Origin of the sequence: Xanthomonas sp. MLO165 (assembly GCF_018831305.1) — a bacterium.
Lineage (GTDB): Bacteria > Pseudomonadota > Gammaproteobacteria > Xanthomonadales > Xanthomonadaceae > Xanthomonas > Xanthomonas arboricola.
On sequence record NZ_CP029263.1, the window covers coordinates 229,443 to 457,400 of the forward strand.

Consider the following 227,958-nt stretch of genomic DNA (forward strand, 5'->3'; position numbering starts at 1 on the left):
CGTGGCAACCGGTGCATCGTGGAGCGACGCACCGCTGCAATGGCGCGGTGCGCTGCGGTAGGTAAATGGGCGGCGCGCCACACACCGCCATCCGCCGAAGTCACCATCGCGGCCTGGCTCGTAGCGCCAGCCAAAGGCAGTTGCATCAGATCCCAGCGCCGCAGATGCTGTCCCGATTCCCGATTCCCGATTCCCGATTCCCGATTCCCGATTCCCGATTCCCGATTCCCCCAATCCCCAATCCCCAATCCCCAATCCCCAGCCTATGACCTTCCGCGAACCCGTCGACCTGGCCGCCCTCAACGCCTCCAGCCGTGACACCTTGATCGAACATCTGGGCATCGTGTTCACCGCCGCCGGCGACGACTGGTTGAGCGCCACCATGCCGGTGGATGCGCGCACCAAGCAGCCATACGGCCTGCTGCACGGCGGTGCGTCGGTGGTGCTGGCCGAAACCCTGGGCAGCAGCGCCGGCAACCTGTGCGTGGACATGACCGCGCAGATGTGCGTCGGGCTGGAGATCAATGCCAATCACCTGCGCGCCGCCACCGATGGCCTGGTCACCGGCACCGCGCGTGCGGTGCATGTGGGGCGCAGCACCCAGGTCTGGGACATCAGCATCGAAAATCCGGCCGGCAAGCGCGTCTGCGTCTCGCGGCTGACCCTGGCCGTGGTCCCGCGCAGCAATGGCTGAGCACGCCGTGCAAGTGCATGGGTGGAACAGCGCCACCCGCGGCGGGCACTGCGCGCAGGCCACGCTGCTGTCACAATAGTTGCGCTTCCTTCCCCTGGTACCGGTCCGGTTCCGTCAATGAGCGAGTCATCCCTGGACGCCACGCGCGACGCTGGCAGCGTGCTGCGTTGGTTCCGGTACCTGTATCGGGTGCCGTTGTTGCTGGTGCATCTGAGCATCTGCCTGCCGATCACCATGCTGTGCGTGGTGACGCCGCCGCTGGCGCGCATCCGCACCGGGCGCGACGACACCCTGGACGAGCTGATGATCCGTTGGTGGCAGGGCAACCTGATGCGCATCTTCGGCTTCCGCCTGCGGCGCTTCGGCACCCCGCTGCCGGGCGCGACCCTGTTCGTGGCCAACCACGTCAGCTGGGTCGACATCTCGATGCTGCACAGCCAGCGCGTGATGGGCTTTGTGGCCAAGCGCGAGATCGCCGGCTGGCCGCTGGTCGGCTGGCTGGCGACCAAGGGCCAGACCATCTTCCATCAGCGCGGCAATACCGAATCGCTGGGTGGGGTGCTGCAGGAAATGCTGCTGCGCTTGCGCAGCGGCAAGCCGGTGGGTGTGTTCCCCGAAGGCCGCACCCGTGGCGGTACCGAAGTCGGCCCGTTCCACGCACGCATCTTCCAGGCCGCGGTCGAGGCCGGCGTGCCGGTGCAGCCGGTGGCACTGCGCTACGGCGAGCGCGGCAATGCGCAGGCAGTGGTGGCGTTCGGCGAGCGCGAGAGTTTCTTCGCCAATATCGTGCGTCTGCTCGGCGAGCCGTCGCGGCTGGCCGAGGTGCATTTTCTCGAGCCGATCCGCGCGCTGGATATCGAAGGACGCCGCCGCCTGGCCGATACCTCGCGGCAACGCATCATTGCGGCAATGGAGTCCTGAGCCGACGATGCAAGCGCTCATCACCCCTGCGGCTGGCACCCCCTTGTCTGGCCCGATGAGCGCATGAACGCCTCCGACTATCTGCCGCCGCGCTGGCTGCGCAATCCGCATGTGCAATCGGTGCTGGGCAGCAGTGCCTTGCGCCGGCTCCGTAGCCGCCAGTTGCTGGCCGCCAGCGGCGCGGTCACCAGCGAACACATTCTCGACGGCGGCGACGGCGTGCGCCTGCAGGGCTGGATGAGCATCCCGCCCGGCGATGCCCCGGTGCGCGGCACGGTGCTGCTGCTGCACGGCTGGGAGGGCAGTGCCGAGTCCAATTACATGCGGTTGACCGCCGCGCGCCTGCTCGGCCTGGGCTATCAGGTGTTCCGGCTGAATTTCCGCGACCACGGCGGCACGCACCACCTCAACGTGGACCTGTTCCACTCCGATCGCATCGAGGAAGTGGTCAATGCGGCGGGCGATCTGTGGCGGCGGTTTCCCGCGCCGCAGTTGCTGGCGGCGGGCTATTCGCTGGGCGGCAATTTCGCGTTGCGGCTGGCGCTGCGGGCACTGGCGGCCGGGCTGCCGCTGGCGCGCGTGGCGGCGGTGTGCCCGTTGCTGGATCCGGCGGCGACGATGCTGCAGCTGGAGAAGGGCCCGCAGTTCTACGATTGGTATTTCCGCCGCAAATGGCGCGAGTCGCTGCTGCGCAAGCGCAAGCTGTTCCCCGATCAGCACGGCTACGACGACGCCACGCTGGCGCTGGACATGCGCGGGCTGATGGCCTGGCTGGCCGAGCAGCACACTGGGCATGGCTCGCTGGAAGCGTATTTCGACAGTTATTCGATCGCCGGCGAGCGCCTGGCCGGCCTGCAGGTGCCGGTGGACATCCTGATGGCCGAAGACGACCCGGTCATTCCGTTCGAGGATTTCGCTGCCTGGCAGCTGCCGGCGCATGCGCAGCTGGAAATCGCGCGCTGGGGCGGCCACTGCGGCTTTCTGGAAAATGCCCGCGGCGATGGTTTCGCCGAACGCTGGGTGGCCGAGCGGCTGGCGGCGCAGGCGTAGGTCGGCGGCACCCCGCGCATCGTTACAATAGGCGTTTGTCCTGGACACGCCCTCCGCCATGCAAGACGCCATTCTTCAAGCCCTGCGCCGCAACGCGGCCGACGATGCGGTGGCGCTGGCCCGCGAGTGGGTCCTCAGCGCGCCCGAAAACGCCGCCACGCATCGCTGGCTGGGCCTGGCCCTGCAGCAGCAGGGTCAACCGGCGCTGGCGCTGGCCAGCATCGAAACCGCGCTGACGCTGACGCCGGAAGATGCCGATCTGCATCTGCTGCGCGCCGGCCTGCTGTTGGCGATGCGCGAGCTGTCGGCGGCGGACGACGCGTTGTCGCGCACCACCGCGCTCGACCCCAACCAGTTCAACGCCTACGTGATGCAGGCGCATCTGGCGGTGGCGCGCGGCGATCTGGACGAGGCGCAGCGGCTGAGCCGCACTGCCGCGCGTCTGGCGCCCGAGCACCCGCAGTTGCTGGCCGTCGATGGCGTGGTGGAGTTGCGCCGCGGCCAGGGCGAGCGCGCGCTGTCGCTGCTGACCCGCGCCGCCGAGCAACTGCCCGACGACCCGCGGGTGATGTTCGCGCTGGGCTTTGCGTATCTGCAGAAGGAGCATTTCGCGTTTGCCGAGCGCGCCTTCGAGCGCGTGGTCGAGCTCAATCCACCGGGTACGGCGCTGCGCGCCTTCATCGCCCAGCTGGCCCAGCGCCAGGGCCGCCTGGACGATGCGCTGGCCGCGATGCAGGGTGTGTTCGCCCAGCCCGGCGGCGATCTCCCGGCCATGCGCCGGCTCGCCGGCGAGATGGAATTGCAGGCCGGCCGCCCCGACCAGGCCGCCGCGCACCTGCGCCTGGCGCTGGCGCATTGGCCGGCCGACCGCCGCACCTTGCATGCCTTGCTGACCGCCTGGGAGCGGCTGGGCGCGGTGGACGATGCGCGCGACACCCTGGACGCGGCGCTGGCCACCTCGGCCAATGCGCACGACCTGTGGCTGGCGCGGCTGGCGGTGGAGCCGGTCGGCGGGCCGCAGGCGCAGGCAGTGATCGAGCGCTGGCTGCTGGCCATGCCCGAGCATCTGCCGGCACTGGAAGCGCTGATGCGCGTGCACGACATGCAGGGCCATGCCGAACAGGCGGAAATGGTGGCGCGCCAGATCGTGGCGGTGGAGCCGGGCCGCCTCAGCGGCGAGCAGCGCATCGTCGAGGCGCTGCTGGAGCGCGACCCGCCGGCGGCGATCGCCTGCGTGCAATCGCTGATCGACTCGCTGCCCGAGCCACAGCAGACCGTGCTGCGGCCGTGGCTGGGCAATGTGCAGGACCGCGCCGGCCAGCCCGAGGCGGCCGTGGCGACCTGGATGCAGTTCCAGCGCGAACAGGCCCAGCACCGCCTGCCGTTGCCGCCGCTGGCCGCCAAGCAGCCGATGCAATGGCCGGAGCTGGGGACCATTCCCGAGAGCGTGACGGCACGGCCGCTGTTCGTCTGGGGCACGCCCGGCTCGCATGTCGAACGCCTGGTCGCGGTGATGAGCGCGGCCACCCCGCTGGTGCGCGACGATCGTTATGGCAGCACGCCGCCGTCCGATGCGCTGCAGAGCTACCGCACTGTCGAGCAGCTGGCGTCCGGCGAGCTGGCGCCGATGGCGCTGGTGGAAGGCTGGAAGGCGCAGCTGCCGCGGCGCGGTATCGACGACGGCAACGTCATCGACTGGCTGCTGTGGTGGGACAACACCCTGCTGACCGCGCTGCGCCCGCACCTGCCCGAAGGCCGGTTGGCGATCGCGCTGCGCGACCCGCGCGACATGCTGCTGGACTGGCTGTCGGCCGGCGCGCCGGCACCGCTGGCCGTGCAATCGCCACAGCAGGCCGCCGACTGGCTGTTGACGGCGCTGGAACAGCTCGCCGTGCTGCACGAGCGCGATCTGTATCCGCACCGGATCATCCGCCTGGACGGCATCGAGAGCGACCCGCAAGGCATTTCCACCGCGCTGGAACAGGCGTTCGGCCTGCGCTTTCCGCTGGTCGAACCGCGCGGCCCGGCCCGCCTGGCCGCGGGTCGCTGGCGCAACTACCGCAATGTACTGGGCGCGCAATTCGATCTGCTCACGCTGATCGCGGTGCGCTTCGGTTACCCGCAGGACTGAGCACCGCTCAGCACGGCCGCGCTCACTGCCAGGTGAGCGCGGCCGGCGCCCGGTGCGGCATGCCGTCGGCGGCGCAGCCCGCACCACCTCGTAGGAGCGGCCCCGGCCGCGACGAGGCGTTACCGATGAACGCGGCCACCGACGATGCGTCGCCACCGATATGATGTGGCGTTACCGATAACGTCCCGTCGCGGCCAGGTCCGCTCCTACGAATCGGGGCAGATTGGCCGGCGAACGAATGTGGCGCTCACTGCCCGGTGGGCGCGGCCGGCGCCCGGGGCGGCCTTCGGCGGCGCAGCCCGCACCACCCCGTAGGAGCGGCCCCGGCCGCGACAAGGCGTTACCGACGGACGCGGCCACCGACGATGCGTCGCCACCGAATGATGTGGCGTTACCGATAACGCCCCGTCGCGGCCAGGTCCGCTCCTACGAATCGGGGCAGATTGGCCGGCGAACGAATGTGGCGCTCACTGCCCGGTGGGCGGCCGGCGCCCGATGCGGCATGCCATCGGCGGCGCAGCCCGCACCACCTCGTAGGAGCGGCCCCGGCCGCGACGAGGCGTTACCGATGAACGCGGCCACCGACGATGCGTCGCCACCGAATAATGTGGCTTTACCGATAACGCCCCGTCGCGGCCAGGTCCGCTCCTACGAATCGGGGCAGATTGGCCGGCTGAATATGGCGCTCCCTGCTACGCGCACGCGGGCGCTGCAGTGTCCACGTTGCCGATGCATGATCACGCGGCCACGGCGTTCGCTGGCGGGGTGAACCGGCCGCGATAAACCCGGCCGGGCGCACCAGAGGGTTCCATGGCGATGGCTTCCTCTGCGGCGCGGACCCAGGCACCCTGGTCGGCCTCATTGCCTCGGAGACTCCTGCATGCGCCTGACCAGCAACAGCATCGAAAACGGCAAGCCTATCGCGGTGGAATTTGCCGCCGGAACGCCCGAGGGCTTTGCGCCCAACCGCAACCCGCATCTGGCCTGGAGCGAGGTGCCGCCCGGCACGCGCTCGTTCGCGCTGCTGTGCCTGGATCCGGATGTGCCGACCGTGCCGGAAACCGTGGGCCGCGACGATGTGCAGATTCCGGTCGATCAGCCACGCACCGATTTTGTGCATTGGGCGATGGCCGACATCCCCGCCGACGTGCATGAGATCGCCGCAGGCAGCTGCAGCGACGGTTTCGTGCCTAAGGGCAAGCAGCAGCCGGCCGGCCCGGCCGGTGCGCGCCAGGGCCTGAATTCGTATACCGAATGGTTTGCCGGCAATGCCGACATGGCTGGCAATTATCTGGGCTACGACGGCCCGTACCCGCCGTTCAACGATCTACGGGTGCACCGCTATTTCTTCCGCGTGTTTGCGCTGGACGTGGCGCAGCTCAGCCTGCCCGAGACCTTCACCGCGGCCGATGTGCTGGCGGCGATCCAGGGCCACGTGCTGGCCGAGGCGGCGTTGCACGGCACCTACACGCTGAATCCGGCGCTGCGCTGACGGCAACGCAAGGTCCTGCGCCACCGGTCAGGTCGGCGCAGGCCGGTTGCGGTCCATGGTGACCTGGTGCGGGCGGCGTCAATCGCACGATCGCCGCCACACCGGTCAACCGGTGGCTTCGATCATCTGCTCGAGCACGTACACCGGCGCGCCGTCCGTGCCTGCGGCGGCCGGGTAGCGGGTGACGCGCAGCAGGGTGCGGATGCCGGCCTCGTGCTCGAAGCCTTCGATCTTGCCCTCGAAGACTTGCCAGGTCTGGGTGACAGGCTGCCCTGCCGCATCCTGTTCGCGCAGTTGCAGGCATTGGCGCGCCGGGTCGGACCCACATGCCACGGTGTCGGCCGCCACTTCGATCAGCAGCGTCTGGCCGCGGCCGCCGTAGCGGGTGTCGGCCGTGGCGACACCGCCGAACACCAGCCGGGTGCCGTCGCTGCGGGTCAGGGTCAGCTGCGGCGAGGCCTGCGCGGTGTTCAGCGCCACCGCAAAGCGGCCGGACAGCAACTCGCTGGCAGCGCGTTCCTGGGCCATCCGCCGCGGTTGCGCGCACAGGCGTTTGCTCGACACCACCCGGCCGATCTGCAAATACGCCTGCGCCACGCTGTAGTCGGCGCCCAAGGCGTTGCAGGTCTGGCTGACCTGGATGCGGTGATCGCTGAAATCCAGCTGCAAGGGCGGTGTGCCGGCGACGAACAGGCTGCGCAAGGCAGTGCCGTGCGCATCGCTGGCCTGCTGCAGCTGCCAGTGTTGCGCCCGCAACGCGGCCTGCAGTGGCGCGTTGTCGGCGGCGATTGAGCTGGTCGTGGCCGGCTCGGCGGCAGCGGCGTCGGCGCTGGATCCGGGCGCCTGCGGCGGCGCGCTCGACCCGCAGGCCGTCACGCCCGCTGCCAGCAGTGCAGGGGCAAACAACACGGCACGCATGCGGCGGCTCCCGGTGATCGATATGTCAGTGATACCGCCACCGCACGGCCAGGGCAATGACGCAAGTCACTGCCCGGCCATGTGCCTCGCATGCCGCGCCGGCTCAGCCGGCACGACACGCGACCGCGTGGCCGTCTCAGGCCAGCGCCGGCAGCCACAGCAGCAGGGCCGCGCCCAGCACGATGCGGTAGACCGCAAATACGGTGAAGCGGTGCTTCTTGATGTAGCCCAGCAGCCACTTCACCACCACAAAGCCGGTGATGGTCGCCGCCACGAAGGCCACCGCCACATCGGCCCAGTTCTCGCTGCCGAAGCCACCTTCCTTGTACATCTCCAGCAGGGCATACCCGCTGGCCGCGAACATGGTCGGGATGCCCACCATGAACACGAAATCTGCCGCCGCCGAGCGCTTGCTCAGACCCAGCAGCATGGCCAGGAAGATCGCCGAGGCCGAGCGCGAGGTGCCGGGGAACACACCGGCCACCACCTGCGCCAGACCGACCGCGATGGCCACTTTCCAGGTCACCACATCGCGCTCGGGCAGTTTGCCGGCGAAGTGCTCGGCCACCAGCATCCACAGCCCGCCGATCAGCAACGCCCAGGCCACCGGGTGCACGGTTTCCGGCAGCTGCCAGCCGGCCTTGCGCACGATCAGCCCGACCACCGCGGTAACCAGGAAGGCCACGCCGATCTTCAGCACGTAGTCGCGGTTGTCGCGCTGGCCCAGGCCGGTGGCCAGGGTCCACAGCTTCTGCCGCAGCGCCAGGCAGATCGCCAGGATCGCGCCGGCCTGGATGACGATGTTGAAGAAGTCAGAACGGCGTCCGAGCCATTGTTCGGCGATCAGCAGGTGGCCGGTGCTGGAGATCGGCAGGAATTCGGTGAGGCCTTCGAGAATGCCCAACAGCAGGGCGGAAATCAGATCGGACATCGGACTGGAGAGGGGATGGGGGAGGCGTCAGGATAGTGCATTGCGGCATGCACCATATCGGTGCACCATGCGATTGCTTAGCACCTAAAAGGTGCTAGCTAGACGTGAGCGGCCTCAAGCGATGCAAGCAAAATCAAGGACTTGTGAAGATCCGGTGCTTGGCATGGTCCCTGCTGTAGTTCCGCTCACGAGCCACTTAACTCCTGCAGAGGTTTCTTCCGATGTCCGTGGAAAATGTTGAAAAGCTGATCAAGGACAACAAGGTCGAGTTTGTCGACCTGCGCTTCGTCGATATGCGTGGTGTACAGCAGCACATCACCTTCCCGGCCAACATCATCGAGCCGGCGCTGTTCGAAGAAGGCAAGATGTTCGACGGCAGCTCGATCGCGGGTTGGAAGGGCATCAACGAGTCTGACATGGTCCTGCTCCCGGACGCCGGCACTGCGTATCTGGATCCGTTCTTCGCCGATCCGACCATCGTGCTGACCTGCGACATCCTCGATCCGGCCACCATGCAGAGCTATGAGCGCGACCCGCGCGGCATCGCCAAGCGTGCCGAGGCCTACCTGAAGTCCTCCGGCACCGCCGACCAGGCGTTCTTCGGCCCGGAGCCGGAATTCTTCATCTTCGATTCGGTGCGCTTTGCCAACGACATGGGCCACACCTTCTTCCAGGTCGGCTCGGAAGAGGCTGCCTGGAACACCGGCGCCAAGTACGACGGCGGCAACAGCGGCTACCGTCCGGGCGTGAAGGGCGGTTACTTCCCGGTTCCGCCGACCGACACGCTGCACGACCTGCGCGCGGAAATGATCAAGACGCTGGAACAGGTCGGCATCGAGACCGAGGTGCACCACCACGAAGTGGCCACCGCCGGCCAGTGCGAGATCGGCACCAAGTTCAGCTCGCTGGTGCAGAAGGCCGACGAACTGCTGACGATGAAGTACATCATCAAGAACGTCGCCTACCGCAACGGCAAGACCGCGACCTTCATGCCCAAGCCCATCGTGGGCGACAACGGCTCGGGCATGCACGTGCACCAGTCGCTGACCAAGGGCGGCGTCAACCTGTTCTCCGGCGACGGCTACGGCGGCCTGTCGCAGATGGCGCTGTGGTACATCGGCGGCATCTTCAAGCACGCACGTGCGATCAACGCCTTCTCCAACTCCGGCACCAACAGCTACAAGCGCCTGGTCCCGGGCTTCGAGGCGCCGGTGATGCTGGCCTATTCGGCCCGCAACCGCTCGGCCTCGTGCCGCATTCCGTGGGTCACCAACCCGAAGGCGCGCCGTATCGAAATGCGCTTCCCCGATCCGTTGCAGTCCGGCTACCTGACCTTCACCGCGCTGATGATGGCCGGCCTGGACGGCATCAAGAACCAGATCGACCCGGGCGCGCCGAGCGACAAGGACCTGTACGACCTGCCGCCGGAAGAAGAGAAGCTGATCCCGCAGGTCTGCTCCAGCCTGGATCAGGCGCTGGAAGCGCTGGACAAGGACCGCGAGTTCCTCAAGGCCGGCGGCGTGATGAGCGACGACTTCATCGACGGCTACATCGCGCTGAAGATGCAGGAAGTCACCAAGTTCCGTGCTGCGACCCACCCGTTGGAGTACCAGCTGTACTACGGCAACTGAGTTCCACCGCGGTGATGGCGGAGGCCCCCCCTCCCACCTCCGCCATCGCCGCACATGTTTGATCGCTCCACGGCACCGGCCGTGGAGCGAAGGGGTATTGAGAGAGCACACAGTTCGCGACGCGCGGGCCTGACCTCTCCCACGGGGCGGATGCATCTGCATCGGCCGAGGTCTGCGTAATCGCGAACGCGCGGATGCCGGGGTTGGCATCCAGGTGAATGACACCGCCGGGCGGCGCAATGCCGGCCGGTCTTTTCCACCATTCGGGGTATGCGCATGAAATTGATCACCGCCATCATCCGGCCGTTCAAGCTCGACGAGGTCCGCGAGGCCCTGTCCGCAGCAGGCGTGTCGGGCATCACCGTGACCGAGGTCAAGGGTTTCGGGCGCCAGAAAGGCCACACCGAGCTGTACCGCGGCGCCGAGTACGTCGTCGATTTCCTGCCCAAGATCAAGATCGAGACGGTGGTGACCGACGACCGGCTGGACGCAGTGGTCGAGGCGATCCAGAACGCCGCCGGCACCGGCAAGATCGGCGACGGCAAGATCTTCGTGACCGCGATCGAGCAAGTCGTGCGCATCCGCACCGGCGAGATCGGCGCCGATGCGCTCTGAGTCCCCCACCCCCGGAGTTCTTATGAAGACAGCCCTTTTTGCCGGGTGGAAAGCCCGGTTCTACAGTGTCTGCATGCTGATGCTGTTCAGCGCGCTGGTGGTGGGCGGCATGGGCAGCGCGCACGCGCAGTCCACCCCGCAGGTCACCCCGCTGCCGACCGAACCGGTCACCACCGAACCGCTGCCGTCGGCGCAGCCGCCCGCCGCACCGGTGGCCGCCGCCGAAGCCGCGCCGGTGGTGGAGAAGGGCGATGTCGCCTGGATGCTGACCTCCACGCTGCTGGTGCTGCTGATGGTGGTACCGGGCCTGGCGTTGTTCTACGGCGGCATGGTGCGTGCCAAGAACGTGCTGTCGGTGCTGATCCAGGTCGCGGTGGTGTTCTCGCTGCTGACCATCCTGTGGGTGGTGTACGGCTACAGCCTGGCGTTCTCCGGCGAAGGCCCGTGGATCGGCAATCTGGACAAGGCGCTGCTCAAGGGCGTGACCATCGAGACGCTGGCAGCCACCTTCACCAAGGGCGTGAGCCTGCCGGAATACGTGTTCGTGGCGTTCCAGGCGACCTTTGCCGGCATCACCGGTGCGCTGATCGTCGGCGCCTTTGCCGAACGCGCCAAGTTCGCCGCGGTGCTGCTGTTCTCGGTGATCTGGTTCACCTTCGGCTACCTGCCGCTGGCGCACATGGTCTGGGCCACCGGCGGGTACCTGTTCGGCCTGGGCGCGCTGGATTTTGCCGGCGGTACCGTGGTGCACATCAACGCCGGTATCGCCGGCCTGGTCGGCGCCTACTTCGTCGGCAAGCGCGCCGGCCTGGGCCGCGAGGCGATCAAGCCGCACAACGTGACCCTGACCTTCGTCGGTGCCTCGCTGCTGTGGGTGGGCTGGTTCGGCTTCAACGCCGGCTCCAACCTGGAAGCCAATGCCGGTGCGGCCCTGGCCTTCCTCAACACCTTGCTGGCCACTGCCGCTGCCATCCTGGGCTGGTCGCTGACCGAGAAGATCATCAAGGGCAAGTCGTCGGCGCTGGGCGTGGCTTCGGGCATGGTCGCCGGCCTGGTCGGCATCACCCCGGCCTGCGGCACGGTGGGTCCGTTCGGTGCGATCGTCATCGGCCTGGCCGCCGGCGTGCTGTGCGTGTGGGGCGTCACCGGCCTGAAGCGTCTGCTGGGCGCCGACGACAGCCTGGACGTGTTCGGCGTGCATGGCCTGGGCGGCATCATCGGCGCCATCCTGACCGGCGTGTTCTCGGCGGCCTCGCTGGGCGGCCAGAAGGGCGGCGATTACGACATCGTGCATCAGGTCGGCATCCAGGCGCTGGGCGTGGGCATCACCCTGGTGTGGATCGGCGTGGTGTCGGTGGTGGGCTTCCTGGTCGCCAAGCTGGTGTTCGGCCTGCGCGTCACCGAGGAAGCCGAACGCGAGGGCCTGGATATCACCTCGCACGGCGAAGCGGCATACGAGTCCTGAGCATGCACACCCGCGGCCACGCTGCCGCGGGTGGCGCAACGACCCGGCCGGGACAGCCGTGCCGGGTCCGTTCTCCCCGTTGCCCCGCTGGGCGCGGACCAACTGCCGAGGTGCCTGCATGACCAGCCCCACGCCTGTGACTGTCGGCGCGGATGTCCGCTGGATCGGTGCGACCTGCTGCCGTCCGGCCCCGATGCCTTGCCTGCATGCTTCGTTTTGCGCGCCATATGCGCAGGCCGATCGTGCTTGCACTAAATTGGTGCAATGCTGATGTCGTCCATCCTCCCGTCGCTGGACAGCCTGGGCACACCGGTGGCCTGGGCCGACCGCGAGGGCCGCGTGCTGGGCGTCAATCCGGCCTTCGCGCGCTGGCTCGGGGTCAGTGCGCGGCGTCTGGTCGATCAACCGCTGGCCGCGCTGGAAGTGCAGGGCGATGCGCTGGCCCGTTTCCTGCTCAACGACGAGCGCGACGTGCTGCGCCTGCATCGGCTGGCATTGGGCCTGCCCAATGACGCGCCGCGCTTTGCCGAAGGCTGGCTGTCGCGGCTGGACGACGGCGGCTGGCTGCTGGAAACCCATCCGGTCGACGAATTCCCCGCGCTGGATCCCACCCACGCGCTGCCCAATGCCCTGAGCGCCGCGCTCAAGGGCCTGGCGCACGAACTGCGCAATCCGTTGGCCGGGCTCAAGGGTGCGGCGCAGTTGCTGGCGCGGCGCTCGGCCGGGCGCGACGAGGACGAGCGCGAGCTGATCGAGTTGATCGGCACCGAGATCGAACGCCTCAATACCCTGCTCGAACGCCTGCTCTCGCCCACGCCGGCGCGCCCGCACGACCGCCTCAACATCCACGTCGTGCTCGAGCGTGTGCTGCGCCTGGCCGAGGCCGAGGGCGGCTGGTCGGTGCAGGTGCAGCGCGATTACGACCCCAGCATTCCCGACATCCTTGGCGATGGCGACCGCCTGACCCAGGCGGTGTGGAATCTGGTGCGCAATGCGTTCCAGGCCGGCGCCACGCGGGTGACCCTGCGCACCCGCGTCGAGCACGGCCAGCGCATCCGCGACCGCGTCCATGCGATGTCGCTGCGGCTGGAGATCATCGACGACGGCGGCGGCGTGCCGGAGGAACTGGCCGAGCACCTGTTCCTGCCGCTGGTCAGCGGCCGCGCCGAGGGCAGCGGCCTGGGCCTGGCGCTGGCCCAGCAGGTCTCGCGCGAACACCACGGCACGCTGACCTACCGCTCGCGGCCGGGACATACCGTTTTCACCCTGCTGTTGCCCGAGCTGGCCGGCGATCACGACAAGGAGCATCTGCATGGCTGAGGCCGCCGCCGCATCCCACCACATCTGGGTGGTCGACGACGACCGTTCGGTCCGCTTCGTGCTGTCCACCGCCTTGCGCGATGCCGGCTACGCCGTGGATGGCTTCGAAAGTGCCGCCGCCGCACTGCAGGCACTGGCCATGCGGCCCACCCCGGATCTGCTGTTCACCGACGTGCGCATGCCCGGCGAAGACGGCCTGAGCCTGCTCGACAAGCTCAAGTCCAGGCACCCGCAACTGCCGGTGATCGTGATGTCGGCCTACACCGATGTGGCCAGTACCGCCGGCGCCTTCCGCGGCGGCGCGCACGAGTTCCTGTCCAAGCCCTTCGATCTGGACGATGCGGTGGCCTTGGCCGCACGCGCGCTGCCGGATGCCGATGCCGGTGTCGAGGAGATCATCGGGACGCCCTTTGCAGAAGGCTCGGCCTCGCTGATCGGCGACACCCCGGCGATGCAGGCGCTGTTCCGCGCGATCGGCCGGCTGGCGCAGGCACCGCTGTCGGTGTTGATCAATGGCGAGACCGGTACCGGCAAGGAACTGGTGGCGCGCGCGCTGCATAACGAATCGCCGCGCGCGCGCAAACCCTTCGTCGCGCTCAACACCGCCGCCATCCCCGCGGAACTGCTGGAAAGCGAATTGTTCGGCCACGAAACCGGCGCCTTCACCGGCGCCACCAAACGCCACATCGGCCGCTTCGAACAGGCCGACGGCGGCACGCTGTTCCTGGACGAAATCGGCGACATGCCGCTGCCGCTGCAGACCCGTTTGCTGCGCGTGCTGGCCGAGAACGAATTCTTCCGCGTCGGCGGGCGCGAGTTGATCCGCGTCGATGTGCGCGTGATCGCCGCCACCCACCAGGACCTGGAGGCGCTGGTCGAACAAGGCCGCTTCCGTGCCGACCTGTTGCATCGCCTGGACGTGGTGCGCCTGCAATTGCCGCCGCTGCGCGAGCGCCGCGGCGATATCGCGCAGCTGGCCGAGAATTTCCTGGCCATGGCCGGGCGCAAGCTCGACATGCTGCCCAAGCGGCTGTCCTCGGCCGCGCTGGAACAACTCCGCCAATACGATTGGCCCGGCAACGTGCGCGAGCTGGAAAACGTCTGCTGGCGCTTGGCGGCCCTGGCCACTGCTGACATCATCGACGTGGTGGACGTGGAATCGGCACTGGCGCGCGGCGGCCGCCGCCAGCGTGCCGGCCGCGGTGACGGGCAATGGGACGAGATGCTCTCCAGCTGGGCCGCGCAACGCCTGAGCGAAGGCGCCCAGGGCCTGCACGCCGAAGCCCGCGAACGCCTGGACAAGACCCTGCTCGAAGCCGCCCTGCAACTCACCCAGGGCCGCCGTGCCGAAGCCGCCGCGCGATTGGGTCTGGGCCGCAACACCGTCACCCGCAAACTCGGCCCGGGCCGCAAACGTCGCTGATCTGGCGCTAAAGCCCCTCTCCCATGGGAGAGGGGGTGGGGTGAGGGTCGCTGTGCCGATGGAAGCGCTACTGCACGCGCATCTATCCCAACGATGCCTCGATCGAGCTGAGGCTGCCGACACTACCCGCGGCAAGCGTTGATCAGTGACGCGCCGCCGCGTCCCTATGCCATCGATACGTCACTGCGGCTTTTCATCTGCCGACGCCATCGTCCAAGCAGCTCACGACACGTGTACTCGGCGCCCCGCACACCATCCCAACAACCCGCATCCCATCGACCCGCACCTCCAACAGCCCGGCCATCCACACCAACCCCGTAAACTCCTGTGCTGCCAGCGGCGCATTTCATGACATGTGAACATGCGCCCGCATAGGTTTTCAGCCTGATCAGGAGAACAGCTCGATGCGTTACCGGTCGTCCACGATCGTTGCCCTCACCGCGCTGGCGCTTGCCGCCTGCAGCAGCACGCCACCGCCTCCGCCACCACCGCCACCGGCGGCGCGCGTGGTGCCCGTGCGTCCGGTCCAGCAGGCCGAAGCGGCGCTGGCATCGGCGTCCGGCAGCCTGGTCAGCGGTCGGGTGGTGCTGGTCCCTGCGCTGCAAGGCATCCGTATCACCGGCACGGTCGGTGGCCTGCGCCCGGGCGGCGTGGCCGGCTTCCATGTGCACGAACGCGGCGATTGCAGCGCCGCCGACGCCAGCAGTGCCGGTGCGCATTTCAATCCGAGTGGCATGGCGCACGGACGTGCCGGCAACACTCCCCACCACGCCGGCGACATGGACAACCTGCGTGCCGATGCCGAAGGTGTCGCGCATCTGGACATGATCGTTGCCGGCATCACCCTGGGCGATGCCGCGCCCACCGACGTGGTCGGCAAGTCGCTGGTGGTGCATGCCGACGCCGACGACTATCGCAGCCAACCCAGCGGCAATGCCGGCGCACGTCTGGCCTGCGGCGTCATCCGCGTCACCCAGTGGCGCACACCCCCTTCGCAGCCCTGAGTCGGGGCACCCCTGGCTGCAGCTGCGGCCTTTCCACAGGAGTTTTCTCATGCGCATTCTTCCAACGACGTTGTTCCTGGCCACCGCGCTGGTGCTGACCGCGTGCAAGCGCGACGAACCCGCTCCGGCCGATCCTGCACCCGCACCGCAGGCCGGCGCAGCGGCCGAAGCGGCGCATGGCGGTGAGCACGCCGCGTCCATGGTCACCGAAGCGGCGGCCACCACCACCGCCACCGCCGAACTCAAGCCGACCAAGGGTAGCGACGTCAAAGGCACGGTGAGCTTCAAGATCGTCGACGGCGCGCTGCGCGTCACCGGCCAGCTCAGTGGCCTCAAGCCCGACAGCGAACACGGCTTCCATATCCACGAAAAGGGCGATTGCAGCGCACCGGACGGCAGCAGCGCCGGCGGCCACTTCAACCCGGCCCAGTCCGATCACGGCGCCGTCAGTGCCGATCCGCACCACGGCGGCGACATGCCCAACATCAAGGCCGATGCGCAGGGCAATGCCAGCATCGATGGCCCGGTGTCGAGCAACGTCAATCTGGGCAAGGCCGACCAGTTCGATATCGCCGGCCACGCGGTGATCGTGCACGCCGATGCCGACGACTACAAAACCCAGCCCACCGGCAACGCCGGCGGCCGTCTGGCCTGCGGTGTGATCACCACCGACAACGCCCCAGCTGCAGCCAAGTAAGCAGGACAGGCCAGCAGCCAGGCAAAACGCCGCGGTGATCGATTACCGCGGCGTTGTTGTTTCTGGGCTACGGTGGGGGAGCGATCCGGTCCTGCGGCGTGCCGACGCTAGTGCATCCGGCACGCCGCATGTCGCGCGCTGCATGCTTCCTGTTGAATTGTCGGTACATCTCGAACCGTCGATACACCGCACACCGGGCGCACCGCACAGGCGACCAACGTCGATCGCTTGCGCAAGACCCGCGTCATCGGCACTCAGTAATTCGGCCACAGCCCCGGCGTCGCCAGCTCCAGCAGATGCGCATCCGGATCGCGGAAGTACAGGCTGTGCCCGCCGCCCGGCCATTGCGTGCGGCCCTCGATGGGCACGTGGCAGGATTGCAGATGTGCCTCCCATCCGGCCAGCGCATCACTGGCGATGGCGAATGCGTAATGCGCGCGCCCGCTGCCATCGTGCGGCGGAATCGTGCCGCCCGGCAGCGTGACCGTGGAGGCGGTGCTGCCCTGCAGGAACAGCAGCAACACCTGCCCGGACGCGATTGCGTACGCGGCCATGCGCGTGTCGCGATACATGGCTGCCAGTCCCAGTACGCGGGCATAGAACGCGCATGCGCGCTCCAGGTCGGCCACATACACGCCGGTTTCCAGTACGCCCTGCAACGCCGGCGCTGTGGAAGCCGGCGTCTGGCTCACGCGGCCAATGCCTGGCGCGGATCCTGGCCCGGTTCCACATGCACGTACAGTACCGGCAGGCCATGCGCTTCCAGCACTGCGGCCATCTGTCGCTGACGCGAGAGGAATTGTTCGTAGACGCCGCGCAGGCGTTCGCAATTCTCGCGGTCGTGCGCGTAGTAATCGCACCAGCCGGCCGGGTCGAACAGCGCGATGCGCACTTCGCCCTCGACATAGCGCAGCACCGGCTCGGGCGGCTGTTCCAGCCACTCTTCGGTATGCGGCGCCAGCAGCGCGGCTTCGATCAGCGGCCACAACGGGGCCAGGCCCTGGTTGTCGTACTGCATCGAAATCATCGCCGCCAGATCGTTCGCGGTGAGATACCGCGCGTGTTCGATGCGTGCGCCGAAGCTTTCCTGCGCCAGCAGCGCGGTATCGGCCTGCGCCATGCCCTGGGCCAGCAGCACTTCTTCCATCGCATCGGCCACCGTCGCCACGATCTGCGGATCGCCGGAGAGCAGGAACGGCAGCACGCGCAGGCCGCCGCCGGTCAGCTGTGCGTCGGCCTGGAAGGGCAGGGGGATCTCGCCCTGCGCATCGGCGCCGAACGCCAGCACGCGCGGACCCTGGTCGCGCCCGGGCGCGCGCGCATGCAGCTCGTCCAGCCGGCGATGCAGCGGCCAGCCCGGCCGCAGCACTTCGGCCGGGTCGAAGTGCGCCATTGCCACGCTGAGCTCGAGCTCGCGGACTTCGGGGATCCACTGCGCCAGGTCGCGGCCGATGCGTTCGGCCAGCATGCCGGCCTGCTCGGGCGCCAGGGCGCCGCGCTCGGGGGCGGTGCCGCCCGTCAATTCCAGCGCCATCACACCCATGGCGGTCACGCCGTGTTCGGTCTTGCTCATGATTCGCGGTTGGCCCATCACGGGGGTCGAAGCTACACTTCGGCCATTATGCCTGCCGGCCCTGTGCAGGCCATGTCCCCGAGTCCTCCATGCCAGGTCAACCGATGCCCGCAGCCCGTCCCGTCGCCATTCTGGGCGGCGTTCGTATCCCGTTCTGTCGTCAGAACACCGCTTACGCGGACGTGGGCAACCTGGGCATGTCGGTGCGCACGCTGGGCGCGCTGGTCGAGCGCTTCGGGCTGCACGGGCAGCAACTGGGCGAAGTGGCGATGGGGGCGGTGATCAAGCACTCCTCGGACTGGAACCTGGCGCGCGAGGCGGCGCTGTCGTCCGGGCTGTCGCCGCTGACGCCGGGCATCACCCTGCAGCGTGCCTGCGGCACCAGCCTGGATTCGGTGATCACCATCGCCAACAAGATCGCGCTGGGCCAGATCGATTCGGGCATCGGCGGCGGCTCGGACACCACCTCGGAAGTGCCGATCGTCTACGGCAAGAAGCTGCGCGCGCGGCTGATGGCCGCCAACCGCGCCAAGGCCACCGGCGACAAGCTCAAGGCGCTGCTGCGCGGCTTCAAGCTGAGCGAGCTCAAGCCCGAATTCCCCGGCGTGGCCGAGCCGCGCACCGGCAAGAGCATGGGCGACCACTGCGAGGACATGGCCAAGGAATGGAACATCTCGCGCGACTCGCAGGACGAATGGGCGGTGTCCTCGCACCACAAGCTGGCCGCTGCCTATGAGCGCGGCTTCTTCGACACGCTGATCGCGCCGTTTCGCGGCGTCTCGCGCGACAACATCCTGCGCGCCGACACCTCGCTGGAAAAGCTGGCCACGCTGCGCCCGGCCTTCGACAAGACCTCCGGCCGCGGCACGTTGACCGCGGCCAATTCCACCCCGCTCACCGATGGTGCGGCCGCGGTGCTGCTGTCCAGCGAAGCCTGGGCGCTGGCGCATGGCCACACCCCGATGGCCTATCTGCGTGATGCGCAGGTGGCGGCGGTGGATTTCGTGCATGGCGAGGGCCTTTTGATGGCGCCGACCATTGCGGTGCCGCAGATGCTGGCGCGTCAGGGCCTGACCCTGCAGGACTTCGACATCTACGAAATCCACGAGGCCTTCGCCGCGCAGGTGCTGTGCACGCTGCGCGCCTGGGAAAGCGAGGATTACTGCCGCAATCGCCTGGGGCTGGAAGCGCCGCTGGGCCGTATCGACCCGGACAAGATCAACCCGCTGGGCTCGTCGCTGGCCACCGGCCACCCCTTCGCCGCCACCGGCGCACGCGTGGTGGCCACTGCCGCCAAGCAACTGGAAGAACGTGGCGGCGGCCGTGCATTGATTTCGATCTGCACCGCCGGCGGCATGGGCGTGGTGGCCATCGTCGAGCGCTGACGCTGCTGCGCAGCGTGGGATTGGGCATTCGGGATTGGGGATTCGCAAAAGCAGCTGCGGACTCCTGATTTTACGAATCCCGAATCCCGAATCCCCAACCTGCAAGGACGCATGGATGTCGAACGTTGATTCACACGAGCCCCCCAACGCTTTATCTGCCTCCGACGCACGGCGCCGTGTGGCGCGAGGGCGATGTGCTGGTGTGCACGCCGGGCGCCGATCTGCCGCCGCGTTGCGTCAAGTGCAATGCGGCCGCGGACATCTCGCCGCGCCGCTACATCTTCCATTGGCATCACCCGGCGATCTATCTGACCCTATTGATGGGGGTGCTGCCGTATCTGATCCTGGCCATCGTGCTGCGCAAGCGCAGTGCGCACGTGCTGAGCCTGTGCGCGTGGCATGAGCGCCGCCGCGTGCGGTGTGTCGCCATCGCGATGGCGTCGATCCTGCCGTTGCTGGTGGGGGTGCTGTGGATCGGTGGTGCGACCGGCTGGCTGACCGGTGCCGGTGTGATGGCGGCGATGCTGTTGATCGGCAGGCGCGGTTCGCGCGTGTTGTCGGCGCAATCGGTCGATCACGAGCAGGCACGTTATTTCGGTGCCTGTGACGCGTTTTTGCGCGCATTGCCAGCGCCGCCCCGGGAATCGCGCGATGGGTGATCTGCGCCGCTATGTTTGCAGATAGCTTTGTAACGTCAATGCGTTGCCATCCCCGCGGACGTGAGGATGGGCCGGCAAACGTTGCCGGCGGCGCTTCTGCCCGGATCTAGAAAACCAAAAGCCCCGGACATGCCGGGGCTGATGGTGAGTCCACGCATCGCCGCAACGGCGATCAGACCTTAGGTCAAAGCACGCGATCGTCCGGTGCGAGCGGATCGGCCGGCGGCGTGGCATACGCCGAGACGATCGGCCCGTGCAGCGACTGCTGCGGCAAGCCCTCGTGCACCGGCTCGCCGCGTGCGGCGCGCAGGGCGTTGGCGTAGCAATGCTGTGCAGACAGCAGATCCCCCGCGGCGGCAAAGCCGTGGCCGAGTTCTTCCCAGGCCTCGCTGCCCGCGCCATTGGCCACCGCGCGATGCAGGAACTCTTCGGCCTGCGACCACTGCTGCTGGTGACGGGCCAGGCGCGCCAGGGTCAGCAACAGGCCCGGGCTGTCCGGGTACTGGGCCAGCCAACGCTGCGCACTGGCGCGGCGCGAATCGTATTTTTCCAACGGCAGCACGCCGTACAGGCGCACCAGCGATTCGTCCCACTGCGTGTCCAGCGCCTGCTCCAGGCTGTGCACTGCCGCGTCGTCCCAATGCAGCGCCGCGGCGCGCTGTGCATAGGCGCCTACCACCGCAGGATAGGTACGCAGCGGTTTGGGCAGCGCTTCCCAGCGTTCGGCCAGGGCATTGGCATCGCCGGCCTGCAACAGCGTCTGCTCGGCCAGCGTCGCTTCCAGGGCGCTGTAGGCCTCCGGTGCCAGTACCGCCTGCTGACGCAATGCGCCCAGCTGGCCGTAAGCCTCGTCGGCGCGGCCGATCTGCGCCAGGGCGTGCGTGCGCAGCAGCAGGCCGCGCGCCGGCAGCGGCTGGGCGTTGGCATGATCGAGCGCATTGATCGCCTCGACCGGGCGTTGCCGCGCCAGATGCCGCTCGCCCTGCAGCAACGCATGCGCGGTGGGGTCGCGCTCTGCCAATTGCTGGGCCAGCGCGTTCGCCGCCACCTCATCGCCGCGTGCATCGGCGACCCGCACTGCGCTGGCCAGGGCGATGCCGCTGACCTCCGCATCCTCGCTGGCGTTGACCAACAGGCGCTCGGCACGCTGCCACTGGCCGTGATCGGCTGCGCGCAGGCCTTCGATCAGGCGGGCGCGGCCCTTCCTGCGGCGGTACTTGCCCCAGACCCGGAACGGCAGGCTGACCAGCGTCCACACCAGCCACAGCACCAGCAGCGCGATGACCAGGATCAGCAACGCCTGCGGCATGGCGGCGCGGTAGTCGTTGCCGCCGACGCTGACCACCACATTGCCCAGGTCGTAACTGGTCTGATGCGACAGCCATTGCGCACCGAGCACGCCCAGCGCCACGGCAACCAACAGGATCAAGACGGTACGCAACACTTTCATTGGGTGGATCTCCCTTCACGCATGGCCTGCAGTTGCAGCAGGGTGGTGCCCAGTTCCGGCAGGCGCGGACGCAGTGGCGCTTGTTGCAGCGTGCGCAGGCGGGTACGTGCCTGGCGACGTTGTGGCGAATCCGGCCATAGCCGGGTGGTCCAGGTGTCCACCCGGCGCAGCGATTGCGCAAAGCCGGCGGCATCGCCGCGCTCGGCCGCAGCGCGGGCCAGGCTGACCTCGATCTGCAAGGCGTCGCGCGCGGCATGGCGATCGCCGCCGGTCAGCAGTGCATCGCCTCGGCTGGGACGGATGTCCACCAGCGGTGTGAGTGCTTTCTGCCACCACGGCTGCGCTGCTTCGCTCTCTTGAGCGGTCTGTTCGGGCAGGCGCAGCAGGTCGCCGGCCAACTGGTCCAGGGTGTGGCCGGCCTGCGCCTGCGGACCGGCGCCCAGGCGATCCAGTGCGTCGCGTTCCTGTACCAGCGCCTGGCGCAGGTTGAGATAGCCGGGATCGTCGATGCCATTGAGCGCGGCATTGGCCAGTGCGTAGGCGCGGCGCGCACCGTCGGCGTCGCCGGCGATGCTCAGCCGCTGCTGGCCCAGCCGCAGCAGCAGTTCCACTTCATCCAGCCGCAGCGCCTGTGCACCGTGGCGGTTGGGATCGGCAAGCTTTTGCACGGTTTCTTCGAGCAAGGCGCTGCGTTGGCTCAGGCCCAGCATCTCGTCGCGCAGCACGCGGTTGGTGGCTGCCGCATCCGCCAGGCGCTCGTTGGCCAGGCGTTGGTCGCGGCGCAAGGTCTCCAGCATCTGCTGCGTGCCATCCCAGCGCTGCTGCTGCGCTTCGGCGGCCTGCAGTTGCGCACTTTGATAGCCCTGCCATGCGCGCCAACCGAAGAACAGCGCCACGCCCACGGCGGCCAGCGCGACAACGAGCAGCAGCCATGCCAAGGGAAAGCGTCGCGTGGAAGCGGGCATTTCGGTCATTCGTCCATCCTCGCGCGGTCACGACGGGTGCAGGTGCCGCAGTCATCTGCCACAGCATGGCGTGCAGCGGCAGACAGCCGCAAGCCGTGCTTGAGTTCGAAGTTCAGCAAGATCGCGATGGTGTCACGATCGCGGCGGCGGCAGCGGCCAATTGCTCGGGCAAGGGACCCGCAGCGCGCACCGCATGCTGGAAGCCGGCGGCGTGTGCGGCTTGCAGCATGCGCTCGCTGGAGGCCACCAGCGGGCGTTGCCGTAAGGCGTCGATCAGCGGTCCGGGCAGTTGCTGCAGCACCAGCGTCAGCGCTTCGGCGCTGCTCAGCGCCAGCACGCTAGCGGGCAGCGCGTCCGCCAGGGCACGCACTGCCGATGCGCGCAGGTGCAGCGGCACGCGCTGATAGACATCGGCGCGCAGGATGCGGGCGCCCCGCTGCTCCAGGGCCGGCGCCAGCATGCCGCGCCCGCCCGGGGCGGTGACCAGCCCGACGGCCTGCAGCGGTTGCCGGAACAGCGGCAATGCGAGCAGGCCCTCGCTGTCCATGCGCTCCGGGCGTATCACCGTGTCGATGCCGCAGGCCTGCAGCGCACGCGCAGTGCCGTCTCCCACGCTCACCCACTGCGCCTGCGCCGGCCGCTGCAGCGGCGCCAGGCGATGCGCTGCGTGCACTGCGGCTGGGCTGGTGAACACCGCGATCGGCGCATGCAAGGCCTGCCGCAATGCAGCCCGTGCCTGCGGGGTGTCGTTGGTCTGCAGCCGCCACGGCGACAGCGCCAGCAGCCGTCCGCCGTGCCGCGCGGCGGCCCGCCGCAGTGGCGCGTGTTCACCGCTGGGCCGCAGTGAAATCAGGGTCCAGGCGTCGGCAGCTGGGGCGGGAGGTGTCATCCAGTGATTATGCGAGAGCCGTGCGTTATCGGGGGCGGGTGTCGCGCGCTGCGCTGGCGCTGGCGGCGATTCGATCCTCGCGCGCTGTCTGGCCTTTGCGTGCCTGCTCGACGCCATGCCTGCGTTTCTGCGGCCAGAACCTCGTCCCCGGGTCTGTGCCGATGACCGCTACCGCCCACGATCCGCCACGACGATCGAGCTGGAGTGGCGCCGTGATCAAGTCCTACCTCATCAACATGCAGCGCAGCGGCGAGCGCCTGCAGGCGATGTCGACGCGGTTCCAGGCACTGGGCCTGCCGTTCGAGCGGATTCCCGCAGTCGATGGCGCCACCCTGACGCCTGCGCAGATTGCCGACTTCGCACGCGAGCGGCCGCTGGAAGGCTCCGGGGATGCCTTCAGCACCGGCCCGCGCAAGTGGACCGCCTCCAACATCGGGTGCTTCCTGAGCCATCAGGCCGCGTGGCGCATCGCAGCCGACTCCGACGACGCCTACACCGCCATCTTCGAAGACGACATGCATCTGTCCGACGCGCTGCCGGCGCTGCTGCGCAGCAGCGAGTGGCTGCCGGGCGGCAACAGCATCGTGCGGCTGGAGCCGTCCTACAACCGCATCAAACTCGATGCCAAGGTTGCCGAAGTCGGTGGCCGGCAGCTGCGCCTGGTGCGTCCCTCGACCCACCAACACTGCTGGCCGGTCTGCGCCGGTGCGCTGATCCTCAGCCGCGATGCGGCGCGCCTGCTGCTGGCGGCCGAGGCACGCTGGCACACCATGGCCGACATTTTCCTGTTCGGCTGGAACGAATCGCCGGTCGCACAGCAGCTGTCCACCTATCAGCTGGCGCCGGCGGCCTGCATCCAGGACAAGTTCTTCCACGCCGCTCCGGAGCAGATCGTGTTCACCAGCACCATCGATGCGCCGTTGACGCACGTGCAGAGGCAGCGCAGCGCGCATTGGAAGGCCAAGGCCACCGCGTTGCTGCGGGTGGCGCAGGGTTATCGCAAGGTCGTGTTCGCGCCCTGAGCCGGGCGAGACCCAGGCGTGCGACGACGCGATGCCGTACGCGTTCACCATGCGGTACCGCATGTCATCCCAGTGCACAAGACGCTCGCGGAACATTGCGGCATGATGCCGCCCTTCGCCGTCTTTCAGCCTTCGCCGATGACTCCTTCGTGCACGCTCGCATCCGCCCTGCAGTCGCTGCAGCAACAGTTCGTCGCCATGCCGCCGGTCCTGTCGATGGGCATTGCCGTCGACGGCTTGCATGACGGCGCCTTGCGCTTGCGCGCGCCGCTGCAGGCCAACGTCAACGACAAGGCCAACGCGTTCGGCGGCAGCCTGGCTTCGTTGATGACGCTGGCCAGCTGGGGCTGGCTGACGCTGCAACTGCAACTGGCCGGGCACAGCGCCGATGTCTACGTGGCCGACAGCCAGCTGCGCTACGTCGCGCCGGTCTACGAGGACCTGGTGGCCAATGCCGAGCCGTCCGAACTCGGCAGCTGGGAGGCGTTCCTGGCCACCTTCCGGCAACGCGGCAAGGCGCGCATCGGCATGCGTGCGCAGATCGCGCTGGGATCCGGGGCGGCGGCGGCCACCCTGAGCGGGCGCTTCGTGGCGTTTCCAAAACGGTAGGATGCGCGCTGGACTTGGGGGAATGCGCATGCGTGCAGTGATCGGGGCAATGCTGTTGCTCGGGCTGGCGATGGTCAGCGGGGGGGCGTCTGCCGGCAGCCGTGCCCAGGCACGCGCGCTGGAAACTACCCAGGCCGCCTACACCGCCGCGGTGCGCTGGAGCGATTTCGATGCCGCGCAGGGCTTTGTCGAGCCGACCTATGCCCAGGCGCATCCGCTCAGCGATCTGGAACGCTCGCGCTACGAACAGGTGCAGATCTCCGGCTACCGCGAGCTGCGGGTGGGCGAGGATGGCAACGGCGACCTGCGCCGCGAGGTCGAGCTGCGGGTGATCAACCGCAATACCCAGGCCGAGCGGCTGGTGCGCAGCATCGAGCTGTGGCGCTGGGATGCCGAGCGCAAACGCTGGTGGCTGGCCAGCGGCCTGCCCGATCTGTGGCAGGGCCAGTAGCCCGTGCCACCGGCGCCTGGCCGTCGCACGCGCCAGCTGTGCGACAATTCCCGCCCGCTTGACTGACCCTGACCCCGTGAATTTCGAAGAGCTGCAGGCCTTTGTCGGCCGCAACCCCATGTTGTCACTGGCCCTGGTGGGCCTGACCATCGCCCTGATCGTCACCGAGGTCGCGCGCCTGTTCCGTGGGTATCGCGCACTCAAGCCGGCCGAGCTGACCCGTTTGATCAACAGCGAGAACGCGTTGGTGATCGACCTGTCGCCGACCGCCGATTTCGAAAAAGGCCATATCGCCGGCAGCCGCAACGTGGCGCTGGCCAAGTTCGACCCGGCCGGCAAGCTCCTCGCCAACGCCAAGTCCTCGCCCGTGGTGGTGGTGTGCCGCAATGGCAATGCCTCCGCGGGCGCGGCCAAGACGCTGAAGAAAGCCGGTTTCGAGCAGGTCTACTGGCTCGATGGCGGCGTGGCCGCCTGGCAGATGGCCGAGCTGCCGCTGGTCAAGGGCCGCGCCTGACCCCACCTTGTGAGGCGCCGGGCAAGTCCCCATTGCTGGCGTGAGAGACTCGCACTTTCACGTCTGCATCATTCAACGCTGCATCCACCGAACCGTTTCTGGAGTTAGGAATGTCCGACGAAATCATCAACGGCGCGGTTGCGCCGGCCGACGCCGCTGCTGGCCCCGCTTTCACCATCGAGAAGATTTACGTCAAGGACGTTTCCTTCGAATCGCCGAACGCGCCGTCCGTCTTCAATGACGCCAACCAGCCCGAGCTGCAGCTGAACCTCAACCAGAAGGTGCAGCGCCTCAACGACAACGCCTTCGAAGTGGTGCTGGCCGTGACCCTGACCTGCACCGCCGGTGGCAAGACCGCCTACGTGGCCGAAGTGCAGCAGGCCGGCGTGTTCGGCCTGGTCGGCCTGGAGCCGCAGGCGATCGACGTGCTGCTCGGCACCCAGTGCCCGAACATCCTGTTCCCGTACGTGCGCACCCTGGTCAGCGACCTGATCCAGGCCGGCGGCTTCCCGCCGTTCTACCTGCAGCCGATCAACTTCGAAGCGCTGTATGCAGAAACCCTGCGCCAGCGTTCGCAGGGCGAAGGCACCTCGCTGGCCGATTCCGAGCCGGCTGGCAACGCCTAAGCCTTGCGTGCGCCGATGAGCGATTCGACGCAGAAGATCGCGGTTCTCGGCGCCGGCTCCTGGGGCACGGCCCTGGCCGCGCTGCTCGCCAGGCACGGTCACCCGACCGTGCTCTGGGGACGCGATGCGGCGATGGTGGATACCATCGACCGCACCCACGAAAACGCGCGTTATCTGCCGGGGATTGCACTGCCCGAGAGCCTGCGCGCGACCACCGACCTGCAACTGGCCATTGCCGATGCTGGCTGGATCCTGGTCGTGGTGCCCTCGCACGCATTCACCGAGACGATCCGGTTGATCGCCCCGTTGCGTCCGGCCGGTGCCGGCGTTGCGTGGGCGACCAAGGGCTTCGAGCCCGGTTCTGGGCGGTTCCTGCACGAAGTGGCGCGCGACATCCTCGGTCCCGGCGTTCCGCTGGCCGTGGTGACCGGGCCGTCCTTCGCCAAGGAAGTCACGCTCGGCCTGCCGACCGCCATCACCGTGCACGGCGACGATGCGGCGTTTGCGCAGGTCGTGGCCGATGCCATGCATGGCCCCACTTTCCGCGCCTATACGGGCGATGACATGGTGGGCGCCGAGCTCGGTGGTGCGATGAAGAACGTGCTGGCGGTGGCCACCGGCGTGGCCGATGGCATGCAGCTCGGCCTCAACGCCCGTGCCGGCCTGATCACGCGCGGCTTGAACGAGATGCTGCGTCTGGCGGCGGCGATCGGTGCACGGCCGGAGACGTTGATGGGCCTGGCGGGTCTGGGCGATCTGGTGCTCACCTGCACCGGCGATCTGTCGCGCAACCGACGGCTGGGGCTGGCCCTAGGGCGCGGACAGAGCCTGAACGATGCGATCCGCGAGATCGGCCAGGTGGTTGAATCGGTGCAGACCGCCGATGAAGTCATGCGTCAGGCCGAGCATCACGGCATCGAGCTGCCGATCTCCAACGCCGTGCGTGCGGTATTGCATGGCGAGATCACCCCGGAAGCAGGCTTGAAGGAATTGCTGGCACGCGAGCGCAAGCCCGAGTACCCGCAGACCTTGTTCACCTGATCGTGGCATCGCGCGTTGACGCGCTGCGCAGAAACAACAAAAAGCCCGGCATTGCCGGGCTTTTTGTTGGTGTCGATCGCAAAGGTTGGCGGCAAGCTGTAGCCGCTTGAGCGCGCTGGATCGTGCTTCTACAGCAGCCGCATTGCGCACATGCCGCTATAGCGCGATGTGCGCAGCGCCAGCCGATCGCCCAAAAGAAAGAAGCCCGGTCGGGGGACCGGGCTTCCAATGCAACGCGGGAGAGAGAGTCGCGTTGCAGTCAAACGTGCGGCTTACCAGCTGAAGCGCGGGCCGACCGACCATTCCTTATTGCCGTCGCCATCCATACGGATGTCGCCGTTGATGCCCCAGTTCTGGTTCAACTTGACCTGGGCGCCGAGGCGGCCGTAGAAGTTGTCGCCGATGTCGATGCCGCGCTTCTTGGAGAAGTCTTCGTAGCCAGCCAGGGCGTAGACTTCGAAGTGCTCGCCGAAGGCGTTACGCAGGCCGGCTTCAACGCTGTAACCGTCGAAGCTGATGTTCGGGGTGTCCAGGTCCAGCTTGCGGTAGGCAACGCGAGCAACGAAGTCGGTGCTGGTGGCGATTTCCTGGTTGTAACCCACGCCGACGCCCCACTGCTGGAAGTCGGAGTTGGAGCTTTCGAACACGTTGTCGTTGTCGTCAGCGTTCTGCTTGCTGTAATCGCCGAACACGTGGAAGTTCGGAGCGACGGCGTAGGACGCCTTCACGCCCCAACCATCAGCGTCGCGGCCTTCGGTCGGGGTGCGCACGTAGTCACCTTCGACGAAGTTGTAGGAGAGGTTTTCAGCAGCGGAGGCCGCAAACGGCAGGGCTGCGAGAAGGCCGAGGGCCAGCAGGGAATTCTTCATGATCGATACCTGTACTTATGGTTTGGGCCGGCGCTGAGGCGGATGCCGTTCGCTGCCGAGATGTAAATTCTCCGTTATTCGATGGAACGCGACATGAATTTTGGACTGACTGGTCCATGAATCATCGCGCCCAGTTCAGCTCCGCTTCCTTGTCATCAAATTGAAATGCGCGTAGCGCACGCGCAAAGCGTGATGCATTGGCGGTTACATCGCGTCGATGTGATGCGCATGTATAGAAGCGGCTGTTTTGCAGTGATTTTTACTGCGTTTGCAGCGTGCAAGCACATTGCGCTGACACTGTGACTGGGAGCATGCAAGGCTTGTCGAACAAGCGTGGAGCTGCATCGTGGCGAAGAAAAAGACGTTGGCGCGGTTTCTGGCCGAGACGCTGCAGAGCGCGGGGGTGGAGCGGATCTGGGGGTTGACCGGCGACAGCCTCAACGGCCTGACCGATGCCTTGCGCGAGATGCAGACGATCGAATGGATGCACGTGCGCCACGAAGAGGTGGCTGCGTTCGCTGCCGGCGCCGAGGCGGCGGTGACCGGCAAGCTGGCGGTGTGTGCGGGTAGCTGCGGGCCGGGCAACCTGCACTTGATCAACGGGCTGTTCGATTGTCATCGCAGCCGCCAGCCGGTGCTGGCGATCGCCGCGCATATTCCCTCGTCCGAGATCGGGCTGAACTATTTTCAGGAGACGCATCCGCAGGAACTGTTCCGCGAGTGCAGTCACTTTGTGGAATTGGTGACCAATCCGGCGCAGCTGCCGGAAGTGCTGCACCGCGCGATGCGTGCGGCCATCCTGCAGCAAGGCGTGGCGGTGGTGGTGATCCCCGGCGATATCGCACTGCTGGAAGTGGACAAGCACATCCCCACGGCGTGGCCGCAACTGCGCCAACCGCGCGTGCTGCCGGCTCCCGAAGATGTGCAGCAACTGGCCGCGCTGCTGCAGCAGAGCGAAGCGATCACGCTGTTGTGCGGCAGCGGTTGCGCGGGCGCACACGATGCGGTGGTGGCATTGGCCGACACCCTGGGCGCGCCGATCGTGCATGCCTTGCGGGGCAAGGAACACGTGGAGTGGGAGAACCCGTTCGATGTCGGCATGACCGGCCTGATCGGTTTCAGCTCCGGCTATCACGCGATGCTCAACTGCGACACCTTGATCATGCTGGGCACGGATTTCCCGTATCGGCAGTTCTACCCGAAGGACGCGACCATCGTGCAGGTGGACCGCGACCCGAGCGCGCTGGGGCGGCGTACGCCGTTGCAGCTGGGCATCGCAGCGGATGTGGGCGAAACCATCGCCGCCTTGCTGCCGCAGCTGCAGCGACGCGAGAAACGCGACTTCCTGGACAAGGCGCTGGCGCACTATCGCAAGGCGCGCGAGGGACTGGACGATCTGGCGGTGCCGGCCGATCCAGGCGAGCCGCTGCATCCGCAATTCGTGGCGCGCATGATCAGCCAGATCGCCGACCAGGATGCGGTATTCACCTGCGATGTCGGCACGCCAACGGTGTGGGCCGCGCGCTACCTGCGCATGAACGGACAACGCCGCTTGCTCGGTTCGTTCAACCACGGTTCGATGGCCAATGCAATGCCGCAGGCGCTGGGTGCGCAGTCGGCGTATCCGGGCCGTCAGGTAGTTGCGCTGTCAGGTGATGGCGGTTTTGCGATGCTGATGGGCGATTTCATCTCGCTGGCGCAGCTGCGCCTGCCGGTGAAGATCGTGGTGTTCAACAATGCCTCGCTGGGATTCGTGGCGATGGAAATGAAGGCCGCCGGCTATCTGGATACCGGCACCGAGTTGCGCAATCCGGACTTCGCAGCGATGAGCAATGCGATGGGCATCCTGGGCATCCGGGTCGATGAGTCCGCGCAACTGGAGCGGGCGTTGCGGCAGGCCTTCGCGCACTCTGGTCCGGCGCTGGTGGATGTGCGCATCGCCACGCAGGAACTGGCGGTGCCGCCGGCAATCAAGCTGGAACAGGCCAAGGGCATGGGCCTGTATCTGCTCAAGGCAGTGATGAGCGGGCGCGGCGACGAGGTGATCGATCTGGTCAAGACCAACATGCGCTGACACAGTTACCGCGTTCTGAAACCGCACGTCTTTACCGGACCCTCGCATGCCTCGTTCGTTGTTGCGCCAGTTGCTGCTGATCTGGGTGGTGATCCTGGCTGCCTGCGTGGGCGTGGCCACGATGTTGTATGGCCTGTACCGACAGACCGAAGGCGTGCGACTGGACGATGCGCGCCAGCAATTGACCGCGCAATGCGCACGCATCGTGCAGCGCTACGCCGGCGCGAGCGAGGCGGCGCGCAGCGGCGACAACGGCGCCGGGTTGGCCGCGGTGGTGGTGCAACTGGTGCTGGCCGATGCGCCCGGTGTGGAGGGCGGGGTGTGGAACCTCGACAAGGGATTCGTTGCCTACGCCTATCCCACCTACGACGGCAGCGATCACAAGACCGATATCCCGGCCGCCGAGTGGACCACGATCGTCAGTACCGCGCGGCAGAGTGCGGTGGGCAACAAGGCCGTGGATTTTCGTCGCGACGGCAGCCGCGAAGTGGTGCTGATCAGCGCCTGCCCATTGGCCGCGGGAACCGCCGCTTGGACCATGTCGCGGGTGCCGGCCAGCACCTCCGATGCCTGGCGGCCACTGGCGATCGGCATGCTGCTGATCTTCGCCATGGTGGCAATGTCGGCGATTGCCCTGGGCGTGGTGGTGCGGCGCTGGAGTCAGCGCCTGCAGCGCATCCAGCAGGCGCTGGCCGCCGATACCGAACTTCCGCAGATTCCGGTCACCGGCGCACCCGAGCTGGACCGGCTGGGCGCTGCAGTCAGCGATTACGCACAGCGCAATGCGCAGGCCTTGGCGCAGACGCGGCGGCTGGCCGACGAGCTGGCACGGCACGAGCGGCTGGCCGCACTCGGGCGCCTGACCGCCACGGTGGCGCATGAGATTCGCAACCCCATCGCCACGATGCGCCTGGCCGTGGAGAACGAAATCGCCACGCGCCAGGGCACGCCGGACGATGCCGCGCACGCTGAGCTGATGCTGGGGCAGATCCGTCGCCTGGATGGGGTGGTCGAAAGCCTGCTCGGCATGGTGCAGCCGATCCGGCTGCAGCTGGAGACGGTGGTGGTGCAGGACTGGCTGGCGAGCTTGCTCGATCCTGCCGTGCTGCCGCCGGGCGCGCCGGCGCCACAGCTGCGCGTCCCGGACGCGCCGCTGCAGTGGATGCTCGATCCGCAGCAGCTCGGCCGTGCCGTACACAATCTGCTGCGCAACGCGCTCCAGCACGCCGATGCAGGCAGCGCGGTGACGCTGGAGGCCAGCGCCAGCGATGGGTTGCTGCAGCTACGGGTGAGCAATCGTGGCGCGGCCATCGCCGATGCCATCGCTTCGCAATTGTTCGAGCCGTTCGTCAGCGGTCGCGCCGACGGCAATGGCCTAGGGCTTGCGCTGGTGCGCGAGATCGCCCGTGCACATGGCGGGCAGGTGCGTTATGCACACGCCGACGGTATGACCCATTTCATTCTGGAGCTGCCATGGCGCGCATCCTGATCATCGACGACGATGCGGCGTTCCTGGCCACCTTGCAGGCAACGCTGCGCTCGCTCGGCCATACGGTGATCGCGGTCGACAACGGCGCCGATGGTTTGCTGCGCCTGAACGAGGGCGGCATCGAGCTGGCGTTCGTGGACTTCCGCATGCCCGGTATGGACGGCATCCAGGTGCTGCGTGCGCATGCGGACGATCCCCGCGCGCGCCAGGTGCCGCTGGTGATGCTCACCGCGTACGCCTCCAGCGGCAACACCATCGAGGCGATGACGCTGGGTGCATTCGATCACCTGGTCAAGCCAGTGGGGCGTGCCGATATCGTCGAGGTGGTGGAGCGTGCATTGGCGAGTCGCGCCGATGCCGACGCCGATGCCGATGCCGATGCCGCAGCGAGCGAACCACCCGACGACGACGACGGCCTGGTCGGCCACAGTCCGGCGATGCGTACCGTGCATAAACGCATCGGGCTGGCGGCAGCCTCCGATCTGCCGGTGTTGATCACCGGCGAAACCGGTACCGGCAAGGAGCTGGTCGCGCGCGCCCTGCATCGCGCCAGCGCACGCGCAAATGCGGCGTTCGTGGCAGTCAATTGTGCGGCGATCCCGTTGGAGTTGATGGAAAGCGAATTGTTCGGCCATCGCAAGGGCGCCTTTTCCGGGGCGACCAGCGACCGCATCGGCCTGATTCGCGAAGCCGATGGCGGCACGTTGTTCCTGGACGAGATCGGCGACATGCCGCTGCCGATGCAGGCCAAGTTGTTGCGCTTCCTGCAGGAGGGCGAAGTAACGCCGCTGGGCGGGCGCGGCGCGCAAAAAGTGGATGTGCGCGTGCTGGCAGCCACGCATCGCGATCTGGCGGCGTGGGTGGCGGCAGGACAGTTCCGCAGCGATCTGCGCTATCGCCTCAATGTGGTGCCGATCGAACTGCCGCCGCTGCGCGAACGCGGGCAGGACATCGTGCTGCTTGCGCAGTATTTTCTGCGCAGCGGCGAAGGCGCGGCGCGCGCGCTGTCGGCGGATGCGCAAGCGCGGCTGCTGGCCTACCCGTGGCCCGGTAACGTGCGCGAGCTACGTAACGTCATGCAACGCAGCCAGCTGCTGGTGCGCGGCCACAGCATCGTTGCCGCGGATCTGGACGACGCGCTCGAGTACGATGCCGAGCAGCCCACGACGACAGCGCCACCGGAAGGCACCTTGCCCGAGGCGGTGGCGCGGCTGGAAAAGCAGATGATCCAGGACGCCTTGGCGCACAGTGGCGGCAACCGCGCCGAAGCCGCGCGCCGGCTCGGCATTCATCGCCAGCTGCTGTACCGCAAGCTCGATGAGTACGGCCTGCAGTAGGCGCAGCGATCACCGGACGCGATGGTTGCAGGCTGCCGCCTCGGTCACGACGCAATACGCGCACAGCAGCACGTGCACCTGTTGTCATGCGCACCTGTTGGTTGCATGTCGCCGCTGCCACTCGCAGCATTGGCTACGGCCTTGCACCAGCAAACGGTGCAGCCGGAAAGCGCAGCACCACGCGTTCGAAATCCAGCCCGGACATCGGCACGCGCACGCCACCGTCGAGCGTGCCCGGCACGCTCTTGCCTTGCAGGGTCGAAACACAACCCGAGCTGCAACGTGTCTGCAAAGCGGACAGTGGTGGATGAAACGCAGACGACTGTCCGCGCGCGTGCAGACACAAAACCCTTATAAAACAACGGACTCGCTGTTGGCACGATTGCTGCTTTATCTCCAGGGCGAGCGGCGCTCCTGCCGCGTTGGAGACATCGCATGATTCGTCAGACCGCACTTGCTTTCGCACTGGCCTGCAGCGTGGCGACCGCTGCCGCGCAGGCTCCCACACCGCCGGCAGCACCGATGGCGCCGCGCGCGCCGGTCGGCACGCCACCGCCGGCTCCGCCGGTGCCGCCCGCACCGCCTGCGCCGTTGGCCGCCACCCCGGTGCGCATCACCGGCACGGTCGAGCGCTTCATGCTCAATCCCAATGGCGAGGTTGACGGCCTGTGGTTGCGCGATGGCACCCAGGTGGCATTTGCACCGCATCTGTCCGCACAGTTGCAGGCTGCGGTGCGCCGGGGCGATACGGTGAGCGTGCAGGGCTATCGCCTGGGCAGCCTGCCGGTGCTGCGCGCCAGCAGCATCCGCTCCAATCGTGGTGGGCGCGAAGTGGTCGACCAGCCGCCGACGGGCGCCATGCCGCCGGCGCCACCAGCACCTGCCGCGTTGACGCCGTTGCAGGCGGAAGGACGCATCGAGCGCTTGGTTTACGGCCCGGGTGGCGAGACCAATGGCGCGTTGCTGAGCGATGGCACGCTGGTGCGGATGCCGCCGCATCTGGCGCTTCAGTTCGGTGATCTGCTGCGGGCCGGCGCGCCATTGAGCGTGAGCGGCTTCGGGGTTGCCACCGCCAACGGCCGCGCCATCGAAGCCACCCAACTGGGCCGCGATCGCGCCTCGCAGCGTGCGCTGTTCAGCCCGCCGCGCCCGGACGGCCCGGTGCCGCCCGCACCACCGGCCCCGCCTGTCCCGCCGGCCGCACCGCCAGCGCCGGCTCCGGCGCCGCGTTGATCCAGGGCGCCGCCGCCCACGCGGCGGCGCTTACCCGTCGCGTTCCCCTCTACGCGCCTGTTCACCACGCCGCATGCGTGGCGACGGGCGCGGCTTGCCGGCATCGGCCGGTTCTCACTTCTCTGGAGTTTTTCATGCATTGGGTCGACCCTGATTTCCTTCCCGAAACCCGCGGCACGCTGGCGCGCTTTCTGCTCAATCCCAAGGCCGATATCGACGGCCTGCTGCTGACCGACGGCACCGAGGTGCACACGCCGCCGCACCTGTCCGCCGCCTTGCTCAAGGCGCTCAAGCCCGGCAGCACCTTGAGTGTGCGTGGCCTCAAGCCGCGCGATGTGGACATGCTGGTGGCCCTGGCGATTGATCCGGAGGGTGGCAAGCGTATCGTCGATGAGGGCCCGCACGGGCCGCATGCCAAGCCCAAGCCCAAACCGCCCGCCGGCAAGCCGCCCAAGCCGCAGCTCACCCAGCACAGCGGCACCATCGCGCGCCTGCTGCACGGCCCGCACGGGCAGGTGCATGGCGCGTTGCTGGACGACGAGGTCACGGTGCGGTTCCCACCGCATGCCGGAGAGGACTTCGCCAAGCAGCTGGTGGTCGGCAAGACGCTGGTGGCCGAAGGCGATACCAGGACGACCCCGCACGGGGTACTGATCCACGCGCATGCCCTGGGCGCCAAGGCCGCGTCGCTGAAGCAGATCGAGCATCCGCATGGTCCGGGTGCGCATAAGCCGAAGCCGAAGCCGAAGCACTAGCAGCCTGCAATGCGACTGCCGTGCTGGCGCCGTGCGACCGCGATTGGGTCGCACATGCCGCCCAGCATGCGCAGTCGCCTTTCATCGTTTCGTGGAGAGCGCCGATGCGCATGAGCACACCGCGTCCCCGTGGCAGCCGCGCACTGGAGGCGCTGCATTTCAGCGTGGCCGATGTGCAGGACGGGCTGGGGCCATTTCTCAGCGTGTTCCTGCAATCCAGGGGCTGGTCGGTGGCGGCGATCGGCACGGTGATGAGCGTGGGCGGCATCGCCGGCATGCTCGCCACCACCCCGGCCGGTGCACTGGTCGATAGCACCCGGCGCAAGCGCGCCGTGGTGGTGGTGGGCTGCCTGGCGATCCTGTTGGCCACGGCGCTGATCTGGCTGCATCCGACCTCCTCCGGTGTGGTCACCGCGCAGATCGTCTCGACGTTGGCGGCAGCCGGCATCGGCCCGGCACTCACCGGCATCACTTTGGGGCTGGTGCACGCGCGCGGATTCGATCATCAACTGGCGCGCAATCAGGTCGCCAACCACGCCGGCAACATGCTGGCTGCGGTACTGGCCGGCTGGCTGGGCTGGCGCTACGGGTTTGCGGCGGTGTTCGTGCTCACCGCCGCGTTCGGTGTGCTGGCGGTCGCGGCGGTGCTGCTGATTCCGTCTGCGGCCATCGACCATCGTGCCGCGCGCGGCCTGGGCCATGCCGACGGCGCGGACACCCTCAGCGGCTGGCGGGTGTTGCTGACCTGCCGGCCACTGGCCTTGCTGGCCATCACCCTGGGGCTGTTCCACCTGGGCAATGCGGCGATGCTGCCGCTCTACGGCATGGCCATCGTGGCCGCGCATGCGGGCGATGCGAGTGCGCTGACGGCGACCACCATCGTGGTCGCGCAGGCCACGATGGTGGTGGTGGCATTGCTGGCGATGCGCTGGATCCGCGTGCACGGGCATTGGTGGGTGCTGCTGGTGGCCTTCATGGCCTTGCCGCTGCGTGCATTGGTGGCAGCGTCGCTGATCCATGGCTGGGGCGTGTTTCCGGTGCAGATCCTCGACGGACTCGGCGCCGGCCTGCAGGCCGTGGTGGTGCCGGCACTGGTGGCGCGATTGCTGCAGGGCACCGGGCGCGTCAATGTCGGCCAGGGCGCGGTGATGACGGTGCAAGGTGTGGGCGCGGCGCTGAGCCCGGCCTTGGGCGGCTGGCTGGCGCACGCCTTCGGCTATCGCATCGCGTTTCTGGCGCTGGGCGCCATCGCCCTGCTGGCGGTGGCGCTCTGGGCAGGCTGCCGCGGCATGTTGCAGGCAGCGACCGATGCCCAGGCGATGCAATGAGGTCATGGCAGCGGCGCGGAGCAGCACGCAAACGGCAACGCCCGCGACTGGCATACGCGCGGAGCACGCGTTGAGTGACAGACCGGTACGGGAACCATGCTGCGCGCCGGGATCGGGGCGGACGGTGCCGCAGTCAGCCAGCCGTCTGCATCGCCACGGTTTATCGGCCGCCGCTGAAGTCCCACTGACGCCACGCTTCGAACACCATCACCGCAACGGTGTTGGACAGATTGAGGCTGCGGTTGTCCGGGCGCATCGGCAGGCGCAGCCGGTGCTGTGGCGGGATCGACTCCAGCACGTCGGCGGGCAAGCCGCGTGTTTCCGGACCAAACAGGAAGGCATCGCCATCGGCAAATTGCGGTGTGTCGTAACGCACGGTGCTGCGCGTACTCAGTGCAAACACGCGCTTGGGCGCGATCGCGGCCAGGGCGGTGGGCAGGTCGGCATGCACCTGCAGGCTTGCGTATTCGTGATAGTCCAGGCCGGCGCGTTTGAGCTGCTTGTCGCTGAGGTCGAAGCCGAGCGGCTCGATCAGGTGCAGGCGCGCGCCGGTGTTGGCGCACAGGCGAATTACATTGCCCGTATTGGGCGGAATTTCCGGCTGAAACAGGATGACATCGAGGACGGGGGCTGACATGCGCGCAGTGTAGCTGCGCGCGTGCTCAAAGGCTGATGGCGGCGTTGACCAGCGCTTCCAGTTCGACCGGCGACGGCTGCAGCTGCGGCACCGGCAGGTTGACGATGACCTGGCCCATCAGCGCGCCGATGGCGGCAGCGGCCTGGCCGGAGGTGCTCTGCGCGCTGGCAGCGGCGTTGCGGGTCACCAGGTCGGCGCGCTGGTCGGCGGACGGCCGCACCTGCACCGCAGCGAGGGTGAGGATGCGCGGGCCGGCCTGCTCGGCGGCGAGGGCGGCCAGCTGCTCGGCCGACGGACGCACCTGCACGGCGGCCAGGGTAGGGATGTCGCTGTTGCGCTCCAGTGCCTGCTGGGCGATCTGGTCGGCCGACGGGCGGACCTGCACGGTGTCCAGCGTGGTCAGGCTGGCGGCCTGGGCGAAACCGGCTAGGGCGGTACCGGCAAACAGGGCGGCGGAGAGGGCGATGCGCAGGGTCTGGGTCTTCATGGCGAGGTCTCTTGGTGTGGGCGATCAGTGGTGTGGTAGTAAGGTAGTACACCGTTCCGGTAAGTGCAATAACTTTCGCGGCGCAGTTTTACTTATTCAGCTGGCGGTCATTTTCATTGATCGAGGTCGCTTCCCGCTGCTTGCCCATGCCATGCAGCAAACCGCGTGCCAGTTCCAGTGGATTGTTTTTAAAAGGATTTATGCGCGGCAGCGGTGTCCGCGTCCGGACACCCGGACGCGGTTGCGGGCGCCGGACACCGGCCGAAGCGAGAGAACACGACGATCTGCTTGGTGTTCAGCGCGCTGAATGCGCGGCGTGCGGTCATGCAGCGCACGCCGATCGCCACCCGGCAACTGCGGCACAATCCGGCTTCGTCCTCAGGTGTCTAAGACTTATGCGCGTGCTGATGCTGTCTGTTCTGGTTGCCACCACTGCCACGGCCTGCACCTGGGTGCCGATCGAGCAAAGCGGCAAAGGCGTGCAGGTGCTGCCCGCAGGCCCTGTGCCAGCTGGCTGTCAGCAGCAGGGCGAGGTGGTGGTGTCGGTCAAGAGCAAGGTCGGCTTTTACAACCGCAACCCATTGCGGGTGCAGGAAGAACTGGAAACGCTGGCACGCAACGAGGCGCCGGGCGCCAATGCCAATACGGTCCAGGCGCAGGGCCAGCCGGCCGATGGCAGCCAGCGCTTCAACGCCTTCCGCTGCCCGCCGCGCTGAACCGTTGGGCTGGGGCGCGGCCGCTGCAATTGTAAAGATGCGGTAAAACCAGCCAGCGGCTAGACTAGCGCCCCCTCGCCTGACGCCATGGCGCTACTTCGATGCTCTTCCAGAATGTCTCCATCGCGGGACTGGCGCATATTGATGCGCCGCACACGCTGACTTCCAAGGAAATCAACGAGCGCCTGCAACCGACCTACGACCGCCTCGGGATCAGAACCGACGTGTTGGGCGACGTTGCCGGTATCCATGCACGGCGCTTGTGGGACCAGGATGTCCAGGCCTCGGACGCTGCCACCCAGGCTGCGCGCAAGGCGCTGCTCGACGCCGGCATCGGCATCGAGAAGATCGGCCTGCTGGTCAACACCTCGGTGAGCCGCGACTACCTGGAGCCGTCCACCGCCTCCATCGTGTCCGGCAACCTCGGGGTCGGCGACCACTGCGTCACCTTTGACGTCGCCAACGCCTGTCTTGCCTTCATCAACGGCATGGACATCGCCGCCCGCATGCTTGAGCGCGGCGAGATCGACTATGCGCTGGTCGTCGATGGCGAAACCGCCAACCTGGTGTACGAAAAGACCCTCGAGCGCATGACCTCGCCCGACGTCACCGAAGAAGAGTTCCGCAATGAACTCGCTGCGCTGACCTTGGGCTGCGGTGCCGCAGCGATGGTGATGGCGCGCACCGAGCTGGTGCCCGATGCCCCGCGCTACAAGGGTGGCGTGACCCGCTCGGCCACCGAATGGAACAAGCTGTGCCGCGGCAACCTGGACCGCATGGTCACCGACACCCGCCTGCTGCTGATCGAAGGCATCAAGCTGGCACAGAAGACCTTCCTGGCCGCCAAGCAGGCGATGGGCTGGGCAGTGGACGAGCTGGACCAGTTCGTCATCCACCAGGTCAGCCGCCCGCATACCGCCTCGTTCGTGAAGTCGTTCGGCATCGACCCGGCCAAGGTCATGACCATTTTCGGCGAACACGGCAACATCGGCCCGGCTTCAGTCCCGATCGTGCTGAGCAAGCTCAAGGAGCTCGGCCGCTTGAAGAAGGGCGACCGCATCGCGTTGATGGGAATTGGTTCTGGCCTGAACTGCTCGATGGCGGAAGTGGTCTGGTAATGCGTGTGATAGTGCCCGGCCGATGCTCTTGCACGCCGGGCAATATCGCTGCTTAAGTAAAAAAGTGGTATCTAAGTTTCCTTGCAGGAATAGTTGCGGTCTGTAAGGAAAGACGATGGCTCAGCGCATCACTGGACACTATGTTGCTGGCGCTCTCGCAGGGAGCCGTTACCAGGCGTTCGTCCCTGATCCGTTGCCGCCAGTGCCGGCACTGGATTTCGCACAGGCCGAACTGGTGGCGCGCAAAGAGCGCGCCGACCAGGCATTGGGGCGACTGGACGGCATCACGCTGATGCTGCCGGACCCGGAGCTGTTTCTTTATCAGTACATCCGCAAGGAAGCCTTGCTGTCGTCCCAGATCGAAGGAACCCAGTCATCGCTCTCGGACCTGTTGCTGTTCGAGATGGATGCGGCACCGGGCGTGCCTGTCGACGATGTCGAAGAAGTGTCCAACTATGTCGCGGCCCTCAACCATGGTTTGCGGCGCCTGCGCGAGGACGATTTCCCGCTGTCGCTGCGTTTGATCCGCGAGATGCATGCGCTATTGCTGCAGGGCGGGCGTGGAGCCGGCAAGCAGCCAGGTGAATTCCGCCGGAGTCAGGTGTGGGTAGGCGGGGCCTCGCCTGCACTTGCGCACTTTGTTCCGCCACCGCCAGATGCATTGCCCGACGCGCTGTCGGCACTCGAACAGTTTCTGCATACGCCGCAGGGGCAGATGCCGCCGTTGGTGAAGGCGGCGCTTGCCCACGTGCAGTTCGAAACCATCCATCCTTTCAGCGATGGCAATGGGCGCCTGGGACGGCTGTTGATTACCTTGATCCTGTGCAGCGAAGGCGTGCTGCGGGAGCCCAGCCTGTATCTGAGCCTGTATTTCAAGCGCCGTCGTGCCGATTACTACGATCGCCTCAATGCGGTGCGACTCAACGGTGACTGGGAAGGATGGCTGGGTTTCTTTCTGGATGGTGTGGCAGAGACCGCGCAACAAGCCGTCGACACCGCGCAGCGCCTGCTGGCACTGTTGGTACGTGATCGGGCCCGCATTGCGGCTTTGGGCCAGCGAGCAGGTAACGTCGGCCTGGTGTTTGAGCAGTTCGCGCGGCGCGTGGTATTGGCGGTGCCGCAGGTGGCGCCCGCCCTGTCGTTGAGTGCGCCCACCATCCGTGCCGCAGTACGCACCCTGCAGGAGCTGGAAATCGTCAACGAACTCACCGGCCAGCAGCGGCATCGTATTTTTGCCTATCACGCCTATCTCGACATCCTCAGCGAAGGAGCGCAGCCGCTGTGAGCGATGCGTTTGCGCACGGCTGTTGCCGACGATGCAGAGACATCCAGCGTATTTTCGATACTGTCGTGGCGATGTAGCTGGCGACTTGCCAGACACACCCAGTCCAAGCTTCAGCAAATAGAGAGATCCATGAACTACCCCGGCTATCCCTTCACTCCCCAGCGTCTTGAGGTGCGTCCCGGCATTGCGATGTCGTATCTGGACGAAGGTCCGCGCGATGGCGAGGTGGTCGTGATGCTGCACGGCAATCCGTCGTGGAGTTATCTGTGGCGGCACCTGGTGAGCGGCCTGTCGGATCGTTACCGCTGCATCGTGCCGGACCATATCGGCATGGGGCTGTCCGACAAGCCGGACGATGCGCCCGACGCGCAGCCGCGTTACGACTACACGCTGCAGTCGCGCGTGGATGATCTGGACACGTTGTTGCGGCATCTGGGCATCACCGGTCCGGTCACGCTGGCGGTGCACGACTGGGGCGGCATGATCGGGTTCGGCTGGGCGTTGTCGCACCATGCGCAGGTCAAGCGGCTGGTGATCACCAACACCGCTGCGTTCCCGTTGCCGCCGGAAAAACCGATGCCGTGGCAGATCGCAATGGGGCGGCATTGGGGACCGGGCGAGTGGTTCATTCGCACGTTCAATGCGTTTTCCTCCGGCGCGTCCTGGTTCGGGGTGTCGCGGCGGATGCCGGCGGAGGTGCGTCGCGCCTATGTGGCGCCCTACAACAATTGGCGCAATCGCATCTCCACCATTCGTTTCATGCAGGATATTCCGCTGTCGCCCGCCGACCAGGCCTGGTCACTGCTGGAGCGCTCGGCGCAGGCATTGCCGTCGTTCGCCGATCGCCCGGCGTTCATCGCCTGGGGCCTGCGCGATATCTGCTTCGACAAGCATTTCCTGGCCGGCTTCCGCAAGGCACTACCGAATGCCGAGGTCACCGCGTTCGACGATGCCAATCACTACGTGCTGGAAGACAAGCATGAAGTGCTGGTGCCGGCAATTCGTACATTTCTGGAGCGCCACCCGCTGTAAGCGCTGCTGGCATGGCCACGCAGGCGCTCGCTAGATGAGTGCCTGTTGCATGCAGAACGCGGATGCACGAACGATGGGATCGGCCATGCCGTCGTTCTGTTGGCCGTTGCGTGGGGATGCCGCGCTCACTCGCAGCGATGGCCGTTACAACGGTGGCAGCGGATTGCGTTGCGCCTCGTCCACGCCCAGCCAGTCGGCCTCGGTCAGTGCGTGCAGGCCGTGCGCCAGCCGGGATTTGTCGCACTGCGCGCTGCGCTGGCCGAATTCCAGCGAGGCCGGCACGGCAGCACAGGAGGAGGGCCGACGATCATGGATGCTGCAACGGCTGTAGCGGCCGATGTCCGCGTCCAGTGCGATGCAGCGCGGCTGCGATTGCGAGGTGCCGCGCATGACGCGTTCGTGGGTGCGCAGCGCATCGGTCAGCTCGATCGGCACCCTGCCGCCCAATGCGGGATCGGCTTCGCTCCAGTGGAAACTGACGCGGAAATAGGCGCAGCAAGCGCCGCAGGTAAGGCAGGGATGTGCCATGGAATGCCGGGCCTTGCGCGGCGAAACAACGTGGTGAGCGCGGCATTCTGACCGAACCACGCTGCGATACAAGTGGCGCGGCCGTGCGCCGGTTAGCGGTTCATCTGCATCGCTCGACGCAGCGCGTGTGTGCAAGGCGCTGCGCCTTGCGCGGGCAGGCACCTCGCGCGCGCGCGGTGTTGTTATGGCCCGACGACGCGCAATCGCCGCGTCAGCCATCGCTGCGTTGGGAGCACGCACCAGCGCAGCTGACCTGAGCGCGGTCAAGCGGCCGGCACCGTCGGCGCATGGGTGATAATGCGGCAATGACTACGACGACTCTCTGCAATATCGCCGTCACCCTGCCGGAACTCGCGCGCGAGCGCCCCGCGCAGATCGCCATCCGTTGCCCGGGCCGCCGCGCCGCCAACGGGTTTGCCGCCTACGATGTGACCTTGAGCTATGCCGAGCTGGACGCGCGCAGCGATGCGATCGCTGCCGGTCTGGCCCTGCACGGCATCGGACGCGGTGCGCGCGCGGTGGTGATGGTGCGCCCGTCGCCGGAATTCTTCCTGCTGATGTTTGCCTTGTTCAAGGCCGGTGCGGTGCCGGTGCTGGTGGATCCGGGCATCGACAAGCGTGCGCTCAAGCAATGCCTGGACGAAGCGCAGCCGCAGGCGTTCATTGGCATTCCGCTTGCGCAGCTGGCGCGTCGTCTGCTGCGGTGGGCGCGCTCTGCAAAGCAGATCGTCAGCGTCGGTGGCCGTTACGGCTGGGGCGGGGTGACACTGGCGCGCGTGGAGCGCGATGGCGCCGGCGCCGGCAGTCAGCTGGCCAACACCGGGCCGGACGATGTGGCCGCCATCCTGTTCACCAGCGGCTCCACCGGCGTGCCAAAGGGCGTGGTGTACCGCCACCGGCATTTCGTCGGCCAGATCGAATTGCTGCGCAATGCCTTCGGCATGCAGCCCGGTGGCGTGGATCTGCCGACGTTTCCGCCGTTTGCCCTGTTCGATCCGGCATTGGGGCTGACCTCGGTGATTCCGGACATGGATCCGACCCGCCCGGCCACTGCCGATCCGCGCAAGCTGCACGATGCGATCGACCGCTTCGGAGTCACGCAGTTGTTCGGCTCGCCGGCATTGATGCGCGTATTGGCCGACTACGGCCAGCCCTTGCCAAACGTGCGCCTGGCCACCTCTGCCGGTGCGCCGGTGCCGCCGGACGTGGTGGCCAAGATCCGCGCGTTGCTGCCGGAAGATGCGCAATTCTGGACGCCGTATGGCGCCACCGAATGCCTGCCGGTGGCAGCGATTGAAGGGCGTACGCTGGACGCCACCCGCGCGGCCACCGAGGCCGGTGCCGGCACCTGCGTCGGCCAGGTCGTCGCGCCGAACGAGGTGCGCATCATCGCCATCGACGATGCGGCCATTCACGAGTGGAGCGGCACGCGCGTGCTGGCGGCGGGCGAGGTGGGCGAGATCACCGTCGCTGGCCCCACCACCACCGACACCTACTTCAACCGCGACGCGGCCACGCGGATTGCCAAGATCCGCGAGCGCAACGCGGATGGCAGCGAACGCATCGTGCATCGCATGGGCGATGTGGGCTACTTCGATGCCGAAGGGCGCTTGTGGTTCTGCGGGCGCAAGACCCACCGCGTGGAAACCGCCACCGGCCCGCTCTACACCGAGCAGGTGGAGCCGGTCTTCAACGTGCATCCGCAGGTGCGGCGCACCGCCTTGGTCGGTGTCGGCGCACCCGGACAGCAACAGCCGGTGCTGTGCGTGGAATTGCAGCCTGGCGTGCCGGCATCGGCATTTGCACAAGTGGAAACCGCATTGCGCGCGCTGGGCGCTGCGCACCCGCACACGGCTGGAGTCACGCGTTTCCTGCGCCATTCCGGATTTCCGGTGGACATTCGCCACAACGCCAAGATCGGCCGCGAAACGCTGGCGATCTGGGCGGCGCAGCAGCGTGGTTGACCTGTGGATGCGTATCGCGCACGCAGCTGGCCGCATCGCCAATTCCGGCCGCGCCCGTTATCGTGTGCGTCCTTGCGATGGAGGTGATGCGTGCGCATCCTGGTAACCGGTGGTGGTGGCTTTCTTGGCCAGGCGTTGTGCCGCGGCTTGATCGCGCGTGGGCATGAGGTGGTGAGTTTCCAGCGCGGCGATTACCCGGTGCTGCAGAGTTTGGGCGTGGGCCAGATCCGTGGCGACCTGGCCGATCCGCAGGCGGTGCGGCATGCCTTCGCCGGTATCGATGCGGTCTTCCACAATGCCGCCAAGGCCGGTGCGTGGGGCAGCTACGACAGCTATCACCAGGCCAATGTGGTGGGCACGCAGAACGTGCTCGACGCGTGTCGGGCCAATGGTGTGCCGCGCCTGATCTATACCTCCACGCCCAGCGTGACCCATCGCGCCACCAATCCGGTGGAAGGCCTGGGGGCCGACGAAGTGCCGTATGGCGAAGATCTGCGCGCGGCGTACGCGGCGACCAAGGCGATCGCCGAGCGCGCGGTGCTGGCGGCCAACGATGCGCAACTGGCGACGGTGGCCTTGCGTCCGCGCCTGATCTGGGGCCCGGGCGACAATCATCTGTTGCCGCGCCTGGCCGCGCGTGCGCGCGCTGGCCGCTTGCGCATGGTCGGCGATGGCAGCAACCTGGTGGACAGCACCTACATCGACAACGCCGCGCAGGCGCATTTCGATGCGTTCGCACATCTGGCTGCAGGTGCTGCGTGTGCGGGCAAGGCGTACTTCATCTCCAACGGCGAGCCCTTGCCGATGCGCGAGTTGCTCAATCGCCTGCTGGCTGCGGTGGATGCACCGGCGGTGACGCGTTCGTTGTCGTTCAAGACTGCGTACAGAATCGGTGCAATCTGCGAGACCATGTGGCCACTGTTGCGTCTGCCTGGCGAAGTGCCGTTGACGCGTTTTCTGGTGGAACAGCTGTGCACGCCGCACTGGTACAGCATGGAGCCGGCACGTCGCGACTTCGGCTATGTGCCGCAGGTCAGCATCGAAGAGGGGCTGCAACGGCTGCGATCCTCATCTTCCAACGACATCGCCATCACTCGATAAAGACCGCCGCATCTTCAGGATACGTCTGCGCCGATTCGGCACGACAACTTCTGGAATCCTTGCCATGCTGCATTACGCCATCATCTTCTTCGTCATCGCCATCATTGCCGCCGTGCTGGGCTTCAGCGGTATCGCCGGTGCGGCGACCAACATCGCCTGGATCCTGTTCGTGGTGTTCCTGATCCTAGCTGTGATCTCGATGTTCCGTCGCGGCAAGGTATAACGCCTAGCTGCGATACGTCACGGCAGCGGCGCTGCCGGTCGACGCTCGCATGGCCCGCTTCCGCAAGGAGGCGGGCCATGTGCGTTGTGGACGCTCCATCGTTGAATCGCTTCTGTTTCAAAGCAGTTTTTCGAGATATTGCACATGCTTGCCGTTGCCCAGCAGCGCGTCACCGACCGGCTGGAAACCCAGCTGCAGATGCAGCGCCAGCGATGCCGGATTGGGTGGGAGCAGGTTGACCTCGCAGACCAGCCGCGGTTGCCCCGCTGCACGCGCGGCGTGGATGAGCTCGTCATACAGCTGCCTGGCAAGCCCGCGCCGCTGCGCATGCGCGGCGATCACGATACGGTCGATGTAGACAAAGCGCGCGAAGCGTTGCGCCATCCATGCAAAGTTCGGGTTGGCGTAAGCCGCGCCTTGATCCAGCGCGATCAGCAGGCCATCCGCCGGCGCGACGAGGCGTGCGTGCCACGCCAGTTGCAGCAATGCAGCCAGCCCGTCGGCATCCAGCAACGACAGCTCGGTGGCATGCGCATTGTTGAGCGCAAGCAGTGCGCGGTGGTCGTGCGGTTGCACGGCGCGCACACGGGCCTGGCTCATGCGCCTGGCTCGACCGCGCTGCGCAGCAGCTGATCGTCAGCATGCCGTTGCAGTGCCAGCTCGATCAGCTGCGTGATCAAACTGCAGTAGTCCAGCCCGCTTGCCTGCCAGAGCTTGGGATACATGCTGATCCGGGTGAAGCCCGGCAATGTGTTGACCTCATTGATCACGATGCGACTATCGGCGCACAGGAACACGTCCACACGCGCCATGCCGGCGCAGTCCAGCGCCTGGTAGGCCTGCACCGCAATCTGCTGGATGCGCTGCTGCGTCTGCGCATCGATGTCGGCCGGGATCACGATGTCGGCGCCGTGTTCGCTGATGTACTTGGTCTCGTAGGAGTAAAACGCGTCGTGCACCACCACTTCGCCGCACACGCTGGCCTGCGGGGTGGCATTGCCCAGCACGGCGCATTCGATCTCGCGCCCAGCGATTGCCGCTTCCACCAGCACCTTGTGGTCGTATGCCAGCGCCAATGCGAGCGCGTCGGCAAACGCATCGGCGCTGCGCACCTGACTGACACCGACCGACGAACCCTGGTTGGCTGGTTTGACGAACAACGGCAAACCCAACTGCGCGATCAACGCATCCACGTCGGCATGTGCGGCGGTGTGGCGGTTGAAGCAGGCGAACGGCGCCACCTCGAGCCCGGCATCGCGCAGCACGCGCTTGGCCAGGTCCTTGTCCATCGCCAGCGCCGAGCCGAGCACGCCGGAGCCGACGAAGGGCAGATTGGCCATGCGCAGCAGCCCTTGCAGCGAGCCGTCTTCGCCGAGCGTGCCATGCACGATCGGAAACACCACATCGATCTGCGCCAGCGCCTGCTCCGGCTGGGTCGGGCGCAGCTGTTGTTGCTGCGCGCCCGGTAGCAGGGCCACGCCGCGACCGCTGCGATGCAGGGCGATGCGGGCCGGGTCGTCGGCATTGAGCAGGAAGCTGTCGGGGTCGTTGACGTGCCACTGGCCCTGCTTGTCGATGCCGATCAGCACCGGCTCGAAGCGCTGCGGATCGAGCGCATCGAGAATGTTGCGCGCCGATTGCAGCGAGACCTCGTGCTCGGCCGATTTGCCGCCGAAGATGAGACCGACCCGGATCTTGCGCATTGCCTGCTCCTGCCACCTGCGTGATGAGGTCGCCAGCATGCCCGCGGCAGGGGCGCCGAAGGAAGTCCTGCATGATCGACGCACGCGGCCTGGCCGCAAGGCGCCCTGCCATGATCGCCACCCCGGCCTCCGGCTTGCACTTGCCACACCACCGTCAAGCAGTGGCGACATGCGGGGACGGTAGAATGCGCCCATGCCCGGATCCCTGTTCAACTCACTCAAGCCGCTCGCCGGCCAGGCCCTGCAAGCCGCGCTCAACCGCGCGCTGGCACTGGACCCCGATACCCGTGATGCCCTGCTGCCACTGGAAGGCCAACGCATCGCACTGACCCTGGAGGCGCCTGCGCTGGCCCTGCAGATCCGCGTGCACGAGCGCCGCTTGCTGGTCGGCCCGGTGGACCAGGCGCAGGAGCCGGACCTGGCCGTGCGCAGCAGCCTGGCCGGCTTGCTCGGCCAGCTGCCGTTCCTGGCCAACGCGCGCCGCAGCGGCGCACCGGCCGGGCGGCTCAAGGTCTCCGGCGATGCCGAGCTGGCGCGCCAGCTGCAGCAACTGGCCGGCCGCTTCGATCCGGATTGGCAACTGCCGTTCGTGGCGGTGTTCGGCGAGATCCTCGGCGTGCAGATCGCCAATGCGGTGCGTGCAGCGCTGCAGCAGGCACGCCGCAGCGCGGTGGATCTGGCGCATAGCGCGGCAGAATTCGTGACCGAGGAATCGCGCGACGTGGTGCCGCGTGCCGAACTGGACGCCTTTCACGACGATGTCGACGAACTGCGCGACGACGTCGAACGGCTGGCCGCACGCGTGGCGCGCCTGCGCGCGGCCGGAGGTGCGGCATGAAGGCGCTGCTGCGGGCCAGCCGCATCGGCCGGGTGATCCTGCGCTATCGCCTGGACGACCTGCTGCAGGACACGCCGGCCGAGCGCTGGCTGCGCCTGGCCAAGCCGTTCGTGCCGCGCGCCAGTGCCGAAATCGCCGCGCAATCGCGCGGTGCGCGGCTGCGGCTGGCGTTGCAGGAACTGGGGCCGATCTTCGTCAAGTTCGGGCAGATCCTGTCGACCCGGCGCGACCTGATTCCGGCCGACGTGGCCGATGAACTGACCCTGCTGCAGGACCGCGTCAAGCCCTTCGACGGCGAAGCGGCGCGGCTCATCGTCGAGCGCGCGCTGGGCCTGCCGGTGAGCGTGGCGTTTGCCGCGTTCGACACCGTGCCGCTGGCCTCGGCTTCGATCGCGCAGGTGCACGCGGCCACCTTGCCGCCGGATGCCAACGGCGTGCGCCGCGAGGTGGTGGTCAAGGTGCTGCGCCCGGACATCGAGCGCCAGATCGATGCCGATATCGCGTTGCTGCAGTCGCTGGCCACGCTGGTCGAACGCACCCACCCGCGCGCTGACAAGATCCGGCCGCGCGAAGTGGTGGCCGAGATCGAAGGCACCCTGTCGGCCGAACTCGACCTGCAGCGCGAAGGCGCCAACGCCAGCGTGCTGCGCCGGTTCTGGGAAGGCTCGGACGATCTGTACGTGCCCGAGGTGATCTGGTCGCACACCGCCGAGCGTGCGCTCACGCTGGAGCGCGTGTACGGCATTCCGTCCGACGACATCGCCAAGCTCGATGCGGCCGGTATCGACCGCAAGGCGCTGGCGGCCAAGGGCGTGCGGGTGTTCTACACGCAGGTGTTCCGCGACAATTTCTTCCATGCCGATGCGCATGCCGGCAACATCTGGGTCGACAGCGACCCGGAGCGCCGGCTCAATCCGCGTTTCATCGCGCTGGATTTCGGCATCATGGGCCAGCTCTCGCAGGAAGATCAGTACTATCTGGCCGAGAACTTCATGGCGATCTTCCACAAGGATTACCGCCGCATGGCCGAGCTGCACGTGGAGGCGGGCTGGATGCCCGACAACGTGCGCATCGACGAACTGGAGGCGGCCGCGCGCTCGGTGTGCGAGCCGTACTTCACCCGCCCGTTGTCGGAGATTTCGCTGGCCGAAGTGCTGATCAAGCTGTTCCGCGTCGCGCAGCGCTACGAACTGACGCTGCAGCCGCAGCTGATCCTGTTGCAGAAGACCTTGCTCAACATCGAAGGCGTCGGCCGCCAGCTCGACCCCAGGCTGGACATCTGGGCGGTGGCGCGGCCGGTGCTCGAACGCATCCTGCGCGAGCGTTACAGCCCGCGCCGCGTGCTCGGCGAGTTGCGCAAGCGCCTGCCGGAAATCATGACCCATGCGCCGGACATGCCGCGCCTGGTGCACAGCTGGTTGAAGCAGCAGGTGGAAGGCCGCCACCAGCTCGACATCCGCTCGGCCGAGCTGCGCGCGCTGGACCTGAGCCTGCGCAAGCTGCAGACGCGCGTGGTCACTGCCATCACCGGCAGCGGCCTGCTGGTGGTGGCTGCCGTGCTGTATGGCCTGCACCCGAATGGCTGGTACCTGGGCACGGTGCCGGTATGGAGCTGGGTCAGCGGCGGCGCCGGCTCGGTGGCCCTGCTGGTCGCCTGGCTGCGGCGCTGAAGCACTCAAGCACTGCGCAGGTGGCCTGCCGCATCCGGCTGGATAGCGGCAGCGCCTGCAGCGGCACGATGACGAAGCCGTCCCCGGCGAGGTAGCGATGATCGATCTGCAGGCGTTGAAGGACGAACTGGCGCGGTTCGGTAGCGACAACGATGCGCACCAGCCGGAGCGTGGCCGGCGCATGCTCAATATCACGCCCGACACCGGGCAATTGCTGGCCGTGCTGGTACGCGCCACCGCTGCGCGGCGCGTGCTGGAAATCGGCACCTCCAACGGTTATTCGACGCTGTGGCTGGCCGAAGCGGCCGCCGCAATCGGTGGGCACGTCACCACGGTGGAGCTTGCGGCCGACAAGGTGGACCTGGCGCAGGCCACGCTTGCACGCAGCGGCCTGGCCGCGTCGGTGGAGGTGGTGCACGGCGACGGCGGCGCGTGGCTGACCCAGGCCGCCAGCGCGAGCATCGATCTGGTCTTCCTGGATTCGGCGCGTGGCGAGTACGTGCGCTGGTGGCCGGCACTGCGCCGCGTGCTGCGCGGCGGCGGCCTGCTGGTGGTCGACAATGCGCTGTCGCATGCCGACGAACTGGCGCCGTTCACCGCGCTGCTGGCTGACGATCCGGCAGTCACCTGCAGCGTGGTGCCGGTGGGCAAGGGCGAATTGCTGGCGGTGTGCGGCGCGGCCTGAGCGTGCGCGGCCGAGCTGCCACGCCCTCAGGCCTCAAGGCGCGTGGTCGGCATGCGCCATATGGCGCGGCGACGCAGTGGCATGCGGTGTCGACGATGCGGATAATCCGCCGGTGAGCACATCCCCCAAGCACTTGCAGATTCTCTTCCAGGACGAGCTCCTGGCCGTCGTCGACAAACCCGCCGGGCTGATGGTCCACGACAGCAAGCTGGCGCGCGGGGAGGACGACTTCCTGGCCGACCGCCTGCGCGAACAGCTGGGCCGGCCGATCTTTCTGGTGCACCGGCTCGACCGCGCGACCAGCGGCTGCCTGCTGCTGGCGTTCGACCGCGAGGCCGCCAGCGCGCTGGGCAAGGCCTTGATGGCCGGCGAGTTGGAGAAGGACTATCTGACCGTCTGCCGCGGCTGGCCGGCCGAGGAGCGCTTCATCGTCGACCACGATCTGGACGGCGGCCCCGGCAAGCCGGTCAAGAAGCCGGCGGTGACGCACTTCCAGCGCCTGGCGACCGGCGAGCTGGAGATCCCGTCCACCGGTTTTGCCACCTCGCGCTATGCGCTGCTGCGCTGCCAGCCGCAGACCGGGCGGTTCCGGCAGATCCGCCGGCACATGAAACACCTGTCGCACCACATGATCGGCGACACCAGCCACGGCGATGGCCGGCACAACCGCAGCTTCCGCATGCTCGGCATCCACCGCATGCTGCTGCACGCCGAGCGGCTGGGGTTTCCGCATCCGGCCGACGGGCGGCGCATCAGCGTCACCGCGCCGCTGGATGTGGAATTTTCCAAGGCCTGCGCATTGCTCGGGTGGGAGATGGCCGCGCTGGGAGCGGTGCAGACGGCTTGATGCGGTGCGCGCGGCTAACGGTCAACACGCCCACACGATCTGCTGGAAATCCACACAACCGTACCCTCACCCCATCCCCTCTCCCGCAGGAGAGGGGCCAAGCGCCTCCTCACCGAGTGGGACAAGCGGGTTGGCGCAATCGTCGTCAGCGCCACCACCGCCACCGTCGCAAGCAGCAACCGCCACAGCAGGCACGCTGTTCCGATTCCCCAATCCCGATTCCCCCATCCCCGCCCTTCAGGGCTTCTGCGGTGCCGCCGCCGGCGTATTGACGATCTTCTCCAGATCCTTCTGCAGGTCGGCAAACAGCGGCAGCATCTTCTGCTGGATCGCGCCCATCAGGTTCTGGGTCAGTGCCGGGGTCTTGTCCAGCAGGCTCTGGCCGGCCGAGCTCTCGTAGAACTCGGCCATGGCCAGCACATCCTCGCGCGAGAACGAGCGCTTGTAGATGTCCACATACATTGGCCGCAGCTCCGACCACGACAGTGCCTTGCGCACGGTCTGGCGGGTGCGCTCCTGGATACGCTGCAGCTGGGCCTGCTGGTCGGCGTCGAGCTGGCGCTGGGCGGTGAGCTGGGCGAATTGCTGCTGCTGCATCGCTTCGATCTGCGGCAGCATCGTGTCCAGCATGGTCTGCGCGCGCGAGGCGGCCAGCAGGCGGTTGATGTCGGCATCGCTGGGCGCCTGCGCAAACGCGGCGGGCGTGGCCAGCGCCAGCGCGGCCAGCACGATCAGGCGGCGCGCCAAGGCGCGGGCGGCGGCAACGGAACGGGGCGGTGTCATCGGAGCATCCTGCACAGTCGGGGGAACCGGCCGCAGCATACGGGAAGCCGGCGTTCGCGCGCGCGTCCATGCCGGTGCCGATACAATCGGCCCGATGGCCAGCGACCCGATCCAGATCACCCCCAGCCTGACGATCCCGCCCAGCGAGATCGTCGAGCGCTTCGTGCGCGCCAGCGGCGCGGGCGGGCAGAACGTCAACAAGGTCTCCACCGCGGTGGAACTGCGTTTCGACGTGGCCGGGTCGCCGTCGCTGCCCGAACCCCTGCGCGCGCGGCTGCTGTCGCGGCGCGACCGGCGCATGACCGCCGATGGGGTGCTGGTGATCGACGCGCAGCGCTTCCGCACCCAAGACCGCAACCGCGAGGATGCGCGCGAGCGGCTGGTCGAGATCATCAGTGCCTGCCTGTCGGTGCCCAAGCGCCGGGTCGCCACCAAACCGAGTCATGGTGCCAAGCTGCGGCGGCTGGATGCCAAGCGTGAGCGCAGCCATATCAAGCGTGGACGCTCTGCGTCCCACTGGGAGTAAGCGTGAGTCACACCGACCCGTCGTTGCCACCGGTAACACAGGCCAACATCCTGCTGCAGCCCTCTCCACCCACAATGCCACGCGCCCATGGCCGCTTCGGCCGCTGGCTGGGGCGCACGGCACTGCGTCTGACCGGCTGGCGCCTGCTCGGGCGGCTGCCCGACGAACCCAAGCTGGTGATGATCGTCGCCCCGCATTCGTCCAACTGGGACGGCTTCCTGGGCTTTGCGGCCAAGTTCGCGCTGGGCTTCGACGTGCGCGTGCTGGGCAAGGCGCAGCTGTTCTGGTGGCCGCTGGGCCCGCTGCTGCGCAAGCTTGGCGCCATCCCGCTGGACCGCAGCTCGCCGCAGGGCACCATCGGCCAGGCGGTGCGGCTGATCCGCAATTCCGAACAGATGTGGTACGTGATCACCCCCGAGGGCACCCGCAAGCGGGTGGAGCACTGGAAGGCCGGCTTCTGGAAGATTGCCTCCGATTCCAAGGTGCCGATCCTGCCGGTGTATTTCGACTACCCCAGCAAGACCGTGGGCATCGGCGAGCCATTCTGGACCGGCACCGACATGGCCGCCGATATCGCCGCCATCCGCACCTGGTACCGGCCGTGGCGCGGCAAGCATCGCGATACGCTGTGACGATGCGGCCGCGCGCTTGAAAGGTTTTTGTCGCTGCCGGTCGCCTGCATTCATGACCGCCGCCGCCGGGCACCTCGCTGCCTCCACCGAGGAAACACCATGATGGGCTTGTCCGCACGCGCACTGTGTTTGTCGCTTTCCCTCCTGCTTGCTGCCGGCCCGGTGCTGGCGGCCACGCCGATGCTGGTGATCCACGGCGGCGCCGGAGTGGAGAAATCCAGCCTTTCCAGCGAGGAACAGGCGCAGGCGCGCGAGGCGATGCAACGCGCGCTGCGTGCCGGGCACGCGGTGCTGCAAGGTGGCGGCAGTGCGGTGGATGCGGTGGCCGCCACCATCTCCGTGCTGGAGGATGCGCCGCAGTTCAACGCCGGGCGCGGTGCGGTGTTCACCCATGACGGCAAGAACGAACTGGATGCCGCAATCATGGACGGCGCCACCGGCAAGGCCGGCGCGATTGCCGGCGTGCACACGGTCAGGAACCCGATCCAGCTGGCGCGCAGCGTCATGGACCATTCCAAGCACGTGATGCTGGTCGGTGACGGCGCCGAACAATTCGCGCGCGAGCAGGGCGTCACGTTGGTCGACCCGGGTTATTTCCGTACCGACAAGCGCTGGCAGCAGCTGCAGAAAGCGCGCAAGGCCGAAGCCGGCGACCGTCAGGCGCAGGCCGAACTGGACCTGGAAACCGCCAAGCATTTCGGCACGGTGGGCGCGCTGGCGCTGGATCGCGCGGGACACCTGGCCGCCGGCACCTCCACCGGCGGCATGACCAACAAGCGCTATGGCCGCGTCGGCGATGCGCCGATCATCGGCGCCGGCACCTATGCCAACAGCCAGTGCGCGGTGTCCGGCACCGGCTGGGGCGAGTTCTACATCCGCGCGGTAGCCGCCTACGACATCTGCGCACGCATGAAATACGCCGGGCAGTCGTTGCAACAGGCCGCCGACACGGTGATCGACCAGGAGATTCCCAAGGCCGGCGGCGACGGCGGTGCCATCGCGCTGGATGCGCAGGGCAACGCCGCATTCCCGTTCAATACCGAAGGCATGTACCGCGGCTGGATCGGCGCCGACGGCAGCCCGCACGTGGCGATCTTCAAGGATGAGACGCTGTAGCGCGCGCATCCCCAATCGCACCCATCTTCCCAATCCAACGGCACATGCCGACGCTGCGCAAACCCGCTAGCGTGACCGGCTGCGCTACCCACTCAGGAATCACACGCCATGTCGCGTACCGTCGTTCTGGCCGCTGCCATCACCCTGGCACTGGCTGCTTGTTCTGGAAAAGATTCGTCCGGTAAGGAGTCCACCACCGTGCCCGAAAAGACCGCCACCACCCCGGCCGCGGATGCTGCGCCGAACCCGCTGCTGACCGCCAGCACGCTGCCGTTCCAGGCGCCGCCGTTCGACAAGATCAAGGACGCCGATTACCTGCCGGCCTTCGAGGAAGGCATGCGCCTGCACCTGGCCGACATCCGCAAGATCGCCGACAACCCCGAGCCGCCCAGCTTCGACAACACCATCGAGGCGATGGAGCGAAGCGGCGAGACGCTCACGCGCGTGTCGCGCATCTTCTTCGGGCTGGTGCAGGCCGATACCAGCGATGCACGCCAGAAGATCCAGGAAGAGATCGCGCCCAAGCTGGCTGCGCACCAGGACGAGATCAATCTCGACCCGAAGCTGTTCGCACGGGTCAAGACGATCTACGACCAGCGCGACACGCTGAACCTGGAGCCGGAGCAGAAACGTCTGGTCGAGCGCGACTACGAAGAGCTGGTGCGCGCCGGTGCGCAGCTGTCGGAGGCCGACAAGGCCAGCCTGCGCAAGCTCAACATCGAAGAAACCACGCTCTCCACCCAGTTCCATACCCGTCTGGTGGCCGCCTCGGCCGCCGGTGCGGTGGTGGTGGACGACAAGGCCAGGCTCGACGGCCTGAGCGAGGGCGACATCGCCGCCGCCGCCGATGCGGCCAAGGCGCGCAAGCTCGATGGCAAGTATCTGCTGACCCTGCAGAACACCACCCAGCAGCCGGTGCTGGCCTCGCTGAAGGACCGCCAGCTGCGCGCCGATGTGCTCAAGGCCTCGGAAACGCGCGCGGAAAAGGGCGATGCCAACGACACCCGCCAGACCATCCAGCGCCTGGCGCAGCTGCGCGCACAAAAGGCCAAGCTGCTCGGCTTTGACAACTACGCCGCCTACAGCCTGGGCGACCAGATGGCCAAGACCCCGGACGCCGCGCTCAAGCTGCTGACCGATACCGTGCCTGCGGCCACCGCCAAGGCGCGCCGCGAAGTGGCCGAGATGCAGAAGGTGATCGACGCGCAGAAGGGAGACTTCAAACTCGCCGCCTCCGATTGGGACTTCTACGCCGAGCAGGTGCGCAAGGCCAAGTACGACCTGGACGAGGCGCAGATCAAGCCGTATTTCGAGCTGGACAACGTGCTGCAGAACGGCGTCTTCTACGCGGCCACGCAGTTGTACGGCATCACCTTCAAGCAGCGCACCGACATCCCGACCTATCACGCGGACATGAAGGTGTATGAAGTGTTCGACGCGGACGGCACCTCGATGGCGCTGTTCTACACCGACTACTTCAAGCGCGACAGCAAGTCCGGCGGCGCCTGGATGGACGTGTTCGTCGAACAGGACGGTCTCACCGGTGCCAAGCCGGTGGTCTACAACGTCTGCAACTTCACCAAGCCGGCCGCCGGCCAGCCGGCGCTGCTGAGCTTCGACGACGTCACCACGCTGTTCCATGAGTTCGGCCACGCGCTGCACGGCATGTTCTCCAAGGTGAAGTACCCCTCGATCGCCGGCACCAGCACCTCGCGCGACTTTGTCGAGTTCCCCTCGCAGTTCAACGAGCACTGGGCGTCCGATCCCAAGGTCTTCGCCAATTACGCCAAGCACTACCAGACTGGCGCGGCGATGCCGGCCGAGCTGGTGGAGAAGATCAAGAAGGCCAAGACCTTCAACAGCGGCTACGCCACCACCGAGTACCTGTCGGCCGCGTTGCTCGATCTGGCCTGGCACACCCAGCCGGCCGATGCGCCGCTGCAGGACGTGAGCAAGTTCGAAGCCGACGCCCTGAAGCGCTTCAAGGTGGACCTGGCCGAAGTGCCGCCGCGTTATCGCAGCAGCTATTTCGACCACATCTGGGGCGGCGGTTATTCGGCCGGGTACTACGCGTATTTCTGGTCGGAAGTGCTCGACGACGATGCGTTCGAATGGTTCAAGGAAAATGGTGGCCTGACCCGCAAGAATGGCGACACCTTCCGCGCCAAGATCCTTTCGCGCGGCAATACCGTCGACCTGGCCACGTTGTATCGCGATTTCCGCGGCAAGGATCCCAGCGTCAAGGCGCTGCTGGAAAATCGCGGTCTGACGGAGTGAGCGACTGGATGACGCGCCTGCGTCGTTGGCGCATGCGTGTGCAGTAGCTGCAACAGCAATCGAAACGGGATGGCCACGCGCCATCCCGTTTTTGTTTGTGGATGCGTGCACCGCACTGGCTAGCGCGGCGCCACCAGGCCATCCGATGCCTGAGTTGCAGCATCCTGTCGCCACCAACGCAGGCGATTGCCGGGCGCATTCAGATCCACCCGCTCGCCCATGCGCGGCGTCGCCAGTGCAACGCCGGCGCTGTCGGCCAAGGCCACGATCCGGTCCAGCGGTTCCTGCCACGCGTGCATGGCCAGGTCGAAGGTGCCGTTGTGGATCGGCAGCAGGGTCTGCCCGCCGACGTCCAGGTAGGCCTGCAGGCTCTGCTCCGGCTGCATGTGCACATGCGGCCACTGCTGGTCGTAGGCGCCGTTTTCGATCAGCGCCACGTCGAACGGACCGAGCTGTTGGCCGATGGTCTTGAAGTGCGGCCCATAGCCGCCGTCGCCGCTGAAGAACACGCGCAGCTCGCGCTCCTGGATCGCCCAGGAGCACCACAGCGAACGCCCACTGTCGAACAGGCCGCGCCCGGAAAAATGCTGCGACGGGGTGGCGGTGAGTTGCAGGCCATCGATGTTGATCGTGTCCCACCAGTCCAGCTGGCGCACCTTGGCCGGGTCCACGCCCCAGCGCACCAGCAGATCGCCCACGCCCAGCGGCGCGACGAACACGCCGACGCGGTCGGCCAGGGCACGGATGCTGGCGCGGTCGAGGTGGTCGTAATGGTTGTGCGACAGGATCACCCCGGCCAGCGGCGGCAGCTCGTCCAGCGCGATCGGGGGCGCATGGAAGCGCTTGGGCCCGGCGAACGGCACCGGCGAGGCGCGCCTGGAGAACACCGGGTCGGTCAGCCACAGGCCACCGCCCAGCTTCATCAGCACGGTGGAATGGCCCAAGCGATACAGGCTGCGATCGGGCGCGGCAAGCAGCTGCGCGCGTGTCAGCGGCTGTACCGGCAGCGGCGCGGACGGCACCGTGGTGCTGGGTTTGTCGAAGAGGACGGTCCAGATCAGGCCGATCTGCTTGCGCAGGCTGAGCGCGGTGGTCGGCAGCGGCAACGCATTGCGGAACCGGCCGCGGCGAAACTGCGGCGAATCGGCATACGGGGAAGGGCGAGAGGAAGCCATGGGGAGTCCGACCGGGGCAGGGAACAACAGCAGGAGGAAATTACACCGAGCAGTGTAGTTTCATTCGGCTGAAAGTAAACTGTCGGGTGTAAAATGATCCGATGTCGAGCGCATCTTCCCCCCGGCCCGCGCCGCAGCGGCTGACCGACCGCAAGCGCCACGCCATCGTCGAGGCGGCCATTGTCGAGTTCCGCCAGCATGGCTTCGAGGCCACCAGCATGGACCGCGTGGCGGCCACTGCGGGCGTGTCCAAGCGCACCGTCTACAACCATTTCCCCAGCAAGGACGCGCTGTTCGGCGAGATCCTGCGCGGGCTGTGGCAACGCAGCGCCGACGCGGTGAATCTTGTCTACCGGCCCGACCAGCCGCTGCGCGCGCAGCTGATCCAGCTGCTGCAGCAGAAGCTGCACCTGCTCGACGACCCGGCGTTTATCGACCTGTCGCGCGTCGCCATTGCCGAAGGCATCCATTCGCCCGAGCGCGCGCGTGCGCTGATCGCGCAATTGGGCAGCAAGGAAGAAGGCACCACCACCTGGGTGCGCGCCGCACTGGCCGACGGCCGGCTGGCGGGCGTGGAGCCGGAGGTCGGCGCGCAGCAACTGCAGGCATTGATCAAGGGCTTCGCGTTCTGGCCGCAGATCGCCATGGGCCAGCCGCCGCTGTCGCCGCAGCAACGCGCCCAGGTGGCCGAATCGACGGTGGCGATGTTCCTGGGTTTGTACGGGCGCGAGTGATGGTCTGCGATGCGCGTGCCGGCGCGACGTGTCACGTCTACTGACGCCGCGCCGTGTTTCAGCGCTGCCTCGTCAATGCGGGCGGTTGCCCGCGCCCAGCACGTTGGCGGTGACGGTGTGCCGGCCGCGTTGCAACCAGGCCACCATCGGCGAGGCCATCACCGTGGTCACCAAGGTCATGCCAAACAGCAGGGTGAACAGGTCCGGCCCGATCACGCCGCTGTCCAGGCCGATCTTGATCACCACCAGTTCCATCAGGCCGCGTGCGTTCATCAGCGAACCCACGCTCAGGCTATCGCGCCAATCGTGGCCGCTCAGGCGCGCGCCCAACCGACCACCAGCGCAAAGCCGGCCACACCTGCGCCGACGAACACGCCGGGGCTGGTGGCCTGGCCGGCGACCGCAAACAGCACCGGCATCAGCAGGGTGATCGCCAGGGGTTCGATGCGCCCGGTCAGGTGTTCCAGCAGGCGGTCATCGCGCGGTACGCAGATGCCGAACAGGAATGCGCCGAAGATCGCATGCAGGCCGATCCATTCAGCCGCCGCGGCGCAGGCCAGCATACCGATCAGCACCCACACCAGCGCAGTCGGCGCATAGCTTCCATCGCTTGCGCGCGGGGTGAGCACGCGCGCATACACCGGCTTCAACACGCCGAACACCACCGCAATCAGCACCACCGCACCGGCCGCAGTGAACGCAATGCCGCCATGGCTGTTGCCGCGGGTCAGGGTGAGCACGATCGCCAGGAACATCCACACCGTGGCATCGTCGATCACCGCCGCGCCCAGGGCCAGGCGGCCGGCCGGCGTACGGGTCATGTTGCGGTCCTTGAGGATGCGCGCCAGCACCGGAAACGCAGTCACCGACATCGCTGCGGCAATGAACAAGGCGAAGGGCCAGAAGCCGATGCCCTGCGGAGCAAAGCGCGCAAATAACCATGGTGCGGCGGCCAGCCCCAGCAGCAACGGCAGCACGATACCGGACAGCCCCACCAGTACTGACGCGCGCACCTGCGCAGTAGTGCCTTCCGGCGCACGCAACTCCACGCCGACGATGAACATGAAAAGCACCACGCCGATGTTGGCCAAGCCCGATAGTGGCGGCAAGCTGCTGGAGGCGAACAACACGCCATGCAACTCCGGCAGCCACGCGCCGAATGCGATCGGCCCCAGCAGCAGGCCGGCGGCCATTTCGCCGATCACCGGCGGCTGCCCGAAGCGTTGCAGCAGCGCACCGCATGCACGCGCCGCGCCCAGGATCAGCGCCAACTGCACCAGCAACAGCATGGTCGGATTCATTGCGTTAGCCTTGGTTGGTTGAGTCGGCTCGCCCCTGCAGTGCGGGACGGCTGCGCATCTGGTCAGTTGTTTCCCCGGACTGATCAGCGGTGACATGCCGTCCCCACAGCATCGGCCTAGTCTATGACGACAACCGCCGTGCCGTTGCATCGAGCCGACATGCTGCGGCAATGTGGCGTGGTTCGCGCTGCAGGCGGGAACCGTCGTCGGTGCTGCTTGTGTGCGCTTGCACGGCTTGATCGAACGACGCCGTCAACGGCAACCCGCATGTCGCACACGGGATCGCAGATGGAGAGCGCGTGGCGGCCTCATGCCCGGTGCCTGGCGAGCAAGCTCAGGCGCGATGCGAACTCACGCGCGCACAGCCGGCAGCAGACTCACCGCTCCGAATCGCCACTCTCGTCATACCCGCGCGGGGTAAACAGGTCCGGCTGGATCAGCTCGATAAAGGCACGCGCCTGCGGCGACAGATACTTGCCCTTGCGCACCACCACGCCGTAACTGCGGGTGGGGAAGTAGTCCTTGAGCGAGCGGGTGGCGAGTTTGTCGCGGTCTGCATCGGTGACGCAGATCGCGGTGACGATGGAGATGCCCATGTCCATCGCCACGTATTGCTTGATCACTTCCCAGCCGCCCACCTCCAACGCCACGGTGTAGGGCACCCGTGCCTGCTGGAAGATCAGATCGACCAAGCGATAGGTCACCTGCCGGCGCGGCGGCAGGATCAGCGGATACGGCGACAGATCCTGCAGCGTGACCGTGGACCTGCTGGCCAAGGGGTGGTCGGGCGGGGTGATCAGCAGCTGTTCGAAGCGATACACCGGCGCGTAGTTGAGGTCGGCCGGCACGTCCAGCATCGAACCGATCGCCAGGTCCACCGCGTCCTCGCGCAGCAGGTCGGTGCCGTCGGCGCTGATGGCGTTGTGCAGGGTCAGCCGCACGTCCGGGTGGCGCGCGCGGAAGTTCGCCACGATGCGCGGCAGCAGGTACAGGATGGTGGAGCTGTTGGCGGCGATATTGAGCTCGCCCGCATCCAGCCCGCGCACCTTCTCGCGAAAGCTCGCCTCCAGTCCATCCAGGCTCTCCACCAGCGGCAGCGCCATGTCGTAGAGCAGCTGGCCCTCGCGGCTGGGTGCCATGCGGCGCCCCGAGCGCTCGAACAGGGCCACCCCCAGGTCGCGTTCCAGCGCCTGCAGTTGCAGCGTCACCGCCGGCTGGCTCACGTACAGCGCCTCAGCCGCCCGTGAGACAGACCCCAGACGCACCGTCTGGCAGAACGCACGCAGGGGCTTGAGCCGGTCGGATTTGTAGGAAAATCGCGGGGTTGGCGACATCTGGGTGTGTTCTGAAACCCAATATAAGTCAGGCTTATTTACAGCATTGATAAAACTGCTTTGTCAAATAGTTTCCGTCGGCGCACGGTACAGGTCCGGATGCACAAGGACTCCCCGACATGTCTGCCACCGCTTTTGCCCCACGTCCCACCGAACGCGCCACGCCCGGGCTGTCGCTGACCACGCAGATCGCAGGCCAGGCGGAACTGCTGCCGGCCGCCGCGCTGGCCTTGCTGGTGTCGTTGCACCGCGCGATCGAACCCGGCCGCCAGCAGCGCCTGGCCCGCCGGCGCGCCCGCCAGGCCGAGTTCGATGCCGGCCAGCTGCCGGATTTCCGCCCCGATACCCGCGCCATCCGCGATGGCGACTGGCGCGTCGCCGCACTGCCGTCGGCGCTGCAGGACCGCCGGGTGGAGATCACCGGCCCCACCGATCCGAAGATGGTCATCAACGCGCTGAACTCCGGCGCCAAGGTGTTCATGGCCGACTTCGAGGATTCCACCGCGCCGACCTGGCGCAACCTGCTGGCCGGCCAGCGCACGCTGGCCGCTGCGGTACGCGGTGATCTCAGCTTCGATGCGCCCAACGGCAAGCATTACGCGTTGCGCCCGGAAGCCGAGCGCGCCATGTTGATCGTGCGCCCGCGCGGCTGGCATCTGGATGAGAAGCACGTGCTCATCGATGGGCAGCCGCTGGCTGGCGGCCTGTTCGATGCGGCGGTGTTCGCCTTCCATAACGGTCGCGCGCTACTGGCCAAGGACCGTGGCCCGTATCTGTATCTGCCCAAGTTGCAGAGCATGGAAGAAGCCGCGCTGTGGGAGACCGCGCTGGCGCATATCGAAGCGATGCTGGGCCTGCCGCACGGGCAGATCAAGGTGACCGTGCTGATCGAAACGCTGCCGGCGGTGTTCGAGATGGACGAGATCCTGCACGCGCTGCGCGAGCGCATCGTCGGGCTCAATTGCGGCCGTTGGGATTACATCTTTTCGTATCTGAAAACTTTCCGCGCGCATCGCGACCGCGTGTTGCCCGAACGTGGCCAGGTCACCATGACCCAGCCCTTCCTCAAGGCGTATTCGGAACTTTTGATCAAGACCTGCCATCGCCGCGGCGCCCATGCGATGGGCGGCATGGCGGCGCAGATTCCGATCAATCACGACGAGGCCGCCAACGAGCAGGCGATGGCGCGCGTGCGTGCCGACAAGCTGCGCGAAGTCAGCGCCGGCCACGATGGCACCTGGGTGGCGCATCCGGCGTTGATTCCGGTAGCGATGAAGATCTTCGACGAGCACATGCCCACTGCGCATCAGCAGCATGTCTTGCGCAACGACGTGCAGGTGACGCGCGACATGCTGATCGCGCCTTCGCCAGGCACCGTCACCCGCGCCGGGTTCGAAGGCAATGTCGAAGTCTGCGTGCGTTATCTGGCGGCCTGGCTGGACGGTAATGGATGCGTGCCCATCCACAACCTGATGGAAGACGCCGCCACTGCCGAAATCAGCCGCGCGCAGCTGTGGCAGTGGTTGCATCACGGCCAGCACCTGGACGATGGCACTGCGATCGATCAGCCCCTGTTGCAGGCCACGTTGCGTGCGTTGCCGGCACGCCTGGGCGCGACCGATGCACTGCCCGGCGCCGCACGCATCGACGACGCCATTGCACTGCTGGACACGCTCAGCCGTGCCGATGCGCTGGCCGACTTCCTCACCGTGCCGGCATATCGCCTGATCGATTGAGCCAACGCTGCAGCGACACGCCAGCGCTTGCCCGCTGTCGCTGCAGTCCATCCACGTCATGCACCACACCGCCGGTTGCGCCCACGCGCGCAACGACGGCCTTGCCATGCCCGGCGCGCGTGTCATCGCGCCATTCATTCCTCGTTGCATCCGTCGTATCCCTGCCAGGAGAACGCACCATGAGCAGCACACTACAGACCGCCGAACAGATCCAGCAAGACTGGGCCAGCAACCCGCGCTGGGCCGGCATCACCCGCAACTACACCGCCGCCGACGTGGTGCGCTTGCGCGGCACCGTGCATGTCGAGCATTCGCTGGCGCGGCTGGGCGCGGACAAGTTGTGGAATGCGTTGCACGCCACGCCGTTCGTCAATGCGCTGGGCGCGTTGACCGGCAACCAGGCGATGCAGCAGGTCAAGGCCGGGTTGAAGGCGATCTACCTGTCCGGCTGGCAGGTCGCCGCCGATGCGAACCTGGCCGGGCAGATGTATCCGGACCAGTCGCTGTATCCGGCCGACTCGGTGCCGGCGGTGGTCAAGCGCATCAACAACACCTTGTTGCGCGCCGATCAACTGCATCACGCCGAAGGCAATGACGACATCGACTTCCTGCAGCCGATCGTGGCCGATGCCGAGGCAGGCTTTGGCGGTGTGCTCAACGCCTTCGAGCTGATGAAGGCGATGATCGAAGCCGGCGCGGCCGGGGTGCACTTCGAGGATCAACTGGCATCGGTGAAGAAATGCGGCCACATGGGCGGCAAGGTGCTGGTGCCTACCCGCGAGGCAATCGAAAAGTTGAATGCCGCGCGTCTGGCGGCCGATGTGCTGGGTGTGCCCACGCTGCTGATCGCGCGCACCGATGCCGAGGCGGCCGATCTGATCACCAGCGACGTGGATGCCAACGACCAGCCGTTCACCACCGGGCAGCGCACCGTCGAAGGCTTCTTCAAGACCCGCAACGGGCTGGATCAGGCGATCAGCCGTGGGCTGGCCTATGCGCCGTACGCCGATCTGATCTGGTGCGAGACCGGCAAGCCGGATCTGGAATTTGCGCGCGCCTTTGCGCAAGCCATCCATGCCAGATTCCCCGGCAAATTGCTGGCCTACAACTGCTCGCCGAGCTTCAACTGGAAGAAGAACCTGGATGACGCCACCATCGCCAAATTCCAGACCGAGTTGGCGAGCTACGGCTATAAATTCCAGTTCATCACCCTGGCCGGCTTCCATGCCTTGAACTACGGCATGTTCAACCTGGCGCATGGCTACGCACGCCGCCAGATGAGCGCCTTCGTCGAGTTGCAGCAGGCCGAGTTCGCGGCGGCCGAGATGGGCTTTACCGCGGTCAAGCATCAGCGCGAGGTGGGCACCGGCTATTTCGACGCGGTGACGCAGGCGATCCAGCAGGGCCAGTCGTCCACCACCGCGCTGCGTGGCTCGACCGAGGAAGAGCAGTTTCACGGCGAAAAGGCCGCATAACCCAGCGCGCAGGCGCCGCGACCGCGTGCCGGCCGGCCGACGGGTGAAACGGAGCAGCGGGCTTCGCCCACCGCCAAGCCCCCGCTAGCACCGCGGAGGGTGGTGGTGGCCTGTCGAAGAGGATGGCGGGCTCTGCCGGGAGCAGGGGAGAGGGGCTCGGGAAACCGAGCCCGATTTTTTTGCCAATACCCGTCATTTCGTCTCAAGCTCAATGAGAGGGAGTGTGACCTGGTGCTGAACAAAACGCTCCTGTACGATGCTGAGGCAGGCCGGCGCTGCAGGTCGGTCTAAGGGATTTTGGGATGACGTGCCATAACACTGCCGGCGCAGTGGAGCCGACGGGGAGCGTTGCAAAGACGCTGTCGGACGGGCTGCATGCGCTCATGACTGCCGAAGAGCTGGGGTTTTTCGCCCGCTTTGGCCGCGCCCGCGAATTGGCCGCCGGCCAGGCGCTGTTCGAGCGCGGTGCAGTGGGCACGCAGATGTTCATTGTGGTCAGTGGCCAGATCGATCTGGATTTCGGCGAAGACCTGATGCTCAAGCACCTGGGCCCGGGCGAATTCTTCGGCGAACTTGGCCTGTTGATCGGCGACCATGCGCGCAGTGCCGGCGCCAGCGCATCCACCGACACCCGTTTGATCGAACTGGCGCACGAGGACTTCCAGCGCCTGGTCGATCACGACCCGTCGATGGTGGCGCATTTCCTGCGCCGCTCCATTGTGCGAGTGGTCAACAACGAGCAGTTGCTGATCCGCCAGTTGCGCCGGCGCAACCACGATCTGGAAGCGGCGCTGGACAACCTCTACGTCACCTCGCACCAGCTCAACCACACCGAAGAACTCAGCCGCACCGACGAACTCACCGGCCTGCACAACCGCCGCGGGCTCGCCCTGCATCTGCAGGAATGCCGGCGCGCCGGTCGCGTGCCCGGGGTGGGTCTGATCCTGATCGATTGCGACCGTTTCAAGCGCATCAACGACGAATTCGGCCATCTCGCTGGCGACCGCGTGCTGCAGAACGTCGCCCACGCGCTGCGTTCGGTGATCGCCGACGGCGACCTGGCCTGCCGGCTCGGCGGCGACGAATTCTGCGTGCTGGTCGCGCAGGGCACCCGGGAGCTGCTGCACCACATCGGCGAATGCATCGTGCGCGCAGTGGAAGCGCGGCTGTGCAATGGCCAGAGCGAGCAGGGCTGCTCGGTGAGCCTGGGCCTGTGCATGATCGATGCCGACGCGGCATGGAACGATTGGTACACGCTGGCCGACAGCGCGCTGTACGAAGCAAAGCGGCAAGGCGGCAATGTGCTGTGCATGCATGAAGCGCTGGGGTCTGGCAGCACGCAGCCACCCGGCAACGCAGCCACGTCGGACAATCGCTGAGCAATGAGCGCCCGCACCCACGCACGCAAGGATGCGTCGTCGGAAGCGATCCAGGCGCCGCGCTTGCGCACCTTGCTGCTGACCGACCTGTGCGACTCGACCGCGCTGGTCGAGCGCATCGGTGACAACGCCGCCGCCGCGCTGTTTCGCGAGCACGACCGGCTGGTGGTCAAACTGCAGCAGCAATGGCGTGGCCGGCTGATCGACCGCTCGGACGGATTGCTGCTGTTGTTCGATCGCCCCATCGACGGCCTGGGCTTTGCGCTGGATTACGCCCGTGGCCTCAAGGCGATGGGCGATGCCCGCGCGCTGACGCTATGCGCGCGGCAGGGCCTGCACGTCGGCGAAGTGCTGACCTGGCGCAATAGCGACGAAGCGGTCAGCATCGGTGCCAAACCGCTGGAAGTCGAAGGCCTGGCCAAGCCCACCGCCGCGCGCCTGATGTCGATGGCGCGGCCCGGGCAGATCCTGTTGTCGGCAGTGGCCGAGTCGTTGACCCACCGCGCCGCACGCGAACTGGGCGACCGCGGCGAACGCATCCTGTGGAAATCCCACGGCCGCTGGCGCTTCAAGGGCGTGCCCACGCCGATGGAGATCTATGAGGTCGGCGAAGTCGGCCTGACGCCGCTGCGCACGCCGAAGAATTCGGCAAAGGCCTGGCGCGATGTTCCGCTGTGGCGACGGCCGGCGGCATTAGTTGCAGAGTTGGGAGTCGTCCTCGGCATCAGTCTTGCTGTCTGGCTGTTTGCGCGCCCGCAGCCGGCGCTTGCGTTCGCCGAGCGGGATTGGGTAGTTGTGGGAGCAGTACGCAACCTTACCGACGACGTCATGCTGGAAAGTTCGCTGGATCAGGCTTTCCGAATCAGTCTGGAGCAGTCGCGCTACGTCAATGTGCTGAGTGAGGACAGAACGCTCAAGCTGCTGGCGCTGATGCGTAAGGACCCTTACAAGGAGCCTTTGGATCGCAAGAACGCCTCAGATGTTGCACTTCGAAGTGGCGCACGTGCGGTGTTGCTTCCTTCGGTTGGCTACGTTGGTGGACGCACGCGGTTTGTTGTGGAAGTCGTTGACCCGAAGACACAGCAGACAGTAGCAGTAAGCACTGCTTTCGGTTCCAACCCTTCTATTCTTGCTGCTGTCGACAAGGTCACTGGCGAATTAAGAAATCAACTTGGCGAAAACCGCGAGAGCATCCGCAACAATAGTCCTGCTTTGCCGGATGTAACGACTTCCAGTCTGGACGCCCTACGTGCGTACGCGCTTGGGCAAAAACGTTATGCGGAGGGGAAATATACCGCTGCATTGGATTTCTTCCAGAAAGCAGTAGAGATAGATCCTCACTTCGCATTGGCTTGGCTGGGACAAGTGCGTGCTTACTTTGCCAATGTCGATTACAGAAAGGCGACCGAAACACTCAGGGTCGCTGAAAAATTCAGATCCAGGCTTCCACCGCGTGAGGCGCTTTACGTTAAGAGCTGGGGCGTGCAGATCCTTGACCCGGCGCAGGCAGCCGATTCCTGGGTTCAGATGTCAGAGCTGTATCCAGACTATGCTCCTGCTCAAGCCAATGCAGCAATGGATCTATTTGTTGCAAACCGGTTTGCTGAGGCGTTGCTTCATGCGCGTACGTCGACGCAGAGCAAATACGATCTCTCCAGCATATCGCTTGATATGCATGGGCGTATCCTGCTTGCTCTGGGGCAATACGATCAAGCCGATCATGCAGTGGCACAAGCAGTGACTGCGGGTTGGAATGGCGCGCTGCTCCGCCAGGCCGCCGTAGCCGCCGCCAAGCGTGATTTCTCCCGTGCGCGCAGTGCGCTTGCAAAAGTGGAGACAACCAATTTTCATGCCGGCATCACCCGGGCGTCTGTCGCTCTGGACGAGGGTGATCTGCGTGGCGCGATCACGCACGCCCAAGCCGGCTTGAACGCAGGCTTGGCCAAGCGAGGGACTGATCGCATCAATTACTACGTTCCCCTGGCGACTGCATTGTTGGCGTCGGGGCAGCGCCTTAAAGCTGTAGAGGTAGCAAAAGAAGGTGCACAGCTAGCGCTGCACGACGTAAGCAAGGACGTGCCAATCGATACCATCGACAATCTTTCCACTGCCCTGGCAGCAGCATTGGTGATGGTGCGTGCGGGAGATGTATCGAGTGCGGCAAAGGTACGGGAACAGGTCAGAGCAGCGCCGCTGGTCTATGCCAACCGCCTGATCGTCGAACTGGGTGCTGTAGTGGATGCCGAAATCCTGTTGGCAAATCGGAGGCCGGACGATGCATTCCGCTCGCTCACACCCTATCTGGATTCAGCATCCCGCTTTCAGACACGGGCCACCGCAATGCGTGCGGCACGACTAGCGCAACGCAATGAAGATGCACGCATCCAAAATGACTGGATGCGGCAGCGCCGCGGCCTGGCCTACGCAGAAATCGAGTGTGGATACTGCTTGCAGCCACTCAACATAGTGGATCTGAAAGCCGCAGAAGCCTCCTGGATTGCGGAGGCGCAGGGCTGACCCTGCCACCGGTGTCGCGAATCCATCGAATTATTTGAGAGTCCTGTCGCCGTCATAACCAGCATCCAGTTGTGGAACGATGTGGGATGTTCCTGACGTGAGCATGGTGTTGATTTGTGCACGGGCGCTCGCGATCACATCCTTGTCGGCAAGTTGGATGCTGCTTGCGCAATCGCGCACAAAGGCCTCAAGGTCGTCTTCAGGTGCGGCGGTGTGTCCGACCTGCTGTAACGCTGTCATGGTGTTTGAGACGAATAACGCGCGAAAGGTGTCGTCTGTGGAGAGCAGGTCGATCAATTTGCTTGCAACCGCAGGATCAAGCTTCAGCGTCGGCATCTTTGAATTCTTCAAGTGGGTGAAGTATCACTTAGCGGCGCTAGCGTTGTCGGCTTGAGGGCTATCATGCAACAGACTCAAGTTTGGGCTGCTGGGAGACGCTATAGCTACCTCAGGTACACCTGCGTGAGGTGCACTTCATTTCGCTGGAGAAGCTGATGCGGATCAGACGTTGTGCAGTTGTCCTGCTGGAGCCACGGGAAACCGTGTTCTACACGTTGGACAGTCTTTTGCAGGGTGGCAATGGGCTACAGCATGTCATGGAGTGGTTTGCGCTAGCGCCCCATCTCGATGCACCAGTAGCAGTGACGGAAGATCAGCGCCGGTTATTGGGTGAACTCAGTCCTTCGCATTGGACGGACCGATCGCATTTTGACCAGGAAACACTGGAGGGGTTGATTGACCAAGGCCTGGTGCTGGATGAGCGAGCACCAGATGCGTCCTTTGCCCAAAACGATGAACGCCTCAGGGAATCGCATTGGCATCCGCTCGCGGCAGTGCTGCATGCTTTTACGCGCTGGGATGGTGTGGATGCGGTCAAGAACACACGGGACTCTGGAACCGAAACGGCTGTGGCGATGCGTCGTGTCCTTGGCCCCGCACCTCAGGAGGTTCAGCGGACCGTTGATAACGGTGCATTGATCGGCTTGCCATCCATGCCCCGGAACGATTTCGACGACTTGCTGGGTCGCCGGGTCACATGCCGTAATTTTGACCGGAACAAAGCAGTTCCCTTTCAGATGTTCTCCCACATGCTGCAGCGGGTTTTTGCCGCACAGGCTCAGGTGAAGGTCGGCGACGACCTGGTCTTTTTGAAAAAAAACGTCCCATCCGGCGGCGGTTTGCATCCGATCGAGGCGTATATCCTGGTCATGTGTGTGGAAGGGTTGCCGGCAGGCGTTTATCACTATCGTGCAGATGTTCACGCACTCGAGCTTGTAGCAGGGGTCGAATGCTCGGATGATTTCGTCATGCAGGCTGTCGGGCAGCAGCACTGGTTTGCAGATGCACACGTACTGATTGCGCTGGTTCCGCGTTTCGATAGGACGTTCTGGAAATACCGGCAACATGCCAAAGGTTATCGTGTGGTCGCATTGGAGGCCGGTCACCTCTCGCAGACCCTCTATCTTGCGGCTACCGATCTTGGCCTGGGTGCATTCATCACCGGCGCTGTCAACGAGAAACATCTTGAACGTGCGTTGGGACTGGACCCGATATCGCAAGGTGTTTTAGCTGTCTGTGGCTTCGGTTGGCGCGCACAGACCATGGTCACTACAGAGCTCGATCCAGCTGGCGCGATCTGGAATGGAGCAAGCGATTCCGATCAACTCAATCAGCAATAGCTCCGTGTAGGAACACGCACGCCATTGAACCAGCTAACTTATTTGATCGAAGAGCCTCCAAGTCAAAGACCGGCGGTTAGGCCGCCGGTCCCGACAACACGTGCAGATGCAGTGCGACGCCAACGCATCCTTGGCGGATGGCGCCACGACTGCCCACCTACCGCCGAATCGCCTGCGTATGCGTTTTCAATGCATCGCTCAGACCGTTCACCTTGTCGGCGCCTTCCGGCACGGTGATGCTGGAGCCGGTCAGGTCGTCGCCGATCGGTTGCACGCGGCCGCCCAGGCACTGGCCCAGGAACCCTTCGGTCACTGCGTTGAAGGCCTTGCTGTTTTCCGGGCGGCGGAAGCCGTGGCCTTCGTCGGGGAACAGCACGTAGGTGACCGGAATGTTCTTGGCCTTCATCGCGTTGACGATCTGGTCGCTCTCGGCCTGCTTGACGCGCGGGTCGTTGGCACCCTGGCCGATCAGCAGCGGCTTGCTGATCTTGTCGACATAGCTGAGCGGGGAGCGTTCGGTCAGCCACTGCTTGCCGGCCTCGGTGGCCGGGTCGCCCATGCGTTTGGTCAGCTGCTTATAGAAGCTGGCCCAGTACGGCGGCACGGTGCCGAGCAAGGTGTTGAGGTTGGCCGGGCCGACGATGTCCACGCCGCACTTGAACGCGTCCGGGGTGAAGGTCAGGCCGACCAGCGTGGCGTAGCCGCCGTAGCTGCCGCCCATGATCGCCACGTCCTCGGGCCTGGTCACGCCTTGCTTGACCGCCCATTGCACGGCGTCGAGCAGGTCATCGTGCATCTTGCCGGCCCACTCGCCGTTGCCGGCATTGGTGAAGGCCTTGCCGAAGCCGGTGGAGCCACGGAAATTCACCGCCAGCACCGCATAGCCGCGATTGGCCAGCCACTGCTCATACGGCCCGTAGCCGTAGCTGTCGCGCGCCCACGGGCCACCATGCACGAACAGCACCAGCGGCACCGGCTTGTCGGCCTTGCCATCGTGATTGGCGTCAGCCTCGGCGGGCAGCGTGAGATAGCTGACCAGCTTGAGGCCGTCGCGCGCGGTCAGTTCCTGCGGCCACATCGGGACCAGCGGCTTGCCGTCGAGCGCGGGGCGGGCGGAGAACAATTTGGTCAGCTTGCCGCCATCTGCACGGTCGTAGCGGTAGTAGCTCAGCGGTGTCTCTGCCGCCGAATACCCCACGATCCAGATGCGATCGTCGAGGGTGCGTGCGGCAACGCTGGCATCACCGCTGCCGAGTGACTTGAGCTTTTGCAGGTCGGCGGTAATGCCGTTGTCCAGCGCCTTCCATTCCTCGCGCAGATAGTCGGTGGACACGGCCTGCACCACGCCGGTCCTGGGGTCGTTCAAGGTGGCGCCGACATCCGTGCGCGGGTTTTCGAACAGCAGCGTGCGCGCATTGCTGGCGGTGTCGATGGCATACAGCGCCGCGGTGTCGCGATTGCGCGAATCCTGCATGTACAGCGTCTTGCCGTCGTCGGTCAGTCCGTCGGGCGAGGTGTTGCTGACATCCTCGAACGGGATGCGGTCCACGCGCTTCCAGCGCTTGCCATCCGGTACCAGCAGCTCTCTGCCGGCATCGTCGGTGGCGCGCGTGGCGTAGCGCAGCTGGAAGTTGCCGTCGAGCAGATAGGAATCCAGGCTGTCGGTGTTCTGCTGCACCAGGCTGCGCTTGCCCGAGGCCAGGTCCACCCGATACAGGTCATGCCATTTGGGATCGCGGTCGTTCATGCCGACCATGATCGACTCGGGGTGCTGCGCGCTGACGCGATACACCTCGGCGTTGGTCTTCTTGAACGGGGTGAGGTCCTTGCTGCTGCCATCGCTCAGATTCACCGAGAACAGATGGAAGTCTTCGTCGCCGCCGTTGTCGCGCAGGTACAGCAGCGTGTTGGGTTGATAGGTCCAGAAATAATTGCGGATGCCGCGTGCGGTGTCCTTGGTGATCGCGCGTGCCTGATCCGGTGCATCCACCGGGGCGACCCAGACATTGAGCACGCCCTCCAGCGGCGCGACCCAGCTGAGGTACTTGCCGTCCGGGCTGATGCTCACGTTCGCCCGTTCCGGGTTGCCGAACAGCGCATCACGGGTGATCAGTTCGGGTGGCGCCGCGGGTGCTTGCGCAGCGGCCGGGGCTGGCGTGGCAGCCTTGTCGGTGGTGGGCGCGGCGTTGTCGCTGCAGGCGGTCAGCGCGAGCAGCATGCTGGAAACAAGAAGCAGGCGTTGCATGGACGTCTCCGGTCTGGGGCGCGGCCACTCCGGCCGCTTTCCCCCAACGCTAGGGCGAGGGCCGGCCCCTGCGGACGTGCCGTTGGTCACGCCACCAGGCGCCGCTACGCAGACGCGGACACAAATTCCACCAACGCGACACCCTCGGCGACCAGCTCGCCCTCGGCCACCAGGTACGCCGCCACCGTGCCGTCGCCGGGCGCGTGCAAGGTGTGCTCCATCTTCATCGCTTCCAGCACCACCAGGGCCTGGCCGCGGGTGACCGACTGCCCCACTGGGGCGACCAGCGACACGATGCGGCCCGGCATCGGTGCGGTCAGGCCACCGGTGTCGTGCGCGGGCTGATCGGCTTCGGCCAGCGTGTCATGGTGGCGGAAGCTCGCCCGCTGCGTGGCATCGCGCAATGTCAGGGTGTCGCCGTCGCGCAGGACCTGCATGCGCCATTGTCGGCCATCCATTTCCACGCGCAGTGCATCGCCCTGCAGGTGGTAGCGCAGCGTGTAGGTATCGCCTGCAGTCGTGACCTGCCAGCCATCGCCAAGCGGGCGCACGCCGAACTGGCGGCGCTCGCCTGCGGCCTCCAGCGTCATGGCGTGCGCGGCATGCGCACCGATGCGCCAGCCATCGGTGTGTTGCCATGGCGAAAACGGGTCGGCCGGATCGGCGGCGGCCTTCGGCAACGCGTCGGCAATCAACGCCGCTGCCAGGCACCACCAGGCATTGGCCGGACTGACCGCCTGGGGAAACAACACGGCCTGCTCGCGTTCGATCAGCGCGGTATCCAGATCGGCAGACGCAAACGACGCCGTGCCGATCAGGCGCGCGAGGAACGCGCTGTTGGTGGTGACGCCCACTGCATGGAATTGCGCCAGCGCCTCGCGCATGCGTGCCAGGGCGGCAGGGCGATCCACATCCCATACGATCAGCTTGGCGATCATCGGGTCGTAGTAGGGGCTGATGCTGTCGCCTTGCTCCACCCCGGCATCGATGCGTACATGCGCGCCGGCTGCGGGAAATTGCAGCTGCCGCAGCGTGCCGGTCGACGGCAGAAAGCCGCGGTCGGCATCTTCGGCATACAGGCGCGCTTCCAGCGCGTGGCCATGGATGCGCAGGTCCTGCTGACGCAGCGGCAACGGCTCGCCCGCGGCGACATGCAATTGCCACTCGACCAGGTCGGTGCCGGTGATCAACTCGGTGACCGGGTGCTCGACCTGCAGCCGGGTGTTCATTTCCATGAAATAGAAATCGCCATCCGGGCCGGCGATGAACTCCACCGTGCCGGCACCGACATAACCCACGGCGCGCGCGGCATCCACGGCGGCCTTGCCCATGGCGGCGCGGCGTTGTTCGCTCATGCCGGGAGCAGGCGCTTCTTCCAGCACTTTCTGATGCCGGCGCTGCACCGAACAATCGCGTTCGAACAGATAGACGACCTCGCCCCGGGTATCACCAAACACCTGGATCTCGATATGGCGCGGCCGCTCGACGTATTTTTCCACCAGCACCTGCGCATTGCCGAAAGCCGATTGCGCCTCGCGCTGGCAGCTGGCCAAGGCCTCTTCGAAGGCCGCGCTGGTATCCACCCGGCGCATGCCCTTGCCGCCACCGCCGGCGCTGGCCTTGATCAGCACCGGATAGCCGATCGCGTCGGCCTGCGCACGCAGGAACGCCGGCGCCTGTTCGTCGCCGTGGTAGCCCGGCGTCAGCGGCACGCCGGCGCGTTGCATCAGCGCCTTGGCCGCACTCTTGTCGCCCATCGCGCGGATGGCGGCCGCCGGTGGGCCGATGAACACGATGCCAGCCTGCGCGCAGGCATCGGCAAACGCCGCGTTTTCCGACAGGAAGCCATAGCCCGGATGGATCGCCTGCGCGCCGCTTGCGCGTGCCGCCTCCAGGATCGCATCGCCACGCAGATAACTCTGCTGCGCCGGTGCGGCGCCGAGATGGATCGCTTCATCGGCCAGCCGCACATGCCGCGCATCGCGGTCGGCATCCGAATACACCGCCACGGTCGCGATACCGAGCTTGCGACAGGTGGCGATGACCCGGCACGCGATCTCGCCGCGATTGGCGATCAGGATCTTGTCGAAATAGGGCGGTCTTGCTGCGGTGGCGAGTTCGCGCTGGGTCATGACGAAGTTCTCTGCACGCCGCCATGCTGGCAGGCGCTGCGATGGAAAGAGGGTTGCATGGATTGCGCCACACGCCGTGCGATGGCAGCTGACGCCGCTGCGCCCCCGCGCGGTGCGCTGCTCGACGCAGGCAACGCGCCCGGCCTCATGCACTGCTCCAGGCGACACGCAACGCCTTGCGTGCAGGTGTGTGTACACCGCAAGACAGCCAAGAGCAGCACCTGCAGACGGACATCATCACCTCACATCCGGAACACGCCAAAGCGTGTCGTCTCGATCGGTGCATTCAATGCGGCCGACAGTCCCAGCCCCAGCACGCGACGGGTATCGGCCGGGTCGATGATGCCGTCGTCCCACAGGCGTGCGCTGGCGTAATACGGATGCCCCTGCTGCTCGAACTGCGCACGGATCGGCGCCTTGAATGCAGCTTCCTCTTCGCCCGACCAGGCGCCACCTTTAGCTTCGATACCGTCGCGGCGCACCGTGGCCAAGACGCTGGCCGCCTGCTCGCCGCCCATCACGCCGATGCGCGCATTCGGCCACATCCACAGGAAGTTCGGCGAGTAGGCGCGACCGCACATGCCGTAATTGCCGGCACCGAATGAGCCGCCGATCACCACGGTGAACTTGGGCACCTTAGCGCAGGCCACCGCCATCACCAGCTTGGCCCCGTCCTTGGCGATGCCGCCATGTTCGTATTTGCGCCCGACCATGAAGCCGGTGATGTTCTGCAGGAACACCAGCGGAATGCCGCGTTGCGTGCACAGCTCGATGAAGTGCGCGCCCTTGAGCGCTGACTCGGAGAACAGGATGCCGTTGTTGGCGATGATGCCCACCGGATAGCCATGCAGATGCGCGAAGCCGGTGACCAAAGTGCTGCCGTAGCGCGGCTTGAATTCGTCCAGCTGCGAGTCGTCGACGATGCGGGCGATCACCTCGCGCACATCGAAGGGCTTGCGCGTGTCGGCAGGAATCACGCCATACAGCTCGTCGGCGGCGTAGCGCGGCGGCAGCGGTGCCTGCAGTGCCAGCGATGCAGCCGGCTTGCGCCAGTTGAGCTGCGCGATGATGGCGCGCACGCGCGCCAGGGCCTGCAGGTCGTTGTCGGCAAAGTGGTCGGCCACGCCGGAGATGCGCGTGTGCACATCCGCACCGCCGAGTTCTTCGGCACTGACTTCTTCGCCGGTGGCCGCCTTGACCAGGGGTGGACCGCCGAGAAAGATCGTGCCCTGCTCGCGCACGATCACCGTTTCATCGCTCATCGCCGGCACGTAGGCGCCGCCGGCGGTGCACGAGCCCATCACGCAGGCGATCTGCGGGATGCCGTTGGCCGACAGGTTGGCCTGGTTGTAGAAGATACGCCCGAAGTGATCGCGGTCGGGAAACACTTCATCCTGCAGCGGCAGGAACGCGCCGCCGGAATCGACCAGGTAGACACATGGCAAGCGGTTCTGCTGCGCGATTTCCTGCGCGCGCAGATGCTTCTTTACCGTCATCGGGTAATAGGTGCCGCCCTTGACGGTGGCATCGTTGGCCACGATCACGCACTCCACCCCGGACACGCGCCCGATGCCGGCCACCACACCGGCGCACGGCACCTGATCGTCGTACATGCCGTGCGCGGCCAATGGCGCGATCTCCAGCAAGGCGCTGCCCGGATCCAGCAAGGCATCGATACGCTCGCGTACCAGCAACTTGCCGCGTGCGCTGTGCTTGGCACGCGCAGCCTCACTGCCGCCCAGCGCGGTCTGCGCCAGCGTGCGGCGCAGATCCTCCACCACGGTGCGCATCGCAGCAGCGTTTTGTTGGAAGCTCTCGCCGCTGACCTGCAGCTGGCTGGTGATCACGCTCATGGTGGCTCCGTCAGGCGGTGCGTTCGAACAGCTCGCGGCCGATCAACATGCGTCGGATCTCCGAGGTGCCCGCGCCGATTTCGTACAGCTTGGCATCGCGCCACAGGCGCCCGGTGGGGTAGTCGTTGATGTAGCCGTTGCCGCCCAGCACCTGGATCGCCTGGCCGGTGAGCCAGGTGGCTTTTTCGGCCGCGTAGAGAATCGCGCCGGCCGCATCCTGGCGCGTGGTCAGGCCGGCATCGCAGGCGCGCGCCACCGCATAGACGTATGCGCGGCAGGCGTTGAGCCCGACGTACATGTCGGCCAGCTTGGCCTGCATCAACTGGAAGGTGCCGATCGGCGCGCCGAACTGCTTGCGCTCGTGCACGTACGGCAGCACCACGTCCATCGCCGCGGCCATCAAGCCCAACGGGCCGCCGGCCAGCACCACACGTTCGAAATCCAGCCCGGACATCAGCACGCGCACGCCGCCGTTGAGCGTGCCCAGCACGTTCTCGGCCGGCACTTCGCAATCGGTGAACACCAGCTCGCAGGTGTTGGAGCCGCGCATGCCCAGCTTGTCGAGCTTCTGCGCGGTGGAGAATCCCGGCATGCCCTTTTCGACGATGAAGGCGGTGATGCCGCGTGCGCCGGCATCCGGGTCGGTCTTGGCGTACACCACCAGCACATCGGCGTCCGGGCCGTTGGTGATCCACATCTTGCTGCCGTTGAGCACATAGCGGTCGCCGCGCGCATCGGCGCGCAGCTTCATCGACACCACATCCGAGCCGGAGCCGGCCTCGCTCATCGCCAGCGCGCCGACATGCTCGCCGGTGCACAGCCTGGGCAGGTAACGCTGCTTCTGTTCCGGCGTGGCGTTCTTGCGCAGCTGGTTGAGGCACAGGTTGGAATGCGCGCCGTACGACAGGCCGATGGCCCCGCCGGCCCGCGAGATCTCTTCCATCGCCACCACATGCGCCAGGTAGCCCATGCCGCTGCCGCCGTATTCTTCTTCCACGGTCAGCCCGAGCAGGCCTTGCTCACCGAGCAGGCGCCACAGCTGGGCAGGGAAGACATTGTTCTGGTCGGCCGCGGCGGCGAGCGGGGCAATATGGTGACTGGCGAAGGCTGCCACGCTTTCGCGCAGCAGATCGATGTCTTCGCCAAGCGCAAAATTCAGGGACGGCACGTGCATGGAGCGACTCCGCAGGGATCGGGATGTGCCGGGTGGGAGCGGGCAGGCCGCACGGCGTTTGTGCGCAGCCTAGCGGTCCGCAATGAAAAAGTGAACTAAAATTCAACTATTGAACCCAGAATCACACCATGGCTTATCGACGCTCCGCCCTGATGGAAGAACGCCTGGCCGGCAATCGCGAACGCATCCTGCACGCGGCCCGCGCCCTGATCGCCGAAGGCGGCTACCGCAATGCGCCGGTGACCGCCGTCGCCGCTGCCGCCGGCGTGTCCACCGGGCAGATTTATCGCCACTTCCCGTCCAAGGCCGAGCTTTTCGTGGAAGTTCTCAACGCGGCAGTGCAGCGCGAGATGACCATCCTGCGCGCCATCACCACCACCCGGGCCAGCGCTGCCGAGCGCCTGCGCAATGCGATCGCCACCTTTGTGCGGCGCGCGTTGGCCGGCCCGGCGTTGGCGTACGCCTTCATCGCCGAGCCGGTGGAAAGCGAGGTGGACGCCGAGCGCATCCGTGGCCGGCGCCTGTTTGGAGAGGTGTTTCGTCAGTTGCTTGCCGAAGGCGTGGCGGCTGGCGAGTTTCCGTCGCAGTCGCTGGACGCGGCGGCGGCCTGCATCGTCGGCGCCTTCACCGAAGCGCTGGTGGGACCAATCGCCCCCAGTCGCGGCGACCCGCAGCAGGGCGAGCAACTGGTCGAGGCGATCTGCGGGTTCTGCCTGCGCGCGGTGGGAGCGCACCAGCCGACGGGCTGACAGTGCACTGACTGAGCGTCCGGCTGGGCTGTATGGGTGCTGCTGACTGTGCATATACTGTGCACTCGTCCTGCTGGAGTCGTGCGATGGTCGCCGTTCTCAATCCCCTGGCCCTGACCGAACGCCTGCGCGTACCGGATAGCACCATCCTGTCGCCCTCGGCCATGGCCGGCCTGCTGGATCTGTCGCAGCAGGAGCTGGCCGAGCTGGCGGGTGTGCATCGCAACAGCCTGCGCGTGCATCCGGAAAGCCCGCGCGTGCAGGACCTGCTACGCAACCTGTCGCGCCTGCTGGTGGCGATGACGCAGCTCCAGCCGGACGAACGCCAGGTGGTGTTCCACCTCAAGAACACCCCGATCCCCGCGTTCGAATTCGCCACCTTGCTGGAAGTGGTCAAACAGGGCCGTACCGACGATGCGCTGACCTATCTGCGCACCGTCGCCTCGGGGGCCGCCGGTTGAAGCTGAGCGCCCCGGCGCACTGCACGCTGTATCGCGCCTTCACTCCGCGCTGGGCCGCCGAACCGCTGAGCGGCGCCGGTGCGGCACGCTCGGGCGGGCGCTTCAATCGTTTCGGGCAGCCTGCGCTGTATCTATCGCTGCAACTGGAAACCGCTGCCGCCGAATACGCGCAGGCCGCGCTGTTCCTGCCGCCATTGACCCTGGTCAGTTACGCCGCCGAGCTGCCGGCGTTGGCCGATCTGCGCCTGCTCGATGCAGGCTGGGATCCGCTCTGGGCCGATTGGACCGAGGACTGGCGCAAGGCCTTGGTCAACAAGATCGAACCGGTGAGCTGGGTGCTCGGCGACATGCTGCGCGAGGCGGAGATACCGGGCGTAATCTTTCCCAGCATGGCGTTGCCGGAGGGCATCAACGTGGTGCTGTTTCTGGACATGCTGCAGCCCAAAGACGTGTTGCGCGTGCTCGACGATGGCCGCCTGCCGCGCGATGGGCGTAGCTGGGGCGATCCGCCGATCGAGGCGTAGCGAGGTCCTTCAACCCAGCAACAGCTGCAGCGCACCCGCCAGCACCGGCGCGGCCACAGCCGTAGGCAGAATCAACCCACGCCGATACGGCAGCAGCCACAGCGACAGCAGCGCGGCAGCGCCGGTCAATGTGCCCAGCCACAACACCGGGCCGATGCCCCAGCCTTGCGCGTGTACCGCCAGGCCGAAGGTGAGCAGCAACAGCAGCCAACCCAGCACGCGCAGTTGCCGCGAACGCGCGGCGCCAAGCGTGCGGCCACGCACTTCCTGCTGATGCTTGTCCATCGCCAGGCACAGCGCGGCGAATCCGGAAAAATTCAGCGCCAGCAACAGCCACACGCTCATGCGCTTTCCTGCATCGGCACGCTGCCCTGCGCAGACGCGGCGGCAGTGGCGCGCGCACGTCGTGCCGATGCCGGTTGCGGCGCCCTCCAGTGTTGCAGGCGCCATCCCGCGATCCCCAGGGACACGCCAAGGAACAGGCAGACCAGATCGACCCCGGCCAGCGTCCATTGCCCGGCCGGCAACGTCACGCCCAGATGCACATCGGTGGTGATCGCATTGACCACCGGCACCAACGCGAACAAGGCCGCACCCAGATACAGCTGCCAGCTCCACATCGCGCGCCGTGGCCACACGAACGCGGCCAGCAATGCGGTGGCCCATGCGACGAAGAACAGATTGGCCTCCATCGCCGCGCGCCCCTCCAGGCCCACCGGCAACAAGCGGTTGGCCCAGAAGAAACTGGCAAAGGCGATCGGCAGGCCGGCGACCGTGCCGATGTTGAGCGCATCCACCAACCGCAGCCCGAAGCCGATGCGCCCGGCCTTCAGGTGTTTGGGGCGTTCCTTCACTGCCCACATCACCACGCCGCTGGCCACCATCAGGCAACCGAGCAAGCCGGAGCCGAAGAACAGCGCGCGCATCCACGGCCCGGCGAAGTGGGCGATATGCAGGCCTACCATCACCCCACGCGTCTGGCTGGCACCGCCCGGCGGCCCGCTGCGCTGCAGGCGCTGTCCAGTGATTGCATCGAACAGGATGGACGGCGCATCGGTGGAGAGGTTGCCAGCGCGCTGGGTGACGCCGACCGCCGCATGCGCGTCGTTGGGAAGCGACACCGCCACGTTGCCCACCTCGCCGCCACGCCAGTCGCTGCGCGCACGCGCCACGAATTGTTCCAGCGGCAGCATGCGCGCCGGCGTGCCGGAGGCGCTTCGCGTATCGGCCACCCGGTTGGCGGACTCTTCGTAGAAACGCATTTCGTTGTCGGGGTACTGCGCCTTGATGCCCCACGGCAGGTACATGAACATCAAGGTCACGATGCCGGTGTAGGTGATCATCGCGTGGTACGGCAACGCGGTCACCGCGCTGACGTTATGGAAGTCCAGCCACGAGCGCAGGCCCTTGCCCGGGCGAAAGGTGAAGAAATCCTTGAAGATCTTCTTGTGCGTGATCACGCCGCTGATGATCGCCACCAGCATGAACATCGCGCAGAAACCGACGATATAGCGCGACCACATCACCGGTAGATAATGCAGATCGAAATGCAGCCGGTAGAAGAATTCGCCGCCCAGGGTGTCGCGTGCGGCGATTTCCCTGCCGGTGGCCGGGTCGATGATGGCGGTGCCGTACATCTGCCGGCGGCTGGCCGGTTTGCCATCGGCTGGCGCAGGGTTTTGCCAGTACATGCTGACTACCGGATTGCGCGTGTCCGGCAAGGTGATGTTCCAGCTCTGCGCATCGGCTGCATGCGTCTGCAGATACTGCTCGGCACTGCGCAGCGCGGTTGCGTTGCTCACCGTGGTGGTGGGCAATTCCGGGCGCATCCAGCGGCTGATTTCGTCGCGGTAATAACTCGCCGTGCCGCCCATGAAGATCAACAGCAGCACCCAGCCGACCAGCAGACCGGTCCAGGTATGCAGCCACGCCATCGACTGGCGGAATCCCTGCTTCATGCCACGCCCCGTTGCAGCCATGCGGCCAGTGCGAACATCAGCGCCGCCGGCACCGCGATGCCGGCCCAGGCGCGCCACACGCTGGCGGTGGCGAAGGCCCATAGCGGCGCGCAGGCGCACACCACGATGCCGACCAGCATGCTGGTCAACACCGCCTCACTGCGTGGCATCGGCAGGACCAGCGCCAGCAGCAGATTGGTGGCGCTGGCGAGTGCATAGCCGCCAAACATCGCCGCCAGCGTGCGGCCAAGCACGCCCAGCCAGGGACGCCTGAACCAGGGAAGCGGCAGGGACGGTGCGGTGGACATCGGATCAGCCAGGCGTGTGGCCGACTTACTCGGCCAGGAAGGTCAACGTGCTGATGTGATGGATCATCGACACCTGCTTGCCGGCGATCTCACGCTTCACCGGCTCCTTGTTGGTGGCGACCAGGATGTGCCGGCCGGCGCGCAGCGTGGGCAGGGTCACCTGGCCCTTGGCGTCGGAGGTCAGCGTCTTCTGCCATTTCTGCGGGTCGATCACCGTCACCTCGACCTTGGGCAGCGGCTTGTTGCGATAGAGCACGGTCAGCGTGTTGCTGTTGGCGGCGGTGGGCACCAGTTCGAAATCGAGCTTGGCCGAGGGCGTGGCGCGCCCGGCGCGCGCGTAGTAGCTCACCGTCTCGAAGCCGCCGGCCTCGCCCTTCCACGGCTCGAACACACTGTCATCGCTCAGCCAGGCATCGCCGGTGCCGGACAACGGCGCGGTGAGGAATTCGCTGCCGCGCTGCAGGGCGCCAGCCTTGCCGGCGCTGCCGAACACGGTCGGCTTGACCACGCGCTTGATCTCGTCTTCGCCGTGATCCAGGGCCTCCTGCGCCGGCTCGCCGAAGTAGATGCGCACCGGACCGCTGCCGTCGCGCTCGATCCAGATCTCGTGGGCCTGGGCAGACAGACTGATGCTGGCCAAGGCCAGGCAGGACAGCAGGAAGGACTTCATCGCGGCGACTCCTCGTCAGCGGGACCGGGCGAGGCGAGGACCGCATCACCGTGGATTGATGGGAATGATACGCAATTCCCTCAAGCGCGACCAACGTCTCATGCGGCATTGCGGCAATTCATCGGGCTGCGCGGACCGGCGTGCCTGCAAGACCCATAGCGCGCCAGGGCGCAGCGCACACCGCTGCAATCACGGTCATGCACACTGGCCAGACGGGCGCGAACTGTGCTCTATACTCCGGCGCTAGCAGAGGTCTTCGACCAACAGCCAGGGGTGAGCGCGTGCGGAATTACGACCTCGAGTTCCTGAAGAAATTCTCGATGGTGATCGGACTACTGGTGGTGATCACCCTGGGCCTGATTGCCCTGGCAGCCTATTTGCAACGCGCCATTCCCGACGAAGTCTCCCCCACCGCGGCCAAGCGCGTGCAGCAACGCATCGCCCCGGCCGGCGCGGTCTATGCCGGCACCACCGGCGCGTCCGCACAGGCCGCAGCCCAGGCGGCAGCGCTGGCCAAGGCCGCCTCGCAGTCCGCCTACGGCGGCAGCACCGACGGCAAGACCATCTTCGACAACCTGTGCACCGCCTGCCACACCACCGGCGTGGGCAAGGCGCCGACGCTGGACCACGCGCATTGGGACGCGCGCATCGCCCAGGGCAAGGACACCTTGTACAAGCATGCGATCGAGGGCTACACCGGCCCGGATGGCGGCATCATGCCGCCCAAGGGCGGCAACCCGGCGTTGACCGAAGAACAGGTGCGGGCCACGGTCGACTGGATGCTGAGCAATCTGAAGTAAGCGCCTGCAGCGCAGCAGGCGGCTGACACGAGCGGTCGGTGTGCAGCCAGGTGGCAGCGCGCGCCGTGCGCGGGTGCGTCGACCGGTCAATCGCCAGGCTTGCACGCGCTGGAGCACGCTTTAGCTTTTGTAGGCCAGCACCCATTGCGCGAGCGTTTGCACTCGCTGCACGACGTGCTTGCACGACAACGTCAGCCTTGGACGCCCGGGCCGGCGCAAGTGCTTCGGGGAATGCCTGCAGTTACCGGCATCTGTAGATCGGCCACGCTACCCACGCAGCAGCTGGTCGCCACTCGCAACGTTTTGCTAGCCTGTCGCGGTTCTCGCGCGCCGCCTTCGGGGCGGCGCTTGCATGTGGTCTACGTCTTTCTGGAGTGTGTCGATGTCGCGTTGCTCGCTGGTTGTGCTCGGTGTGATCGGTCTGTTGGCGCCACTGCTGGGCAGTGCCGCCGAGGGCGCGCCGCAACGTCTGTCGATCGCCGACGTGCAAGGCGAAGACACCCGTAGCCCCTACGACGGCCGTGTGGTCGACGTGGAGGGCATTGTCACCGCCGATACGCGTACCGGTCTGGCCGGGCTGTTCGTGCAGCAGCCCGGCTTCGAGCCGCGGCGCTCGCACGGTCTGTTCGTCACCGGTGCCGGCAATGCCGAGGTGGCGGTGGGCGACCGCGTGCGCATCGTCGGCACCGTGCGCGAGGTGTCGGCAGGCGGCGAGGCGAGCCTGACCACGGTGGATGCCAGCAGCATCGAGCGACTGGCCAGCGGCCAGCCGGTGCCGGTGCGCATGCTCAGCGGGCCGCCGGCCAACTGGGAAGCGCTGGAAGGCGAGCACGTGCGCATCGCTGCGCTGACGCTCAACGGCAGCGATCGTCTGGACACCTATGGCGAGCTGGTCGCCGCGTTCGGCGGGCGCTTGTGGCAGCCCAGCGAAGTGGCCGCCGCCGGCACTCCGGCCTTCGCGCAGGTGCAGGCCGACAACGCCCGTCGCCAGGTGTTGCTGGACGACGCGCGCAACGGCCGCAGCCCCAAGACGGTGGCCTATCTGCCGGCCGATCCGGTGCTGCGCAGCGGCAGCCTGCTCAAGTCGGTCGACGGCATCGTCGACCAGCGCTACGACGGCAACTACCGCATCCAGGTACTGAGTCCGTTGACGCTGCCGGCCATGCCGACCGCGGTGGCGCCACAGGTGGGCGGCGACCTGCGTATCGCCTCGTTCAATCTGGAGAACTTCTTCAACGGCAATGGCCGCGGCGGCGGCTTTCCGACCAAGCGCGGTGCGCGCACGCACGAGCAGTTCCAGGCGCAACTGACCAAGCTGGTGTCCACCATCGTGCCGTTGCACGCCGATGTGGCTGCGTTGATGGAGCTGGAAAACGATGGCAATGACGCCGATGCGGCGGTGGCGCAACTGGTCGCCGCGCTCAACGCGGCTGACAAGGACAAGGACTGGCAGTTCGTCGACACCGGCAGCGGCCCGGGCGATGACGCGATCCGGGTCGGCATCGTGTACCGCAGTTCGCAGGTCACGCCGGTTGGCAAGCCGGCCACGTTGACCGGCGGGCCGTTCGACAGCCACAGCCGGGTGCCGCTGGCGCAGGCGTTTCGCAGCACCCGCGGGGCAACCTTCGTGGTGGTCGCCAATCACTTCAAGTCCAAGGGCTGCGGCAGCGCCAGCGGCGCCGATGCCGACCAGCGCGACGGCCAGGCCTGCTGGAACGCCACCCGCACCGAATCGGCCAAGCGCCTGCACCAGTGGCTGCAGACCGACCCCACCGGCGCGCAGACCAAGCTGGCTGTGTTGCTGGGCGATTTCAACGCCTACGCGATGGAAACGCCGATGCGCAGCCTGCGCGCCAGCGGCTGGCAGGACGCCTTTGCGGTGGCCGGCGTGAAGCAGCCCTACAGCTACGTCTACGATGGCATGAGCGGGCGGCTCGACCACGCCCTGCTCAGCCCGGCGATGGCCAAGCAACTGCGCGGCGCGGTGGAATGGCATATCAACGCCGATGTCATGGACGATGCCGGCTATGCCAAGCGCAATCTGCCCGGCCCGTGGCGCAGTTCCGACCACGACCCGGTGCTGCTGGGTTTTTCGCTATAGCGCGCTAGCTGGCGCACGTCCCGGCGCGGCGGCGCAGCCGCAGGTTGAGCAGGTGCGTGCTGGCCAGCAGCAGGCTACCGGTCACCGTGATCGGGGTTTCCCAACTGCCGCCGGCAACCCCGCTGGCGCCCAGCACCAGGCCGGCTAGGCCGAAGACCGCCAGCGCCCACACCGGCGCGGGCAGTGCATGCCGGCGATGACTGCTCCACAGCGCGTAGCCGCTCAGCGGCACGGCGGCCGTGGCGAACACCACATGCACCCATTCGGCCCGGCTCCAGGCACCCAGCAGCGGCAGTGCAGCGGCCAGCAATGGCAGCGCCAGACAGTGCAGCAGGCACAGGCTGGATAAGGCGATGGCCGAGTTGTCCAGCACGGAAGCGGTAACGCGCATCGGGGGGTGTCCTGTCGAACGAATGTTATATAGTAACACTTCACTCCAGCCAGGCTCTCAGGATGCCCCTGTCCCCCAAGCGCGATTCACGCCTCCCCGTCACCGTGTTGTCCGGCTTTCTCGGCGCCGGCAAGACCACCCTGCTCAACCGCATCCTGCATAACCGCGACGGCCTGCGCGTGGCGGTGATCGTCAACGACATGAGCGAGGTCAACATCGACGCGCAGCTGCTGCGCGAGGGCGGCGCGGCCTTGCGACGCACCGAAGAGACATTGGTGGAATTCAGCAACGGCTGCATCTGCTGCACGTTGCGCGACGATCTGCTGCAGGAGGTACGCAAGCTGGCCGAACAGAAGCGCTACGACTATCTGTTGATCGAATCGACCGGCATCGCCGAGCCGATGCCGGTGGCGGCCACCTTCGCGGTGCGTGATGCCGACGGCTTCAGCCTGGCCGACATCGCCCGGCTCGACACCATGGTGACGGTGGTGGACGGCAGCCGCTTCCTGCAGGACTTCGGCTCGGCCGCCACGCTGGCCGAACTCGGCCAGCAAGCCGGCCCGGACGATAGCCGCGGGCTGGTGCAGTTGCTGGGCGAACAGGTGGAATTTGCCGACGTGTTGGTGATCAGCAAGTGCGATCAGATCGATGCACAGCAGCTGCAACGCCTGCGTGCGGTGTTGCGTGCGCTCAATCGCGAGGCGGCGATCGTGGACGCGGTGCATGGCGAGGTGCCGCTACGCCAGTTGCTAGACACCGGCCGCTTCGATTTCACCCGTGCGCAGCTGGCGCCGGGCTGGATGCAGGAACTGCGCGGCCAGCACACGCCGGAGACCGAGGAATACGGCATCAGCAGCTTCGTCTATCGCGCCCGCCGGCCGTTTCACCCGCAGCGTTTTGCGCGCATGGTGCAAGGCGGGCTGCCGCAGGTGATACGTAGCAAGGGATTTTTCTGGCTGGCCAGCCGCATGGATTGGGTCGGCGAATTGTCCAGCGTGGGTGGCGCGACCCAGACCAATGCAGCGGGCTTCTGGTTTGCCGCACGCCATCGCGTGGATGCGCATGCCATCGGCGAGCCGCTGCAGACCAGCATCACGCCATTGCCGTATACCGATATCGGCTGGCAGCGTCAGCAGACGCAATGCTGGACCGCGCCGCTGCCGCAACCGCACGAGGTTGGCGATGCCAGCGAATACGCCGCGATGCAGCGGCTGTGGCACCCACTGTGGGGCGACCGTCGCCAGGAGCTGGCGGTGATCGGCGTGGACATGGACGCGCCGCGCACGCGCGCTGCGCTGGATGCCTGCCTGCTCAGCGATCACGAACTGCGCCAGGGCCCGGCGCAATGGCAACTGCTGGACGATCCGTTTCCGCACTGGCAGCGCTGATGGCGGCCTGGATCGCGCTGTCGACATCCGTTCGCGCCTGGTTCCGGATGCAATCTGCCGCAGGCTTGCATCTGCAGTGCGGCGTGCGGATGTGCCGCCACGTGGCGGTGTATCGCATGCCTCACCTGCGGCCTCCGGACAGCGCGCACAGGCAACGGCGCTGTCCGGATCTTCCGCGGTAGCCGTTGTCGCTTGCCTTGCGATGTGCTCTTGTTTTTTCGGCAGACTGGCAACGAGAGCCGTCGTCCAGGCCGGCGACGTGAGGAGGGCGGCGACGGATCTAGGCGCCGAAGTGAGCACACTGCGACGCGATGACGGCTGCCAAACAACTGACCCATGCGCATCACAGTCCCCCCTTGGGTCACTGCACGCATGATCTCCAGCGCTGCCCCTTCGAGGCGAGTGGCGAACCGGCGTCGCGCCGGCCGAATGCCGCCATCAGCCCAGCCGCATGCCCCAGGCGATCGCTGCGATTGCCGGCGCCGCCAGCAACAGCCCCACCCAGCCGCGGCGGCCGATGCGTTCGCCGAACCCCAGCTTGCCGACGAGCGCTCCCAGGATGACCACCCCCAGGTTCATGCTGGCGAAGACGGTGGCCGGGCTGTGTGGCAGCAGCTGATGGGCGCGCACGTAGCACAGGATGTTGCCGAAATTGAGCGCGCCCAGGAGCACGCCGGCGAGCAGGTTGCGAAAGCTCAGGCGCGCGACACCGCCCCGGCGAACGACTTGCAGGCCAAGCATCAGCACACCTGCCAGCGCAAAGCACAGCGTCAATGACGTCAATGAAGGCGTACCGGCCTGTGCGATGTGCTTGAGCAACAGATCGATCAGGGCAAAGCCCATCCACACGCCTGCCAGCCACGGCCATCCGATCGAGGTCGGGGCCGAATCCGCACCGGCGCCCTGCCGTGGCCGTTGCAGGATGCAGACGATGGCCAGCAGACCCAGGCCCAGTCCCGTCAGCTTCCAGGCATTGACCGGTTCACCGAAGAGCGTGAAAGCCGCCGCCAGCGAGAGCAGGAGCGACAGGCGTTGGGCAATGTCGGTACGGACGATGCCGGCGGTGGCGACCGCGCGTGCCAGCAGCATGAAGATCGAGGGCAGCGCCACCGCCAATGCAAACAGTGCCAGCCAGGGCGTGGTCGGCGCGCGCAGCGTGTCCAGTGACGGATGCAGGGTCAGCCACGCCAGCAGTGCGGCGGTGGCGTAGTTCCAGGTGATCGCCTGCGCAGCATCCAGGCGATAGCGCGGCAGCAGCTTGAGAACCACCGACACCAGGACACTGCAAACGACGGCAAACAGCAGAAAATGCATGGGCAACGCAACGAAGTGTGCAGGCAGGGCGATGAACGCGGCCGGCGGGGCGGCTATTATGACGGTATGTCCAATCCCTTATTCCCCACCGAATCGGCCGCACTGACATTGGACGGGCCGGTCGGTCCGCTCGATGTCGCGGTCGATCTGCCCGAGCCGGACGTTGCCGCGCAACCGGTCACCGCCATCGTCTGCCACCCGCTCTCCACCGAGGGCGGCAGCATGCACAACAAGGTCGTCACCATGGCTGCGCGCGCGCTGCGCGAGTTGGGGATCACCGTGGTGCGCTTCAATTTCCGCAGTGTCGGCAACTCGGCCGGTGCGTTTGATCATGGCGATGGCGAGCAGGACGACCTGCGTGCGGTCGCTGCATGGGTGCGCAGCCAGCGCCCGGGCGACACGCTGTGGCTGGCCGGCTTCAGCTTCGGGGCGTATGTATCGCTGCGCGCCGCCGGCTCGCTCGAACCGCAGGTGCTGATCTCGATCGCGCCGCCGGCCGGGCGCTGGGATTTCAGCGACATGCAGCCGCCGGCACAGTGGCTGGTGGTGCAGGGCGATGCCGACGAAATCGTCGACCCGCAGGCGGTGTATGACTGGCTGGAGACCCTGGAGCAGCAGCCCGAGCTGGTACGCATGCCCGACACCAGCCACTTCTTCCACCGCAAATTGATCGACCTGCGCGGTGCAATCCAGCATGGTGTCCGGCGCTGGTTGCCGGCCGCCGTCTGACCGCGGCAGGGCCCATGCGTATCGCCCGGCGATGCGCCGTTGAGCGGGCAAGGCAGCAGCCGGCCCGCGGAGAACACGATGAGTGAGATGACCCCGTCGCAGCGCTACGCCGCCGGCGTACAACGCGGCGACTGGCGCGCCGACCCCGCGCAGCAGGCGGCCCTGGCGGAACTGGACCGTATCCACGAGGCATTGGTGGACAGCGCGCAGGACGGCTGGCTGGATCGGCTGTCGGCGTTCTGGAAGAAGCCCGAGCCGGTGCGCGGCCTGTATTTCTGGGGCGGGGTGGGGCGCGGCAAGACCTTCCTGGTCGACCTGTTCTACGACGGGCTGCCGATCAAGCAGAAGTACCGCACGCATTTCCATCGTTTCATGCGCGGCGTGCACGAACAATTGCGCGAGCATGCCGGGCAAAGCGATCCGCTGGCCAAGATCGCGCAGCAATGGCGCGAGAACCTGCGCGTGCTGGTGCTGGACGAATTCTTCGTCACCGACATCGGCGATGCGATGTTGCTGGCGCGCCTGCTGGAACGCCTGTTCGCCGAAGGCGTGACCCTGGTGACCACCTCCAACACCGCGCCGGAAAACCTCTACGCCAACGGCCTGCAGCGCGACAGCTTCATGCCGGCGATCGGCCTGCTGCAGAAATTCTGCGTGGAACTCTATGCCGAAGGCACCGAGGATTACCGCATGCGCGCGCTGACGCGCTCACCGGTGTATCGCGCGCCCCTGGATGCGCAGGCCGACGCGTGGCTGACGCAGCGCTGGGGCGAGCTGAGCGGAAATTCCGAGCCGCGCAGCGGCAACATCGAAATCGAGGCGCGCAAGATTGCCGTGCGCGCGCGCGGCAAGAGCATCGCCTGGTTCGATTTTGCCGCGCTGTGCGAGGGCCCGCGTGGCCCGGGCGATTACATCGAGATCGCGCGCGAATTCACCACCGTGTTGCTGGGCGGCATCCCGCACTTCGACCGCATGAACGAGGACGCCGCGCGCCGCTTCGTCAATCTGATCGACGAGCTGTACGACCGCCACGTCAACCTGGTCTGCACCGCGCAGGACGCCCCGCCCGCGTTGTACAGCGGCCAGCGCCTGGCCGGCGCCTTCGAGCGCACCGCCTCGCGCCTGATCGAGATGCAGAGCGCCGAGTATCTGGCCACCGCACATCGGGCCTAGACATGCAGACGCGGCCCGGCCCCGGATTGCACAAGATCGTTGTGACCGATCAGGACGGCGGCCTGGGCCAGTTTGGCGGCGGTGCTTGGTTGCACGATGCAGCGCTCTGGCCAATGGATCCATCGACCGGCCGACCGATGCTGCCCATCGTCATGCTCACCGGCTTGTTTCTACCTACGGCCTATCTGCCCGACGATATGGTGCTGACGGTCTTCGCCTCGATCGAGCGGCCCGGCAGCGCGGATGGCCGGTCGTCGCTGCGTAGGCTCGCCGTCAACCAGCAAGGTGAGTCCGACAAGCTCGCGCAGGGCCACAGCAAGGTGCTGCTGCATCGACGTGCCGCGCAGGAGGTGTGCGTCGGTGACAGTGCGCGGTTGCTCGGGCGTCATTTCATCGGGCTGCAGCCATTTGGCGACCACGACATGGCCGAAGAGCTGGAAGATGAAGACAGCGGCGCAGGAATGAGCAAACAACTCGGCCGACCATGCTGGTTGCAGGACCCGATCTATACGAGCCCGCGCTACTACTTTCTTGCCCAGTTTGTAGAGGCGGAATTGGGCCGGGTCGATCCCGGCTACGCCGGCCTGTTCGGTGACGGCACCGGTTATCTGTTTGCAGACCAGCGCGCCAGGCAGCTGGGCGACGGCGTTGCGGCGGGACATTTCTTCATCCAGTTCACCTGAGTCCTCGCGCCGTGCAGTCGCGCGCGGCCGTGGTGCGGCCACCAGCCCCCGCAAAAGCGACAGATAAAAAATCGCTTGCAATTAAATAGTGCCCTATGTAAATTGCAGCCATGGACACCGCCACAGCCACCACCGCCCGGACCAATGCGCTGCTGCAGCTCGACAACCAGCTGTGCTTTGCGCTGTATTCGGCCAACCTGGCGATGCACAAGCTCTACCGCGGACTGCTGAAGACGCTGGACCTGACCTATCCGCAATATCTGGTGCTGCTGGTGCTGTGGGAAACCGACGGCCGCAGCGTGTCGGAGATCGGCGAGCGCCTGTACCTGGACTCGGCCACGCTGACCCCGCTGCTCAAGCGTCTGCAGGCTGCTGGACTGGTCACCCGCACGCGCGCCGCCAGCGACGAGCGCCAGGTGATCATTGCGCTGACCGATACCGGCCGCGCACTGCGCGCCAAGGCCGGGGCGGTGCCGGAGCAGGTGTTATGCGCCTCGGCGTGTTCGTTGGACGAATTGCGTCAACTCAAGCAGCAACTGGAAACGCTGCGCTCAAATCTCGGCACGGGGTGAGCCGGCCCCCTAAGGTCCGCACGTTCTTGCAACATGTCGTACACGATTTAATCGTCAACTATTCAGCTACATCACGCGCTGACAGCGCTCATTCTGGAGAACCACCATGGCCTCACCTGAAAAAGTCCTCTACACCGCCCACGCCACTGCCACCGGTGGCCGCGAAGGCCGCGCCGTGTCTTCCGACAAGGCGCTGGATGCCAAGCTGTCCACCCCGCGCGAGCTGGGCGGCGCCGGCGGCGACGGTACCAACCCGGAGCAACTGTTCGCTGCCGGCTACGCCGCCTGCTTCATCGGCGCGATGAAGGCTGTCGCGGCGCAGGACAAGCTCAAGCTGCCAGGCGAAGTGAGCATCGACAGCAGCGTCGGCATCGGCCAGATTCCGGGCGGCTTCGGCATTGCCGTGGAACTGCGCATCGCAGTGCCGGGCATGGACCAGACCGAACTGCAGTCGCTGGTCGACAAGGCCCACCAGGTCTGCCCGTACTCCAACGCGACCCGCGGCAACATCGACGTCACCCTGACCCTGGCCTGATCCACGCCAGCACCACCACGCGTAACACGTGGTGGAGTCAGAAACGGCCCGGCGCCTGCGTCGGGCCGTTTTTTTGTTGCAGCAGCAGCGCTGCCCTGAAGAACACAGGCAGCCGGCGTCGCTGTGTCAGCGCGACCTGGCATGGACGCAAGACACGCCAACGAGCCGATGCACCCGCGTCCGGGTGCGCACGCACGCGCTGGCGATGCGCGTCACCGCGCGGCACACTGTTGCGATGACAGTGCCTGCTTCTGCGATCCCGATCAGACTTTCCTGCGCATGAGCGCAACGCGTCCCACCTTGTTGCTGCTCCCCGGTCTGCTCAACGATGCGCAGCTGTGGCAGGCGCAGCGCGTGGCCCTGGCCGAGCTTGCCGACTGCGTGGTCGGCGACATCACCCAGGGCGAGAGCATGCGCGCGCTGGCGACACAGCTGCTGGCGCAGATGCCTCCGCGGTTTGCACTGGCAGGATTTTCCTTGGGTGGCTACGTCGCGCAGGAAATCCTGCGTATCGCGCCGGAGCGCGTGGAGCGGCTGGCCTTGCTGGATACCTCCGCACGTGCCGATTCGCCCGAGCGTGCGGCGCAACGGCGCGCGCAGGAAGCGAGCGTGCGTGGCGCCAGTGCCTTCCACGGATTCGGCGAACGGCTGCTGCGGCACTACGTGCATCCCTCGCGCTGGCAGGACGAGGCCTTGCTGGAGCGGGTGCGTGGCATGACCCAGCGGCTGGGCGTGGAGGTGTTTCTGCGGCAGAACCGGCTGGAGCGGGAAGACGGCCGCGCGCTGCTGCGCGCCTATGCCGGCCCGCTGCTGGTGCTGTGCGGCCAGGACGATGCGATCACCCCGCCCGCATTGCACGAGGAAATGGCCGCACTTGCAGTGCACGCGCGTCTGGTGCAGGTGCCTGCGTGTGGCCATCTGTCGCCGCTGGAACAGCCGCAGGCGGTGTCGGATGCACTGCGGCAATGGCTGCTCGCCTGATACCGCAATGACCGAGCCGACCCAGCCATGCCTGCCGCCGTGCGATCGCCGTGGGGTGGCATCAACCAGTGTGCGATGAGGTGCTCTGAACCAGCGGTAGTTGGGGAGCAAGCATCAGCATGCCGTCGGCTGATACGTAATGAGTGCATTCCTGCACGCACGGTGTCGTACCTGGTCACGGTAGCCATCCGGCCGAAGCGAATCGTTGGGCCGCCGCAAGGCGCGCAAGTCCGCTTGCGCTGCACCGCCACCCTCACCGCGCGGCAGTCGTCGGCCAGCGCCTGTTCCCGGCGGCCACGCCCCAGCGTGACATCGACCTATGGCAGGACGTCGGGGCGCCGTAGCGGCGTCTGGGCCTCGCCACGTAAAACGTGAACCGGGTCGAGCATCGTTGCGCCGACATCCTGCAAACGTTTGGCTCACTTGATTCTCACGGTGTATGGTGTGAATTATGTTGCACAGCAGCATCGGAGCTCAGCAATGCTCGACTCACGCATCGAAAAGGTTGATCTGGCACTCACCGAGATTGCCAAGGACCCATCGGAGAAGGTGGCGCTGTGGCAGTGGGCGTGCCGCGAGATGCTGCACGAGACGCTGATCGGCATGCACCAGCTCTCGCACCTGGCGGGCATTTCCCAGCAGGTTGCCAACGACTGGCGCGCGCCGGTGGATGTGATCGCACCCGAGAAGCCCTATCTGGCCCCCTCCGCGCTGGCCGATCGCCGCCTGCCGCAGGTGCTCGATGGCCTGGGCAATACGCATGACGACAACGACCGCGCCACGCTGTGGCGGCTGCGCTATGCCAGCCTGATCGCCGCCACCCTGCAGGGCATGCAGGCACTGGCCGACAAGCACCGCATCGACCGCCAGGCGATGGCATTGGGACAGTGAGCTGACCGCGCTGCGCGGCTGCACAGGCTGTGCTGCCGTCCAAGGGTTGGCTTCATGTCAGAACGCTTGTCTTCAATGTCGGACGGCGGCCTCCTCCAGATGCCGCCACGCATGCCGCACGATCCAGCGCGCCTGGTCCCAGGGCACCGACAGCAGCGGTTGATAGTGGTAATAGCCGTCCTGCAGCACGCGATACAGCTGCGCCTCGGTCGCGCGCGGATAGGCCAGATAGATGTCGTAGCCGAGCGTGAGTAGCCGGGCATAATCGGCGAAGGCGTAGCCCCCCAGATGGCCTTCGGCGTGGACACCGCGCCAGTAGGCGATCTCGGTGTCGAGATCGACGCTGCGGCGGGTCAAGACGGATGCGCTGTGCATGGGTAGGACTCCGTTGCCGACACTACCCCCTGTGCCCGGCACCGTAGCAGCGCCTGCCGCGTGCAACCAGCACGCGACGACGAGCGGTCGTCGCGGTGGTGATGCCACGGGCCGGACAGCGCCGACCCGTTGCAGCCGGAACCTCAATCCCAGTCGGGTGCGATGGCCTTCGGGTTGGCCAGCCGCTGCCCGCGGTCCAGTACGGCGATCTCGGCCATGTCCTGCTCGCTCAGCCGCAGCGTCTGCGCCTTGAGATTGCTCTCCAGATTGTCGCGCTTGGTCGAGGACGGAATCACCGAATAACCCTGCTGCAGTGCCCAGGCCAGGGTGACCTGCGCCGGGGTGGCGTCATGGCGTGCGGCGATCGCCTGGATCACCGGGTCCTTCAGCACCTCGCCCACCGCCAGCGTCATGTACGAGGTCACGTGGATGCCTTGCTCGCGCAGGAACGCGATCAGGCTGCGGTTCTGCAGGTACGGATGCACTTCGATCTGATTGGTGGCGATGGCCTCGGCACCCAGGATCTCGATGGCCTGCTTGATCAGCGCGATGGTGAAGTTGGAGACGCCGATCGCGCGGGTCAGGCCCTGCTGCCGGGCCTCGTTCAAGGCTTCCAGATAGTCGCGCATCGGCACCTGATCCTTGGGCGAAGGCCAGTGGATCAGGGTCAGGTCGACGTAGTCGGTGCCCAGTTTGCGCAGGCTTTCCTGCAGGCTGGGCAGCAAGGCGCTGCGGTCGAACTTGTCGACCCAGATCTTGGTGGTCAGATATAGCTGATCGCGCGGCAGGCCGGATGCAGCGATGGCCTGGCCGACCTGTTCTTCGTTGTCATAGATCTGCGCGGTATCGACGGCGCGGTAGCCCAACTCCAGTGCATTGCGCACCGAGTCGATGACGACTTGGTCCTTGAGACGGAAGGTGCCGAGGCCGAATGCGGGGACTGTCATTGTGTTCCTTTGGTAATCGGGAATGGGGAATCGTGCATCGCAAAAGCTGATGTCGTGGGGGCGCTGTGAGCCATTAGTCCAGTGCGACGACGGCCTTGCCGAAGTTCTCGCCGCGCAGCAGGCTGATCAGACCCTGCGGGGCGCTGTCCAGCCCGTGCAGGACGTGTTCGCGGTACTGAATCTGGCCGTCGCGCAGCCACTGGCCCATCTCGCGCAGGAAGGCGGGCATCAGGCGGATGAAATCGTGCTGGATGAAGCCGCGCACGGTCAGCCGCTTGCGCAGCACCTGGCCCATGAACTCCGGCAGGCGATCTGGCCCCGGCAAGGCCTGGCCGCGGCTGTTGTAGGTGGCGATCACGCCGCATACCGGGATGCGCGCGAAGTCGTTCAATTGCGGCAATACCGCGTCGAAGACCTTGCCGCCGACGTTCTCGAAATAGATGTCGATCCCGTCCGGAGTGGCCGCGCGCAGCTGCTCGGCAAAGTCGTCGGCGCGATGGTCCAGCGCCACATCCACGCGCAGCACCTCGCGCAGATACCGCACCTTTTCCTCGCCACCGGCAATGGCCACCACGCGCAACCCCTGCAGACGCGCCAGCTGGGCCACGGTGGCGCCGACCGGCCCGCTGGCTGCTGCCACCACCAGGGTTTCGCCGGCCTGCGGCTTGCCGATTTCGTGCAGGCCGGCGTAGGCGGTGAAGCCGGGCATGCCGTACACGCCGAGCGCGGTGCTGAGCGGCAGGGCATCGTCCTTGGGCAGCTTGCGCAACGGCGCGGTGGGCGTGAGCAGGCTATGGCTCTGCCAACCGCCGGGCAGTACCAGCAGGTCGCCTGGCTGATAGCCGGCATGGTGCGACTCGAGCACCTCGCCGACGGTGCCACCTTCCATCACCGCGTCGATCTCCACCGGTGCGGCGTAGGACGGGCCTGCGTCCATGCGTCCGCGCATGTACGGGTCCAGCGACAGGAAGCGGTTGCGCACCAGAATCTGGTCGTGTCCGGTGGGCGGCAAGGCGACATCCTCGATGCGGAAGTTGTCGGCGCTCGGCTCGCCGTGCGGGCGTGAGGCCAGCACGATGCGGCGATTGGTGATCGATGTCATGGGGGGATTCCTTGCGGAAAGGGCCGCGCGTGCGCGACCGGGGGAGCGCAGCCGCGATGGCGGCTGCGCGCGGAAAGACGCGCGTGGTCGACTGCGTGCGTGATGCAAGCCGATGCGTCAGGCTGCGTCGGCCGGCTCGGGGGCGCTTGCGGCATCGAGCTGTGCAATCTGATCGGCGCTCAACGACAGCTGCGCGGCGGCCAGTACATCGTGCAACTGGGTCACGCTGGTGGCGCTGACGATCGGTGCGGTCAGGCCGGGGCGTGCAATCAACCAGGCCAGTGCGATCTGTGCCGGCGTGGCGCGGTGGGTGGCCGCCAGATCGTCCAGCGCCTGCAGAATGCGCAAGCCGCGCGGATTGACGTATTGCTTGACCACCGAGGCACCCCGCGCGCTGCTCTTGCCGGCGTCGTCGGCGCTGCGGTATTTGCCGGTCAGAAAACCGCTGGCCAGCGAGTAATAGCTGATCACGCCGAGCTGGCGTTCGCGCACCAGCGGCTCCAGCTCGGCCTCATAGCCGGCGCGGTCGTAGAGGTTGTATTCCGGTTGCAGGCTTTCGTAACGCGGCAGCTTGTACTGCTCGGAAATATCCAGGGCATCGCGCAGGCGTGCGGCGCTGTAGTTGGACGCGCCGATCGCGCGCACCTTGCCCTGTTCGATCAAGCGGCCGAATGCGGCCAGCGTGGCTTCCAGCGGAATCGATTCGTCGTCTTCGTGCGCCTGGTACAGATCGATCACATCGGTCTGCAGGCGGGTGAGCGAATCTTCCACCGCGGCGGCGATGTTCTCCGGCGACAGGCCCGGATGCTCGCTCCATTTGGCCACCTTGGTGGCGATCAGCACCTTGTCGCGCTTGCCGCTGCGTGCGAGCCAGCGCCCGATGATGGTTTCCGACTCGCCACCGCGATTGCCCGGCACCCAGCCGGAGTACGCATCGGCGGTGTCGATCAGGTTGAAGCCGGCATCGACGAAGGCATCGAGCAACGCGAACGAGGTCGCCTCGTCGGCGCTCCAACCAAACACATTGCCACCGAACACGATCGGTTGAACCTGCAGGCCGGAGCGGCCTAGCGCGCGGGAGTGGGTCATCACGGTTGCTCCTGATTCGAACTGCCGACAGGATAGTCATGCGTGCCGATGTTGCGTGTGACACCTGCGTGGATTCAGCGTTCCGCAGATCGCCCTCATCGACTCACGTCGTCTGAACATGTCGCCCGACGCGCCTGGTGCGGCGCGTCATGCGGCGTACGGATCCGTGCACATGGCAGGCTTCGGGCCGCATGCTAGGCTCGCGCTACTTTTTCCCGCAAAGGGCGCTGCGATGATCCGCAACAAGCTGGTGTGTGCATGTGTGGTGGGGATGGCAGTGGCGATGAGCGCGCCACTGGCAATGGCAATCAAACCGGCCGATAGCGCCAGCTTGCCGGCGCCCGATGCGGCGCTGCAAAAAGCCATCGACGGCAACTGGCGCGATCGCGTCTACGTGCAGCGCGACGTCTATCGTCATCCCGGCCAGACGCTGGCGTTCTTCGGCATCAAGCCGACCCAGACCGTCATTGAAATCACGCCGGGCGGCGGCTGGTATTCGGAAATCCTGGCGCCGTACCTGCGCGACAAGGGCAAGTATGTTGCTGCGGTGGTCGACCCGGCGGCGGTGCCGGAGGGGCGCGGCCGCGATTCGGCACAACGTGGGCGCGACGAGCTGGAGAAGAAGTTTGCCGCCAAGCCGGAGGTGTACGGCAAACCGTCGTTCGTTTCCTATGTGCCCAAGACGCCGTCGTTCGGCGTGGACAACTCGGCCGATCTGGTGCTGACCTTCCGCAACGTGCACAACTGGCGCATGGCCGGCAATGCCGAGGCGATGTTTGCCGGCTTCTACAAGGTGCTCAAGCCCGGCGGCGTGCTCGGCGTGGTCGAGCACCGTGCCAAGGCCGACGTGCCGGCCGACGACAAGAGCGGCTATGTCGGCCAGGCGCAGTTGATCGCGATGGCCGAAGCGGCCGGATTCAAGCTCGCCGGCAAGAGCGAGGTCAACGCCAACCCGCGCGACACCAAGGACTATGCCGGTGGCGTGTGGACCCTGCCGCCGAGCAACAATCACGACAAGGCCGATGATGCCAAGTACAAGGCGATCGGCGAGAGCGACCGCATGACCTTGAAGTTCGTCAAGCAGTGAGACGCGGCCTGCATGCCGACGCACGCGCGTCGGCATGCGGGTCTTGGGTGCTGCACGCTGTGGTGCGTCGATGCTGGCATGACGCGCGGCATGCGATGACTGCGCAATCGGCTGCACGACCGTAAGGACGGCGCGGACAGCGCAACGATGGCCAGTTAGACCAACGCTGCGCTGGTTTGCATGCGGCAGGCCATTGATGCAGAACCGCCCCGCGTAGCGATGCCGTCGGCTCAGCGTGCAACGCCGTTGCAGGCAGCGGCACATCGCCTGCCGCTGGTGGCGCGCCTCTTCAACCCGGTGCACGACCCACGCGCCACGCGCGGGGCCTGCAACGACCTTGCGCAACAGGATTGGCATGTTGGTGTTGTTGAACAAACCCTATGGCGTGCTGTCGCAATTCAGCGACCGCTCGCAGCCGCCCAAGCGCACGCTGGCCGAATTCGGCCTGCCGGCCGACGTCTATGCAGCCGGTCGCCTGGATCACGACAGCGAAGGCCTGTTGCTGCTGACCGACGATGGCGCACTGGCGCATCGCTTGACCGACCCGCGCCACAAGCAACCCAAGACTTACTGGGTGCAGGTGGAAGGCGACCCGGAGCCCGCGCAACTGCAGGCCTTGCGCGATGGCGTGCTGCTCAACGACGGCCCGACCCGCCCGGCCGAAGTGCGCAGGCTCGATCCGGCACCGCAGCTGTGGCCGCGCGATCCGCCGGTGCGCGTGCGCAAGACCGTGCCCGATGCCTGGCTGGAGCTGCAGATCACCGAAGGCCGTAATCGGCAGGTGCGGCGCATGACCGCCTCGGTGGGCCTTCCGACCTTGCGTCTGATCCGCGTGGCGATCGGCGACTGGACCCTGGATGCGCTGGCGCCGGGCCAGTGGCGCATCGAACAAACGCGCGGCGCGCGTCCAAGTAGGACGCGACGCGGAGCCTGATGCATCCGGTACAGCGGTCGCTGCACCGCACGCGGCGCTGAGCTCGATGCATCTTGGACGGCGCTGCTTATAGAACCGCTCATGCGGCATGAGCAGCAGGATTGGTAACGCGAGCACAGATGCAGCGGTTGCGTGCCTGCGGGGCCGATCCACCCTGCGATGCGGCAATACGGCGCGGATCGGGACAGGCGCGGTAATGACAAGCGCGCGGCTATGGGCAAGCAACGCGATCACACGCGATCGTTAATCGCCGCGGACCTGCACATGTAGTACCGCATTCTTCGACCACGCGAGTGGGTGTCGATGACTTGGCGATTTAACGGTGGCATCGATCGCCGTCCACAAACAAAAACGCCACGGCGCAGGGCCGTGGCGTCGTGTTTTGTGCCTGGAACGACGGCTTACTCGATGCCGTCGCTCGGAGTCACCGCACCGCGACGCTGGTAGGCGGCGCGACGTGCGCTGGCATTGCTGGCGTGTTCGCGGTCCAGACGGTGGACGTTGCCGCCAAGCACCTGCTGGTCACGCTGGCGCTTGCGATACACGGCATAACCGATCAGGCCCAGGCCGGCGACGGCAGCAGCCACGGTGACGGCCGGGTTGCGCTTGACCACTTTGCTGACGACCTTGCCGCCGGTGCGCACGGCACCCAGGGCAGCACCGGTCTTCAACCATTCGCTGGCGCCTGGACCGAAATGACGCAGGCTGCTGCCTGCATGACGGGCCTGATCGCCAGCGTTGGAGGCGGCGTGACGCAGATGGTCGCCCGCATTGCCAGCCAGTTCCAGGGCACGCTCCAGGGCGCGTTCGGTGATCACAGTCAACTTGCTCATTGGAGGCGTTTCCTTTCTGAGTACGTGGGCCGCAGTGTGTGGGCTGTTGCGTATAGACGGTGTTAGCGGTGGCAGGGCTTGTTTGGGTTGCGGTTAAGTAATGATGCGGGGCGATGCTGTGATCGGCGTGTACCTGGATCCGGTATCTACGTGGATGTGGCAGAAGCCTGACCTGGCCGGTGTCGACGCTGACGTCGCTTCTCCCGCCGGCAGTAAGGTGCCCGAAGGGCGGATGAGGGTACGGGCGAAGCCACGTGCAGTTGTAATTACAACGAGGGCTTCGCACCGTACCCGCACCCCAGCCCCTCTCCCGAGGGGAGAGGGGCTTACATCAGGTGCCGCGCGGTTTTGCCCGATGGGTTGCAGTCGCGGTCCATGGATCTTCCGGCCACGGATGTCTGGGATACCGCCCTTTCATCTCCTTCCTGACATCCGGATAGGTCGTGACCCAGAAGCTCTTCAAATCCTGCGTGACCTGCAACGGGCGTCCGCCGGGCGAGAGCAGATGCAGGGTCAGCGGGATGCGGCCGTCGGCGATGCGCGGGGTTTCGGCCAGGCCGAACAGTTCCTGCAGCTTGACCGCCAGCACCGGCGGCAACGGTTGCTCGGCGTGGTCGAGGGCGTAAACGATCTGCCGCTCCATGCCCGAGGGCACGCTGATGCGGGTGGGCGCATGGCGGTCGATCAGCTGGCGGCGGTCCCACGGCAGGGCGGCCTTGAGCGCCTCGCCCAGATTGGCCTCGTCCAGCGCATCCAGGCGGGTCTTGCCGGCGAAGGCCGGGCGCAGCCAAGTGTCCAGTGTCTCCAGCAACGCGGCGTCGGACAGGTCGGGCAGTGCAAGCTCGGTCATCCAGGCACGCAACGACTGCAGGCGGGCCCGCCATTGGCGCAGGCCGTCGGTCCACGGCAAGGCATCCAGGCCGAGCTGCCGCACCGCCTCGGTCAGCGCGCCGGCGGCTTGCGCCGGATCGACGCGGCCGGCCGGGCGGCTGTCGAGCACGATGCGGTCGAAGCTGGATTGCCGACGCGCGACCAGGGCGCGCTTGTCCGCGTCCCACTGCACCAGATCCTGCTGCACGAAGCGCTCGGGCACGCTGCGGCGCAGATAGCCTTCGTCCACCGGCGCGGCACGCAGCAGCAGCGCGTCCTTGGCTTCGTAACGCAGCTCGCTGGCAACCAGCCAGGGTTCGCCGCGCAGGTCGCTGTGGTCGAACAGGCGCGCGCTGCGGCCGTTGGCCAGCAGGTAGCGCAACGGGTCGTTGGGATGGCGTGCGGCAATGCGGTCGGGGAAGGCGTGCGAAAGCAGGTCACCGAGCGCGTGCGCCTCCACGCTGGCGGGCGGAGCGCTGTCGCAGCGCAGCCGGCGGCGCCATTGTTTGGCGGCGCTGTCGATCGCGGCCAGGCCGCCGCGGTTGGCATCGTGCGCGCTGCGGCCTTGCCGGAATGCGGCCAGTGCGCGCCAGCGCGCAGCCAGTCCATCGCCGCCCTGACGCAGCGGGTCGCGCGCTTCCAGCAAGGCGGCCAGGTCGCAGGCCAGCGCCACGCGTGTCGCGTCGCCAGCCTGCGCCAGCATCGCGGCCAGGCGCGGATGGGTGCCCAGCGCGAGCATGCGCCGGCCCAGCGCGGTGATGCCGCCGCTGCCGGTGAGCGCGCCCAGCCGCTGCAGCAATTCGTGCGCGGCGGCCAGCGCACCGGCCGGCGGGGTATCGACGAAGCGCAGCGCAGCGCTGCCCCAGGCGGCCAGTTCCAGTGCCAGGCCGGCCAGCTCCACCTGGGTGATCTCCGCGCGCCGCTGCGGTTCCAGCCGCTGCGATTGCGGCCACAGCCGGTACGCCCAGCCGCTGGCCACACGCCCGGCGCGGCCGGCGCGCTGGTCGGCCGAGGCCTGCGCGATGGTGGCGATGTCCAGGCGCGAGAAACCGCTGTTGGGATCGTAATGCGGCTCGCGTGCCAGCCCGCTGTCGATGACCACGCGCACGCCGGGCAGGGTCACCGAGGACTCGGCGACGTTGGTCGCCAGCACCACGCGGCGGCGGCCGGACGGGTCGGGTTGCAGCACCTGGCTTTGCGCCTCGACCGACAGCTCGCCGTGCAGCGGCAGCACCTGCACCGCCGGGTCCAGCACGTCCTGCAGCGCGCTGTGCACGCGTGCGATCTCGCGCTGGCCGGGCAGGAACACCAGCACATCGCCCGGATGGGTGGACAAGGCGTGTTCCACCGCGCGCCGGGTCTGCGGTTCCAGCGCTTCGTCGCGGCGCGCGGGAAAGTGCGCGATCTCCACCGGGAAACTGCGCCCGGCGCTGCTCAGGCGCGGCGCGTCGAGAAAGCCGGCCAGGCGCTCGCCATCCAGCGTGGCCGACATCGCCACGATGCGCAGGTCCTCGCGTACCTGCGCCTGCACGTCCAGCGCCAGCGCCAGGCCAAGGTCGCCGGCCAGATGGCGTTCGTGGAATTCGTCGAACAGCAGCGCGCCGATGTGTTCCAGCATCGGGTCGTCCTGGATCAGCCGGGTCAGGATGCCCTCGGTGACGACCTCGATGCGGGTACGCGCGGAGGTCTTGTTCTCGAAGCGGATGCGGTAGCCCACCGTCTCGCCGACCGGCTCGCCCAACTGGCGCGCCATGAACACGGCGGCGCTGCGGGCGGCCACGCGCCGCGGTTCCAGCATCACGATCTTGCGGCCGGCCAGCCACGGTGCGTCCAGCAAGGCCAGCGGTACCTGGGTGGTCTTGCCGGCGCCGGGCGGGGCTTCCAGCACCAGCCGCGGATGGGCGGCCAGGCTGTCGCACAGCTGCGGCAGCAGGGGGGAGATCGGAAAGGCAGGCTCGGTCATGCGCGGGAAGGATACGGGCACGTCACAGATGGCGCGACGGTCGGGCCGTCGGGTGAAGCCTGTCGGGGAATCCGGAAGTGATATTACCTTTTGGGCATTCAAGGCTGACTTTGGCGCCGGCGCTGCTTCAGGCCGGCAGCGTGCCTGTCGATAACCGCTGTACTCCCTGATTTGGACGCCCCATGTCTGCTGTCACCCCGAAATTCGTCAGCCTGCAAAGCAAGCTGCTCGGCGCGCTCGCGCTGGGTCTGTCGGTCATCCTGCTGTGTGCCCTGGGCGGTCTGGGCACGGCGTGGCTGAGTCTGTCGGGCAAGGTGCCGCCGGAGGTGGCGCAGGCCTCCAGCAGCGAAGAGATCACCCGCGATTTCCGCCTGCAGGTGCAGGAGTGGAAGAACGTGCTGATCCGCGGGCGCGATCCGGCGCTGCTGGACAAGCATCTAAGCGCCTTCCGCGAGCAGGGCAGGAAGGTGCAGGCCAGCACCGAGGCGCTGGCCAAGGCAACCCAGGACCCGCAGGTGCGTACGCTGGCGCAGGACTTTGCCAAGGCGCATCTGGGTCTGCAGCGCAACTACGAAGCGGCGCTGGGCAAGTTTGCCGAGGCCGGCTACGACACCCAGGTGGGCGACCAACTGGTCAAGGGCCAGGACCGCGCGCCCAGCCACACCCTCGAAGAACTGGTGAAGCGCAGCAAGACCCTGGCCGATGCGGCGGTGCTGGCCAGTTCGCAATCGGCGCAGCACAAGCTGGTGCTGTCGGCGGTGGCCACGATCGCTGCGGCGCTGTGCCTGGTGGCAGTGCTGGGCTGGTGGATCCGTCGCTCGATCGTGCGCCCGATCGAAAATGTCGCGCGTGCGGCACGCCAGGTGGCGGCCGGCGATCTGTCGGCGCGTGCGGCGGTCAGCACGCGCGATGAAATCGGTCTGCTCGGCCAGGCCATGGGCCAGGTGGTCAACACGCTCACCGACGTCTCCACCGCGCAGGCCGACATGGCACAGCGCCACGAAGCCGGGCAGATGAGTTACCGCATGGACGCGCAGGCCTTCCCGGGCGCATACGGCCGCATGGTCGACGACACCAATGGCTTGATCGGCGCGCAGGTCGGTCTGATCGGCGACATGCTGCAGGTGATGCAGCATTACGCGGTCGGCGACATGTCGGTGGACATGCCGCGCCTGCCGGGCGAGAAAGCGCAGATCACCGAGGCGATGGACACCACCAAGCGCAACCTGGCGGCGATCAATGGCGAAATCCGTGGCCTGGTCGACGCGGCTGCGGCCGGCGACTTCGCCACACGCGGCAATGCCGAGGCCTACCAGTTCGAATTCCGCGCCATGGTCAGCGGCGTCAACGGCCTGATGCAGAACGTGGACCAGAATCTGGCCGAGCTGTCGCAGCTGCTCAAGGCGATCGCCGATGGCGACCTGACCGCGCGCATGCACGGCAACCAGCAAGGCGTGTTCGCACGCATGCGCGACGATGCCAATGCCACCGTGCAGCGTCTGACCGATATCGTCGGCGACATCACCGTGGCCGCGCAGACCATTCGCACCGCCTCGGCAGAGATTGCCGCCGGCAACAACGACCTGGCGCAGCGGACCGAACAGCAGGCCGCCAACCTGGAAGAAACCGCCGCCTCGATGGAAGAGCTCACCTCCACCGTGCGCCAGAACGCCGACACCGCGCAGCAGGCAAGCCGCGGCGCGCAGGCGGCCGCGGAGATCGCCGGCCGTGGCGGCGAGATGGTGGCCAGCGTGGTCGACACCATGGGCGAGATCGAGGTGTCGTCCAAGAAGATCGCCGAGATCATCAGCGTCATCGACGGCATCGCTTTCCAGACCAACATCCTGGCCTTGAACGCGGCGGTGGAAGCGGCGCGTGCCGGCGAACAGGGCCGCGGCTTTGCCGTGGTCGCCTCGGAAGTGCGCGCGCTGGCACAGCGTTCGGCCGGCGCGGCCAAGGAGGTCAAGCAGCTGATCGACGCCTCGGTGGACAGCGTGGAGCGCGGCAGCGCACGCGTGGACCAGGCCGGGCAGACGATGCAGCAGATCGTGCAGTCGGTGCAGCAGGTGACCACGCTGATTGCGGAGATTTCCGCTGCATCGCGCGAACAATCCTCCGGCATCGAGCAGGTCGCCCGCACCGTCAACGACATGGACGAAACCACCCAGCGCAATGCCGCACTGGTGGAAGAAGCCTCCGCGGCGGCACGTGCAATGGAAGAGCAGGCGGTGGAACTGAGCGAAGCGGTATCGGTGTTCCGCCTGGACGCACGCCGGCCAAGCCTGGCGGCTGCGGCTTGATTGCGTAAGGCGTTGTAGCGGCCCAGGCGCGATCAGGTGTTTGAATCAAAGGCCCGGTGCGTCGAGGGCGCGGTGCCCTCGCCACCTGCGGGACACGCCGTGCATCCGTCCGTGGAGGCTCCTTGGCGGCATCATGCCGCCAAGGGTCCAGCAAGCGGCGGGGACACCGCACCAGAGCCTTGGTCGGTGGCCCGGTCAAAACCTGTGTTTGCTTTGGGACGCCTAGGAGTTCGAGGTCGCCTTGTTCAAAGCTTGCCTGTTGCTAGGCGTCGATTAAGAGGCTAACTGGACGCCCATAATTCGCACAATGCACGTCATGCATTGCTTGCACCAAGCACACCGACCATCTCGCTTGGTCCTTGCCCGTCCACCGTCGCGGGACCTTACGCGGCATGGATGCCGCGTAAGAGCCTACACGGACGTACTTGCGGCGTGTCCTGCGATGGTGGGCGGGCAAGGGCCCTGCAACCAAGCAGCAGATCGACCGCTCCACGAGCGCTCTAACCGCACCATCCAGTCACTTCGAGACACACGAAAACTGCGCTAAAAACCTGCGAATTCAAGTCGCAGCGTCGTCGGACGACCAAGCCAGGCCAAACTCAGCACCCGGGCATCAACCCGCTTCGCGCATCCGCGCGGTCAGGCCCTTGAGGAAGGCGCGCAGCAACTGGTCTCCGCAGGGGCGAAAATTCTTGTGGCCGGGCTGGCGGAACAGCGCGGACAGTTCCGGCTTGGACAGCGGGAAGCCGGCGCTGGCGAAGATGGCGTGCATGTCCACGTCTTTCAGCTCGAAAGCCACGCGCAGTTTCTTCAGCACCAGGTTGTTGCCGACGCGGGTTTCCAGCGGGCGCACCGGCTGGCTCTCGTCGCGGCCGCGGAAACGCAGCACCAGGCCATCGAGGAAGCGCGCCAGCATTGCGTCGGTGCAGGGCTCGAAACCGTGCTCGTCTTCCTTCTTCAGCCAGGCCTGTACCTGCGGCTTGTCGAGCGCGAACTCCGGGTCGGCCAGGTGGGTGATCTCCACCACCTTGTCGTCGCTGAGGTCGAGCATGTAGCGGATGCTGCGCAGTACATCGTTGTGGATCATGACAATTCCGGGGCCCCGGCCTGTCGCCGGAAAGGCGCCATTCTACGGGGCCGATGCGGAACGCGGCGTGTGCCCCGCCGATCCGTTGCCGAACCGTCGGGCGCTCAGCTGCCGCGATAGGTGGAATATCCGTACGGCGAGAGCAGCAGCGGCACGTGGTAATGGCCGTCGTCGGCAATGCCGAACGCGATCGGCACCTGTTCCAGGAAGGGCGGGTCGGACAGTGCGGTTCCGGCCGCCCGCCAGTAGCCGGCCACCTCGAATTCCAGCCGGTAGCGGCCGGGTTGCAGCGTGAGTGCAGCCAGTTCGGGGCAGCGCCCGTCCTGGTTGGTGACCCCGTCGAAGTGCAGCGTGGCGCCGGCGAACAGGCGCAAGGCGATGCCGGCGGCGGGGCGGCCGGTGGCCGTATCCAGCACGTGGGTGGAGAGCGTGCTCATGCCACCGCCTGGGTCGGTTGCGGCCATTGGCCGATGAACTCGGGTTGGTCGTAAGCCAGGTAGCTGTCGACGATGGCCTGGCGGTCGTCCAGGAACAGCTGGTCGGCCACCGCGCGGGCCAGCCGCGGCAGCGCGACCTTGAGCCCGGACAGCGCCGCGGCCGACGGGCCGTGGTTGATCAGCGCCGAATAGTTGAAGGCGAACAAGCCGTGCAGCAGCGCGGCATCGTCGGGCGTGCGCGGCAGCAGTTCGAAGCCCGGGCCCAGGTAGGGGTGCGCATCCAGCACCGGATTAGCTTGGCCCGGCGGCGGCTGGTAGCGGTCGCCCCAGCAGGCGATGCGCCCGGACAGCGCGGCCAGTTCCGGGCGCAGTTGCGGGTCGGTGACCAGGCCGGTGGCAACGGCCAAAAAATCGAAGCGGTGCTCGCCCTGCGGCGTGCGCACCACCACCTCGCCATCGCGCTCGGCCACCTCCAGCCAGGGCGCGCCCAGGTGCAGCGCGAAGCCGGCATGCGCGCAGGCACGCTGGAAGGTGTCGTTGGTCGGCGGCTGGTTGTGTGCGAAGAAGCTGGCCATCATCCGGTACTTGTCCGCATCCGGCAGCGTCAGAAAGCGCGGGATGATGCCGGCCTGTTCCATGTGGCGGAATGGATTGATGCGCGGCAATGCGCTGCGGCGCACGAATACCTCGGCACTGGCGACGCCTTGATCCAGCGCGAAACAGGCATTGTCGAACGCGGAGGCGCCACCGCCCAGGATGCCCACGCGCTTGCCGGCCAGCGCGGCGAAGTCGATGTGGCCGGAGGTATGCGCATAGCGCTGTGCAGGCAGGGCGCCGCTGATCCAGTCCGGCACCATCCACTGGCCGCCGCCCTGGATGCCGGTGGCCAGGATCAGCTTGCGCGTCAGCAGCGGCGCGCCCATCGCCAGATGCAGGCGATGGATGCCCGGCGCCACGTCCGGCTCCACCCGCGCCAGCCGCGTGGCATTGCGCACCGGCAGACGCAGCACCGCGCGGTACCAGCGCAGGTAGTCCATCCAGCTGCCGCGCGGGATCTTGTCCAGCGCGTCCCAGCCAGCGCCGCCGTGTTGCGCCTCCCACCAGGCGCGAAAGGTCAGCGATGGCACGCCCAGGTCGATCGAGGTGATCTGCTTGGGCGTGCGCAAGGTCTGCATGCGCGCGTAGGTCACCCACGGGCCTTCCTGCCCGGCCGGGTTCTCATCGATGACCAGCAGGTTGTGCACGCGCTCGCGTTGCAGTGCGAACGCCGCGCCCAGGCCGCTTTGGCCGGCGCCGACGATGACCACGTCATACACATGCCCTGCCGGATGCACGCGCGGCTGCGTCCAGGCATCGCCGCCATGTGCCAGGCGTTGCAGGTCGTGGTGGAGCTCGCGTTCGAGTTGGGCCAGGCTCATGGCAGTGCCTCCAGGCGCAGTTGCACGATCTTGCCGATCTCGGCGAGGGCGGTGGACAGTTCTTCGCTGCGCGAGGCATCCAGCCGGCGTTCTAGCGCGGCGAGGATGCCGGCCTTGTCGTGCAGCCGCACGCAGATCACGAACGGAAATCCGAAGCGATGGCGATAGGCCTGATTGAGCGCGTGGAAGCGCTTGAATTCGGCTTCGCTGAGCCGGTCCAACCCGGCCGAGGCCTGCTCGGCGGCCGACGCGGCGGTGAGCGTGCGGTCGATCGCCGCCTTGCCGGCCAGCTCCGGATGCGCGCGGATCAACGCAACCTGGTCTTCCTGCGACGCGTCGAACACCACCTGCATCAGCCCGCGGTACACATCGGCGAACGGGCGCCGCCGTGCAGCGCGTTCGACCACCCACGGCGAATGCTCGAACAGCTCGCGGTAGCGCGCCACGAAGGCGGCATCGTCCAGCACGCTGTCGTCGATCACGCTCATGCATGCGTCCCCTGCAGCGACACATGCGCGGCCACCACTTTCCAGCCGTCGGCAAAACGCACCCAGCTCTGGCTCTGGCGGCCGCGCGCGCTGCTGCCGTCGCGGATAAATTCTGCATGCGTGGTGGCGAAGTCGTGGCCGAAGCCATGCACTTCCACATGTGCGAGCTGGCGCTGTGGCGAGCCGCCGCGGCCGATGCGGAAGGCGCGGATCGCCTCGATGCCGTACAGCACCTCGCCCACGCCGTAGCGGACCGTGCTGGGTGCCGGGTGGAACAGCGCATCCATTGCGGCGATGTCGTCGTCCATCAGGGCCTGTTCGTAGGCATGGAAGGCGGCGGTCACTTGCGCGATCACCTCGGGCAGGTCGATGTCGGCTGTGTCGATGCTCATGCCGGATGGACCTGCAGCCAATGCCGCGCAATATCGATGCGGCGCGCAATCCAGGCATCGCCGCTGGCCAACACGTGATCGACGAAACGTGCCAGGGCCGCCGCGCGCGCCGGCTTGCCGACGATGCGCCCGTGCAGGCCGACCGACAGCATGCGCCCGCCTTCGCTGCGCAGTTGCTCGAAGCCATCGCGCAGATAGCGGAAGAACGGCTCGCCATCGGCAAAGCCGTTGTAGGCGACGAATTTCATGTCATTGGCGTCCAGCGTGTACGGCACGATCAACTGCGCACGGCCGTGCCGGTGGTCGTAGTACGGCACATCGTCGGCGTAGCTGTCGGCATCGTAGACAAAGCCGCCTTCCTCGGCGACCAGCCGCGCGGTGTTGGGGCTGGTGCGGCCCTGGTACCAGCCGAGCGGGCGGCTGCCGGTGGCGCGGGTGTGCACGGCGATGGCTTCGGCGATATGCGCACGCTCGGTGGCTTCATCCACATGCTGGTAATCGATCCAGCGCAGGCCGTGGCTGGCGATCTCCCAGTCGGCGGCCTGCATCGCGGCGACCGCTTCGGGATTGGAGGCCAGCGCCTGCGACACGCCGAATACGGTCACCGGCACATTGCGCGCAGTGAACAGCCGGTGCAGCCGCCAGAAGCCGGCACGGCTGCCGTATTCGTACAGGCTTTCCATCGCCATGGCACGCGCGCCGGGCTGCGCTTGCGTGCCGACCATCTCCGACAGGAAGGCTTCCGAGCCGGCATCGCCGTTGAGCACGCAGTTTTCCGCGCCCTCTTCGTAATTGATGACGAACTGCACCGCGATGCGTGCGCCACCGGGCCACTGCGCTGCAGGCGGGGTGGCGCCATAGCCGACCAGGTCGCGCGCCGTGTTCATGCCTGCGGCTCCGCTTGCCAGGCCGCCAGTGCCGCTTCCACCGCCAGCCCTGGTGTGCAGGCGTAGCCTTCGGCGCGCAGCACCGCTTCCAGCGCGGCCAGGGTGATCAGTACCTTGTGCTTCATCGCGTTGTAGCCCATCGCGCCGATGCGCCAGATCCTGCCCTGCAACGGCCCGAACGCGGTACCGATCTCGATCTCGAAATCCTCGCGCATGCGCCGGCGCACCGCATCGCTGTCGATGCCGTGCGGAATCACCACGCCGGTGACATTGGTCATGCGGTGCGCATCGTCGCCGAACACCTCCAGCCCCAGCGCGCGGATGCCGGCACTCACCGCACGCCCGGCGGCGGCGTGGCGGGCGAAGCGGGCGTCCAGGCCTTCCTGCAGCGCCACGCGTGCGCATTCGCGCGCGCCGTACAACATGGTGGTGGCTTCGGTGTGGTGATTGAGGCGCTTGTCCGACCAGTAATCCATGATCATCGCCAGATCGAAATAATTCGAGGCGATGCGCGGCCCGCTGCCGTTGACGATGTCCTCGCGCACGATGCCGCGCTCGACATGGCGACGCGCGAAGATCGCCTCGGCCGCCGCGTCGGAGACGGTAATCGGCGCCGAGCCGGACGGCCCGCCCAGGCATTTCTGCAGCCCGCCGGTGACCACGTCCACGTCCCAGCGATCGCTGGCGATGGGCATGCCGCCGATGGTGGCGGTGGCATCGACGTAACTCAGCGCGCCGGCCGCGCGGCACAGCGCGCCGAGGCCATCCAGCGGCTGGGCCATGGTGGTGGAGGTGTCGCCATGCACGGTAGCGACCAATTTGGGTGCCACGCGCTCGATCGCCTCGGCGATTGCAGCAAGCGGCACCACCTCGCCCCAGGGCGCATCCACGGTGTGCACGTCGGCACCGAGCCGGCCCAGGATCTCGGTGAGCAGCAGGCCGAAGCGGCCGAAGTTGATCACCAGCACGCGGTCGCCCGGGCTGACCAGCGACACCAGCGCCGCCTCGATGCCGGCGCGCGCGGTGCCGTCGACCAGAAACGTCCAGCGATTCTCGGTGCCGAACAGCGGCCGGTACAGCGCCATCACCTCGTTCATGTAGGTGGTCATTTCCGGATCGAACTGGCCGAGCAGATCGGCGGCCATCGCACGCAGCACGCGCGGATGCGCATTGACCGGGCCCGGGCCCATCAACAGCCGTTGCGGGGGATCGAGCTCGCCGAAGGTGTGCAGGTGACGCAGATCAGGTGACAAGGGGATCTCCCAGGTGTTCGATGAAGTGGCGCATGACCGCCAGTGCGAGCTCGGCATCGGCCGGGGCCACGTGTTCGTCCGGATGATGGCTGATGCCGCCGGCGCAGCGCACGAACAGCATCGCGGTGGGGCAGAGCGCGGCCATCACCATCGCATCGTGGCCGGCGCCGGACACCAACTGGCGCGGCGCGACGCCTTGTGCGGCGACTGCGTGTTGCAGACGGGTCATCAGTGCCGGTGCGCAGGGGCTGGCGGCCAGCGTCTGCAATGGGTCGATGGCGATGGCGATGTTGCGGGTTTTGCTGATACGGGCCAGTGCGCGTTCGATTTCCAGCACTGCCGCATCGCGCGTTGCATCGTCGCCGGCACGCACGTCCAGCGTGCAGTCCACCCGGCCGGGCACCACGTTGGTGGCACCGGGTGCGACCTGCAGCTTGCCGACCGTGGCGACCAGGTCGTCGCTGCCGGCGCGTGCAATCCCTTCGATCGCCAGCAGGGCCTCGGCAGCGGCGCTCAATGCATCGCGACGCAAGGCCATGGTGGTGGTGCCGGCGTGGCCGGCGCGGCCGTCGAAGCGCAGGGCGAAGCGCCGCTGCGCGGCGATCGCGGTGACGATGCCGACCGGCAGGCCTTCGGCTTCCAGCACCGGGCCTTGTTCGATATGGGTTTCCAGATAGGCCAGCACGCTGCCGGGCGCGCGTGCGGCGTGTTGTAGGTGCGCGATGTCCAGATCCCAGTCGGCCAGCGCGCTGGCCACGTCGGTGCCGGCCGCGTCGGTGACCGCCAGCGTGGCGGGGTCGAGCGTGCCGGCGACGGCGCGGCTGCAGAACATCGAGGCAGGAAAGCGCGACCCTTCCTCATCGCCGAAGGCGATCACCTCGATCGCGAACGGCAGGCGCCGCCCTTGGGCGTGCAGCGCGGCGACGCATTCGATGCCGAGCAGGATGCCGAGCGGGCCGTCATAGCGCCCGGCATCGCGCACGCTGTCCAGATGACTGCCGATCAGCAGCGCAGGTGCGTCGGCATGCGCGCCTTCGTAACGCCCGATCAGGTTGGCCGCTGCGTCCAGACGCACCTGCATGCCGGCCTGGCGCATCCATTCGCCCACCTGTGCGACGGCGGCGCGATGCGCCGGGCTGAGCCAGGCGCGGAACAGCCCGCCGGGTGTGTCGCTGTAGGGCGGAACACCCAGGGCGTCGCAGCGGCCGACCGCGCGTGCGCCCGAGCTGTGGACGGGTGAGCGGCGTTGCGCGCTCAGCATTGGGGGCCGTGCGGGGGTGTTGTTTCAACGCAGCTGCCAGGACCGCGATGCGACAGGGACTGATGCATGGAGCCTCCGCAGGCGGTGTGGAAAGGGGGCGGATATCGCCAACGTTGGTCGCCTCGCAGCAATGGCATCAGGTGCTTGCGCGGCCGGCGGCGGCCGTCGAATCGACTATACGAACCGGCCCCGTCACCCCAAAGCGGTTTTTTTAGGGTTGGGCGTTGCAAAAAATGCGACGGGCAGCTCGTGGCCGGCGTTGTTCCGTCTCCCTCCGAGAGAAGCTGCCCGAAGGGCGGATGCGGGTGCGGCAGCGTCGAGATAGCTGAGCAGCCGTAGCCTCACCCCAACCCCTCTCCCGCAAGAGCGGGGCTTTGGGATTCCTTTTTCACCGGCTGCTACAGTCATGTGGATTCCATGAAAGAGATTCACCAATGGCGCGCGACAACTTCAAGGACCTTCTGGCGCTGATCGCCATCGTTCGCGAGGGCAGCTTTACCCGCGCTGCCGCCAAGCTGGGCGTTTCGCAGTCGGCGCTGAGTCACACCATCCGCGGGCTGGAAGCGACGCTGGGTCTGCGCCTGCTGACCCGCACCACGCGCAGCGTGGCGCCGACCGAAGCCGGCGAGCGGCTGATCCAGACGGTGGCGCCGCGCTTTGCCGAAATCGAGGAGGCGCTGTCTGCGCTCGGCGAAATGCGCGACACGCCCGCAGGCACCGTGCGCATCACCGCCACCGACTACGCCGCGCGCGCGATCCTGTGGCCCAAGCTGTCCAGGCTGCTGCGCGACTACCCAGAGATCAAGGTCGAGATCGTGGTCGACAACGGCCTGACCGACATCGTTGCGGACCGTTACGACCTGGGTGTACGGCTGGGCGACCAGGTGGAAAAGGACATGATCGCCGCGCGCATCGCACCGGACATGCGCATGGCCATCGTCGCCGCGCCGTCCTATTTCGCGCGTCGGCCCATCCCCAAGACGCCGCAGGATCTCACCGCGCACAGCTGCATCAACCTGCGCATGAAGACCGCCGGTGGCATCTACGCCTGGGAGCTGGAAAAGGACGGCCGCGAAGTCATCGTGCGCGTGGATGGCCAGCTGACCTTCAACGGCACCTACGAAGCGCTGGACGCGGCGGTGGATGGCTTCGGCATCGCGTTCGTGCAGGAGGATCTGGCGCGCCCGCATATCAAGGCCGGACGGCTGCGCTGGGTGATGAAGGACTGGTCGCCGACCTGGCCGGGCTTGCACGCGTTCTATCCCAGCCGCCGCCATTCCTCGTCCGCCTTCAACCTCGTCGTGGATGCGCTGCGCTACAAGGGTTGAGGGTCCGCGCCAGGCAGAGGCGCTCGACGCAGGCAAGTGGTTGATGAGCGGGCTTCATAAGCCCGTGCGCATCCGCCATCTTTATCGCTGTTCACGGCCTGCGTAAGCTGCAGCACATCCAGACACGCACACGCCCGAGCCGCAGCGCCCGTTGCTGCATTGCGCCCGTCGTGCGTCGCTGCGCTGACAGGTCGATGCAGTGCATCGCTGCCTGCGGCGCATCCCCTCCGAACACCAGGTTCGCGATCAAGCGCGGCGTCAGCGCGCTTGCGGCGTGGCGTTCGTCTCGCATTCCACTTCGCACAAAGGCTCCACATGCAAGCCAGTTCGCTCGCTACCGATCCATCCTCGCGCGCCGCAGCCGTCGCAACCCGCCAGACCTGGAGCGCGGTCGGCTCGATGTCGCTCTGCGTTGCGCTGCTGATCGCCTCCGAATTCATGCCGGTCAGCCTGCTTACGCCGATCGCCGCCGATCTGCACGCCAGTGCCGGCATGGCCGGCCAGGCGATCTCGATCTCCGGCCTGTTCGCGGTGGTCGCCAGCCTGCTGATCGCACCGCTGTCGTCGCGCTTCAACCGGCGCCATGTGTTGATCGCACTGACCGGGGTGATGCTGTTGTCGCTGCTGTTGATCGCCAATGCGCACAGCTTCGGCATGTTGATGGTGGCGCGCGCGTTGCTCGGCATCACCATCGGCGGCTTCTGGGCATTGTCCACCGCCACGGTGATGCGCATCATGCCCGAGCATGCGGTGCCCAAGGCGTTGGGCATCGTGTTTATCGGTAACGCAGTCGCTGCTGCATTCGCCGCGCCATTGGGCAGCTATCTGGGCGCCACCATCGGCTGGCGCGGGGTGTTCTGGGGCATGTTGCCGTTGGTTGCGCTGACCATCGCCTGGCAATGGCGCAGCCTGCCATCGATGCCCGCACAGGGCACAACTTCGCTGAGCGGCATCGTCACGTTGTTGAAGCGTCGCTATGTTGCGCGCGCCATGCTCGCGGTGATGCTCGGATTTGCCGGTGCGTTTTCTGCCTTCACCTACTTCCGCCCGTTTCTGGAAACCGTTGCGCAGGTCGATGTGTCGCAACTGTCGTTGCTGCTGCTCGGCCTGGGCCTGGCCGGATTCGTCGGTACCTATGCCGCCACCGCGTTGGTGCCGAAGCGCTTGTTCACCCTGCTCAGCGTACTGCCGGTCGCACTGGGTGTGGCGACCATCGGCATGCTGCTGGCCGGTCACCTGGTGTGGGCCGTGGCCGTGGCGATGATTGCCTGGGGCACGCTCAACGCGGCGATGCCGGTGGCCTGGTCCACCTGGTTGAGCCGCTGCGTCAAGGACGCACCGGAGAGCGGTGGCGGCCTGATGGTTGCCGCAATCCAGCTCTCCATCATGCTGGGCGGGGCCGCAGGCGGCGTGCTGCTGGATCATGTGTCGATCGGCGCCACCTTTGTCGGTGCCAGCGTGTTGCTGTTGGCCGCGTCACTGGTTGCAGGGCGTGGCGATCGCTTACAGCCGTGAGCGATGGCGATCGCACGATGCGGCGCGCATTGCGCGGACGTCGGCCCGTGCCACGCAACGACGCCAGAGGCAGTGCTTGGCTCCCTCTCGCGGCGCACACCCAAGGTGTCTGCGTAGGTATTGCCGCATGGCCGGTGCTGCTGCCATCGAGCAGCGCCGGTCTGATGCCGAGAGACAACGGAAAACGTTGGCGAGCGCACCGTTGTCAGCAAGCGCAAGCGCGTGTGGCTGTTGTGCCGTCGTGGCGGACTCCTGGCGTTATCTCCAACAGTCCGATGTGAGATGACGAGCACCTCACACCAACGCGGAACTTGTCAGGCTCAATCGGCCGACAGCGATCCCAGGGTGAAGCCGGACACGGCATTGACCTTGCCGCGCCAGAGCACACCACGGTTGCTGGGCAGGGGCTGGCCGCCGGGCGAGAAGCAACGCGAGTCGATCAGGTGAATGAACTGCGGCGGCCGGCTGCTTTGCTGCGCATCTTCCTCGGTGTCGTAGATGCTGGCGTGGCTGGCAAACGCACGACGGATATCCTCTTTTTCCTCGGCATCGCCGGGGTAGGCGGCAGAGAATTCCTGCGCAAACGCCTCGAAGTACTGCTTGCCGCTGACCAGCTGGCCGGACACGATGATGCCCTCGACAAACAGCGTGATGCCGAACTGCACGTTCGAGCTGTTGACCGTTGCGACCAGCTTCTGCAGATACCAATCCAGGCTCTGGCCGTCGAACGCCAGCTTGACGTCTTCCAGGCTGGGTTGGTTGTCTTCTTGCTCTGTCATATGGCTCTCCTTGGTGGAAGGGTTGATGCGTCTGTCGAAATAAGCACGGCGACGTAGCTTACCCATCGCCATGCATGCCCAAGAAAGCAGGTGCGTCCTGTCCGGTGAACGGCGTGGTTGAGTCCGCCATCGTCGCCTTGGAGAGCATGCCCAGAGTCTATGACATGTTCACCTTGTCGGCCTGCAACTGGCTGCAGTCTCGGTCCTGCGCGCTAGCCGGTGCTGGCGTGCAAGCACGCTCTGACCCGATCGCCTGATTGGCGGGCAGGGATGTCTGCCCGTCACCACGCAGGCGCAGCAAGCATCACCACGCCCGACCATCACCACCCAGCCACCGCACCATCGGATCGCGGATCGCTTGCTCCGCTGATCACGCCATCGGCCTCGCGCACCAGCGCGCCTGCGTGTCCCATCACCGAGCTGTAGGCGGGCAACAGGTCCACCGCATGCCCGGCATCGCGCAGTGCCTGCACCAGTGCCGGATCGAAGCGGTCTTCCAGCTTGAGTGATGTGCTCTCTTCGCCCCAGGTGCGTCCCAATAACCAGCGTGGTGCGGTGATGGCCTGTTGCAGCGACACGCCGAAACGCGCGTAGCGGGAGAAGATCGCCGCCTGGGTTTGTGGCTGGCCTTCGCCACCCATGGTGCCGTAGGCCATGACGCGGCCGTCGTCGAAGGTGGCCAGCGCCGGGTTGAGGGTGTGGAAGGGTTTACGGCCCGGGGCGAGTGCGTTCCAGCCGTCGGGGGCAAGGCGGAAACTGCAGCCGCGGTTTTGCCAGGTGATGCCGGTGCGTGGCAGCACCAGACCGGAGCCGAATTCGAAATAGGTGGACTGGATGCAACTGACCGCGCGGCCGTGCGCGTCGATGGCGCCGAACCAGACGGTGTCGCCGGCCTGCGAGGGCTGCGGCCAGGGGAGCGCGCTGCGCATGTCGATGCGTGCGGCGAGCGCATCGAGTGCGCCACTGTCATCGAGCAGCGCCTGTGCGTCCAGCGTCATCCAGTCGGGGTCGCCGAGGTGTGCGTCGCGGATCAGGAAGGCCTGTTTGCTGGCTTCGATCAGGCCGTGGAGGTGCGCATAGCTGTCGGGCTGTGCGACCTGCAGGCGATCGAACAAGGCAAGGATCAGCAGCGAGGCCAGGCCTTGCGTGGGCGGTGCGTGGTTGTAGAGGCGCGCACCACGAATGGCGACCGAGAGCGGTACGCTGGCGTCGGCACGGTGGCTAGCAAGATCGTGCGCGCGTAGCGGGCTACCGAGCGCCTGCAGGTCGGCGGCGATGTCGTCGGCCAATGCGCCGCGATAGAAACTGTCCAGGCCGTGGTCGGCCAGCCGCTGCAGGGTATGTGCGAGCTGCGTCTGATACAGCAGTGCGCCTTCGTGCAGCGGAGTGCCGTGGGGTTCGAAGATGTCCGCGTAGGCACCGGGTTGCACTCGCAGCTCGACCCCCTTGCTGGTGGCGATGTGCGCACCGCCCAGCGTCACCGGCACGCCGGCGCTGGCGTGGTGGATGGCGTCCTGCAACAGGCGCTGCAGCGACAGGCCGCCGCCTGCGTGCTGCAGGGCAAGCGCCCAGCCGGCGACGGTGCCGGCGACGGTATTGGCCGCGCCCGGGCCGCGCCACGGAATGCTGCTGTGGCCGCGATAGAACTCCAGTGTTGCAGCCTGTGCGGCACGGCCGCAGGCGTCGATGGCGTGCACGCGGCCGTCGGGATCGTGGATCAGCCAGAAGCCGTCGCCACCGATACCGGTCATGTGCGGATAGACCACGGCCAGGCAGGCGGCGGTGGCGACGGCCGCTTCGATGGCATTGCCGCCGTCGCGCAGCACATCGCGCCCGGCCTGTGCGGCCAGATGGTGCGGGGCCACGACCACGCCGCGGCGCGCGCGCAAGGTGTGCAGCATCAGCACGTCTCCGCCGGTGGGCTGAAGGCCAGCAGGCCGTCGCGTTCGAGTTGCGCGGCGAGCGCGAACAGGCGGTCTTCGCGGCCGGGTGCGGCAATCAGCTGCACGCCCAGCGGCAGGCGACCGGGGCGCGGCAACGGCGCGGCCAGCACCGGGCAGGCGGCCAGGCCGAGCGGCTGGGTGAAGATCCCCAGGTTGGCGCGTGCGGACACCGGCAGGCCGTCGATCTGGATGGTGTCCTGGTCGATGCGCGGCGCCACGCAGGGTGTGGCCGGGGCGATCAACACATCCACCTCGTCCCAGAGGCGCTGCATGGCGGCGCCAAACCACTGCGCGAAGCGGTGCGCATCGGCCACCGCGCTGGCTGGCAGTTGCAGGCCGGCGAGCAGGCGGTCGCGGGTGGCCGGGTCGAACCGCTCGGCCTGCGTGCTCAGGCCGGCGCGATGGCGGTGGCCGCCCTCGGCGGCGGTGAGCACGAAGGCGGCGGCGCGGGCGCGTTCTGCTTCGGGTAATTCGATGAGGGTGTTGCTGTTGCAGGCGGTCAGCAACGTGCCGAGGCCGGCATCCAGCTCGGGATCCAGGTTGCGCTGGAACCAGCCGCCCAGGCGGGCGATGCGCAGGCTGCCGGCATTGCACGACGCCAGCGGCTGACCGAGCATGACTTCATGGACGCGGCGCAGGTCGGCGATGGAGCTGGCGAACGGGCCGACCACATCCAGCGCATCGACGAAGCCGAACACGCCATCCAGCGGCAATGCGCCGTGCGTGGGGCGCAGGCCGTATACGCCGCATAGCGCGGCCGGGACGCGGATGGAGCCGTTGGTGTCCGAGCCCAGCGCGAACGGCACCAGCCCGGCGGCCACCGCGGCGGCCGAACCGCCCGACGAGCCACCGGCCAGATGACGGTGATCGTGCGGGTTGGCGGTGGTGCCGTAGTGCGCGTTGACGGTGGCGAAGCCGTAGGCGAATTCGTCCATGTTGGCGGTGCCGACCAGCACCGCGCCGGCGTCGCTCAGCCGTTGCACCACGGCCGCATCGCGGCTGGCGGGCGCGCACTGCGCGCGCATGACGGCGCCAGCGGTGGTGACCTGTCCGGCGACGTCGAACAGATCCTTGACCACGAACGGCACCCCGGCCAAGGCACCGCCGTCGCTGCCGCCGGCCAGCGCGGCCTGCACGCGCGCGGCATCGGCGGCGGCGCGTGCGGGCAGCAGGCGGGTGATCGCGCGCAGGCTGTCGTTGGCCTGGTTGATGCGCGTGAGCGTCTGCGTGGCAAGGCGTGCGGCCAGGGTGGGCTGGCTGTGGGTGGTGCTGACGATGGAGGCGATCAGCCCGCGCGGCGTGGTGGTGTCCGGTGCGGCGGGGCGCGGCGCGTTGAAGCTGGCGAGCAGCTGCGCGTGGCCACGCAGGACCTCGGTATTGCGATCGATGCCGGCCTGCCACTGCGCTGGGAGTTGCATGGGGTCACCTGGTTGGAAGCGGGGATTCGCTAGTCGGGAGTCGGGATTGGGATGCCGCAGCCTCATCCGCGCCTCGGGCAGCTTCTCCCGAGGGGAGAGGGGGGAGCGGCAAGCCGACTGCTGGTGGTTGCGGCGCGGTGAGGTGGTCTACCAGCAGCTGTTCGAACGCTTCGATATCCACCGCGTGCACCACGGTCTGCGCCTGCTCGCCCAGGCCCGGCTGGTACCCCGGTGCCCACGACAGGATGTCGCCGTAGCCGGCATCGAAGGCGGTGTTGGTATCGACGTAGAGCGTCTCGGTCCGTGTCGCCAGCTCGGGCCGCAGCCATACCGCAGTGGCCAGTTCGTCCCACATCGGAAAACCCGGTTCGCGGCGGCGCAAGGCATGGCCGATGCTGGTATCGGCCGCGCTCATGCGCGCCAGCAGGTCGGGCGTGAGTTCGGTCGCGGTCGATGGATCCACCGGCACCATGGTGATCCTGCGCCAGGGGGCGCGCATGACGATGCTGGCCGCTTCCGGATCCCAGCGGATATTGAATTCGCGGCGTGGCGAGTTGACGAACTCGCGCGCGAACTGCTGCGCGCTGATGCTGTTGCGTTGCTGGCGTGGGTTGAGGCTGCCGCCCATGTAGACCAGCTCGCGCGCCAGCGTGGCGAAGGCCGGATCCAGCGATTGCGCAAGCGCCAGATTGGTCAACGGGCCGGTGGCAATGATGCTCACCTCGCCCGGATACTGGCGCACCATGCGCAGCATGAACAACGCAGCCGGCTCGTCGGACGCGCGCACCACGCTGGGATTGCCCAACGGCAGGTCGGGCACCACGTCGTGGGCGTGATAACGCGGCGCGCTTTGCACGGTATCGCCATCCACCCAGTGCCTGGTCCAGGCACCTTTCCAGACCAGCTTGCCGTAGAGCGCTTCCCAGCGCTCAGTGGCCAGTTCGCTGTTGAGCAACGGATGCACCGGGCCGGGCAGCACCGGGATGTCGGGGTGACCAGCCAATTCCAGCAGTCGGCAGCTATGCGCCAGCACTTCGTCGCGCCAGATGTTGCCGCTGACCGCGCTGATGCCCAGCACCTCGACCTCGGGCGACTGCAACAGCAGCAGCTGCGCGGGTGTGAAGCCGTCGATGTCGTCTTCGAGAATGACGCGGCGTCTGGATGAAGTGGCGTGCGGGTCGGTCATTGCGTTTTTGTCGTGGAAGGTTGAATGCATTGCAGCGGCGATGGATCGAGGGCGTTGGTAGGAGCGTGCCTGCGCGCGACGGGGGGTTACCGGTAAAGCCCGTTCGCGCTCTGGCGCGCTCCTGCATTCAACAACGTGCGCTCGTACTGGGCCAGGTCGGTTTCCAGCTGCCATTGCAGCCGGGCCTTCTCGCTACCCTGGCGGAATGCGCGACAGGCAGCATCATCGGTTTCGCGCTGCAACGCAGTGGCGCAGGCCTGCGCAGCGTTACCGCCGGCATCCCACAGGCTGGTGCCCGGCAGGAAGCTGTAGGTCAGGCCGTTGCGGGCGAGCTGTTTGAGGGTGGGGTAATCGATGCCCTGTTCCTGCATCGCGCGTTGATATTCGTGGGTCATGTCCGCGCGGGAGACGCCGGCATCGTCGGTGGACAGCACCACCGGCACGCCGGCGCGCAGATACATCGCCAGCGGATGTGCGGGGCCTTTGACGCCAAGAATCACATCGTTGCTGGTGAGGTTGATCTCCACCGCAACCTGCTGGCGGCGCATGCGCTGCAGCAGGCCGTCGGCGTCGTCTTCATAAGGCAGGTCCACGCCATGACCGATGCGGCGCGCACCGGCGTCCACCGCCTGGCGGATATGCGAGCGCAGTTGCGCCGGCGGCACCAGGCCCAGGGCCAGCTCGCCGGCATGCAGGGACAGCGGCACGTCGGGGTAGTGCGCGGCGAAGAACCGGAACATCGCCATGTGCCGCGCGTAATCGGCCAGTGCCACCGGGTTGTCTTCGGGCGCGACGATGTTCAACGCCACCGCGCGGCTGCCGCCGGCGGCGATCAGCGCATGCGCCAGCGCCATCTGCCCGAACACCATCGGCTGCGGCAACACGCGCAGCACGTAAGGCACGTAGCGGTAGGTGACCTGGCAGCCGGGACGCGCATCGGGCTGGTCGCAGTGCAGCACGCGGCGCACCTGGGCATCGGTGTCGGCAAGCGCGCGCTGTGCGGCCTGCACCAGCGGTGGCAAGGCATCCTGCAAGGCGCGCAGGTTGGCCGCATCGTCGTCGCCCTTCCAGGGCAAGGACTGCATCTGTTTTGCGGCCTGATCCATCTGCGGCGGGTTGGCGATGATTTCCACATAGGGCACGCGGTCGCGTGCGGCCTGCTCCAGCACCGCGGCCACGGTGTCGGCAACGCGCGTGCGCACCACCGCGTCGAACTTGCCGAAGGTGCCGAAGAACTGATCGTGTCCGGTGGGTTGCGACGGGCTGGGCAGGAACTTGCGCATCGACAAGGCATCCACCACCCGGCCATACAGCGCGGCATTGCGTGTTGCAAGGTCGCGTGCCGGCTCCTGGCCGTTGCCACACGGCGGCGCGCGCAGGCTCAGGTCGTCCAGCTGCACGCAGGCGCCATCCTCGCTGGCCCACTGCAGGTAGTCCTCGGCATACACCGAGCCGGACAGATGGTTATGCAGGTCGCCGCCCTTGGGCATCGCCTGCAGCCAGGCACGCAGCTGCGCAGGTTGATCGGCGGCGGTGCGCAGCAGCTGCGCCACCTGCTGCTCGCGTTGCTGTGCAGGGGTGGCTTGGCTGCGTGCCTGTGCGGCGGTGGGCAACAGCAGGCATAGCGCCACAATCAGACTGCGATGAACGATGGACATGCGATGGAAAGCTCGAAAAGAACGGCAATGGCGCAATCACGCCGGTAGATGCGAAGCATGCCTTGCATGCGTGGTGGACGGCCAGCACTGGAGTGGGTTTTTGCTGGTGCTGAAGCTCGTATCGGTGGGTGGACGCCTGGGCGAGGTTGCAAGGCGGCTTAGTGCTGCATGAGGCGACGCGCCACCAGCAATGCCTGCGGATCGACAAGCGCTGCTTCGTCGCTTGCGAATCTCCCGCAGCGTCCTGCACATCGGCACACCAGGCCTGACGCGGCACATCAGCGCAGCGCAGGCAAGCGCGCTGCAGCGACCAGGCCGTTTCCGGCAGCGGGCACGCGATGTACGGGTGATGCGCTGCGGCCGCGCGCAGGTCATGACGATCGGCGGCACAACGCATGCTCATCTGCAGTGCTCACCAATCGCACCGGCAGGACCATCGTCATGAGGCAATGGCCGCACTCGCGGCAGCGCTGCACAGGCATCCGCCGCACACAGGCCGCCTCAAAGATCCAGCACCAGCCGCGGGGAGCGGCTACGCGAACAGCACAGCGTGATCTGCCGGTTCTGCGCGTGTTCGCTGTCGCTGAGCACACTGTCGCGGTGATCGGGGGTGCCCGCCAGAACGCCGGTCAGGCAGGCGCCGCACATGCCCTGCTCGCAGGACAGCGGCACCTCGATGCCGGCGTCCAGCAGGGCGCTGGCGATGCTGCAGCCGGCCGGCACCTGCACCACGCGGCCGCTGGCGGCCAGCTCCACTTCGAAGGCGCTGTCGGCAGCGTGGGCGATGCCGGGCTCTGCGGCGGCGAAGTGTTCGCGGTGCAGTTGCTCCGCCGTCCAGCCGTGCGCCCTGGCAAGCAGCGTGTAGTGGTCCATGAAGGCGGCCGGCCCGCACAGGTACAGCTGGTCGCGCGCACGCGCCTGGCCCAATTCCTCGGGCACATGCACGCGCGGGCTCTCGCCGCCGTCGCTCAGATGCACCTGCACCTGGCCGTGCGCGAAGCCCTGCTGCAGCCGCTGCCCGAACGCCACGTCGGCGTGCCGGCGGGCGTAGTAGTGCAGCACGAAGGGTTCGCCGCGCGCTTCCAGCGCTTCGGCCATCGACAGCAGCGGGGTGATGCCGATGCCGGCGGCTAGCAGCACGTGGCGCTCGCCCGGATGCAGCGGAAACAGGTTGCGCGGTGTGGAGATACGCAGGCGGTCGCCGGTGCTCAGCTGCTCGCACAGATGCCGCGAGCCGCCGCGCGAGGCGTCGGCCAGCTTCACGCACAGCAGGTAGTGGTCGCGCACATGCGGTGCGCTGGCGATCGAGTACTGGCGGATCATGCCGTCGGGCAGATGCAGGTCCACATGCGCGCCGGCCTCGAAGGCCGGCAATTCCGCGCCGACCGGCTCCAGCCGGATCGCGCGCTGGCGATGGCCCTGGTCGAAGACCTCGGCAACGCGGACCTCGTGCAACTGCATGGCGTGCTCCTTGGCGGTCAGCGCAGGAAGAAGTCGCTATAGCCCTGGCTGCGCAGGCCACGGCGATAGGCGATGGAACTGCGGTCGGCCGGGATATGCACTTCCAGCAGCGGGTCCAGCGGCAGGTATTCCGGGCGCTGCGCCTCGACCATGGCGCGGTCTTCCTCGAACACGCGCAGGTTGAAGGCGTGCACGTCCTCCACCGGCAGATGGGTGTCGAAGTTGCGCGCGATCGGCACCAGCAGGCGCGTCTTGTGCTTAGACACCGGGCTGGCTGCGTTCATGATCACCAGCCGCTTGCCCGGCACCGGGAAGTGGATGGTGAGGGTGGCGGTGAACGGCAGATGCACCTCGAAATGGCGCAGCCACTGGAAATCCGGGTCCACGTCCGGCAGCGGCATGTCCACCGAATAGTTGGCCACCGAGCTCAGGTAGTCGGCATTGAAACCGGTCGGCGTCTCGGTGGTGGTGTAGGCCGGCACCTCGCGCTTGTCCGGCTGGGCAAAGGTGGCGGTGTGCACGAAGGCGAAATGCGCCACGTCGATGAAGCCCTCCAGCTGGCGCGCGGCACTGCCGCCGATGTCGAAGGCCGGGCAGACGATCTGCTGGAAGCCGTCCTCGTCCCAGCCGGGCATCGGCGGAATCTGCACCTCGGCCGCGCTGACGCCAGCCGGTTTGGCCAGGCACACCCAGATCAACCCGTAGCGCTCGGCCACCGCGTAGGTGTGCAGGCGCATCTTGGCCGGGATGTTCTGGCTGGGGCTGGCGGGGATGTGGTTGCAGCGCCCGCCCGAACCGAAGCGCAGCCCGTGGTAGGCGCAGACCACGCCGCCGCCATCGGCGGTGCCCATGCTCAGCGGCACGCCGCGGTGCGGGCAGACATCGCGCGCGGCCACCAATTCCTCGCCCAGCCGGTACAGCACCAGCGGCTCGTCCAGCAGGGTGGCCTTGAACGGCGCCTGCCCGACCTCGCTGCTCAGCGCCACCGCGTGCCAGTGCTGGGCCAGGCGCTGCCAGTCGGCGGCCTCGAAGGTGCAGTGCAGCGGCAGGGCGGGGACGGCGACATCCATGGGTCCAGTCTCTGGCGTAGGGCGGGAGCGGTGCCGGATTGACTCTAGGAAGCCGGGGGTGTGTTATCAAACATCGATTTTCAGCCAAGCCATTGCAAAAAATGCAACGCCAACCGAGCCCCGCCGCATGCTGACCTTTTCCCGCTTCACCCGTTACTTCGTCGAAGTGGCCCGCTGCGGCAGCATCCGCAAGGCTTCTGACGTGCTGCACGTGTCGGCCTCGGCGATCGACCGTCAGATCCTCAAGGCCGAGGAAGAGCTGGGCGCGCAGCTGTTCGAACGCCTGCCCGGCCGGCTGCGGCTGACCGCCGCCGGCGAGCTGCTGCTGGTGGACGTGCGCGGCTGGGAGAAGGCCTACGCCCGCACCCTGGAGCGCTTTGACGAGCTCAAGGGGCTGCGCCGCGGGCACGTGGAGATCGCCATGATCGACGCGCTCAGCGAGGGCGTGGTGCCGGAGGCGGTGGCGGCGCTGGTGCAGGAGTACCCCGGCATCACCTTCAACCTGTCCACCGCGCGCAACCAGCGGGTGATGGAAATGGTGACCTCGGCCGATGTGGACATCGGCCTGCTGCTGGACCCGGTGAGCAGCGTGGACCTGGAGGTGCGCGCCTTTGCCGACATTCCGTTGGGGATTGCGATGCCGGTCGGCCACCCGCTCAGCACCCGCACCGAGCTGCAGCTGAGCGAAACGCTGGAACACCGCCTGCTGCTGCCGGCCGCCCCGCTTATCGTCGGCGAGCATGCCAAGGTGCTGTACCAACGCCAGCACATCGACGTGAAGCGGCTGACCCACTGCAACGATGTGCGCACCCTGCGCGGGTTGGTGCGCGCCGGTGCCGGCGTGGGCCTGATGTCGTGGCTGGACGCCGCGCCGGATGTGGCCGACGGCCGCCTGGCGTTCGTGCCATTCCGCCGCCACCTGACCAAGCCGATGACGCTGGCGCTGTGCGTGGCCCCGCAGCGGCAGCTGTCGCGCTCGGCGCTGCTGACGATCCAGGCGCTGGCGGCGAAGATCGATGCAATGGTGGTGCCGGTGGTGGGTTGAACCCCTTTCTCTCCTGGAAGAAGGGAGCAAAGCCCCTCTCCTGCGGGAGAGGGGTTGGGGTGAGGGGACCGGGCGACACCACATTGGGTGGTTGATCATGCGAGGCTTCGCTCGCACCCGCATCCGGCGCTACGCGCCAGCTTCTCCCGGCGGGAGAAGGGACGCGAAGCGCTAAGCGCACACAACCCCCACTCGCTACACTTGCCCGGCTCTCCCCACACGACACCGCAACATGCAGTTGATCGATATCGGCGCCAACCTCACCCACGACTCCTTCGACCGCGACCGCGACGCCGTGCTGCAACGCGCACGCGAGGCAGGCGTTGCGCAATTGGTGATCACCGGTGCCAGCCGCGAGCATTCGCCGCTGGCCTTGCAGCTGGCCCAGCAACATCCCGGATTCCTCTACGCCACCGCCGGCGTGCACCCGCACCACGCAGTGGAGTTCACCGCCGAATGCGAGGCCGAAATGCGCACGCTGCAGGCGCACCCGCAGGTGGTGGCGGTGGGCGAATGCGGGCTGGATTATTTCCGCGATTTCGCCCCGCGTCCGGCCCAGCACAAGGCCTTCGAGCGCCAGCTGCAACTGGCTGCCGACAACGGCAAGCCGCTGTTCCTGCATCAGCGCGAGGCGCACGACGATTTCCTGTCGATCATGCGCAGCTTCGATGGCCGCCTCGGCCCGGCGGTGGTGCATTGCTTCACCGGCAGCCGCGAAGAACTGTTCGACTACCTGGACCGCGATTACTACATCGGCATCACCGGCTGGCTGTGCGACGAGCGCCGCGGCCTGCATCTGCGCGAGCTGGTACGCAACATCCCGGCCAACCGCTTGATGATCGAAACCGACGCGCCGTACCTGCTGCCGCGTACGCTCAAGCCGATGCCCAAGGACCGCCGCAACGAGCCGATGTTCCTGTCGCATATCGTCGACGAACTCGCACGCGATCGTGGCGAGGAGGTGGCGCTGACCGCGGCCAACAGCACCGCGGCGGCGCGGGCGTTCTTCCGTCTGCCCGCGCCTGCAGCGGCGGCATAACCTGCGCGGCGTGGACGATCACGCCGCCAGCAACTCCCAGCCCTGCGCATCGCGCAAGCGCAGCCCCGGTTGCGGTGCATCCACGCTGACCCGCACGCCGCTGGCCCACGGCAGCTGCCGCTGCTGCGGAAACCAGCGCCGCGCCTGATCGACCACGATCAACAAGCCATCATCGTCGCCCAGCGCGGCAAAACCCGCGAGCGCCGGCGCAAACGGCCGCACGCCGAAGTGATGGGCGACGCTGCTGGTCACCACCGCGACATCGTTGCTGGGTAAGCCGATCTCGCTCACGCACAGCAACTCGTCGCCGTGGAACACGCCGTCGCCGGTGGCCACGTCCTGCACCGCCCGACGCGCGATCAACTCGAGTACCGCGCCGTCGGGGCCGGCGAAATACACCGATCGCGACTGCCATACGCCGTCCAGTTGAAACTGCCGACGCCCATGTGGATCGGCAAGCAGCTTGCTGCGCTCGCCGATCCATTGCGCAGCGGCGTCGAAGCGCGACGGCGCCACGTTGAACGCCAGATGCACGCTGCCCACCGGCTGCTGCGCCTGCACGCATTCCAGGCTGCTCCAGCCGATGCGGATGCTGTTGCCGTGCTGCGGCAGCTGCAGTACCTCGCGATAGAAGCGCAGGCTGAGGTCGGGATCCAGGCAGGGCAGCAACAGATGGCGAAGATGCATGGCGGGCGCAGGTGATGGAAGGTGCAGGCATTGAACGACCTCAATCGCGGTTGAGGTCAAGCGGTGTGCCCGGATGGTGTGCGCGGATTCGGCAGGGCACCTGCGCGCGCTGGCAACGTGCATGCTGTCTGCAGCGAAGGCCCTGGCCGCGATGATGTCGCCACGCAAGCAGCATTGCGGGCATGCGTGCTCCCACAGGATCGATGGCTTCGGGTGCGGCTGAGGGTGTGTGGATCAGACCTCGGATCAAGAGAACCAGCGCCACCGCTGGTGGCAGACAACGCAATCCAACATCTTTCCGCCTGTTGGCAGGTAGGAGCGCACTTGTGCGCGAGGGCGTTACCGGTAGAGCCACATCGCGCACGGGTGCGCTCCTACAACAACCGTGGTGCTGTCGGCTCGAGATCAGCCTGGCTCACAGCACTTCCGCCAGCGCCAGCCTGGCCAGCGGCATCTGGCCATCTGTTGGCAGGTAGGAGCGCACTTGTGCGCGAGGGCGTTACCGGGAGAGCCACATCGCGCACAAGTGCGCTCCTACAACAACCGTGGTGCTGTCGGCTCGAGATCAGCCGGGCTCACAGCACTTCCGCCAGGGCCAGCCTGGCCAGCGGCGTCTGGCCATCTGTTGGCAGGTGTAGGAGCGCACTTGTGCGCGAGGGCGTTACCGGTAGAGCCACATCGCGCACGGGTGCGCTCCTACAACAACCGTGGTGCTGTCGGCTCAAGATCAGCCTGGCTCACAGCACTTCCGCCAGCGCCAGCCTGGCCAGCGGCATCTGGCCATCTGTTGGCAGGTGTAGGAGCGCACCTGTGCGCGAGGGCCTTACCGGGAGAGCCACGTCGCGCACGGGTGCGCTCCTACAACAACCGTGGTGCTGTCGGCTCGAGATCAGCCTGGCTCACAGCACTTCCGCCAGCGCCCACAGATGCTGGACCAGTGGCGCGGTGTCCAGGGCGCCCGGCGCGACTGCCAGGGCCAGCCGGGCCAGCGGCATCTGGCCTTCGATATCCAGATAGCGCACGCCGGGCAGCTGCAGCTGCGCAGTGGAGGCCGGCACCACCGACACGCCCAGTTCGGCGGCGACCAGGTTGACGATGGACGACATCTGCGGCGCCTCCTGGGTGATGCGCAGGGTCACGCCGGATTGCCGGCAGGCGGCGAGGATCTCGTCGTACAGGCTGGACCCGAAGCTGCGCGGGAACAGGATGAACGGTTCGCCCGCCAGCGCCGCCAGTGGCGCGCTGTTGCGGGCGGCCAGCCGATGCGCGGTGGGCACGGCGATCTTCATCGGTTCGTCGGCAAAGCGCAGCAGTTGCAGGTCGGGCGGCGTGCTCAGGCCGTAGCGCACGAAGGCCGCGTCCAGGCGGCCATCGGCCAGGGCCAGCAGCAGCCCGGCGGTGTTGGTCTCTTCCAGCAACAGCTCGACCTGCGGCCATTGCCGGCGAAAGTCGCGGATCAGGTGCGGCACCACCGGGTTGAACGCGGCCGAGGCGGTGAAGCCCAGCCGCAGCCGGCCGGATTCGCCGCGCGCCACCCGCCGTGCGGTTTCGGCGGCGCGCTCCACATCGGCGAGCACGCGGCGCACCTCGACCAGGAAGGCCTCGCCGGCCGGGGTCAGCTCGGCGCCGCTGTGGGTGCGCCGGAACAGCGGCGTGCCCAGATCGCGCTCCAGCGCCTGGATCTGCTGGCTCAAGGGCGGCTGGCCGACGCCGACCCGCGCTGCGGCGCGGGTGAAGTTGCCCTCCTCGGCGACAGCCAGGAAGTAGCGCAGGTGGCGAAGTTCCATTCTATCTGTTCTGCATATGGAAACTGCCAGAATCATATATTGGACAGGGGGTCAGCGCAGGCGAATACTCGCCGTCCCACGTCTCGATGCTGCGCCCGTGTCCCCTCCTGATCGCCGCACCGGCAGCCTGCCGGGCGCCACCGCCGGCCCTGCCGACAACGCCGCCGCCGCCGATGCGCCGGCCAGCGGCCGCATCCGCCTGGCCCTATTCCTGGCCGGCTTTGCCACCTTCTCGCTGCTGTACAGCGTGCAGCCGGTGCTTCCGGAGTTTGCACGCGCTTTTGGCGTGGACGCGGCCACCGCCTCGCTGCCGTTGTCGCTGGCCACCGGCGCGCTGGCCCTGGCGATCTTCTGTGCCGGCGCAGTGTCGGAGAACCTGGGCCGGCGCGGGTTGATGTTCGTATCGATCGCACTGGCCGCGGTGCTCAACCTGGTCGCCGCCTTCCTGCCGCACTGGGGCGCGCTGGTGCTGGTGCGCACCTTGTCCGGTATCGCGCTGGGCGGGGTGCCGGCGGTGGCGATGGTGTATCTGGGCGAGGAACTGCCGGCCAACAAGATGGGCGCGGCCACCGGCCTGTATGTGGCCGGCAATGCCTTCGGCGGCATGAGCGGTCGCATCGTGATGAGCGTGCTGACCGATCACTACGACTGGCGCACCGCGCTGGCGGTGTTGAGCGTGTTCGACCTGCTGTGCGCGCTGGCGTTCTTCTGGTTGCTGCCGCCGTCGCGCAACTTCGTGCGCCGGCACGGCATCAACCTGCGCTTCCATCTGCGCGCCTGGGCCGGGCATCTGCGCGACCGCAACCTGCCGTTCCTGTTCGCGCTGCCGTTCCTGTTGATGGGCGTGTTCGTCTGCCTCTACAACTACGCCGGCTTCCGGCTGGGCGGGCCGGAATTCGGCCTGAGCCAGAGCCAGATCGGCATGATCTTCAGCGCCTATGTGTTCGGCATCGTCAGTTCGTCGGTGGCCGGTGCGGCGTCGGACCGTTTCGGGCGCGGCCCGGTGGTCACCACCGGCATCGTGCTGTGCGTGCTCGGCGTGGCGCTGACCCTGGCGCATGTGCTGGCGCTGGTGGTGGGCGGCATCGTGTTGCTGACGATCGGCTTCTTCATTGCGCATTCGGCGGCCAGCGCGTGGGTGAGCCGGCTCGGCGGTGCGCACCGCAGTCACGCCGCATCGCTGTATCTGCTGGCGTATTACGCCGGCTCCAGCGTGATCGGCGCGCTCGGCGGCTGGTTCTGGCAACACGGTGGCTGGGGCGCGCTGGTCGGCATGTGCCTGACCTTGCTGGCGCTCGCCTTCGCCGCGGCCTACGTGCTGCGCCAGCGCGCCGACGACACGCGGCCATACGGGCGCTTTGCGCCGCACCCTGCACGCGGCGAGTGACGCGGCTCGACCGCCGCGTGCAAGCGCGACTGGCTGCACGACTGCGCGGTGTCTGTCAGCCGCTCTAGCGCGCCCGCTTGCTGCGTCTGGTCTGCGCTGCAGGCGGCAGCGTGGCCGCGGCATCCGCCGCACCCTGTGCCAGGGTTTCCAGCAAACGCGCACGGCGCCGCTCCAGGTCGGCCAGCTGGCGCTCGATCAGCTGCAGGCGTGCCCGATGCGCCTGCGCGGTTTCCGGGCACATCTGCGCGCCTTCCACCAGACGCATGCAATCGGGGAAGCCGAGGATGTCGTCCAGGCTGAAGCCGGTGGCGATCAGGCGCTGGATCTGCCGCACCTGTGCAACGCAGGCGGCGGGAAACACCCGGTAGCCGTTTGCGCTGCGCGAGGAGGTCAGCAGCCCATGCGCGTCGTAGTGACGAAGCGAGCGTACGCTGGCGCCGGTCTGCAGCGCCAGCGCGCCAATGCTCAGTGAGGGTTCGGACGATGTGGCCATGCGCCCAGCATACGTTGCACGCAATGCTTGACCCTCACATTGGTGTGAGGCTCGAGGATGGTGGCTCCCATTGTCTGGAGCTCACTCCGATGCCTGTTCGCTTTCTGCCCGTCATTGGCATGTTGCCGATGCGCTACCTGCTGGCCTGCCTGCTGCTGTTCTCTTCAACCTTGGCGGCGGCGGGGCCGGCCTCATCCCCGGCGTCGCGCAGCTACACCGTCACCGCGCCCGACGGCGTGGCCCTGGCCGTGCAGGAGCATGGCGGCACTGATGGCCGGGCAATCGTGTTCGTGCACGGCCTGCTCGGCAGCCGCATCGATTGGGACGCGCAGCTGGCCGATCCGCGCCTGCATGGCTATCGCTTGATCACCTACGACCTGCGCGGGCATGGGCTGTCCGGCAAGCCGGCGGCAGCGTCCGCGTATCGGGACGGCATGCGCTGGGCCGACGACCTTGCCGCCGTGGTGAAGGCCGCAGACGCGCGCGATGCGGTGCTGGTGGGTTGGTCGCTGGGCGGTGCGGTGATCAGCAACTACCTCACCCGTTACGGCGACGAAGGGCTTGGCGGCGTGGTGTATGTCGATGGCGTGATCGAATTGCGCGCAGAGCAACTGGGCGCGCATCCGGCGATCTATCGCGATCTGGTCTCCGACGACCTGCGCACGCACCTGCAGGCGGTGCAGGACTTCCTGCGGCTGTGTTTTGCCACCCAGCCTCCGGCGCCAGTGTTTGAAACCTTGCTGGCCAACGCGTCGCTGGCCTCGTGGGACATGCAGCGTGCCGTGCAGGGCATGTCGATCGACGTTGCCGGCCTGCAACGCACGCAGTTGCCGGTGCTGCTGATGTACGGCGCGCGCGATGCGCTAGTGACCACCGGGCCGACGCTAGCACGTGCACGGCAGCTGCAGCCGCGTGCGCAGACGGTGCTGTATCCCGACGCCGGGCATGCCCCGTTTCTGGAAGACAGCCCGCGCTTCAATCAGGATCTGCTGCGCTTTGTCGAACAGGCCGCCAACGCTCACTGACGCGGCGTGACGGCACGCGCGATCTGTAGGGCGCGCTGCGCTGTGCCGCCGCGCAGGTCGGCACGCCGATGGCGGCCCCTCCTGTCGCCATCGGCGGTTACAGCGTGGGCGAGGTGCCGGCAGGTGCAGATCCGGTCGCCGGGTCGTACTGCGGATGGCGTGGGTCCATGCTGGGTGGCGTGGAGGCGCCGGGCCGCAGCGCGCTTTCGCGCCAGGCGCGCACCAGCAGGTCGCGCAGCATCGCCGCGCCGTCGCCGGCGGTGCGATAGACCATCGCGCGGCCGGCGCTGCTGGACGCATCGTCGAAGGCGCCGGCCTTTTCCAGGCGATAGACCTGCTCGACACGGCCGGTACCGATGTCGAGAAAGCCCAGGATCTGCTCGAACACATCGCCATCCTGGTGCGCCAGGGCCGGCATGCGGCTCAGCAGGTCCTGCGGGGTCAGCGCAATCTTCTCCACGTAATCGCTCTCGAACTTGCCGTGCACCTTCGGGTCGGTGCTGTAGCCGTGCGGGTTCGGCCCCTGCCAGCCGTCGTGATGGATGCTGTCGTGCTGCGGCTGCGCGCCATCGCCGATGTAGTGCGCAAACCAGCTGACGTAGAACGCGCAGTTGCGTTCGAGCTCTCGGGTGTCCTGGCCCTTGGCGCGCAGCGTGCGCAGCTGCCGCATGGTCGCGACGATGCGTTGGTAGCCTTCGGTGGCGGCGTACGGCAAGGTGCCGGCCCAACGCACGTTCATGCGCTGCGCCAGTTGCGGGTCGCTGCCGGCGATGCGCCGTTGTTCGTCGTACAGCGCCAGCACGAAGGCGTAGCGCGAGCGCGGCGGGTGCTGCATGAAGGCGAACTGCTCGCGGAACCAGCCGTGGTTGGGGTCTTCGTCGATCTTGAGGAAGGGTTCGCTTTCGCTGCGCCAGCCGTCCGGCAGCGTGGCGCCGTCGGCGATCACCCGCGCGTACTGCTTGAGGAAGACCGGGCCGTCGTCGGGCAGGGCCTGCACGGCGGCGCTGTCGATGGCGGCATGCGCGCGGTGGCCCCAGGCGGCGGCATCGCCGGAACACGTCGCTGCTGCAACCAGCAGCGCACAGGCAAGACGGGAAGCTGTCATGGCAGTCCTTGTGGCCTGCAGCGCAGCTACGGCGCTGCAGGCGATGGATCGGGAAGTGGAGCGCTGGCATGAGGCTGCGACACCCCGGACGCCGGCGCACTCAGAAGTGGTAGGTCACCACCAGCCGCGAGTTGCGCTCGTAGATCGGCCGGCCGTAGATCGGCGCGCGCGTGCCCTGGCCGGAGATGGTGTCGGTGCGCGGGTTGCCTTCGGTCAGCGCAAAGGTGTTGGTCAGGTTGTCCACCGACAGCTGCACGTCCCACGGCCCGTTGCGCACCAGGATGTTGGCCGCCAGGGTGTCGTAGGCGGCCAGCTCGGTGGTGTTTTCCAGGTCGGCGTAGCGCTTGCCCACGTAGGCGTAGCGCAACGAGGTTTCCCAATCGAACGCACCGGTGGTGAACAACAGCGTCGGGCCGGCATTGCCGTACAGCTTCGGCTGGCGGTTGGGCATGTTGCCGTCCACGTCGACCACGGCCACTGCGCCATTGGCCACCACTTCGGTCAGGTCGGACACCTTGGTGTCGTTGTAGGTCAGGTTGGCATCAAGACGTAGCCACTGCGCCGGCGTCCACACCGCCGCCAGTTCGATGCCGGGATTGGTAACGCTGCCGCGGTAGTCCTTGGATTCGGCCGCGCCGGTCTGCGGATTCACCGCGCTGGTGCCGATGTTGTACGGGTCGTACTTGGTGTAGAAGGCGGTGGCAAACAGGTCCAGCGTGTCGAAGTTGAGCTTGGTGCCGAGCTCGAACTGGTCGGCGGTGGGGATGTTGACGTTGCCCTCGTTGGCGCCCTCGCTGGGTGCGCGGTGCGCACGCGAGGCGCGGCCGTAGATGCCGACGGTGGGATTGATGTCGTAGTTGAAGCCCGCGGTCCAGTTGGTCACGCCCACGTCCAGCGCGGTGTGTGCGCGGGCCCCGGTGAACAGGCGCGCGGCATCGTCGGCCAGGGTGTCGGCCATGCCCAAGTTGCCGGTGCTGCGCAGCATGCTCCAGGCGCGGTAGCGGTAGCGCTCGTGACGCACGCCGGCCTCCAGGCGCAGCTTGTCGGTCACCTGCCAGGTGTCGGCGATGTAGGGCGCCAGCATGCTGGTGTAGGCCTTGCCCTGGGTGCGGTCGGCGCCGTAGATCACCACGCCGTCCTTGGTCACGCCTCCGACCACGTTGCCGGCCGCGTCGTAGCCGAGCAGGTCGATCGTGCGCGGGTTCTGCCGCATCTCCAGCAGATAGCTCTGGTAACGCGAATTGTAGGAACGCGCGTAATAGGCGCCGTACACGCCGAGCGTGATGTCGTGGCTGTCGCCGCCCCAGTCGAAGCGGCGGTGCAGGCGCAGGTCGTCGGCGAACGAATCGGCGCGTACGTTCATGGCGCGGTACTGGCCCTGGATCACCAGGCCGTCGGTGCTGGCCGGATCGAAGCGGCTACCGTCGTCGGTGTAGACGTAGCCCAGCGAGCTCAGGCCGGGAAACGCGGCGCTGGCGGCGGCGCGGCGGCTGTTGGCATACGCGGCGGCGTCCTGCGGCGCATTGCTGGAATACAGCGCGTCGAAGGTCATGTCCAGGCGATTGACGATGGCCTTGTTGGACAGGCTCCAGCCGTTGTCGAAGGCCAGGTCCAGGTTGGCGCCCAGATGGTTGAACTTCATGTGGCGGCCATCGGACAGGTCGCGCAACTCGCGCTGCGGCGCGCCGTTGGCATCGCTGGAGACGATGCTGGCGCGTTTCAGCTGCGCGCTGCTCAAGGTGCCGGTGAAGCGGTCGATCAACGGGTCCAGCGAACGCGCGGTGTCGCGTGGGTCGTACAGCGGGATCGGCATGTAGAACGCGTTCTTGTCGTCCAGATGCTTGGCGGTGAAGGTCAGCTTGCCGTGCTCCAGCGTATGCGTGAGGTTCATGCGGAACTGCCCGCCCTCGTCGGCCGGAAAGCCCACGTCGCGGTAGCCGTCGTTGCGCCGCACGAAGCCGCCGGCAGCCAGGTACCAGCCGTCGGCAAGCTTGCCCGACCAGTAGCCATCGAGCCGATACAGCCCGGTGTCGCCGACGGTGGTGCGCACTGCGCCTTCGGGGGTGTCGCCGCCCTGGCGGGTGACGAAATTGACGATGGCCGCGGCATTGGAAGCGAAGATCGGCGATGGCCCGCCGCGCACGGTTTCCACCGATTCGACCATCAGGTCCGGGCGCACCAGGCCTTCGGTCTTGTAGAAGTAGCCGTTGTTGTCCGGGTAGGGGCTGATGCCGTCTTCCTGGATCACGGCAAACGAGCCTTCGTCGGGAATGCCGCGGATGCGGTAGACGTTCTGCACTTCGCCGCCGGTGGATTCGGCATAGATGCCGGGCATCGAGCCGATCAGGCTGGCCAGGTTGAGCGGGGCCAGCTTGTCGATCTGCTCGGCGGTCAGCGCGGTGATCGCATACGAGGCGTCGAACTGGTTCTGGGCCTGGCCGGCACCGGTGACGATCATCCGATCCAGCGAGAAGATGCCGTCCTCGCCCTTGCGGGTGGCAGGCGTGGCGGGTGCGGCTTCCTGCGCGAGCGCGGGGGTGGCCAGGGTCAGTGCAAGCAGGACGGCGAGCGGACGACGCGACACGGCACGACGCACTCCGGAGCGCGTCCGGATGTGGGTGTAGGGCATGGCAGGAGTGGGGTCAGCGGGGGAGCTGCCCACTGTCGCGGCGCCATGTTTCCGCAGCATTGCGTGTGCGCCCGATCACGCTAAGTTGGCGGACCCGCGTGCCGATCTGTGACGTGGAACGTGTTTTCAAGCGGTTTCAACCGTGTGCAGTAGGTTGCCGGCTGTGCGTCATTCGGTGCGCATCACCAGGCCAATCATTCCGCCCTCGGTGTCATCGCGCCGGTGCCAGCTCGGACATCGCAACCCGCGCTACGCTGGCAGCCGCTTGTTCGACGCTGCCTGGACCGGCGTGGTCGTCGAGATCGGTGGCGGTACGATCGTGATTTACCGCATCGGCGCATTGACCGCAAAGCCTGCGTTACGCAGTGCTTCGCCAGCAACACGGTGAAGCAATCTGGCGCTCAGCGTCGCCGTGCAGCGCCAGGGGTGTGGAGCTGGAGAGGGGCGCTTGCTTGGAATCACCAAGAAGGCCCCCAGACTATGTGCCACCCATCCGTGTGTACAGTCGCCTTCGTGAGCACCTCATTCCCCCTGCCAGCACCGCGCAAGGCCCCGCAGCAAGCGCGCTCGCGCGCCACCGTGGAGGTCATCCGCCAGGCCAGCATCCAGGTGCTGGTAGCCGACGGACTGCAGGGCTGCACCACCACGCGGGTGGCCGAGCGTGCCGGCGTGTCGGTCGGCAGCGTGTACCAGTACTACCCCAATCGGCAGGCGATGTTGATCGCGTTGCTGCAGTGGCACCTGCAGGCGGTGATCGACGCGGTGGAACGGGCCTGCGCGCAACAACACGGGCGCACGCTGGCGCAGCAGTGCGAGGCCTTGGTGCATGCCTTCGTGCAGGCCAAGCTGCAGCATGTGGACGTCTCGCGCGCGCTGTACGCCATTGCCGAACTGCATGGTGGCGCCGCGCTGGGGTCGCAGGCGCGCAAGCGCTCGCAACAGGCGTTTGCCGCGGCGCTGGCCACCGCTGCGGATGTGCGCTTCGACGATTGCGAGGCGGTGGCCGAGATCGGCATGGCGGCCATCACCGGGCCGGTGAAAAGCCTGCTCGAGGAGGGTGCGCCTGCGGTGCGGATTGCGCCGCTGCAGGCGCAACTGGTGGTGTTGCTGCACAGTTACCTCATGGCCACCGGAGTTGCGCGATGACGGCGGTAGCAGTTCAGGACAGCAACGCGTTGCAAGACTTCATCGAGCGCCATCGGCGCCTGTTCGTGCTCACCGGCGCCGGTTGCAGCACCGATTCGGGCATTCCCGATTACCGCGATCTGCAAGGCGGCTGGAAGCGTCCGCAACAGGTCACCTTCCAGGCCTTCATGGGCGAGCTGTCCACGCGGCAGCGCTATTGGGCGCGCAGCCTGGTCGGCTGGCCACGCTTCGGGCTGGCGCAACCCAATGCCACCCATCACGCATTGGCCGCACTGGAAGCGCGCGGCCAGCTGGAACTGCTGCTGACGCAAAACGTGGACCGCCTGCATCAGGCCGCCGGCAGTCAGGCGGTGATCGATCTGCATGGCCGGCTCGATGTGGTGCGCTGCATGGGCTGCGAGCGGCGCATGCCCCGTACCGAATTCCAGCTGCTGCTCGAGCACGCCAACCCCGGCTGGGCCGACCTGGACGCCGCGCAGGCGCCCGATGGCGATGCGGATCTGGACGATGTCGCCTTCGACAGTTTTGTGGTGCCGCCGTGCCCGGTGTGCGGCGGCGTGCTGAAGCCGGATGTGGTGTTCTTTGGCGAGAACGTGCCGCGCGAGCGCGTGGAGCGCGCATTTACGCATCTGCAGGCGGCTGATGCGGTGCTGGTGGTGGGCTCGTCGCTGATGGTGTATTCGGGCTTTCGTTTCGTACAGGCCGCGGCCAAGGCCGGCCTGCCGATCGCCGCGCTCAACTTCGGGCGCACCCGTGCGGACGAGCTGCTCAGCCTGAAGGTCGAACAGTCATGCGCGCAGGCGCTGGCGTTCCTGCATGCGCCGTTCGATCCGCTGTGTGCACGCAGCGTCAACGACGCCAGTGCGCGCTCGGCATGACGCAGTGATCCATCGCAGCGGTTGTGCCCACGCGCGTGGCGCAGTGCAATGGGCATCCCCGTGTCATCTGTGGATGCCCCCTTGAGCCAGTTGTTCTCCCCCATCCGCTTCGGTCCGCTTGCGCTCGCCAACCGGATCGTCATCGCCCCGATGTGCCAGTACTCCGCACAGGACGGCCGCGCCAGCGACTGGCACCGCATCCATCTGGGCACCTTGTCGCAATCCGGTGCCGGCCTGCTGATCCTGGAAGCGGCCGCGGTGCAGCCGCAGGGGCGCATCTCCTACGCCGACCTCGGCTTGTACGACGATGCCACCGAGCAGGCGCTGGGCGAGGTGCTGGACTCGGTCCGGCGGTGGTCGCCGATGCCGATCGGCATCCAACTGGCGCATGCCGGGCGCAAGGCCTCCACCGATCTGCCGTGGAACGGCGGCGAGGCCATCGCGCCGGATCACGCGCATGGCTGGCAGACCGTGTCCGCATCGGCACTGGCGTTCCGTGACGGTCAGCCGTTGCCGCAGGCACTGGACCAGGCCGGCATCGATGCGGTGGTGCAGGCCTTTGTCGATGCGGCACAGCGCGCCGAACGCCTGGGCCTGGCGCTGATCGAGCTGCATGCCGCGCATGGCTATCTGATGCATCAGTTCCTGTCGCCGCTGAGCAATCAGCGCAGCGATGCGTATGGCGGCTCACTGGAAAACCGCATGCGGCTGACGCTGCGCATCTTCGACGCGGTGCGCGCGGCGGTGTCGGACAAGATTGCCATCGGCGTGCGCATCTCTGCCACCGATTGGGTAGAGGGCGGCTGGGATCTCGAGCAGAGCCTCGCCTTGTCCAAGGCGCTGGATGCGCGCGGTGCGCACTACATCCATGTCTCCAGCGGCGGGCTGGATCCGCGCCAGCAGATTCCGGTGCAGGCGGGCTATCAGATTCCGTTTGCGCAGCAGATCAAGGCGCAGGTCAGCACGCCGGTGATCGGCGTGGGCCTGATCACCGAGCCGGCGCAGGCCGAGGCGATCCTGCAGGACGGCCAGGCCGATGCGATCGCGCTGGCGCGCGGCATCCTGTACGACCCACGCTGGCCGTGGCATGCCGCTGCCGCACTCGGCGCGTCGGTCACGCCCTCGCCGCAATACCTGCGCTGCGAGCCACGCGATGCGCGTGGCGTATTCGCCAGCTGATCCATCCGATAGACGTCATAACGAACAAGGACAACGCATGCCGATAGGATTTCTGGGCTTGGGGACGATGGGCCTGCCGATGGCGCACAACCTGCTGCGCGGCGGTTTTGAACTGCGTGTGTGGAATCGCTCGCCGGAGCGCGCGCAGTCGCTGCGCGAGGCCGGTGCCACGGTGGTGGATGCACCGCGCGACGCCGCGCACGGCCCGTTGCTGTTTTCGATGCTGGCCGACGACAACGCGGTGCGTGCCACCGTGCTGGAGCAAGGCGTACTGGACGCGCTGCCGGCCGGCAGCGTGCACGTCAACATGGCCACCATCTCGGTGGCACTGGCGCACGAGCTGACCGCCCTGCATGCCGAGCGCGGCGTGGCCTATGTGGCCGCGCCGGTGCTCGGCCGGGTCGATGTGGCCGAAGCCGGCAAGCTCAACATTCTGGCCGCCGGCGACGAGGCGGCGCTGGCGCGCGTGCAGCCGATGTTCGATGTGCTCGGTCAGCGCACCTGGGAGATCGGCCACACCCCCGAGCAGGCCAATGCGGTCAAGCTGGCGGCCAACTTCTGCCTGGCCAGCGCGATCGGCGCCATGGCCGAAGCCAGCGCGCTGGCACGCGGCCACGGCGTGGATGCCACCCAGTTCCTGGGCATGCTCACCAGCACCTTGTTCGCCGCGCCCGCGTACCAGGGCTACGGCCGCCTGATCATGCAGCGCGAATACCTGCCCGCCGGCTTCACTGCCACCCTGGGCCGCAAGGATGTGGATCTGGCGATCCAGGCCGGCGCCGACAGGCAGGTGCCGATGCCACTGGGCGAGTTGCTGCGCGCCGGGCTGGACGAGGCCATCGCGCATGGCGACGGCAACGCCGACTGGGCGGTGCTGGCAGAAGTATCGGCGCGGCGGGCCGGGCAGGCCTGATCGCAACCCAGGCGCGCGCGTGGGTTCTGCGCAGCGTGCCTGGCCTTGCAGGTGACGCGCGATGCGTCTTGCTCACCTCAACATGCAGCAGACCTTCTAAAATGCCGGCTCGTGACAGCCGCCGCTCCAGGGAGGATGCGATGCGACACCTGCATATCACGCTCGGTTCGACCGAGCGCACACCGCGCGCACTGATCTGCGCCGGTGGTACACGATGACCGCCGTACCGGTCGTTGACCAGGGCCCGGTGGGCCCGGACCATCCCGAGCATCCGGACCACTATCTGTTCGCGCAGATCCGCGAAGCGGTGGCCGCGCTCGACGCCGAGTTGAACAAACCCACCGACGAGGCCAGTGTCCGCATGGCCGCGCGCCTGCTGCCGCTGGCCAAGCAACATGGCTTCGACCAGGTGGATCACGTGGTGCTCAGTCGGCACGTTGGCGAGGTGGGCGAGAACGTGTTTCTGGTGCGTGGCGAGCTCGCCGATCCGGCGCATCTGCGTGCCCACATCACCACCCAGGAAGCGATGGAGACCTCGGTCGAGGCATCGATGGCGCAACTGGACGAGATCAATCGGCGGCTGATGCTGCGCCTGCCGCCGCGCTGAGTCGCAGCGGAAAGTTACGGGCGCAAGCACTGCGCCCGCAGCCGGACGCATTGGCTATCATTGTGCCGATGCGCTCCGACTACATCCTCACCCTGTCCTGCCCCGACCGCACCGGCATCGTCTATCGCGTGACCGGGCTGCTGTTCGATCTGGCCTGCAACATCCTCGACGCACAGCAGTTCGGCGACGACGAAAGTGGCCGCTTCTTCCTGCGCGTGCACTTCGACAAACCGCCGGGCACAGACATTGCCGGGCTGGAACGCCGCTTTGCGCTGCTGGCCGATGAATTCCAGATGGACTGGCAGCTGCACGATGCGCGCCGCCGCGCGCGGCTGATGGTGCTGGTGAGCAAACAGGGGCATTGCCTCAACGATCTGCTGTTCCGCATGCATAGCCGGCAATTGCCGGTGGATATCGCGGCGGTGGTGTCCAACCACGCCGACTTCGCGCCGCTGGCCGCCTCCTATGGCATCGCCTTCCACCATCTGCCGGTGAGCGCCGACACGCGCGCCGCGCAGGAAGCGCAGCTGCTTGCGCTGGTCGAGGCGCTGCAGATCGATCTGGTGGTGCTGGCGCGCTACATGCAGATTCTTTCGCCCGAGTTGTGCCGTGCCTTGGCAGGGCGGGCGATCAATATCCATCACAGCTTCCTGCCCAGCTTCAAGGGCGCGCAGCCGTATCACCAGGCGCACGCACGCGGGGTCAAGATCATCGGTGCCACCGCGCATTACGTCACCGAAGATCTGGACGAAGGCCCGATCATCGAACAGGACGTGGCGCGCGTGGATCACGCGATGACGCCGCGCGATCTGGTGCGGCTGGGCAGCGATACCGAATCGCTGGTGCTTGCCCGTGCGGTGCGTCGCCATGTCGAGCACCGCATCGTGCTCAATGGCCATCGCACGGTGGTGTTTCGCTAGCGCACCGTCGCATATCCCCTCGGACGGTCGCAGCACGCGCAAGGGAGCCGTGGTCAGGTCCGGCCAGCGAGCGCGCCGGCCTGGGCCACCGTCGCACTCTCCTCGCCGCTTCCTTCTGGAATTTTTTGCATGTCGCTAATCCCCGGCTCCAGCGCTCGCGCGCAACAGCACGCCACCCGCGCGGCGTTCTTCATTCCCGGCTTTGCTGCCGCGGTCTGGGCGGTGCTGGTGCCATTCGCCAAGGCCAGGACCGGCGTGGACGATGGCGCGCTTGGCCTGATCCTGCTGTGCCTGGGGGCAGGCTCGTTCCTGGCGATGCCGCTGGCCGGCGCGGTGTCGGCACGCTTCGGTTTCCGTGCGGTCATGGCGGTGACGTCGGCGCTGATCTGCCTCAGCCTGCCGTTGCTGGCGGTGGTCGCCGATCCGTGGTTGCTGGGCGCGGTGCTGTTCGTGTTCGGCGCCGGCGTGGGCGCGATGGATTGCGCGATGAACATGCAGGCGGTGGTGGTCGAGCGCGATGCCGGGCGCGCGATGATGTCGGGATTCCATGCGTTTTTCAGCATCGGCGGGTTTGTCGGGGCCGGCGCGATGACCTTGCTGCTGTCGGCGCAGCTCTCCCCGCCGAGCGCGGCGGTTGCCGGGGCGATCGCCATGCTGCTTGTCGCCGTGGCGTCGGTGCGCCACTGGCGGACCGAGCGCGTGGCGCAACAGGGGCCGTTGCTGGCGCTGCCCAGGGGCATCGTGCTGTTCATCGGCATCCTGGCGTTCGTGGTGTTCCTGGCCGAAGGCACCATTCTGGACTGGAGCTCGGTGTTCCTGGCCGATGTTCACCAGGTCGCCCCGAGCACCGCCGGCGTGGGCTATGTGGTGTTTGCATTGACCATGACGGTGACGCGCCTGCTGGGCGATGCGGTGGTGGAGCGCCTGGGGCGCATCCGCTCGATCGTGGTGGGCGCGCTGCTGGCCAGCGCGGGCTTCTGCGTGCTCACGCTGGTGAGCCCATGGCAGGCCTCGTTGGCCGGTTACGTATTGGTCGGCCTGGGCTGCGCCAATATCGTGCCGGCCCTGTTCTCGTTGGCCGGCAACCAGACGCGCATGCCGGAGAGCATTGCCATCACTGCGGTCACCACACTGGGCTATGCCGGCATCCTGGCCGGGCCGGCGCTGATCGGTTTCGCCGCGCATGGCATCGGCCTGGTCGGCGCCTTGCTCGCTGTTGCGGTGCTGATGGTGGGCGTGGCGGTGTCGACGCGGTGGTTGAAGGTGTGAGTGTTGGGAGTCGCGCGCCTGTGGTTGCTGGGGTGTCGGGAGTGCGTCGCGCGCAGGCACGCTCCTACGAGGGGGGATATTGATTACGCTTCGGTGGCTAGATACTCGAAGCGGTAGCCCACGCCGTACACCGAGCGCACCCATTCTTCGCCGCCCACCTCGGCCAGCTTGCGGCGCAGGTTCTTGATGTGGCTGTCCACGGTGCGATCGGTGACGATGCGGTGGTCCACATACACGTGGTCCATCAACTGCTCGCGCGAGTAGACACGCCCCGGCGCTGCGCACAGCGTGCGCAGCAGGCGGAACTCGACCTGGGTCAGGTCCAGGTCGCGCCCGGCCACGCTGGCGCGGCAGGCGGCCTCATCGATCAGCAATCCATGCGTGGGCACCGCATTGGGATCGTGCCGGTGGCGGCGCAGCACCGCGCGCACCCGTGCAATCACCTCGCGCGGGCTGAACGGCTTGCAGATGTAGTCGTCGGCACCGATCTCCAGCCCGAGCAGGCGGTCGATCTCTTCGGCGCGCGCGGTCACCATGATCACCGGCACCGCGCCGAGGCTGCGCAGCTCGCGGCAGATGTCCATGCCATCGCGATTGGGCAGCATCAGGTCCAGCAGGACCAGATCCGGCGACTGCGCGTGAAACGCAGCAATTGCCTGCGCACCATCGGCCACCCAATGATGCGAATAGCCGGCCGCGTGCAGATACTCGCCCAGCACCGCAGCCAGGCGCGGTTCGTCTTCGACGATGAGCACGTGTGCGTTCGGTGCTGCGGTGGTGGTGTCGTCCATCAGGCCTCCAGGGCCGGCAGCCGCAGCGTCACGCGCAGGCCGCCCAGGGGCGAAGCGGTGGCGTGGATCTCGCCGTCGTGCGCGCCGACGATATTGCGGCAGATCGCCAGGCCCAGCCCGCTGCCGCCGCTGGCGCGATTACGCGAGCCTTCCACACGATAGAAGCGCTCGAACAGGCGATCGAGCTTGTCTGCCGGCACGCCGGGCGCGCTGTCTTCGATCACGATCTCCACCAGGTGCGCGCGCCGTGCGCACTGCACCCGCAACTGGCCGCCGGCATCGGTGTAGCGCAAGGCGTTCTCCAGCAGGTTGGACAGCAGCTGCTGCAGGCGACGCTCGTCGCCGTCGACACGCAACGGCGCAGTGATGCCGTGGGCCTGCAGCGTGAGCCCGGCTGCGGCAATGCGCGTGTGCATGCCGGCCAACGTGGACTGCAGCACCACACTCAGATCGATCGGCGCGCGCCGGTAGGCCAGCGCGCCGACATCGGTGAGCGACAGGTCGTAGAGATCCTCGATCAGCTTGCCGAGCTGGCCGACCTCCTGGTGCAACGAGGTCAGCGATTCGCGCGTCATCGGCCGGATGCCGTCCTGCAGCGCTTCCAGCTCGGCGCGCAGCACCGCCAGCGGCGTACGCAACTCGTGCGAGACATCGGCCATGAAATCGCGACGCGCACGTTCGTTGTTGTCCAGTGCCTGCGCCAGCTGGTTGAAGTCGCGCGCGAGCTGGTCGAGCTCATCGCGCATGCGCGCCTCCAGTCGCGTGCCGTAGTCGCCGGCCGCCAGGCGATGGGTTGCCGCGGTCAGGCTGCGCACGCGCCGCAGCAAGGTGCGCGACAGCAGCCAGCCGAACAGCGCGGCCACCACGATGGACGCCGCGCCGACAGTCCACCACAGACGTTGCTGGGCCTGGTAGAAGCGCGCGTCGTTGGCGGTCAGCACCTTCTCGAAGGGCAGCATGCCCATCCAGCCCACCGTCTGTCCGTGCACCACCACCGGGCGCAGCGTGTCGGTGCGGCTGACGTCGGGGTTGCCGATGATTACCCGGTAGTCGCGATCCAGCAGCGCGAAACGAAACACCGCGCCGGTCTGATCGGAGATCGGTGGCGCGCGTGGCGGCAGGTTCTGCGGCAGCTCCGGGCGCATCAGCACGAACCAGGCGTCGGGATTGTCGCGGATGAAGTTCCAGTCGCCGTGCTTGGCGTAGTCGGCCTGCACGCGCGGCAATACTTCCAGCATCCGCTCGATGCCCTGCTCGCTGAGATAGTCGAGAAACTGCTTCCTGAGCAACAGCTGCCCGGCCAGGCCATTGATCAGCAGCACTGCAATGCAGGCGCTGAGGATGGCAAGGAAGAGTTTGGCGGTGATTCCGAGTTTCATCGAGGCTGGGACAACCTTGTTGCGAACGAGGTCAGGCACGGGGTGCTTGCTGCAGTCACGGCAGGTTGCAGCAGCGGCGCCTGCCGCTGCCGGTGTAGCGCGTGTCGTGCACAGCCGTATTGGGACTTCATTAAACCCCGAAAGCAAGCGCCTGCTGTCTGCCGATGCAAATCTTCAAATTTGCTCCATATTCGCAGCGTAGCGTGCGCATCCTCCGATCACTCCCGAGTGCGCCGTATGCGTTGCGTTGCTTCCTCCCGTTCTGCCGTGGTGCCGCGTCAGTGGCTGCTGGCCGCCATGATCACCGTCGCGCTGGCGGCGTGTTCGCCTGCGCAAGCGCCGCAGCAGCGGCAAGTGGAAGTGGGCGTGCAACGCGTGGACGTGCAGCGCCTGGCGCTGGACCAGACGCTGCCCGGGCGCACCGTGGCCTATCAAAGCGCGCAGGTGCGCCCGCAAGTGGGCGGCATCCTGCGCAAGCGGCTGTTTACCGAAGGCGAGCGGGTGCAGGCCGGGCAGGTGCTGTACCAGATCGAGCCGGCGCCGTTCCAGGCTGCGTATGCGTCCGCGCAAGGCGAACTGGCGCAGGCCGAAGCGGCGGTGCTCTCGGCCAGGCCCAAGGCGCAGCGGTATCAGACGCTGGTCAAGCTGGATGCGGTCAGCCAGCAGGACGGCGACGACGCCACCGCCACCTTGCGTCAGAACGAGGCCGCAGTCACCGCGGCCAGGGCGGCGTTGCAGACCGCAAAGCTCAATCTGGATTTCACCCGCATCACCGCGCCGATCAGCGGCCGTATCGGCACTTCGAGCTTCACCCCGGGCGCGCTGGTCACCGCCGACCAGACCGATGTGCTCACCACCATCAACCAGCTCGATCCGATCTATGTGGATGTCAGCCAGTCCAGTGCCCAGCTGCTGCAGCTGCGGCGCAAGCTCGATGCCGGCCAGCTCAAGGCGGTCGATGGCAAGGCCGAGGTCAAGCTGTTGCTGGAAGACGGCACTGCCTACGCGCGCACCGGCACGCTGGAAGTGGTGGACACCGCGGTGGATGCCACCACCGGCACGGTGAAGCTGCGTGCGGTGATTCCGAACCCCGACCATCTGCTGTTGCCCGGCATGTACGTCAAGGCGGTGCTGTCGATGGCGGTCAACGAGCAGGCGATCCTGGTGCCGCAACAGGCCGTCACCCGCAACAGCAAGGGCGAGGCGGTGGCGATGGTGGTCGGCGCCGATGGCAAGGTGGCGCAGCGCGTGCTCAAGACCGGCGATGCGGTGGGCGATCGCTGGGTGGTCAGCGAAGGGCTGTCTGCGGGCGAGAGTGTAATCGTGCAGGGCCTGCAGAAGATCCAGGTCGGCATGCCGGTGAAGACGCGCGAAGTGAGCGCCACCACAGTCACCACAGCGGCAGCGCCGAATGCAGCCGCTGCAGCCGCACCAGGCGCACCCGCTGCCGCTGCCGCTGCGCGTGCGGCCACGCCGACGCCTGCAGCGCCGGCCAGCGCCACGCCCAAGGCCGACTGAGGAAATCCCATGGCTCGTTTCTTCATCGACCGTCCCATCTTCGCCTGGGTCATCGCCATCGTCATCACGCTGGCCGGCGCGATCTCGATCTTCTCGCTGCCGCTGGAGCAATACCCGGACATCGCACCGCCCTCGGTGACGGTCAGTGCGACCTATACCGGTGCCTCCGCAGAGACCGTGCAGAACTCGGTCACGCAGATCCTCGAACAGCAGATGACAGGCCTGGACAATCTGCTCTACATGTCCTCCAGCAGCAGCTCGGCGGGCACTGCGCAACTCACGCTGACGTTCGAGTCCGGCACCGACCCGGATACCGCGCAGGTGCAGGTGCAGAACAAGGTGTCGCAAGGCGAGGCGCTGCTGCCCGACGAGGTCAAGACCAACGGCGTGACCGTGACCAAGTCGGCCAGCGGCAGCATGTTCATGGTGCTGGCCTTTACTTCCGAAGACGGCAGCATGGACAGCACCGATATCGGTGACTACATGGTGTCCTCGTTGCAGGACCCGATCAGCCGCCTCAACGGCATCGGCAGCGTCAACGTGTTCGGTGCCGAGTACGCGATGCGCGTCTGGCTGGATCCGGAAAAACTGCACACCTACGCATTGATGCCCTCGGATGTCAGCAGCGCGATCGCCGCGCAGAACGCCGATGTCTCGTCCGGCGCGCTAGGTGCATTGCCGGCGCTGCAGGGCCAGCAGTTGAATGCCACGGTGACCTCGCGCAGCAAGCTGCGCACACCGGCGCAGTTCGAGAACATCGTGCTCAAGTCCGATGCCGGCGGCGCCACGGTGTACCTGCGCGATGTCGCGCGGGTGGAGCTGGGCTCGGAATCCTATGGGTCCAGTTCCAAGTTCAACGGCAAGGCCGCCTCGGGCATGGGCCTGCAACTGGCGACCGGTACCAATGCGCTGGACGCAGCCAAGCTGGTGGAAGCCAAGCTGGATGCACTCAAGCCGTATTTTCCGGCCGGCCTGAAGTACGAGGTCGCCTACGACACCACACCGTTCGTGCGCATCTCCATCGAGGAAGTGGTCAAGACCCTGATCGAAGCGATCGTGCTGGTGGTCGTGGTGATGTACCTGTTCCTGCAGAACTGGCGTGCCACGCTGGTGCCGGTGATCGCGGTGCCGGTGGTGCTGATGGGCACCTTCGGGGTGTTGTCACTGCTGGGCTTTTCGATCAACACGCTGACCATGTTTGCGATGGTGCTGGCGATCGGCCTGCTGGTGGACGATGCCATCGTGGTGGTGGAAAACGTCGAGCGCCTGATGGCCGAGCAGGGCATGTCGCCGCGCGAGGCCACGCACACCTCGATGGGCCAGATCACCGGCGCCCTGGTCGGCATCGCGCTGGTACTCACGGCGGTGTTTCTGCCGATGGCCTTCTTCGGCGGCGCCACCGGCGAGATCTATCGGCAGTTCTCGGTGACCATTGCCGCGGCGATGATTCTCTCGCTGGTGGTCGCGCTGACCCTGAGTCCGGCGCTGTGCGCCACCTTGCTCAAGCCCATCGACAAGGGCGGCCATGTCTCGCGCAAGGGCGCGCTGGGCACCTTCTTCACCTGGTTCAACACCCGCTTCGATCGCGGTACCGAGCGCTATGGGCGTGGCGTGGAGCGCGTGGTCGGCCATCGCAAGCTCGGCTCGCTGGTCTACGCACTGTTGCTGGTGGTGCTTGGCCTGCTGTTCTGGCGGTTGCCCAGCGCGTTCCTGCCCGAGGAAGACCAGGGCATGCTGATGGTGATGTTCAGTGCGCCGGCCGGTGCCACCCAGCAACGCACCCAGCAGTCGATCGACCAGGCTACCGCGTTCATCCTCAAGCAGCCGGAAGTGCAGGGCATCATGACCATCTCCGGCTTCAGCCTGGCCGGCAGCAGCCAGAACTCGGGCATGGGCTTTATCCGCCTGAAGGACTGGGCCGACCGCGAGGGTTCGGCGCAGGAGGTGGCCCAGCGCATCACCGGCGCGATGATGATGACGCTGCCCGACGCGCAGGTGTTTGCATTGACGCCGCCGGCCATCAACGGGCTGGGCACCAGTTCCGGTTTCACCCTGCAGTTGCAGGATGCCGCCGGCAACGGCCACGAGGCGCTGGTGGAAGCGCGCAAGCAGTTGCTGCAGCTGGCCAACGGCAATCAGAACCTGACGGCGGTGCGCTTCAACGGCCTGGACGACGCGCCGACCTACCGCGTGCAGATCGACGATGCCAAGGCCGGCGCGCTGGGCGTGGCCGCAGCCGACATCAACACCACGCTCTCCACGGTGATGGGCGGGCGCTACGTCAACGATTTTCTCAACAACAACCGGGTCAAGCGCGTGTACGTGCAGGGCGAAGCGTCCGCACGCATGCTGCCCGGCGATATCGACCGCTGGTACGTGCGCAACAGCGACGCCGCCATGGTGCCGTTCTCCGCGTTCGCCAGCAGCGCCTGGGCGTATGCGCCGCAGGTGTTGACCCGCTTCAATGGCAGCGAATCGATGGAGATCACCGGCAGCGCCGCATCCGGCATCAGCTCGGGCGATGCGATGACCGCGGTCGCCGGCGAAGTGGACGGCATGGGCAAGGGCGTGGGCTACGCCTGGTCGGGCATGTCGTATCAGGAACAGGCCGCCGGCACCCAGACCTGGATGTTGTATGCGGTGTCGCTGGTGTTCGTGTTCCTGTGCCTGGCCGCGTTGTACGAGAGCTGGTCGATCCCGATCTCGGTGATGCTGGCCGTGCCGGTGGGCATCGTCGGCGCGCTGCTGGCGACCTGGATGCGCGGGCTGTCCAATGACATCTATTTCCAGGTCGGCCTGCTGGCAACGATGGGCCTGGCCGCCAAGAACGGCATCCTGATCGTGGAGTTCGCCAAGGAGCTGGAAGAGAAAGGCCAGCCCTTGATCGAGGCCACCCTGCACGCCGCACGCATGCGCCTGCGCCCGATCCTGATGACCTCGCTGGCCTTCATGCTCGGCGTGCTGCCGATGGTGATCAGCAGCGGCGCCGGCTCCGGCGGACGCCATTCGCTGGGCACCGGCGTGCTCGGCGGCACGCTGGCCTCCACCGTGCTGGGCATCTTCTTCGTGCCGTTGTTCTACGTGATGGTGCGCAGCCTGTTTCCCGGCAAGGCGGCCACGCACCCCCCCGTCGTTTCCACCTCCGAGGTAACGCCATGATGCGCACGACATCCCTCAGCCTGGCGGTGGCCTGTGCCATCGCATTGAGCGGCTGCGTCAGCATGGCGCCGCAATATGCGCGCCCGGATGCGCCGGTGCCCGGCGTGGTCGGCGACACCGGCAGCGTGACCCATGGCGACAGTGCCGATGGCCGCACTACCGCTGCGGCTGGGCTGGACTGGCGGCAGGTGCTGGTCGATGCGCGCCTGCAACAGGTGGTCGCACTGGCGCTGGACAACAACCGCGACCTGCGTGTGGCCGTGCTCAATATCGAGCAGGCACGTGCGCAGTACCGCATCCAGCGTGCGGACCTGTTTCCCGCGGTGGACGCCAGCGTCTCGCACACGGCGCAACGTGCTGCGTCCGCGACCAGTTTCACCGGCGCGCCGCAGATCATCCGCAGCGCCACCGGGCAGGTGGGGATCAGCAGCTGGGAGCTGGACCTGTTCGGGCGCATCCGCAGCCTCAAGAACGAAGCGCTGGAGACCTATCTGGCCAGCGAGCAGACCCAGCGCAGCACCCGCCTGAGCCTGGTGGCCGAGGTGGCCAGCGACTGGCTCACCGTGGCCGCCGATCAGCAGCGGCTGGCACTTGCCCAGCAGACCCTGGAGAGCCAGCGCAAGACGCTGCGCCTGACCCAATTGCAGCACGACAACGGCATCGTCTCCGGGCTGGATCTGGCGCAGATCCAGACCAGCGTGGAAAGCGCGCGCGCCGATGTCGCCAGCTTCACCACACAGCTGGCGCAGTCGCGCAATGCGCTGAACCTGGTCGTGGGCACGTCGGTACCGGCGGCGTTGTTGCCGGCTGCCGATGCGATCGAGAGCGGCGTGGCATTGGCACCGTTGCCGGCGCAGCTGGAGTCGCGCGTGCTGTTGCAGCGCCCGGACGTATTGTCGGCCGAGCACACGCTCAAGGCCGCCAACGCCGACATCGGCGCGGCGCGTGCGGCGTTCTTCCCCACCATCTCGCTGACCGGCAATGTCGGGCGCGGCAGCGATGCCTTGTCCAGCCTGTTCGATGGCGACCACACCTGGTCGTTCACGCCCAGCGTGAGCCTGCCGATCTTCCGCGCCGGCGCCCTGAAGGCCGAACTGGATGTGGCCAAGCTGCAGAAGGACATCACCATCGCCCAATACGAACTGGCGATCCAGACCGCCTTCAGTGAAGTGGCCGACGCGCTGGCCGAGCGCACCCAGCTGGACGAACGCATGGACGCGCAGCGCGCCCTGGTGGATGCGGCACAACGCGGTTTCACCCTGTCGGATGCGCGCTACCGCAACGGCGTGGACAGTTATCTGGTGGCGCTGGACGCGCAACGCTCGCTCTATAGCGCACAGCAGACCTTGATCAGCCTGCGGCTGACCGAAGCAAGCAACCGGGTGACCTTGTACAAGGTGCTCGGCGGCGGCGCCGATGCGCAATCGCAACCGCAACAGTAGCCCTGCATCGATGCGCCAGTGCGAGGGCACTTGCCTGCAGTTGCAGCTGTTTCTCACTGCAGCTGCAGGCGGCACTGCGCGCTCGGGTCTGGCACACCTGATGCCGTTACAAAGCGTCTGCAGACATTGCAGACATTGCAGGCGCTGCAGCACGCTCGCGCGCGTACTGCGATGGTGGGCTGCCGGTATGGCGGGTGAAGGCAACGCTGAAACTGCTTGCCGAGCCATACCCCACACGCTGCGCGGCTTGCGCTACGCCAAGCCCTTGTTCTGACAGAAGCGTCTTTGCCAGCGCCATGCGCCATGCCAGCAGATATTCCATCGGCGCCATGCCCATTGCCCGGTTGAAGCGCGCAAAGAACGATGATCTCGACAGCGCCGCTTCCTTCGCCAATGCATCGACCGTCCACGCATGCGCCGGTGCACCGTGCAGTGCACGCATTGCCGCCGCCAGCCGCGCGTCGGATAACGCGCGCACCAGTCCTGGCGTCGTGTCGCTCGCTGTCAGCGAGCGTAATGCTTCAATCAACAGCACCTCCAACAGCCGCGCAAGCACCACCTCGCGTGCGGGCCGGGTTGCACGTGCCTCTTCGCCAACCAGAGTCACCAGCGTGGTAAGTCGCGGCTCGCTGCGCACATGCACCAGCCGGGGCAGCAGCGACACCAGTAGCGCGGCATCGGGCGAGCCGAAGCTGCAATGCCCAATCACGATGCGAAGATCCGCCGGGCCGTCCTGCGCGCCGATACGGAAAGTGCCATCGCCCATGTTGGTCGGCACCGTGTGGGCCTGCCCGGTCGACGCCTGCAGGCTGGAGAGCGTGACGGCCAGCATGGCCGGTGCCAGCACGAAGTCGCCTGCTTCAAGAACACGCGCCTCGCCATCTTCGAGCGTCAGCCGGCACGTCCCTTCGATCACTGCGCAATAAAACGGGCCTGGCGCATCGGAGCGGTGTGCCGACCACGCACCGGCGCCCACGACAAGCTTGGAAAACCGTGCCGCCGGCCTGAGCAGCAGGACAACCTCGGTAAGCGGGTCGGGCAGCATTGGACTCTCGCAAATGAATTAAGCACTTCAGAATATCGCAAGTACGATGTTCGACGCCTAACGTACATCCCTCACAACATCACCGAGGGCGCTTCATGCAAACCGTACTCATCACTGGTTGCTCATCCGGCTTTGGCTTGGCGACCGCCAATTACTTCCTAGAGCGCGACTGGAATGTGGTCGCCACCATGCGCACTCCACGCGAAGACCTGTTTCCTCCGTCGCCACGAATGAGGGTGTTGCAGCTCGATGTCACCGATGCCGCGAGCATCCAGGCCGCGATCGCTGCGGCCGGCACGGTCGACGTTCTCGTCAACAATGCAGGCTCCGGTGCGCCCGCGCCGCTGGAACTGGCAAGCCTGCAGTCGGTGCGTGATCTGTTCGAGACCAATACCTTCGGCACGCTTGCGGTAACCCAGGCGGTCTTGCCGCAGATGCGTGCGCGCCACGCCGGGGTCATCGTCAACGTGTCGTCGAGCGCAACGCTCAAACCCCTCCCACTGATCGGTGCCTACCGCGCAGCCAAGGCCGCGGTGAATGCGCTGAGCGAATCGCTGGCCGCCGAGCTGGAGGACTTCGGTATCCGCGTGCGCATCGTCTCGCCGGGCTCGTGCGGGGAGACGGAATTTCGTGCCAATGCCCGCGCGGGTCTTCGCGGTCTTGATGACGAGGTCTATGGAACGTTTATGCAACAGACGATGGCGCGCATGAGCGCATCCGCCGGCCCCGAAACGCAGTCGATCGATGTCGCGCAGGCCATCTGGCGCGCAGCCACCGATCCGGCCGCGCCGATGTTTATTCCTGCAGGCGCGGATGCAGAACTGTGGGCTTCCGAAGCGGCTTGGAGTGGCTAGTAAAACCTTTCGACCGCTGTACCGAAATCAAAAGCTGAGTCGGTCGAGTGCGCGGTGCCCTCACCGCTTGCGGGACACGCCGTGAACCCATCCCTGGGGGCTCGGTGGCGGCATCCATGCCGCCACACGGTCCCGCAATCGGCGAGGACACCGCACCAGAGAGTTGATCGGTATCTTTGTTTAAAACCCTGCACACCGACTATCTCGACTGGTCCTTGCCCGCCCACCGTCGCGGGACCTTACGCGGCATGGATGCCGCGTAAGAGCTAACAAGGACGTACTTGCAGCGTGTCCTGCGATGGTGGGCGGGCAAGGGCCCTGCAGCCAAGCCGTAGATCAGCAGCTCTACACCTGATCTATCCACATAGTCCAAGTGCATCGCGACACCACGCATAAAGCAACCAAGCCTTCGAACCCTAGCTCCGTCAAGGCGCGCTCCAAGCCTTGAGTCAAAAGCTAGGTGGGTTGAGCGTGCGATGCCCTCACCGCTTGCGGGACACGCCGTGAATCCATCCGTGGAGGCTCCTCGGCGGCATCCATGCCGCCGAGGGTCCCGCAACCGGCAAGGACACCGCACCAGAGAGTTGGTCGGCTGCTTTCTTAAGAGCTTGTTGCTCGGCTTGCGGTGGCAAATCAACAGTCTGTGGCTTATGTGTTGAAAGCCCGCCTGCTGCTCGGGTTGGGATGTAAAAATGGTGAGGGGTTGATCGAACGTACGGTGATTCGATCAGCGCAGTTCATGCACCGCTTGCAGCCACGCACACCGACCATCTCAACGGGTCCTTACCCGCTCACCGTCGCGGGACCTTACGCGGCATGGATGCCGCGTAAGAGCCTACATGGACGTACTTGCGGCGTGTCCCGCGAGGGTGGGCGGGCAAGGGCCTTGCAACCAAGCCGCAGATCATCCGCTCTAGAAACCGATGCACCCACAGCGTTCAATCATTGCTAGAACCGCATCACTTCGCGGCGTTGGCGTTCATCACCGCATTGCGGCTGGCATCCAGGTACTGCGCCGGGTCGCGCATGCCGGTGGTGTGGCATTGCCCGGTGGTGTGGCCGCGATTGACGCCGCCCGGCAGCTGCGCGTTGACCTGCTCCACGGTGCCATCTTCCGGGTCGTTCAGTACCAGGTCCGAGGCCGCGTTGCAGTAGTCGTTGGTGTACCAGTTGGTCTTGGCGAACGAGGTCGTGTAGTAGTTGACCTTGGCGCGCGCATCGGCCGGAATACCGGCCAGCCAGGCTTTGGCGCCGTCGTAAGTCATGTCGGTATTGGTGCCGCAACCCACGCCGAACCACGAGCCCACCGCCGCCAGAATGCCGGACAGATTGGTGCCCTGGTACGGCGTGCCGACCGACTGCATCACCCGCCCACCTGTGGCGTTATCCAGCCCGCTCCAGTAGTAGGTGTACAGATGCAGCGCGGCCATGCCGCCCTGGCTGTGCGCCACCGTCGCGAACGAGGACCACTGACTGGCGAACTGCGCCAAGCGCTGTGCGAACTGGTCGTTGCTGCGGTTCTGTTTGGCATCAAGGAACGAGGACGCATTGGTGAACTGCGCCTGCGGCCACACGCCGTTGGAGCAATAGCCATGCACCAGCACCAGTTGTGACCCCGCGGCCTGCGGTTGCGCCATCGCAGTGGCACGGGCCAGCGTGGTCGGACGTGGCCCCATGCGCATGCTTTCGTCGATCGCGGCGGCAGAGCGCGCAATGCTGGCGCGGCGCAACGCGGGCAGCTGCAAGGGCAGCGTGTCGGCCTGTACCAGCGGGATGTAATGGTCCGGGTCTTCGATGCGCAGCCCGCGCAGCGTAAACGGCGCACGTGCGCCGGCACGCGCGACCCAGCGTTCGTCCAGGCTCAACGGCAGCTGGCCTTGCTGCGGCGTCAGCATGCCGCCGATCCATGCCACCGGCACGTCCTTGCCCTTGGCATCGGTGCCCCAGACCTGGCCAAACACGCGGTAATGCGATGGTGCCTTGCCGCGCGCGGCGACCGGCAAGGCAATGCTGAGCCGGGTGCCGTCGGCAGCGCGTGCGCTGAGCGCGTTGCCGAGCAGACGCAGGGAGGTATCCAGCACCGGCAACACATGCTCGCTGGTGCGCACGAACGGCTGCCCGGCCTGGTCGCGACCGCGCACGATCACCTGTGCGATCCAGGTGCCTTCGGCTGTCGGTTGGAACGTGCCGCCATACACGCCATCGCCGGCAGCACCGTCGTCGTGCTGCCCGTCATCGGCCATCGGCAGCGTGCGGATGCCGCCTTGCGGGTCGATCACACGCAGGCTCGCTGTCTCGATCTGCCCCGCCTGCGCGGCCAGCAAGCTCGCGCCGCCTGCATCGTTGCCGCTGAGCAAGGCGTTGAGCGTCAGCGACTGGCCGACCTGCTGCCGACGATGGCGCGGGTACGAGGCCAGCTGCGTGCGCGCATCGCCTTCCATCAGCACATACCCGCGTTGCGCCACCGGCGCCGCCGATTGCAGCGTCAGCGCCCAGTTGCCGTTCTGCGCGGACTCCACCGCGTAACGCATGCCGCTGGTGCCGCTCTCGGCGCTGCCCAGCAGTGTGCGTTGTGCCTGCAGCTGCGGTGCAACAGCAGCTGCACGTGCGCCGGCAACGCGTGGTGCAGTCACCGCCGCCTCCCACGGCTGGTCGCCGGCCAGCACCATGAAACGCAGATGGCCGTTTTCCACCGGCAAGGTGCCGTGCCAGCGTGCGGACTTGCCGGCCGGCGTCAACTCCACCGGCAGCAAGGCGCTCTTGGACAGGATCGCCGACTCGGCCGGATCGGGCGCGCGCATCTGCGCGAACTCCTCCGGTGGGCCAGCCAGTTGTTTGGGTTGCAGCTCGGCCGCGGCAAGCGGCGTGGAGACCAGCGACAGGGTGCACAGCAAGGACAACAGCGACGGCTTCGGCATGGCGACATCTCTCCTTGAACGTTGCAGAAGCGATGCCGCTGCGCATGGCAACGGCATCGGATGCAGCGCCCCCTCGCCGCGATTCGCCGATGGTTATACCGCGTGCTTGTGACAGGTCTGCTGTGCGCTGCAACACCTCACGCGCAGCAAACAAAACGCCAAAACTAAAAAGTAAAGATTGTGATCTGGGTCTTAGACATGGCGAGGCCTGCAACGCATTGCTTGCTACAACGCACAGGTCTGCGGTCGCTATGCAGCGCCGAATTCGGCGCGCCTCAGTCCGCCTAAACGCGCGCGGAGCGGGAGCGGTACTGCTCTACCCACGCGACAGTCTGCGCGATGCCGCCAAACGGGTAGAAGTGCATGCGGACCTCGCCGTGCGCATCAGTCAGGCCAGTGGCCAGCCGTTCCACAAAACGATCCGGCCCTGCGGTGCCCAACAGCTTGCCGAGCGAGATGCCGTATTTGGACAGCATCGATGCGCATGCGCCGACACCGCAGCTGGCGGCATAGCGTGCGAGCACCGCCACGCCGGCAGGACCGGGTACGCCCACACGCACGGGATGTGCAATGCCGCGCGCGCGCAGCGCCTGCAACCACGTCAGCACGATGTCGGCATCGAACGCGAACTGGGTGACGATCAGCGGCGCCATGCCGCGCTCGGCGATGCTGCGACACTTGCGCTGCAGCACCTCCCATCGATCGGCTGCAGGCATGCTTGGATGCCCTTCCGGATGCCCCGCCACGGCGATGGTCCGGATGCCGGAGCGCTCAAAGATCCCGGTATCGATCAGCGACAAGCTGTCCGGAAACGGCCCGAGCGGAGCAGGCGGATCGCCCGCAATCAGCAGGCAGCGCTCGACGCCGGCGTCATCGACGGCGCGGCTGACAAAGGCATGCAGCTGCTCGCGCGAGGCGATACGGCGCGCGGACAGGTGCGGCATCGGCTGAAAGCCGAGTGCGCGCACCATCCGTGCTGCGGCCAGCCGCGCATCGTCGTCCTGGTTGGGCAAGTAGGGGATGGCAATGGTTGCGCCACGCGTGATCCGGGGCGCCGCTGCAGCCAGCCCGGCAATGTGCTTTGCGCTGACCTCCAGCGAATAGGCCTCGGTGATGGTGCTGGCGAGGCTGGGCGTGTCCGGGTCGATCAAGGGTGTTGCCGTCCTGTGGTGGTGAGTGGCTGCGTCGCTGCGTCAGCCCTGATCGAGCGGGCAGGGAGCCAGAGAACACGTCGAAATCCCGGCCGCGCCCAAGACCCGCTTGCACTCAATCGTCCTGTTCCGCATCGCCGTAGAATTTCACGCCCAGTTGTATGCGATTGCGCCCGCTTTCCACGCGGTGCCGATTGGTGTCGCGCAGTGAATAGACGCAGCCGCAGTATTCCTGCTGGTAGAAGTTCTCGCGTTTGCTGATCTCGACCATGCGCGAAGAACCGCCGCCCTTGCGCCAGTTGTATTCCCAGTACATCAGGCCGGGATACCTGGCCGCAGCGCGCACGCCGCAGTCGTTGATCTGCTGCATGTTCTTCCAGCGCGAGATGCCCAGGGAGCTGGTGATCACCGGGAAGCCGTGCTCGTGCGCATACAGCGCAGTGCGTTCGAAGCGCATGTCAAAGCACATGGTGCAACGCACGCCGCGCTCGGGTTCGTTCTCCATCCCGCGGGCCCGCTCGAACCAGTTGTCCCGATCGTAGTCGGCATCGACGAAGGGCACGCCGCACTGCTCTGCAAAGCGGATGTTCTCGTCCTTGCGCAGCTCGTATTCCTTGCGCGGATGAATGTTGGGGTTGTAGAAGAAGATGGTGTAGTCGACGCCGGACGCCAGCATGGCCTCCATCACCTCGCCGGAGCATGGCGCGCAGCAGGAATGCAGCAACACCTTGTCGTGGCCGGCAGGCAGTGGGAGTGGCGTGCGGGTTGCGGTGGTATCCATCAGTGGGCTCCGGATGTCGTGGCGGTGCCATTGGCAGGTTGGCGGGCCAGTTCGATGAAAGCGCGCAGGTAGTCGACGGCGATATCCGCCTCGCGTGCGCCCAGGAAGATCTGCTTGGGGATGCCGCGCGCACCCAGCCGCACCGGCACCACGTCCATCCTGGCGGCGTATTCCTCCACCAGCCAGCGTGGCATGGCGGCCACGCCGCGGCCACTGGCCACCATCTGCATCATGATGTCGGTGGTTTCGATGGCCTTGTGGCGCCTGGGCGTGACACCGGCCGGCAGCAGGAACTGGCTGTAGATGTCCAGGCGCTCGAGGTCCACCGGATAGCTGATGAGCACCTCGCGTGTGAGCTGCTGCGGCTTGACGTAGGCGGCCGACGCCAGCGCATGGCCCTTGGCCACGACCAGCACCTGCTCGTAGTCGAACACCGGCTCGAACCGCAGCCCGGGCTTGTACAGCGGGTCGGGCGTGACCAGCAGATCGATCTCGTAGCCGAACAGCGCGCCGATACCGCCGAACTGGAACTTCTGCTTGACGTCCACATCCACATCCGGCCAGGTGGCCAGATAGGGCGCCACCAGCTTGAGCAGCCACTGGTAGCAGGGATGGCATTCCATGCCGATGCGCAGCGCGCCGCGTTCGCCCTGTGCGAACTGGCCCAGGCGCTCCTCCGCCAGGTCCAGCTGCGGCAGTACCCGGTTGGCCACCGCCAGCAGGTACTGGCCGGCCTGGGTCAGGCGCAGGTTGCGTCCCTCGCGCAGCCACACGTCGGTGCCCAGCTGTTGCTCCAGCTTCTTCATGCTGTGGCTCAGCGCCGACTGGGTCAGGTTCAGCACGCCGGCAGCGGCGGTCAGCGAGCCTTGCTGCTCAACCTGCTGGACGATGGTGAGATGGATGCGCTCAAGCATTCAGATGATCCGAATTCATGGATTGTTGAAATAACACCATTTTACTTCATTGAACGCGAGCCCTAGCATCGGGTTTCGTCGTCTCAGGTCAACCCGCATGACTGTCAACGTGCCACACCCCCTCCGCGTCGTCGCGGTCTCCGGCGGGCTGCAGCGCCCCTCCAAGGCCGTCGCCCTGGCCGAGCACCTGCTGGCGCTGATCGCCGCTGCCGTGCCGTGCGAGCAACATCTGGTCGAACTCGGGGCGTTGGCGCCACAGTTCGCCGGTGCGGTCTGGCGCTCGCAGCTGCCGGCAACGGTGGAGCAGGAACTCGCCGCCGTGGAGCAGGCGGACGTGGTGGTGGTGACCACGCCGGTCTATCGCGGCTCCTTCACCGGGCTGTTCAAGCACTTCTTCGACTTCATCCACCAGGATGCCTTGATCGACACCCCGGTGCTGCTGGCGGCAACCGGCGGCAGCGAGCGCCATGCGCTGGTGATCGACCACCAGTTGCGGCCACTTTTCAGCTTCTTCCAGGCGCGCACATTGCCGCTGGGCGTTTACGCCACCGACCACGACTTCCTGGACTACCGCGTGCACAACGAGGCCCTGGCCGAGCGAGCCAGGCTGGCGGTACAGCGCGCACTGCCGCTGATCGCATTGACGCGGCCGGCAGGTGCCATTGCCGCAGAAAACGTGGCCGCGGCCTGAGGCCACCCGGCCACGGTTGCGCGGCGGGTCAACACTGCGCGCCGGCTACAGGATCGGTTGGCAACTGTCCGCAGATCCAGAGTCCCGGCATCCATCCAGCAGGGATCCACCCATGCGCCGAGACCTGCGCTCCTATTCAATTTCGGAAACAAGGCGTCAGCTTGCAATGACTCAGGAATTCACCTTCAGCATCAAACGTCAGCGGTTTGACGAGGACTACCGTCCCGCGGCCAACACGCGCAACACAACGAACTTTGCCAACCTGGCCAGGGGGCAGCGTCGGCAGGAAAACCTGCGCAACACGCTTGCGATGATCAACAACCGCTGCAACGACCTGGCGCATTGGGATAACCCCACCCGCGACCGCTACGCGGTGGAGCTGGACATCATCTCTGTCGAGATGAACATCGGCGAGAACGAAAGCGGCGATGCATTTCCGCTGATCGAGATATTGAAGCCCAGCATCCTCGACAAGACGAGCGGCGCGCGCATCGATGGCATCGCAGGGAACAATTTTTCCTCCTACGTGCGCGACTACGATTTCAGTGTGCTGCTGCCGGCACACAATCAGGACGCATCCGGCTTCAGCATCCCGAATGATTTCGGTAGCCTGCACGGAAAGCTGTTTAAGCACTTCGTGGACTCGGATGCCTACACGGCGCGTTTCGCCAAGCCGCCGGTCATCTGCATCAGTGTCTCCAGCAGCAGGGTCTATCACCGAACCGGCAACCGGCACCCCGTGCTCGGCATCGAATACCGGCAGGACGAATTTTCCCTGACCGATCGCTACTTCGAGAAGATGGGCCTGCAGGTGCGCTATTTCATGCCTCCCAACAGTGTCGCCCCGCTGGCTTTTTACTTCTTCGGCGACCTGCTCAACGACTACACCAACCTGGAGCTGATCGGCACCATCAGCACCATGGAGACGTTCCAGAAGATTTACCGCCCGGAGATCTACAACGCCAATTCCGCGGCGGGGGCCATCTACCAGCCGAGCCTGAAGCACCAGGATTATTCCTCTACCCAGGTCGTCTACGACCGGGAAGAGCGCAGCCAGCTCGCGGTGACGCAGGGCAAATTCACCGAGGAGCACTTCATCAGGCCCTACGGCAAGATTCTCGCGCAGTGGGTTTCCCACCACGCTGTCTGATCAACAAGAACGCAAGACACCACTCATCATGAAAAAGCTGCTCCCTACCTCCACCGCCGGCAGCCTGCCCAAGCCGTCCTGGCTCGCGCAGCCGGAGAAACTCTGGTCTCCCTGGAAGCTACAGGACGAGGAACTGATCGAAGGCAAGCAGGATGCATTGCGCCTGTCGCTGCAGGAACAGCAGCACGCCGGCATCGACATCGTCAGCGACGGCGAGCAGACCCGCCAGCATTTCGTCACCACCTTCATCGAACACCTCAGCGGCGTCGATTTCGAAAAGCGCGAAACCGTCAGGATCCGCAATCGCTACGACGCCAGCGTCCCCACTGTCGTTGGCGCGGTGAGCCGTCCCAGGCCGGTGTTCGTGGACGATGCCAGGTTCCTGCGCCAGCAGACCCGCCAGCCGATCAAATGGGCGCTGCCTGGCCCGATGACGATGATCGACACCCTCTTCGACGCGCACTACAAAAGCCGAGAAAAGCTGGCGTGGGAATTTGCCGTCATCCTCAACCAGGAAGCCAGGGAGCTTGAAGCGGCCGGCGTGGACATCATCCAGTTCGACGAGCCGGCCTTCAATGTCTTCTTCGACGAGGTCAACGACTGGGGTGTTGCCACCCTCGAGCGTGCGGTCGAAGGACTCAAGTGCGAGACCGCCGTCCACATCTGCTACGGCTACGGCATCAAGGCCAATACCGACTGGAAGCAGACCCTGGGGTCGGAGTGGCGTCAGTACGAAGAGTCGTTTCCCAAGCTGCAGACATCCACGCTCGACATCATCTCGCTGGAGTGCCACAACTCGCATGTGCCGATCGACCTGATCGAACTGGTGCGCGGCAAGAAGGTGATGGTCGGGGCCATCGACGTGGCAAGCAATACGATCGAAACGCCGGAAGAAGTGGCTGCTACGCTGCGCAAGGCGCTGCGCTTCGTCGATGCCGACAAGCTCTACCCGTCGACCAACTGCGGGATGGCGCCTCTGGCCCGTGACGTTGCAAGAGGCAAGCTCAAGGCCCTCAGCGCAGGCGCGGACATCATTCGCGCGGAACTGGCAGCCCGCTAGCGCGCCGGTGCTGGCGCTGGGTGGGCGGCCGAAGCGACAGGGCCGCGGCTAGCGCCATCGTGCCGACGCACGTCGCCACCACGGCTAGCGACACAACCACCAACAAGCCCCCGCATGCGGGGGCTTGTTGGTCTTCCATCACGTTGCAGGGGATCAGTAATTGACCTGCAACTGCAGCCGCAGCAAGTCGCCTTCCACCACCGGATACGGCGCGGTGGTGACGTCGGTGCGCTTCATCTTCGAGTAGGCGAACACCAGTTCCAGCGCATCCATCGGCTGCCACTCGACGCCGGCTTCCACTTCGTCCAGGCGCATGCGCGGCGCATTGGTGTCGAACTTGGAGCCGCCGCGGTAGGTCTGCCACTTCAGGTACGGCAGCAAGGTGCCGTAGCTGCCATCGTGCTTGTACATCGCCTGCACGTAACCGCCGCTCAGCGAACGGGTGCGGATGCGCCGCTGTGCGACATCCAGCTCCGGGCCGCGGCCCACTGTCCACTCGGCCTGCAGGCCGAACGGCTGCGGGTAGTAGATGATGTGCGCGGCCACGCGTTGGTCGGTGTAGCCGTTCGGGTCGGTGATGGCCGGGGTGAAGCTGCGGCCACCGATGTTGACTGCCGCCGCGGTCGGCACGAAGCGGCCGCTGTAGGCATCGGCACCCACTTCCAGGTACTGGCCGTTGGCGAACTTGAACGGGTAGGTGGCGTGCACCACCGCATGCATGCTGTCGTTGCGCTCGGCGCGGTTGGCGCCCTGGCCGTTGTACACGCCGGCACCGATCACGCCGTAGTCGCCCGAGCCCTTCAAGCCCGACTTGACCAGGTCCTGGAAGCGGCCCTTGGCCACGGTGGGGCTGTAGTAGAACACCGCACCGATATCGCGTTCGTCGCGCAGGCCGGAGTTGAGCGCGTCGGCGCGGTCCAGGGTGAGACGGTTCTGGCTGGACTGCAGGTTCTCCCAGCCGTACGGCATCTTCGACTGGCCCACGCGCACGCGGTACTCGCGCTTCTTGTCGAAGTAGATGTCGGCATACGCATCGCGCAGCTGCGCGAAGTTGGAGGTGGTCGAACCGGTCGGCGTGCTCGCAAAGTCCGGCTGGAAGTACAGCGACACGTGCTCGTTGAGATCGCCGCTCAGCACCAGGCGCGCACGCCGGATACCCAGGCTCTGGTCGTTGCCGATAAAGCGGTCGCCGGGTGCGCGCAGATCCTGCGCGTCGCCGCCGATGCCCTGGTTGTAGCGGATCTGCGTGTAGCCGCGCAGGCTCAGCTTGTCGTACCACTTCTTGCCGGCCTCGCCAGCCTTGGCCGGTGCCGCAGCCGGTACGGGTGCAGGTGCGGCCTGGGCGATGGCGGTGTCGGCAGGCGCCGCTGCCGCAGGGGCGGGCGGCAGTGCCGGTGCGGACGGCATCGCCGACGCCGGCAGCTTGCCGTTCTCGTCCACCTGCACGAACTTGCCCAGCTTGTCGCGGCCCGGGGCCGGCTCGGCGAAGATCTGCTTGGTCTTGCGGTCGACGTACAGCTCCAGCTCGGCGGCCAGCGTGCTGCCGCTGGCGGTCGCGCTGAGGGCGCACAGGACGGTGGCGAGATTGCGTTTTTTCATTGGTCCGGCTCGTGCAAGGGAAACGGGTCGGCGGCAGCGTCAGGCCGGCGCTGCCCGGCGGGCGGCGAACACGGCACCGGCACGCCCACCAGGCGCCCGGTCGTCCTGACGGTGCGGCAATGCGTGCAGTTATATTTAGATTTGATGTCAGTTTGGTGACATCGACGGCCCCGCACTGCGCAACGCTGTGTCAGCTGCGTGTCTGGCGCGTGTCAGTTGTGCGACGTGCAGAAGGCGGGCCCAGCGGTGCGCGCGTGGGCACCAGGCGCCGATGTGACGCTTTGGTTGCTGCCGCCGGCCATCGGGCCTGCGGTGCCTTGGGCAGATGGTGCCGCCAGGAGCAGCTGCCGACGCAAAGGCCGAAGCGCGTGCTGTGCAAGGCCATGGCGTGCTGTCGTCGTCACCAACGCGTGGGCAAGGGACGATGACTCAGAAACATGGCAAAGGCGGGTCATCGCCCGCCTTTGCCGGATCACGCACCGCGTGGCGTAGCGCCAGGCCGGTGCGGCTGCACGGTGTCGCGCAACACCGTGCGAGGGCTCGGCTCAGCCGGCCGGCTGAGCCTGCAATGCCGCCGCCACCGCATCGCGCAGCGGGGTGGTCGGGCGGCCGATCAGCTGGCTCAGCGTGTGGCTGTCGTCGAACAGGCTGCCGCCGCGCGAGGAGGCCGAGCACTGTGCCAACACCTGTGCGAATGCAGCCGGCAGGCCGATCTGCACCAAGGCCGCCGCGTAGTCGGCTTCGGGCAGGTCGTGATAGGCCACCGGCTTGCCCGACTGCTGCGCCACCTCGGCGGCATACTCGGCCATCGTGAAGGCCGTATCGCCGGCCAGTTCGTAGACCTTGCCGGCCTGCGGCGTGTCGGCGGCCAGCACCGCTGCGGCGGCCTCGGCATAGTCGGCGCGCGTGGCCGCACTGATCCTGCCCTCGCCGGCGCTGCCGATCACCGCGCCATGCGCCACCTCGGCCGCGATCGAGCCGGTGTAGTTCTCGGTGTACCAGCCATTGCGCAGCAGCACGTGCGGCACGCCGCTCTCGCGCAGCAGCGCCTCGGTGGCCACATGCTCGGGTGCCAGCGCCAGCGTGCTGGTATCGGCATGCAGCACGCTCGTATAGGCCAGCAACTCCACGCCGGCACGCTTGGCGGCCTCGATCACGTTGCGGTGCTGCGGCACGCGTTCGCCCACCGCATTGGACGACACCAGCAGCACTCGACCCACGCCTGCGAAGGCCTGATCCAGGCTCTGCGGGTCCGCGTAGTCGGCGCGACGCACGGTGATGTCGCGTTTTGCGAACTGCGCGAGTGACGCAGTATCGCGGGCCGTTGCTACGATCCGAGCGGCCGGGACACGCGCCAGCAAAGCGTCGACCACCAATGCGCCCAGCTGCCCGCTGGCGCCGGTGACGAGGATCAGGGGGGAGGTGTGTGCCATGGTGAACTCCAGTAGGTATTGATAAGAGGTGTGGTCTACTATCTAGACTCTTGGTCCGCGCACCTATTGTCAGGGCCGTTCGAACCTCCGCAAGGAGGCAGTTTTCCACCCCCTGGTTACCGTGAGATATCCCAGTGAACGCGATTGCTCTGTTTCCGCCGCCGCCGTCCCTGCAAGGCATGCCGTTCGACGCCACCAAGTGCCCGGTGCGCGACGTGCTCGATCAGATCGGCGACAAATGGACCATGCTGATCCTGCTGACGCTGATCCCCGGCCCCTCCCGCTTCAGCGCCATCCAGCGCGCCGTGCCGGACATCTCCAAGCGCATGCTGACCCAGACCCTGCGCAACCTCGAGCGCAACGGCATGATCACCCGCAAGGTCTACGCGACCAAGCCGCCCAGCGTGGAATATGCCTTGTCCAAGCTCGGCGTGGCGCTGCTCGGCCCGATCTCGCAGCTGCTCAACTGGGCAGGCGAGAACCACGCGGCCATCCGCTCTGCACGCGAACGCTTCGATCATGCCCAGCAGCCGTCGGTTGCGCTGGATGCCGACGAAGCGCTGGCGTAAGCGCCGGTTTGCAGTATCGGCAAGCTAGCTGACGGCGCTGACTTCCGGGTGGGCGCCTCGACGCGTTGGAGGATCGCCTAAGCGCTTGCACTAGGCGCAGCGGTGGATGGATTTCCGTGTCTGCTAGATGTGCGTTGTTGAGGCATCGATACTCGGGCCCGGAAGCGTAGGCGGCTCAGTGGCGGACTCGCCATGCATCGCCGCTGTCGAGGGCACGCCCTGGCACCTGGACCCGAATCCAGAGTGACGACATCACAGCCACCACGGCCTGCCATGCATGCAGCAGCCCCACCGTCGATCTGTGAACGCGTGCTCACAAAATCCCGCGCCGGATAAACGACTGCCAGCACAGCCACGCCACGCGTCGCCCGCAAACCCTTGCGGCGTAACGGGCCTGGCGCGTGCTATCGCAGCCATCGCTAATTTCAATCGCAAGCTGGCTCAAGCGTCTGCACCAGCACCCGATAAGGGGCTCACCTTACCTCGCGAATCCGCTGCGCCATGCCCGTCTTCGGCACCCTGTCCGCCTCAACGCGACGCACCCTGGGCGCTGCCCTGCTCGCGCTGTGGTGCGGCTGGATCGCCGTGGCCTGGACCACGCCCCACGCGCAAGCCACCGACGTCGCCAGTGCATGGGCGCAGGTCCAGGCCAGCCTGCCGGCCGCGCAGCAGGCGCCGATGCTGATCGGCGTCGCAGGTGCCTGCGCCTGCACCGACCCGGCCGCCGATCGCGCCTGGGCCGTGCTCAGCAGCGCGGTACGTGCGCGTGGCGGCCAGGTGCGCATGCTCGACACCCCCGCGCTGCGTGGCAGCGGCTATGCCGTGTGGCTGCTCGGTGCCGACGGCCAACCGCGCTACGCCGGCCCCGCAGACGGCGGCGCGGTGTGCGGCACCGCCGGCACGGCGGATTGGTCGCGCTGGTTACCCGATGTCCTGGCGCGCACCCCGGGTGCCGCGCTGGTGTCCCCTTGTCCCTGTGCCGTGGAGTCGCTGTCATGATGGAACTGTCCGCATCGGCGCCGCCGACCTCAACCTACGCCACCCGCCTGGCGATCAAGGCCGACCGGCTGTTTCTGTGGCTGGCCGTGCTGCAGAGCGTCGGCTCGCTGGGCCTGGCCTGGTACCAGGGCCAATGGACCACGTTTCTGGCGGTCACGCTGCCCAGCCTGTTGCTGATGGCCTGGCAAGTGCAGGCCAACCCCGGCACGCGCCTGACCCGCATCACCAACGCGCTGGTGCTGATGGCCCTGGTCGCGGCCACCATCCAGCAGGCGCATGGCCTGGTGGAAATGCACTTTGGCGTGTTCGTGATCCTGGCGCTGCTGCTGTACTACCGCGACTGGCTGCCGGTGGTGGTCGCCGCAGGCGCTATCGCCGTGCATCACCTGGCGTTCTACTGGCTGCAATCGCGCGGCATGCCGGTGCAGGCGTTCACCGTCGGCAGCGGCTTCGGCATCGTGGTGCTGCATGCCGGCTATGTAATCGTCGAAACCGCCTTCGTCTGCGTGATGGCCATCCAGCTGCGCCGCCAGGTCGATGCCCTCGACCACGAGGCCGAAGCGCTGGCCGAACTGGCCGACACCCTGGCCACCGGCGCCACCTTGCCGCCGGCCATCCTGCAGCAGCCCTTTCGCAGCGGCTCGCTGGCGCAGGCGTTGGTGCGCATGAGCGTGCAGGTGGAAGAGCGCATCGCCCAACAGCAGCAGCTGCTGCTGGAAAATCGCCGTATCCGCCTGGCGCTGGATGCATCGGCAATGGCGGTGGCCATCGTCGACGGGCGGGGCGCTGCCATCTATCGCAATCAGTCGTTCCAGCAACTGAGCACGCAGGTCGATGCGCATGTGCTGCACACCGCACTGGCCGATGCGGTGCAGCTGGGGCATGACGCAGGCAGTAGCAAAACGCGCGCGCTGGCGGCGTTGCAGCTGCAGGAAAACATCACCCCGGTCCGCGATGACGACGGCGCCTCGCTGGGCGTGGTGGTGGAGTGGCAGGACCGCACCCAGGACCTGGCGCTGGAAGAGCAGCTGGCCACGGTCATTGCCCAGGCTGCGCGTGGCGAGCTCGGTGCCCGTCTGCAGGGAAATGCTAGGAGCGGCACGCTCGGCCAGCTGGCCGAGGGCGTCAACCAGTTCCTGGCCATCACCGACGACAGCCTGCAGGACATGCGTCGCATGCTGGCGGCGATGTCGCGTGGCGATCTGACCCAGCGCATCGACCGCCACTGCGAAGGCGTGTTCGAGCAGATGAAGCGCGATGCCAATGCCACCGCCGACGAGCTGGCGCGCATCATCACGCAGATCCGCAGCTCCAGCACCGCGATCAACCACGCCGCTGGCCACATCCTGACCCGCAACGATGCCTTGGAGCAGCAGGTGCAGCGGCAGTCGGCCACCCTGGGCCGCACCGCCACCCAGATGCAGGCCGTGCTCGGCACCATGCAGGAGCACACCGCGCAGGCGGCCGACGCCGACAAGCTCACCGCCGCCGCATCCGAGGCCGCACGCAGCGGCGGTGACACCATGCACCAGGCGATGGGCACCATGCAGCAGATGGAACAGGCCTCGCGCCGCATCCAGGACATCGTCTCGGTCATCGACGGCATCGCCTTCCAGACCAATATCCTGGCCCTGAATGCCGCCGTCGAAGCCGCACGCGCCGGCGAAGAAGGCCGCGGCTTTGCCGTGGTTGCGGGCGAGGTGCGCGCGCTGGCATTGCGCTCGTCCACCGCCGCCAGCCAGATCAAGATGCTGATCGGCGAATCGGTCACGCATATGCAGGCCGGCGTGCAGCAGGTACGCCACGCCGGCGAAGGCATGCAGCACATCGTCGCCACCATCGGCCAGGTCAGCAGCACGCTCAGCAGGATCGCCGTCGCCTCGCAACAGGAAGCCGGCAGCATCGCGCAGGTGCATCACACCCTCGCCGGCGTAGACGCCGACATGCGCGACGGCGTCACCCGCATGCAGGACGCCAGCGCCGCCGCACGCGCCATGGGCGACCATGCCGCGCAGCTGGAAGATGCAGTGAGTGCGTTTGTGGCCGATGAGCGCGATGGCAGCGCTGAGGCAGCGCAGAGGCTGCGCGTTGCCTGATTTACATCAGCGTATCTGCTGTCCAGCAGCAGTTGCCAGCGCCTCAGGCAACGCTGCAAGGCAGATGCTGTGGTGCTGACGCCGGCCGATTACTTGCGCAGCTCCCGCAGCTTGCCAGTGAACCAGGATTGGCTGGATACCGGCGCAGCGCCACCGCAGCGCACTTGGTACGGCGTACCAGACATGCTGCTCTTGGTGGCAGCAAGCTCGATGAAGGATTCGGTAGACGTCACCAGCCCCTTCTTCTGCAAGTAGTCGTACTTGCGCTGCAAGTGTTCACTGGCTTTGGGCGCCGCGTACCACGACCCATTGCGCGAAAATTCGCAGTTGGATTGCGCAAGAACCTTGAAAAGCTGGTCGACCTCACGCGTGGTGGCGGGCGAAACCCCTTGGGCCGAAAGCGATGCACAGGCACCGAGCAGGAACACTACAAGACACGATTTAACGTTCATCGACCCATGGTAGCGCATGCCAGCGCCTTGCCGACCGGCATTGAGGAGCGGTACCAAAACAGCTGCGAATCCGCTGCCATGGCTGCATGTCACAGCGGTTACCAGGCGGTATCAACGTCGTCTGCGGCAGCACAGCGCAGTCGGCCGAGCGACATGCGCGTGTCACCTCATGCCGGCGTCAGATGGCACCACGCCGACGCGCCCAGGCAATGCCGAACACGGAACCAAGCGACAGCCCCAGGCCGAGGCCTTGCGGCAGGTTGCCCATTGCTGCCCCGAGGGCAGCCCCCACGGCTGCAAAGATGCCAATGCTGATGCCGACCAATTTGGAATAGAGCTTGGTATCTGCTGGTTTCAACATGAGCATTCCTTCGTTGATAGTTGAACCGATCCACCTGACGATTACATTGCGCAGGCGGGAACTGACGCGCACCACGCGTACCGATTCTAATGTCTTGGGCTCGCGTTGCAACTCCGGAACTCCGCGCTGCGTAGCGGAAGCGTGACATCACGCCAACAAACAAGGCTCATTTTCAGCACATGAGACGGCAATGCACGCTTGCTCAAGCGCATTCGGACTCGTTATAAAAGCGTTGCTTTGCGAGCTCGGACAGACCAGCGGCAACGCAGCAATGGAGTCATCAGGAAGAGTGCTCAATATCGGGCGGCGCGTATCGCAGCAGCGTTGAGCCCTCGAAGTAATTCCCGTAGTACTCGCTCGCCCTCAGCCCCGGGTTCGCCTCAAAATCGATGTAAGGCTCGGAACAATGCGGGCAGCGAAAGGGATTGAGATAGGCGTAGCTGGACCCATCCGGTGCCAACGGTAATGCGTCTTCCAGCACAGCAAGCGCTTCGGCATCCGGCTCGGACAGCGCTGCAGGGCTGCCAGGCAAATGGCTATCGACGGTGATGGTGTACTTGCCGGACCCCGAGTAGAAGTATCCCGCGTTGCTAAAACCCGCGTGATAGGAGCGGATCAGGAACGAACGCTGGCAGTGGTCGCACTCACAGGAAAGCAGCACGTTGCCACCGGTGACTAATCCGCTGAAGTGCAGACCCCTTGCAAACAACCCCTTGCCTGCAAGTGCGGAACTGCTGACGCTGGCGCCCGGCAGAAAGAACGGCTGAAACCTGATCCCGGCTGCCTTGCCGTTCGCAAACGCATCCGGCTCCAGCTGCTCGGTCTGCGAAATGACACAGTCTGCCTGGCACCCGAGGTTGGGATGCACGCGAACGGAAAAGTGGAACCACCCCGTCGCAGCACCAAGTTCATGCCGGTGCACCTCTCCCGCCGAGTCGGAAAACTCCAGGACGCTATTGGACTTCAACCATGCGGAAGGCTTGAGCTCACACGGGACATCGCTCTCGGTAACGCGGCACAACTCTCGCCCATCGGCGCGAACGATCAATAACGGAGCGGCTTTCTTCTCGAAGATGGAGAACATGCTTTCCTTGGCGGTGTGCTTGAGTAGTACATCGGATCGCTGGGCGATTGGATAAATTTTAAGGCTTTAGCTCCGCTCGCGGCGAGTCAGGGACCATCCCCATGAAAGGAACAAGCAGACGCCAAAGAGCGTAAAAAAAAAGGTGGCAAGCCCGGCCCAGGAGATGCCGAATAGCCAAAAGCCAGCATGGCATGCGACTGGGTCTCTTGCGATGGAGGCGGACGTGGCGCAGGGCGAGAGCGTCCTGGTGTGATGCCACCAGGTGAACGTCACGGACACAATGAGGAACACGAGTAGCGCACCGAATAGCCGAAGCGCGCGATATCCAACTGACGTCTTTGTTGATTTCGGATGCGCGCGCATGGGCAGGGCGGCCTAACGCTTGAATGAAGTGTTGGGCCCTACCACCCCTGAGCTTGGGCAAATGACTCAAGGTGTCGCTGAAGTTTGGCAGCTAGCTGGGGTGACGTGTAGAACGCAAGGTCAGGAGCATCCACGTCATCCTTGAACGCAACGATCACCAAGCGCTCGTGCTTGCCATTCAAGTTGACCGAGAACTCCCAGTTTCCGCTTGTCTCAACCGGCAACGCATCGATTGCATTTGTGAGTGCGTCGGGGTCGAGGTTGGTACTGACGGAGCTAGACAACTCATGCAGGAATGGCCCAACTCCGTCTTGATCGAAGTTCATGGAAGCCTCGGACAGGCCAGAGACGTCAACCGTCGGAGTGGATGCCGAGCAGGCTACGCCTGATGCGAAGAGGAGAAAAGCAACAGCTGCAACGATCTTTCTCATAGGGGCTAATACCTAGGTTGAGTCGGCCGGCGAAGCGGCTTCGTCTCGAATGAATTGTCACGCCGCATGCTGATACGTCACGGCGGCAAATCCAATGATTGCTGCAAGGAAAAGCATGACAATCCATCCTGATCTCTGATGGAACGGCACTGGGTTGCACCCAATCTGCGCTTCCGCCGCCGAAGCGTTAACTATCCAGCCGTGGGAGCAAACGGGGCAAATGAGCTGGTACTGCTTGGAGATAACCCATCCGAAAAGATGGTAGAAGTGTCCGTACGTGTACTTGAGACGCAGTGTAAAGACTTGCTCTTGCTCGCACCTCTGGCAGTGCTCATGCTCTGCCAGGTCGAAGGTCAGCACACGCTCGCCCCATCCCCAAAGAATCATCTGTCTCTCTCGAAATATCCTTAGCGGTCCAGCAACTGGATTAAACAGAACCGCGAACTGGATCCGGCTTGAACGACTTGCCAAGCGTCGCCACTAGTCACTGCTCCCGGCACAGCCAGAGTCCCCCGCATCGCAACTGGAAAAACCAATGTCCTGACCACCCGATGCGCCACCATCGGATGACAGATAGAACGGGTCACTTGTATCGGACGACGTGGAGCCAGCTGCCTGAGAAGAAGCAAATGCCGCACAAACCACCGCGCCAATGACTGGAACAAGCCAGATGAGGGCAACTTGCAATGCGCGTTGTGATGGCGACAGCACCGAAACGCGAAGCACGGCAACCGATGCGACGATATTGCCAAGCGCAAGTACCACACCCAATAGAAGCATCAACTTCATCCAAACCTCCAAGTCGCCTGACTATTACCGGGGTTGCCCGTGTGGCGTAAAAACGATCCTCGCCGAGTCGTCCATTGCCGTCAATCGCTGCAAGCCTTTGCAACAAACGCTCGTTATACCAGCGCGGCTGCCCATGACCATGTGCTATGCCATAGTCAAGTTGATCCAACGTGAGATGCAGGACGACGGCTTGGTGCTCCACCTTTGTCCTGCGCGAGGAGCAGTGAGCGCGCAAGGTGTGACGCTAAACGCGTTGCGCTTGATGCGGGCGTTGGTCTGCATGCTGCGCGACGCATCTGCTTAGTCCTTGGGTGCCACGCTGACGACCAGCTCGCCGTTGCGCATGCGGATGTTGAGTTTGCTGCCGATGGTGAAGCCCAGCTGCTCCAGCCAGCGGCCGCGCAGGCGCAGCGTGGGGATGCGTTGGTGGCTGTCGGGGTAGTAGCCGTAGCCGACGGTGCAGTGTTGCGGGGCACGCGGGTGGCCTGGGCGGCGCGGCTTGCTGGGATCGGGGCGGGGCTCGGGGATGGGGGTGCGCTCGAGGTAGCGCCGCGGCGTGATCGAGGGGTCGAGCGAGTGCCAGCCGATCTCGGTGGGTGGCGGCACCGTGGCGCGCTTGCGCGCTGGCTTGGGACTAGACGTGGATCGACGCATGGCAAAGCCCTCCTTGACGAACAGGCCCCGCCGCCGGGTGGCGACGGGATGTCGGGAGGTTAGAAACCGCGTACAGACGGCGGGCTTATTCCCCTTGCGGGTGTTGTATTGGCCGCCCTCCCGACGCAGAGCATCGCGTCGGTTGCACCCGCAGAATCTGCAGGCACAAAAAACCCACCGGTCTTTCGGAGGTGGGTACCGCTGTACGAGGAGTTTCTACGCTCCTTGAGGAAGAGATTGCTGCGTGTTTGTTGGGATGTCAACTGCCTCGACAAGCAGGGAGCCGATCAGCGTCCAACGAAGCCGTTGCCCATACCGATGAGGCATCTGGAAAATAAGCCTGGCCTCTTATTCTCAATTTTTAGCGGGCTGATGCACCTCAGACTCCAGGCGAAGAACGCGGTATCCGAGAAAGGCGCACAAGACAGCCATAGCGATGAGCAAGCCTTTGAACACCATAAAATCTCCAGCTAGGTCTAACGCCTGAGTTAAGCCGACTCACGTAGCGGCTTCGGCTTGGGTGAGTTGCTGTGGCTCAGCGTTGCTAGAACGTAGCCTGCTAGTGCGTGCAAGATAGAACGCAAGATACCCCACGGCTCGAGTAACTCACCGACATGCGCACCCAGTGCCAAAGAAAGAGCCATGTCCGTCAGCTGTACTAGCAAGAATGCAGCAACTACCTGCCAGGCCCTACGAGTCGGGGCACCAGTGGCAAGGCGCCAATAGCAGACGACTGCAATAAGCCCAGTTGCAACACGCCTGAAAAGGCGGGCTCTCTCTACTAGTTGGTCAATCGTGGCCGGTTCGATCTGCGAATGAGCTACCCAGACTCCGCTAACAACACCGACACCACTGGTCAAGATCATGAGTAGAGCAGACCAGCCGACGACGCGCTTCCAGTTCACAGCACTCTGCTCCTGAGTTCCAACGCCAGATTCAAGCCGACTCGCGAAGCGGATTCGGCTTGAATGAAGTACTAGGCGTCAGCTTACCGCCGATTGGCACGACTAGCCTCCTGAAAAAGCGCAGCCAGGCCCGAGCTGGACATCTTGCTGAGCCTGTCATACGCGAGTTTGGTGGCGGACTCGGTCCCAGTACCTTCGCCGCGCAACTCAATGCCACCGTTACCGTCCGGCGTGAGGATAAAGACGAACGGTGCAGCGGGATTGGGCGCGCTAGCAGCGACCACTACGGAATGCCCGTCAGCGCAGCCATATATCAGCCACTCATTGCCTCCGAACTGCTTCAGGGCCGGTCCAATGTTGCATTGAAGCACGGGTTGCTCAGTGGCAGGCACAGTCGACGAGCTAGCAGCGAGAAGTGCGATGAATAGAGTTGCGATCATGTCTGCTTTGCTGCCTGACACCTGGTTGAGCCGACCCGCGAAGCGGGTTCGGCTTAAATGAATTGCTAGGTACTGCCGACGCCTACAAGAATGCAGATTGCCGGTGTGGTCAAGAACCAAACAACTGGTAGCCAGACGAGCTTACGTGCCCGGAGCCACAGCGGTTTGAGGTGGGGCGGGATAGTAGACGACGGTCGTGCGATCCAGCCTAGCTCACGAAGATTGTTGTGGTAGCCAGGACCAAGACCAGGAAATTGCGTGAGGTGTTCCCAGGTGGCTCGATCAACTGCCAGAAGATCTCGACGAAAGCGGATGTTGAGTAGGGTGCCAGCGCCGCCGGCAAGTGCGAGACTACCCACGCTATAGAGCGTGGTCAGCCACTCTCGTGGACCGACCACACCGAAACGCAGCAATAGAACCAGAGCTGCAAAGATTCCCCATGCAACAAATAGCCATCGAACTTTCATGCAGTGCCTGTCGCCTGAATTAAGCCGACTCGCGAAGCGAGTTCTGCTTAGATGAATTGTTAGACGTGCCTACGCAGACCAGCAATGCAGTGGGCTGCCGAGCACGCCATGGGCGCCGAGGTTGCTCACACTCTCACCCCAAAAGCAATAAAAGTGGCTCTGCTTTGGTTGGTACACGAGCCAGTAGCCTGCTTGATGAGCGACGCATTGACCCGAGATGACTTGTCCAAGCGCCATGTCGGGAAAGCCAGGCGCCATGACTGTAGCGCTAACGGGAAATGGTTTGCAGACGTTGCGCCGGATGCTATCCGCTAGCCCAGCAAAGTAGCTTTTGGCGTTGACGCCGGAATTGACGTACACACCGTAGTGTCAGATAGCTCGACCTACAGTTTCGCAAGTAGCGGGTTATTTTCTTGTACATCTAACGCCTAAATTAAGCCGATCCGCGAAGTGACTTTGGCTTGAATGGGTTGTTAGGCGGCGCGCCTAAATAGCAAATGTGGGAATCTTCGAAGTGACCCTTTGGGTCATATGGTATCCTACAGCTCAGCTGTATATCATCTTGTTTCTTGTCATCCAAGATCATGAAATCACTATAGATTTTTCCATTTAGTGTGAAGCATGGACGGATTGGATACCCGTCAATCGACGCCCGAAATTTTCCCGACTGATCCGTCACGGCCGCGAGAGGAGCGGCACCGCAATCAGAATAATCATCGATGTTATGTGGAAGTCTCACCTCTATGCCTGGCGTAGGTTTTCCATCCACCGTGAATAATCCTTCAATCATGCGGCCTGGGTTATGGCAACCACTGATCGCAATAGCAAATATGAGGGGGAGATATCTCATGTGCGGCCTACACCTGAATTAAGCTGCGTCGCTAAGAAACTTCGGCCTGAATGAATAGTTAGGCATCAGCGTCTCTACGAAAGGTAGCGCAAACTGATGCTCATTGAATACGGTCTTGTAGTGAGCAAGCATACTTAGCAGCTTATTGTGCAGATCTTGAAGTTCGTCCCGGACATCAGGCCTATCCCACAATGCCTTAATGGCTTGAGCGCACAGCGTATGAAGGGTGTCGCCCTGTACGAGTACGCCAGGGAACTGGCGGCCAAGATGCCCAATCACCGGCATGTTTGATTGGTCTGAGAAAATTTCAACGCTCTCAACGTGCATGATCTGATGCCTAAAGTTTGAGCTAAACCGACCCGCGAAGCGGGTTCGGCTTGAATGAATTGTTAGGCCTCATCGTCGTCTAGCGGCGCCCCAGAGAAATGCCCCTCGGCTATTTGCTCCAAGAATTCCCGCTGCTGGGATGTAAGCAGGCTCCGTGGCGTGTAACCGTGCCTATCAGGCTCGCGCAGCCATGATGCTAGAGACCTGCGAGCAGCATCCTGCAGCGCCCTGCGCTCCTCATCTGTAAATGAGCTCTTAACCTCATAGATTACCGACTCAATCTGCTTGACTGAAGCATCGAGACTGAGCTCTTCCTCCTCGCAGAAGTTCAGGAACCACAAATATTGGAGAACGGCATCCGCAAGGTTTTGCATCAAGATCTCCTGGAAAGACGGCCTGAGGCCTAACGCCTGAATTAAGCCGAGCCGCGAAGCGGCTTCGGCTTGAATGAATTGTTAGGCCCAGCCGCCAGCTTGGTGGCTGATCCTGCCACCGCCGCAGACCCACACGACCAGCTGGGCATCAAACGCTAGCTCGTCTGGTAGCCACATGACCGACCAGCAACTTTTGTCTGGGTGGTCTGGCTCCTCATGCCACGAGATGCTAGCAAGGTAACGGTGGGTGTTTGAAATTTTATGGCTTGAGACATAAGCCTCGGCCAAGCGTAGTGCTTCAGGAAGCTCAGTGCTGGGCTTGGCTAAGGATGCACCGCTAGCTAGTAACAGTGTGCCGAGAAGACAGGCGCGGTTGAGCATGGATAGGGCCTTGGAGAATGTCTGACTGAGCCTAACGCCTGAATTAAGCCGCACCGCGAAGCGGCGTCGGCTTGAATGAATTGTTAGGCACCCAGCCTGGATGTCTTGACTGCATATGACCACTCAATATCGTGAACTCGGTCGGTGACGCAACGTTGGAGGGTTGCGACGGCCAGCCTAGCTGCCAAGGTGACTGCGTGCTCGAACGAGCGCATGTGCTTCTCATCTTCTTCCCAAGGGTCTGCCTGATCCGACCAGTACTGAAGCTTGGCACCACCATGGACAAACTTTGAGCGCATGTCATACAAGTGACCGACGATGTTCTTCGGCTCTTCCCAGCGGCCCACCCAGAGCGCTGCCTTGTCTGCCAGTTGCTTTCGTAGGTCACCCGTTCCGTCGCAATAGAAAGCTTCGAGTGACTGCATGGCACGGAAAAGAGTTTCTCCTTCCTTGTATGGGCCGATGTGCACCATTTGTGTAAATGCTGCAAAGGAACGCTCAATGCGACTGACCGCCAGGGCATTAGTGAAGAAGGATGTTCCCTTTACCCACGAGAGCACGTCTTGCAGCTGGAGTGTATTGATCGCGGGCCATGTAGGATCATTCTCTTCGGGATGCCACAACTGGAAGAAGCAGCTCTTCGCTTGCACAGAAGCGTTTCCGCCTTGAGGAGTTACTACTATTCCTTGAGTAGTGTTTATGCGACCCGGATGGCTGAGCTCGGAGAACATCAGTAAGGTCTCCATTGCCTCTCCAAGGTGCATTGCAGCGATGGCAGAGAAGATATCCTCGTCTAGTTCACGATCAGGATTCTGGTCATTAAAGGCATCGCGGTCGAGTGTGTACCGCGCTTTGACCCGCAGGAATTCGACTTGGCGCGCATAAACAAGAATACTGCTTGAAAGGCGCTTCCGTATCATGGCAGGTGGCTCGGCAATAGCTGCATCCACATCACTCAGTCCCGATCGAACGATTGGGACGAGGCTGGGTAAGGCCTCGCTGAGGTCGGCCAGAGCTGCCTCTGATGCTTCGATTCGATCTCGCCAAAGGGCTGTCCTGACCGGAATCCAGGCTGTTACAGGAGTTTCGATAAGGTACATGGACGCCTAACGCCTGAATTAAGCCGACCCGCGAAGCGGGTTCGGCTTGAATGAATTGTTAGACCTGCCAACCGCGGGGCTGGAGCCCTCAAAGTGAAACTCTACCGGAACTTGGTGGCGGCAGGCTTGCTCTCGCGACGGATAGCGCCACTGTGCTACAGCGGAAAGGATGGCGTCGTTGTAGCCGACTGGTTGGCCGCGACTGCGGCCGATGGGGTGCCACTCCGCCGAGACAATGACCGGGGACTGCACATGCCCGGTAGGCCCAATGACAAAAGCGACTTGGGCTTTGCCAGAAAACTCATTGTGTAGCCGGGGTGGCAGCCTTGGTGCAACTGTAGCTGTAGGGGCCAGCCCGAACGAGCAGCGCGGGGGCGGCGCAGCTGAAGCGCACGCGCACAGCGCGATGCCGAGAGAAAAAACCATCAAGTTGTAGATTTCTCTCATGGCAGGTCTAACACCTGAGTTAAGCCGCGCCGCGAAGCGGCGTCGGCTTGAATGAATTGTTAGGCCCCGCCCCCAGTGAGCGATGCCTCATATTGCGTCAAATAGTAATCGGTTGGATGGGCTGTGCCGGTTAGCACTACCTCTCCCGTAAAGCGATTGACGATGAGTGGGGCATTGCCGGCTAGGCGATGCACAAGCTCTCCTGTCTCGAGGTAGAGGCGCGACTCATAGAAGAACGGCCAGTCAAAGGACCGTTCAATTGTTGCCGAGTCAACGACAACAACATCACAAGCAGCCTCGTCCGCCGCAGTGGAAAGCCGAGCTTCAACCAGTGCTTGAGCTTGAGTACGAGTGAGCATCATGTGGGGCCTAACGCCTGAATTAAGCCGACCCGCGAAGCGGGTTCGGCTTGAATGAATTGTTAGGCCTCATCGCGGCCATCGCTAGTCTCCTCCACAAGCCGAGACTCCAAGAAGGCAGATTCGAGCGAAGAGTACCAGCAATAGTCGGCGCCGAAGTTGGTGTGGGACGAGAAGACGAGCCCCCACGGATTGTCTGGCCCAAATCCATTGTCCGAATAGACAATTCCATAGTCATATCGCTGGCTTTCCGCAACAACCCAGGTTGGTAGTTGGAGGTAGTCATTGCTCCAATCCCAAGTTCGAAGCTCCATTCGCGGGGGAACTAGGAAGGAGCGAATGGCATCAGCTAATGCTGGATCAGAAATTCGCTCTATCTCAATCGAAACGAGAACCTGAACCTCTACGGGCGATCGGGAAGACTTTGGCGAGAGATCAACTTTCATGAGGTCTAACGCCTGAATTAAGCCGCGCCCCGAAGGGGCGTCGGCTTGAATGAATTGTTAGGCCGCTGTTGCGCGATAGACAAAATAGCCACCGACGCCAACAACCACCCAAAAAAGCAAGCCTACAACAGTGCAAATAGTGTCATCTGGCTCTGCCTCTGGTCTGACAGTGCGGACAAGAATGTAGCCGGTGCCTTGAATGGTGAGTTCAAAGAAGACCTCGAAAAGAATACGACCGACGACGCGGACAATTCCTCCAAGAGCTTCACCAGCGATTTCTCCGAGTGGCATGGTTGTCTCGTAAGCGGCCTAACGCTTGAATTAAGCCGCGTTGCGAAGCAACATCGGCTTGAATGAGTTGTTAGGCAGTGAGTGGCCGAAACGGTTGAGACCGCAACCGTGCTCCCCAGCACTGCCCGCCTGAGCCGAGTGTGCCACAGCTTGCGGGGTGAAGCTTGCACCGCAATGCCACGGGGCCTGTTGGCTCCGAAGCTAGGCGCAATGAGTGCCGCGCGGCAGTGACACGAAATGACGAAGCGACGGACTGTCCGATGCCAGTTACGGTGAGAACCCCTGTCCGGAGCCAACCGCGTGCGCGCCAGTGAACTGGTCGAAGATGCGAGCACCGATGCTGTTGCTCCACCACGGCCTAACGCTTGAATTAAGCCGAGTTGCGAAGCAACTTCGGCTTGAATGAGTTGTTAGGCCGCGGGCTCATGCCCAAAGATGCAGCTGAATGTACTGACCGCAGCAGGATCTTTTGGGTCTGGCCAAGTGCCACCGTTGACGAGGACGCCCGCAGCCGAAACATTAATTTGCTGAAGGGTGGATGCCTTGTCTGCAACGCGATCAACAATCTGCGCCGGCGCAAAGACCCACAGGGCTGCAAAGGGTTTTGCAGAGGCATCAGCGCCCCAGTAGATGGAGCCGTGCTGAAACGGTGGGTCAACGGATTTGTCGCTAATCACGACGTGCACGGGACCGGAAAACTTGGAGCCGTGAACGTCGATGCCCTCTGGAATTGCTGCCAAAGCGGAGACCTGACGTGTTGGCGAGCCGCCGTCAACAGTGATGGAGTAAGAGCAGGATTTAACCAAGAGTCGCAACATAGTTTTTCCGTGGCCTAACACCTGAGTTAAGCCGCGCCGCGAAGCGGCGTCGGCTTGGACGAATTGTTAGCTGTGCGCCGGTAGACCAGATCCACTCGCTTTTTTGGGCGCACGATCTCGAACAAGCTAAGACCAAGCCCAATGTCCGTGACCGTGCGCGCAACTAAGGCCGGCACGGCTATGAGCGCGTGGATTGCCATGGCTAAAAAAGCATACAGACCGAACTCGGCTGCTCGCAGCGTTGAGACGACGCGCGACGGCAGGCGAACTTCGAGCAGGTAGCCGCGGAGCGCGCGGACGTTCTCCCATTCGCCGCTCTGCACGCGCGCTCGCACGGAAGCGGCGTAAAGATTCCTGCTGCGCATGCCCCGAGCAAAAGCACGCCACATGCGCCTGGGTTCTAGAACGAGCCCCGTAGATAGGGCGATGAGGTTCATGAATGCGAGAGTCGGGGAGGCCAGCAAGGAGCCAGTGCCCAGCTCCCAGGCGCTAACTTCCCCTTCGCCGACACGGCCAACGCCGTATCTCCCGACTAAATGGTGGAGGTCGTGGAACTTCAGGTACTTATGCCGCGTTTCAACGTTTGGCAAAGGGACCAGCATGCAACCAGTGTAGACCGGCACAGTTAATGAACGCTTGCCCGAGTCTTCGCCGAAGCCATGCTTGCGGTAGAAGGCTGCGAGCTCTTCTTCGAGTTGCATTGATCTCCCTCGTACAGCTAACAACTATTCGAAGTCAAAAAGGTGCGTAGCACCGGGGTGTAGTACGTAATCTCTGACCTCCACACCAAGTGCATTCCCATTGGTTTTACCGCGATATCCCGATCGTGGTGCGTGACCACGGTGCGTAAACATGTCGCATTCCCCTGCGGCGACTCATCGCAATGCGACCGTATCATTCCGACCGAACGGCTTCAATGTCTTCGTCTGCATCGGCCGCCAGGCAGCCGTCTTCGGCAGCGCCTAGCGGGCGACGGCCTGCCAGGCTGTTGGACCGCGTCCGCGATCGGTTGCAGCGGCTGGGCCGTGCCAAGCGCACCGAGGATGCCTATGTTGGTTGGATTCGGCGCTTCATCCTGGCCAACGACAAACGCCATCCAGAGACGATGGGGAGTGCGCGAAGTGGAGGCGTTCCTGACCATGCTGGCGGCGCGCGATGGCGTGGCGCCTTCCACGCAGAATCAGGCACTGGCCGCCTTGCTGTTTCTGTATCGCGAGGTGTTGGGACGCGATCTGCCATGGATGAACGAGATTCAGCGTGCCAAGCGGCCGCGGCGGTTGCCGACCGTCCTGAGTGAGGTGGAGGTCATGGCGGTGCTGGCGCAGATGGAGGGGCGTCACGCACTGATGGCGGCACTCCTCTACGGGACCGGCATGCGCTTGATGGAGTGCGTGCGCCTACGCATCAAGGATGTGGATGTTGCGCGCAACGAGATCGTGGTGCGCGATGGCAAGGGTGGGAAGGACCGCCGCACACTGCTGCCGCAGTCATTGCGCGATGCGCTGCAGCTCCAGTTGGACGAAGCCAAGCGCGTGCATGCGCGGGATCTGCAGGTGGGCGCAGGTGAGGTCTGGCTTCCGCACGCGCTGCTGCGCAAGTATCCCAATGCAGCGCGTGAGCCAGGATGGCAGTATCTGTTCCCGGCGCCGCGTCGTAGCGTGGATCCGCGCGGGGGTGCGGTTCGCCGCCATCATGTGGACGAGAAGGGTTTGCAGCGTGCGGTGAAGGCGGCCTGTCGGCAGGCAGGGCTGGACAAGCCGGCCAGCTGCCACACGCTGCGGCATTCTTTCGCAACCCATCTGCTCGAAGCTGGGTACGACATCCGCACCGTGCAGGAGCTGCTGGGTCACAAGGACGTGGCGACCACCCAGCTCTACACCCATGTGCTGGGGCGAGGCGCGTCGGCGGTGCGCAGCCCGTTCGATCGTCAGCCGCAGGCTTGGCGATAAGTGCTGCTTGCGCGCTTCAGCCGTCCAACAACGCCTTGTCCCGCACCGCACCCTTATCCGCACTGGTCGCCAGCAGCGCATACGCCTTCAACGCCGTGGTGACCTTGCGCGGGCGCACCTCGACCGGCTTCCAGCCCTTGGCATCCTGCTCTGCACGACGACTGGCAAGCTCTTCGTCGGACACCAGCAGATTGATCGAGCGGTTGGGGATGTCGATCAGGATCTTGTCGCCGTCGCGTACCAGCCCGATCGCGCCGCCCGCCGCCGCTTCCGGTGAGGCGTGGCCGATCGACAGGCCCGAGGTGCCGCCGGAGAAGCGGCCGTCGGTGAGCAGGGCGCATTGCTTGCCCAGGCCCTTGGATTTGAGATAACTGGTGGGGTAGAGCATTTCCTGCATGCCGGGGCCGCCCTTGGGGCCTTCGTAGCGGATCACCACGATGTCGCCGGCTTTCACTTCGTCGGCCAGGATGCCCTTGACCGCCGAATCCTGGCTCTCAAAGACGCGCACATTGCCTTCGAACACGTGGATGGATTCGTCCACGCCCGCAGTCTTCACCACGCAGCCGTCGCGGGCGATATTGCCGTACAGCACGGCCAGGCCGCCTTCCTGCGAGAACGCGTGTGCGACGTCGCGGATGCAGCCTTCGCTGCGATCGGTGTCCAGGCTGTCCCAGCGCGTGGCCTGGCTGAAGGCAATCTGGGTGGGGATGCCGGCCGGGCCGGCCTTGTAGAACGTGTGCACGGTCTCTGCGTCGGTCTGGGTGACATCCCATTGCGCGATGGCGTCGGCCAGCGTGCGTGCGTGCACCGTGGCCGCGTTGGTATGCAGCAGGCCGCCACGCGCCAGCTCGCCGAGGATGGCCATGATGCCGCCGGCGCGGTGCACGTCTTCGATGTGGTACTTCGGCGTGTTCGGGGCGACCTTGCACAGCTGCGGCACGCGCTTGGACAGGCGGTCGATATCGCGCATGCCGAATGGCACGTCGCCTTCCTGCGCGGCGGCGAGCAGATGCAGGATGGTGTTGGTCGAGCCGCCCATGGCGATATCCAGCGTCATCGCATTCTCGAACGCTTCGAACGTGGCGATGCCGCGTGGCAGGGCGGTGGGGTCTTCGCCGCCATACCAGCGGTGGCACAGCTCCACCGCCACGCGTCCGGCGCGCAAAAACAATTGCTCGCGGTCGGCATGCGTGGCCACCACGGTGCCGTTGCCCGGCAGCGACAGGCCCAGCGCTTCGGTCAGGCAGTTCATCGAGTTGGCGGTGAACATGCCCGAGCACGAGCCGCAGGTGGGGCAGGCGCTGCGTTCGAACTCGGCCACCTTTTCGTCGGAGGCGCTGTCGTCGGCGGCGATCACCATCGCGTCGATCAGATCGAGCTTGTGTTCGGCCAGCTTGGTCTTGCCGGCTTCCATCGGCCCGCCGGAGACGAACACGGTGGGGATGTTGAGCCGCAGCGCGGCCATCAACATGCCGGGGGTGATCTTGTCGCAGTTGGAAATGCACACCAGCGCGTCGGCGCAATGCGCGTTGACCATGTATTCGACCGAGTCGGCGATGATCTCGCGGCTGGGCAGCGAATACAGCATGCCGTCGTGACCCATGGCGATGCCGTCGTCCACGGCAATGGTGTCGAACTCCTTGGCCACGCCGCCGACGCGTTCGATCTCGCGCGCGACCAGCTGGCCGAGATCCTTCAGATGCACGTGCCCGGGCACGAACTGCGTGAACGAGTTGGCGATGGCGATGATGGGCTTGTGGAAGTCCCCATCCTTCATGCCGGTGGCGCGCCACAGTGCGCGGGCGCCGGCCATGTTGCGGCCGTGGGTGGAGGTTTTGGAGCGGTACTCGGGCATGGCGAATTCGACGGCTGATTGGCGAGCGGTGGCTGGCAATTAGACCGCGTCGTGACTGTTGCTGCTGCAACGGTCGCGGCGCGCTCCGGTGATCCGGCACGGTAGCACGCGGGCCAGGGCACGCCGTGGCGGTGGGGAGGGCGCGCGCCGCGCGCATCGCACAGGCGGCGGCGGAGCGTTCGCGGGCACGGCGCGCGAACACGCGCCTCCCGCTGGTCGGCGTGGCATGTAATGCGATGTAAACGTATGCGGGGCTGCATGCAGTGCCCGGAGTGCGAACCGGAGCGCAGATTGCGCCGTTGCCACACCGGCACCATCGCCGTCAGACCGGTGCGGCAGAGGGGAGCACCACCGCCAAGGATCTCCACCAACGGCACCGCAGGAGGCGCCCATGTCCGACCATCCACACCCACGCCGCACGGCGGCGGCAGCCCCGCATCCCATCGACCAGACGCCGGCAGCAACCGCCGGGATCACCCGCCGTCGCGTGCTGCAGGGCGCAGCCGGCGCGGTGGCACTGGCCGGCCTCGGGTGGGGCGGTCGCGCGGCTGCGCAGAGCGCCACCCTGCCGTTTGCGGGCCTGAACCTGTCGGGCTTGGCCTCCAACAGCTATGTGGAGAATGCGGAGATCGGCACGCACTATCGCGCCATTACCGCACAGCACGTGGCCGCCGCCGGGGCCTGCCCGTTGTTCCGGCTGCCGACCACCGCCGCGCGCTTCACGCGGGGGCAGGGCCTGGCCTTGAACGAGACCTACTGCAGCCAGGTCCAGGATGCGCTGGACCACATCGCCGCCCGCGGCAAGCGCGCCATCGTGGAGCTGCATGACTATATGCGCCTGCCGCAGCGGGTGGCCGTCAAGTCGGGCTATCGGCGCGACGCCAGCGGAACGCTTGTGGATGCGCGCGGCAACCGTATCGACGACCCGGCGGCCGCCGCGGTCTGGGCCGACACCTATCCGCTGCGCAATTTCGGCTACCAGGGCTATTTCGATCGCCGCGATGGGCTGCTCAAGCTGTACGAATACCGCGTGATCGGCACGCCGGGGTGCACGCTCTACAACGCGTCCGGCCTGCCCGACCTGTGGGCACGCATCGTCAACCGGTTCCGGCAGCACCCGGCGGTGTTCGGCTGGGGCGTGATGAACGAGCCCTATCAGGGCGACGAGCGCGCCGCCGACGGCAGCGTGCTGTCGATGGCGGCGCACTGGCAGAACACCGCCACTGCGTGCTGCAAGACCATCATCGATCGCGACCGCGACCACTTCGTGTTCGTGTGCGGCAACGGCTATGCCAGTGCCCGGCTCTGGCAGGAGGATTCGATGGGCCTGTTCGACATCCCCGATCCCTACAACCGCATCGTCTACGAAGCGCACAACTATCTGGACAACAACGGGGCTGGCGGCGGCAACTGGATCGGACCGGGCGGGCGCAACGAAGTGATCCAGCCCGATACCGGCATCATGATGGTGACGCCCTTCATCGACGCCCTGCGGGATGCCGGCAAGCGCGGTTATCTCGGCGAGCACGGCTACCCGGCCGGCAACCGCAGCGCGGAGGTCGCCACCACACGCATGCTGGCCCATCTGCAGGCGAACAATATCCCCAGCACGCAATGGTGCTTCGGCCCCGGTTGGCCGGATGACGACGTGCTCGGCATGAGCCGCGACGTGGGCGCGGACATCCAGGCCAAGAGCAATCTCGCTGCCGTGCAGGCCTTCTTCGACGTGCGCCTGTCCAGCTACATCCCGCCGCGCTAGCCACGCTGCCGCTGCCGGCACGCGGCGGCGGTTTACACTGGCGGCATGCGCAAGAACCTCCCGTGCCGCGCCGGCTGCGCGGCCTGCTGCATCGCGCCGTCGATCAGTTCGGCCATCCCCGGCATGCCGCAAGGCAAGCCGGCGGGCGTGCCCTGCGTGCAGCTCGACGGCCAGGGCCGTTGTCGCCTGTTCGGGTTGCCGACGCGGCCGGCGGTGTGCGCCAGCCTGCGTCCGTCCGAGGACATGTGCGGCGCATCGCGCGCGCAGGCGCTGGCCACGTTGACGGCACTGGAGCACGCCACGCGGCCGTGAGCCGCGGCACGCCTCAGCTGCCGGTGCCCTGCGCCTTGCGGGAGAAGACCCGCTTGATGCCCGTACCCACGGCAAACACGCCCAACAGCACCAGCTTCCAGCCCTTGGCCAGCAACAGGCCCAGCTTGGCGAACAGCCCGGCCTTGGCCGCCAGGCCACCGCCGATCAGGCCGGCCAGCCCATAGCTGGCGATCTTGTCGGTGGACGGGTTGTGGTCGGCATAGCGCGCGCCCTGGTCGAATTCGGTCATCGGCAGCAATTGCTGCATGCCCTGGCGGACCTGTTCGAGCTGGTCCATGCCGGCGACGGCATTGAGGCTGAGGTAGCCGCTGCGGCCGAGCACGCGGATATCGTAGTTGAGCGTGTGCTGCTGGGCGCCATCGAAGCGCAGTTCCTTGGCCCAATAGAGCTTCTTGCTGCCGGCGTCGTACCGCGGCGGCACCGCCCAGCCGAGCAAGTCGACGGTGCCGTAGCCCTGCTCACGGCGCGCGGCGTTGTCTTCGGCGGTGCCCTTCTGCATGTCGGCCAGCAATTCGCTGTAATCGATCTTGGCGGCATCCTCGTCGGACACATAACCGTCGTCGGCATAGGTCACCACCACTGCCCAGCCACCCGGCGCATCCAGCGCGGGTGTGCGCGGCACGATCATGCCCAGCACGCTGTCGTCGGGCGGGTTGCCCCACAGCTGCTCGAGCACGCGGCGCGTGTCGGCCTTGTCCAGGTAGCGGAATGCCGGGTCCAGATCGAAGTGCGCCTTGGCTTGCGGCACGTCGATGTGGCCGTTGCGGTACTGCAGGGCAGACAGCACCTGCGCTTCGTCGACGGCGTCGGCTGGAATGGCCAGCAGCGACTGGCTCGCGATCAGCAGGCAGGCGGCCAGCAGGCTGCGCAGGGCAAAACGCGTATGCATCGGGTCGAATCCATTCGAGGGCAGCGTCCCCACGCCGCAGGGCGCCGATCTTGCCATGCCTGCGTAGGGCGGACAACGGCTCAGCTGGTGCCGACGGTGCCCAGGTACTGGTCCTTGAGCCGCACATAATGCTGTGCGGAGTAATGCAGGCTTTCGATTTCCTTGTCGCTGAGCGTGCGGGCCAGCCGTGCGGGATTGCCCAGCCACAATTCGCCTTCGCCAACGATCTTGCCCGGGCCGACGACCGCCCCGGCGCCGACAAAGCCGTAGCGTTTGACGGTGGCGCCGTCGAGCACGCAGGCGCCCATGCCGATCAGGCACAGGTCTTCGATGGTGCAGGCATGCAGGATGGTGCCGTGGCCGACCGTGACGTCGGCGCCGATCACGGTCGGGTAGCCGGCCTTGTTGAACGGGCTATGGTGGCTGACGTGGATGATGGTGCCGTCCTGCACGTTGGTGCGTGCGCCGATCTGTACATGATTGACGTCGCCGCGAATCACCGTGCCCGGCCACACCGACACGTCATCGCCCAGGCTCACCTTGCCGATGATGGTGCAGGCAGGATCGACATAGACGCGTGCGCCCAGTTGCGGGGTGTCTTCCAGGAACGAGCGAATCGGGGTCACGATGATCTCCGGCATGTCGGCGTGCCGCCCGGTGCGGGCACGGCCTGCATGATAGCGGGCGAGCGTCTGCATGCGGAAAGCGCTGGTGCGGCAGTGGATCGATCTGGCTGCGGACGTGCCTGATGCAGCGGCGCAGCGTGTTGGAACAGCTGGCGCCAGGGCGTGTGAGGCTGCGCCTGCACATTCGCTGCCGCTTCGAACGGATCGAGGTGTGTGTGGCGGTGAGTAGTCATGCATATGTCGCGTCGTTCAACCTCGCTGCCAGCAGCGTTGCATCCATGCCTGCATCACGAGTGCGGCACTGCGCTTTGCAATCCTGATCGGGCGAGCGTGAGGGTTGCCCGGTCTGATCGCACTCGAGTCACGCGCTGCAGCACTACATGCGAGGTCGATCGTTTCCGTGCAGGCAAGGCGCACACCGCAGATGCCGCTGCGCAGACAGCTCAACGAATGCGTGGAGAGGCAAGCGAAGCGCGCTGCCGGCTTGTTCGATAAGCGCACACCCGTGCAGGCCGCTGTCTTGAACGCCCTCTGCGATCGGCCTAGCGTGCGGTGACGTTGCAACACCCCGACTGTCGTTGCCGCGTTGCAGTGCCGCTGCGCTGTCGAAGGCCGTCGCAGCGTCCAGCGTGCTTGCGTCTTCGTCGTGGCGGCGCTGCGTGAGCGCATGGCCACGCGTGAGGTTGCCAATGCAGCTGCCCTCCCTAACCAGGATCACCCGATGACCCAGAGCGCCGCGACACCTGCACCCTTCGTACTGCAACGCATGACGCCGTTTCAGTGGAGGGCGGTGGCGGTGTGCGTGTTGCTGACCATGCTCGATGGCTTCGATGTGATGGCGATGGCCTTCACCGCCCCGCATGTGTCGGCGCAGTGGCAGTTGTCGGGCAAGCTGCTCGGGGCCTTGTTCAGTGCCGGCCTGGTCGGCATGGCGGTGGGGTCGCTGCTGCTGGCGCCGCTGGCCGACCGCATCGGGCGGCGCGCGACGATCCTGGTATGCCTGGCGATCTTGACCATGGGCATGGGCGCCTCGCCACTGGCCACCGGGGTGTGGCAACTCGGCGCGTTGCGGGCATTTACCGGGATCGGCATCGGCGGCATGCTGGCCTGCGTTGCGGTCATCGCTGCCGAATATTCCACCGCCCAGTGGCGCAGCACGGCACTGGCGCTGCAGGCCACCGGTTATCCGATCGGCGCGACGCTGGGCGGCGCGATCGCAGCACTGCTGTTGCAGCACTGGTCCTGGCACGCGGTGTTTGTGCTCGGCGCGCTGGGGTCGCTGCTGTGTGTGCCCTTGGTGCTGGCGTTCTTGCCTGAGTCGTTGGAATTTCTGATCGCGCGTCGCCCACCCAACGCAGGCGCACGCTTCAACGCAGTGCTTGCGCGTATGGGCATGCCGCCGCAGGCGGTACTGCCGTCACCGCCGCCGCATGGCTCCGGTCGGGCGCGGGGCTATGCGGCCTTGTTCGTGCCGGCATTGCGGCGGCAGTCGCTGTTGATCGCGCTGGCGTTCTTTCTGCTGATGTTTGCGTTCTATTTCGTGCTCAGCTGGACCCCGAAGCTGCTGGTCGTGGCCGGCTTGTCGGCAGAGCAGGGCGTGACCGGTGGCGTGTTGTTGAACCTGGGCGGGATCGCCGGCGGTGCGATCTTCAGCGCGCTGGCCGCGCGTGCGCGGCTGTCGTGGCTGACCGCCGGTGTGCTGGGGCTGTCGGCGCTGGCGCTGCTGGCCTTTGGCTGGTACAGCACGGTGCTGGGTTGGGCGTTCGTCATTGCGGTGCTGAGCGGCGCGGTGCTGTTTGCCGCCATCGCCGGGCTGTATGCGGTGGCGCCGGTGGTCTTCACGGCGGCGGTGCGTTCCACCGGCATGGGCTGGGCGATCGGGGTGGGCCGCTTCGGTGCGATCGCCTCGCCGTTGTGCGTGGGCGTGCTGGTGGATGCGGGCTGGTCGCCGGCGGCCCTGTATCTGGCCTGCAGCGTGCCGCTGCTGCTCGCTGCCATCGCCGTGCTGGGCATGCGCCTGCCGGCGCGCTGAACTTCTCAACCGGCGGTCGCCGCGCGGCGCGAGCGAGTTCTACCGGACCAAAGAAATCCTGCGCACTGCCGATAACCCGACAGACCCTCCATCGTCGTGGCGGGCTCTTCCGCGGACCATTTGCAGATCAGCGCCGGCATGCTCAGAACCATCGATTCAGACCAACTCCGCCCCGGCATGTATGTCTACAAGCTGCTGGGCGCGTGGGTGCACCACCCGTTCTGGAAGACCTCGTTCCTGGTCGATTCGGACGACGTGGAGAAGATCCATGGCAGCCGGATCGAGCAACTGGTGATCGACACCGCGCGTGGCCTGGACCTGGACACGGCGGCGCCGGACGCGCCCGATCCGCAGCCTGAGCCGGAGCAACCGCCGCCGCCAGTACCGGAACCCCCCGAGCCGGCCACTACCACGCGCACCGCGCGGACCAATAGCGTCACCGCGCAGGTCGGCATCGAGTCCGAAGTGGTGCGCGCACGCAAGATCTTCGAAGACGGCCGCGATACGGTCGAGGCGATGTTCCGCGATGTGCGGCTTGGCCGCACCGTCGACACCGAGGCGGCGATGCCGCTGGTGGAGGCCATCAACGATTCGGTCCTGCGGCATCCGCAGGCCTTGATCAGCGTGGCAAGGCTCAAGACCGCCGACGACTACACCTATCTGCATTCGATGGCGGTGGCCGGCCTGATGAGCGGGCTGGCGCGCCAGCTCGGTCTGCCTGAAGGGCAGGTCGTCGAGGCGGCCATGGGCGGCCTGCTGCACGACATGGGCAAGGCGGTGACGCCGCTGGACATCCTCAACAAGCCCGGCAAGCTCACCGACGAAGAGATGGCGATCATGCGCCAGCACCCGCTGGACGGTCATCGCCTGCTGGTGGCCGGCGGCGTGCAGAACGCGGTGGTGCTGGAGATCGCGTTGCACCACCACGAGAAAATGGACGGTAGCGGCTACCCGAACCGCTTGGCGGGCGAGAACATCGCGCTGATGTCGCGGATGGGCGCGGTGTGCGATGTGTACGATGCCATCAGCTCGGACCGCCCCTACAAACGCGGCTGGGATCCGGCCGAATCGCTCAAGCGCATGGCGTCGTGGCAGGGGCACTTCGACCCGGTGGTGTTCCAGGCCTTCGTGCGCCGGCTGGGAATTTATCCGGTCGGCTCGTTGGTGCGGCTGGAGTCGCAGAAACTGGCAGTGGTGATCGAGCAGACCCCCGATGCGCTGCTCAAGCCCAAGGTGCGCGTGTTCTATTCGGCCAAGCTGCGCAGCCATGTGCTGGTGCAGGACATCGACCTGTCGCGCCCGGACTGCCAGGACCGCATCGCGCAGATGGAAAGCCCCTCGGACTGGGGCTTCCGCGATCTCGAGAAGCTCTGGCTGCCGTAACCCGTACCCGTAACCCGCTGGCCACAGGCCGCACGCATGCACGCGGCCTACCTGGCGCGGAGATGCGCTGGGCGAGTGGGCTGGGTCCGCAGGCGTCGTCTGGCGATGGCCGCAGCCCTGCCGTCGTGATTGCCACCACCGCTGCCAGGCCCGGCATGCCGCGCGCACCTGTGCCCGGTGTGCCTGTCACAGGCGTTGCCACCACGCCCGCCAGGCCCATTGACCCGCGTAGTCAATCTGGCGAGCGCGACCATGCTGCGCTGCAGCTTGGCAATGTAGTTATGATCAATAACTATTCCGGAACGCAATCACTTGCCGACCCCGGATCCCATGTCGCAGCCGTGCCTGGATGACCGTCGCTTCCCACACCTGCGTGCCGCCGCATGTGGCCGCCACGTGCTGGCGCTGGACTGGCACCAGCCTGTGGCCGCCTGCCTGCACGGCGGTGCCACGCGCTCGGCGGCCACGCCCACATCGGCATGCCTGCGCGCGTCTACAATGCAGCTCACGCCGCGGATCGGCGTTGCGGGCGGTGAGCGTTGCGCGCACCGGTCCGCCTGTCGTCTTCGCTGCGAGAACCGTCATGTCCGTCACTGCCACTGCCGTACCGCTGCCGGATGCCGTCACCACGGTGGATCAGGCACGCCTGCTGCGGCTGCTGGGCTACCGCATCACCCGCACCGAGTTGCTGGTGCGGCGGATGTTTCAGGACTGCGTGGCTGCGTTCGACCTCAAGCCGGTCGACTTCTCGCTGCTGATGCTGGTGGACGGCAACCCGGGCATCAACCAGCGCCAGATCGGCGACGTGCTGCACGTGTCGGCGCCCAACCTGGCGATCGTGGTGGCACGCCTGGTCAAGCGCCGCCTGCTGCGGCAGGTGCGGGGACGCCAGGACCGACGCATGCAGCATCTGTCGCTGACCAGCGCCGGCGTGACCCTGCTGAGCGCTGCCGAGGCCGAAGTGCTGCGCATGGAACAGCAGCTCAGCGTGGTGCTGGGCAGCAGCGAGGCGCCGTTGCTGCGCGCACTCGACCGGCTGGACCGCCTGGACACCCTGTAATCCGCCGCTGCCGTGCAGGCGCACGGCCAGCTTTCCTGTTGACCTGCGCACGCGCCGTTGCCGGCGTGTCGATCGCGCCTGCCTGACCGTTGTCCCGCCGCAGTTCCCGCTGTTCCTCCCAATGCTGGAGATGTTCGCAGTGAGCTATCGATCGGTCCTGTCTGGGTTGTCTTCCCGCGCGTCGTCACTGCGCCGCGCAGCGCTTGGCATGCTGTCGCTGCTTGCTGCCGGCACGGCCGGCGCACAGAACCTGCCGCAGAGTACGACGCTGACCAACGGCATCAATACCGGCGGCACCAGCTATCTGGACGGCTTCACCCGCACCACGCCCGGCTGGGCGGTGGTCACCTATCTGCGCCAGAGCTCACTGGACGCGATCAAGGATTCCCGCGGTGACGACGTGCCGGTGTTCGACCGCCCACGCATCGATTCCACCCTGCTGCTGACCCAGGTCGCCTATGTCACCCCGTACACGCTCTTCGGCGGCGCAGTGGGCATCAACACGCTGCTGCCGCTGATCAATCTGGATGCTTCGTTCGGGCGCAACAGCATTGCCAGCTTGCGCGACAACGGCGCCGGCGTGGGCGACCTGACCTTTGGCCCGTATCTGCAGATGCTGCCGGTGATCCGCAATGGCAGGCCGGTGTTTTCGCAGCGTTTCGAAATCGATGCGATCGCGCCGATCGGCAAGTTCGACCGCGATCGCGACCTCAATCAGGGCGCCGGCTACTGGTCGCTGGTGCCGCAATATGCGTTCACCGTGTTCCCGACATCCAACTGGGAAGTCAGCGCACGCATCAACTACATCTACAACTTTCGCAGCGAGCGGCGCCCGAACCTGCCGCCGGGCTTCGAGTTCCGCAACGGCCAGGCCGGCGACGCGGGCTGGATCAACTTCGCCACCTCCTGGGAAGTGGTGCCCGACATCCGGCTTGGCGTGAATGCCTATTACCTCACCCAGTTCCGCGATAACCGCACCAATGGGCAGCGCGTGGCCGATACCCGCCAGAGCGTGTTCTATGCCGGCCCCGGCGGCGTGTGGCGGATGGATGCCAACAACATGCTGTTTGCCAATGTGTATCTGCCGGTGGAGGTCAAGAACGCCGCCTCCGGCAACAACGTCAACCTGCAGTACGTCCATGTGTTCTAGCGCCGGCACGGCCGGCCTCTTCGGAGAGTGGCAATGAATTTGCAGAACAAGACCATCGTGGTCACCGGCGTGGCATCGGGCATCGGTGCCGAAGTCGCGCGTCTGGCCCGTTTCCATGGCGCCACGGTGATCGGCGTCGATCGCACGCCGGTGCAGATGTCGCTGCACGGGTTCCACCAGGCCGATCTCGGTGATCCGGCATCCATCGATGCGCTGGTGCAGGCCTTGCCGGCGCGTATCGATGCGCTGGCCAATGTGGCTGGCGTCCCCGGTACCGCGCCGCTGGAGGTGGTGGCGCGCGTCAACTATCTGGGCCTGCGCCATTTGAGCCAGGCGCTGCTGCCGCGCATGACGCCCGGCGGTTCCATCATCAATGTGGCCTCCATCCTGGGCGCCGAGTGGCCGCAGCGCCTGGAACTGCACAAACAACTGGCCGCCACCGACAGCTTTACATCTGGCGACGCATGGCTGCAGGCGCATCCGGTGGCGCACGACACCTGCTACCAGTACTTCAAGGAAGCGCTGATCGTCTGGACGCTGCTGCAGTCGCGGCCCTGGTTCGCCGAGCACGGCGTGCGCGTCAATAACGTTTCGCCGGGGCCGGTGTTTACGCCGATTCTTGGCGATTTCGTCACCATGCTCGGCGAGGAGCGTGTCAAGGAAGATGCCAAGCGCATGACGCGACCGGCGTATGCCGACGAGGTGGCGGAGGCCATCGTGTTTCTCGCCTCCGATGCGGCGCGCTGGATCAACGGCATCACCCTGCCGGTCGATGGCGGGCTGGCGTCCACCACTCTGTAACACCACCCCCTCAGCAGGAGGCTAGACCATGAACGCTCTCCCCAATACCGCCATTGCCGCAAGCGCTGCTCCGGCGTGGCATGGCTGCATCTTCAATGGCGACTGGGTGCCAGGCAACGGCGGCACCGTGCAGATCATCGAACCGGCCACCGGCACGCTGCTGCACGAAGTCGGCAAGGCCGACCTGGCCGATGTCGCCGCTGCCGTGGCGCTGGCCAAGAAAGCGCAGCGTGCCTGGGCAGCCACTGCTCCGCGCGAGCGCGCTGCGGTGTTTCACCGTGCCGCGCAGCTGATGGAAGCGCGCAGTGCCGAAGCGGCGCTGCTGATCGCGCGCGAAACCGGCGGCATCCTGCCCAAGGCCCAGCGCGAAGTGAACGAGTCGGTGGTGATCTACCAGCAGTCTGCGGCGCTGCCGCTGCAGGCGGTCGGCCAGGTGCTGCCGACGGGCGCCGGTCAACTCAGCCTGGCGCGGCATCTGCCGCTGGGCGTGATCGCAGTGATTTCCCCGTTCAATTTTCCGCTGATCCTGTCGCTGCGCTCGGTCGCCCCGGCACTGGCGATGGGCAATGCAGTGGTGCTCAAGCCCGACCCGCGCACGCCGTATACCGGTGGCGTGGTCATCGCGCAGGTGCTGGAAGAAGCGGGCCTGCCGAAGGGACTGCTGCATGTACTGCATGGCGATGCCGCCATCGGGCAGGCGCTGGTCGAATCGCCGGATATCCCGATGATTGCCTTCACCGGCTCCACCGCGGCCGGGCGGCGCATCGGCGAGATCGCTGGCCGGCATTTGAAGAAGGTGTCGCTGGAGTTGGGCGGCAACAATGCAGTGATCGTGCTCGACGACGCCGATCTGGACAAGGCCGCCGCTGCAGTGGCATTCGGCGCCTACATGCATCAGGGACAGATCTGCATGGCCACCGGCCGCGTGCTGGTTCAGCGCGGGATCGCCGATGCATTCACGCAGCGGCTGGCCGAAAAAGCCAGGCATCTGCCGGTTGGCGATCCGGTCAGCGGCACTGTGGCACTGGGCCCGATCATCGACCAGCGCCAGCTGCAGCGGGTGATCGATATCGTGGACGACAGCGTCGCCGCCGGTGCGGTGGTGGAGGCCGGCGCCAGCAACCAAGGCCTGTTCTATGCGCCGACGGTGCTGTCCAACGTGCGTCCGGGCATGCGTGCATTCGACGAAGAAGTCTTTGGCCCGGTGATCAATATCACCGTGTTCGATACCGACGACGAAGCCGCAGAACTTGCCAACCATGGCGAGTACGGTCTGGCTGCGGGCATCCTGTCGGCGTCGGTGTCGCGCGCGATGCGCCTGGGCGACAAGCTGCACACCGGCCTGTTGCACATCAACGATCAGACCGTGGCCGATGAAGTCATCAATCCCTTCGGCGGGACCGGCGCGTCGGGCAACGGCACCAGTGTCGGCGGACCGGCCGATTGGGAGCAGTACACCCACTGGCAATGGCTGACGATCAAGAACGAAGTGCCGCAGTACCCGTTCTGACCGGCGCGGCGCAACCGACCGGGGGGCGGGGCTGCAGGCTAGCCGTGGATCAGCCGCTTTGGGGCTGATCTATCTGCGTTGTCCAAGCGCACCGCTGTTAACCTTGCCCACCGACCATCTCGACTGGGCCTTGCCCGCCCGCCGTCGCGGGACCTTACGCGGCATGGATGCCGCGTACAGGGATGTACTTGCGGCGTGTCCTGCGAGGGTGGGCGGGCAAGGGCTCTGCAGCCAAGCTCCAGACCAGCCGCTCTTACTCGCCAGCGCGGAATTGTGTCGGCGAGCAGCCGGCATGGCGTGCGAAGTAGCGGCTGAAGTATGCAGCGTCGAAAAATCCAAGGCTGGCGGCGATCTGCTGCACGCTCAGACTGGTGTAGCGCAGGCTGCGGCGTGCTTCGAGCATGATCCGGCGCTGCAGTAACTGCAGTGCCGAGGCGCCGGCCAGTCGCTGGCATAACGCGTTGAGATGGCCCGGAGTCAGACCCAGCTGCTCGGCATAGCGGGAGATCGGCCAGTGCGCGCGATAGTGCTGGTCAATCAGGGCCTGATAGCCACGCAGATGGCGCAATGCCGGGTCGGCGTACGGGCTCACCGCAGCCGCATCCTGTGCGTGCTCCAGCGCCGTGCGGGCGGTCCAGATCAACAGCTGCGCTGCGGCGGCGTGCAATGCGGCCTCGTGGCCGATGCGTCGGTACGCGTGATCGCCGGCAATACTGGCAAACAGCACGTCGAGCAATCCGCGTGCGCGGCGTGCGTGCAGGACCTGCGGGACGGTCAGTGCGCCCTGCAATAGTGGCGCGGCACTCAAGGCATTACGTACCAAGGGCATGCACACGGTGATGATGTGGCCGCGCACCTGTGGATCGAATTTGAAGCCATGCACGCATAGCGGTGGCAGCCAGATCACGCTTGCGCCACGCACGCGCTGGCTGCGTCCATCCAGCTGCAGTGTCGCCGGCCCGCGTTGCACGTACAGCAGTTGCGCCAGGTCTTCGTGCCGGTGCGGGGCGATGCGCCAGTCATGCAGCCGGCTGCGTGCGGCAATCGACTCCCAGTGCAACAGCTCGGGCGTGTCGGCATGCTGCTCGCCATACAGGCCGAAGGCGGGAACCGCAGTAGCTGCGGCAGTGGCGTGCGCGCGTGTGGGCATCGTCGAAAAGTCCAAGCACTGCACGCAATCATCCCTTCAAAGCATGTGCTTGGCTACCCACACTGGCCTGCATCCGTCGGCTGAGGCAGGAGCATTGCATGCGAACCCAGATCGCGATCATCGGCGCCGGCCCCTCTGGCCTGTTGCTGGGCGAGCTGTTGCTGCGGGCCGGTATCGATACCGTGGTGATCGAGCGGCAGACCCCGGAACATGTGCTGGGGCGTATCCGTGCCGGCGTGCTGGAACAGGGCAGCGTGGCGCTGCTGCAGCAGGCAGGCGTTGGCGCACGCGTGCAACGCGAAGGCTTGCCGCATCACGGCTTCGAACTGTCGCTGGATGGCCGGCGCGAGCGCATCGATCTGCTGCGCGGCTGCGGACGCAGCGTGACCGTCTACGGCCAGACCGAGGTCACTGCGGATCTGATGCAGGCCCGTGCGCGCAGCGCTGCGCCAACGTATTACAGCGCGCAGGACGTGACACTGTGCGGAGTGGACAGCGACGCGCCTGCGGTGGAATTCACCCACGATGGCCAGCGCCTGCGTATCGACTGCGACTATATCGTCGGCTGCGACGGCTTCCATGGCATCAGCTGCGCCAGCATCCCGCCGGAGCGACTGCGCCTGTTCGAGCGGGTGTACCCGTTCGGGTGGCTTGGCGTGCTTGCCGATACCCCACCGGTCAACGACGAGTTGATCTACGCGCAGCACCCACGCGGCTTTGCCTTATGTTCGATGCGCTCGCCGACGCGCTCGCGCTATTACGTGCAGGTGCCGGCCGATGCGCGGGTGGAGGCATGGAGCGATCAGGCGTTCTGGGATGAGTTGCGTGCGCGTCTGCCAGACGCCTTGTCTGCGCAACTGGTCACCGGGCCGTCGATCGAGAAGAGCATTGCGCCGTTGCGTAGCTTCGTCGCCGAACCCATGCAGTACGGGCGTCTGTTCCTGGCCGGCGATGCGGCGCATATCGTACCGCCCACCGGCGCCAAGGGCCTGAATCTGGCGCTGGCCGATGTCGGCTTGCTGGCGCAATTGTTCGAGCGCTGGAACGCGCGTGGCGATACCGCGGTGCTGCAACAGTATTCGGCGCTGGCATTGCAGCGGGTGTGGAAGGCCGAACGGTTTTCATGGTGGATGACCACCTTGCTGCATACCTTCGACGACCAGGACGCATTCACCGCACGCATTCATGCCGCAGAGCTGGATTATCTGCTGGACAGCGAGGCCGGGCGCGCCACCCTGGCCGAAAACTATGCAGGCTTGCCGTTGGTGGAGCTGCCGGATTGAGCGTAGCGATGGTTGCCGCCGAGACGCCTCGTGCGTGCGCGCGAGAAAACCGACTGCCGTGGTTATCTTCTGATTACCACCAATACCGCAGGTGCCCTGGTGCACTCCAGGGCGGCTAGCGGGCGAGCGGACGCGGCCGTTAGGCTGGCGGCGACGCGTGGAAAACCCTGTGTGCCAAGGCGCGTCGTCCCCCAATCAACGGTGCACCGTGTTGGCACCCGGCCGGCACAGCGCCCGTCTCCACATAAGGAGTCTTCCATGAATAAGCTGTTCTCACGCGCCTTGCTGCTGGTCATGCTGCTGGTCATGCTGGTGGCGCCGGTGGCTGCGTTCGCGCAGACCGCAGTGACGGAAAATCCCAACCACCAGAAGATGCTGCTTGGCTCCACCTGGTATGAAACCGCCAACAAGCGGCTGGTCTACGATTTCTGGCGCATCGTGTTCGAAGCCGGCCAGGTGCAGTATGCGCCGATGTACATGGACAAGAACTACATCCAGCACAACCCGAATGTGGCCAATGGCCGCGATGCCTTCATCGCCTTCCTGACCGCCTTCGTGAAGCCGACGCCGGTGCAGCCGCGCGTGCAGCTGCCGCTGGTGGCCATCACTGCCGACGGCGATCTGGTCACGCTGGTGTCGGTGCGCACCTTGCCCAATCCGAATAAACCTGGCACCACCTATACGACCACCTGGTTCGACATGTTCCGCATCGAAAAAGGCCTGATCAAGGAGCATTGGGATCCGGACACCATTGCCGGCCGCGCCAATAGCGGCGGCCAGTAATCGCTGCTGCATTGCAGGGCTGCAGCGTGCAGCCCTGCAATGCGTGATCCATGCAGCTCGTCAGCAACCATGCAAGTGGTTGACGGAAACGACAACGCCCGCCTGATGGCGGGCGTTGTCTTTTTGAGCGCAGCGGTCAGCTGGTGCGGAAGCCCATCGTCGCTTCCACTGCCTGCTGCCAGCCGGCATAGAGTTGTTCGCGCTTGTCGTCGGCCATGGTCGGCTCGAAGCGGCGATCCACCGCCCACTGCTTGGCGATCTCTTCGCGGCTGCTCCAGAACCCGGTCGCCAGACCGGCCAGGTAGGCTGCGCCAAGCGCGGTGGTTTCGGCCACTTCCGGGCGCAGCACCGGCACGTTGAGCATGTCGCTCTGGAACTGCGCCATGAAGTCGTTGGCGATCGCGCCACCGTCGGCGCGCAGTTCCTTCAGCTCGATGCCCGAATCGGCCTGCATCGCAGTCAACACGTCGCGGGTCTGGTAGGCCATCGATTCCACCGCTGCACGCACGAAATGTTCCTTGGTGGTGCCGCGGGTCAACCCGAACACCGCGCCGCGGATATCGCTGCGCCAATACGGTGCGCCCAGGCCAACGAAGGCCGGCACCAGATAGACCCCGTCGTTGTCGCCGGCGCGTTCGGCATAGGCCTGCGAGTCGCTGGCCTTGCCGAGCATGCGCAGGCCGTCGCGCAGCCACTGCACCACCGAGCCGGCGACGAAGATCGAACCTTCCAACGCGTATTCGACCTTGCCGTCGATGCCCCAGGCGATCGTGGTCAACAGACCGGCCTTGGACGCAACCGCCTTGTCGCCGGTATTCATCAGCGCAAAGCAGCCAGTGCCATAGGTGTTCTTGGCCATGCCCGGCTCGAAGCAGGCCTGTCCGAACAGCGCCGCCTGCTGGTCGCCGGCGATCCCGGCGATCGGCACCTGCTCGCCGTAGAAATACTGGGTCTGGGTCATGCCGTAGATTTCGCTGGACGAGCGTACCTCCGGCAACATTTCCTTCGGCACGTCGAGCATGGCCAGCAGCTCGGCGTCCCACTCCAGCGTGTGGATGTTGTACATCAGCGTGCGCGAGGCATTGGTGTAGTCGGTGACATGCACCTTGCCGCCGGTGAGATTCCAGATCAGCCAGCTGTCGATGGTGCCGAAGGCCAGCTCGCCGTTACGCGCGCGCTCGCGGGCGCCGTCGACGTGGTCGAGGATCCATTTGACCTTGGTGCCGGAAAAGTACGCATCGATCAGCAGGCCGGTCTTGTCGCGCACCATCTGTTCGTGCCCGGCCTCCTTGAGCTGCGTACAGATGTCCTTGGTCTGCCGCGATTGCCAGACGATGGCGTTGTAGATCGGCTGGCCGGTGGCCTTGTCCCACACCACCGCAGTCTCGCGCTGGTTGGTAATGCCGATACCGGCGATCGAGCGCGCATCGATCTGCGCGTTGTTGAGCAGCTCGGTGATCGTGGTGTAGACGCTGGTCATGATCTCGCGTGGGTTGTGTTCCACCCAGCCCGGCTGCGGAAAGATCTGGCCGAACTCGCGCTGCGCCACGCCGGCTACCTTGCCGTTGCGATCGAACAACATCGCCCGTGAACTGGTGGTGCCTTGATCGATCGCAAGGACGTATTGCTTTTCCATCGGAGATTCCTCAAACAATGCCGGCGCTGGCGCACGGCGAGAAAGGGGGCAGTGCACGCCGCTGCGCGAAAGGCCGATAAAACCCAGCCTGCCCGGCGGCGGCGCTGTGCTGTCAGTCGTGCAGCAGGGCGATCAGCGCGGATCGAGCGGTTTGCCGCCCTGCAGATGGCGCACGCGTGCCGGCAGGAACGGCAGGATCAGCCACTGGTAGGCGAGCGCGCCGATCGGGCCGCCGATCAACGGGCCGACAATGGGGATCCACCAGTAGTTGTCCTTGGCCGGCAACGCGGCCTCGCCCCAGCCGGCAAGGTAGGCGAACAGACGCGGGCCGAAATCGCGCGCCGGATTCATCGCCCAGGCTTCCAGATAGCCCATCGACGCGCCTAGCGTCGCCACCAGCAGGCCGATCATCAGCGCGCCGGAATTGGCGGTCGGCGCGGCTTCGTTGAATTGTTCGGTGATGGCGAAGATGCCGAAGATCAGGAACGCGGTGATGATGATCTGGTCGACCAGCGCATGCATCGGCGTGACCGCAAGGCCGGGTGCGGTAAAGAACACCCCGGCGGCGCCACCGGCTTCGCGGGTGAGTTGCTGCACCTGGTTGTAGTGGTCGATGACCGGGCCGTACAACTGGTAGACGATGGCCGCGCCCAGGAATGCACCGATGACCTGCGCGCCCCAGTACGGCAGCACCTTCTTCCAGGAGAAACCGCGGAACAGCGCCAGCGCCAGCGTCACCGCCGGGTTGGCATGCGTGCCGGACACCGAGCCGGTGACATAGATCGCCAGCGTCACCGCCAGGCCCCAGGCGATGCACACGCCCCAATAGGCGTTCTGGTACGGGCTGGGGTCGTAGAGGACGTACATCGCCGCGACCGAATCGCCGAGCGCGATGATGATGAACATCGCCACCGCTTCGGAGATCAACTCACCCACGAGTTGGCGACTCATGCGCGCGTCCTCGCGCCGATGGCGATGATGCAGGCATGGTGGTGCGATGCGCGCATTGGCGCGCAGGGGTCTTCGGTGATGCTCATCAGGGTGCCCTCCACGTGACTCAGGATGATGCCGGCGAATGCGCCAGGATACGTTGCCGCGCGACCCGTCCTCGCCGGCAACGTGGTTCGATCAGGCCGGCACGCCGTCCGCCTGCCGGACCGAGTGTGTCTGCAGATACGCCTCCAGACGTTCGCGCCCGGCCGCGTCGATGCGCAGGCCGAGTTTGCTGCGACGCCACAGGATGTCGTCTGCGGTCACGGCCCATTCGTGGGCACGCAGGTAATCCACCTCGGCCTGGTACAGATCGGCGCCGAAGTGCGTGCCCAGGGCGGCGATGTCCTGCGCCTGGCCCAGCAGCTGCTCCGCACAGGTGCCGTAGTTACGTACCAGCCGCTGCGCGGTCGGCGCCGGCAGCCACGGGTATGCGTTGCGCACGCGCTCGAGCAGGCTGGCGATATCGCGTTGTTCGCCGCCGGGCAATGCATCGCCGCGCGCGGTCCATGCAGGCTTGCGGGCACCCAGCGCCTGGGTAAGGCGGTCGACCGCTTCTTCGGCCAGCTTGCGATAGGTGGTGAGCTTGCCGCCGAACACGTTGAGTAACGGTGCGCCGTCGGTAAGCACTTCCAGCTGGTAATCGCGGGTGACTTCGGCGGCGTTGTCCTCGGCATCGTCCAGCAGCGGACGCACGCCGCTATAGCTCCACACCACATCGCTGGGGGCGATCTGCTGCTGGAAATACAGGTTCACCGCATCGCACAGGTACTGCACTTCGGCCGCATCGATGCTGGGCGCTGCGGGGTCGGCCTGGTAATCCACGTCGGTGGTGCCGATCAGGGTGAAGTCGTGCTCGTACGGAATGGCGAACACGATGCGCCGATCCGGTTGCTGGAAGATGTACGAGTGGTCGTGGTCGAACAACTTGGGCACCACGATGTGGCTGCCCTTGACCAGGCGCAGTGCGTGCTTGTGCGGCACTGCGGCGACCTTGTCCAGGAACGACACCGCCCACGGCCCGGCCGCATTGGCCAGTGCACGCGCCTGCACGGTGCGGCGGCGGCCGTCGCGGTCTTCCAGCTCGGCGTACCAGAAGCCTGCATCGCGCCAGGCACCGACGCAGCGTGTGCGGGTGCGGATCTGTGCGCCACGCCTGGCGGCGTCCATCGCATTGAGCACCACCAGCCGCGCATCCTGTACCCAGGCATCGGAGTACACGAAGCCGGTGCGCAGCGATTCCTGCAGCGGCTGGCCCACCGGGTGCGTGCGCAGCGACAGCCGGCGCGAGCGCGGCAGGCTGCGCTTGCTGCCGCCGAGATGGTCGTACAGGAACAGCCCGGCGCGGATCATCCAGGCCGGGCGCAGATGCGGTTGATGCGGCAGCAGGAAGCGCAGCGGCCAGATGATGTGCGGAGCCAGCCGCAGCAACACCTCGCGCTCGGCCAGCGCCTTGCCGACCAGCGCGAACTCGTACTGCTCCAGGTAGCGCAGGCCACCGTGAATGAGCTTGGTGCTGGCGCTGCTGGTATGCGCGGCCAGATCGTCCTGTTCGCACAGGCACACCGACAAGCCACGCCCGGCCGCATCGCGGGCAATGCCAACCCCGTTGATGCCGCCGCCTATCACCAGAAGATCGTATGTCTCGCCCATCGGTGTCTCCGTCCGGGCGCGCCAGTAGCGAACCCAAGTTGTCATGTTCGAACATATTCGAACATAAAACCTTTTCGGGACGTGAAGAGCCGTCAGGCCTGAGACCTAGGCGAAAAAAGAGTAAATCGGCCTATCAAAGCCGGAAATTTGATAGCCGGGACGGATCATCAGGGGGGCCAGATTGGCACGCCGCACCGCAAACGCACAAAAACGAACAATTGGTTCAGCCGGCGTCGCCAGGCTCGGCCAGATGCACGCGGGTGCCGGCCTCGGCCAGCACGGCGGCCAGTTCCTGCGGCGGCGGCCGGTCGGTGAACCAGTCGTGCACCTGGGCGATCGTGCCCAGTCGCACCATGGCGTTGCGGCCGAACTTGCTGTGGTCGGCGGCCAGTAGCACCTGCCGCGAGTGCTCGATGATGGCCTGGGCCACGCGCACTTCCTGGTAGTCGAAATCCAGCAGGGTGCCGTCCAGATCGATGCCGGAAATGCCGATCACCCCGAAGTCCACCTTGAACTGCCGGATCAGCTCCACCGTCGCCTCGCCGGTCACGCCCTGGTCGCGGCCGCGCACCACGCCACCGGCCACGATCACCTCGAAGCTGGGGTTGGCGCTGAGCATCACCGCCACGTTGAGATTGTTGGTGATCACGCGCAGGCCGCGGTGCTGCAGCAAGGCGCGCGCGACCTCTTCGTTGGTGGTGCCCAGGTTGATGAACAACGAGGCATCGTCGGGAATGAAGCGGGCGACCTGCGCGGCGATGTGCTGCTTCTCGCGCGCCTGCAGCGCCTTGCGTGCGGTGTAGGCCAGGTTTTCCACGCTCGAGGGCATGCTGACGCCACCGTGATAGCGGCGCAGCACGCCGGCATCGCACAGCAGGGTCAGATCGCGACGGATGGTCTGCGGCGTCACCTCAAAGCGCGTCGCCAGCCCTTCCACCTCGGCAAAGCCCTGCTGCCGCACCAATGCCACCAATTGTTCCTGGCGCGGGTTGAGTGCCGGCGCCGGGACCGTCCTGTAGTGAGTCGACTCCATGCGCAGATGATCGCGCATGCGCGTGAGGATGCAAACACGCGCTGCGCGAGCGCCGGCGTGTCGATGGCTGCGCTCAGCCCAGCTCGCCGCGGTAGCCGGTATCGATGCTGATGCTGCCGCCCACCGCGCGCGAGACGCAGGCGCACAGCTTGCGGTTCTCGCGGCGCTGTTCGTCGCTGAAGAACACATCGCGGTGATCGATATCGGCCGCGCTGTCCAGCACCTCGACCGCGCACAGCCCGCATTCGCCGCGCCGGCATTCGGCGATCAGCTCGACTCCGGCGTCGGCCAGCGCATCCAGCATCGATTCGTTCTCGGCCACCGGCACTTCCAGGCCGAGCCCGGGCAGCTTGACCACGAATGCCTGCGCCGGCACCCGCCCGCTGTTGCCGAAGGTTTCGAAGTGCAGCCGCGCGCGCGGACGCCCGGCAGCGTGCCAGTGCTGGCGCACCGCCTCGAGCATGCCGAGCGGGCCGCACACGTACACCTCGGCATTGGGCGACAGCCGCGCCAGCTCGGCAGCAAGATCCGCCGGGCCGGCGCCGTCGTCGCATTGCAGCTGCAGGCGCTCGCCCAGCAGCGCTTCCAGTTCGTCGACATAGGCCATCGCACGGCGCGTGCGCCCGGCATACAGCAGGCGGAACGCGCGATGGCGGCGCGCCAGCCGCTGCGCCATGCCGATGATCGGGGTGATGCCGATCCCGCCGGCGATCAGCAGGATCTCCTCGCCGCCCTCGTCCAGCGCAAAGTTGTTGCTGGGCGGGGAGATCTCCACCTCATCGCCGGGCTGCAGCGTCCACATGTGCCGCGAGCCGCCGCGGCTGTCGGGCATCTGCCGTACCGCGATCTGGTAGTAGCCATCGGCACGCGGCTCGCCCACCAGCGAGTACGAGCGCACGTCGGCGCGGCCATGCAGCTGCACGCGAAAATCCAGATGGCTGCCGACTTCGAAGCCGCGCGCCGCGGTCCCAGGATCGAGCACGATTTCGCGCACGCCCTCGCAGGCGTCGGCAATGCTGACCACGTGGGCGCTGTGCCACTGGGTGTCTTTACGCATGGGGAACTCCAGGCAGAGGGGTGGGCCGGCTGCTGCCGGCAGTGGCGGGATGGGCGCGGCCGATCAATGCGCCGCCGCGCACCTGGGTGATCGCCGCCGGGGTCTGCAGCACGTGGCGCAGATTGCGATGGGCCAGCCGTGCGTGTTCGCGCATCAGCGCTTCGGCGCGCGCGCCCTGGCGGTCTTCGATGGCGGCCAGGACTTCGCGGTGCTGGTCCTGCGCCAGGGTCAGGATCAGCCGCGCCTCGGCGCTGGTGGTCTGCGCCATGACCAGGCTGTTGGGCGAGGCGAACGGCAGCTGCAGCACGCGGGTGAGCTCGCGGCCCAGCACATCGCTGCCGGCCATGGCCACCAGCAACGCGTGGAACTGCGCATTGGCCTGCACGTACGCGCTGAAGTCGATGGCGTGCAACGGCGAGCCGACGATGCGGTCGAGCGTGTCCAGCAGCTGGCGTGCCTGGGCCAGCGCCGCGGCCGATGCTCCGCGCTCGGCCGCCATGCGCGCGGCCAGGCCTTCGAGCGTGCCGCGCAGTTCGATCGCATCGTGCACATCGCGTTCGCTGAAGGCCTGCACCGCATAGCCGCCGCCGGGCAGTGCGCTGGCCAGGCCTTCTTCGCACAGCCGCTGCAACGCGGCGCGCACGGGAGTACGCGACATGCCCAGCCGCTGCACCACCGCCAGCTCGGACAGGCGCGTTCCGGCCGGCAGGGTGCCGTCGAGGATGAGTTCGCGTAGCGACAGCAGTGCACGCGTGGTCTGCGCCGCACTGCTGCGAAACGGGGTGGCGGGTGACATGGAAACCTCCGATGCGGTGCTCAGCCCACCATCCGCAGCGACAGTTCCTGCGCGCGCTGCTCCTGGGCGATCAGCCGATCGATCACGCGGCGCGCCCACATCCCGCCGGCATCGACGTTGAGGTTGTAGAAGGTGTGATCCGGATGCGCGTCGATGGCGCGTTGCTGCGCCTCCAGCACCGCCTCGTCCTCGCCGAACACGCCGGTGACGCCTGCACGGGTCAGCGTGGTCAGCGATTGGTCGTGCAGCGCGTAGTTGCGCATGAACGCCCAGAAGTAGTGGCAGGTGGTGTCGGTTTCGGGCGTGATGGTATTGAGCACGTAGCCGTTGACACCCTGGCTGCGGTCGCCCTCCGGCGCACCGGTGCCGGCGATGGCCACGCCGACGTCGATGGCGATGGTGCCGGGCGCTTCGAAGCGGATGATCTGCCAGCGGTCGACCTTGCCGCGGTAATCCAGATGGCGCGCGATCTGGCTGGCCCAGAACGGCGGCGCGTCGATATTGCGCATCCAGCGCGACACCACCACCGAGCGGTCGCCATGCATCACCTCGAACGGCGCTTCGGCGATCTCGTCCTGGCCGATGCTGGAGCCATGCACGAAGGTCTCGTGAGTCAGGTCCATCAGATTGTCCAGCACCAGCCGGTAGTCGCACTTGGCATAGATGGTGCGGCCATCGCCGGCCCAGGCCGGATCGTGCGCCCAGTGCAGGTCGGGAATCAGGCGGGTGTCGGCCTGCGCCGGGTCGCCCGGCCAGATCCACACATAGCGATGCTTCTCGGCCACCGGAAAACTGCGCACGCACGCGGAGGGATTGATGGTCTCCTGCGAGGGCATGTGCACGCAGCGGCCCTGGCTGTTGTAGACCAGCCCGTGGTAACCGCACACCACATCGTCGCCGCGCAGCTTGCCCATCGACAGCGGCACCAGGCGATGCCAACACGCATCTTCGAGCGCGATCACGGCCCCGGCAGTGGTGCGATAGACCACCACATCCAGGTTGCAGACCTTGCGCGGGGTCAGCGCATGCTTGATCTCGTGGTCCCAGGCGACGGCGTACCACGCGTTGAGGGGAAACAGCTGCTTGGACTGGGACATGACCGTGGCTCCTGGGGTTTTGTATACAACCTGGGGTGCGGATCGGCAGCGGTGCGCCGGCTGGCGACCAGTTGACGCGCATGCCGGCGCTGGCGTCTGCTTGCAAGCGAAGTTATGTATACACCGGAGACAATGTTGGAGCGTCGGTCGCCCGCCGAAATTGTGCGATTATCGAATTGATGCACCGATAATCGCATTGACCGGGCCGTGCAGCTGCGCCTAACGTGACCACACGCTCGCTGTGCAGGACCGAAGCAATGGCCCAGATCGTCCCCCTTTCAGAAGCGGTGTCCCAGCTGATCGCCGATGGCGACTGCGTGGCGATGGAAGGCTTCACCCATCTGATTCCGCATGCGGCCGGCCACGAGGTGATCCGCCAGCGCAAGCGCGACCTGCACCTGGTGCGCATGACCCCTGACCTGATCTACGACCAGCTGATCGGCGCCGGTTGTGCATCGGCATTGCGGTTCTCGTGGGGCGGCAATCCCGGCGTCGGTTCGCTGCACCGGCTGCGCGATGCGGTCGAACATGCGTGGCCGCAGCCGCTGCAGATCCGCGAACACAGCCATGCCGACATGGCCAACGCGTATGTGGCCGGTGCCTCGGGCCTGCCGTTCGCGGTGCTGCGCGGCTATGTCGGCTCGGACCTGCCGCGCGTCAACGACAGCATCAAGTTCCTGCAATGCCCGTACACCGGCGAGACGCTGGCCACCACGCCGGCGGTCAAGCCCGATGTCACCGTGATCCATGCGCAGCAGGCCGACCGCCGCGGCAACGTGCTGCTGTGGGGCATCCTGGGTGTGCAGAAGGAAGCCGCGCTGGCGGCGCGCAAGGTGATCGTCACGGTGGAAGAGATCGTCGACACGCTGGATGCACCGCCCAACGCCTGCATCCTGCCGCGCTGGGTGGTCGATGCGGTCTGCCATGTGCCCGGCGGTGCGGCACCGTCGTACGCGCACGGTTATTACGCCCGCGACAACCGCTTCTACCTGGCCTGGGATGCGATTGCGCGCGACCGCGCACGCTTCCAGGCCTGGATCCAGACGCACATTCTCGACACCGAGGACTTTGCCGCGTTCCAGCGCGTGTACGCGCAATCGCTGCTGCAGGTGGCCGCATGAGCGACTACAGCACCAACGAGATGATGACCGTGGCGGCGGCGCGGCGCCTGCCCGATGGCGCGGTGTGCTTCGTCGGCATCGGCCTGCCGTCCACCGCCGCCAACCTGGCGCGGCTGACGCATGCGCCGGATGTCACCCTGATCTACGAATCCGGCCCGATTGGCGCGCGCCCGGACGTGTTGCCGTTGTCGATCGGCGACGGCGAGCTGGCCGAAACCGCCGACACCGTGGTCTCCACCCCGGAAATCTTCCGCTACTGGCTGCAGGGCGGGCGCGTGGACGTGGGCTTCCTGGGCGCGGCGCAGATCGATCGCCATGCCAATCTCAACACCACGGTGATCGGCCCATACGACGCGCCGAAGACACGGCTGCCCGGCGCGGGCGGCGCGCCGGAGATCGCGGCCAGCGCCAAACAGGTGTTCATCATCATTCGCCAATCCAGACGCAGCTTCGTGCCCGCGCTGGACTTCATCACCACGGTCGGGCATCTGGACGGTGGCGATGCGCGGCAGCGCGCCGGCCTGCCCGGCGCCGGCCCCACCGTGGTGGTCACCGACCTGTGCGTGATGGAGCCCGATCCCGTGACCCGCGAACTCACCGTCACCGCGCTGCACCCCGGCAGCACCCGCGAGCAGGTGAGCGCGGCCACCGGCTGGCCGATCCGCTTCGCCGCCGATCTGGCGCAGACCACCCCACCCAGCGTTGCGGAACTGCAGGCGCTGCGCGCGCTGCAGGCACGCACCGACGCCGCGCATGGCAAGCAGGCAGCCGGAGCCGAGGCATGAGCGAGGTCTATCTGATCGATGGCATCCGCACGCCGATCGGCCGCTACGGCGGCGCCCTGGCCGGCGTGCGCGCCGACGACCTGGGCGCGATACCGATCGCCGCGTTGATGGCACGCAATCCGCAACTGGAACCGGCGCTGATCGACGACGTGTACCTGGGCTGCGCAAATCAGGCCGGCGAGGACAATCGCAATGTCGCGCGCATGAGTCTGTTGCTGGCGGGCTTGCCCAGCTCGGTGCCGGGCAGCACGCTCAATCGCCTGTGCGGCTCGGGGCTGGATGCGGTCGGCACGGTGGCGCGCGGCATCCGTGCCGGCGAGCTGGGACTGGCGATCGCCGGCGGGGTCGAATCGATGACCCGCGCGCCGTGGGTCATGGGCAAGGCCGAGAGCGCGTTCGCGCGCACGCAACAGCTGGAAGACACCACGATGGGCTGGCGGTTCATCAATCCGCGCCTGCAGGGCGCCTATGGGGTGGAGCTGATGGGCGAGACCGCGGAGAACGTGGCACAGCGCCATGCCATCGCGCGCGAAGACCAGGACGCGTTTGCGCTGCGCAGCCAGCAGCGCGCCGCCGCCGCACAGGCGGCCGGTTTCTTCGATGCAGAAATCACTCCGGTGCCGGTGGCCGCACGCAAAGGGGGCGAGGCAAGCGCGGTCGATCGCGACGAGCATCCGCGCCCGAACACCACCGCCGAGATGCTGGCCAAGCTCAAGCCGGTGTTCCGCCAGCCCGGCACGGTGACGGCCGGCAATGCGGCCGGTCTCAACGATGGCGCTGCCGCCCTGTTGCTGGCGTCTGCGCAGGCCGTGCACGCGCATGGACTGACCCCGCGGGCACGCGTGCTCGGCTTCGCATCGGCGGGTGTGGAGCCGGCCTACATGGGCATCGGCCCGGTACCGGCCACGCAGCGCCTGCTGGCGCGCCTGGGCCTGCGCATCGAGCAGTTCGACGCGATCGAACTCAATGAAGCCTTCGCCGCGCAGGTGCTGGCCTGCACGCGCGCGTTCGGCCTGGCCGACGATGCCGCGCACGTCAACGCCAATGGCGGCGCCATCGCGCTGGGTCATCCGCTGGGCATGAGTGGCGCGCGGCTGGCGTTGACCTTGTTGCGGCAACTGGAGGCGGGCAATGGGCGGCTTGGGCTTGCCAGCATGTGCATCGGGGTCGGGCAGGGCGTGGCGCTGGCGATCGAGCGCGTGTAGTGCGCCGATTGCAACCGTCACCGCCGTGACCGCACACCCACGTTTTGATCCTGCCGTAGCGCAACCGATGGAGATCCCGCATGCGCGACCCCAGCTCTGACACGTCGATCGATCCGCTGCTCGGCTATCGCCGGCCGCGAATCGGCACACAGCCGGCCTACCTGCATCTGCCCTACGCATCCACCGCATTGCGCGGCCCCACGCGTGCGCCCATCGATATCCCGGCCACGCTGTCGGAAGTCACCGGCCCGCAATTGAATCGGCTCACCCTGGGCGCGCATGCCGCCGACCTCACCGCCGGCTTTGCGGGCGAGCCATTGGGCGAGCGCATCATCGTGTCCGGCCGCGTGCTCGACGAAAACGGCAAGCCGGTGCGCAATAGCGTGGTCGAAGTGTGGCAATGCAATGCCGCCGGCCGCTATCAACATGCCGGCGACCGGCACGACGCACCGCTGGATCCCAACTTCCGCGGCACCGGCCAGGTGCTCACCGACGACCATGGCCGCTACGCGTTCAAGACCATCAAGCCGGGCGCGTATCCGTGGCGCAATCACTACAACGCCTGGCGGCCGGCGCATATCCATTTTTCGCTGCATGGCGATGGCATCGGGCAGCGGCTGATCACCCAGATGTACTTCCCCGGCGACCCGTTGCTGGCGCACGACCCGATCTACAACTGCGTGGACGATGCGCAGGTGCGCGAACGCATGGTGTCCAGCTTCGACTGGGAAAACGCGGTGAGCGAATACGCGCTGGCCTACCGCTTCGACATCGTGTTGCGCGGTCGCAAGCAAACGGTCTGGGAGTGAATCGATGAGCCTGCACACCACCCCGTCGCAAACCGTTGGCCCGTATTACCGGCTCGGGCTGGAGCCGCTGTATCGCGCGCAACTCGCGCCTGCGCAGGCCGTGGGTACACACGTGCAGGTCAGTGGTTGCGTGTTCGATGGCGCCGGCGTCCCGGTGGCCGACGCAGTGCTGGAGCTGTGGCAGGCCGATGCGGCCGGCATCTATGCGCATGCCGCCGATACGCGCTGCCAGGCGCACGATCCCGGCTTCGATGGCTGGGGCCGCGTGCCGACCGACGCGCAGGGGCGGTTTTCCTTCAGCACCGTCAAGCCGGGCCAGGTCGCCGGGCCGGACGGCAAGCAGCAGGCAGCGCATCTGACCGTGCTGGTCTTCATGCGCGGGCTGTTGCGCGGCGTGTCGACGCGGCTGTACTTCGCCGACGATCCGCAGCTGGGCAGCGACCCCATCCTGGCCCTGGTGCCGGCCGAGCGCCGTAGCACGCTGCTGGCGCATTCGCGCGGTGGCAGCGATTACCTGTGGGACATCCATATGCAGGGCGATGCGGAAACGGTGTTCTTCAACTATTGATCGCGCGGTCGGTGCGCGGGGTGCCATGCATGGTTGTCTCCGTGCGAGCAGCACGTCTGCACCTGCGTGCAGGTGCGGTGCAGCTGTCGCCGCGCGCCGGGCAGGCAGGTGCCAGCGCGCGCTGCCCTCGGTGATCCATCGTGATCGCGTGGTAACCGCGCGCAATGCCGTGATCCCGCCGCGACACGCCTTGTCCAAACGTGCAGCACGCATGACCCGCACCGATCACCACGCGTGCACACCACCCGGCACCGCGCACGCCAGTTGGCACTCTTGCGCATCGGTGCCATGCTGCCGGCACGCCACCAGAGGCCATGCATGACTGCGACGTCTTCCCTGTTGGGATCCCTGTTTGGCGAGCCGGCCTGCGACGCGCTGTTCGACGACGCGGCGCGGGTGCAGGCAATGCTGCACTTCGAATCCGCGCTTGCCCGCGCGCAGGCGCAATGCGGCGTGATTCCCGCCGAGGCCGCGCAGGTCATTGCGGCCGCATGCGACGTGCAGCATTACGATCTGGCCGCGCTGGCCCAGGCCACCGCACTTGCCGGCAACCCCGCCATTCCATTGGTCAAGGCGCTGACCGCGCGTGTGGCCGCCCACGATGTACAGGCCGCGCGCTGGGTGCACTGGGGCGCCACCAGCCAGGACGTCATCGACACCGGCACGGTACTGCAGCTGCGCGCCGCGCTCGACCTGCTGCTGCCGCGCCTGCAGGGCCTGTGCGCCGAGCTGGCTGCGCTGGCCGCGCGCGAACGCAACACCGGCCTGCCCGGACGTACCTTGTTGCAGCAGGCGGTGCCGGTCACGTTCGGGCTCAAGGTCGCCGCCTGGCTGGATGCGCTGCAGCGCGCGCACCAGCGCCTGCAGGCCCTGCAGCACGATGGCCTGGTGCTGCAGTTCGGGGGCGCGGCCGGCACGTTGGCGTCGTTGCAGGAGCGCGGTCTGGATGTCGCCCAGGCGCTGGCAACCACGCTGGCGCTGCCGTTGCCCGCGATGCCGTGGCATACCGCACGCGATCGCCTCGTCGAGGTCGGCTGTGCGTTCGGCCTGCTGGCCGGCACGCTGGGCAAGATCGGCGGCGACGTGGTGTTGCTGATGCAGTCGGAAGTCGGCGAAGTGTTCGAGCCGGCCGCAGCCGGCAAGGGCGGCTCCTCGGCGATGCCGCACAAGCGCAATCCGGTCTCCAGCGTCGCCGCGGTTGCTGCTGCCACCCGCGTGCCCGGCCTGGTGGCGACCTTGTTCAGCGCGATGGCGCAGCCGCATGAGCGCGCCGCCGGCCAATGGCATGCCGAATGGGAGACCTTGCCGCAGATCGTGTGCCTGACCGCCGGCAGCCTGGCGCAGATGCAAGGCTGCCTGACCGACCTGCAACTGGACCGCGAAGCCATGCGCGCGCACCTGCACAGCCATGGTGGCGCGTTGTACGCCGAGGCGGCGGTGTTCGCGCTGGCACCACGGCTCGGCAAGCCGCAGGCGCATGCGCTGGTCGAACAGGCGGTGGCACGCGCCCAGGCGCAGCAGCGCCATCTGCGCGAGGTGCTTGGCGACGACGCGCAGGTGAGCGCGGTACTCACGCAGGCGCAACTGCAGGGGGTGTTCGATGTGGACAGCTGGCGCGGCATGTCCTCGGTCTGGATCGATCGCGTGCTGGCCGCTTCTTCATCCCGCTGACGGTGCTCCGATGGCTTATCTCCAGTTGCCCACGCATCGCCTGCACTACCGCCTCGACGGCACCGAAGGTCGCCCCTGGCTGACCTTCTGCAACTCGCTGGGCACCGACCTGCACATGTGGGACGTGCAGATCGCCGCGTTTGCGCCGCATTACCGCATCCTGCGATACGACCGCCGCGGCCATGGCGATTCGGACACGCCGCCCGGCCCGTATCGGGTTGCCGACCTGGGCCAGGACGTGCTGGCGCTGTGGGACGCGTTGCAGATCGCGCAGAGCGACTTCTGCGGCCTGTCGATCGGCGGACTCACCGGGCAATGGCTGGGCCTGCATGCGCCGCAGCGTCTACGCCGGCTGGTGGTGTGCGCCACCGCGCAGAAGATCGGCAGCAGCGAGAGCTGGAACGCGCGCATCGAGCAGGTGCGCAGCGAAGGCCTGCCGGGGCTGGTCGATGCCACCTTGCAGCGCTGGTTCACGCCACCGTTTGCCATCAGCCATGCGCAGCGCCTGGACATGATCGTGGCCGCGTTCGTGTCGACATCGCCGCAGGGCTATATCGCCTGCTGCCAGGCGGTGGCCGACGCCGATTTCCGCGGCGCGCTGGATACGCTAGAACTGCCGCTGCTCGCACTGGCCGGCGACGACGACCCGGTCTGTCCACCGGCCGATCTGCGCGAGATCGCGTACGCCGCCCCGCACGGCCACTACGCACAGGTGTCCGGCCGGCATATCTGCAACCTGGAGTCGCCGGCCGCGTTCAACCACAGCGTGCTGGGCTTTCTGCAGGCCGACCACGTGTGACCCTCCGCCCGGCCAGGCAGCTGCCGGACGCGTGCAGCCGTCACCCCGATCCGGCACGCAAGACGCCCGGCATCCCCACTCATGCGTTGCATCTGCGCCCAGCTGACCACAGCCGGCTGCCTGTCGCCAGCGACGTCAATCGCAACCAATGCACCTGATACGTCAGCGCTTGCCCTACGGCCACAGCTGACCTGCAGCAGCCGCCAGCACTCCGATTCCCCCATTCCCCATTCCCCATTCCCACGCAGGAGAGATTCCGATGCACGAAGACGAGCGTTACCAGGCGGGCTTGCGCGAGCGCCGACGCGTCCTGGGCGATGCGCATGTCGAGCGTTCGCTGGCCGCACGCACCGAGTTCACCGACGAGTTCCAGACGCTGATCACCCGCTACGCCTGGGGCACCATCTGGACCCGCGATGGCCTGCCCGCGCACACCCGCTCGCTGCTGACCCTGGCGATGATGGTGGCGCTGGGCCACGACGAGGAGTTCAAGCTGCACGTGCGCGCTGCGCGTAACAACGGCGTCACGCCCGAGCAGATCAAGGAAGTCCTGCTGCAGGCCGCGGTCTATTGCGGCGTGCCTGCCGCCAACCATGCCTTCGCGCTGGCCAAGCCCATCCTCGAGGAGCAGGCCGGCGAAGAACAGCCGGCGCCCGAAGGCTGACGGCCACGGCGACGCGTGAGTGCAGCAGGCACGCTGCATTTGCGCGGCATGCGGCGCAAATGCCACCGGTTCGGTTGGCTGTGCCCCCTGGCCTGCACTCAGGGCACGCCGGGCAGGGTGGCGATCCAGCGCGCGCACTGCGTTGCACCCTGGCCATCCCGTATACACATCGCCGCTGATGACATCGCCCATCGACGACGGGATGATGGACGTGCCGCAACGGACCACCGCTTCCGTTCGCACAGGACATTTCCCATGAGGTTGCCGATGCTGCTGCGTACCGTTTGTTTGCTTTTGCTGCTGCTCACCGCATCCGGGCTGCAGGCACAACCGCATCCCGGGCCCGGGACCGAGCTGGCGCAGGTGCGCACCGACGATGGCCAGACGCTGGCGGTGTGGTCGCGCGTCCCCGCGCAGCCGCGCGGCACGATCCTGCTGGTGCATGGGCGCACCTGGAGTGCGTTGCCCAATTTCGATCTGCAGGTTGCCGACGAGCCGCGCGATGCGCGCTCGGTGCTGGCGGCATTGGCGCAGGCCGGCTATGCCGCCTACGCGGTCGATCTGCGCGGCTATGGCGGCAGTGCGCGCGATCGCAGCGGCTGGAACACGCCCGCGCGCGCCGTGGCCGATGTCGATGCGGTGCTGAGCTGGGTTGCCCACCAGCACCCGCAGCTGCCGCCGCCGGCGCTGCTCGGTTATTCCAATGGCGCGCGGGTGGCGTTGCTGATCGCCCAGCAACATCCGCAGGCGGTGTCGGCGCTGGTGCTGTACGGCTTCCCCGACGATGTCGACACAGCGCCCGACACCACCCCGGCGCCGGCGCAGCCATTGCGTGCGCGCACCACGGCCGCGGCGGCCGGCGAGGATTTCATCACCGCTAACGCCGCACCGCCTAGCGTGCGTGCGGCCTATGTGGCGCAGGCGGTATCGGCCGACCCGGTGCGCACCGACTGGCGCGCGATGGAGCAGTTCGCCTTCCAGCCGGAGCAGGTGACCACGCTGCCGGTCTTGCTGCTGCGTGGCGTCGACGATCCCATCGCGACCCAGGCGGACAACGCGCACCTGTACGCACGCCTGCGCAGCGAAGACCGCAGCTGGGTCACGCTGCCGCACGCCGATCACGTGGCGCATGTCGAGGACACCCATTCCGCCTGGGTGGATGCGGTGGTGAGCTTCCTGCGCCGGCCGCGCTGAGCGCGCCCGCCACTCACTAACTCAACAATGCACCCAGCCGCTGCGCCGCCTGCTTCAACGGCTCCAGCAGCGTCTGCATCGTCTGCAGGCTCACGCGCCCGGCCTGGGCGCCGATGTTGAGCGCGGCGATCACCTCGCCGCGCAGGTTGCGCACCGGCACCGCGATCGAGCGCAGGCCGATTTCCAGTTCCTGGTCGGTCAGGCACATGCCTTCGCGGCGCGTGCGTGCCAACACTTCCAGCAGTGCAGACGCCTGGGTCACGGTGCGGTCGGTGCGCGGGCGCAGCGTGGTGCGCTCCAGGTACGCCTGCAAGGTGTCGCCGGGCAGGGCGGCCAACAGGACGCGGCCCATCGAGGTGCAGTAGGCCGGCAGGCGTGTGCCTGGGCGCAGCCCGATCGACATGATGCGCACCGTCTCGGCACGCGCCACGTACAGCAGGTCGTCGCCGTCCAGCACGCCCAGCGAGCAGGATTCGTGCAACTGGTCGCGCAGCCCGTCCAGCACCGGCTGCGCCGCCGCGGTCATCGACGAAGACGCCGCATACGCACCGCCGATCCCCAGCACGCGCGGCAGCAGCACGTAGCCGCGGCCCTGCTCGCCGACATAGCCCAGCCTGGCCAGGGTATGCAGCACCCGCCGCACCGCCGCACGCGAGATGCCGGTTTCCAGGCTGATCTGCGACATCGTCACCTCGCGCGCGTGCTGGGCGAACACGCTCAGCACCACCAGCCCGCGGCCCAGCGAGGTCATGAAGTCCGGGTCGCCCTGGGCGGCGGCGATCTGCTGCATCAACTCATGCGGCAGGCCGCGTTCGCTCCCGGCGGTGGCCACGGTGGTGGTGGGTTTGCGGCGGCTGAAGGCGGGCTCGGGCATCGGATCGCAGCTTGGACGGGTCCGTGCATGGTAAGCGCTCACGCCGATACATGCCCCCGGTCGCAGCTTGCGCCTGGACATGTAAGCGCTTCACCCTGGTTGCCGCATAATCGTTGCTGGTTTGTTTCGGATCGGTCTCCTTAGTCCATGAAAACCCCCAAGGGCCTGCAACCGCTGATCGACGACGGCATCATCGACGAAGTGTTGCGACCACTGAAGAGCGGCAAGGAAGCATCCGTCTATGTGGTCAGTACGGGCGCCGACATCCTGTGCGCCAAGGTCTACAAGGACATGGCGCAACGCAGTTTCCAGGCGCGCGTGCAATATCAGGAGGGCCGCAAGGTGCGTGGCAGCCGCCAGGCGCGCGCGATGGGCAAGGCCACCAAGTTCGGCCGGCGCGAAGCCGAGACCGCGTGGAAGAACACCGAAGCCGAGGTGCTCTATCAACTGATGGACGCCAGCGTGCACGTGCCTAAGCCGCGCGGCTATTTCCACGGCGTGCTGCTGATGGACCTGGTCACCGACGAGGCCGGCCACAGCGCACCGCGGCTGGGCGAGGTGGACCTGGAGCCGGAGCAGGCGCGCAGCTTCCACACCAGCCTGATCGGCGATGTGGTCAAGATGCTGTCGCTGGGCCTGGTGCACGGCGACCTGTCCGAATACAACGTGCTGGTCTCGCCCGAGGGCCCGGTGCTGATCGATTTTCCGCAGGTGGTCAGTGCTGCCGGCAACAACGCCGCACGCGACATGCTGCTGCGCGATGTGCACAACCTGCGCGACTGCCTCGGCCGCTTCGCCCCGGAGTTGCTGGACACCCATTACGGCGAAGAGATGTGGGCGCTGTTCGAAAAGGGCGAGCTGCGCCCGGACAGCGTGCTGACCGGCCGCTTCAAGTTCGACACCCGCCGCGCCGACGTGCGTGCCATCCGCGCCTCGATCGAGGACGCACGCCAGGAAAACCTCATCCGTCAGCAGGGCCGCGAGGCCGCTGCCGAGGACGACGACTAGGCCGCTGTTGCGTTCGCGCGCGATGCGGCGTCACAGCAGCGACACAGTTGGCGCGCATGCCGGCATGCATCGCTCACGACTGTCATGCAGGTGCGTGCCGATGCAGGCGCGCAGCCACGATGCAGTGCAGCAAAAAACCAACAGATGCTGATGATGCGACTGTTCGCCAGGCATCGCCATGGCAGGCGCATGCATCGGCAGCACGGGGTTTTTGCGGTACTGCCGCGCATCTCCGGCACCGCCATTGAAATAATTGATGGCGTTGAATGGTGATTGATCATAAGTATCTGGCAGGCTCAGCCATCGTCTCCTGGAGAGTCCGCCATGTCGTTTGATCCCGATGTCGTGCGCCTGTTCGCCCAGCTTCAACACGCCGCTCAACCACCGATGGAAACCCTGCCGATCGAGGGCGCGCGCGCAATGATGCGTGCACTCGGCACGCAGCTGGGCTTTTCGCGTGTGGAGATGGCCGAGGTGCGCGACCTGCAGGCCGGCACCGCTGCCGGCCCGGTGCGCCTGCGTCTGTATCGCCCGTCCGGGCTGGCTGCCGGTCCGGCCCCGACCTGCCTGTTCGTGCACGGCGGCGGCGGTGTGGTGGGCGACCTCGACTCCCACGACGACGTCTGCCGTCAACTGGCGGCGCGCGCCGGCTGCCAACTGCTGGCGGTCGACTATCGCCTGGCGCCGGAACATCCCGCGCCGGCCGGCGTGGAGGACGTGATTGCGACCCTGCATTGGCTGGTTGCCCAGCCCGATGCGGTCGGTGCCGACGTGCAGCGCCTGGCCGTGGCCGGCGACAGCATCGGCGGGGCCATGGCCGCAGTCGCGGCGCTGGCCGCGCGCGATGCCGGGATCGCATTGCGCTGCCAGGTGCTGGTGTATCCGCTCACCGATGCGCGCGAGGACAACGGCCAATACCCGTCGCGATCACATAACGCCGGCCTGCCGCCGCTGACCGCCGAGGCGGTGCGCTTCTTCAATCGCCATCTGTTGCCCGACCCGGCCATTGCACAGGACTGGCGCGTCTCGCCGATGCTGGTGCCGGAGGTGGCCGGCGTTGCGCCCGCACTGGTCATCGTGGGCGAGCGCGACATGCTCTACGACGAAGGCCGCAGCTATGCCGAACGCCTGCGCGCCGCCGGTGTGGAAGTCACCCTGCACAGCTTTCCCGGCATGATCCACGGCTTCATCAATATGGGCGGCGTCCTGCGCGCCGCCGGCGAAACGCTGGAGATGGCAGCGCTGCTGCTGCGCCAGCGCTTGCTGCCCGCCGTCGAGCGCAGGGCGGCATAAGGGCGTGCGGCAGGCGTGCCATGCGCGCGCTGCCGCAGCGCTGCAGCCATGCCCGCATGTGGATCACCGCGCGAGGGAAAGACGACGATGCAGGCTTGCAGGTACGCAAGTCTTGCGGGCCGCCAGCAGGCTCAAAAGTTGAAGCGGAACGTGGTCATCAGCACGTGGTTTTCGCGGTCCACGGTGCTGGTGTTGACGAACTGATTCAGATAACCGACGTCGACATTGGCAATGTCGTTGAACTTCCAGTTGATGCCGACGAAGACGCGGTTCTGGTCCAGACCGCGTCGGGCACCCCACTCGGTGTGGTCGAGATTGACGAACAGTTCGTTGAAGGCCACCCACGACAATTGCGCAGACAATGCGCTGGGCCGGACCGCCCTGATCATCTGGCGCACCCGATACCCCTCGTCGCTGAAACCTTCGCGGTGCCGCTGCTCCAGGCGGGTGCGACTGGTGATGGTGATATTGGCAATCGGATCGAACTGATATTGAAACTGCCCCCACCAGCGATTTTCGCGGTTGGAGGACTGCCCGGCCGGGTGGCTGATGATGGTGTCATAGCCCATCCAGACACTGGCCTTGGGAGTGAACCGGTAAAACACCGCAGGGCGCAGGATCAACTGGTCGAACTGTTCGCCCTCTTCGCGCCAGCGTGGGTGCACATCCATGCTCCAGTACAGGTTTTCGACCGGCAGCTTGCCCTGGGCATACACGCTCAGCCAGTAACGCCCGTCTTCCTCGGTCTGCGCGGCCGCTTGCGAGGTGCCGCCCAGCATCAGCAGCAGGGCGGGGCAGGCGATCCGGTAGCTGGCCGTCAGCAGCGCGCGCAGTCTGTTCATCGTCAGGAAGTCGTCGGTGGTGCCGGAGCATACCAACTCGTTCGCGACCTCCATCGCGCTTTTAGGCACCGCCGCTGCGATACCGGCGTGTTGCTTCGCTTGCGGCGACATGCCGTCGCGCCATGACATCCGCTGACAAACATTCACGCGTGTGCCGCGTGTAAACGCATGCGTCCGAACAGGCAGCCGCCATGCAGCTGCCCACGCACCGGCGAGCGCTTACGCCACCTGGCTGCGGCGCGCCCGCTCCAGATGCACCAGCAGCAACGAGATCGCCGCCGGCGTCATGCCGGCAATGCGTTGCGCCTGGCCGATGCTTTGCGGGCGCACGCGCTCGAGTTTCTGCTGCACCTCGATCGACAGCCCGCGCACGCCGGCATAATCGAATCCATCCGGAATCGGCGTGGTTTCGTGGCGCTGCTGGCGTGCGATGTCGTCGCGCTGGCGGTCCAGGTAACCGGCGTATTTGACGCTGATCTCCACCTGCTCGGCCACCTGCGCATCGTCCACGCCCGGCCCCAGCGTCGGCACGCGCATCAGCGCGGCGTAATTGAGTTCGGGGCGCTTGATCAGGTCCAGCACGTTGGTTTCGCGGCTCACCGCCACGCCCAGGGTCTGGGCCACTTCGCGGCCCAGTGCATTAGCCGGGGTCGCCCACAGCACCGACAGGCGCGCGCTTTCGCGCTGCACCGCCTCCTGCTTGGCGGAGAAGCGCGCCCAGCGCGCATCGTCGACCAGGCCCATCGCGCGGCCGACGCCGGTCAGGCGCGCATCGGCGTTGTCCTCGCGCAGCTGCAGGCGGTATTCGGCGCGGCTGGTGAACATGCGATACGGCTCGGTGGTGCCGTGGGTGATCAGATCGTCCACCAGCACGCCCAGGTAGGCCTCGTCGCGGCGCGGCGACCACGCCGGCAAGCCCTGCACGCGGCGCGCGGCATTGAGCCCGGCCAGCAGGCCCTGTGCGGCGGCCTCCTCGTACCCGGTGGTGCCATTGATCTGCCCGGCGAAGAACAGCCCGCCCACCGCCTTCGTTTCCAGCGAGGCCTTGAGCCCGCGCGGGTCGAAGAAGTCGTATTCGATCGCATAGCCGGGGCGGGTGATATGCGCCTGTGCAAACCCGTGGATCGAGCGCACCAATGCCAGCTGCACGTCGAACGGCAACGAGGTGGAGATGCCGTTGGGATAGATCTCGGCCACTTCCAGGCCTTCGGGCTCGACGAAGATCTGGTGGCTGCTCTTCTCGGCAAAGCGCACCACCTTGTCTTCGATCGACGGGCAGTAACGCGGGCCGATGCCCTCGATCTGCCCGGAATACAGCGGCGAGCGATGCAGCGCACTGCGGATGATGTCGTGGGTCTGCTCGGTGGTCTGGGTTATCCAGCAGCTGACCTGGCGCGGGTGATCGCCGAGTTGGCCCATGAACGACATCACCGGCAGCGGGTCGTCGCCCGGCTGTTCCTGCATGACGCTGTAGTCGAGCGTACGCCCGTCGATGCGCGGCGGGGTGCCGGTCTTGAGCCGGTCGATCGCGAACGGCCGTTCGCGCAGACGCGCGGCCAGCGTGGTGGCCGGCGGGTCGCCCATGCGTCCGGCCGCGTACTGGGTCTCGCCGACGTGGATCTTGCCGGCCAGGAAGGTGCCGGCGGTCAGCACCACCGAGGGCGCTTCGAAGCGCAGCCCGGTCTGGGTGATCACGCCGCGCACGCTGTCGGCTTCGGCGGCGCCGTTGTGGATGATCAGATCGTCCACCGCCGCCTGGAACACGGTCAGGTTTGGCTGCGCCTCGACGATACGGCGGATGGCGTTGCGGTAGAGGTTGCGGTCGGCCTGGCAGCGGGTGGCGCGCACCGCCGGCCCCTTGGAGGCATTGAGCGTGCGCCACTGGATGCCGGCCTGATCCGCCGCGCGTGCCATCGCCCCGCCCAGCGCGTCGATCTCCTTGACCAGATGGCCCTTGCCGATCCCGCCGATGGCCGGGTTGCAGCTCATCGCGCCCACCGTCTCGATGTTGTGGGTCAGCAGCAAGGTGCGCGCACCGGCGCGCGCGGAGGCCAGCGCCGCCTCGGTGCCGGCATGGCCGCCGCCGATCACGATGACGTCGTAGCGATAGAAGGAGTCGGACATGGGCGTGGACCAGGAGCAGAAGGAGGTTGGCGGCCGCGAAAGTATCGGCTGAAGGGCGAGTAAGGTCACTCGACGGATAAAAATGTGATGTAGATCACATTATCGAACACTGGCTCTCAAGTTGGCATGTTCCGTGCGGATATCCCTAGTGCACCCGTCGTGGCATTGCGACATGGGCGCAAGGCTGGAATTGGAACAGGGGCCAGCCACGCGTGCGATGGGGTAGCGTAAGGGTCGGTAGTCGGGGGACTGCCGACCCTTATTTTTTTCCGCGCTCCACCGCCCGCCGCAGCCCTGGCTGCTCGAACGGGGTGCCCAGGCGCGCCAGAGCGGACCGCACGACAAAAACATAAAGCCCCGGCATGCCGGGGCTTTATGCGTTGGAGGCGCCGATATCCGACAGGGCCGGAACAGGGGGGATCCAGATTTCCCTGTCGGACATCGACATAAGTCGGTCAGTGCGCCCGGCCGGGTCAAAAGATGACGTGGCGGGTCACACAGAGCGCCTAGCTTGCGACCAAGTGCCGGCTGAACGCAAGCCCCCAACATCGCCATTTGTGGGCCACGTCGCAGTCAGCAACTCAGGGAATCTGCTCACGCGTATTGCGCGGCGCGGTCTGCCGCTGAATCTCGCGGATCACCCGCGGCGGCGCACCGATACGAGGTGGCCGCGACGGCGGAGCGCCAGTCGCCGGTGGGCGATTGGGCTGTTGCGGGCGCGGGCCGTTGGGACGGGGCCCATTGTTGAACGAGCCGTGCGGACGTGGCGGCCGGTACTGCGGGCGGCGATCGTTCTGGCGGTAGTAATAGCCACCGCGGTAGACCGGATACGCCGGGTAGTCGTACAGCCCGATCGAACCGGCGCCGTAAGGGTAACCGTAGGGATTGCCGTAGAAATATGGCGAGTAGCCCGGCGGGTAGCGGTACTGCACCGCAGGCGCGCCGCGGTAATAGCCGCCCGACCCCGCACCGGTGTAGTCGTAGGTTGCGCAGCCGCCCAGGGCCAATAGCCCGGCGGCGAAGATCAGACGGAATTTCATGGATGGTGCCCTCCTGCAACCATGGTGTCACTTTCGAACCGATGCATTGAATCGGTCCTTAACTGTGCCGCAATGTGGTGCTTCTGCATCGATCCAGCATGCGCGGGTGCCGCGCGTGCAGCCGTGAAGGCGGGGACGATACGTTAATCTTGCAGGCATGATCGAGACGGTCCCGCTTGCCCATTCCGACGTCCTGCAAGCTGCTGCGCGCATCGCGCCGCAGTGCGTGCCGACACCGCTGCTGACCTCGCACAGCCTGGACGCCCTCTGCGGTGCGCAGCTGTTCTTCAAGGCCGAACACCTGCAGCGCAGCGGCGCCTTCAAGTTCCGTGGCGCCTGCAACGCGGTGTGGTCGTTGCCGGAGGAGCTGGCCGCGCGTGGGGTGGTCACCCATTCGTCCGGCAATCACGGCGCCGCACTCGCGCTCGCCGCGCGCACGCGCGGGATCGGCTGCCACGTGGTGGTGCCCGAAGGCGCGGTGGCCGCCAAGCTGGCCAATATTTCCCGTCACGGCGCCACGCTGTGGCGTTGCGCGCCCACCATCGCGGCGCGCGAGCAGATGTGTGCCGACGTCCAGGCCGGCAGCGGCGCGACGCTGGTGCATCCGTATACCGACCCGGCGGTGATCGCCGGGCAGGGCACCGCCGCGCTGGAGCTGCTGCTGCAGAGCGGCGGGCTGGATGTGCTGGTGGCACCGGTCGGCGGCGGTGGGCTGGCCGCCGGCAGTGCGCTGGCGCTGCAATCGGCGCCGGGCTGTGCGCTGGTGCTGGCCGAGCCGAGCGGGGCGGCCGATACCGCGCGCTCGCTGGCGGCCGGCGAGCGCCTGGTCGACTTCGTGCCCGACACGCTCTGCGACGGCCTGCGCGGCACCCTGGGTGCGCCCAATTTTGCAGTGTTGCAGGCCGCCGGCGCGCAGGTGATCACCGTGGACGATGCGGCGGTGGTGCAGGCGATGCGGCTGATCTGGCAGGTGCTCAAACAGGTGGTGGAGCCGTCCTCGGCGATTGCGCTGGCAGCGGTGCTGGGCGACCCGGCGCGCTTTGCCGGGCGGCGGGTCGGGCTGATCCTGTCCGGCGGCAATGTCGATCTGGATGCGCTGCCGTGGGCCGCGGCGTGAGCAGGCGGTCGCGTGGGATCGGTCTGTGGGGCTGGTGCTGGCGCCTGTGCATGCTGACGCTGATCTGGCTGGTGGGCGTGGCCGGCTGGATCGTCTGGGTCGGCGATCGCGACCAGGCCGCGCCGGCCGACGTGATCATCGTGCTGGGCGCGGCTGCCTACGACGCGCGCCCTTCGCCGGTGTTCGAAGAGCGCATCCGGCATGCGCTGGACCTGTACGCGCAGGGCTACGCGCCGCGGCTGCTGTTCACCGGCGGCTTCGGCAATGGCGCGCGCTTTGCCGAATCGCAGGTGGCGCGGCGCTACGCGCTACGCCACGGCGTACCGCCGGAGGCGATCGTGATCGAGACGGTCTCGCGCACCACCCGGCAGAATCTGCAGCAGGCACGCGCGCTGATGGACCGGCACGGCATGCACCGGGCGATCATCGTCAGCGACCCGTTGCACATGGCGCGCGCGCTGCGGCTGAGCGATGAGCTGGGGGTGGACGCGCTGGCCTCTTCCACGCCCAGCACGCGCTTTCGCAGCTTCCACACCAGCTGGCGCTTCCTGCTGCAGGAGGTCTATTACTTCCATCGCGATCTGGTGGTGCAGGGCGCCTGACGCCGGGTATGCCGCAGGGCAGGCGTGTTGAAGCGCAAAACGCGCTCTATGATGCCGCTTTCCCAGCGGCAGGTTCGAGCATGAGCGAGCGCAATCGGCAACACGCCACCGGCCTGGTCCAGGCCTATTACGCGGCATTCAACCGCGGCGATTGGGACGCCATGCTGGCGTTCCTGGCCGAGGACGTCGCGCACGATCTCAACCAGGGCCCGCGCGAGATCGGCCGGGCGGAATTTGCCGCCTTCCTGCAGCGCATGAACGACAGTTACCGCGAGCAGCTGCGCGACATCGTGATCACCGCCAACGAGGATGGCACCCGGGTCGGTGCCGAGTACGTGGTGCACGGGGTCTACCACACCACCGACGAAGGCCTGCCGGAAGCCAATGGGCAGACCTATGTGCTGCCGGGCGGTGCGTTCTTCGATGTGCGCGACGGCAAGATCACCCGCGTCACCAACTACTACAACCTGCAGGAATGGATCGCGCAGGTGTCGCGCTGAGCGCATCGACCGGCACTGCGTAGGCGCGCACCCGGGCGCGATGAGGCGTTATCGGCAATGCCTGGTCGCGCCCGGGTGCGCTCCTACGTGATCGGTGCGGTGTTGCGGCCGGAGCTGTGCCTATGTAGGAGCGCGCTTGCGCGCGATGGGGCGTTACCGGCGATGCCGGTCGCGCCCGGGTGCGCTCCTACGTGGGTGGGTGGGGGTTACAGCAACACGATCCCGACCACCACCAGGATGAAGATGCCCCACTTGAGCGTCTGGTACAGCGGGTTGTTGCGTTCCTTCAGCGCCTTGGCCTTCAGGCGCGCGGCATAGAAATAGCGGAACACGCGGTTGATGCCGCCGGTCTTGTCGCCTTCCTGATTGGGCGAGGCACCGGCCGAGAGCAGGCTGCGACCGACGAAGCGGTTCACCGCCGCGGCCCAACGCCAGCGCATCGGGCGCTCGATGTCGCAGAACAGGATGATGCGGTCCTGGTCGGTGTCGTTGCGCGCGTAGTGGATGTAGGTCTCGTCGAACATCGTCCACTCGCCGTCGCGCCAGCTATGGCGCTGCCCGTCGACATCGATGAAGCAGCGATCGTCGTTGGGCGTGGCCAGCCCCAGGTGCAGGCGCATGGACCCGGCGAACGGGTCGCGGTGCGGGCGCAGTTCGCTGCCCGGCGGCAACTCGGCGAACATCGCGGCCTTGACCGTGGGGATGGACTTCAGCAACGCAGTGGTCTGCGGGCACAGTTCGGACGCCGACGGGTGGGCGGTGCCGTACCACTTCAGATAGAAGCGCTTCCAGCCACGGCGGAAGAACGAGTTGAAGCCGATGTCGGTGTAGCCGTCGGCGGCGCGGATCTTCTGCATCTGCTGCAGCGCCACCGCTTCATCGCGGATCAGCGGCCAGTTGGCGCGCAGCGGCGCCAGCTCCGGAAATTCCTTGCCGGGATCGATGAACGGCGTGGTCGGCACGCGCGAACACAGGTACATCAGCGTGTTGATCGGCGCCATGAAGGTGGAATGGTCCAGCAGCTGCCGGCTGAGCCGGTGCCGCACGCGACCGCGGTAATGGATGTACAGCGCCGATGCGATGAACAGCGCGATGATGAGCCACTTCAACATTGGGAAGGCCGATTGGGGGACGGGGGCCGCAAACCTAAGAGCGGCTATCAAAACGTCAGTGCAGCAGCCGGGCGGAGGCGCTGCCGGTACTCGGAACCGGCATGTACCACGCGTACATGCAGATTCCTGCGCGCCGTCTGCAGCCACTTGACGGCTGCGTGCTGCGTTTTGCTAACCACGCCGGTTCAGGCGTCGAAAAGGCAAGCCGCAACAGGAACATGCGGCCGTTGACTGCTGAATTCTACCGGGTGTCGCGACCGAGCCTGACAGGTCTGCATTGGTGCCGTCGCAAAACTGTGTGTCTCGCCGGCAACGGCTGCGTTGCTGCCGGCGATCTGCACCGCCGCTAGTCGATGCGGCGGCGGATCGGGATCGAGGCCACCGGGACGCTGGCGACATCGTGTCCCTGCTCGCGGATGGGCGCGCCCGGCGCCGGTGCCCAGGCGTGGGCATAGATTACTTCCCAGGAGCTGGGCAGGGTGCCGTCCGGCCGCCGCAAGGGCTCATAGGCGGCGCTGGCGGCGGCAAAACGGCCGCGTCCGGTCAGGGTGGCGCGGCGATTGCTGAGTGCGTTGGTGGCGCCCATCGCGCGTAGCTCGCGCATCAGAGCAGGCAGGTCGCTGTAGGTCAGCGTGAACAGGTCGCGGTCCAGCACCGGGTCGCGGAAGCCGGACATCAGCAAGGCATCGCCGAACTGGGCGATCGGCGGAAAGCGGCTGACATGCGGTGCCGGGTCGGCCTGGGCGAAGGCCTCGCGCAACTCGATCAGCGTCTCCGGGCCGAAGGTGGAGCACAGCAACAAGCCGCCTGGCCGCAGCGCGCGGCGGAAACCGGCAAATACCGCGGGCAGGTCTTCCACCCACTGCAGGCACAGGTTGCTGAAGATCACGTCCACGCTGCCGTCGGCCACCGGCAAGGCGCGTGCATCGGCGCAGACCTGCGCGAACGGCTTCCACCAGCCCGCTGCCTTGCGCGCCTGGCGCAGCATCGGCATGGCCTGGTCCAGCGCGATCACCTGCGCCTTGGGCCAGCGCTTCTTGATCGCGCCGCTGGCATGGCCGGGGCCGGCGCCGACATCCAGCACCACCTTGGGCACCTGGTCGCCCAGGTAGTCGAGCGATTCGAGCAGGCGCGCTTCGGCTTCGCGCTGTAGCGCGGCGGCGGCGGCATAGCTGCTGGCGGCACGCGCGAAGGCGCGCCGGACGTGGCGGGGGTCGAAAGTACTGTTCATGAGCGGCGCTATTGTCGCCTGTGGCCGGGGCGGAGGGAATCGATGGGTGGCCTGGTATCGGCCTGGCGAGGCTGCAGACGTTCGGTCTGCCGGTGGCTGCGCGGCGAGCGGCACGGGATTCAACGGGGCCTGACCAAACACCCACCGGATGCCCGCGGCGGTCGCCATCACTCGCCGCGTGGCCGAGGCGCTCTAGAACGTGCCGGGATAGCTACCGCCGTCGATCAGCAGGTTCTGCCCGGTGATGTAGCCGGCCTGCGCGCTGCACAGGAACGCGCAGGCCGCGCCGAATTCGTCCGGCTCGCCGAAGCGTGCGGCCGGAATGCCCGCACGCTTGCGCTCGGCGACGTCTTCGGCGCTGCCGCCTTGCTGTTGCGCGATCGCCGCGAAGTTGCCGCGCAGGCGGTCGGTGGCGAACTGGCCGGGCAGCAGATTGTTGATGGTGACGTTGTCGGCCACCGTGCTGCGCGCCAGCCCGGCGACGAAGCCGGTGAGGCCCGCGCGCGCGCCATTGGACAGGCCCAGGATGTCGATCGGCGCCTTCACCGCACTGGAGGTGATGTTGACGATGCGACCGAAGCGCCGCGCGCGCATCGCATCGACGCTGGCGCGGATCAGTTCGATCGGCGCCAGCATGTTGGCGTCCAGTGCGCGCAGCCAGTCGTCGCGTTCCCACTGGCGAAAATCGCCGGGCGGCGGGCCACCGGCATTGTTGATGAGGATATCCAGCTGCGGGCAGGCGGCGAGCGCATCGCTGCGTCCCTGCGGGGTGGCGATATCGGCCACCACGCTACGCACTTCGCCG

Annotated in this window: 204 protein-coding genes, 1 other RNA gene and 4 pseudogenes (1 of these 209 cut by a window edge); 113 read left to right on the forward strand and 96 right to left on the reverse strand. The window is 66.4% G+C overall.

Annotated features, from left to right (window positions below; translation table 11 throughout):
• The first annotated feature begins 265 nt into the window (after positions 1–265).
• The 5 genes from DGN21_RS00970 to DGN21_RS00990 all read left to right on the forward strand — a co-directional run bounded on the left by DGN21_RS00970 (position 266) and on the right by DGN21_RS00990 (position 6,288).
• Positions 266–694 carry a hotdog fold thioesterase gene (locus DGN21_RS00970; protein WP_046345313.1) on the forward strand — a complete coding sequence of 143 codons (429 nt, stop codon included), beginning with the start codon at positions 266–268 and terminating at the stop codon, positions 692–694.
• A 21-nt stretch (positions 695–715) separates the two neighbouring features.
• Complete coding sequence (locus DGN21_RS00975) at positions 716–1,615, forward strand: lysophospholipid acyltransferase family protein (RefSeq protein ID WP_181116495.1); 900 nt, start codon at positions 716–718, stop codon at positions 1,613–1,615.
• A gap of 63 nt (positions 1,616–1,678) precedes the next feature.
• The gene (locus DGN21_RS00980) at positions 1,679–2,665 is read left to right on the forward strand and encodes an alpha/beta fold hydrolase (protein ID WP_126965475.1); all 987 of its coding nucleotides are present in this window, start codon (positions 1,679–1,681) and stop codon (positions 2,663–2,665) included.
• Positions 2,666–2,723: 58 nt separating this feature from the next.
• Positions 2,724–4,796 carry a tetratricopeptide repeat protein gene (locus DGN21_RS00985; protein ID WP_126965474.1) on the forward strand — a complete coding sequence of 691 codons (2,073 nt, stop codon included), beginning with the start codon at positions 2,724–2,726 and terminating at the stop codon, positions 4,794–4,796.
• A gap of 880 nt (positions 4,797–5,676) precedes the next feature.
• Positions 5,677–6,288: a YbhB/YbcL family Raf kinase inhibitor-like protein gene (locus tag DGN21_RS00990; protein WP_005912167.1), complete on the forward strand. Its 612-nt coding sequence runs from the start codon at positions 5,677–5,679 to the stop codon at positions 6,286–6,288.
• Between the two features lie 105 nt (positions 6,289–6,393).
• Here DGN21_RS00990 and DGN21_RS00995 read toward each other — a convergent pair whose 3' ends face one another.
• Entirely contained in the window at positions 6,394–7,206 is an 813-nt protein-coding gene (locus DGN21_RS00995) for an META domain-containing protein (RefSeq protein WP_126965473.1), read from the reverse strand.
• Positions 7,207–7,342: 136 nt separating this feature from the next.
• Positions 7,343–8,137, reverse strand: a complete 795-nt coding sequence (locus DGN21_RS01000) for an undecaprenyl-diphosphate phosphatase (protein WP_047124532.1) — start codon at positions 8,135–8,137, stop codon at positions 7,343–7,345.
• A 221-nt stretch (positions 8,138–8,358) separates the two neighbouring features.
• Between DGN21_RS01000 and glnA the strand changes: the two genes are divergently transcribed.
• The 7 genes from glnA (at position 8,359) to DGN21_RS01035 (ending at position 16,292) form a co-directional block, all read left to right on the forward strand.
• Positions 8,359–9,768: a type I glutamate--ammonia ligase gene (glnA, locus tag DGN21_RS01005; RefSeq protein ID WP_016903411.1), complete on the forward strand. Its 1,410-nt coding sequence runs from the start codon at positions 8,359–8,361 to the stop codon at positions 9,766–9,768.
• A gap of 276 nt (positions 9,769–10,044) precedes the next feature.
• A complete protein-coding gene (locus DGN21_RS01010; RefSeq protein WP_002808480.1) occupies positions 10,045–10,383 on the forward strand; it encodes a P-II family nitrogen regulator in 339 nt (112 codons plus the stop codon).
• A gap of 22 nt (positions 10,384–10,405) precedes the next feature.
• Entirely contained in the window at positions 10,406–11,848 is a 1,443-nt protein-coding gene (locus DGN21_RS01015; RefSeq protein WP_024940499.1) for an ammonium transporter, read from the forward strand.
• 264 nt (positions 11,849–12,112) lie between these two features.
• Entirely contained in the window at positions 12,113–13,168 is a 1,056-nt protein-coding gene (locus DGN21_RS01020; RefSeq protein WP_016903409.1) for an ATP-binding protein, read from the forward strand.
• Positions 13,161–14,591 carry a nitrogen regulation protein NR(I) gene (gene ntrC, locus DGN21_RS01025; protein ID WP_102255371.1) on the forward strand — a complete coding sequence of 477 codons (1,431 nt, stop codon included), beginning with the start codon at positions 13,161–13,163 and terminating at the stop codon, positions 14,589–14,591. Before DGN21_RS01020 ends, ntrC begins: the two co-directional genes overlap by 8 nt.
• 404 nt (positions 14,592–14,995) lie before the next feature.
• Positions 14,996–15,595 carry a superoxide dismutase family protein gene (locus DGN21_RS01030; protein ID WP_054592037.1) on the forward strand — a complete coding sequence of 200 codons (600 nt, stop codon included), beginning with the start codon at positions 14,996–14,998 and terminating at the stop codon, positions 15,593–15,595.
• A gap of 49 nt (positions 15,596–15,644) precedes the next feature.
• The gene (locus tag DGN21_RS01035; protein WP_024940497.1) at positions 15,645–16,292 is read left to right on the forward strand and encodes a superoxide dismutase family protein; all 648 of its coding nucleotides are present in this window, start codon (positions 15,645–15,647) and stop codon (positions 16,290–16,292) included.
• 254 nt (positions 16,293–16,546) lie between these two features.
• Here the strand turns inward: DGN21_RS01035 and DGN21_RS01040 are convergent, their stop codons facing one another.
• Positions 16,547–16,984, reverse strand: coding sequence for a VOC family protein (locus DGN21_RS01040; protein ID WP_126965472.1), 438 nt, complete (start codon positions 16,982–16,984; stop codon positions 16,547–16,549).
• A complete protein-coding gene (locus tag DGN21_RS01045) occupies positions 16,981–17,865 on the reverse strand; it encodes a hypothetical protein (protein ID WP_054592039.1) in 885 nt (294 codons plus the stop codon). Before DGN21_RS01045 ends, DGN21_RS01040 begins: the two co-directional genes overlap by 4 nt.
• An 89-nt stretch (positions 17,866–17,954) precedes the next feature.
• Between DGN21_RS01045 and DGN21_RS01050 the strand changes: the two genes are divergently transcribed.
• Together DGN21_RS01050 and DGN21_RS01055 are read left to right on the forward strand one after the other, a co-directional pair.
• The gene (locus DGN21_RS01050; RefSeq protein WP_024940494.1) at positions 17,955–19,250 is read left to right on the forward strand and encodes an acetyl-CoA C-acetyltransferase; all 1,296 of its coding nucleotides are present in this window, start codon (positions 17,955–17,957) and stop codon (positions 19,248–19,250) included.
• A gap of 115 nt (positions 19,251–19,365) precedes the next feature.
• A pseudogene (locus DGN21_RS01055) lies at positions 19,366–19,909 on the forward strand (hypothetical protein).
• Between the two features lie 184 nt (positions 19,910–20,093).
• On the opposite strand, the gene DGN21_RS01060 reads toward DGN21_RS01055, so the two are convergent.
• From DGN21_RS01060 to DGN21_RS01070, 3 genes are all read right to left on the reverse strand, one after another.
• On the reverse strand, positions 20,094–21,359 hold the full coding sequence (locus DGN21_RS01060) for a heme biosynthesis HemY N-terminal domain-containing protein (protein WP_102250751.1): 1,266 nt from the start codon (positions 21,357–21,359) through the stop codon (positions 20,094–20,096).
• On the reverse strand, positions 21,356–22,333 hold the full coding sequence (locus DGN21_RS01065; protein WP_102580133.1) for a uroporphyrinogen-III C-methyltransferase: 978 nt from the start codon (positions 22,331–22,333) through the stop codon (positions 21,356–21,358). The genes DGN21_RS01060 and DGN21_RS01065 overlap by 4 nt, the downstream gene beginning before the upstream one ends.
• Positions 22,334–22,436: 103 nt before the next feature.
• The gene (locus DGN21_RS01070; RefSeq protein WP_241235229.1) at positions 22,437–23,213 is read right to left on the reverse strand and encodes a uroporphyrinogen-III synthase; all 777 of its coding nucleotides are present in this window, start codon (positions 23,211–23,213) and stop codon (positions 22,437–22,439) included.
• 212 nt (positions 23,214–23,425) lie between these two features.
• Between DGN21_RS01070 and DGN21_RS01075 the strand changes: the two genes are divergently transcribed.
• From DGN21_RS01075 to DGN21_RS01100, 6 genes are all read left to right on the forward strand, one after another.
• A complete protein-coding gene (locus DGN21_RS01075) occupies positions 23,426–24,235 on the forward strand; it encodes a glycosyltransferase family 25 protein (protein ID WP_126965470.1) in 810 nt (269 codons plus the stop codon).
• 138 nt (positions 24,236–24,373) lie between these two features.
• Positions 24,374–24,844, forward strand: coding sequence for a YiiD C-terminal domain-containing protein (locus DGN21_RS01080; RefSeq protein ID WP_024940488.1), 471 nt, complete (start codon positions 24,374–24,376; stop codon positions 24,842–24,844).
• A 28-nt stretch (positions 24,845–24,872) separates the two neighbouring features.
• Entirely contained in the window at positions 24,873–25,295 is a 423-nt protein-coding gene (locus tag DGN21_RS01085; RefSeq protein WP_026064545.1) for a hypothetical protein, read from the forward strand.
• A 76-nt stretch (positions 25,296–25,371) separates the two neighbouring features.
• Complete coding sequence (locus DGN21_RS01090) at positions 25,372–25,809, forward strand: rhodanese-like domain-containing protein (protein WP_016903395.1); 438 nt, start codon at positions 25,372–25,374, stop codon at positions 25,807–25,809.
• A 110-nt stretch (positions 25,810–25,919) separates the two neighbouring features.
• The gene (gene secB, locus DGN21_RS01095; protein ID WP_016903394.1) at positions 25,920–26,435 is read left to right on the forward strand and encodes a protein-export chaperone SecB; all 516 of its coding nucleotides are present in this window, start codon (positions 25,920–25,922) and stop codon (positions 26,433–26,435) included.
• A gap of 15 nt (positions 26,436–26,450) precedes the next feature.
• Positions 26,451–27,476: an NAD(P)H-dependent glycerol-3-phosphate dehydrogenase gene (locus DGN21_RS01100; RefSeq protein WP_026064544.1), complete on the forward strand. Its 1,026-nt coding sequence runs from the start codon at positions 26,451–26,453 to the stop codon at positions 27,474–27,476.
• Between the two features lie 272 nt (positions 27,477–27,748).
• On the opposite strand, the gene DGN21_RS01105 is transcribed toward DGN21_RS01100, so the two are convergent.
• Positions 27,749–28,345, reverse strand: a complete 597-nt coding sequence (locus DGN21_RS01105) for a diffusible signal factor-reguated Ax21 faimly virulence factor (protein ID WP_016904049.1) — start codon at positions 28,343–28,345, stop codon at positions 27,749–27,751.
• A 364-nt stretch (positions 28,346–28,709) separates the two neighbouring features.
• Here DGN21_RS01105 and poxB point away from each other — a divergent pair, with 364 nt between their 5' ends.
• The 6 genes from poxB to DGN21_RS01135 all read left to right on the forward strand — a co-directional run bounded on the left by poxB (position 28,710) and on the right by DGN21_RS01135 (position 36,561).
• Positions 28,710–30,419: a ubiquinone-dependent pyruvate dehydrogenase gene (gene poxB, locus DGN21_RS01110; RefSeq protein WP_180970360.1), complete on the forward strand. Its 1,710-nt coding sequence runs from the start codon at positions 28,710–28,712 to the stop codon at positions 30,417–30,419.
• A gap of 46 nt (positions 30,420–30,465) precedes the next feature.
• Positions 30,466–31,908, forward strand: coding sequence for a HAMP domain-containing sensor histidine kinase (locus DGN21_RS01115; protein ID WP_065033157.1), 1,443 nt, complete (start codon positions 30,466–30,468; stop codon positions 31,906–31,908).
• Positions 31,893–33,245 (forward strand): sigma-54 dependent transcriptional regulator, encoded by a 1,353-nt coding sequence (locus tag DGN21_RS01120; RefSeq protein WP_126965469.1) that lies wholly within the window; start codon positions 31,893–31,895, stop codon positions 33,243–33,245. Before DGN21_RS01115 ends, DGN21_RS01120 begins: the two co-directional genes overlap by 16 nt.
• A 435-nt stretch (positions 33,246–33,680) precedes the next feature.
• Positions 33,681–34,478: a hypothetical protein gene (locus DGN21_RS01125; RefSeq protein ID WP_046345324.1), complete on the forward strand. Its 798-nt coding sequence runs from the start codon at positions 33,681–33,683 to the stop codon at positions 34,476–34,478.
• Between the two features lie 134 nt (positions 34,479–34,612).
• Entirely contained in the window at positions 34,613–35,233 is a 621-nt protein-coding gene (locus DGN21_RS01130) for a hypothetical protein (RefSeq protein ID WP_126965468.1), read from the forward strand.
• 104 nt (positions 35,234–35,337) lie between these two features.
• Positions 35,338–36,561, forward strand: coding sequence for an MFS transporter (locus DGN21_RS01135; protein ID WP_126965467.1), 1,224 nt, complete (start codon positions 35,338–35,340; stop codon positions 36,559–36,561).
• Positions 36,562–36,721: 160 nt separating this feature from the next.
• Here DGN21_RS01135 and DGN21_RS01140 read toward each other — a convergent pair whose 3' ends face one another.
• Positions 36,722–37,198, reverse strand: coding sequence for a tRNA (cytidine(34)-2'-O)-methyltransferase (locus tag DGN21_RS01140; RefSeq protein WP_039517704.1), 477 nt, complete (start codon positions 37,196–37,198; stop codon positions 36,722–36,724).
• 25 nt (positions 37,199–37,223) lie between these two features.
• A complete protein-coding gene (locus DGN21_RS01145; protein WP_054592048.1) occupies positions 37,224–37,685 on the reverse strand; it encodes a hypothetical protein in 462 nt (153 codons plus the stop codon).
• Between the two features lie 395 nt (positions 37,686–38,080).
• On the opposite strand from DGN21_RS01145, the gene DGN21_RS01150 reads away from it, so the two are divergent.
• From DGN21_RS01150 to DGN21_RS01165, 4 genes are all read left to right on the forward strand, one after another.
• A complete protein-coding gene (locus DGN21_RS01150) occupies positions 38,081–38,401 on the forward strand; it encodes a DUF4156 domain-containing protein (protein ID WP_016903993.1) in 321 nt (106 codons plus the stop codon).
• A 101-nt stretch (positions 38,402–38,502) separates the two neighbouring features.
• Positions 38,503–39,519, forward strand: a complete 1,017-nt coding sequence (locus tag DGN21_RS01155) for a 3-oxoacyl-ACP synthase III (protein ID WP_016903994.1) — start codon at positions 38,503–38,505, stop codon at positions 39,517–39,519.
• 115 nt (positions 39,520–39,634) lie between these two features.
• Positions 39,635–40,804 carry a Fic family protein gene (locus DGN21_RS01160; RefSeq protein ID WP_215825083.1) on the forward strand — a complete coding sequence of 390 codons (1,170 nt, stop codon included), beginning with the start codon at positions 39,635–39,637 and terminating at the stop codon, positions 40,802–40,804.
• Positions 40,805–40,933: 129 nt separating this feature from the next.
• Entirely contained in the window at positions 40,934–41,836 is a 903-nt protein-coding gene (locus DGN21_RS01165) for an alpha/beta fold hydrolase (RefSeq protein ID WP_024939041.1), read from the forward strand.
• Between the two features lie 144 nt (positions 41,837–41,980).
• Here the strand turns inward: DGN21_RS01165 and DGN21_RS01170 are convergent, their stop codons facing one another.
• The gene (locus DGN21_RS01170; protein ID WP_024939040.1) at positions 41,981–42,364 is read right to left on the reverse strand and encodes a YkgJ family cysteine cluster protein; all 384 of its coding nucleotides are present in this window, start codon (positions 42,362–42,364) and stop codon (positions 41,981–41,983) included.
• Between the two features lie 305 nt (positions 42,365–42,669).
• On the opposite strand from DGN21_RS01170, the gene oleC reads away from it, so the two are divergent.
• The 3 genes from oleC (at position 42,670) to DGN21_RS01185 (ending at position 45,652) form a co-directional block, all read left to right on the forward strand.
• A complete protein-coding gene (gene oleC / locus DGN21_RS01175; RefSeq protein WP_160954793.1) occupies positions 42,670–44,328 on the forward strand; it encodes an olefin beta-lactone synthetase in 1,659 nt (552 codons plus the stop codon).
• A 90-nt stretch (positions 44,329–44,418) separates the two neighbouring features.
• Positions 44,419–45,429 carry a 2-alkyl-3-oxoalkanoate reductase gene (oleD, locus tag DGN21_RS01180; protein WP_026064697.1) on the forward strand — a complete coding sequence of 337 codons (1,011 nt, stop codon included), beginning with the start codon at positions 44,419–44,421 and terminating at the stop codon, positions 45,427–45,429.
• A gap of 64 nt (positions 45,430–45,493) precedes the next feature.
• Positions 45,494–45,652 (forward strand): DUF1328 domain-containing protein, encoded by a 159-nt coding sequence (locus DGN21_RS01185; RefSeq protein WP_003468167.1) that lies wholly within the window; start codon positions 45,494–45,496, stop codon positions 45,650–45,652.
• 117 nt (positions 45,653–45,769) lie between these two features.
• On the opposite strand, the gene DGN21_RS01190 is transcribed toward DGN21_RS01185, so the two are convergent.
• Together DGN21_RS01190 and ddlA are read right to left on the reverse strand one after the other, a co-directional pair.
• Positions 45,770–46,252: a GNAT family N-acetyltransferase gene (locus DGN21_RS01190; protein WP_126965464.1), complete on the reverse strand. Its 483-nt coding sequence runs from the start codon at positions 46,250–46,252 to the stop codon at positions 45,770–45,772.
• A complete protein-coding gene (gene ddlA, locus DGN21_RS01195; protein WP_126965463.1) occupies positions 46,249–47,355 on the reverse strand; it encodes a D-alanine--D-alanine ligase in 1,107 nt (368 codons plus the stop codon). Before ddlA ends, DGN21_RS01190 begins: the two co-directional genes overlap by 4 nt.
• 193 nt (positions 47,356–47,548) lie before the next feature.
• Between ddlA and DGN21_RS01200 the strand changes: the two genes are divergently transcribed.
• From DGN21_RS01200 to DGN21_RS01215, 4 genes are all read left to right on the forward strand, one after another.
• Complete coding sequence (locus tag DGN21_RS01200) at positions 47,549–48,193, forward strand: SCP2 sterol-binding domain-containing protein (protein WP_046345336.1); 645 nt, start codon at positions 47,549–47,551, stop codon at positions 48,191–48,193.
• Entirely contained in the window at positions 48,190–49,863 is a 1,674-nt protein-coding gene (ubiB, locus tag DGN21_RS01205) for a ubiquinone biosynthesis regulatory protein kinase UbiB (RefSeq protein ID WP_039814160.1), read from the forward strand. The genes DGN21_RS01200 and ubiB overlap by 4 nt, the downstream gene beginning before the upstream one ends.
• A 97-nt stretch (positions 49,864–49,960) precedes the next feature.
• Positions 49,961–50,548: a class I SAM-dependent methyltransferase gene (locus tag DGN21_RS01210; protein WP_160954792.1), complete on the forward strand. Its 588-nt coding sequence runs from the start codon at positions 49,961–49,963 to the stop codon at positions 50,546–50,548.
• Positions 50,549–50,624: 76 nt separating this feature from the next.
• Positions 50,625–51,395 carry a pseudouridine synthase gene (locus DGN21_RS01215; protein WP_054592056.1) on the forward strand — a complete coding sequence of 257 codons (771 nt, stop codon included), beginning with the start codon at positions 50,625–50,627 and terminating at the stop codon, positions 51,393–51,395.
• Between the two features lie 237 nt (positions 51,396–51,632).
• Here DGN21_RS01215 and DGN21_RS01220 read toward each other — a convergent pair whose 3' ends face one another.
• On the reverse strand, positions 51,633–52,217 hold the full coding sequence (locus DGN21_RS01220) for a DUF2059 domain-containing protein (protein WP_039529037.1): 585 nt from the start codon (positions 52,215–52,217) through the stop codon (positions 51,633–51,635).
• Between the two features lie 55 nt (positions 52,218–52,272).
• Between DGN21_RS01220 and arfB the strand changes: the two genes are divergently transcribed.
• From arfB to dcp, 4 genes are all read left to right on the forward strand, one after another.
• Complete coding sequence (gene arfB, locus DGN21_RS01225; RefSeq protein WP_006449817.1) at positions 52,273–52,704, forward strand: alternative ribosome rescue aminoacyl-tRNA hydrolase ArfB; 432 nt, start codon at positions 52,273–52,275, stop codon at positions 52,702–52,704.
• Between the two features lie 2 nt (positions 52,705–52,706).
• On the forward strand, positions 52,707–53,336 hold the full coding sequence (locus DGN21_RS01230; protein ID WP_160954791.1) for a lysophosphatidylcholine acyltransferase: 630 nt from the start codon (positions 52,707–52,709) through the stop codon (positions 53,334–53,336).
• Positions 53,337–53,435: 99 nt separating this feature from the next.
• The gene (locus DGN21_RS01235; protein WP_160954790.1) at positions 53,436–54,452 is read left to right on the forward strand and encodes an isoaspartyl peptidase/L-asparaginase; all 1,017 of its coding nucleotides are present in this window, start codon (positions 53,436–53,438) and stop codon (positions 54,450–54,452) included.
• Between the two features lie 108 nt (positions 54,453–54,560).
• A complete protein-coding gene (gene dcp, locus DGN21_RS01240; RefSeq protein WP_160954789.1) occupies positions 54,561–56,729 on the forward strand; it encodes a peptidyl-dipeptidase Dcp in 2,169 nt (722 codons plus the stop codon).
• A gap of 119 nt (positions 56,730–56,848) precedes the next feature.
• On the opposite strand, the gene DGN21_RS01245 is transcribed toward dcp, so the two are convergent.
• The gene (locus tag DGN21_RS01245) at positions 56,849–57,904 is read right to left on the reverse strand and encodes an MBL fold metallo-hydrolase (RefSeq protein WP_126965460.1); all 1,056 of its coding nucleotides are present in this window, start codon (positions 57,902–57,904) and stop codon (positions 56,849–56,851) included.
• Between the two features lie 101 nt (positions 57,905–58,005).
• Between DGN21_RS01245 and DGN21_RS01250 the strand changes: the two genes are divergently transcribed.
• Positions 58,006–58,638: a TetR/AcrR family transcriptional regulator gene (locus tag DGN21_RS01250; RefSeq protein ID WP_039529027.1), complete on the forward strand. Its 633-nt coding sequence runs from the start codon at positions 58,006–58,008 to the stop codon at positions 58,636–58,638.
• A gap of 72 nt (positions 58,639–58,710) precedes the next feature.
• Here the strand turns inward: DGN21_RS01250 and DGN21_RS01255 are convergent.
• Positions 58,711–59,939, reverse strand: a pseudogene (locus DGN21_RS01255) (cation:proton antiporter).
• Between the two features lie 377 nt (positions 59,940–60,316).
• The gene (locus tag DGN21_RS01260; protein ID WP_046345344.1) at positions 60,317–61,273 is read right to left on the reverse strand and encodes a LysR family transcriptional regulator; all 957 of its coding nucleotides are present in this window, start codon (positions 61,271–61,273) and stop codon (positions 60,317–60,319) included.
• A gap of 119 nt (positions 61,274–61,392) precedes the next feature.
• On the opposite strand from DGN21_RS01260, the gene aceB reads away from it, so the two are divergent.
• The 4 genes from aceB (at position 61,393) to DGN21_RS01280 (ending at position 68,380) form a co-directional block, all read left to right on the forward strand.
• Positions 61,393–63,009 (forward strand): malate synthase A, encoded by a 1,617-nt coding sequence (gene aceB / locus DGN21_RS01265; protein ID WP_126965458.1) that lies wholly within the window; start codon positions 61,393–61,395, stop codon positions 63,007–63,009.
• Positions 63,010–63,188: 179 nt separating this feature from the next.
• Complete coding sequence (gene aceA, locus DGN21_RS01270) at positions 63,189–64,484, forward strand: isocitrate lyase (RefSeq protein ID WP_102255393.1); 1,296 nt, start codon at positions 63,189–63,191, stop codon at positions 64,482–64,484.
• Between the two features lie 302 nt (positions 64,485–64,786).
• Positions 64,787–65,863 (forward strand): GGDEF domain-containing protein, encoded by a 1,077-nt coding sequence (locus tag DGN21_RS01275; RefSeq protein ID WP_039517644.1) that lies wholly within the window; start codon positions 64,787–64,789, stop codon positions 65,861–65,863.
• 3 nt (positions 65,864–65,866) lie between these two features.
• Positions 65,867–68,380 (forward strand): putative peptide modification system cyclase, encoded by a 2,514-nt coding sequence (locus DGN21_RS01280; protein WP_126965457.1) that lies wholly within the window; start codon positions 65,867–65,869, stop codon positions 68,378–68,380.
• A gap of 30 nt (positions 68,381–68,410) precedes the next feature.
• On the opposite strand, the gene DGN21_RS01285 is transcribed toward DGN21_RS01280, so the two are convergent.
• Entirely contained in the window at positions 68,411–68,716 is a 306-nt protein-coding gene (locus DGN21_RS01285; protein WP_102580155.1) for an NHLP-related RiPP peptide, read from the reverse strand.
• 158 nt (positions 68,717–68,874) lie between these two features.
• Between DGN21_RS01285 and DGN21_RS01290 the strand changes: the two genes are divergently transcribed.
• Positions 68,875–70,059, forward strand: coding sequence for a putative peptide maturation dehydrogenase (locus DGN21_RS01290; protein ID WP_126965456.1), 1,185 nt, complete (start codon positions 68,875–68,877; stop codon positions 70,057–70,059).
• Positions 70,060–70,216: 157 nt separating this feature from the next.
• Here the strand turns inward: DGN21_RS01290 and DGN21_RS01295 are convergent, their stop codons facing one another.
• The 4 genes from DGN21_RS01295 to DGN21_RS01310 all read right to left on the reverse strand — a co-directional run bounded on the left by DGN21_RS01295 (position 70,217) and on the right by DGN21_RS01310 (position 77,463).
• Positions 70,217–72,304, reverse strand: a complete 2,088-nt coding sequence (locus tag DGN21_RS01295) for a S9 family peptidase (RefSeq protein ID WP_160954787.1) — start codon at positions 72,302–72,304, stop codon at positions 70,217–70,219.
• A gap of 104 nt (positions 72,305–72,408) precedes the next feature.
• Positions 72,409–74,436 carry an acetyl/propionyl/methylcrotonyl-CoA carboxylase subunit alpha gene (locus DGN21_RS01300; RefSeq protein WP_126965454.1) on the reverse strand — a complete coding sequence of 676 codons (2,028 nt, stop codon included), beginning with the start codon at positions 74,434–74,436 and terminating at the stop codon, positions 72,409–72,411.
• Positions 74,437–74,678: 242 nt separating this feature from the next.
• Positions 74,679–76,289 (reverse strand): carboxyl transferase domain-containing protein, encoded by a 1,611-nt coding sequence (locus DGN21_RS01305; protein ID WP_126965453.1) that lies wholly within the window; start codon positions 76,287–76,289, stop codon positions 74,679–74,681.
• 10 nt (positions 76,290–76,299) lie between these two features.
• Positions 76,300–77,463 carry an isovaleryl-CoA dehydrogenase gene (locus DGN21_RS01310; RefSeq protein WP_126965452.1) on the reverse strand — a complete coding sequence of 388 codons (1,164 nt, stop codon included), beginning with the start codon at positions 77,461–77,463 and terminating at the stop codon, positions 76,300–76,302.
• Between the two features lie 128 nt (positions 77,464–77,591).
• Between DGN21_RS01310 and DGN21_RS01315 the strand changes: the two genes are divergently transcribed.
• From DGN21_RS01315 to DGN21_RS01325, 3 genes are all read left to right on the forward strand, one after another.
• On the forward strand, positions 77,592–78,212 hold the full coding sequence (locus tag DGN21_RS01315) for a TetR/AcrR family transcriptional regulator (RefSeq protein WP_126965451.1): 621 nt from the start codon (positions 77,592–77,594) through the stop codon (positions 78,210–78,212).
• Positions 78,213–78,298: 86 nt separating this feature from the next.
• On the forward strand, positions 78,299–78,673 hold the full coding sequence (locus DGN21_RS01320) for a DNA-binding protein (RefSeq protein WP_164738862.1): 375 nt from the start codon (positions 78,299–78,301) through the stop codon (positions 78,671–78,673).
• Positions 78,670–79,197: an RES family NAD+ phosphorylase gene (locus tag DGN21_RS01325; protein ID WP_160954785.1), complete on the forward strand. Its 528-nt coding sequence runs from the start codon at positions 78,670–78,672 to the stop codon at positions 79,195–79,197. Before DGN21_RS01320 ends, DGN21_RS01325 begins: the two co-directional genes overlap by 4 nt.
• A 9-nt stretch (positions 79,198–79,206) precedes the next feature.
• Here DGN21_RS01325 and DGN21_RS01330 read toward each other — a convergent pair whose 3' ends face one another.
• The 4 genes from DGN21_RS01330 to DGN21_RS01345 are packed head-to-tail and all read right to left on the reverse strand — an operon-like array spanning position 79,207 to position 82,133.
• Positions 79,207–79,542, reverse strand: a complete 336-nt coding sequence (locus DGN21_RS01330) for a DUF3325 domain-containing protein (RefSeq protein WP_016902052.1) — start codon at positions 79,540–79,542, stop codon at positions 79,207–79,209.
• A complete protein-coding gene (locus DGN21_RS01335; RefSeq protein WP_160954784.1) occupies positions 79,539–81,155 on the reverse strand; it encodes a PepSY-associated TM helix domain-containing protein in 1,617 nt (538 codons plus the stop codon). Before DGN21_RS01335 ends, DGN21_RS01330 begins: the two co-directional genes overlap by 4 nt.
• On the reverse strand, positions 81,152–81,463 hold the full coding sequence (locus DGN21_RS01340; protein ID WP_024939006.1) for a DUF3649 domain-containing protein: 312 nt from the start codon (positions 81,461–81,463) through the stop codon (positions 81,152–81,154). Before DGN21_RS01340 ends, DGN21_RS01335 begins: the two co-directional genes overlap by 4 nt.
• 25 nt (positions 81,464–81,488) lie before the next feature.
• Positions 81,489–82,133: a DUF4198 domain-containing protein gene (locus DGN21_RS01345; protein WP_104543290.1), complete on the reverse strand. Its 645-nt coding sequence runs from the start codon at positions 82,131–82,133 to the stop codon at positions 81,489–81,491.
• Positions 82,134–82,414: 281 nt separating this feature from the next.
• On the opposite strand from DGN21_RS01345, the gene DGN21_RS01350 reads away from it, so the two are divergent.
• Both DGN21_RS01350 and DGN21_RS01355 read left to right on the forward strand, forming a co-directional pair.
• Positions 82,415–82,933, forward strand: a complete 519-nt coding sequence (locus DGN21_RS01350; protein ID WP_016902056.1) for a c-type cytochrome — start codon at positions 82,415–82,417, stop codon at positions 82,931–82,933.
• 382 nt (positions 82,934–83,315) lie between these two features.
• Complete coding sequence (locus DGN21_RS01355) at positions 83,316–85,034, forward strand: ExeM/NucH family extracellular endonuclease (protein ID WP_126965447.1); 1,719 nt, start codon at positions 83,316–83,318, stop codon at positions 85,032–85,034.
• A gap of 4 nt (positions 85,035–85,038) precedes the next feature.
• On the opposite strand, the gene DGN21_RS01360 is transcribed toward DGN21_RS01355, so the two are convergent.
• Complete coding sequence (locus DGN21_RS01360) at positions 85,039–85,425, reverse strand: MerC domain-containing protein (protein ID WP_054592074.1); 387 nt, start codon at positions 85,423–85,425, stop codon at positions 85,039–85,041.
• 62 nt (positions 85,426–85,487) lie between these two features.
• Here DGN21_RS01360 and DGN21_RS01365 point away from each other — a divergent pair, with 62 nt between their 5' ends.
• A complete protein-coding gene (locus DGN21_RS01365) occupies positions 85,488–86,813 on the forward strand; it encodes a GTP-binding protein (RefSeq protein WP_215825084.1) in 1,326 nt (441 codons plus the stop codon).
• A gap of 438 nt (positions 86,814–87,251) precedes the next feature.
• Here the strand turns inward: DGN21_RS01365 and DGN21_RS01370 are convergent, their stop codons facing one another.
• Positions 87,252–88,127 (reverse strand): EamA family transporter, encoded by an 876-nt coding sequence (locus DGN21_RS01370; protein WP_184432500.1) that lies wholly within the window; start codon positions 88,125–88,127, stop codon positions 87,252–87,254.
• 66 nt (positions 88,128–88,193) lie between these two features.
• Between DGN21_RS01370 and DGN21_RS01375 the strand changes: the two genes are divergently transcribed.
• The 7 genes from DGN21_RS01375 (at position 88,194) to DGN21_RS01405 (ending at position 93,691) form a co-directional block, all read left to right on the forward strand.
• Entirely contained in the window at positions 88,194–88,856 is a 663-nt protein-coding gene (locus DGN21_RS01375) for an alpha/beta hydrolase (RefSeq protein ID WP_065033153.1), read from the forward strand.
• 78 nt (positions 88,857–88,934) lie between these two features.
• Positions 88,935–90,029 (forward strand): cell division protein ZapE, encoded by a 1,095-nt coding sequence (zapE, locus tag DGN21_RS01380; protein WP_026064606.1) that lies wholly within the window; start codon positions 88,935–88,937, stop codon positions 90,027–90,029.
• A 41-nt stretch (positions 90,030–90,070) separates the two neighbouring features.
• Complete coding sequence (locus DGN21_RS01385; protein ID WP_252374678.1) at positions 90,071–90,712, forward strand: hypothetical protein; 642 nt, start codon at positions 90,071–90,073, stop codon at positions 90,710–90,712.
• A 110-nt stretch (positions 90,713–90,822) separates the two neighbouring features.
• Positions 90,823–91,284, forward strand: coding sequence for a MarR family transcriptional regulator (locus tag DGN21_RS01390; protein ID WP_046345362.1), 462 nt, complete (start codon positions 90,823–90,825; stop codon positions 91,282–91,284).
• 106 nt (positions 91,285–91,390) lie between these two features.
• Entirely contained in the window at positions 91,391–91,819 is a 429-nt protein-coding gene (locus tag DGN21_RS01395) for an organic hydroperoxide resistance protein (protein ID WP_215825085.1), read from the forward strand.
• A gap of 279 nt (positions 91,820–92,098) precedes the next feature.
• Complete coding sequence (locus tag DGN21_RS01400) at positions 92,099–92,800, forward strand: alpha/beta fold hydrolase (RefSeq protein WP_184432496.1); 702 nt, start codon at positions 92,099–92,101, stop codon at positions 92,798–92,800.
• A 480-nt stretch (positions 92,801–93,280) separates the two neighbouring features.
• Complete coding sequence (locus DGN21_RS01405) at positions 93,281–93,691, forward strand: hypothetical protein (RefSeq protein WP_047124556.1); 411 nt, start codon at positions 93,281–93,283, stop codon at positions 93,689–93,691.
• Between the two features lie 72 nt (positions 93,692–93,763).
• Here DGN21_RS01405 and DGN21_RS01410 read toward each other — a convergent pair whose 3' ends face one another.
• From DGN21_RS01410 to DGN21_RS01425, 4 genes are all read right to left on the reverse strand, one after another.
• A complete protein-coding gene (locus tag DGN21_RS01410; RefSeq protein ID WP_024938997.1) occupies positions 93,764–94,066 on the reverse strand; it encodes a hypothetical protein in 303 nt (100 codons plus the stop codon).
• A gap of 143 nt (positions 94,067–94,209) precedes the next feature.
• Complete coding sequence (dkgB, locus tag DGN21_RS01415) at positions 94,210–95,013, reverse strand: 2,5-didehydrogluconate reductase DkgB (protein ID WP_102580173.1); 804 nt, start codon at positions 95,011–95,013, stop codon at positions 94,210–94,212.
• A 73-nt stretch (positions 95,014–95,086) separates the two neighbouring features.
• Complete coding sequence (locus DGN21_RS01420; RefSeq protein ID WP_024938995.1) at positions 95,087–96,115, reverse strand: NADP-dependent oxidoreductase; 1,029 nt, start codon at positions 96,113–96,115, stop codon at positions 95,087–95,089.
• A 117-nt stretch (positions 96,116–96,232) separates the two neighbouring features.
• A complete protein-coding gene (locus DGN21_RS01425; RefSeq protein ID WP_215825086.1) occupies positions 96,233–97,204 on the reverse strand; it encodes an aldo/keto reductase in 972 nt (323 codons plus the stop codon).
• Positions 97,205–97,436: 232 nt separating this feature from the next.
• On the opposite strand from DGN21_RS01425, the gene DGN21_RS01430 reads away from it, so the two are divergent.
• Together DGN21_RS01430 and DGN21_RS01435 are read left to right on the forward strand one after the other, a co-directional pair.
• A complete protein-coding gene (locus tag DGN21_RS01430; RefSeq protein ID WP_024938993.1) occupies positions 97,437–98,291 on the forward strand; it encodes a class I SAM-dependent methyltransferase in 855 nt (284 codons plus the stop codon).
• 355 nt (positions 98,292–98,646) lie between these two features.
• On the forward strand, positions 98,647–99,225 hold the full coding sequence (locus DGN21_RS01435; RefSeq protein WP_102580176.1) for a pseudouridine synthase: 579 nt from the start codon (positions 98,647–98,649) through the stop codon (positions 99,223–99,225).
• Between the two features lie 401 nt (positions 99,226–99,626).
• On the opposite strand, the gene DGN21_RS01440 is transcribed toward DGN21_RS01435, so the two are convergent.
• Together DGN21_RS01440 and hrpB are read right to left on the reverse strand one after the other, a co-directional pair.
• Positions 99,627–100,058, reverse strand: a complete 432-nt coding sequence (locus DGN21_RS01440) for a hypothetical protein (RefSeq protein WP_016903604.1) — start codon at positions 100,056–100,058, stop codon at positions 99,627–99,629.
• A gap of 331 nt (positions 100,059–100,389) precedes the next feature.
• Positions 100,390–102,891, reverse strand: a complete 2,502-nt coding sequence (gene hrpB, locus DGN21_RS01445) for an ATP-dependent helicase HrpB (RefSeq protein WP_215825087.1) — start codon at positions 102,889–102,891, stop codon at positions 100,390–100,392.
• Between the two features lie 182 nt (positions 102,892–103,073).
• Here hrpB and DGN21_RS01450 point away from each other — a divergent pair, with 182 nt between their 5' ends.
• Entirely contained in the window at positions 103,074–105,191 is a 2,118-nt protein-coding gene (locus DGN21_RS01450) for a methyl-accepting chemotaxis protein (RefSeq protein WP_215825088.1), read from the forward strand.
• Between the two features lie 613 nt (positions 105,192–105,804).
• On the opposite strand, the gene DGN21_RS01455 is transcribed toward DGN21_RS01450, so the two are convergent.
• The 8 genes from DGN21_RS01455 to DGN21_RS01490 form a co-directional block, all read right to left on the reverse strand.
• The gene (locus DGN21_RS01455; protein WP_126965443.1) at positions 105,805–106,278 is read right to left on the reverse strand and encodes a DUF1456 family protein; all 474 of its coding nucleotides are present in this window, start codon (positions 106,276–106,278) and stop codon (positions 105,805–105,807) included.
• Between the two features lie 104 nt (positions 106,279–106,382).
• On the reverse strand, positions 106,383–106,742 hold the full coding sequence (gene uraH, locus DGN21_RS01460; protein WP_126965442.1) for a hydroxyisourate hydrolase: 360 nt from the start codon (positions 106,740–106,742) through the stop codon (positions 106,383–106,385).
• Positions 106,712–108,133 (reverse strand): FAD-dependent urate hydroxylase HpyO, encoded by a 1,422-nt coding sequence (gene hpyO / locus DGN21_RS01465; protein ID WP_126965441.1) that lies wholly within the window; start codon positions 108,131–108,133, stop codon positions 106,712–106,714. The genes uraH and hpyO overlap by 31 nt, the downstream gene beginning before the upstream one ends.
• Positions 108,130–108,621, reverse strand: a complete 492-nt coding sequence (uraD, locus tag DGN21_RS01470) for a 2-oxo-4-hydroxy-4-carboxy-5-ureidoimidazoline decarboxylase (RefSeq protein WP_016901424.1) — start codon at positions 108,619–108,621, stop codon at positions 108,130–108,132. Before uraD ends, hpyO begins: the two co-directional genes overlap by 4 nt.
• On the reverse strand, positions 108,618–109,013 hold the full coding sequence (hpxZ, locus tag DGN21_RS01475) for an oxalurate catabolism protein HpxZ (protein ID WP_102250850.1): 396 nt from the start codon (positions 109,011–109,013) through the stop codon (positions 108,618–108,620). Before hpxZ ends, uraD begins: the two co-directional genes overlap by 4 nt.
• Positions 109,010–109,900 carry an allantoinase PuuE gene (gene puuE, locus DGN21_RS01480; protein ID WP_104543825.1) on the reverse strand — a complete coding sequence of 297 codons (891 nt, stop codon included), beginning with the start codon at positions 109,898–109,900 and terminating at the stop codon, positions 109,010–109,012. Before puuE ends, hpxZ begins: the two co-directional genes overlap by 4 nt.
• A complete protein-coding gene (locus tag DGN21_RS01485; RefSeq protein ID WP_104553328.1) occupies positions 109,897–111,153 on the reverse strand; it encodes an alanine--glyoxylate aminotransferase family protein in 1,257 nt (418 codons plus the stop codon). The genes puuE and DGN21_RS01485 overlap by 4 nt, the downstream gene beginning before the upstream one ends.
• Positions 111,143–112,414 carry an allantoate amidohydrolase gene (locus DGN21_RS01490; RefSeq protein ID WP_126965440.1) on the reverse strand — a complete coding sequence of 424 codons (1,272 nt, stop codon included), beginning with the start codon at positions 112,412–112,414 and terminating at the stop codon, positions 111,143–111,145. The genes DGN21_RS01485 and DGN21_RS01490 overlap by 11 nt, the downstream gene beginning before the upstream one ends.
• Positions 112,415–112,848: 434 nt before the next feature.
• Between DGN21_RS01490 and DGN21_RS01495 the strand changes: the two genes are divergently transcribed.
• Both DGN21_RS01495 and DGN21_RS01500 read left to right on the forward strand, forming a co-directional pair.
• Entirely contained in the window at positions 112,849–113,742 is an 894-nt protein-coding gene (locus tag DGN21_RS01495; protein WP_024939822.1) for a LysR family transcriptional regulator, read from the forward strand.
• A 315-nt stretch (positions 113,743–114,057) separates the two neighbouring features.
• Entirely contained in the window at positions 114,058–115,257 is a 1,200-nt protein-coding gene (locus DGN21_RS01500; protein ID WP_126965439.1) for an MFS transporter, read from the forward strand.
• Positions 115,258–115,577: 320 nt separating this feature from the next.
• Here the strand turns inward: DGN21_RS01500 and gvpU are convergent, their stop codons facing one another.
• From gvpU to DGN21_RS01535, 7 genes are all read right to left on the reverse strand, one after another.
• Positions 115,578–116,036, reverse strand: a complete 459-nt coding sequence (gene gvpU / locus DGN21_RS01505) for a gas vesicle accessory protein GvpU (protein WP_024939820.1) — start codon at positions 116,034–116,036, stop codon at positions 115,578–115,580.
• A 320-nt stretch (positions 116,037–116,356) separates the two neighbouring features.
• On the reverse strand, positions 116,357–117,937 hold the full coding sequence (locus DGN21_RS01510) for a gamma-glutamyltransferase family protein (RefSeq protein WP_126965438.1): 1,581 nt from the start codon (positions 117,935–117,937) through the stop codon (positions 116,357–116,359).
• The gene (locus DGN21_RS01515; protein WP_126965437.1) at positions 117,937–119,397 is read right to left on the reverse strand and encodes an AtzE family amidohydrolase; all 1,461 of its coding nucleotides are present in this window, start codon (positions 119,395–119,397) and stop codon (positions 117,937–117,939) included. The genes DGN21_RS01510 and DGN21_RS01515 overlap by 1 nt, the downstream gene beginning before the upstream one ends.
• A 4-nt stretch (positions 119,398–119,401) precedes the next feature.
• Positions 119,402–120,583 carry a nucleoside hydrolase gene (locus DGN21_RS01520; protein ID WP_126965436.1) on the reverse strand — a complete coding sequence of 394 codons (1,182 nt, stop codon included), beginning with the start codon at positions 120,581–120,583 and terminating at the stop codon, positions 119,402–119,404.
• Between the two features lie 86 nt (positions 120,584–120,669).
• Positions 120,670–122,241: an adenosine deaminase gene (locus DGN21_RS01525; protein WP_160954780.1), complete on the reverse strand. Its 1,572-nt coding sequence runs from the start codon at positions 122,239–122,241 to the stop codon at positions 120,670–120,672.
• A 501-nt stretch (positions 122,242–122,742) separates the two neighbouring features.
• The gene (locus tag DGN21_RS01530) at positions 122,743–123,702 is read right to left on the reverse strand and encodes a PDR/VanB family oxidoreductase (protein ID WP_160954779.1); all 960 of its coding nucleotides are present in this window, start codon (positions 123,700–123,702) and stop codon (positions 122,743–122,745) included.
• 17 nt (positions 123,703–123,719) lie between these two features.
• A complete protein-coding gene (locus DGN21_RS01535) occupies positions 123,720–124,772 on the reverse strand; it encodes an aromatic ring-hydroxylating dioxygenase subunit alpha (protein ID WP_039511158.1) in 1,053 nt (350 codons plus the stop codon).
• 127 nt (positions 124,773–124,899) lie between these two features.
• Here DGN21_RS01535 and DGN21_RS01540 point away from each other — a divergent pair, with 127 nt between their 5' ends.
• Positions 124,900–125,817 carry a LysR family transcriptional regulator gene (locus DGN21_RS01540; protein ID WP_215825089.1) on the forward strand — a complete coding sequence of 306 codons (918 nt, stop codon included), beginning with the start codon at positions 124,900–124,902 and terminating at the stop codon, positions 125,815–125,817.
• A 232-nt stretch (positions 125,818–126,049) separates the two neighbouring features.
• The gene (locus DGN21_RS01545) at positions 126,050–126,856 is read left to right on the forward strand and encodes a TatD family hydrolase (protein ID WP_024939812.1); all 807 of its coding nucleotides are present in this window, start codon (positions 126,050–126,052) and stop codon (positions 126,854–126,856) included.
• Positions 126,857–126,874: 18 nt separating this feature from the next.
• Here DGN21_RS01545 and DGN21_RS01550 read toward each other — a convergent pair whose 3' ends face one another.
• Positions 126,875–127,543: a hypothetical protein gene (locus tag DGN21_RS01550; RefSeq protein ID WP_126965434.1), complete on the reverse strand. Its 669-nt coding sequence runs from the start codon at positions 127,541–127,543 to the stop codon at positions 126,875–126,877.
• A gap of 899 nt (positions 127,544–128,442) precedes the next feature.
• Positions 128,443–129,330 (reverse strand): LysR family transcriptional regulator, encoded by an 888-nt coding sequence (locus DGN21_RS01555; protein WP_126965433.1) that lies wholly within the window; start codon positions 129,328–129,330, stop codon positions 128,443–128,445.
• 16 nt (positions 129,331–129,346) lie between these two features.
• On the opposite strand from DGN21_RS01555, the gene DGN21_RS01560 reads away from it, so the two are divergent.
• On the forward strand, positions 129,347–130,717 hold the full coding sequence (locus DGN21_RS01560) for an MFS transporter (protein WP_126965432.1): 1,371 nt from the start codon (positions 129,347–129,349) through the stop codon (positions 130,715–130,717).
• 64 nt (positions 130,718–130,781) lie between these two features.
• Here DGN21_RS01560 and DGN21_RS01565 read toward each other — a convergent pair whose 3' ends face one another.
• The gene (locus tag DGN21_RS01565) at positions 130,782–131,210 is read right to left on the reverse strand and encodes a MerR family transcriptional regulator (protein WP_039528903.1); all 429 of its coding nucleotides are present in this window, start codon (positions 131,208–131,210) and stop codon (positions 130,782–130,784) included.
• A gap of 89 nt (positions 131,211–131,299) precedes the next feature.
• Between DGN21_RS01565 and DGN21_RS01570 the strand changes: the two genes are divergently transcribed.
• The gene (locus DGN21_RS01570) at positions 131,300–132,235 is read left to right on the forward strand and encodes an alpha/beta hydrolase (protein WP_215825090.1); all 936 of its coding nucleotides are present in this window, start codon (positions 131,300–131,302) and stop codon (positions 132,233–132,235) included.
• Positions 132,236–132,332: 97 nt separating this feature from the next.
• Here DGN21_RS01570 and DGN21_RS01575 read toward each other — a convergent pair whose 3' ends face one another.
• Both DGN21_RS01575 and DGN21_RS01580 read right to left on the reverse strand, forming a co-directional pair.
• Entirely contained in the window at positions 132,333–133,340 is a 1,008-nt protein-coding gene (locus DGN21_RS01575; RefSeq protein ID WP_252374679.1) for a nuclease, read from the reverse strand.
• A gap of 100 nt (positions 133,341–133,440) precedes the next feature.
• Complete coding sequence (locus DGN21_RS01580) at positions 133,441–135,924, reverse strand: TonB-dependent receptor (RefSeq protein WP_252374680.1); 2,484 nt, start codon at positions 135,922–135,924, stop codon at positions 133,441–133,443.
• A 558-nt stretch (positions 135,925–136,482) separates the two neighbouring features.
• Here DGN21_RS01580 and DGN21_RS01585 point away from each other — a divergent pair.
• The 7 genes from DGN21_RS01585 to DGN21_RS01615 all read left to right on the forward strand — a co-directional run bounded on the left by DGN21_RS01585 (position 136,483) and on the right by DGN21_RS01615 (position 142,881).
• On the forward strand, positions 136,483–137,115 hold the full coding sequence (locus DGN21_RS01585) for a TetR/AcrR family transcriptional regulator (protein WP_024939804.1): 633 nt from the start codon (positions 136,483–136,485) through the stop codon (positions 137,113–137,115).
• Entirely contained in the window at positions 137,112–137,993 is an 882-nt protein-coding gene (locus DGN21_RS01590; protein ID WP_184577808.1) for an NAD-dependent protein deacetylase, read from the forward strand. The genes DGN21_RS01585 and DGN21_RS01590 overlap by 4 nt, the downstream gene beginning before the upstream one ends.
• A gap of 60 nt (positions 137,994–138,053) precedes the next feature.
• Positions 138,054–139,172 carry an NADH:flavin oxidoreductase/NADH oxidase gene (locus DGN21_RS01595; protein ID WP_184551306.1) on the forward strand — a complete coding sequence of 373 codons (1,119 nt, stop codon included), beginning with the start codon at positions 138,054–138,056 and terminating at the stop codon, positions 139,170–139,172.
• Positions 139,173–139,209: 37 nt separating this feature from the next.
• Positions 139,210–140,085, forward strand: a complete 876-nt coding sequence (locus tag DGN21_RS01600) for an NAD(P)-dependent oxidoreductase (protein WP_104591214.1) — start codon at positions 139,210–139,212, stop codon at positions 140,083–140,085.
• 214 nt (positions 140,086–140,299) lie between these two features.
• Positions 140,300–140,692, forward strand: coding sequence for an XVIPCD domain-containing protein (locus DGN21_RS01605; RefSeq protein ID WP_047126299.1), 393 nt, complete (start codon positions 140,300–140,302; stop codon positions 140,690–140,692).
• A 68-nt stretch (positions 140,693–140,760) separates the two neighbouring features.
• Positions 140,761–141,612, forward strand: a complete 852-nt coding sequence (purU, locus tag DGN21_RS01610) for a formyltetrahydrofolate deformylase (RefSeq protein WP_215825227.1) — start codon at positions 140,761–140,763, stop codon at positions 141,610–141,612.
• 129 nt (positions 141,613–141,741) lie between these two features.
• On the forward strand, positions 141,742–142,881 hold the full coding sequence (locus tag DGN21_RS01615; RefSeq protein WP_184577811.1) for an MFS transporter: 1,140 nt from the start codon (positions 141,742–141,744) through the stop codon (positions 142,879–142,881).
• A gap of 83 nt (positions 142,882–142,964) precedes the next feature.
• Here the strand turns inward: DGN21_RS01615 and DGN21_RS01620 are convergent, their stop codons facing one another.
• Positions 142,965–143,672 carry a response regulator gene (locus tag DGN21_RS01620; RefSeq protein WP_184577814.1) on the reverse strand — a complete coding sequence of 236 codons (708 nt, stop codon included), beginning with the start codon at positions 143,670–143,672 and terminating at the stop codon, positions 142,965–142,967.
• Positions 143,672–145,051, reverse strand: a complete 1,380-nt coding sequence (gene baeS / locus DGN21_RS01625) for a sensor histidine kinase efflux regulator BaeS (RefSeq protein WP_184577816.1) — start codon at positions 145,049–145,051, stop codon at positions 143,672–143,674. Before baeS ends, DGN21_RS01620 begins: the two co-directional genes overlap by 1 nt.
• A gap of 237 nt (positions 145,052–145,288) precedes the next feature.
• On the opposite strand from baeS, the gene DGN21_RS01630 reads away from it, so the two are divergent.
• From DGN21_RS01630 to DGN21_RS01640, 3 genes are read left to right on the forward strand one after another with little or no spacing between them, the layout of a single operon-like run.
• Positions 145,289–146,569: an efflux RND transporter periplasmic adaptor subunit gene (locus tag DGN21_RS01630; protein WP_305803659.1), complete on the forward strand. Its 1,281-nt coding sequence runs from the start codon at positions 145,289–145,291 to the stop codon at positions 146,567–146,569.
• A 9-nt stretch (positions 146,570–146,578) separates the two neighbouring features.
• Positions 146,579–149,728 carry an efflux RND transporter permease subunit gene (locus DGN21_RS01635; protein ID WP_184577822.1) on the forward strand — a complete coding sequence of 1,050 codons (3,150 nt, stop codon included), beginning with the start codon at positions 146,579–146,581 and terminating at the stop codon, positions 149,726–149,728.
• Positions 149,725–151,170, forward strand: a complete 1,446-nt coding sequence (locus tag DGN21_RS01640) for an efflux transporter outer membrane subunit (protein WP_305803654.1) — start codon at positions 149,725–149,727, stop codon at positions 151,168–151,170. The genes DGN21_RS01635 and DGN21_RS01640 overlap by 4 nt, the downstream gene beginning before the upstream one ends.
• A gap of 106 nt (positions 151,171–151,276) precedes the next feature.
• Here the strand turns inward: DGN21_RS01640 and DGN21_RS01645 are convergent, their stop codons facing one another.
• Complete coding sequence (locus DGN21_RS01645) at positions 151,277–152,212, reverse strand: AraC family transcriptional regulator (protein ID WP_104593749.1); 936 nt, start codon at positions 152,210–152,212, stop codon at positions 151,277–151,279.
• Between the two features lie 98 nt (positions 152,213–152,310).
• Between DGN21_RS01645 and DGN21_RS01650 the strand changes: the two genes are divergently transcribed.
• Positions 152,311–153,069: an SDR family oxidoreductase gene (locus DGN21_RS01650; protein WP_184577828.1), complete on the forward strand. Its 759-nt coding sequence runs from the start codon at positions 152,311–152,313 to the stop codon at positions 153,067–153,069.
• Here the strand turns inward: DGN21_RS01650 and DGN21_RS20125 are convergent.
• The 5 genes and pseudogenes from DGN21_RS20125 to DGN21_RS01670 all read right to left on the reverse strand — a co-directional run.
• Positions 153,066–153,250 (reverse strand): annotated as a pseudogene (locus DGN21_RS20125) (hypothetical protein); the annotation flags it as partial. The gene DGN21_RS01650 and the pseudogene DGN21_RS20125 overlap by 4 nt on opposite strands.
• 778 nt (positions 153,251–154,028) lie before the next feature.
• Positions 154,029–155,987, reverse strand: a complete 1,959-nt coding sequence (locus tag DGN21_RS01655) for a choice-of-anchor X domain-containing protein (RefSeq protein WP_184577831.1) — start codon at positions 155,985–155,987, stop codon at positions 154,029–154,031.
• 284 nt (positions 155,988–156,271) lie between these two features.
• The gene (locus DGN21_RS01660; protein WP_024938837.1) at positions 156,272–157,138 is read right to left on the reverse strand and encodes a methylenetetrahydrofolate reductase; all 867 of its coding nucleotides are present in this window, start codon (positions 157,136–157,138) and stop codon (positions 156,272–156,274) included.
• Between the two features lie 115 nt (positions 157,139–157,253).
• Entirely contained in the window at positions 157,254–157,919 is a 666-nt protein-coding gene (locus DGN21_RS01665; RefSeq protein WP_039517469.1) for an epoxyqueuosine reductase QueH, read from the reverse strand.
• Positions 157,919–158,833 (reverse strand): LysR family transcriptional regulator, encoded by a 915-nt coding sequence (locus DGN21_RS01670; RefSeq protein ID WP_039513234.1) that lies wholly within the window; start codon positions 158,831–158,833, stop codon positions 157,919–157,921. Before DGN21_RS01670 ends, DGN21_RS01665 begins: the two co-directional genes overlap by 1 nt.
• 97 nt (positions 158,834–158,930) lie before the next feature.
• Here DGN21_RS01670 and msuE point away from each other — a divergent pair, with 97 nt between their 5' ends.
• From msuE to DGN21_RS01685, 3 genes are all read left to right on the forward strand, one after another.
• Positions 158,931–159,524, forward strand: a complete 594-nt coding sequence (gene msuE, locus DGN21_RS01675; RefSeq protein ID WP_184577832.1) for an FMN reductase — start codon at positions 158,931–158,933, stop codon at positions 159,522–159,524.
• A 166-nt stretch (positions 159,525–159,690) separates the two neighbouring features.
• Positions 159,691–160,674, forward strand: a complete 984-nt coding sequence (locus tag DGN21_RS01680) for a DUF1852 domain-containing protein (RefSeq protein WP_215825092.1) — start codon at positions 159,691–159,693, stop codon at positions 160,672–160,674.
• 28 nt (positions 160,675–160,702) lie between these two features.
• Entirely contained in the window at positions 160,703–161,734 is a 1,032-nt protein-coding gene (locus DGN21_RS01685) for a methionine synthase (RefSeq protein WP_039513239.1), read from the forward strand.
• 153 nt (positions 161,735–161,887) lie between these two features.
• Here DGN21_RS01685 and DGN21_RS01690 read toward each other — a convergent pair whose 3' ends face one another.
• Both DGN21_RS01690 and DGN21_RS01695 read right to left on the reverse strand, forming a co-directional pair.
• Positions 161,888–163,333: an OprO/OprP family phosphate-selective porin gene (locus DGN21_RS01690; protein WP_184577835.1), complete on the reverse strand. Its 1,446-nt coding sequence runs from the start codon at positions 163,331–163,333 to the stop codon at positions 161,888–161,890.
• Positions 163,334–163,878: 545 nt separating this feature from the next.
• Positions 163,879–164,766 (reverse strand): SDR family oxidoreductase, encoded by an 888-nt coding sequence (locus DGN21_RS01695; protein WP_215825093.1) that lies wholly within the window; start codon positions 164,764–164,766, stop codon positions 163,879–163,881.
• A 134-nt stretch (positions 164,767–164,900) separates the two neighbouring features.
• Between DGN21_RS01695 and DGN21_RS01700 the strand changes: the two genes are divergently transcribed.
• The 3 genes from DGN21_RS01700 (at position 164,901) to DGN21_RS01710 (ending at position 168,430) form a co-directional block, all read left to right on the forward strand.
• Positions 164,901–165,335: a helix-turn-helix domain-containing protein gene (locus DGN21_RS01700; protein WP_102255447.1), complete on the forward strand. Its 435-nt coding sequence runs from the start codon at positions 164,901–164,903 to the stop codon at positions 165,333–165,335.
• Between the two features lie 501 nt (positions 165,336–165,836).
• Positions 165,837–166,334 carry a hypothetical protein gene (locus DGN21_RS01705; protein WP_046345378.1) on the forward strand — a complete coding sequence of 166 codons (498 nt, stop codon included), beginning with the start codon at positions 165,837–165,839 and terminating at the stop codon, positions 166,332–166,334.
• Positions 166,331–168,430, forward strand: coding sequence for a methyl-accepting chemotaxis protein (locus DGN21_RS01710; protein ID WP_252374681.1), 2,100 nt, complete (start codon positions 166,331–166,333; stop codon positions 168,428–168,430). The genes DGN21_RS01705 and DGN21_RS01710 overlap by 4 nt, the downstream gene beginning before the upstream one ends.
• Positions 168,431–168,519: 89 nt before the next feature.
• Here DGN21_RS01710 and DGN21_RS01715 read toward each other — a convergent pair whose 3' ends face one another.
• From DGN21_RS01715 to DGN21_RS01765, 11 genes are all read right to left on the reverse strand, one after another.
• Positions 168,520–168,882, reverse strand: coding sequence for a YfeK family protein (locus tag DGN21_RS01715; RefSeq protein ID WP_104593745.1), 363 nt, complete (start codon positions 168,880–168,882; stop codon positions 168,520–168,522).
• A gap of 178 nt (positions 168,883–169,060) precedes the next feature.
• Positions 169,061–169,243, reverse strand: coding sequence for a hypothetical protein (locus tag DGN21_RS01720; protein ID WP_115043406.1), 183 nt, complete (start codon positions 169,241–169,243; stop codon positions 169,061–169,063).
• A 280-nt stretch (positions 169,244–169,523) separates the two neighbouring features.
• Positions 169,524–170,327, reverse strand: coding sequence for a hypothetical protein (locus tag DGN21_RS01725; RefSeq protein ID WP_215825094.1), 804 nt, complete (start codon positions 170,325–170,327; stop codon positions 169,524–169,526).
• A 401-nt stretch (positions 170,328–170,728) separates the two neighbouring features.
• On the reverse strand, positions 170,729–171,121 hold the full coding sequence (locus DGN21_RS01730; RefSeq protein ID WP_215825095.1) for a hypothetical protein: 393 nt from the start codon (positions 171,119–171,121) through the stop codon (positions 170,729–170,731).
• 57 nt (positions 171,122–171,178) lie between these two features.
• Positions 171,179–171,508 (reverse strand): hypothetical protein, encoded by a 330-nt coding sequence (locus tag DGN21_RS01735; protein WP_184515575.1) that lies wholly within the window; start codon positions 171,506–171,508, stop codon positions 171,179–171,181.
• Positions 171,509–171,601: 93 nt separating this feature from the next.
• Positions 171,602–171,910, reverse strand: coding sequence for a hypothetical protein (locus DGN21_RS01740; protein ID WP_152971700.1), 309 nt, complete (start codon positions 171,908–171,910; stop codon positions 171,602–171,604).
• A 300-nt stretch (positions 171,911–172,210) separates the two neighbouring features.
• A complete protein-coding gene (locus DGN21_RS01745) occupies positions 172,211–172,564 on the reverse strand; it encodes a SymE family type I addiction module toxin (RefSeq protein ID WP_215825096.1) in 354 nt (117 codons plus the stop codon).
• 2,680 nt (positions 172,565–175,244) lie between these two features.
• Positions 175,245–175,553, reverse strand: coding sequence for a hypothetical protein (locus DGN21_RS01750; protein ID WP_184578056.1), 309 nt, complete (start codon positions 175,551–175,553; stop codon positions 175,245–175,247).
• Positions 175,554–175,615: 62 nt separating this feature from the next.
• Positions 175,616–175,927: a hypothetical protein gene (locus DGN21_RS01755; protein ID WP_184578058.1), complete on the reverse strand. Its 312-nt coding sequence runs from the start codon at positions 175,925–175,927 to the stop codon at positions 175,616–175,618.
• Between the two features lie 464 nt (positions 175,928–176,391).
• Positions 176,392–177,408, reverse strand: a complete 1,017-nt coding sequence (locus DGN21_RS01760; RefSeq protein WP_184578059.1) for a hypothetical protein — start codon at positions 177,406–177,408, stop codon at positions 176,392–176,394.
• A 506-nt stretch (positions 177,409–177,914) separates the two neighbouring features.
• Complete coding sequence (locus tag DGN21_RS01765) at positions 177,915–178,217, reverse strand: YrhB domain-containing protein (protein ID WP_184578061.1); 303 nt, start codon at positions 178,215–178,217, stop codon at positions 177,915–177,917.
• Positions 178,218–178,705: 488 nt separating this feature from the next.
• Here DGN21_RS01765 and DGN21_RS01770 point away from each other — a divergent pair, with 488 nt between their 5' ends.
• Positions 178,706–179,017, forward strand: coding sequence for a hypothetical protein (locus DGN21_RS01770; RefSeq protein WP_215825097.1), 312 nt, complete (start codon positions 178,706–178,708; stop codon positions 179,015–179,017).
• A 344-nt stretch (positions 179,018–179,361) separates the two neighbouring features.
• Here the strand turns inward: DGN21_RS01770 and DGN21_RS01775 are convergent, their stop codons facing one another.
• Together DGN21_RS01775 and DGN21_RS01780 are read right to left on the reverse strand one after the other, a co-directional pair.
• Positions 179,362–179,769, reverse strand: a complete 408-nt coding sequence (locus DGN21_RS01775; protein WP_184578065.1) for a hypothetical protein — start codon at positions 179,767–179,769, stop codon at positions 179,362–179,364.
• 26 nt (positions 179,770–179,795) lie between these two features.
• Positions 179,796–180,470, reverse strand: a complete 675-nt coding sequence (locus tag DGN21_RS01780) for a hypothetical protein (RefSeq protein WP_051747404.1) — start codon at positions 180,468–180,470, stop codon at positions 179,796–179,798.
• A 284-nt stretch (positions 180,471–180,754) separates the two neighbouring features.
• On the opposite strand from DGN21_RS01780, the pseudogene DGN21_RS01785 reads away from it, so the two are divergent.
• Positions 180,755–181,718 (forward strand): annotated as a pseudogene (locus DGN21_RS01785) (integron integrase).
• A gap of 16 nt (positions 181,719–181,734) precedes the next feature.
• On the opposite strand, the gene ilvD reads toward DGN21_RS01785, so the two are convergent.
• Entirely contained in the window at positions 181,735–183,573 is a 1,839-nt protein-coding gene (gene ilvD / locus DGN21_RS01790) for a dihydroxy-acid dehydratase (protein WP_104609191.1), read from the reverse strand.
• A gap of 391 nt (positions 183,574–183,964) precedes the next feature.
• Between ilvD and DGN21_RS01795 the strand changes: the two genes are divergently transcribed.
• Together DGN21_RS01795 and DGN21_RS01800 are read left to right on the forward strand one after the other, a co-directional pair.
• Positions 183,965–185,332: a cellulase family glycosylhydrolase gene (locus DGN21_RS01795; RefSeq protein WP_126965403.1), complete on the forward strand. Its 1,368-nt coding sequence runs from the start codon at positions 183,965–183,967 to the stop codon at positions 185,330–185,332.
• 45 nt (positions 185,333–185,377) lie between these two features.
• On the forward strand, positions 185,378–185,644 hold the full coding sequence (locus tag DGN21_RS01800; RefSeq protein ID WP_039513263.1) for a YkgJ family cysteine cluster protein: 267 nt from the start codon (positions 185,378–185,380) through the stop codon (positions 185,642–185,644).
• Between the two features lie 13 nt (positions 185,645–185,657).
• On the opposite strand, the gene DGN21_RS01805 is transcribed toward DGN21_RS01800, so the two are convergent.
• Together DGN21_RS01805 and DGN21_RS01810 are read right to left on the reverse strand one after the other, a co-directional pair.
• Positions 185,658–186,554 carry a DUF2167 domain-containing protein gene (locus DGN21_RS01805; RefSeq protein ID WP_046345395.1) on the reverse strand — a complete coding sequence of 299 codons (897 nt, stop codon included), beginning with the start codon at positions 186,552–186,554 and terminating at the stop codon, positions 185,658–185,660.
• An 80-nt stretch (positions 186,555–186,634) separates the two neighbouring features.
• Positions 186,635–187,180, reverse strand: coding sequence for a gamma carbonic anhydrase family protein (locus tag DGN21_RS01810; RefSeq protein WP_160955248.1), 546 nt, complete (start codon positions 187,178–187,180; stop codon positions 186,635–186,637).
• A gap of 721 nt (positions 187,181–187,901) precedes the next feature.
• Between DGN21_RS01810 and DGN21_RS01815 the strand changes: the two genes are divergently transcribed.
• The 6 genes from DGN21_RS01815 (at position 187,902) to DGN21_RS01840 (ending at position 195,116) form a co-directional block, all read left to right on the forward strand.
• A complete protein-coding gene (locus DGN21_RS01815) occupies positions 187,902–189,212 on the forward strand; it encodes an MFS transporter (RefSeq protein ID WP_126965402.1) in 1,311 nt (436 codons plus the stop codon).
• Positions 189,213–189,350: 138 nt separating this feature from the next.
• On the forward strand, positions 189,351–190,595 hold the full coding sequence (locus tag DGN21_RS01820) for an HD-GYP domain-containing protein (protein ID WP_046346170.1): 1,245 nt from the start codon (positions 189,351–189,353) through the stop codon (positions 190,593–190,595).
• A gap of 583 nt (positions 190,596–191,178) precedes the next feature.
• Positions 191,179–191,655 carry a MarR family transcriptional regulator gene (locus DGN21_RS01825; RefSeq protein ID WP_126965400.1) on the forward strand — a complete coding sequence of 159 codons (477 nt, stop codon included), beginning with the start codon at positions 191,179–191,181 and terminating at the stop codon, positions 191,653–191,655.
• 208 nt (positions 191,656–191,863) lie between these two features.
• Entirely contained in the window at positions 191,864–192,805 is a 942-nt protein-coding gene (locus DGN21_RS01830) for a transporter (RefSeq protein WP_126965399.1), read from the forward strand.
• 33 nt (positions 192,806–192,838) lie between these two features.
• The gene (locus tag DGN21_RS01835) at positions 192,839–193,606 is read left to right on the forward strand and encodes a coniferyl-alcohol dehydrogenase (RefSeq protein WP_024938803.1); all 768 of its coding nucleotides are present in this window, start codon (positions 192,839–192,841) and stop codon (positions 193,604–193,606) included.
• 28 nt (positions 193,607–193,634) lie between these two features.
• Positions 193,635–195,116 carry a benzaldehyde dehydrogenase gene (locus DGN21_RS01840; RefSeq protein ID WP_126965398.1) on the forward strand — a complete coding sequence of 494 codons (1,482 nt, stop codon included), beginning with the start codon at positions 193,635–193,637 and terminating at the stop codon, positions 195,114–195,116.
• A gap of 253 nt (positions 195,117–195,369) precedes the next feature.
• Here DGN21_RS01840 and DGN21_RS01845 read toward each other — a convergent pair whose 3' ends face one another.
• Positions 195,370–196,266 carry a helix-turn-helix domain-containing protein gene (locus DGN21_RS01845; RefSeq protein ID WP_024938801.1) on the reverse strand — a complete coding sequence of 299 codons (897 nt, stop codon included), beginning with the start codon at positions 196,264–196,266 and terminating at the stop codon, positions 195,370–195,372.
• Positions 196,267–196,364: 98 nt separating this feature from the next.
• Here DGN21_RS01845 and pobA point away from each other — a divergent pair, with 98 nt between their 5' ends.
• Together pobA and DGN21_RS01855 are read left to right on the forward strand one after the other, a co-directional pair.
• Entirely contained in the window at positions 196,365–197,549 is a 1,185-nt protein-coding gene (gene pobA, locus DGN21_RS01850) for a 4-hydroxybenzoate 3-monooxygenase (RefSeq protein WP_215825098.1), read from the forward strand.
• Positions 197,550–197,807: 258 nt separating this feature from the next.
• Positions 197,808–198,332, forward strand: coding sequence for a nuclear transport factor 2 family protein (locus tag DGN21_RS01855; RefSeq protein ID WP_126965397.1), 525 nt, complete (start codon positions 197,808–197,810; stop codon positions 198,330–198,332).
• A gap of 136 nt (positions 198,333–198,468) precedes the next feature.
• Here DGN21_RS01855 and glpK read toward each other — a convergent pair whose 3' ends face one another.
• The 7 genes from glpK to DGN21_RS01890 all read right to left on the reverse strand — a co-directional run bounded on the left by glpK (position 198,469) and on the right by DGN21_RS01890 (position 206,594).
• Positions 198,469–199,968, reverse strand: a complete 1,500-nt coding sequence (gene glpK / locus DGN21_RS01860) for a glycerol kinase GlpK (protein WP_126965396.1) — start codon at positions 199,966–199,968, stop codon at positions 198,469–198,471.
• Between the two features lie 132 nt (positions 199,969–200,100).
• Positions 200,101–200,919, reverse strand: a complete 819-nt coding sequence (locus DGN21_RS01865) for an MIP/aquaporin family protein (RefSeq protein ID WP_016904933.1) — start codon at positions 200,917–200,919, stop codon at positions 200,101–200,103.
• 177 nt (positions 200,920–201,096) lie between these two features.
• The gene (glpD, locus tag DGN21_RS01870) at positions 201,097–202,611 is read right to left on the reverse strand and encodes a glycerol-3-phosphate dehydrogenase (protein ID WP_126965395.1); all 1,515 of its coding nucleotides are present in this window, start codon (positions 202,609–202,611) and stop codon (positions 201,097–201,099) included.
• A gap of 223 nt (positions 202,612–202,834) precedes the next feature.
• Complete coding sequence (locus DGN21_RS01875; RefSeq protein WP_039528800.1) at positions 202,835–203,662, reverse strand: DeoR family transcriptional regulator; 828 nt, start codon at positions 203,660–203,662, stop codon at positions 202,835–202,837.
• A 55-nt stretch (positions 203,663–203,717) separates the two neighbouring features.
• On the reverse strand, positions 203,718–204,701 hold the full coding sequence (locus DGN21_RS01880) for a PDR/VanB family oxidoreductase (RefSeq protein ID WP_126965394.1): 984 nt from the start codon (positions 204,699–204,701) through the stop codon (positions 203,718–203,720).
• A complete protein-coding gene (locus DGN21_RS01885) occupies positions 204,694–205,497 on the reverse strand; it encodes a GntR family transcriptional regulator (RefSeq protein WP_016904720.1) in 804 nt (267 codons plus the stop codon). Before DGN21_RS01885 ends, DGN21_RS01880 begins: the two co-directional genes overlap by 8 nt.
• A gap of 20 nt (positions 205,498–205,517) precedes the next feature.
• On the reverse strand, positions 205,518–206,594 hold the full coding sequence (locus DGN21_RS01890; protein WP_016904721.1) for an aromatic ring-hydroxylating dioxygenase subunit alpha: 1,077 nt from the start codon (positions 206,592–206,594) through the stop codon (positions 205,518–205,520).
• 257 nt (positions 206,595–206,851) lie between these two features.
• On the opposite strand from DGN21_RS01890, the gene DGN21_RS01895 reads away from it, so the two are divergent.
• From DGN21_RS01895 to DGN21_RS01935, 9 genes are all read left to right on the forward strand, one after another.
• On the forward strand, positions 206,852–207,715 hold the full coding sequence (locus tag DGN21_RS01895) for a CoA-transferase (RefSeq protein WP_024938793.1): 864 nt from the start codon (positions 206,852–206,854) through the stop codon (positions 207,713–207,715).
• Positions 207,712–208,500, forward strand: coding sequence for a CoA-transferase subunit beta (locus DGN21_RS01900; RefSeq protein ID WP_126965393.1), 789 nt, complete (start codon positions 207,712–207,714; stop codon positions 208,498–208,500). Before DGN21_RS01895 ends, DGN21_RS01900 begins: the two co-directional genes overlap by 4 nt.
• Positions 208,497–209,705, forward strand: a complete 1,209-nt coding sequence (gene pcaF / locus DGN21_RS01905; RefSeq protein WP_053051075.1) for a 3-oxoadipyl-CoA thiolase — start codon at positions 208,497–208,499, stop codon at positions 209,703–209,705. Before DGN21_RS01900 ends, pcaF begins: the two co-directional genes overlap by 4 nt.
• Before the next feature lie 80 nt (positions 209,706–209,785).
• The gene (gene pcaH / locus DGN21_RS01910; protein WP_126965392.1) at positions 209,786–210,514 is read left to right on the forward strand and encodes a protocatechuate 3,4-dioxygenase subunit beta; all 729 of its coding nucleotides are present in this window, start codon (positions 209,786–209,788) and stop codon (positions 210,512–210,514) included.
• Positions 210,515–210,518: 4 nt separating this feature from the next.
• The gene (pcaG, locus tag DGN21_RS01915) at positions 210,519–211,082 is read left to right on the forward strand and encodes a protocatechuate 3,4-dioxygenase subunit alpha (RefSeq protein ID WP_065033054.1); all 564 of its coding nucleotides are present in this window, start codon (positions 210,519–210,521) and stop codon (positions 211,080–211,082) included.
• Between the two features lie 288 nt (positions 211,083–211,370).
• On the forward strand, positions 211,371–212,753 hold the full coding sequence (locus DGN21_RS01920; RefSeq protein WP_184428941.1) for a 3-carboxy-cis,cis-muconate cycloisomerase: 1,383 nt from the start codon (positions 211,371–211,373) through the stop codon (positions 212,751–212,753).
• Between the two features lie 10 nt (positions 212,754–212,763).
• Complete coding sequence (pcaD, locus tag DGN21_RS01925; RefSeq protein WP_126965390.1) at positions 212,764–213,552, forward strand: 3-oxoadipate enol-lactonase; 789 nt, start codon at positions 212,764–212,766, stop codon at positions 213,550–213,552.
• A 259-nt stretch (positions 213,553–213,811) separates the two neighbouring features.
• Positions 213,812–214,216, forward strand: a complete 405-nt coding sequence (gene pcaC / locus DGN21_RS01930; RefSeq protein ID WP_126965389.1) for a 4-carboxymuconolactone decarboxylase — start codon at positions 213,812–213,814, stop codon at positions 214,214–214,216.
• Positions 214,217–214,483: 267 nt separating this feature from the next.
• Positions 214,484–215,410, forward strand: a complete 927-nt coding sequence (locus DGN21_RS01935; RefSeq protein WP_160955116.1) for an alpha/beta fold hydrolase — start codon at positions 214,484–214,486, stop codon at positions 215,408–215,410.
• A gap of 16 nt (positions 215,411–215,426) precedes the next feature.
• On the opposite strand, the gene DGN21_RS01940 is transcribed toward DGN21_RS01935, so the two are convergent.
• Complete coding sequence (locus tag DGN21_RS01940; protein ID WP_215825099.1) at positions 215,427–216,284, reverse strand: IclR family transcriptional regulator C-terminal domain-containing protein; 858 nt, start codon at positions 216,282–216,284, stop codon at positions 215,427–215,429.
• A 147-nt stretch (positions 216,285–216,431) separates the two neighbouring features.
• On the opposite strand from DGN21_RS01940, the gene DGN21_RS01945 reads away from it, so the two are divergent.
• Positions 216,432–217,292 (forward strand): PA4780 family RIO1-like protein kinase, encoded by an 861-nt coding sequence (locus DGN21_RS01945; protein WP_039528778.1) that lies wholly within the window; start codon positions 216,432–216,434, stop codon positions 217,290–217,292.
• Positions 217,293–217,322: 30 nt separating this feature from the next.
• On the opposite strand, the gene DGN21_RS01950 is transcribed toward DGN21_RS01945, so the two are convergent.
• Positions 217,323–217,673, reverse strand: coding sequence for a hypothetical protein (locus DGN21_RS01950; protein WP_164738858.1), 351 nt, complete (start codon positions 217,671–217,673; stop codon positions 217,323–217,325).
• Here DGN21_RS01950 and DGN21_RS01955 point away from each other — a divergent pair.
• Positions 217,617–218,585 (forward strand): alpha/beta hydrolase, encoded by a 969-nt coding sequence (locus tag DGN21_RS01955; RefSeq protein ID WP_054591142.1) that lies wholly within the window; start codon positions 217,617–217,619, stop codon positions 218,583–218,585. The two genes, DGN21_RS01950 and DGN21_RS01955, sit on opposite strands and share 57 nt — an antisense overlap.
• A gap of 131 nt (positions 218,586–218,716) precedes the next feature.
• On the opposite strand, the gene DGN21_RS01960 is transcribed toward DGN21_RS01955, so the two are convergent.
• From DGN21_RS01960 to DGN21_RS01970, 3 genes are all read right to left on the reverse strand, one after another.
• Positions 218,717–219,364, reverse strand: coding sequence for a DUF2490 domain-containing protein (locus DGN21_RS01960; RefSeq protein WP_162491096.1), 648 nt, complete (start codon positions 219,362–219,364; stop codon positions 218,717–218,719).
• A gap of 282 nt (positions 219,365–219,646) precedes the next feature.
• Positions 219,647–221,551 (reverse strand): tRNA uridine-5-carboxymethylaminomethyl(34) synthesis enzyme MnmG, encoded by a 1,905-nt coding sequence (mnmG, locus tag DGN21_RS01965; RefSeq protein WP_184428943.1) that lies wholly within the window; start codon positions 221,549–221,551, stop codon positions 219,647–219,649.
• A 581-nt stretch (positions 221,552–222,132) separates the two neighbouring features.
• On the reverse strand, positions 222,133–222,591 hold the full coding sequence (locus DGN21_RS01970; RefSeq protein WP_024938779.1) for a hypothetical protein: 459 nt from the start codon (positions 222,589–222,591) through the stop codon (positions 222,133–222,135).
• Between the two features lie 157 nt (positions 222,592–222,748).
• Between DGN21_RS01970 and DGN21_RS01975 the strand changes: the two genes are divergently transcribed.
• The 3 genes from DGN21_RS01975 to DGN21_RS01985 all read left to right on the forward strand — a co-directional run bounded on the left by DGN21_RS01975 (position 222,749) and on the right by DGN21_RS01985 (position 224,810).
• Complete coding sequence (locus tag DGN21_RS01975) at positions 222,749–223,708, forward strand: pyridoxal-phosphate dependent enzyme (protein WP_126965386.1); 960 nt, start codon at positions 222,749–222,751, stop codon at positions 223,706–223,708.
• The gene (locus DGN21_RS01980) at positions 223,693–224,310 is read left to right on the forward strand and encodes a YdcF family protein (RefSeq protein ID WP_026064498.1); all 618 of its coding nucleotides are present in this window, start codon (positions 223,693–223,695) and stop codon (positions 224,308–224,310) included. The genes DGN21_RS01975 and DGN21_RS01980 overlap by 16 nt, the downstream gene beginning before the upstream one ends.
• A gap of 80 nt (positions 224,311–224,390) precedes the next feature.
• On the forward strand, positions 224,391–224,810 hold the full coding sequence (locus DGN21_RS01985; RefSeq protein WP_065047020.1) for a nuclear transport factor 2 family protein: 420 nt from the start codon (positions 224,391–224,393) through the stop codon (positions 224,808–224,810).
• A gap of 206 nt (positions 224,811–225,016) precedes the next feature.
• Here DGN21_RS01985 and lpxO read toward each other — a convergent pair whose 3' ends face one another.
• Positions 225,017–225,922 carry a lipid A hydroxylase LpxO gene (lpxO, locus tag DGN21_RS01990; protein WP_016903250.1) on the reverse strand — a complete coding sequence of 302 codons (906 nt, stop codon included), beginning with the start codon at positions 225,920–225,922 and terminating at the stop codon, positions 225,017–225,019.
• 101 nt (positions 225,923–226,023) lie between these two features.
• On the opposite strand from lpxO, the gene DGN21_RS01995 reads away from it, so the two are divergent.
• A non-coding RNA gene (locus tag DGN21_RS01995) (sX9 sRNA) lies at positions 226,024–226,099 on the forward strand.
• Between the two features lie 169 nt (positions 226,100–226,268).
• On the opposite strand, the gene bioC is transcribed toward DGN21_RS01995, so the two are convergent.
• On the reverse strand, positions 226,269–227,153 hold the full coding sequence (gene bioC, locus DGN21_RS02000; RefSeq protein WP_039517288.1) for a malonyl-ACP O-methyltransferase BioC: 885 nt from the start codon (positions 227,151–227,153) through the stop codon (positions 226,269–226,271).
• Positions 227,154–227,345: 192 nt separating this feature from the next.
• Positions 227,346–227,958 carry the 3' portion of an SDR family oxidoreductase gene (locus DGN21_RS02005; protein WP_046346173.1) on the reverse strand. It continues 170 nt past the right edge of the window, so only the last 613 of its 783 coding nucleotides appear in the window; its start codon lies beyond the right edge, outside the window — the gene reads right to left on this strand; its stop codon occupies positions 227,346–227,348.

Bases quoted from the DNA above. Each gene is read 5' to 3' on its own strand.
- DGN21_RS00970 (WP_046345313.1), top strand. From the start codon at position 266: ATGACCTTCCGCGAACCCGTCGACCTGGCCGCCCTCAACGCCTCCAGC.
- DGN21_RS00980 (WP_126965475.1), top strand. From the start codon at position 1,679: ATGAACGCCTCCGACTATCTGCCGCCGCGCTGGCTGCGCAATCCGCAT.
- DGN21_RS00985 (WP_126965474.1), top strand. From the start codon at position 2,724: ATGCAAGACGCCATTCTTCAAGCCCTGCGCCGCAACGCGGCCGACGAT.
- DGN21_RS00990 (WP_005912167.1), top strand. From the start codon at position 5,677: ATGCGCCTGACCAGCAACAGCATCGAAAACGGCAAGCCTATCGCGGTG.
- DGN21_RS00995 (WP_126965473.1), bottom strand. From the start codon at position 7,206: ATGCGTGCCGTGTTGTTTGCCCCTGCACTGCTGGCAGCGGGCGTGACG.
- DGN21_RS01000 (WP_047124532.1), bottom strand. From the start codon at position 8,137: ATGTCCGATCTGATTTCCGCCCTGCTGTTGGGCATTCTCGAAGGCCTC.
- glnA (WP_016903411.1), top strand. From the start codon at position 8,359: ATGTCCGTGGAAAATGTTGAAAAGCTGATCAAGGACAACAAGGTCGAG.
- DGN21_RS01010 (WP_002808480.1), top strand. From the start codon at position 10,045: ATGAAATTGATCACCGCCATCATCCGGCCGTTCAAGCTCGACGAGGTC.
- DGN21_RS01015 (WP_024940499.1), top strand. From the start codon at position 10,406: ATGAAGACAGCCCTTTTTGCCGGGTGGAAAGCCCGGTTCTACAGTGTC.
- DGN21_RS01020 (WP_016903409.1), top strand. From the start codon at position 12,113: ATGCTGATGTCGTCCATCCTCCCGTCGCTGGACAGCCTGGGCACACCG.
- ntrC (WP_102255371.1), top strand. From the start codon at position 13,161: ATGGCTGAGGCCGCCGCCGCATCCCACCACATCTGGGTGGTCGACGAC.
- DGN21_RS01030 (WP_054592037.1), top strand. From the start codon at position 14,996: ATGCGTTACCGGTCGTCCACGATCGTTGCCCTCACCGCGCTGGCGCTT.
- DGN21_RS01035 (WP_024940497.1), top strand. From the start codon at position 15,645: ATGCGCATTCTTCCAACGACGTTGTTCCTGGCCACCGCGCTGGTGCTG.
- DGN21_RS01045 (WP_054592039.1), bottom strand. From the start codon at position 17,865: ATGAGCAAGACCGAACACGGCGTGACCGCCATGGGTGTGATGGCGCTG.
- DGN21_RS01050 (WP_024940494.1), top strand. From the start codon at position 17,955: ATGCCAGGTCAACCGATGCCCGCAGCCCGTCCCGTCGCCATTCTGGGC.
- DGN21_RS01060 (WP_102250751.1), bottom strand. From the start codon at position 21,359: ATGAAAGTGTTGCGTACCGTCTTGATCCTGTTGGTTGCCGTGGCGCTG.
- DGN21_RS01065 (WP_102580133.1), bottom strand. From the start codon at position 22,333: ATGACCGAAATGCCCGCTTCCACGCGACGCTTTCCCTTGGCATGGCTG.
- DGN21_RS01070 (WP_241235229.1), bottom strand. From the start codon at position 23,213: ATGACACCTCCCGCCCCAGCTGCCGACGCCTGGACCCTGATTTCACTG.
- DGN21_RS01080 (WP_024940488.1), top strand. From the start codon at position 24,374: ATGACTCCTTCGTGCACGCTCGCATCCGCCCTGCAGTCGCTGCAGCAA.
- DGN21_RS01085 (WP_026064545.1), top strand. From the start codon at position 24,873: ATGCGTGCAGTGATCGGGGCAATGCTGTTGCTCGGGCTGGCGATGGTC.
- secB (WP_016903394.1), top strand. From the start codon at position 25,920: ATGTCCGACGAAATCATCAACGGCGCGGTTGCGCCGGCCGACGCCGCT.
- DGN21_RS01100 (WP_026064544.1), top strand. From the start codon at position 26,451: ATGAGCGATTCGACGCAGAAGATCGCGGTTCTCGGCGCCGGCTCCTGG.
- DGN21_RS01105 (WP_016904049.1), bottom strand. From the start codon at position 28,345: ATGAAGAATTCCCTGCTGGCCCTCGGCCTTCTCGCAGCCCTGCCGTTT.
- DGN21_RS01115 (WP_065033157.1), top strand. From the start codon at position 30,466: ATGCCTCGTTCGTTGTTGCGCCAGTTGCTGCTGATCTGGGTGGTGATC.
- DGN21_RS01120 (WP_126965469.1), top strand. From the start codon at position 31,893: ATGGCGCGCATCCTGATCATCGACGACGATGCGGCGTTCCTGGCCACC.
- DGN21_RS01125 (WP_046345324.1), top strand. From the start codon at position 33,681: ATGATTCGTCAGACCGCACTTGCTTTCGCACTGGCCTGCAGCGTGGCG.
- DGN21_RS01130 (WP_126965468.1), top strand. From the start codon at position 34,613: ATGCATTGGGTCGACCCTGATTTCCTTCCCGAAACCCGCGGCACGCTG.
- DGN21_RS01135 (WP_126965467.1), top strand. From the start codon at position 35,338: ATGCGCATGAGCACACCGCGTCCCCGTGGCAGCCGCGCACTGGAGGCG.
- DGN21_RS01140 (WP_039517704.1), bottom strand. From the start codon at position 37,198: ATGTCAGCCCCCGTCCTCGATGTCATCCTGTTTCAGCCGGAAATTCCG.
- DGN21_RS01145 (WP_054592048.1), bottom strand. From the start codon at position 37,685: ATGAAGACCCAGACCCTGCGCATCGCCCTCTCCGCCGCCCTGTTTGCC.
- DGN21_RS01150 (WP_016903993.1), top strand. From the start codon at position 38,081: ATGCGCGTGCTGATGCTGTCTGTTCTGGTTGCCACCACTGCCACGGCC.
- DGN21_RS01155 (WP_016903994.1), top strand. From the start codon at position 38,503: ATGCTCTTCCAGAATGTCTCCATCGCGGGACTGGCGCATATTGATGCG.
- DGN21_RS01160 (WP_215825083.1), top strand. From the start codon at position 39,635: ATGGCTCAGCGCATCACTGGACACTATGTTGCTGGCGCTCTCGCAGGG.
- DGN21_RS01165 (WP_024939041.1), top strand. From the start codon at position 40,934: ATGAACTACCCCGGCTATCCCTTCACTCCCCAGCGTCTTGAGGTGCGT.
- DGN21_RS01170 (WP_024939040.1), bottom strand. From the start codon at position 42,364: ATGGCACATCCCTGCCTTACCTGCGGCGCTTGCTGCGCCTATTTCCGC.
- oleC (WP_160954793.1), top strand. From the start codon at position 42,670: ATGACTACGACGACTCTCTGCAATATCGCCGTCACCCTGCCGGAACTC.
- DGN21_RS01185 (WP_003468167.1), top strand. From the start codon at position 45,494: ATGCTGCATTACGCCATCATCTTCTTCGTCATCGCCATCATTGCCGCC.
- DGN21_RS01190 (WP_126965464.1), bottom strand. From the start codon at position 46,252: ATGAGCCAGGCCCGTGTGCGCGCCGTGCAACCGCACGACCACCGCGCA.
- ddlA (WP_126965463.1), bottom strand. From the start codon at position 47,355: ATGCGCAAGATCCGGGTCGGTCTCATCTTCGGCGGCAAATCGGCCGAG.
- DGN21_RS01200 (WP_046345336.1), top strand. From the start codon at position 47,549: ATGCCCGGATCCCTGTTCAACTCACTCAAGCCGCTCGCCGGCCAGGCC.
- ubiB (WP_039814160.1), top strand. From the start codon at position 48,190: ATGAAGGCGCTGCTGCGGGCCAGCCGCATCGGCCGGGTGATCCTGCGC.
- DGN21_RS01210 (WP_160954792.1), top strand. From the start codon at position 49,961: ATGATCGATCTGCAGGCGTTGAAGGACGAACTGGCGCGGTTCGGTAGC.
- DGN21_RS01220 (WP_039529037.1), bottom strand. From the start codon at position 52,217: ATGCTGCGGCCGGTTCCCCCGACTGTGCAGGATGCTCCGATGACACCG.
- arfB (WP_006449817.1), top strand. From the start codon at position 52,273: ATGGCCAGCGACCCGATCCAGATCACCCCCAGCCTGACGATCCCGCCC.
- DGN21_RS01235 (WP_160954790.1), top strand. From the start codon at position 53,436: ATGATGGGCTTGTCCGCACGCGCACTGTGTTTGTCGCTTTCCCTCCTG.
- dcp (WP_160954789.1), top strand. From the start codon at position 54,561: ATGTCGCGTACCGTCGTTCTGGCCGCTGCCATCACCCTGGCACTGGCT.
- DGN21_RS01245 (WP_126965460.1), bottom strand. From the start codon at position 57,904: ATGGCTTCCTCTCGCCCTTCCCCGTATGCCGATTCGCCGCAGTTTCGC.
- DGN21_RS01250 (WP_039529027.1), top strand. From the start codon at position 58,006: ATGTCGAGCGCATCTTCCCCCCGGCCCGCGCCGCAGCGGCTGACCGAC.
- DGN21_RS01260 (WP_046345344.1), bottom strand. From the start codon at position 61,273: ATGTCGCCAACCCCGCGATTTTCCTACAAATCCGACCGGCTCAAGCCC.
- aceB (WP_126965458.1), top strand. From the start codon at position 61,393: ATGTCTGCCACCGCTTTTGCCCCACGTCCCACCGAACGCGCCACGCCC.
- aceA (WP_102255393.1), top strand. From the start codon at position 63,189: ATGAGCAGCACACTACAGACCGCCGAACAGATCCAGCAAGACTGGGCC.
- DGN21_RS01275 (WP_039517644.1), top strand. From the start codon at position 64,787: ATGACGTGCCATAACACTGCCGGCGCAGTGGAGCCGACGGGGAGCGTT.
- DGN21_RS01280 (WP_126965457.1), top strand. From the start codon at position 65,867: ATGAGCGCCCGCACCCACGCACGCAAGGATGCGTCGTCGGAAGCGATC.
- DGN21_RS01285 (WP_102580155.1), bottom strand. From the start codon at position 68,716: ATGCCGACGCTGAAGCTTGATCCTGCGGTTGCAAGCAAATTGATCGAC.
- DGN21_RS01290 (WP_126965456.1), top strand. From the start codon at position 68,875: ATGCGGATCAGACGTTGTGCAGTTGTCCTGCTGGAGCCACGGGAAACC.
- DGN21_RS01295 (WP_160954787.1), bottom strand. From the start codon at position 72,304: ATGCAACGCCTGCTTCTTGTTTCCAGCATGCTGCTCGCGCTGACCGCC.
- DGN21_RS01300 (WP_126965454.1), bottom strand. From the start codon at position 74,436: ATGACCCAGCGCGAACTCGCCACCGCAGCAAGACCGCCCTATTTCGAC.
- DGN21_RS01305 (WP_126965453.1), bottom strand. From the start codon at position 76,289: ATGAGCGTGATCACCAGCCAGCTGCAGGTCAGCGGCGAGAGCTTCCAA.
- DGN21_RS01310 (WP_126965452.1), bottom strand. From the start codon at position 77,463: ATGCACGTGCCGTCCCTGAATTTTGCGCTTGGCGAAGACATCGATCTG.
- DGN21_RS01315 (WP_126965451.1), top strand. From the start codon at position 77,592: ATGGCTTATCGACGCTCCGCCCTGATGGAAGAACGCCTGGCCGGCAAT.
- DGN21_RS01320 (WP_164738862.1), top strand. From the start codon at position 78,299: ATGGTCGCCGTTCTCAATCCCCTGGCCCTGACCGAACGCCTGCGCGTA.
- DGN21_RS01330 (WP_016902052.1), bottom strand. From the start codon at position 79,542: ATGAGCGTGTGGCTGTTGCTGGCGCTGAATTTTTCCGGATTCGCCGCG.
- DGN21_RS01335 (WP_160954784.1), bottom strand. From the start codon at position 81,155: ATGAAGCAGGGATTCCGCCAGTCGATGGCGTGGCTGCATACCTGGACC.
- DGN21_RS01340 (WP_024939006.1), bottom strand. From the start codon at position 81,463: ATGTCCACCGCACCGTCCCTGCCGCTTCCCTGGTTCAGGCGTCCCTGG.
- DGN21_RS01345 (WP_104543290.1), bottom strand. From the start codon at position 82,133: ATGAAGTCCTTCCTGCTGTCCTGCCTGGCCTTGGCCAGCATCAGTCTG.
- DGN21_RS01355 (WP_126965447.1), top strand. From the start codon at position 83,316: ATGTCGCGTTGCTCGCTGGTTGTGCTCGGTGTGATCGGTCTGTTGGCG.
- DGN21_RS01360 (WP_054592074.1), bottom strand. From the start codon at position 85,425: ATGCGCGTTACCGCTTCCGTGCTGGACAACTCGGCCATCGCCTTATCC.
- DGN21_RS01365 (WP_215825084.1), top strand. From the start codon at position 85,488: ATGCCCCTGTCCCCCAAGCGCGATTCACGCCTCCCCGTCACCGTGTTG.
- DGN21_RS01370 (WP_184432500.1), bottom strand. From the start codon at position 88,127: ATGCATTTTCTGCTGTTTGCCGTCGTTTGCAGTGTCCTGGTGTCGGTG.
- DGN21_RS01375 (WP_065033153.1), top strand. From the start codon at position 88,194: ATGTCCAATCCCTTATTCCCCACCGAATCGGCCGCACTGACATTGGAC.
- zapE (WP_026064606.1), top strand. From the start codon at position 88,935: ATGAGTGAGATGACCCCGTCGCAGCGCTACGCCGCCGGCGTACAACGC.
- DGN21_RS01390 (WP_046345362.1), top strand. From the start codon at position 90,823: ATGGACACCGCCACAGCCACCACCGCCCGGACCAATGCGCTGCTGCAG.
- DGN21_RS01395 (WP_215825085.1), top strand. From the start codon at position 91,391: ATGGCCTCACCTGAAAAAGTCCTCTACACCGCCCACGCCACTGCCACC.
- DGN21_RS01400 (WP_184432496.1), top strand. From the start codon at position 92,099: ATGAGCGCAACGCGTCCCACCTTGTTGCTGCTCCCCGGTCTGCTCAAC.
- DGN21_RS01405 (WP_047124556.1), top strand. From the start codon at position 93,281: ATGCTCGACTCACGCATCGAAAAGGTTGATCTGGCACTCACCGAGATT.
- DGN21_RS01410 (WP_024938997.1), bottom strand. From the start codon at position 94,066: ATGCACAGCGCATCCGTCTTGACCCGCCGCAGCGTCGATCTCGACACC.
- dkgB (WP_102580173.1), bottom strand. From the start codon at position 95,013: ATGACAGTCCCCGCATTCGGCCTCGGCACCTTCCGTCTCAAGGACCAA.
- DGN21_RS01420 (WP_024938995.1), bottom strand. From the start codon at position 96,115: ATGACATCGATCACCAATCGCCGCATCGTGCTGGCCTCACGCCCGCAC.
- DGN21_RS01425 (WP_215825086.1), bottom strand. From the start codon at position 97,204: ATGACCCACTCCCGCGCGCTAGGCCGCTCCGGCCTGCAGGTTCAACCG.
- DGN21_RS01430 (WP_024938993.1), top strand. From the start codon at position 97,437: ATGATCCGCAACAAGCTGGTGTGTGCATGTGTGGTGGGGATGGCAGTG.
- DGN21_RS01435 (WP_102580176.1), top strand. From the start codon at position 98,647: ATGTTGGTGTTGTTGAACAAACCCTATGGCGTGCTGTCGCAATTCAGC.
- DGN21_RS01440 (WP_016903604.1), bottom strand. From the start codon at position 100,058: ATGAGCAAGTTGACTGTGATCACCGAACGCGCCCTGGAGCGTGCCCTG.
- hrpB (WP_215825087.1), bottom strand. From the start codon at position 102,891: ATGACCGAGCCTGCCTTTCCGATCTCCCCCCTGCTGCCGCAGCTGTGC.
- DGN21_RS01450 (WP_215825088.1), top strand. From the start codon at position 103,074: ATGTCTGCTGTCACCCCGAAATTCGTCAGCCTGCAAAGCAAGCTGCTC.
- DGN21_RS01455 (WP_126965443.1), bottom strand. From the start codon at position 106,278: ATGATCCACAACGATGTACTGCGCAGCATCCGCTACATGCTCGACCTC.
- uraH (WP_126965442.1), bottom strand. From the start codon at position 106,742: ATGGCCGCAACCGACCCAGGCGGTGGCATGAGCACGCTCTCCACCCAC.
- hpyO (WP_126965441.1), bottom strand. From the start codon at position 108,133: ATGAGCCTGGCCCAACTCGAACGCGAGCTCCACCACGACCTGCAACGC.
- uraD (WP_016901424.1), bottom strand. From the start codon at position 108,621: ATGAGCGTGATCGACGACAGCGTGCTGGACGATGCCGCCTTCGTGGCG.
- hpxZ (WP_102250850.1), bottom strand. From the start codon at position 109,013: ATGAGCATCGACACAGCCGACATCGACCTGCCCGAGGTGATCGCGCAA.
- puuE (WP_104543825.1), bottom strand. From the start codon at position 109,900: ATGAACACGGCGCGCGACCTGGTCGGCTATGGCGCCACCCCGCCTGCA.
- DGN21_RS01490 (WP_126965440.1), bottom strand. From the start codon at position 112,414: ATGCTGAGCGCGCAACGCCGCTCACCCGTCCACAGCTCGGGCGCACGC.
- DGN21_RS01495 (WP_024939822.1), top strand. From the start codon at position 112,849: ATGGCGCGCGACAACTTCAAGGACCTTCTGGCGCTGATCGCCATCGTT.
- DGN21_RS01500 (WP_126965439.1), top strand. From the start codon at position 114,058: ATGCAAGCCAGTTCGCTCGCTACCGATCCATCCTCGCGCGCCGCAGCC.
- gvpU (WP_024939820.1), bottom strand. From the start codon at position 116,036: ATGACAGAGCAAGAAGACAACCAACCCAGCCTGGAAGACGTCAAGCTG.
- DGN21_RS01510 (WP_126965438.1), bottom strand. From the start codon at position 117,937: ATGCTGCACACCTTGCGCGCGCGCCGCGGCGTGGTCGTGGCCCCGCAC.
- DGN21_RS01515 (WP_126965437.1), bottom strand. From the start codon at position 119,397: ATGCAACTCCCAGCGCAGTGGCAGGCCGGCATCGATCGCAATACCGAG.
- DGN21_RS01520 (WP_126965436.1), bottom strand. From the start codon at position 120,583: ATGACCGACCCGCACGCCACTTCATCCAGACGCCGCGTCATTCTCGAA.
- DGN21_RS01525 (WP_160954780.1), bottom strand. From the start codon at position 122,241: ATGTCCATCGTTCATCGCAGTCTGATTGTGGCGCTATGCCTGCTGTTG.
- DGN21_RS01530 (WP_160954779.1), bottom strand. From the start codon at position 123,702: ATGCAGTTGCACGAGGTCCGCGTTGCCGAGGTCTTCGACCAGGGCCAT.
- DGN21_RS01535 (WP_039511158.1), bottom strand. From the start codon at position 124,772: ATGGATGTCGCCGTCCCCGCCCTGCCGCTGCACTGCACCTTCGAGGCC.
- DGN21_RS01540 (WP_215825089.1), top strand. From the start codon at position 124,900: ATGCTGACCTTTTCCCGCTTCACCCGTTACTTCGTCGAAGTGGCCCGC.
- DGN21_RS01545 (WP_024939812.1), top strand. From the start codon at position 126,050: ATGCAGTTGATCGATATCGGCGCCAACCTCACCCACGACTCCTTCGAC.
- DGN21_RS01550 (WP_126965434.1), bottom strand. From the start codon at position 127,543: ATGCATCTTCGCCATCTGTTGCTGCCCTGCCTGGATCCCGACCTCAGC.
- DGN21_RS01555 (WP_126965433.1), bottom strand. From the start codon at position 129,330: ATGGAACTTCGCCACCTGCGCTACTTCCTGGCTGTCGCCGAGGAGGGC.
- DGN21_RS01560 (WP_126965432.1), top strand. From the start codon at position 129,347: ATGGAAACTGCCAGAATCATATATTGGACAGGGGGTCAGCGCAGGCGA.
- DGN21_RS01565 (WP_039528903.1), bottom strand. From the start codon at position 131,210: ATGGCCACATCGTCCGAACCCTCACTGAGCATTGGCGCGCTGGCGCTG.
- DGN21_RS01570 (WP_215825090.1), top strand. From the start codon at position 131,300: ATGCCTGTTCGCTTTCTGCCCGTCATTGGCATGTTGCCGATGCGCTAC.
- DGN21_RS01575 (WP_252374679.1), bottom strand. From the start codon at position 133,340: ATGACAGCTTCCCGTCTTGCCTGTGCGCTGCTGGTTGCAGCAGCGACG.
- DGN21_RS01590 (WP_184577808.1), top strand. From the start codon at position 137,112: ATGACGGCGGTAGCAGTTCAGGACAGCAACGCGTTGCAAGACTTCATC.
- DGN21_RS01600 (WP_104591214.1), top strand. From the start codon at position 139,210: ATGCCGATAGGATTTCTGGGCTTGGGGACGATGGGCCTGCCGATGGCG.
- DGN21_RS01605 (WP_047126299.1), top strand. From the start codon at position 140,300: ATGACCGCCGTACCGGTCGTTGACCAGGGCCCGGTGGGCCCGGACCAT.
- purU (WP_215825227.1), top strand. From the start codon at position 140,761: ATGCGCTCCGACTACATCCTCACCCTGTCCTGCCCCGACCGCACCGGC.
- DGN21_RS01615 (WP_184577811.1), top strand. From the start codon at position 141,742: ATGTCGCTAATCCCCGGCTCCAGCGCTCGCGCGCAACAGCACGCCACC.
- DGN21_RS01620 (WP_184577814.1), bottom strand. From the start codon at position 143,672: ATGGACGACACCACCACCGCAGCACCGAACGCACACGTGCTCATCGTC.
- baeS (WP_184577816.1), bottom strand. From the start codon at position 145,051: ATGAAACTCGGAATCACCGCCAAACTCTTCCTTGCCATCCTCAGCGCC.
- DGN21_RS01630 (WP_305803659.1), top strand. From the start codon at position 145,289: ATGCGTTGCGTTGCTTCCTCCCGTTCTGCCGTGGTGCCGCGTCAGTGG.
- DGN21_RS01635 (WP_184577822.1), top strand. From the start codon at position 146,579: ATGGCTCGTTTCTTCATCGACCGTCCCATCTTCGCCTGGGTCATCGCC.
- DGN21_RS01640 (WP_305803654.1), top strand. From the start codon at position 149,725: ATGATGCGCACGACATCCCTCAGCCTGGCGGTGGCCTGTGCCATCGCA.
- DGN21_RS01650 (WP_184577828.1), top strand. From the start codon at position 152,311: ATGCAAACCGTACTCATCACTGGTTGCTCATCCGGCTTTGGCTTGGCG.
- DGN21_RS01655 (WP_184577831.1), bottom strand. From the start codon at position 155,987: ATGCCGAAGCCGTCGCTGTTGTCCTTGCTGTGCACCCTGTCGCTGGTC.
- DGN21_RS01665 (WP_039517469.1), bottom strand. From the start codon at position 157,919: ATGGATACCACCGCAACCCGCACGCCACTCCCACTGCCTGCCGGCCAC.
- DGN21_RS01670 (WP_039513234.1), bottom strand. From the start codon at position 158,833: ATGCTTGAGCGCATCCATCTCACCATCGTCCAGCAGGTTGAGCAGCAA.
- msuE (WP_184577832.1), top strand. From the start codon at position 158,931: ATGACTGTCAACGTGCCACACCCCCTCCGCGTCGTCGCGGTCTCCGGC.
- DGN21_RS01680 (WP_215825092.1), top strand. From the start codon at position 159,691: ATGACTCAGGAATTCACCTTCAGCATCAAACGTCAGCGGTTTGACGAG.
- DGN21_RS01685 (WP_039513239.1), top strand. From the start codon at position 160,703: ATGAAAAAGCTGCTCCCTACCTCCACCGCCGGCAGCCTGCCCAAGCCG.
- DGN21_RS01690 (WP_184577835.1), bottom strand. From the start codon at position 163,333: ATGAAAAAACGCAATCTCGCCACCGTCCTGTGCGCCCTCAGCGCGACC.
- DGN21_RS01695 (WP_215825093.1), bottom strand. From the start codon at position 164,766: ATGGCACACACCTCCCCCCTGATCCTCGTCACCGGCGCCAGCGGGCAG.
- DGN21_RS01705 (WP_046345378.1), top strand. From the start codon at position 165,837: ATGCCCGTCTTCGGCACCCTGTCCGCCTCAACGCGACGCACCCTGGGC.
- DGN21_RS01710 (WP_252374681.1), top strand. From the start codon at position 166,331: ATGATGGAACTGTCCGCATCGGCGCCGCCGACCTCAACCTACGCCACC.
- DGN21_RS01715 (WP_104593745.1), bottom strand. From the start codon at position 168,882: ATGAACGTTAAATCGTGTCTTGTAGTGTTCCTGCTCGGTGCCTGTGCA.
- DGN21_RS01720 (WP_115043406.1), bottom strand. From the start codon at position 169,243: ATGTTGAAACCAGCAGATACCAAGCTCTATTCCAAATTGGTCGGCATC.
- DGN21_RS01725 (WP_215825094.1), bottom strand. From the start codon at position 170,327: ATGTTCTCCATCTTCGAGAAGAAAGCCGCTCCGTTATTGATCGTTCGC.
- DGN21_RS01730 (WP_215825095.1), bottom strand. From the start codon at position 171,121: ATGAGAAAGATCGTTGCAGCTGTTGCTTTTCTCCTCTTCGCATCAGGC.
- DGN21_RS01735 (WP_184515575.1), bottom strand. From the start codon at position 171,508: ATGATTCTTTGGGGATGGGGCGAGCGTGTGCTGACCTTCGACCTGGCA.
- DGN21_RS01740 (WP_152971700.1), bottom strand. From the start codon at position 171,910: ATGAAGTTGATGCTTCTATTGGGTGTGGTACTTGCGCTTGGCAATATC.
- DGN21_RS01745 (WP_215825096.1), bottom strand. From the start codon at position 172,564: ATGCGTCGATCCACGTCTAGTCCCAAGCCAGCGCGCAAGCGCGCCACG.
- DGN21_RS01750 (WP_184578056.1), bottom strand. From the start codon at position 175,553: ATGCACGTTGAGAGCGTTGAAATTTTCTCAGACCAATCAAACATGCCG.
- DGN21_RS01755 (WP_184578058.1), bottom strand. From the start codon at position 175,927: ATGCAAAACCTTGCGGATGCCGTTCTCCAATATTTGTGGTTCCTGAAC.
- DGN21_RS01760 (WP_184578059.1), bottom strand. From the start codon at position 177,408: ATGTACCTTATCGAAACTCCTGTAACAGCCTGGATTCCGGTCAGGACA.
- DGN21_RS01765 (WP_184578061.1), bottom strand. From the start codon at position 178,217: ATGATGCTCACTCGTACTCAAGCTCAAGCACTGGTTGAAGCTCGGCTT.
- DGN21_RS01775 (WP_184578065.1), bottom strand. From the start codon at position 179,769: ATGTTGCGACTCTTGGTTAAATCCTGCTCTTACTCCATCACTGTTGAC.
- DGN21_RS01780 (WP_051747404.1), bottom strand. From the start codon at position 180,470: ATGCAACTCGAAGAAGAGCTCGCAGCCTTCTACCGCAAGCATGGCTTC.
- ilvD (WP_104609191.1), bottom strand. From the start codon at position 183,573: ATGCCCGAGTACCGCTCCAAAACCTCCACCCACGGCCGCAACATGGCC.
- DGN21_RS01795 (WP_126965403.1), top strand. From the start codon at position 183,965: ATGTCCGACCATCCACACCCACGCCGCACGGCGGCGGCAGCCCCGCAT.
- DGN21_RS01800 (WP_039513263.1), top strand. From the start codon at position 185,378: ATGCGCAAGAACCTCCCGTGCCGCGCCGGCTGCGCGGCCTGCTGCATC.
- DGN21_RS01805 (WP_046345395.1), bottom strand. From the start codon at position 186,554: ATGCATACGCGTTTTGCCCTGCGCAGCCTGCTGGCCGCCTGCCTGCTG.
- DGN21_RS01815 (WP_126965402.1), top strand. From the start codon at position 187,902: ATGACCCAGAGCGCCGCGACACCTGCACCCTTCGTACTGCAACGCATG.
- DGN21_RS01820 (WP_046346170.1), top strand. From the start codon at position 189,351: ATGCTCAGAACCATCGATTCAGACCAACTCCGCCCCGGCATGTATGTC.
- DGN21_RS01825 (WP_126965400.1), top strand. From the start codon at position 191,179: ATGTCCGTCACTGCCACTGCCGTACCGCTGCCGGATGCCGTCACCACG.
- DGN21_RS01830 (WP_126965399.1), top strand. From the start codon at position 191,864: ATGCTGTCGCTGCTTGCTGCCGGCACGGCCGGCGCACAGAACCTGCCG.
- DGN21_RS01835 (WP_024938803.1), top strand. From the start codon at position 192,839: ATGAATTTGCAGAACAAGACCATCGTGGTCACCGGCGTGGCATCGGGC.
- DGN21_RS01840 (WP_126965398.1), top strand. From the start codon at position 193,635: ATGAACGCTCTCCCCAATACCGCCATTGCCGCAAGCGCTGCTCCGGCG.
- DGN21_RS01845 (WP_024938801.1), bottom strand. From the start codon at position 196,266: ATGCCCACACGCGCGCACGCCACTGCCGCAGCTACTGCGGTTCCCGCC.
- pobA (WP_215825098.1), top strand. From the start codon at position 196,365: ATGCGAACCCAGATCGCGATCATCGGCGCCGGCCCCTCTGGCCTGTTG.
- DGN21_RS01855 (WP_126965397.1), top strand. From the start codon at position 197,808: ATGAATAAGCTGTTCTCACGCGCCTTGCTGCTGGTCATGCTGCTGGTC.
- glpK (WP_126965396.1), bottom strand. From the start codon at position 199,968: ATGGAAAAGCAATACGTCCTTGCGATCGATCAAGGCACCACCAGTTCA.
- DGN21_RS01865 (WP_016904933.1), bottom strand. From the start codon at position 200,919: ATGAGTCGCCAACTCGTGGGTGAGTTGATCTCCGAAGCGGTGGCGATG.
- glpD (WP_126965395.1), bottom strand. From the start codon at position 202,611: ATGGGCGAGACATACGATCTTCTGGTGATAGGCGGCGGCATCAACGGG.
- DGN21_RS01875 (WP_039528800.1), bottom strand. From the start codon at position 203,662: ATGCGCGATCATCTGCGCATGGAGTCGACTCACTACAGGACGGTCCCG.
- DGN21_RS01880 (WP_126965394.1), bottom strand. From the start codon at position 204,701: ATGCGTAAAGACACCCAGTGGCACAGCGCCCACGTGGTCAGCATTGCC.
- DGN21_RS01885 (WP_016904720.1), bottom strand. From the start codon at position 205,497: ATGTCACCCGCCACCCCGTTTCGCAGCAGTGCGGCGCAGACCACGCGT.
- DGN21_RS01890 (WP_016904721.1), bottom strand. From the start codon at position 206,594: ATGTCCCAGTCCAAGCAGCTGTTTCCCCTCAACGCGTGGTACGCCGTC.
- DGN21_RS01895 (WP_024938793.1), top strand. From the start codon at position 206,852: ATGGCCCAGATCGTCCCCCTTTCAGAAGCGGTGTCCCAGCTGATCGCC.
- DGN21_RS01900 (WP_126965393.1), top strand. From the start codon at position 207,712: ATGAGCGACTACAGCACCAACGAGATGATGACCGTGGCGGCGGCGCGG.
- pcaF (WP_053051075.1), top strand. From the start codon at position 208,497: ATGAGCGAGGTCTATCTGATCGATGGCATCCGCACGCCGATCGGCCGC.
- pcaH (WP_126965392.1), top strand. From the start codon at position 209,786: ATGCGCGACCCCAGCTCTGACACGTCGATCGATCCGCTGCTCGGCTAT.
- pcaG (WP_065033054.1), top strand. From the start codon at position 210,519: ATGAGCCTGCACACCACCCCGTCGCAAACCGTTGGCCCGTATTACCGG.
- DGN21_RS01920 (WP_184428941.1), top strand. From the start codon at position 211,371: ATGCTGCCGGCACGCCACCAGAGGCCATGCATGACTGCGACGTCTTCC.
- pcaD (WP_126965390.1), top strand. From the start codon at position 212,764: ATGGCTTATCTCCAGTTGCCCACGCATCGCCTGCACTACCGCCTCGAC.
- pcaC (WP_126965389.1), top strand. From the start codon at position 213,812: ATGCACGAAGACGAGCGTTACCAGGCGGGCTTGCGCGAGCGCCGACGC.
- DGN21_RS01935 (WP_160955116.1), top strand. From the start codon at position 214,484: ATGCTGCTGCGTACCGTTTGTTTGCTTTTGCTGCTGCTCACCGCATCC.
- DGN21_RS01940 (WP_215825099.1), bottom strand. From the start codon at position 216,284: ATGCCCGAGCCCGCCTTCAGCCGCCGCAAACCCACCACCACCGTGGCC.
- DGN21_RS01945 (WP_039528778.1), top strand. From the start codon at position 216,432: ATGAAAACCCCCAAGGGCCTGCAACCGCTGATCGACGACGGCATCATC.
- DGN21_RS01955 (WP_054591142.1), top strand. From the start codon at position 217,617: ATGTCGTTTGATCCCGATGTCGTGCGCCTGTTCGCCCAGCTTCAACAC.
- DGN21_RS01960 (WP_162491096.1), bottom strand. From the start codon at position 219,364: ATGCTGGGCGGCACCTCGCAAGCGGCCGCGCAGACCGAGGAAGACGGG.
- mnmG (WP_184428943.1), bottom strand. From the start codon at position 221,551: ATGTCCGACTCCTTCTATCGCTACGACGTCATCGTGATCGGCGGCGGC.
- DGN21_RS01970 (WP_024938779.1), bottom strand. From the start codon at position 222,591: ATGAAATTCCGTCTGATCTTCGCCGCCGGGCTATTGGCCCTGGGCGGC.
- DGN21_RS01975 (WP_126965386.1), top strand. From the start codon at position 222,749: ATGATCGAGACGGTCCCGCTTGCCCATTCCGACGTCCTGCAAGCTGCT.
- DGN21_RS01985 (WP_065047020.1), top strand. From the start codon at position 224,391: ATGAGCGAGCGCAATCGGCAACACGCCACCGGCCTGGTCCAGGCCTAT.
- lpxO (WP_016903250.1), bottom strand. From the start codon at position 225,922: ATGTTGAAGTGGCTCATCATCGCGCTGTTCATCGCATCGGCGCTGTAC.
- bioC (WP_039517288.1), bottom strand. From the start codon at position 227,153: ATGAACAGTACTTTCGACCCCCGCCACGTCCGGCGCGCCTTCGCGCGT.